Origin of the sequence: Bacillus sp. DE0042, assembly GCF_007680225.1 — a bacterium.
Classification (GTDB): domain Bacteria; phylum Bacillota; class Bacilli; order Bacillales; family Bacillaceae_G; genus Bacillus_A; species Bacillus_A wiedmannii.
In genome coordinates this window covers 254,500-485,185 of the sequence record NZ_VEJP01000002.1, presented here as the reverse complement: position 1 = coordinate 485,185, position 230,686 = coordinate 254,500, and the positions used below count along the sequence as shown (strand labels likewise).

Sequence of the window (230,686 nt, the reverse complement as noted above, 5' to 3'; positions counted from 1 at the left end):
AAATCATGCGAAATATTTGTATAAACAAGCAACGGAAGGTACGTTCCGAACAGCTTCGTGGCATTTTACTGTGGACGATAAACAAATCTATCAGCACTTACCAACAAATGAAAATGGTTGGCATGCAGGAGATGGTGATGGTTCAGGAAACAGAGAGTCTATCGGTATTGAAATTTCAGTTAACCAAGATGGAGATTATAATAAAGCGTTAGAGAATGCGAAGCGACTTGCAGGATACTTAATGAATAAAGAAGGAATTAGCACGGATCACATTTATAGGCATCAACAATGGAGCGGAAAAAACTGTCCTGATATTTTAATTTCTCGTGGGAATTGGAATGGCTTCGTACAAGGTATTCAATGGTATGCAAATGTTAACGCACAAATTGACTCGCCTTTACAAGAAAGAAACGAGCTATTTGATTCAAATGAATATAATCCAGCTGAACCTAACATGGAGCTTGTAGTGAATGGTGACGGTATAAACGTACGTAGTGGTGCGGACCTTGAGCATCATATTGTTCGTAAAGCTTCAAAAGGTGACCGTTACAAAGTGTTAGCAGTTAAAAACGGTTGGTATAAAGTGGGAAATGGAGAGTGGATTTTCTATAATCCAAGTTGGATTAAGATTAACTACAATGTACCAAAAGAAGAAGTACAAAAGCCAAAAGATGATATTACAGGTGGATGGTTTGAGGGACATATTCGTAAACTACACAGTCTAGGTATTATGCACGGAGAAGGAAATGGTGTATTTGCGCCTTATCGTAATGTAACGAGAGCTGAGTTTGCTGCATTAATTTCAAATGCTCTTCAATTACCAGAAGGAAATAAGTCATTTGTAGACATTAACAAAGCGCATCCGTCACTTCATAATGGTATTAAGCGAAGTGCAAGTGCAGGAATTATTAGCGGTCGTGGCGGAGGAATTTTTGACCCGAATGCACCAATTACTCGTGAAGAAGCATCGGTTATGATTGACAAGGCATTACAGTATAAAGGTGTTACAGGTAATTTAGTTGCATTACCATTTACAGATCAACATTTGATCGCATACAAACAGCCTGTTCAGCGATTATACAGCTTACAGGTAGTTACTGGTGTTGGAGATAACAAGTTTAATCCTAAAGGTACAACAACTCGTGGTGAGGCAGCTGCCTTTTTAGTGAAGATGTTAGACTCTATGCAGAAATAAATGAATGGTATGTAAAAGTTTGTACTGATGCAAGAAAAAGTAATAAGGATGTTAAAGGAGCTATCCAAAATGAAAATTTGGAACAGCTCCTTTTTATTTTAGCCCCTATGAAGCCCCTTCCAAGCCCCTTATAAGCACCTACCAAGTAATAAATCACTAAGAAAAGAAAAAACAAAACAAAAACAACTACAAGAACAAAAGGCGCGAAAAAATAAAACCGGCGTTGTAGTAGTTAAAAAAATTTGGAATTCAAATGCAAAAACAAAGCGCTCATTCCTATATGTATATTGAAGGGTTGAATTCTGTCTTTTTATGAATAAAAGGAGGAGGGAAACATATGGCGGTGTACCGTAATGTGCAGGTGAACTTTTGGCAAGATGAATTCATATTAGATTTAACGCCAGAGGAGCGTTATTTTTACATATATTTGTTAACTGGTACGAAAACGAAGCAATGTGGAATTTACGTATTACCGAAGCGTGTGGCAGAACTGGAAACAGGCTACAGTATGGAAACTGTTGAGAAGCTGTTAAATAGATTTGTTGAATACGGAAAGATTTTATACGATGCGGAAACGAAAGAGTTATACATACTAAATTGGCTACACTACAACCCTATTTTAAATACGAATGTAGAAAAGTGTGTGTTAAGGGAATTAAAGACTGTGAAAAATAAAGAGTTCATACATATGTTTTTACGTACATGTCTTGAAGAAGAATGGAAGATTCCATTGTTATTGCAGCATTTTGGTATGCCGGCAGAAGAGGATAATAGTAGTTTACAAGAAGTTGCTGAGGAGGAAGAGATAGAAGAGGATACTTCGCATGGTGAAGTTTATAAGTTTTACGAACAACATATAAGTAGTCTATCTCCCTATATCGTGAAGGAATTGAAAGAGTGGATACAAAAAGTTTCAGGAGAGACAGTAATAGAGGCGCTTAAAATTGCATTTGAATATAATAAGCGAACGCTCGCTTATGTGAAGGGAATTTTGAGGAATTGGTGTGAAAAAGGGAGAGTAGATTTCTTTGAAGGAAAGGAAGGCGTACATAAGGGAGATGTATGTAGTTTGTATGATCCATAGTCTGGGTTTTTCTACTTTTCTAAAAGGTTCTTCCTTAAATAGAAGCGAATAGTTTGAGAAAGGAGGGGTTATATGGAAGTTGTTATAAAGAAGAAGCGAACTAGAGGGAAGAGAATTTTTATTTGGTCTAGTAGTATCATCCTTTTGTTAGTTATTTGTACAGCGACTTTTTTGAACATATATACGCTTAGTTCTGTGCCAAAGATAGATGGGACGATAAAGCTAGAGGATTTACAACATGCTGTTCAGGTAAAGCGGGATAGTAAAGGGGTACCGCATATTAAAGCGGAAAATGCACATGATTTATATTTTTCGCAAGGGTATGTACAAGCGCAAGATCGTTTGTTTCAAATGGATTTAAGTAGAAGGCAAGCTTCTGGGATGTTGAGTGAAGTTGTAGGGGAAGCAGCTGTTGATCGAGATAAATTGTTTCGAACACTCGGTTTACGACGAGCAGCCGAAGCGTCTGTTAGTCAATATGATGGGGAATCGAAATATGCCCTGCAGTCATTTGCTGATGGGGTGAACGCTTTTATACGCGAGGCGAAAGAGGAAAAGAAATTGCCGGTTGAGTTTACTATATTAGGTTATGAGCCTACTGAATGGTCCATTGTTGATACGTTAACGATTGGAAAGTATATGGCGTTTGACTTAGGCGGACATTGGCACGGACAAGCATTTCGATATTGGGCACTGAAAAATTTACCGAAAGAGCAAGCAAATGAGCTATTTCCTACATATCCGAAAGATGCACCTAGATTGCTAGCTGAACTGAAAAATACAAATGTGGACGTAGCACAAAGTTTTGCAAAAACGATTATTCCGCCAGAGTTTAATGGTAGCAATAACTGGGTCATAAGCGGTGAGAAGAGTGCGTCTGGTAAGCCAATTTTAGCGGATGATCCTCATTTATCTCTTGCAACGCCTTCTATTTGGTATCAATCGAAACTTGAAATGAAAGATTTACATGTGAGTGGTGTTATTTTCGCTGGAGTACCGGGTGTTATATTAGGTCACAATGACAAAATAGCATGGGGCGTTACGAATACAGGTCCTGATGTACAAGATTTATATATTGAGAAGCGAAATCCTAATAATGAAAATGAATTTTTGTATAAGGATAAGTGGGAAAAAGCTACAGTTGTTGATGAATCTATTAAAGTAAAAGGCGGGAAAACAATTCCGTATAATGTGACGGTTACGAGGCATGGTCCAGTCATTTCAGAGTTTGCGGATAAAGGAAAAGCGAAAACGAAAACAGTATTCGCTTTGAAATGGACTGCTTTGGAGCCTTCTGCTGAATTAAAAGCTGTATTAAATATGAATAAAGCGAAAGATTGGAATGAGTTTGAAACGGCACTTCAAGATTTTCATACACCAACTCAAAACTTTGTATTTGCATCAAATGACGGCACAATTGCGTATAAAGCGAATGGAAATATACCAGTGCGTAAAAAAGGTGACGGGAGTTTGCCGGTGCCAGGGTGGACAGATGAATATGAATGGGAAGGGTATATCCCATATGATCAACTTCCAAAAGTAATAAATCCAAAACAAGGGTTTATTTCAACTGCAAATAATAAAATTGTGGATGATAATTATCCGTACCATATTAGTAATACGTGGGCGCAGCCATATAGACAAATGCGTATTCAAGAATTTTTACAAGAGAAAGAAAAGTATACGGTGAAAGATTTAGAAGAGTTACAGATGGATCAAAAAAATTTATACGGGAAAGAATTTGCTCCTATATTGTTAAAAGAATTAAATAAAGCATCTTTAAATGAAGTAGAGAAAGAAGGCGTAAAACAATTAACAAAGTGGAATTTTAACGATAGTAAAGATGAAGCAGCACCATTAATATTCCATTTGTTAATGAAAGAGATTTCGAATACGTTATTTTCAAAAGAAATACCGAAAGATGTGATGGAGTTATTTGAAGGAAAGTCACAAGTTGTTGATGAATTGATTCGAAAAGAAGCAGCAGGAGAAAAGAGCGCTTGGTTTACGAAGTACGGAGGCTTCACGAAAGTTGTGCATACATCGCACGAAAATGTAATGAAGAAATTGCAGAAGGAATATGGACCGAATGTTGCGGAGTGGAAGTGGGGCGATTACCATCAACTGGCGTTCACACATCCAATTTCAAAATCATCTAGTATGTTAGCACTACTTGCATTTAATCGTGAAAAACCAATTCCAATCGGCGGAAGCCAAGTTACCGTTCAAGCAGCGAGTTACGGAGAAAATGGTATTGTAAATCACGGAGCTTCTTGGCGATTCGTTATTGATACGAAAGATATGTCAAACGGTTATCATATCGTAGGGCCAGGACAATCGGGACATTTTAGAAGCGATTGGTACCATGATCAAATAGATGATTGGGTAAACGGAACGTATCATACGACTACATTGAATACGGATGGAATAGAAGGGAAAGTGTTAACTTTACAACCGAAATAATGTCCGAAGAGGCTCTTACTATAGGTAAGGGTCTCTTTTTTGTCGTGTGACAAAATTTGACAAAAAATTCTGTAGAACTTTGTTATAATTTTTTTTGGAATATTTTGTTTAAGGTTTTACAGCAATAGAGATACATGTATTCTAAATTAAAGGGTTTATAGGGGGATAAATACAAGAATGAACGACATGGAGAAATATCGAGAGAAAATTAAAGTGATTTCTTTTGATAGAGAAAAAAATCAAATGGTTGAAGTGGAAGAGAGTAAAATAACTTTTGATGATGTTGGCGGAATGGAAGATATTAAAAAGAAAATAAATATGGACTTTATTATGCCAATTAACAATCCAGAGTATTTTCAAGCTTTCGGTAAGAAAGTAGGAGGCAGTTTATTATTTTATGGGCCGCCTGGATGTGGAAAGACATTTTTAGCGCGAGCAGTTGCAGGTGAGATAAACGCTAATTTTATTCATTTAGAGTTGCAAGCAATACTATCAATGTGGTCAGGAGAAGCAGAGAAAAATTTACATGAAGTGTTCGAAGAGGCAAGAAAAACAAAGCCTTGTATTTTATTTATAGATGAGTTAGACGCATATGGCGGGAATAGACAGAAGATGGGTGCTCATCATCAAAGAACGTTAGTTAATCAATTGCTAGTGGAGATGGACGGAAGCAATTCTTTTAATGAAGGTGTTTATATAATTGGGGCAACAAATACACCATGGTATATTGATCCGGCGTTACGACGACCAGGCCGTTTTAATTCACTTGTTTTTGTGGCACCACCAAATAACGAGGAAAGATTGACAATACTAGAGTTGAAAACAAAGGATAAACCGAGAATGGAATTGCAGTTAGATTTTGTTTCGAAGTATGCAGAGCATTTTTCAGGGGCAGATTTAACATATTTAGTGGAAGACGCTATTAATGAAGCTATTCAGCGTTCATTTGAAACGGGACAGTTACAACCCTTATCCAATGAAGATTTATTAAAAGCAATGAAAAAAAGGCAACCGACAACTTTAGACTGGTTCTCAACCGCAAAAAATTATGCAACGTTTAGTGATGTAAATAAAGATTTTGACAAAGTATTAGAGTATATGGAAGAACACCAATTGAAATAAATGATATTAGATTGGAGGGAAAGGAATAGATGGAAGAGCAACTTAGAAGAATCTCGCACTTATTGAAGCTTGGTGATGTTGAGCTTGCAAAAGAAGAAGCGGAGTGGATGATTAAAGAAGATCCAGAAGATGCTACTGGTTATATTTGTTTAAGTCATGTGTACTACTTTGGATTTCGACAAATTGATGAAGCAAGTAAATATTTAGAAGAGGCACTAAAAATAGATCACTTAGATGAAAATGTTTTGTTAACAGCGTTAGATATTTTTTATGCGCAAGAAAATTTTGAGAGATTAAAAGAGATAGCAGAAATAGGGATAAAAAATTATCCGGAAGAAGGCGTATATTACTTTTATGTGGGTGAGGCAAAAGTACATATAGAATCGCTTAATAAAGGTATTACATACTATAACAAAGCGATAGAGTTAGAACCTGAAAATGATATGTATGTAGGAAGATATGCTTTTATTCTTTTAAGTTATTATCCAAAACGAATAGAAGAGGGTATAAAGGCGGAAAAACGTGCGTTAGAGCTGAATCCAGAAAATGTAACAAATCTAGTCTCTTTTGCAAATGTTGCAAAAGAAAAAGGTAATTTTAAAAAAGCAAGAATGCTAGCTGAAACTGCAATACGATTAGAGCCGAATCATGAAGGTGCCTACAAAATTTATAGAGATACAATCGGAACGAAAAATAAGTATTGTGCTTTTATGGCAAGTTTTACGTATACATTTTGGAATTCATTTTCTAAGTTTTGTAAAATATTTTCGTTTACAAGTAAGAAGAGTCTTAAATTATATTATATTTTAGTTGTTTTAAGCCTTTTAGGATGGATAATCCTCCCTGTATATTTAACAGGTTGGTATACTGGTTCCGTGTATATAGTTATTTTTATGATGTATATCATTTCATCTATTATAAAAGGACGGATTCATAAAGAAGTAGGATTAGGAACACGCTTTGATGCTGAATACAATGTGAAAAAAAATAAAATCATTCGAAATCGTGAAATTTCCAATATGGAAAGTACAGTTAAAAAAGGAGAAGCTACTACTATTCCAGCTGCGAAACTATCAAAAGAAGAACTGGAAGCACAGCTAGAGGGCTTTTGGAGTAAAGGAACTGTGTATGAGGGGCAGCAAGAGGTTGCTGCAGCAGTGAAAGAACCAGCTTTATCATCAGCTGAACATAAAAAGATTCAATCATATTCAGATATTGAATCACCAAAATATAATAAATGGTATATTTGTTTAATTGTCGTTTTATCGATCTCCTTTATATTTAAAGCTGGGAAATTGTATAACTTAAATAATACAAATGCGGTGAATACGACGCCACAAATGAGTCAAGAAACGAAGGATATTATTGTAGAGCAACAAGATAAAGCGCTCAAAGATAAAAAAGAATCGTTCGATAAGTTAGAAGTAGTAACTGTATTATACGTATTAAGAAAAGGTGATTGGAATGGAAGTACAATTGAGGGAGCTATAGAGAAAAGTTATGTACCGGTAATGTTAGAAAAAGTAGGACAACCAGCCGGGGAGAAGTTAAAAAAAGCAACTCCTATGAAAATATATAAAGAGGATACAAGAACGTATGTATTACTTCAAAATGGAGATAGCTCTTTTATAATTGAAATAACAGCAAGAAAGTTAACTCATATTTACGGTGAGAGCTGGAATAATGGGCAAGAAGAGATGCAAAAATATGAAGAGCTACTTGGGAAAATAGAGTCACAAGGCGTTGAAGCAGGGGGGATTTAGCATGAGTATTAAAGTAGTAAGGGCAACGGGAATGATGGGAGGAGCAGCAAGAGTGGCTGTAAAGGTAGATAATGAAGTAGTAATGAAACTTGAAAATAATGAAGAATATACGCTTCCTTTTGAGGGAGATGAAGTAAATATAAAAGTAAAACAATTCTTTTTTGGGAGTAAAGAAAAGAAAGTAAAGGATGGCGATATAGTAGAAATTAAGATAAATAGTATCGCCATTTTATTAATGATTGTGTCAATAATGGCTGTTGTATTTGGTTCTTCAATCGGTATAAATATAGTTGTTTTTGGTGTTATTGGAGCGTTAGTTACGTTAGTATATGGATTGAACAATTGGTTTAGTTTAGAAGTGAAATAAGTATTGTATCTGTTTTTATATTAATTCATTTAATTGACTATACACGAAGTGTAATTATTTCTAATATGGAATGGGGAGATCATTATGAAGAAAATAATTGTAGCATCTAGTTTGGCGTTAATAGTAGGTTTGACAACGGGGTGTAGTAGTGAGAAAACGAATGTTACGAAACCAGTCGCTGTACAAAAAGAAAATGAATTGGTAGCGAAAGATATTTTTAAAAAAGCAGGTGATAATTTTAAACAAGAGGATTTTCTCACTTTAACGTCTCTTATGTCAATGAAGGGGAACAGTCAATCAGAAGAGATTAAAATGAACATTCAAATGGAGCCGAAACGAAAGAATTCTAGAGCAGAAATGAAAATAAGTGGAACAGATATTGTAACGTACGAAGTAGATGGAAAAGTCGTTGCTCAAGTGAAAGACCCTGGTACAGGAGAGTTAATTACGATACCTAATGATCAATTTAATGTAAATGACGTAATGGTAAGTAAAAATTTACTTAATGAGTTAGATTTACCGGAAGTTTTGGCTAAGAAAATGAAAGCAAAGAAGGAGGGAGATACATATAAGCTTACACTTGACTTAAAGGGGAAAGAAGCAGTAGATACATTACAGAAAATTAATGGAGATATGAACAAATTAATGGAAGGATTTAATATGGATGCGTTAACTGTTGAATATATAATAACGAAAGATTATAAATTTGAAGAGATGCGTACAGCTATAAAACTGAGTGAACGTAATACAGATAAAAAATCTAGTGCGGATAAAGAAAAATTGGATACAGTTGTGAGCATAAAAATTGATTCATATGATAAATTTGATCCAATTAAGTTACCAGAAGGAAGTCAATAAATTCAATCATATAAGGGTAAAAAAGGAGCGGAAATACGCTCCTTTTTTATTTACCTTACTATTTTTAGGAGGTTAGTATGAATAAGGGTTGAATAAAGGATGAATAGCATTTTTATGGATGAAAATTCCCCCCCTTTTTTTATGGAATATATGTGAAACATTGTATAGAATAAGCAAGAATGCCAAAAATTATAGGAGGAAAGTTGTGAAGAAAAATAAGAGTTTAGTAAGTTTTTTAGGGGTGTTTATTATGTTGTTTTCTTTTTGTTTTCAAGGAAATGTACAGGCAGATGTGAATACTGTTCAATCAGGAAAGATAAAGTCAGGAAACGTAACGGTATGGGAAGTTGGAAATGTGGCGAAAGTGTTAGCGGATGTAGAGCGCTTAAATTTAAATACAGTAAATGTACCGATTCAGGTAGATATTCCGAACGTGACTTCTACGAACATGGTAATTAATCAAGAGCAAAAGCAACAGGCGATTATTTTAATTCAAGAATTATTAAAGCGTAATATTCAAGTTATTGTGGAACCGTTCCCATATATTCAGCAAGGAAATGTTGGGGAAACGGAATGGAATCCGAGTAATATTAATGATTTCTTCTGGAATTGGAAAACGGTTATTCTACAAGATATCTTTCATTCGATTACAAGTAAATACAATGTGTACGGGCTCAAGATTGCTTCTAATTTCGTTAATATGGAATATGCAGAAGGATATTGGAGCGATACGATTGATTTCGTCCGCCAGCAGTATAAAGGAAATATTTTGTATCAAATGAATTGGTGGTTAACAGCAAGCTTTGATCCATCTTATGAAGCGAAGTTTATAGAAAAAATAAATCGTCCATATTTAAAAAAGGTGGATATTGTTAGTATTGATAGTTGGTTTGAAGTTTCGGGAAAAAGAAATCCATCATACGAAGAAGTGAAGCAAAGTTTATTTGCCACAACAGTATATAATCGTGGACAAAATGTTGTGCAGCAATTGGAACAATTACATAAAGCAACAGGAAAGCCCGTTTATTTTGGTGGATTTAACGTTCCGGCGCGTGAGCTTGGATTACAAAATCCGTGGAATCCAGATGTTTCTAATGTGTTTTCAAAGGACGTACAATTAAACGGATGGCGCGCTTACCGAGAAGTATTAGAAACGAAACCGTATTTTAAAGGTTTTTCCATTTGGTTTATTGGCTCTCATAATAGTACGCATGCGTATCAAATACATAGTAAAGAAGCAGAGGCAGTTATTAACGGCTGGTACCGAAAATAATTTTTATTAAATAGGTAAGTTTTGAATTTTACCACATATATTTCTAGTGAAAGGCCTTTCACCATCTTATCACCTAGGGGGCAATCAGAATGAAATTTTTGTCTTACCTTACAGTAATTTTGGTGATTCTTGGCGGTTTGAATTGGTTATTTGTAGCGTTAGATTACAATGTAGTTGAGAAATGGTTTGGTTCTATGCCGGCGCTTGTGGACACTATTTATTGGCTCTTTGGTCTTTCTGCTATTTATCAAATTTTTGATCGGTTCTTTACGAACAATTAGCTATTATTCTATTACTACTAGAGTGTTAAGTACGATTATGTACTTAACACTCTTTTGTATGTTTATAAAAAATAGTTTGCACATGCAAGCGATTCCATTGCGTCTTACGCCGTAATAATAGAAAACAAATTGACCACGTATTATATTTCAGGTTATAATTCAGAAAGTTTAAAAATTAATAAAAATAAGAAATAGGGAGGTTATTAGGGTGATGGAGAGAGTATATAATTTTTCAGCTGGACCATCAATACTCCCTTTGCCAGTTTTAGAGAAAGTGCAAAAGGAGCTTGTAAATTATAACGGGACAGGCATGTCTATTATGGAAATGAGTCATCGATCTTCTTATTTTCAAAGTATTATAGATGAAGCGAGTAGCCTGATTCGTGAATTAATGAACATTCCTGATGAGTATGAAGTACTGTTTTTACAAGGCGGTGCGTCATTACAATTCTCTATAATACCGTTAAACTTAATGAATACGTATAAAAAAGCAGGGTACGTATTGACTGGCTCATGGTCTAAAAAGGCGATGCAAGAAGCTGAAAAAATAGGGGAAGTACAAGTGCTTGCTTCTTCTGAAAAAGAGAAGTTTACTACAATTCCTAAATTGGATGGTTTACCAAATGATGAAAAACTAGATTATGTACATATTACAACGAACAATACAATTGAGGGTACGAAATATGTGGATATTCCACATTTAGATAAAGTACCGCTCGTTGCGGATATGTCCTCAAATATTTTATCAGAACAATATGATGTTACGAAGTTTGGTCTTATATATGCGGGAGCGCAAAAGAATTTAGGGCCAGCGGGCTTAACGATTGCTATTATAAAAAGAGATTTAATTGGGGGAGCAGATCGCTCTTGTCCTACGATGTTAAACTATGAAACTTACAGCAAAAATAACTCCTTATATAATACACCGCCATCCTTTAGTATTTACGTAACGAAACTTGTACTAGAGTGGTTGAAAGAGCAAGGCGGGGTATCTGCGATTGAAGAACAGAATAGAATGAAATCTTCACTTCTTTACAATTTCTTAGATGAATCAAAATTGTTTACTTCACCAGTTGATCCTACGTATCGATCACTTATGAATATTCCGTTTACAACACCGTCAGAAGAGCTGAACAATGAGTTTTTACAAAAAACGAAAGAACGCGGCCTTGTTACGTTAAAAGGACATCGCTCAGTCGGTGGTATGCGTGCAAGTATTTACAATGCGATGCCAGTACACGGTGTACAGCAATTAGTAAATTATATGAAGGAATTTGAGCTTGAGAATAGATAGGGAGATGGGGATATGTTTCGTGTTCAAACGTTAAATCAAATTGCAGAAAAGGGTTTGCAAGTTCTTGACGGAGAGCGTTATGAAATAGGGGATAGAATGGACCACCCAGATGGTATTTTACTTCGCAGCTATTCTTTACACCAAGAAGAATTTTCAAAAGACTTAAAGGCGATTGCAAGAGCTGGTGCTGGTGTAAATAATATTCCTGTCGAGCGATGTACAGAAAAAGGGATTGTAGTATTTAATACACCAGGAGCTAATGCCAATGCAGTAAAGGAACTTATTATCGCCAGCCTTATTATGTCTTCACGTAACATTATTAACGGTGTAAGCTGGACGAAAAATTTAGAGGGTGAAGAAGTACCGCAGCTTGTTGAATCAGGAAAAAAACAATTCGTTGGATCAGAAATTGCAGGAAAACGTCTAGGTGTAATTGGCCTTGGCGCAATCGGTGCTTTAGTTGCGAACGATGCGTTAGCTTTAGGAATGGACGTTGTCGGATACGATCCTTACATTTCAGTTGAAACTGCATGGCGTCTTTCTACACATGTGCAAAGAGCATTTAGTTTAGATGAAATTTTCGCAACATGTGATTATATTACACTTCATATTCCTCTTACGAATCAAACGAAGGGAATTATTGGTGAACACGCTGTAGAGAAGATGAAAAAAGGTATGCGTTTATTCAATTTCTCTAGAGGAGAACTTGTAGATGAAAATGTTCTTCAAAAAGCGTTAGAAGAAGATGTTATTACGCATTACGTAACAGACTTCCCGAATGAAAATGTGATAAAGATGAAAAATGTAACAGCGACGCCTCACCTTGGTGCATCTACGTCTGAATCAGAAGAAAACTGTGCATTCATGGCAGCGCGCCAATTACGTGAATATTTAGAGACAGGAAATATTCGTAATTCAGTAAACTATCCAAACGTCGAACTCCCTTATATCGGAAAGAAACGTATTACAATCATGCATCAAAACGTTCCGAACATGGTAGGACAAATTACAGGATGTTTAGCAGAACATCATATTAATATTGCGGATATGATTAATCGTAGTAAACATTCTTGGGCGTATACAATGATTGATATTGATAACGGAATTGATGATATAATAAAAGAGAACATTGTGGAAAATATAAGCAAAATTACAGGTGTTGTAGCCGTTCGAATGATTGTGTAAAGGAGAGAGGAAAACTTGGCAAAAATCCGACCGTTTCGGGCCATTCGTCCAGTAGAAGAAAAAGCAGCGGAAGTTGCAGCTTTACCGTATGACGTATTAAATAGTAAAGAGGCAAGAGAGGTTGTAAAAGGGAATCCGTATTCTTTCTTACACGTTGATAAAGCAGAAATTGATTTAGACCCGGCACTTTCACCGTACGATGATCGTGTATATGAAAAAGCGGGTGAAAATTTAAATCGATTTATACGAGAAGAAGTATTCATACAAGATGAAGAGCCAGCACTGTACATTTATGAACTGACGATGCAAGGAAGAACGCAGTCAGGTCTTGTCGTTTGTACATCTATTGATGAGTATGAAGATGATACAATTAAAAAACATGAAAGAACGCGTCACGAAAAAGAATTAGATCGTATACGCCACGTAGATGTGTGTGATGCAAATACGGGGCCTATCTTTTTAACGTATCGTACAAAAGAAGATGTGAAACGTATCATTGCAAGCTGGAAAGAAGAGCATGCGCCAATCTATACATTTACAGCAGAAGATGGCGTGGAGCATGTTGCCTGGAAAATAGTTGATGAGGATGTAATTGCTACTTTAGTAAACGCATTTGAAGATATTTCTAATCTTTATATTGCAGATGGACATCACCGCTCTGCATCAGCTGCAAAAGTAGGGCTTATGCGAAGAGAACAATATCCGAATTACACAGGAGAAGAGGAGTTTAATTTCTTCTTATCTGTTTTATTCCCTCACGATGAATTATCCATTTGGGACTATAACCGAGTTGTAAAAGACTTAAATGGCTTATCAGAAGAACAGTTTTTAAAGCAAATTGCACAATACTTTTATGTAGAAGAAGCAGCTGTTTCTCCGTATAAACCAAATGAGCCGAAAACATTTGGTATGTACGTAAACGAGAAGTGGTATAAGCTTACAGTGAAAGAGGAAACGTTTGATGCGAATGATCTCGTTAAAGGTTTAGATGTATCTATTCTGCAAGATCATTTATTAAGCCAAGTACTTGAAATACATGATCCGCGATCTGATTCACGCATTGACTTTGTCGGAGGAATCCGCGGAGTAGAAGAACTAGAACGCCTTGTAAATAGCGGTGAATATAAAGCAGCGTTTTCATTATATCCGACATCAATGGAGGCTTTATTAGCAATCGCAGACGCCGGAGAAGTTATGCCGCCAAAATCAACGTGGTTTGAACCGAAACTTCGCAGTGGGTTGTTTGTTCATTCATTAAAATAAACTTCTTTAGAGTGAAAAACCGAAATGATTTTTAGTTTCGGTTTTTCTTATTTTAAAAGGGTTTTTGAGGAGGGGTATGGATGAAATTACAAGTAGGCGAAAAAATCACCTTTGAACGAACTTTTACAAAAGAAGATGTTGCGTTATTTACGGAAGTGTCTAAAGATGAAGGTGTTCATCATGTTACACCAGATGAGCAGGGGAGATTTGTTGTACAAGGGCTGTTAACATCAACGTTGCCTACAAAAATTGGCGGTGACTATAACGTACTAGCTCGCAAGATGGATTTTGAATTTTTACGTCCTGTGTTTAGCGGTGATACGATTCGCTGTGACGTAACCATTGAACAATTTGAGCCCGATGAAAAAAACCGCACAAAAATTATTGCGATGTTTACATGTAGGAATCAACTTGAAAAAGAAGTTATGAAGGGGAGTTTTTCGGGGATTATTCTTTAATTGATAGGAAAAGTAATGAGTAAGTGGGGCCCTCAGGCTTAGAGTTTTAATTCCCCCCATAACGAAAAATTTATGTATTATACTCTTTTCTTAACTATTAGAAAATAGTTGGATAAGCTCGTCAATAAAAAGGACATTTCTAGTATTGCAAGAAATGTCCTCTTCACTATATTATAGGGTATTTTGTTAAAATTCAAACTTTAAAATTAGTTTACTGGTTTGACCTGTAAACTGATAATTATAGGAACCTCGCAGATTTTCTAAGTTACCGGTAGCTTTAATAATTGTTCCTGGGGAATCTAAATTTCCTTTATCAAATATTCCTTGCTCTATAGCTGTAAATGTTCCTTGTTGCCCCTTGTAAATTCCTTCAAAGTGTAAAAATCCAGAAATTTTAGCAGTAGCCAAGTGACCATCATTTATATTTGAGTCTAAATAATATAATAAGTATTCAACAAAAGCTTTTCCTTTTAACTCACCATCAATATCATATTCAACATGAGCAATATTAATAGGGAAATCTTTTCTAGTATCATCAATTAGTTTTTCATCCCATTTACTTACTGTAAATGTTACTTCCATACACGTAATCTCCCTCCAATTAGATACTTATTTAAAGTTTTCCTTTATTCCACGCCACTCTCTAAAATAGAGAAAGACCCATTTTCACAATCAATTTCTGCCATCGCACCGTAAGGTAAAATAAACTTCGGCTCGGTATGGCCAAAATTTAAATTATAAAGAATCGGTAAATCTTCTAAATGATGTTCTTTCATTACTTGCAGTATTTCGTGTTTATATTCTTCATAATACATTTCGTCTTTCGGTTTACCGAAGATGATACCTTTTGCTTTTTGCAGAATGCCTTGCGCTGCATAATTTCGTAACCAATACTTTATATAACTTGGTTCTGGATGATCTTCAGAAGTTTCAAAGAAGAGAATGCTATCCTCCCAATGTTTTTTCTCAGGCCAAATCTCCGTTCCTTTTGCAAATTCTAATACTTCTATACATCCACCAATTAAACGCCCTTGTACAGTGGTAGAGCCTTGAAGTAGTTCATATCCATTGTTTTGTTGCATCGTACGACTTGTATCTTTATTTACCTCTATCCATTCTAAATGCTCACTCGTCCATTCATGAGCTGGTTGAATCTCGCCAATCGTTTCATTGGAAAAGAGAGTTCGATTTACCATTTCAACTGTATATCGATCCATCTCTACATTTTCGGCAAAGTCGGTCAAAATTGCTGGACCGTATAAAGAGGAAAGACCTGCTTTATGGCAAAATAAATGTGAAATAGTAACGTCAGAGTATCCCATAAAAATTTTCGGGTTTTCTCGTATTACATTAAAATCTATATAAGGAAGTAAGCGAATGCTATCTTCACCGCCAATATTCGCAATAATTGCTTTCACGCGCGTATCCTTAAAAGCTGTCATTAAATCTTCCGCACGAGCCTGTGGATTGTTATAAATGAATTCGCTACCTTTTAAACTATTTGGCATTGGGATAACCGTAAGACCGAAAACTTCTTCTAATCTTTTTACTCCTTGTTCATATCGCCATCTTATTTCAGAATCACCTGCGCCTCCCCATGAAGGACTTACTGTTGCTACGATATCTCCTGCTTGTAACCTCTTTGGTTTTATTAACATGTTAACACCGCTCCTACATAATGTAATGGACTACGATTATACAAACTGTATCATTGAAAAAAACATGATGCATGACATTAGTTTCTTCATCATCAATCCGTTTACCTGCTGATATGCAAGAATTTAGCAGTAGTGTTGAATATAGGAATAATCGATTTATATTTAAAAATCACAGTATGCATCATTGCATGAGAAGGATGGTTGCTATTTTTCACTAATTGTAACTATATTGGTTGCAGGTTGGTCGTAACCAATCAAAAAATATAATCATCATGAATGGAGAGGTTACAGCTTTTCCTGAATAAGAAAGCTATCGCCTTTAGGCACTTGGGATGAAAGTGAGATTGGATACGGAGTGTCACTAAAAATCGCAACGTTCGTAGTACTTTAAGTGTCTGAGGTATAGGTAGTTTCTTCGGTTTTTTTTGTTGGGATTTTTAGGGGAGTATTCTTTAATTCTTAGATAGAGAGGTAAAATAAAAATACACCTAATTATTAGGTGTATTTTTTAGACTTGAAAACCACATAACATCGAATAGTTTTCTTGTAAACATATAGGAACGTAATCTAAATTGTTTTTAATTTTGTTAACTTACCAACCTGTACCATGCTCAGAATTAGCAGGAGCGCCGCCAGTATTGCCATGAGATTCAACTTTTGGAGCAGGGAAATGTGCATGCCCTTCTTGTTTAGGAGCCCCACCAGTGTCACCGATGTTTAATGCAGGAGCGCCGCCAGTATGGCCCTCAGAAAAAGAAGGAGCTGGTGGAGACGGGAAGTGAGTATGTCCAGCTTGATTTGTGAAACCTGCGTTTAAGCCAAATGCAGCAATACCCGTAAATGCAATACCTAAAGCGATTTTACCAATTGTTTTTTTCATTTCTTTAACCCTCTTTCATTTGATTTTTTTGCTATTGTACTATTAAAGAAGTATAAACTTGCTTTTTCATGTTGTTGTTTGTTATAAAACGCAAGAGCTAGTTTTTCAAGATACTCAGAAACATAGATATATAAAGATTCTTTATTGAAGTATTCAATTCCTTCTAAAACAATCGGTTCAATTTTGTCTAATTCAGTTTGATTCGTGAAAGCTTCTAATATAGCAAAGTGATGTTTGTGCTCTTCATTACCAAGTTCAGAAATAAGTTGTTTCCCTATTTTAATGTAGTGGTTTGCTTTGTCGATAAGTCCTAATTTTTCATGTTCTTGTGCAAGTAAGAATATAGCTTTGTAGTGAGATGGGATTTTTTCAACAACTTGTGTCAAGTGACGAATCGCTTCTTCAGAAAGATTCTGGCTAGCATATAGATGACCTAGATTACCGCGCACATACAGTTGTAATGATTCTTCATTTAATTTTTGGAGAATATCTAACGCTTTGTTATAGCTTTCCTCAGCTTGTTCAAAATGTCCTACGTCTACATAAGAAGCACCAAGTACACTTAAACAGGATGAAATATTTCTTTCACATCCGTGTTGCGTTTCAAAAAATTCTAATGCTTTAGAAGCATTTACAATCGCAAAACTTGGTTGTTGTTGGTGACAATGATAAGCAGCGTATCGGTAATAGAAATCAGCTTGTTCAATTTGACTGTGTCCGGATAAAAGTGCTTGTGCTTTTAAGAAATATTCTTCTGCTTCTTGATAATGATTAATTGCTGCAAAATGAATCGCTTTATAATAATGATATAGATAAGATAAATGTTTATCTTCTGGTTTTTCTTGGTCTTCTATGAATTGAAAACTATCTTTCGTGATTGATAGTCCATCTGTCAGAGCTGTATGTCGGAACTGGAGTAATGCGTAATATAAGTGATAAAGTGGAATTGTTTCTGTTTCTTTCAAAAGCATTTCTTCATGTCCTTTTTTAGCTTCTTGAAACTGAATTTGTGCTTCCTTAACGTTTTGCGTTAAGATTGCATGGTACCAAGCTTCTAAATGTTTTGTTGTATATGTATGTCCCTTTAATGAAATGTTCATATTAGCCCCCTTGTATATTTTTCTATATAATTGTAACTATAATGGTAACACAATAAAAAGTAATTATATGGAATTTTTTCTTGATAAATAATATTCTGAATTTTTAAACTTGTCAATCTATGTGTTTTTATAGTGTTGTCCATGTTTTTTGGGGGAAAGGGATCACAATTGACTATAGAATCTTAATAAAATGATGTCACATGCACAGTACTAAAATAAAAGTTGAGAAAGTATGCATGAGGTCTGAATAGGATGAAAAGATAACCCCCCTAGTTATATAGCTAGGGGGGGTGTGTTAAATAGTTTCACCGTGAGCTTCTAGTTTTGGAGCAGGGAAATGTTCGTGCCCCTCAAGTTTCGGAGTAGGAGTATCGCCAATATTGAAAGCAGGAGCCCAAGTATCCGCATGTGAATCTAATTTCGAGCTTAAATCAGCATGTGTCTCTTGTTTCGGAGCCCAAGTATCCCCTTTATTATATGATGAAATAGGAGGTCTTCCATGATCATAAGCAGGAGCCCATGAATCTCCATGTGAATCTAATTTAGGAGTAGGAAGATCCCCATGTCCCTCTAATTTCGGGGCAGGAAGATCAGCATGGCTCTCTTGTTTCGGAGCAGGAGTATCCCCATGTGCAGCCTTTACAACGCCGCCATCCCCAATATTTACACCAAAAAGACCAAAGCTGAATACCGATAAACCTACAACAGCTGTACTAATTTTTCTTTTCAATCTATATCTCTCCTTTTGCTATGGTTTTCCATTTTGTCTAAACGTGGTAGATAAAATGAAATAAATCGTAAAAAATTACCAATTATATTACGATATACGAATAATTCTGTGTAATATTTTGTAAAACCTCCTTGAAATTTGAATTTTATGAAAATAAAATTCGACATGGTTCATTTTTCAATTCGTTGAATAGATTTTGATTGAGTTTTTATAAAGCTATTCGCTAACTTTAGGACCGAAAGTGGCTCTTAATTTCTTTATACCGTGCCCATAAGGTTATTTTAGCTTTGAATTAAATTAACTATTATAATTCGAGAATTTAGTCCTCTTGCTGCATATTTAAAAGTTACAGTATGCAACATTGCATAAGAAAGATGGTTGCTATTTTCTACAACGTGTAACTATAATGATTACAGGTTGGTCGTATCCAATCAAAAATACAATCATCATGAATGGAGAGGTTACATATGGGTATGAAAAAATTAATTTTAGCAGGTGCTTTAGGGATCGCAGCATTATCAGGAACGAATTTACCAGGATTAGAACTATCAAAAGCGAGTGCAGCTTCTATTGAATCGAATTTCTCGACGTTAGAAGGACGAGTAGTAGAAGTAGATAACGGTGTAATTGTCGTAAAATCTAAGCAATATGAGGAGCCTGTAAGTGTGTATATAGATACCCTTTCAAATGTGAAAGTAGGGGATGAGGTTAAAGCTACTGGATCTATGATGCGTAATTTTACTGAATATATGATTGCAAATACAGTTGAAAATACGTCAAATAAATTAGGTATGCACATGAAAGAAGATGGTTCTCCTGACTATGTAATTGGGGAAGTATCAAAAGTCGGAACGAGGGAAGAGGAAGGAGAAGGTTCTACTAAATATGTCGTAGTTGAGTATCCATCACTAAACGGGAAAAAAGATATTATTGATGTTTTCTTAACGAAGGGACAAGTATTTCATACAGGTGAGAAAGTAAAAATTGATATGAAGCATGTAGGATGGGGCGGAAGTTCTATTAACTGGAACACAACGGACAACATTGAAAAGGTTCATGAGGTAAAGAGCAACGCTGAAAATAATGATGATGTTTGGATTTGGTCTTAATTAGACTCTTGTAAATAACAAATGTATCATGCAGTACCCATCGAATGATCATATGTATGACAATTCGATGGGTACTTTTTTGTTTTATGTTTTTTTGAGAATAAGGGATTTTCGATTAGAATATGATGTTTAGATCGGAGCGAGTTTAAAAAATAAAATATTGAAAGAGGTGTTTAAGGGTGGAGCGAGATGAGGTTTATTTACGAGCTAAAAAAAGGGTAGAGAATTTACAAGCGTTTTATATTCATTTAACAGTCTATATACTAGTGAACTTAATGCTTTTTATTATAAATATAAGCTCTGATTCAAGTAAATTATGGTTTTTATATCCACTTGCAGGTTGGGGGATCGGTATCGTTATACACGGTTTGACAACTTTTCCAGTTGGGATATTCGGAAAAGAGTGGGAAGAACGAAAGATTAAAGAATATATGGAGAAAGATAAGTAAATTTATTTCTGGAATGTATGAATATAAATCTCTGGGATCAAATGTTTGATGCGAAGTCTATTCTATAGCTTCGCCTATTTGTTTTGTATTCGAAGTTTGTGCGAGTGAGTGTTCATATTCATTTTTTAGCATCAACTGCATGTGAAATCAAAACTTTACTTGTAGTACATAATAAATACAGTTGTTTTACTTTTTAAATTACATGTGGATATAGGATAAAGTTGTTTTATCATCCTATATTAAAATAAAAATAAACCACTGTTCGATTTGAATATTCCACGATATAATGGTGAGAGTTTATGACAGAATAAATATTTACATAAGAAGTGAGGTACTGTATGAAAAAAAGAACGACAGACATTATTTTTATTATTATTGGTGCATTTCTATTTGCGTTAGGTGTCAATTTGTTTGTTATCCCGAACGAGTTTGGTGAGGGTGGAGTAACTGGTATCACGATTATTACGTATTATTTATTTGAATGGTCACCAGGCTTAGTTAACTTAATTTTAAATGCGATTTTGTTAATAGCTGGTTATAAATTTTTGAATAAGATTACAACAATTTATACGATTATCGCTGTAGTTACGAATTCGCTATTCCTTCATTTGACAGAAGGTTGGACGATTGCTTCGGATGAAATGCTTGTAAATGCCATTTTCGGAGGAATATTTATTGGGTGCGGGATTGGTCTTATTATTCGCGTTGGCGGAACAACAGCAGGTACTACCATTTTAGCAAGGATGACGCATAAATATTTAGGATGGAGCATTAGCTATGGTTTACTGTTCTTCGATTTAATTGTTGCGTTTTCATCTTATTTCATCATTGGTGCAGAAAAACTGATGATAACAATTATTATGCTATATGTAGCAACGAAAGTGATGGAGTTTGTAATTGAAGGTTTAAATCCGAAGAAAGCCATTACGATTATTTCTGATAACCCGAATGAAATTGCCGGGAAGGTAACTACCTTAATGGGCAGAGGGGTTACTGTGTACTCAGGTCATGGCTATTACACGAAAACTCCGAAGGAAATTCTTTATGTTGTTATTAATAAGCAAGAAGTAGTCAAGCTAAAACGGATTGTTCAAACTACAGATCCGGCTGCGTTCATTGCTATACACGATGTTCGTGACGTATTTGGAGAAGGATTCGTTGATATTTCTAAAGCATAGAAATTACTTTTCATTAAAATAATCTTAATACTAAAACGTAAGAATCTATTTTGAATAATCTTTTTTCAAAATAGATTCTTTTTATTTATCTTAAAATGTTGGTTTGTTTTTCTTTTTCTTGCAAAAAATCTAATTGTTTCTTAAGGTAAGGATGTAGAAGGATGAACAAGAGAGGGTTTAATGAAGATGATACATATTTTATTAGCTGATGATGATAAGCATATTAGAGAGTTGTTACATTACCATTTACAAAAAGAGGGGTTTAAAGTTTTTGAAGCAGAAGATGGAAAGGTAGCGCAAGGCGTATTAGAGAAAGAAAATATTCATCTTGCGATAGTAGACATTATGATGCCGTTTGTTGATGGTTATACGTTATGTGAAGAAATCCGGAAGTATCATGATATACCGGTTATTTTATTAACTGCGAAAGATCAGTTAGTTGATAAAGAAAAAGGATTCATTTCTGGTACGGACGATTATATTGTAAAACCATTTGAGCCAGCTGAGGTCATTTTCCGTATGAAAGCATTACTGCGTCGTTATCAAATGCTGAGTGCTGATATTATTACGTTGCACGGTACGACAATTGATCGAAAAGGGTTTGAAGTGAAGTGTAACGGTCAAACGATTCTGCTTCCATTAAAAGAATTTGAGTTGTTATCGCAACTGGCTAGTTATCCTGGAAGGACATTTTCAAGAGAAGAATTAATTGAATTAGTATGGGGAATGGATTTTGAAGGGGATGAACGAACAGTTGACGTTCATGTGAAGAGACTACGAGATCGTTTCTCAAAACGAACGGATGATTTTCAAATTACGACAGTACGCGGGCTCGGTTATAAGTTGGAGTTGAAATAAAAATGAAATCACTATACTCTAGATTTGTTTTTATGACGGTTGGAATCATGCTACTTAGCAGTATTATCGGTTTTTTATTAACAAATGTGTACTATCAAGTGAAGTTAAAACCGTACAATAGTGAAAAGATTTTAATGTATGCGGAAGAAGTTAAAGCGTTATATGAAAGGCAAAGTGAAGAAAACAAAGAGGCGTACTTACAGTCTATCGCGAAATTAGGATATGAAATATATATTGTCGATGATCAAAAGAATGGAAAGCGTATTGGCAATGCGTTTCGTAAGACCTCTATTAGCGATGATACTGTTCATAAAGTGTTGCAAGGGGAAACGTTTAACGGCGTTTCTACATATCCAACACGCCTCTTTATTACGGGGTTTTTCGATAATGAATTAATTAATAGTGTCGGTGTGCCGGTAAAACACGGTGATAAACAGTACGCTTTATTCATTCGTCCTGACATTCAGCAACAATTTGGTGAGATGCGAATTTTTCTAGCGGTATTACTAGGGTTTATCGTTTTATTAAGTATTATTTTTATTGCGATTGCAGCAGGTTATATCGTTCGTCCCATTCGTACATTTACGAAAGCGACGCAAAAGATTGCAAGTGGTGAATATGATATCGAATTAGATGGAAATCGAAAAGATGAAATTGGTACATTAGCAACTAATTTTCAAAAGATGACGAAAAGTATTAAAGAATTAGATGAGATGAGACAAGAATTTGTTTCTAACGTTTCTCACGAATTCCAATCGCCGCTTTCTTCTATTCAAGGGTTCTCAAAAACGTTACAGTCAGAAGAGATGAGTGGGGAAGAAAGAAACCATTACTTGCAAATTATTGAGGGCGAAAGTAAGCGAATGTCTAGTTTATGTAAACAGTTACTTACGCTCGCTTCTTTAGATAAAGAAGAAAAAGTATTACAAATAAAAGAATTCAATCTACAAAAGCAAATTAAAGACGTCATTTTTATGCTCGAATGGAAATGGCGTGAAAAAGATATTGCCGTTGAATTTGATGTGCCGGATATTACAATACAAGGCGATGAAAACTTACTTCATCAAGTATGGAGTAACATCTTTACGAATAGTATTAAGTTTTCAAACGACGGCGGAACGATTGAATTTGTTGTAGAAGAATTAGAATCAAGTGTGATGATCTATATATCAGACAACGGAATTGGTATGGAAAAAGAAGAAATGGATCGTATATTTGATCGTTTTTACAAAGTAGATACAGCAAGAGCAAGAAACGTAGAAGGTAGCGGTTTAGGATTATCGATTGTACAGAAGATTGTAGAACTGCATAACGGAAACGTTTCAGTGTATAGTACGAAAGGGGAAGGGACTACTGTTCAGGTGGAGCTTCCGAAATAGATGAAAGAGGCTGCTACGGAAGGGCCTCTTCTTTTTTGGTTTCTAGTATACGTGTAAAGTGAAAAAATGTGAGTCATTTTCATTACATAATCGGACGAGTTTGTGGAGTGAGCTCAGGAGGAAGTTTATTTAAACATGTAGAATCTCTACAGAGTTATAAGGATTGTATTAAAACTTGAACCGTGTAGGGAGGAAATTACTTTGAAACGAATTGACTTGTTATTAAACGTACTAGATTCAACATTCGATAAAGAGAGTTGGTATGCACCGTTTAAACATGCTATAGAAGGACTTACAGCCGAACAGGCTACGTGGAAACCATCTGGTGAGGCAACGAATACCATTTGGGAGAGCGTTAATCATCTCATTTATTACAAAGAGAGGCTTGCTGCAAACTTAGAAGGCCGTGAATGGAAACACAATCTGGACGGTAATGACACCTTTTATCTTACTGAGCAATCCAATGATGATGAGGAATGGAAGAAAGTTGTTGAACGTTCTGAAAATGCTCAGCGTAATTTAAGACATGTATTGAGTGCAATTTCTGAAAAAGAGCTTGAACAAAATTCACTTGAGGGGAAATTACTAGATATCATGCTTCATGATGCTTATCATACAGGCCAAATTATTCAATTAAGGAAAATGCAGGGGTCTTGGCCATCAAATCGTTAATTGAACGTTTTAGTTGGTGCTATTGTTATATTTTTAGTGAAGTATTTTACATCCAAAATTAAATAACTACATTTTAACCCCGTCCCAAATCTAGAACGGGGTTATGTTTGTTCCTGCTATAAAGCTGTACCTTTCCCGCGCTCTTCCCTAAAATGAACTCCAAAAGTATCCGCTGTAATTTCATCAGCTTTCGGCAATGCTCGTAATTTCGGATGAAGCAGCCATACGAGAGAAATAAATAAAATACCGATGCTAGCGAGCGCAAAAATGAATTGGCTACTAAATACATTTGCGGTGTATCCGCCAATTAAAGAACCGAACGGCATAGCAATTGTGCCCATACTTCGCATGACTGAGTTAATGCGTCCAAGATATTGATTTGGAATTGCAATTTGACTAATTGTCGCAAATAATATGTTGGTGGCACCGATTGGTATCCAAGCTAGGCCGAATAAGAGAATAGATAGCCATTGAAACGGTACAATCGTAGAGAGAAACCAAAAGATAGAGCCAGTCGCAAAGCTAATAATGGAGACACGGCCAACATTACGTTTGCCAATCCATGAACTGAATAATGCACCGATGAGACTACCTGCTGATATAGCAGCTAAGAAGAAGCCATATGATTTCACGCCTCCTAAAGAATCAGCGTAAGAAGGGAGTATCGCCATCGTCATACCGATTGAAAAATTAGCGACAACTGAACCGATTAAGAAGGCGCCCATTAATGAGCGGAAGACGATCGAAAAGCCTTCTTTTAAATCAGAGAAATATTGTTTAGTTGAAAGTGATGTATTTGTTTCTGCTTGCTTTGGCATTTTCAATGAAAAGAATAATAGGGCAGTAATCGCGAATGTTAAGGAATCGACTACATATAAAGTAATGGCACCAAGTAGTGCTACTAATATTCCAGAAAGAGTCGTACAAATTAAGTCAATGCCTTGATACGCAAATGAAAAGAGAGAGTTTCCTTTTAATAATTGTGTTTTATGCAGTAGAAGTGGTAAAGCTTTCGATTGTGCGGGATAGGCGAATTGTTCGATAAAGGCTACGATGGGCATGATGATAAGTAGTAGTTGAACAGTTAATAGGTCGAAGTAGTGTGTAATAGGAATGATTAATATAAGGATACATTGCAGAACTTGTGTGATGACGAGGGTGTTTTTGATTGACCATCTATCAACGAATGGACCGGTAAGAAATTGAAGTGTAGAAGGTAATAACGTAAGAAAACCAGCTAATCCAGAATAAAAAGGATTACCACTCAGCTTGTATACGAGCCACATCGCGGCTACATAATACAAACTATCTCCTATGTTTGTGAAAATTCTCCCTAAAAATAATAAGAGGAAATTCCGGTTTTTTAATATGTCCACTTTATCTACTCCTTTATAATAAATTTATTCGGTAAAATAAATTTGACCGTTTATGTAAAAAAAATCGTATTACGATTTTTCTTCTTTTTTCACAAAGCGCTGCATTGCTCGTTCGTCGATTTGTAGTGCAGTAGTAGAAATGTAATAAGATTTACTATTTGGATCTTTATCCGCATCTTTTACGATATCATTTAATTCAGCCATTAATTCATGAAACTTTTTCACCCACACTTGAAATTGTTCTGGCGTGGCATCAAATTCCCAACAAGATGAAACGTAATTCCACTCAGCTGGGTCTTCACTTACTTTTCGTAATGTAAAAGCTTCTTCTGGTGCAGCGAGAATGTGGTTTTTCGTTCTTTCTGTCATTTGTAAAAAGATTTGGCGACCTGATTCGCTCAACATTTCTAAATGAGGTAATAGGTCTGCGGCAGGGGTGAAGCCTCTAGCGATAGATTGATAAAACTTTTGAATGATGCCATTCTTTTCTTCTGTATAAACAATTTCTATAAAACCATTCTTTTCTAATTCCTTTAAATGATAATGAATTTTCGCCCTTGGAATGCCGAATTTCTCAGATAGTAGTTGCCCTGTATAAGGACGTTCGCATAGTCGCATCATCATTTCGACACGTAGTGGATCGCTTATTGCTTTTAGTTGGCTATAAGTAGTGAGTGTTAACATGGGCTTCAAGATGATCAACTCCTTAAATGAAATTACTCGGTCAAGATTATTTGACTGAATTGTATCAAGGATTCTAATTATTTTCAATACTTTCTGAAAATTAAATTTTCTCCTCTGTAATCTTCTGTTCATATTCCGTTCATATTTCTTTTTTATGATAAGTGCATAGAAAGTAAGAGGAAGGAGCGAGCGAAATGTTTTTAGCTCTGCGTGAATTAAAACAATCAAAATTAAGATATGGATTAATCGGACTTATTATGGTGTTATTATCATTTTTAGTTCTTGTTATTTCAGGATTAGCAAATGGATTATCATATGATAATGCTTCATCGATTCAAAATATGGAGGCAAATAAGTTCGTCTTAGCAGATGATGCGGAAAATAAATTACTTCGTTCACAAATTAAGCAAGATGATGTAAATAACGTAGTAAATCAAGTAGGCGAGAAAGAGGCCGTTCCGTTCCGTGTGAAAGTTTCAACGTATGAAAAGAAAGACAGTTCGAAAAAAGTGGATGTTGCTATTTTCTCAAGTGAACGCGATTCATTTTTAGAACCGAAAATTGTAAAAGGTGAGAAATTAGGCACAGCAAACAACGAAATGGTTGCTGATGAATCTATTAAAGAAAAAGGAATCGATATCGGGGACACAATTATTGATCCTGTTTCAAAGAAAGAATTTACAATCGTTGGATTTACGAAAGATCAAATGTTTAGCCATACACCAGTCGTTTATGTAAATGAAGACGTATGGGGAGCTATTTCACAACCAAACCAAAAAGATTATAGTGCGATTGCGCTGAATACAGATAAAGAAATTAAAAATGCACATGTTATCGACAAAAAAGAAGTACTACAAAGTATTCCCGGATTTAAAGAGGAGCAAGGAACATTAACGATGATCATTGCATTCTTACTTGTTATCGCTGCGTTACTAATCGGTGTATTCTTCTACGTCATTACATTGCAAAAAACACAGCAATTAGGCGTATTAAAAGCAATCGGTACGAAGAATTCTTATTTAGCAAATAGTTTAGTCGTGCAGGCTTTATTCTTATCAGTCGTTGCGATGGTAATCAGTATTGTTCTTGTGCAAGGATTAGAACAAATTTTACCAGCAGGTATGCCGTTCTTATTAACAACACCGATGATTGCACAATATGGAGCAATCTTTATCGTAATTAGTATTTTAGGAACACTTATTTCGTTATACCAAGTATTAAAAGTTGATGCATTAGAAGCAATTGGAGGCGGGATGTAATGACTTCATTATTGAAATTAGATAAAGTAAGTAAAGTGTACGGAGAAGGGAATACGGAAGTAACAGCCCTTCATCCGATGTCGCTTGATGTGAAAGCTGGAGAGTTTATTGGAATCGTTGGTCCTTCTGGATCAGGGAAAAGTACATTATTATCAATCGCGGGTGCTTTATTATCACCGTCAAAAGGGGATATTTACATTCGTGAGCAAAATATTACGAAGTTATCGGAAAAGGAAATGACAGACATTCGCTTGAAAAAAATCGGCTTCATTTTCCAGTTCGCAAATCTTGTTCCATATTTAAATGTTAAAGAACAATTGCTTTACATTGCAAAGCTTAAAAAAGAAAACAAACAAGACTCAGAAAAGCGTGCGGATCATTTATTAGCGGCATTTGGATTAGGAGAAAGAAAAAGTCATTATCCAAATCAACTATCTGGCGGGGAAAAACAAAGGGTAGCAATCGCTCGCGCGTTCATGAACAACCCAGATTTAATATTAGCGGATGAACCAACTGCAAGCTTAGACTCAAAACGCGCACGTGAAGTTGTAGAAATGATGAAACGTGAAGTGAAAGAAAGTCAAAAAGCAGCAATTATGATTACGCATGATGAAAGAATGCTTGATGTATGTGATCGTATATTGACGCTTAGAGATGGGAAGTTAATATAAAGAAAAAGGACAATCGCACATAAATGTGCGATTGTCCTTTTTATAAAATATAGTTATAAGGGCCTTATTTTGAGAATAACGCTTTAATTTTATTTCGTGTTACTAATAAAACGCCGCCTAATACAGATAACATACCTAAAGCCATATTATTTGATTGCTCACTACCAGCGTTAGGAAGTTCTCTAGTGTTATTGTTTGTGTTTGTAGTACCAGTCTTTGTTTCAGTTTGTTTCGATTGAGATACTTCATTAATTTTGTTATCTACATTTTGCTTCGTTGTATGTACCTCAGCTAATTTGTCATCAATTTTTTTCTCAGTATGTTTAAAGTCGTTAATTTTAATATCTAAGTCTTGTTTTTTCTTTGTTAAATCGTCTGAAACAGTTTGTTTCGCTTGTTTTATTTCGTTAATTTTATTTAGTAAATCTTGTCTAGTTTCTTGTAATTCAGCTAGTTTGTTTTTTACATCTTGTTTAGCTAGTTCTAAGTTAGCGGAAAGACTATCTAAATTACCTTTAATTTTCTTAAGTTCCTCTAACGTGTTCCCAGTATTCGGCATATTTTCTTTTAGCTCAGCAAGTTTGTCCTCAGCAGTTTGTTTTGCTTTCTTTAACTCAGCTAATTTTTCATCTACCTGTTTTTTAACTTCCTTAAGTTCATTAACCTTTTGATCGATATTTTCTTTATGTTGCTTAATTTCATTCACTTTTTCATCGACAGTTTGTTTATGTTCTTTAATCTCATTAACCTTATTATCGATATTTTGCTTATGTTCTTTAACTTCAGCAACTTTGTCTTCTACTTGTTTTTTATGCTCTTTAATTTCAGCGATTTTATCTTCGGCAATTTGTTTGTCTTGCTGAAGTTTTGCATCTAACTCTTGTTTACGTTGTTTCATTTCGTTAATTTTTTCATCAGCAACTTGTTTACGCTCATGTAGTTCATTAACCTTCGTATCAACATTTTCCTTAACTTGGTTAAGTTCATTCAACTTTTGATCTACGTTTTCTTTGTGTTGCTGCAATTTCGCATCTAACTCTTGTCTATGTTGCTTAATTTCAGCTAATCGATCTCCCGTACTTTGCTGTGGAGTAGCATCAGTTACTTCTGCATGAGCAGAGTTTGCCCCAGCAATCATTGCCAAAGCTAGTGTAGACGCAGCGATTGTTTGTTTTGTTTTCATATTTTTGTACCTCTTTTCTTTCATATGCATGAGCTGTTTTGTGTAAAATTGAGCATATAGAAGTAGATTATCTTATTATTATATACCATGTATGATGTCTAGAGGAAGTATTTGCATAATAATCTATGATTATGTAATTCTCTTATTTTGGAGTAGGGGACAAATCTTTAGCTAGATGAACAATTTCTTCTATAGTAGAGTTTACATCTTTACTATTACGAATAACAAACAAATAATCAGCCTCGTTTTCTATAGGATCGACTACATCTTCATATAGTGATTCAGACTGTTGTCGATCGAGTACTTCTTTGAAACTAGAATAACTACCTCTAAAAATATTTGTACTTCGCGTGCTTCGAGCTACTCTTTCGTAAAGGACATCATCTGGAATATCAAAATGAACGAGTATGCGTACATAGTCATCTTTCTGAAACAATTCATTGAGTAAATACATCCTGCCGTTTCGACTTCTATTTGAGTTGCAAATAATAAGGTGTAAACTCGTATGTTCTTTTGCATAATCAACAATGAATTTCGAAAGACCGTGCTTAAATGTATTAGTGCCTTCATCCGGCTGTAATTTTTCGTAATGTGTGTTGATAAATTCAGCTTGGTTATCTTGATCCATAACGAAAGAGTTGGGTAACTCTTTTTCTAGTTCTTTAGCAAATGTAGTTTTTCCGCTGTGTGTTTTTCCTACGGTAATAATGACTAATCGTTTCATATTGGCCTCCATATGTATTGTTATAATTTGGAACATTCTGTGTGAATCGACAATTTTCCTGCCAGAGAATATACAAATTGTTGGTATGATAGCAGGCTAGAAACTTGACAAAAAAACTTATTTATGATATAATTTACCAATATATAAATAAAGTGTATAATAGGGTTCTCCTGGCCAGGGGAACCCTATTTTTGTTGTAAAAATGAAGGAGTGTATGTGCGTGAAAAAAGGTGAAGCGAGTGTAACGTCGCTAGTATCAGCTTTTGGAAGAGCGTATCATAGTGAATTTGATCGTCCTAAAATCTTTGATGATTATGTAGCTAAAGATTTTATTTCACAAAAAGAACGTAACGATATTGAAACGAATATGGTTCAAGGAATACAGTTTTTTAATACAGACATTGCAGAGAAGTTTCAAGACAATCCACAAGAAATATTAAAATGGATTACACAAGTTCAATTATCACCAACACCTTTGGCACGCGCGGCATATTGTGAAAGAGTATTACTACATGAGATTACATTAGGAGCAAAACAATACGTCATACTCGGTGCGGGCTTAGACACGTTCAGTTTCAGACATCGAGAATTAGAGAATGAAATAGAAATATTTGAAGTGGATCATCCTTCTACGCAAGAGTTTAAAATACAAAGAGTGAAAGAAGCAGAGTATGAAATGCCAAGCAACCTTCATTTTGTGTCGATGGATTTCACTAAAGATTTCTCGAAGCAAACATTAGTAAATGAAGGATTTGAAAACCAAAAGACGTTCTTTAGCCTATTAGGTGTTACGTACTATTTAACGAAAGAGGAGCTTTCTAGTTTAATAGAATACTTATTCGAGATGGTTCCAGAGGGGAGCTCTATCGTATTCGATTATCCGGATGAAAACTTATTTACAGAAAAGGGACTGTCCAATCGAGTGGAAAATATGGTGAAAATGGCTGCAGTAGGCGGAGAACCGATGAAATCGTGTTTTTCTTATACCGAAATGGAAGCACTATTAGAGAAGGCAGGCTTACTCATTTATGAGCATTTATCGCCAGAAGACATAAATAAATTATATTTTGAAGGACGAAATGATTATTTAGAAGCTTTTGAGACGGTGCATTATGTGCATGCGGTGAAGAAGTAGGAATTAGTAGGCATGGGGAGAAATCTCTGTGTCTTTTTTTGTGGAAAAAGGAGATGGGGAGTATTAATTGGAAGGGAAATTCGATAATTTACAGAATATGCAATATGAATGTAAAAGTTTAAGTAGCGATGTTAAAGGAGAACGTAATGTACACAATTGGACAGGTTGCAAAATTTTTAGATGTATCTAGAGATACTTTGAAGTTTTATGAGGAAAAAGGTTTGGTCAAGCCGAAGCAAAATATTGAGAATGGGTATAGAAAATATAATCATTTTGATATATATGATATAACAACGGTCAATTTCTATAGGGAAATGGATATCGAAATAAAAAAAATTCAGGAATTAAGAAAAAGTAAGAGTATAGAGGGAATAAAATCATTGTTAGCAGAGAAAGAACAAGAAGTTTTAGAGGAGATAGAATATAAAAAACTTCTTTTAAAAAAGCTTCAAATTGTAAAAGAAGATTGCGAAAAAACAACGCAATTCTTAGGGAAATACGTAGTAAAAGAAATGAAGCCGTTAGAAGTAAACGGAGAAATAGAGCATTTTACTGCGTATGATGAATATGAATCTTTGAAAAAGAATACGGATAGTTTAAAAAAAGCAGTTACTTTAACATCTTTACGAAGAGTTATAAATTTCAACGAAGAAGGTATTATAGAAGATAAATTTATAATTGTAAGAAAGATAGAGGACTTTGATAAAGAATTAGAAGAGGAAATTCTATCGCATCCAAAATGTATTTATACAGTTATTGAAGATGGAAGATGGGCAACTGGTGGGAAAAGTATTGATCATAATGTGGAATCCAGTTTAAGAAAAGCAGCAATAGAACAAGGACATGAACTTTTGGGGCTAGTGTATATAAATATATTACTTACCACATATGAAGAGGGATTTGAGCGTATATTTTTAGAAATTTATGCGCCTGTAAAATAATGCTGACATGTATTGACCTGTGAGTAACCCCCAGGTTTAAGCTGAGAGTATCTGTAAATGTAAATACTATTATGTTTACGAAATACTTAGTTTGAAATGGGGATTGCGCATGAATAGGGAAAAGAAACTAAAAAAACCAGTAGCGAGTTTTATTGTACTAACCAATATCATTTTTCTGCCACTTTTTTTGCTTGTAGGAGCTATAAGTATGCTAGAATTCTCAGCATGGGTTTTTGATGTAATGTTTTGTATATCGTCTTGGTCCTCAACTTTTGCTTTTGCCGTGTTATTTAAAAAAATCTATCCAGGGCAGAGCTTTATACAGTTTGTACAAGACAAGTTCAAGAATAAACTTAAAGTTTCTATAATTCTTATTGTGAGTATGATTCAAACTTTCATATTTTTAATGATTTTGTTTGTCGTGTCTAAAAATAGTGAAGTAGATTCTATTTTTACTGTCACTTCATGGGGAATGCTAATCTATTTCTTTGCTAAAAACTTTCTTGCGGGGCCATTAGGAGAAGAACTAGGATGGAGAGGCTTTGCACAAATTGAGCTTCAAAAGAGGCATTCACCACTAAAAGCTTCGCTAATTATAGGATTTTGGTGGGGGATGTGGCATCTACCTATTTGGTTTACTACAGGATTTGTAGGCATGGACCTAATTAAATATATTCTATTTTTTATGATCTCTATCATATCTATAAAAATCGTTATGACTGCATTTTATAATTTAAATCAGAATTTAATTATCCCAATCATTATCCATCAATTTTTTAATTTCTTTATTGGTATTATAAAAGGAAACTTAATTGATCTAATTATGTATAACGCGATTTTTTATTTAGTAGTTGCAGTTTTTCTGATTGTTATAAATCCAAAGAGAGTTCTGTATGGAGCGGAAGATATAAATAGCAGGAATGGAAAGTATTATAGGGCATAGTGATGCATTTATGAAAGACAAGGAAAGCAAATTTAGTGATGGTAGATATGTTTGTTTTGTGCAGTATTACTTAAAGCTCCGCCAATTTAATTATATAAATTATTTTTTTATGGAAACAAAAAGGGAAAAGAAGATGTTGAAATGAGTTGTATGTACACTCCATATGTGTATATTTGCTGCTCAATAAACTACCATCTCACGTAAGTTTATACCACATTTTCACTTTTATTTACAAAAAATACTATTAAATATTTTCGGATAATTGTTATAATATAATTAAATTGATATAAAAGTTTTTTTCTAGAGTATGTATTTGAAGAATTCTCATGCAAAAAGAGCAAGTTCTCAAGTAGAGAGCTTGCTCTTTTTTGAAGAGAAATATGATTAGAAGTACATAAGGGGATAGCAGAATGTTATAAAAAGACTTTCTGTATGTATCCACAACAATGTTTAGATGTAAAGGATTTTTAAATTTATAAAAAGATTAAGAGGCGATAGAGAATGAAAAGATATATTAGTATAAAAGGAATTGGAACATATCTTCCGAAAAGAAAGGTAGAATCTTTTGAAATAGATCGCATGCTACATGTGCCAGAAGGCTGGACATTAAAAAAAGCTGGGGTAAAAACAAGATATTTTGTTGATGGGGAAACGTCTTCTTATATGGGGGCAGAAGCTGCAAAAAAAGCTGTAGAAGATGCGAAGTTAACTTGGGATGATATCGATTGTATTATTTGCGGAAGCGGAACGATTCAACAGGCAATACCTTCCACAGCATCACTTATTCAAGAACAGCTCGGGCTACAGCATTCTGGTATTCCATGTTTTGATATCAATTCAACATGTTTAAGTTTCATAACAGCACTTGATACAATTTCGTACGCAATGGAATGCGGGAGATACAAAAATGTTGTTATCATTTCTTCTGAAATTTCTTCTGTTGGATTAAATTGGGGGCAAAATGAAAGCAGTATTTTATTCGGTGACGGTGCGGCAGCTGTAGTAATAACAAAAGGCGATCATACATCTTCTATTATTGCTTCCCATATGGAAACATATAGCTCTGGTGCGCATTTATCAGAAATTCGTGGCGGTGGAACGATGATTCATCCTCGCGAGTATAGTGAGGAACGAAAAGAAGACTTCTTGTTCGATATGAATGGAAGAGCCATTTTTAAACTATCTTCTAAGTATTTGTTGAAGTTTATTGACAAGCTACTTATGGATACTGGTTATACTCTAGCCGATATTGATTTAATTGTTCCTCACCAAGCAAGTGGACCAGCTATGAGACTCATTCGTAAAAAATTAGGGGTTGATGAAGAGCGCTTTATGACCATTTTTGAAGACTACGGTAATATGATTTCCGCATCTATTCCAGTCGCTCTTTTCGAAGCGATTAAGCAAAAGAAAGTGCAACGTGGAAATAAAATACTATTATTAGGTACTTCTGCAGGACTTTCAATCGGAGGCATCCTTCTTGAATACTAAGAAAACAGTATTAATTACAGGGGCACGTGCACCAGCAACTTTGCATGTATGCAGACTGTTTCATAACGCTGGACATACCGTTATTATTGCAGATAGTATTCCTTATCCATTAAGTAAAGTTTCAAAGAGTACGGATTACTTTTATGAAATTCCTTCTCCAAAATGGAAAACAAATGAAAGTATCCGTGCGCTACTATCCATTATTCAACGACACAATGTGGATTTACTTATTCCTACTTGTGAAGAAGTGTTTTATATATCTAAATATAGAGAAGAATTAAGCGCATTTTGCCATGTATTAGTAGATGATTTTCAAAAACTTTCATTACTGCATAATAAGTGGGAATTTATTCAGTTCATAGCGAATTTAGGGTGGCAAGTACCTGCAACATATAGAATAGATGATGAAGAAGCGATAAGTTCAATGATGCACAAAACACCAGCTCATACTCCTTTTGTACGAAAACCGATTTTTTCCCGATTTTCTGATAAAGTGGAATTTATTACAAAAGAGGATGCTCTAAAAGAAAGCATGATAGATAAGTCGAATTATATTATGCAAGAGTTTATACGAGGGACGCAGCATTGTTCCTACAGTATTGCACAATCTGGGGAAGTGTTAGCTCACTCTACGTATAAAACGGAATTTACGGCAGGCTTAGGCGCTACCATTGCGTTTCAGCATATGAATCATCCTAAAATTGATCAGTTTGTTACACATATTGTAAAAGAGCTAAATTTCTCAGGACAAATTGCTTTTGATTTTATCGTTACAGAGGATGGAGATGCGATTCCGATTGAATGTAATCCACGTACTACAAGTGGATTACATTTATTCGATGAGGAAATATTGCCGGCCTTCTTTCATGAAAAGGTAAACAATACACTCATTCCAAGACCAAACTCTGAGTGTGCAATTCGGTTAGCGATGCTTCTTTATGGATTTCCGAATTTAAAAAGTAAACAAAAACGTAAGCGATGGTTAAAAGTTCTATGCTCTTATCCAGATATCGTTTATCGTCACAATGATTGGAAACCATTTTTTTATCAGTTTTTTAGCATGTATAAATTGTGGCGTGAAAGTTATAAACAGGAACGGACTATTTTAGAGCAAACAACATATGACATATCGTGGGATGGTGAAGATTTATGAAAATGCTAGTAACTGGTGGAACGGGCTTTCTAGGACAAAAACTCGCCTTTCGACTGAAAAATATGGGCTATGAAGTAACGGCAACGGGAAGAAATAAAACAATCGGTAAGGTATTAGAACAAAATGGAATTGAGTTTGTTTACTGTCCTCTTGAAGACAGGGATCGTGTGCTACAAGTTTGTAAAGGTAAAGATTACATCTTTCATAGCGGCGCACTTTCTTCCCCTTGGGGTAAATATGAAGATTTTTATAATGCAAATGTGTTAGGAACGAAACATATTATCGAGGGATGTCAAAAGTACGGTATAAAACGCCTGATCCACGTATCAACACCAAGTATTTATTTCTATTATGATGAACGACAAAATGTAGTAGAAAACGCGAAACTTCCTGATACATTTGTAAATCATTATGCAACAACGAAGCACATGGCTGAACAAGCTATTGATCAAGCATTCATGCATGGTTTACCAGTTATCACGATACGCCCGCGTGCTTTATTCGGACCAGGAGATAATGCGATTCTTCCGCGTCTTATTAAAGTATGTGAAAAGGGTGCTTTACCGAGAATTGGTACTGAAAATGTTCTTGTTGATATCACGTATGTTGAGAATGTAGTAGATGCTTTACTTCTTTGTATGCATTCCCCAAAACATACATTAGGGCAAAAGTACAATATAACAAATGACGAGCGTGTAAATTTATATGAGGTCATAGAAAATGTAATGAAGCGTCTTGATAAGGAAGTAAAATATAAAAAAATTTCCTACAAAACCGCTTTTTCACTAGCTGCTATACTAGAAGGAATCTCAAAAACTATTTTATTTGGAAAAGAACCTATTCTCACAAAATATACTGTTAGTGTTCTTTCAAAAAGCCAGACATTAAATATTGATAAAGCTAAAGAAGAACTAGGGTATGCTCCGAAGATCAGTATAGAAGAAGGAATTACACAATTTGTAGACTGGTGGAAAATACAATGAAAATCAAATCTTTAAAGCTATATGATACAGGATATTGCACACATCCAGAAAAAATCGCATATTCCAAGGGCAGTTGGAAACAAATATGCTTTCCAGCTACAGTAGGGTTACTCCAGCATCCAGTATTAGGATATATTTTATTTGATACTGGATATGCGGGACATTTTAAAGAGGCGACAAAAAAATTCCCTTACTCTGTATATGCAAAACTTACGCCTGTTCATTTCACGGAAGAGCAATCTATTAAAGAGCAACTTCTTCTTGATGGTATTCAGCCAGAAGAAATTAAATATATTATTCTATCTCATTTTCATGGCGATCATACAGCTGGTTTACCCGACTTTCCAAAAGCGAAAATATTAACCTTCGCAAAAGCTTATGAGGATATTAAAAAGAGAAGTAAATTTGGTGCTCTATTAAAAGGGTGTCTAAAAAATACACTGCCGATGGATTTAGAGGAAAGAATGTCATTCATTGATCAAACTCCATCCCTTAACTTACCTTCTACATATGGAAAGTTTGAAGAGGGGTATGATGTATTTGATGATGGCTCATTATTTGCTGTTGACTTAACAGGACATGCAACGGGACAATTCGGTTTATTCGTCCATTTACAGAGTGAAAAAATTGTCTTTCTTTGTGCAGACGCAGTGTGGCTAAGTAAAACGTATCAAAACCTTGTATTTCCTAGTAAGATTGCCAACCTTTTAACTAGCGATCCAAAATCTTACCGAAAGAATATTGAGAAGTTACACCATTTATCACAAACATCACCTGAGATTGAAATTGTACCAACTCATTGTGAACATACATGGGATAAAATTAAAGCAGGGGTGTACTATGAATAAACTACGAATTCTCAAGCAATACTTGAAAACAAAATATGGCTCGAGATTTTCAAGTCGTAAACAGTTGGAACAGTTTCATAAACAACAAATAGAAAAACAACTTTTGTTCACGATAGAGGCGTCTCCTTTTTATCGCCAGTTATATACACCGTTTTTAAATGAAATTCAAAAGGGTAATTTGGCTGCACTCCCTATTATTGATAAAGAAGTAATGATGGAACATTTTGATACATTAAATACAGTCCATATTTCAAAGGAAGAAGCGTTTCATGTAGCATTTGAAGCAGAAAAGACCCGGAATTTCTCACCAACCATTCGTAATATAACTGTCGGTTTATCATCAGGCACTAGTGGAAATCGTGGGGTTTTTCTCGTTTCCGAGGAAGAACAAACGTTGTGGGCTGGCTCGATTATAGGAAAGGTGCTTCCTTCTAGCATTTTACATAAACACACGATTGCTTTTTTCTTACGTGCAAATAGCAATTTATACGAAGCGACAAAAAATAAGCGAATCTCATTTCATTTTTTGGATTTACTAGATTCGTTTCAGCAGCATATCACGCGATTAAATGAAATACAGCCATCTATTTTAATTGCACCGCCGTCTATGTTACGGAAAATCGCTTATTGGCAGCAAGAAGGACTGATTACGATTTGTCCTAAGAAAATTATCTCTGTAGCAGAAGTGCTTGAAGATATTGATAGAGACTTTATTCAAGCAACTTTTAAGCAAACAGTACACCAAGTTTACCAATGTACAGAAGGTTTTCTTGCTACCACCTGCAAGCAGGGGACATTACACATTAATGAAGACCTCGTTCATATTGAAAAAGAATACTTAGATCAAGAGAAAGGGATATTTGTTCCCATTATTACTGATTTCATGAGGAAAACACAGCCTATTATACGCTATCGTCTCAATGACATATTAATTGAGAAAAAAACGCCGTGCAGCTGTGGCTCACCTTTCTTAGCATTAGAACGAATTGATGGTCGATGTGACGATATATTTATTGGAATAAGTGAATTGGATAAGAGCGAAATATTTATTTTTCCAGATTTCATTAGAAGAGCAATTTTGTTTGCATCTAGTGACATTCAAGAATTTAAAGTGATACAACACAGTGTAGACAAAATTGAAATTAAACTTAAAGCACTCCCTGAAAATCTGGAATTATGTCAATCAAATGTAATGAAAGAGTTACATACACTATGGTCTACTAAAAAGTGTGCGATACCACATTTTTTCTTTTCGCATTACGATATTCAAGTATATGATAAAAAATTAAAAAGAATAGAAAGTCTTGTAAGGCGTGGTGAACATAAATGATTAAGTTACACGATGTTCATTCCTTGCATAGCATTGATTGGGAATCAAAAAAAGATGGAGCATATGTACGAGATAGTTTCCTGCCTCTTTTTCAAAAGGGCGTTACAGCATGTATTGAAAATGTTAACACGGAGCTCTTTTTATTAGAAATCGATGATCTCATCTTGCCAGTTACTCTTAATAACGCAGAGTTCGAAAATTCATATGTATGTTCTCCTTATACACATTACGTATCTTATGCGTTAGAAGAGCTATGGGAGTTGAAAAAACCATGGCTAGAGAAGCTATTAACCTATTCGATTCATCTTATGGGAAGTTGGCTACGACGAACGAATATTAATAAAGTAATTGTCGTAAATAATTGGATGCTTTCAACAAACCTTTATCACTCTATCAACGAACGACAAATCGAACAAATTACAAATCTATTTGTTGAGAAATTTCCAGAGCATACAATTCTATTTCGCTCTTTAAATAACGAATTATATCCTGTAATGACAGAAGCACTATCTACGGTAGGTTACAAGAAAATTATGTCTCGTTCTATATACTTATTTGATCCGAAACACTATAAAAAAATGAATCGAAAAAAACGAAAAGACTTATTAAACGATAAAAGCTTATTAGAGAAAAGCAATTATGAAATCATTACGAATGAAGAATTAACAAAGGAGGATATTTTACAAATTTCCCATTTATACAACCAACTATATATCGAAAAATATTCCGCCCATAATCCAATGTTTACACCCGCTTATTTATGGAATGCTCTTCAGCATCGTTTATTTGAGATAAAGGCCATAAAAAAAGGGACTACCATTGATGGTGTTATTGCTTATTTTATTCGAGATGGAGTTATGACAACGCCGATCCTTGGCTATAATACAAACTCTGACCAGCAACAAGGTTTATACCGGATACTTTCTTTCCTTATTACAATGGATTCTATCGAAAAAGAATTAATTTGTCATTGTAGTGCTGGGGCTGGAGAGTTCAAACGAAATCGTGGTGCAACACAGCAAATTGAATACAGTTATGTATATAACGATCATCTACCACCTAGCCAACAAAAGGTATGGAAAGTATTAATGTGGATATTAAATACATACATAGAACCGATGGCAAAAAAACATCGCTTTTAAACAAAAAAACTTTTATGATTGCTTGTTACCTGGAACTCTTTATTTAAGTGTAGCTGCAATACCTAAGTTATGGAATTTATATAGTATATTTTTAATAATTTATTTTATATGTATCGTTTGGATGAAAGAGAGAAGTGCTTGAAGAGTAGTTCTCTTTTTTATTAAGTTTTTGAAACAGCGCATTATGTACATACAGTAAAGAAGTAGAAGATTAGTAGGCATGGGAGAGATCTTTATGTCTTTTTTTATGAGGATTTTTAATTTTAAAAATATATTGTAAAAAATAATTTACAATTTGTAAAAAATAAATTACAATTATCTCAAGAGGTGTTACTATTGTTGCATAATAAAATTGTAGTTTGTCGAGCAGAAAAAGGTTGGACCCAAGAAGAACTGGCAACAAGAGTGGGAGTTAGTCGTCAAACTATCGCTACTCTTGAAAAGAATAAATATAACCCTTCTCTAATTCTTGCCTTTAAAATCGCAAATGTATTTGAAAAGCCGTTAACCGACGTATTTGATTATCTAGAGGAGTGATACATATGTTGTTGTTGTTAAAAATTTTATTATTTGGTTTAATAGTGATAAGTAAGATGTATGTAATAAAATTTCAATCAAGTGATGAAGCAAATGACGAAAGAGGAAGAGAAATTCTATATAAAACAAATAATGTTTTGTACAATATTCTATATTTAGGTATCCTTGCCATTATTGTTTTACAATTAATTGATATTATTCCTTTGAAATTTCTACCTGATTTGTTATTGTATTTTGCACTTTCATTAAGTGTGTTAGGCAGTATTTTTATATTTATCAACAGAAACAGTAAAAATTACTAATACGAGTTAAGTGTTTAATCTTGTTCTGTTAGTTAATTGAACAAAATTTTTTTTAGTAAGCTACATAAAATAATCAATCTTTTTCATAAAAATTTAAGGAAGCCAAAAGAACCCCACACATTTTAATCAAAATGTGTGGGGTTCTTCTTTTTATAAAATAAATATTTGTAGTGTGGAATATATCCAATTGATTAACCAAACTAGTATTTTAGGGGCATTAACTGAAACCATAAATATAACCTCATGTCTATCTTGTTGATGAATTTCATTGTCCTCGGATAAAGGACAATAGCAGATCTTTGATTTTTATTACAATTTTGTAAGGTTAAGTAATAAAAATCGATAGAATGGGATATTAGAATGGGGTACTCTGATTGACGGGTAGAATATTCTGAAAAAAGGGGTAGAGCAAATGAAGAATAGACAAAAAGCATCGATAATATGCAAAAGTATTTTATGTTTAATGATTTGTATATTCATTACGAATGAAGCATGGTTTACAAATGTGGTGAGGGCAGAATCGGGCACGTTGACTGATAGGAGTATAGAGGATTTCAAAAAAAGGCTGGATGAACAGGTACCAAAATGGCAGGGGAATTATGAGGTACCAGGGGTTGCAATAGGGGTTGTACATGAGGGGCGTATTGCTTATACACTAAACTACGGTTATGTAGATAAAAAGACAAAAAAAGCGGTGAGTGATGATACTTTGTTTCAAGCTGGTTCCATATCTAAAAGCCTTACAGCGTGGGGAATCCTACATCTTGTAGATGAAGGTCGTTTATCACTTGATGATCCCGTTGAAAAATATCTGACCAAATGGAAATTACCTAATTCAGAGTTTAATAATAATGAAGTCACGATAAGAAGATTGCTAAGCCATACAGCAGGGCTGTCTGCACATAAAGGATACCTCGGGGTTACACCAGGGAAACATCTTGACTCTATCGAGGAGTCTCTGTCTGGAAAAGGATGGCTTAATGAACCAGTGGAGGTTACCAATAAACCAGGTTCAGAAACAATTTATTCTGGTGGCGGATATACAATTTTACAACTTGTAATTGAAGAGGTTACCGGAATACCGTTTGATCGTTATATGGAAGAACAAATTATGAAACCTTTAGGAATGAAATCTAGTTCATTCTTACAACGTCCTGAAAATCATAACCTTTCGAAAGCTTATGGATATTTTGGAGAGGAGCTCCCTAGTTACCAATTTACCGAACAGGCTGCTGCAGGTCTCAAGACAAATGTTACGGATATGATGACATGGATACTTGCAAGTATGGATACAAATAATAAAGGGAATGGTGTCATCAAAAGTGGACGTGTTGAGGAAATGCAAAAGCCGGTATTAAGGGAGAATGGTTTAGGTATATTTGAAAAAAAATTATCTAATCAATGGAAATTACTTTATCATTCTGGTGACAATCGAGGCTGGCATTCTTTTTATGGTTTCATTCCTAATACAAAGGATGGATTGGTAATCCTCACGAATAGTGAAGGTGGTATAGACTTACGACAGGATATTTACCACGCATGGATTGAACATGAAACTGGAAAATTACCTGAAAGTTACTTCTCTCTAGCTGAGCAGAGAAAAAGTAATTCCATTACATCAATTGTTATTGGAGCCACACTTAGTGTATATTTGCTGCTATTTGTAATTAGATTGTACAAAGGTAGAAGAACTTTCATTTTTAAGCAAGAGAAGAAATCCCACATCGGATTAGTAGTTAGGACATTTTTACTTATTATTACTGCTATTCTCGTTTTTTGTGCTGCATACTTGTGGAGGGTTTTCAGCTTGAATTCCGGTAATACATTAAATTTTATTCTAATAATGGTATGGATTATAACATTATTAATTAGTGGATTTTTCCCGAAAATTAGAAGTAATAAAAAACAACGTATGAAACGAAAAGATTTAACATCAAAATTTACATGTATGTAATGTTAAAGGCTAGAAAGCTAGATTGGCGCGAATTTCGAATTGTGGAGTGCAATGAAAAGACAAAACCCCTTAAAAAACTCTTAATTTTTTACCCAACCAACCTTTACAATCCCTCCTTATAATGTGAATTGGACAAGCATCTAAGAGAAAACAGAACATGTCAGTTTGTACATTTTATTTATTAGGGGGAGAATTTGTATGAAAAAGGCAGTTGCTTCATTAGCTGTTATGGCGGCATTATTACCGACATTTTCAGCACATGCGGAAGGGAAAGAGCAAGGCCGAAAATTAGCTACAACTTTTAATGTTATTAGTGATATTCAAGGGGATTTAGGGGATTTTGATCACGTATTAAAAGATATGAACAAAGTGACACCACTTTCTAGAGCGCTTATTATGAATGGGGATATAACGTCAACGGGACAACAGTCACAATATGATGATGTGAAGCGTGTGTTAAATAAAAATAAATATCCAGAGAATGTATGGTCAACTGTTGGGAATCATGAGTTTTATGCTGGTAAATGGACAGCTGCTGGGAAACTTTCTCAAAGTACATGGCCAAATGGTGTAACGGAAGAAACGCTATTCAACCGCTACTTACAATTTAGCGGGCAAGAAAAGGTATATCATAAAAAAGAATTAGACGGTTATCCGCTTTTATTTTTAGGAACTGAAAAATATATGAAATACCACGATTCAAAAATGTGGGATGAAGTATACATGGGTGATGAGCAATTAGGTTGGTTAAAACAAAATTTAGAAGAGTACAGTAAAAAAGATAAAAATAAGCCAATCTTCATTTTCTCTCATCACGTTTTACCTGATACAGTATCTGGATCAAGACAATCACCGTATTTAAATGACTATTTAAACGTGGATAAATTGTACGATATATTAAAAGACTATCCGCAAGTTGTTTTCTTCACGAGTCATACGCATTGGGATTTAAACTTACCAGACTGGGCTGGTAAAAAGAAAATTGCAGGCGGAGATAAAAAAGGCTTTACAGTTGTGAATACGGGTGGTATTGAAACAGGCTGGATGTCAGCTGGACCAAATGGCGGAGAGAAGACTGCTCCAGATGGATATTCATTTAAACAAGGATTACAAGTGAAAGCATATGGTAACGATGTAATGGTAACAGCTTACGATTACAAACGTGATAAGGATATAAAAAAATTATTAATTAGTGATTCGAAAGTTGCACAAATGGCACCGAATGTAACCGCTGATGATAGTAAAAACGTAATCGTCGATGCAACGGAATATATGGAGTACTCTGTAGAAGGAACGAGTGAGTGGAATACGTATAATCCAGGAAACCCACCAAAATTTGATGGGGACAAAATTGTACACGTACGTCATAAAGGCGAAATGAATTTAGAGCCAGGATTAACACAGCTTCTTCGATTTTCGGCAAATAAGTGATTAGTAAGGGCCTACTTTTTAATGAGTGGGCTCTTTTGTGTTGTCGTTTTTTGTCGGTAAGTCGATATATTTCAAGTTATGAACGATATATTTAAAAAAATCGTTCATATAAACTTCATGTATCGAAATAAAATGAAAGTTATTAATGTAATTTCACGTACCGTATTGGAGTTAAAATTATTAATACAATTCCATTCACAAAAACCGAATTCCAATACATTTTTCCACCAGAAAGGTGACTTCATCATTTTTACATGTAATAATAGTATCGTTACATACATTGTGAAAGAAGTACAAAAGGAGCGTTATTTATGAATTTAGCTAAATTCCCGAGAAAAAAATATACAGAGTCATATACACCAATTGAAAAATTAAACAATTTTTCTGAAGCACTTGGTGGGCCGACTATTTATTTTAAACGAGATGATTTACTTGGTTTAACAGCTGGTGGTAATAAGACGAGAAAGTTAGAGTTTCTAGTTGCGGATGCACAGGCAAAAGGTGCAAATACGTTAATTACAGCTGGTGGTATTCAGTCAAACCATTGCCGTCTAACACTTGCAGCTGCGGTAAAAGAAAAAATGAAATGTATTCTTGTATTAGAAGAAGGGCTTGAGCCAGAAGAGAAGCCAGACTTTAACGGAAACTATTTCTTATATCATTTACTAGGTGCTGAAAATGTAATTGTTGTACCAAACGGGGCAGATCTTATGGAAGAGATGCATAAAGTAGCGAAAGAAGTTAGTGAAAAAGGTAATACACCATATGTCATACCAGTTGGTGGATCAAATCCTACTGGTGCAATGGGATACGTTGCTTGTGCGCAAGAAATTATGGCACAATCATTTGACCAAGGAATTGATTTCAGTACAGTTGTTTGCGTAAGCGGTAGCGCTGGTATGCACGCTGGTTTAATTACTGGTTTTGCTGGAACACAAAGTCACATACCTGTAATTGGAATCAACGTAAGTAGAGGAAAAGCAGAACAAGAAGAGAAAGTAGCAAAACTTGTAGAGGAAACTTCAGCTCACGTTGGTATTCCGAACTTTATCCCGCGCGAAGCTGTTACATGCTTTGATGAATATGTAGGACCAGGTTACGCGTTACCAACGCCAGAAATGGTGGAAGCAGTTCAATTACTTGCGAAAACAGAAGGTATTTTACTGGATCCAGTGTATACAGGCAAAGCGGTAGCGGGATTAATCGACTTAATTAAAAAAGGTACATTTAATAAAGAAGACAACATTTTATTCGTACATTCAGGTGGTTCACCAGCTTTATATGCGAATACGTCTTTATTTGCGTAAGTGTGAAAAAGCATTGGGTATCCAATGCTTTTTGTTATATACTGGAAATGTCTGGAGGTGAGAAGGGGGGATATGAATTCAAATTAAAATGGATTATATACACGGTACTCGGCATTTCGATTCTATTAATTTTATTTGTGGCTTATGGAGTTTATTTATATTTCACTTAAGTGAAATGGTAACCGAACCAAAGGAAGAATAAAATAATTACTGTGTTAAATAGAGTAAAACATAAACCGATAATCGCTAAAATTTTCCTTTCATTTCGACTACAAAAAGATATAACCGCTAATAGAATTGCTATAACAGCGGAAGCTAGTATGAAGTAGGCGAAAGGCACGACATATTCTACTCCAATTCTGTCTAAAATGGGTGTGAAGAGAAAGAGATTAATAGTAACGAATATACTTACAATGAGAAACGTATAACTTTTCCAAGTATATGTTTTTAACTGCATGGAACGGCACTCCTTCCCCTTTATTGTTTATATTTCTAAGTTTAATGTAATTACCTTTATTTTATAATATTAGTATTTTTATTGAAATGAGGTAGATAAATATGAGGGGTAAACATTTGTCTTTCGTTTTTATTGTCATCTGTATATTTATAGTAACTGGCTGTTCAAATATACTAGGAAATGAAGATCAAACAATCGAAGCGCAAAAACATATTGGTGATAATGAATATGAAGATTTTAAGGTGGTGACAGATAATAACGAAGTGTTGCAAGTAAAGAAAATATTAGATGATACTACTTTTGAAAATAAAAAAGTGGAGATGTCTCGTCCAGCTGATTATCACTTTGTTTTTCAATTTAAAAATCCAAAAATAGAGGCGAAAGCTGTTTTGTATCAAATTTGGGTAAGCACTAATAAGGGGAAAATGGAAATCAAGGCGGGGGATAATCGGTACGCTCAATTAGAAGGGAAACATGCAGCCACTTTGTTTCAGATTGTTACAGGGGAGAAACTAGTTGAATAAGCGTATATAGTGTTATAGGAATTCAGCTCGTATTTTTCAATTTGGAGATAATTAGTTTTCAACAAAAATAGCTATTTTTTTATATTGGAATAAACATTGAGAATCGGATAAAATGTAAATTGGATATTGACTTGATGAGCATGAGGTTCTACGCTTATAAGCGGATTAATGAACCTTAAGGTGTGCATTAATCCGCCATTAAATAATAATACTAGGAAATATATTGTTTTTACAAAGATTCGATGTTATGTTTAATTTTCTCAATATAATATTTTCCTTATATAGGAGTGGCTATTTGAAGAAATTAATATTATTAGTTTTATTGGCTACATACTGTCTCGCTATTGCAGGATGTTCTAATAATAGGATTACACCAAAGAATGAGTCTAAAAATTCAACACCTGAAAAGATTAATCGTATTAATAAAGCGTGGTACAAACATATATAATAGTTTTAAAGAAACTTGAAATTGTTGATGATAAGGTCATAAGGTGAAATTCGTTAGGCCGATAGTAGAGGTTGTGAAACCTGGTGAAATGTGGGAAGCATAGTTTGCATTTGAATTTATAAAAAATGCGACATTAAAATATTCACAAATAAAAGGCATTCTATGTTGCCTTCCTCTAACTTGAAACTTCTCAAAATTATTTCACTAGGTTAAAATATTTATAGAGAGTATCACCTTTCAACATTGGGGAAATGCGAGGGGGCCGTAATAACTCGATTGATGTGGTCCTTTTTTCACTTTATCTACCATCTTTATATATCTTTCTATTAAAAAATCTAACTTTAAACGATTAAAGTTAGATAAAACTGGTCAAAAACAATGAAATTTCAGGAAAAATAAGGTACACTATTCAATGGTTTTGGTTTAAAATCGATTGACGTTAATGTATACGGGGGAAAGATTGATGAACAACAATACAGTAAATGAATCTGTGGAAGAAGTTGAGAAAAAACGGGTAAGATCGAGAAAACGTTTTACAAATTGGAAGCTAATCGCTGCGGGTGGCGGTGTAATTGCACTTCTTATTGGAGGAATGAGTTATTATCAGGCAACTCACTTCAATTCGAATGTTACGATTAATGATACAAAGGTCGGTGGTTTGAGCGCTGATCAGGCAATACAGAAATTAAAAACATCTGGACTAGCAAATAAAGTCTATATTGATCAACAACAAATTTTAGATGAACAAGATACAAAAACGGAGCTAACGGAAAAAGATTTGCCACAAGTTAAGAAACTATTAAAAAGCCAGTGGACATTTTTCCCTTCCGCAAAGGAAAAAGATTATTCATTGCTACCGAAAGAAGCGGATCAGTATCGTAGTGAAACGATGAAAAAACTTGTAGAAGAAAAGCTTGTTTCTATGAATGAAAAATTAAAAGCGCCTCAAGATGCTATGGCGAAGCTCGAACAAGGAAAAGTTGTAATTTCGAAGAGTGTTGATGGAAAACAGTATGACGTTACGAATCTACTAAAAGATTACGACAAGCAGAAGCATAAAAGCGAAATTCATCTAAAGTCTGCATACATACAGCCTATTAAAGAAGACGATCCGATTATCAAAAAAGAAGAGAAAGCATTACAAAATCTTCTTCAGCAGTCTGTTGATTATAAAGTGCAGGATGAAGTGTACTCATTAAAAGCGAAAGATCTAATTCAAAATGCGTCTATGTCAAAGGACATGAAAGTGACAATCGATGCGAGCGAAATTCAGAATAAGATTTCTGAAATTAATAAGGCTAAATCTACATTACATAAAGACTTCGCTTTTAAAACACATTCTGGTTCGGTTATATCAGTAAAAGGACAAGGATACGGCTGGGCACTAGATGTGGAAAAAGAAACAAAACAAGTTCAACAAGCCTTTGAGAAAGGCGAAAAATCGCTTTCTGCTTCTAATATTCACGGGAATGGTTGGGAGAAGGAAGGAATCGGCTATAAAACAACATCGAATAATGGCATCGGTGACACATATGCAGAAGTTTCAATTGCAGATCAACAAATTTGGATTTATAAAGATGGGAAATTAGTCGTCACAACAAATGTAGTAACGGGTAAACATAGCACGAGTGAAGATACATCACCAGGTGTGTGGTACGTTCTATATAAACGAACACCATACACGCTGAAAGGAAGCGCAGTAGGTAAAGCTGATTATGCAGTTAAAGTAGATTACTGGGTTCCATTCACAAATAGTGGTCAAGGATTCCATGATGCAGGCTGGCGAAAAGACTGGGGAAATAATGCTTATTTAACAGGGGGATCAGGTGGGTGTGTAAACCTTCTGCCTAACGTTGCAAAAACTGTATATGATAGTTTGAACACGTATGATCCAGTTATTGTGTACTAGAAAATAGGTACGTATCAAGAAATAAGGCAGGAAATTTTACTTGATGGTATATGAAAAAACACCTCTTGAATTCGCATGCGAAGTATGTAAATTCAATGGAGGTGTTTTTTGTTTGAAAACAAGAGTTCATTGCTTATAAGAAACAAAGTAGGAAGAGGTTGAAGTGAAGAAACAGGTATTCAAACAGTCAATAAAATTGACATTGAATATCATTTTCACTTATTATGTAATCATTGCATTTAATTAGACATGACTTTTTTATTAATATAATAGATTTCTAATAAGGTGTCCCATTTAATAATTTAAACGTAGGAAAGGGTAATATAAAAATGAACTGGAAAAAAGGCGGATTATGGATTATTATTTTTTTCATTGTAAAAGGTACGATTTCTACACTTTTAATCGTTACAGGTGCTAAATATTTTGATTTATCATTTACGCAACTTTTCGTACTAATACTGGTCTTATTACTGATTTCTCTCATAAGCCGAAAATTGCTGCATAGACATAAACAAAACAAAAAGCAAAAAGAGCTAAATATATAATAAAACCCCAGAGACCTTTGGATTTCTGGGGTTTTATTTCGATATTTTTCCATATGCATATCAACTGAACAGAACAGGTTGTCAAAAATGATAAAATCGATGCTGATTAAAATGCATCGGTTACTTTTATATAAGGAATGAAGAATCTTCATTCTGGAGCTACAAATATTCATAAATTATGCTTGTTTTTCAATTGGTAGTTTAAAGGTAAAAGTACTGCCTTCTCCTAATTTACTTTCAACCGTAATTTCTCCTCCGTGTAGTTCGACAATCCATTTTACCATCGACAATCCTAAACCTGTGTTTCCGATGTTTGAAGATGTTCTTGCTGCGTCAACTCGATAGAAGCGGTCCCATATTCTCGTAATATGTTGCTCGCTGATGCCTATGCCATTATCGGAGACTTTACCTATTATGTTGGTTTCATCACGGAACAGTTGCATATGCACAGTGCCGTTCGCTTTGCTATAAGCAATCGCATTCGTTAGTAAATTCATTAATAAACGCATCATCAATGTTTGATCTGCTTTCATAAACAGGTCTTCCTCTATATGAGTTGTGATATCAATCGAAGCTTCTTGAACCATTAATGAAAGCTCTTCTACAACGATTTCCGTTAATTCACTCATATTGATACATTCAAATTGGAAAGTATTATGATTTTCTTGGTCAGCTCTTGCTAATAATAAGAGTTGTGAGATTAGCGCGGACATTTTACGTGATTGCTTTAAAATTACTTCTAAAGATTCTTCCATTTCTTTCGGATTATTCCTCAGTGATAAAGCGTATTCGCATTGCGAAATAATAACAGATGTTGGTGTTCTTAATTCATGAGATGCATCAGATGTAAATTGTTTTTCACTTTCGAATGATGTCTCCAATCGCTCAAACATTTTGTCAAAGGTTTGTGCTAAATGATACATTTCGTCTTTCGGTGAACCTTGTAAATTAATTCTCTTCGAAAGGTCTTTACCATCACCAATTTTACTGGCTGAATCACTCATTTGTTGCACAGGTCGAAACGCTCTTTGTGTAATAAAATATCCCCCCACTGCGGCAATGAGAATAAGTAATGGGAATGAGATGAGTGTTATCACAATAAGCGTATTCATCGTTGATGATAATTGGTTCATAGTCATTATTCCACGAATCCAGACTTGCTCATCGCCGCCTGCATTATGGAGAAAATCATATACAATCCATTCTTTATTACCGTCTTTAATAGTTTGTATTTCATCGGATTTAAGCGATATCTTTTTATTAAAGCTTGTTGGACTATGTCCTGCCAGCGGCTCACCTTGTTTACTATAAATGATGATATTTACTCCATCTTCAAAGGTTTCAAAATCATCGTCCATCTTTAATTGACCATGCTTATACTCGATATCTTCAATACTTTCTTTTACTGTGCTCTTCAATTGATCTTTCATATTAAAAAGCAAAACTTTATCTGAAGAAGTTAAAATAAAAGCTAACACGAGTGCCATAATAATTACAATTAGCCCCGTATACCACAGGGTCACTCTCATTTTTATTGATAGTCTTTTCATGATTCTACTCGCAATACGTAACCAGTTCCTCGTACTGTATGAATTAACTTCGTTTCAAACTGGCTATCAATTTTTTTACGAAGATAGCGGACGTAAACATCAATAATATTCGAGCCACCTTCATAGTCGTAATTCCACACATGTTGCTCAATTTTATCTCGTGTCAACACAACTTCTTTATTACGAATCATATATTCTAAAATAGCAAATTCTTTACTGGAAAGAGTGATAACCTGGTCTCCTCTTGTTACTTTATGCATATTGCAATCTACCACTAGGTCAGCGATTTCAAATACATTAGATGTATTTCCTGTTTTTCTTCGCATTAACACTCGAATTCTTGCTAATAGTTCATCAAAAGCAAACGGCTTTACTAAATAATCATCCGCACCTAAGTCGAGTCCTGTTACGCGATCATCAATTGTATCTTTAGCTGTAAGAAGCAAGACAGGAGTTGTATTATTATCCGCGCGTAACCTTTGTAATACTTGTAAACCATCTATTCCAGGAATCATAATGTCAAGCACAATCAAATCGTAGGTAGCCATGTTTATATAATCCAAGGCATCTTCGCCATTCCCACATGCATCGACACTATAATGTTCTGCATTTAATCGTTTTACTAATATATTTTGTAAGTCTTGTTCATCTTCGACAATAAGAACTCGCATTAACATTCTCCTTTTCTTCTTATTAATATGTATCAGTATAATTCCAAAACATTAAAGAAAGATTAGAAACTATTTAATTATATCATTTTATTTTTTTGTACATTAATCTTCCTTTAATGTTTGTTCAGTAATATAAAGGCAAGGATAAGGTGCACATGTAAAGGGAGGAAAACAGAATGAGAAAGTGGATGTTGATTGGAGCAATGTCTTGTTTATTCTTAACAGCTTGTTCTACTCAAGCTGATAACAATACAGAAGTACAACAACTGAAAGTGGAAAATGATACATTGCAAAAAGAAAGTGCTCAACTACAACAAGAACCAAACAAAACAGGGCCTGCTACGAATGACACGAAGCAAATACAAGATTTCAAAAACGAAGTCACATCTATCGTTGAAAAGGCAAATAACACGAAACCAGTTGGAGCAAAAGAAGAAAACTTAAATACGTACTTAGCAGCAAAAAAAGAAATTGATCAATTAGATGACAAGATAGATCTATCTGATAATCAGCTAGAAGCAGATTATCACGCTGGAACGATAACTGTTGAACAATATGAAACGCAAGAAAGAGAACACGATATATTGGAAGATCAATTAGAGCAAGCAGAAAATGCACTTGAAACAAGATTTGGAATAGATGATTAATCATGAAGGAGTGGATGAAAATGTTAAAACATAAAAAGAAAATAATGATAAGTGTAATTGCTATTTTAGTAAGTGGTATTGCTATTGTTGGTGGATATTATGGTATGGGTTACAATTATGCTAAAAAGAATGAAAACTACACAGAGAAACAAGTTCGTGAAATTTCTTTAGCTCATACAAATGGAGAAATTATTAATGTGAAAAAAGAATTCGAATTAGAAGATGACAACTTGGCACAATCTAAATTTGAATATGAAGTGGAAATTAAGACACCTGATAATCTGTTAAATAGTTTAAAAGTTAGTGCTAGAACAGGTACAATAGAAATCAATAATGAGGATTAAAAAAATATCGCATATTTGAAAAAACTCCTAACAAAATTTGTTAGGAGTTTTTTCATGGTTATATTCTACTATTTTAAAAGAGGGATCGCTACAACACCATCAAGCTAATATTTTGATGTCCCCAAAAACAAAAAGTTTATCTCTTCACAGTTAGTTGTCTATGAGAATTGAGTTCATTTTTGTGTGTTTGGATATTCGCTTTTCTTAGCATGATGGCAATGTGGTTCTACCCCTTATAAATGTTACAAAAATCTTTCGAATAGCTCTAACTTGCACAATGCTTCCCGTTAATATAATACGCTGATTCTGTGAAAACCGTAAATACAACCTCTACTTCTGGAAGTCCAAAATCCATTACATATGTAGTAATGGCCTTGGCAAATCGATCACGAATTTCCTGTCCACGCTCGAACCATTTCACTTCAATAAGAGGAAACGCTTCTATTTCTTCTCCATTGAATACAAACGTAGAACTTGGTAGTTCCAACGTAAAATTATCCGTACCACACTCACAAATCTCTGCGAGCTCTTCTACTAATGGCTTGCTTATGCGTTTTAATTGTTCAGTAGTAATTCCACGAAATACAATATGCGGCATATGAATCCCTCCGTTAGATAGCTTTATATATGCTCACATCATAACACAATTTATTTTACTGCACTAACATCTATTGGTATATTTCAATGACATTCTTAAGAATGATCATATGTTATTGAAGCAATACATGTATTGTAACTATTTAAAACATTTGAGAGCTCGGTAATTGGGTAAATAAAAAAAGCCTTATCATTCTCCCTGTAAGGAGGCATGAGGGGGAGGCCTCTGTTAGGAAAGGGATAGTGCGCTTATATATTTTAAAAAGAAAAGACACACTAAGGTGCCTTCCTCCGACTTGATAACCACTTTAATTTTAATAACATTGGATTCCCATTCGAATACTATTTTACCATGTTAAGTAATGTTGGTCATTGAGAAAGTCAAATACGTAGTGTTCATATATAGTGACATCTAGGAGCATGCAAGATTTAATACAGTTTTTTATTTATCCAACAACAAAAAAGAACCTTAAAACCGTGCCAGGATAGGAATGTATAAAAAAATGCATAGGTCGATAGAAAAAGAAAGGAGGTTCCCTTGTAAGGGGAAGATTCCTCCTTGTCCTTGCTACTGATAATGATGCGTTATGTTAACCTCGGATGAATACTATATACATCTAAAAATCTGAACAAATCGGTTCTCTCAAATGGTACAATTAGGAAGGAAGAGGTGGATGAATCATGACAAAAAGCGAAATAAAAATTGAAGATTATAACCCAGAATGGTCAATTATTTTTAAAGAGTTAAAGCATGTTATTGAAGCTGAATTAGATGACTTATTATTATCCATTGAACATGTTGGTAGCACCTCAGTCAATAATCTAAGTGCAAAACCCATTATAGATTTAGACCTTGTAATAGATAATCGTGATATGCTTCCAAAAGTCATTCAAAGGCTCGAAAAGTTAGGTTACTATCATGAAGGTGATTTAGGTATTGAAGGTCGCGAAGCTTTTGGAAGAAAAGATCACTTCACACCATGGCATGGAGAAAAAAAGTCTGGATAGACCACCACTTATATGTTTGTTGTAAAGAAAATAAAGAAATTATAAGACATTTAGCGTTCCGTGATTATCTTCGAAACCATCCAGAATCTGTTAGAGAATATGGACAATTAAAAAAGGAATTGTTAGAAACAACGAAAGATCGAGCAAGTTATACTGAAGGTAAAAGTGACTTTGTAAACAAGATTTTAGAAGAAGCAATAGAATCATTTTGAACTAACAAACTAATTTATAATTACTTCCAATAACGATAATTATGTAAATAAGCTGTCCATATGGGGAGCTTATTTTATTTTTACGTGTAGCATAGATTATATTGAAAAATACTGACGGTATCCTAGGGAGCATAAAAAAGCAAAAAAATACTAAACAAAAGTATATGGAGCGAGATACCATATAATTATAATAGATATTTTAAAATTGTTAGAACACTCGAAAATTATCGTAAGAATCGTTATTTTTTTATAGTCTATTTACGCAATTTATGTTATGGTTCATATGTTAATTCCTTACAATTTTTTCGAGAGGGGTATATGTCAATTAAACGTAAGATTTTATCTTTTGTAGTAGTTCCAATGTTAATGTTAACTGGGGTTGGATGTGAGACTAAGGTTAAGAAAGATGAAGCAATGGAAGCTTCTGTTAAACAGAATAAAAAAGAAGACTTCAGTAAGAACCTAGCATATTTAATGAAAGATTTCTCCGAACAATCTAAAGAAATAGACGGTATTGTAAAAAGTAGCAAGTCAATGAAGAAAAAGTCAGAAGAGTTAAAAGAAGTATCTAAACCTTATTTAGAGTTAGTGGACAAAATAAGTAAGTTAGAGTATGAAGTAAAAGATCACCCAGTACAACATAATGTAGGTTTAGCGATGATTCATGTAAAAGATGGGGTGGAAATCATACAAGAAGGTTTAGATAAGGGTAAAGAATATGAAGTTGATGGTGGGATTGAAAGATTAGAGACTGCTTCTAAGTTAATAGATAAAGCAAACAAAGAATTGAAAAAATCTAAGTAACCTAATTTTATATGAAATAAAGGGTGGTACCACATGCCCATCAAGCTAACATTTTATAGTACTCCTAGAACAAAACTAATATAGGTATCTCGGTATTTAAAAATGATTGGAGTGAAACATATGTATTGGAAAAAGGATAGAGATTTTCCACAAATGAAATTTCAATTGGGTGAAAAAGTATCGTTTAAATTCGGAAATCAGATTCTCATTGGAACAATTGACATTAGAGATTTTGGCGGTTCGATTGAACACGACTATCATTCTTATGATATTCTTGTCAAAGAAGAAAACATGCTATACAAACACATTCCAGAGCGTGATGTTTTCAAACTTACACATTCGGAGAATTTTCACTAGGACAAGAGATACTATAAATGAAGAACGCGAAGTTAAAGTAATTGATGAGTTTTTAAATACGTATAGGGAGTCTCATCATGGGATAGCGGCGAGTTGAAAAGAGGTGGGACTTTTAAAACGTTTTGAATTTTTCCATCTCATTATACTAAAGTTTAGTGGTGAAATTAATATGAATCAATGGCTAAGTAATAATAAAAGAGCAGATCACTATTTTGGCGGTTGCATATTAAAGTTTTTGTCTACTGTCGTGTTTTTTTAAAAGAGGTGAAAGCTATTATCCCACTTATAAAACTAGGCAGTAGGCTTCAAAAGAAGAACCCCCATCGACCAGTAACTAGGGTGACAGTTAAGAAAAGAAGTGGTACTAAAATAACCATTATTAAAGATATTCTTTGATATGGATTCATATAAAGACGCCCCTTTATGGATAAATAGTATTGTATGTATATTTACAATTGAGTAACGTTGAAAGTTCATTATTTATAATGAAAATTTCATTTTAATACAAAAGGGAATGGATATGAAAGAAACAGAACAACTCGAACAACTTAAAAAGAACATTTTGAGCTTGTCAATGTCTATGATTGATGCGCCATTACGTGGATTAAGCGGATCACAGATATGGACAGTTAATAAAACTCTGGAAAATATATTAGGGAAAACAGATATCACGATAGAAAAGTTAATGGATGAAACAAAAGAATAAGGATGGTTTAAACCAAACAATAAATAAGAGCAGCTAGCAAAAGCTAACTGCTCGGTTCTCCAAGGGGGAACAAGGAGAAAATCTAATGTCATATACAGTATTGACGGAATATTGAGTTTTATTCTATTAAAATCCAAAAAACGAATTTAATAATTACGATGCGATTAAAGATACTTAAAACACACTATTAATATTAAGTACAAAAGTAAGAACAATGTAAGTGTGATTGTAATTATACTTCTAATCGTTGTTTTTGCAGTAGTTGGCGTATTCATTCCTATAAGGCCACCAATGAATGTCCAAGCTGTTAATATTAGTAAAAAAATTATTGGGTCGGTAGAACTCCAATTCATCGCTGTATTAATAGATTCATTTTCAAAGTATAGGATAAGTAAACCAACACAAATAAATGAAAAAATAAAAGACCATAAGTTTATAGTATGCTTCATGATTGCTCCTTTATTAACATGATGTTTTTTACTAAATTTTAGCAAAGAGTAAATGGAATTAAAACAAAATAATCCTTTTATGAAGAAAGGACCTGTTGTCTCCAACAGGCCCTTTCCTAAAATGGCAAAGAGTAACTCTTACCTTACTCTTCCGCTATATAATATACAAAACAAGTATAGATGTACAGAACAAGAAATTCCAGTATGGTTATTTTAATATATAAAATTAATGTGTTATAACAGAATTAAACATCAGGAATTAAATTACAAATGTTGGTTTATTAATGAATTTCAATGATAGAATCGAAAGTGATAAATAATAAAGTAATATTATAATAATAAAATATGAAATATTGCATATTTTATTGAAGTAGAAATTTACAAGTAGGAAGCGAGGAATAACAATGGGACTAGGAAACCGTGGGATGGGATGGCATGGCATGGCATGGCATTTGAAATGCTAATGTATCAAAGAGGGGGCGTGGTGCTTATCGACAAGTGTCTGACTCCTGTGAAGGTGTTATTTTCGAATTTCCCCAAAAAAGTACGCTATTCTATGCAAATGACGTCCTACGTGAAAACACCGCATATCATTTTAAGAAAAGGTATTTAGAAAACGAAAAATCAACTCATCCGGCTGACCCGCTATTTCCCCTGTACAAGGATTCTCCCACCACAGAACGATAAAATTATCGAAGAGAATTATGAGCCTTACTTGACGAAACAAATGATAGGAAATTCATGATGAGATATACATATTCATTATTGAAATTAGTAATAATAAAATGTATTATTGAAAAGCACTATTTATAATTCAAGTAATCAAGGCTATGTATCCATAATAATTTGAACATTCGGAAATTATAATATTATCTAAAAATGAGGTGAGATTAATAGAAACAGTACATATTAAATGGTATGGATTGTATAGTTTAAATGATTTTTATAATAGAGAAGAAGCTTTTAAGAAGGGAATATTTGCAATCTCTAGAGTATATGCTAAGAATGAAACATTGATCTATATAGGAAAAACCAAAAGAAGCTTTATACAAAAGATAAGGGAACTTAATAAGGATTGGATTTTTGATGAAAGCGAATTAAAGATTACATTAGGAATAATAGAGTTTCCTAGTGGTGAAAGTTACTCTGAAAAAAAGGTAAAAGAGATAAAATCCCTTTTGATTTTACGACATACCCCAGTAGAAAACAACACATCTTTATTGTACAATAGAGGGCAGTTTAATTTGAAAATTATAAATAAGGGAAGGAGAGGCTTAATTGTTAAAAAGATTTCTACAGGAGATCTAATGTGGACGTAATTGGAATCACCTTTGAATAAAATTGAAGGTTTCTTACGAACAGAAGTTTATCAATTTTTAATGTATTAAAATATTTTTGAATAACATATGTCAGATGCTTGAAACAACACAAATTTTATTATGATATGAAATCTTGTATGGGAATTGTGATTTATTTCCATCGTTTAATAAAAATATTAAGAATTATAAGGATAATGCATAAAGATTAGAAGAGAAAATAAACTCGGGGGTTTAAAAAATGGAACAAGTAAGCAGGTTTCAAGAAAAACAACAAAATCGTCGTAAAAAGGTGGTTTTTAATATTGCATTTACTTTGGTATTAGTGACAGTTGGTATAGTGACATACCAGTTGTTTTCCCCTTCTGATACATCAAAGAAAGCAATTGCCCAAGAAAAGAAAGCAACAAAGATAGAAGAGAAGAAACGTAAAGAGAAAGAAGCAGCGCAGTTAGAAGAGAAGAAACGTGAAGAGAAAGAAGCAGTGCAGTTAGAAGAGAAGAATCGTGAGGAGAAAGAAGTAGCACTGTTAGAAGAGAAGAATCGTGAAGAGAGAGAAGCGGCACTGTTAGAAGAGAAACAAAAAGCAGAAAAATCGGCAAAAATGAACGGAAATGAAAATAAAGAGGGAGAAAAAACAGCATCTCAAGAAAAGGGTTCTCAAACTAATCCTTCTTGGAAGCCAATTGGTACAGTGCAAGGAGCAAAACCTGAAATGAAATTTAAAGAAGGAACAGTAGATTGGAGTGAGATGAAAAAAGCAATTTCTTATGCTGTTGATGTTCCAGAGAGCCAATTGATTTTCGATTTTATTGGGAATAATGGTGATAATAAAGCCTACGGTAATGTACGAGATAAGCAAAGTAATAAAAAATATAAGGTTGATATTGATTGGGTAGAGAATCAGGGGTGGAAACCAGCATCTGTTCAAGTGGTGAAATAAATAATAGAAATGTAATTATGTGTTTAAAAGTTTACTTTTTTAAAAACTCAAAAAAGAGTCCGTATCAATCAGGACTCTTTTTGTTATGTTGACAGCATTAATTACTTGGACTCATTTTTTAGATCCTGATGCGGACAAACTTTGATGACTGATAAAGTGCCAACTTGTGTGATTGTTCATCGACTAACAAAAGCACAACAACAAAAACGATTACAAGATCAAACTGTAAGAGAAAAAAAGAAAGGAATGAAGTATTCTCCTCGTAGTAAACGACTCAGTGGTATCAATGTATATATGACAAACACCTCTACAGATATTGTCCCGATGGGACAAGTACATGATTGGTATTCTTTACATTGGAAAATCGAAATTTTATTTAAAACGTGGAAATCATTCTTTCACATTCATCATTGTAAAAAGATAAAACGAGAGCGATTGGAATGCCATTTGTAGGGGCAACTGATTGCCATTCTAATTTGTTCCTCTATTATGTTTAAAATGCGCCAATTGCTCCTCACGAAGAAAAAAAAGAGCTTAGTGACTGTAAATCCATATATATGATTAAAGACTATTTTCTTCTTCTATTCCAAACTATACAAAAAAACACCCAAGAGCTATCAAAGGTATTACTTCGCCTGTTCAATCTCTTACAGCAAAACGGGCGGAAATCTCATCGATATGAGAAAAAAACGGTCTTTGATATATTAGGTGTCGTTTACAATTATACCATTTCTGAAGATCAAGCGGCCTAATTCAAAAAATGAAACCCGATAGGGTTTATTTCGCATGCAAACCTTTAAATTCTCTAAGCCTGGCTTTTAGAAAAAAGAAATAATCTCTACTATACTTGACATTGTATAATCTTAGCTTGATAGCGATGGGGTAACACCACATATCCATCAAGCTAACAAGGACGAGTTACCCCAAAACGATAAAAACGATCAACATGCATCAAAAAAACCACGCTAAGCAAAAATACAATGAGCTGTCCATATGGACAGCTCATTTACATAATTACCGTTATTGGTAGCAAGAAAAAGGCAGATCCCTACTCTCATAAGGAATCCGCCTTTCTCCTTTTCTATGACTCTATTTATTTTTTTATACATTCCTACTATTTATTATAGTTTTCAAAATAACTATTTACATATAATTTGTATTAGTGTACTATTTGTCTAGTACACTAATACAGAGGAGGAAAGAAATGGAAACTGAGTTTTCTCCTAATATCCCCATTTATGTTCAGGTAATCGAATACATCAAAAAAGAAATTGTAACAGGACGTTTGGCGCCAGGTGATAAAATTCCTGCTGTACGTGAATTAGCGGGTGAATTACAAGTGAATCCAAATACAATTCAACGTACGTTCCAAGAGCTAGAACTGGAAGGTATTTCTGAGACACGTAGAGGAACAGGAAGATTTGTAACAATGGATGAAGAAAAAATTACAGAGATACGCAAAGAAATGGCAAAAGAGTTGCTTGATAATTTTATAAATGGAATGAATAACTTAGGATTTATGGAAGAAGAGGTTCTCTCAATACTCCGTTCTTCTTTGGAAAAGAAAAAGGAGGGAAATGAATGAAAGAATTATTGAAAATTGAAAAACTATCGAAAAGATATGATTTAAAAACAGTGATTCAAGATGTAAGCTTAACAATATCAGAAGGGAAGATTATCGGTCTTGTTGGTGAAAATGGTAGTGGAAAAACGACATTTTTAAAAATGATTTCTGGTTTAAGGTTTCCTTCTAAAGGAAGTATTACAATTAAAGATAAAAAGGTGGGATTAGAAACGAAAAAAATCGTTTCATTTATGCCCGATAGTCCTGTTTTTGAAAAATGGATGACTGTAAAAGATGCTGTGCTGTTCTATCGAGATATGTATGTTGATTTTGATCTACAACAAGCAATAGAATTAATAGCTAACTTTAAAATCCCGCTAGAGGAGAATATAAGCATCTTATCAAAAGGGAAAACAGGGATATTACAGCTAATATTAACCTTTTCAAGGAAAGTAAAGGTATATGTATTAGACGAGCCATTAGGTGGAATTGATCTTGTTTCTAGAAAGCATGTATTAGATTTAATTCTTAACTTTTATCGTGAAGATAGTACCATTCTTATTTCGACTCATTTAATAGAGGAAATTGAAAATATATTTGATGAGGTAATCTTTTTAAAAGACGGGAGTATTGTATTGCATGAAAATGTAGAAGAAATTCGTTTTCACCATGGAAAAGCAGTACATGAGTTATTTAAGGAGGTTTTTGAGAAATGAATCCACTTTTTCGTTATTTATTTAATTGTAATAGAAAAAAGATAGCCGTCTTTTATTTTGGATTTATTACTATTTCGTTACTTCTTTTATTTAATATGATGGGACTATCGAAGGTTACAAATCAGCTTACAAAGGATATAACATTAGGTATATTTATTTCAATAATAGGTAGCACTGCATTTTTACTGATTTTAATAGCCTTGCCATCTTTCAATAAAATGCTAAAAAATACTATGATACGTTATACAGCCATCTCAGGAAAAAAATATATATATGCAAATTTATTCTTTTTCACGTTAATGTTTATTCTTTTACTAGTAATAGGCTTAATTTTTCTATACTATTTCTCCCAAAGTACCTACGGTGGAAAAGTAGTCGGGGGATACCAACAAGAATTTCATGAGTTATATGCATATGGATTTCTTCATCACATACTTTCTGTTTTATTATGGGGAATCGATTTCATGAGTATATTAATCTCCTGCTATTTCATCATGGTAATTACAAAGCTGATTCCTATAAAGTCATCAATGAGTAAGATGGTTATATCGATTATTTTCTTCGCTTTATTTTTAACAATCCAAACATTAGTACTGGATGTTTTAAGTAAATTAGAGAAATATGTAATCACCATAAAGAGTATGGGATTCATAGATAAAAATGGTTTTATTGACACATCACTGTATCCTAGTGAAGGATTCACTATTTTAGATGTATGTTTTACTTGCTTATTCATAATTGCCCTAACAGCTATTACAGGACGTATCATTGATAAAAAATTAGAAATATAAAGTTCCACTTTAAAGGTAGAATTTATTTAGGAGGAAGAAATGAGAACAACTAATCCAATATTAAAAAAAGACAAATTTCATAAAGAGAAGACAAATGCTGCTACAATGACTATTGGCGGAACGATAGGAAAAACATTCGTTTTGCTTATCTTACTTCTTACATCATCTGTTTATTCATACGTACAGATGATACAAGGAGAAATGAAAATACCCGTGTTGATTGGAATTATAATAGTTACTCTAATTGTCGCATTTGTAGTTATATTCATTCCGCGCATATCCCCAATTTGCGCACCGATTTACGCAGTATTACAAGGGATTTTATTAGGAAGTATTTCAGCATATTATACACTGCGTTTTGGTGATTCTATCGCTTTAACTGCCGTATTACTAACAATTTCGATTTTATTTGCCATGTTAGTGTTATACGCAACTCGAATAGTAAAAGTAACTAAAAAGTTTCGTGCGGTTGTAACGGTTGCAACACTTGGAATTCTTATTATGTATTTTATTGTTTTCTTACTGGGCATCTTAGGGGTGACTGTTCCATATTTTCACCAAGGTGGGACAATTAGTATCATAATAAGTACAATTGTAATTATTGTTGCTGCATTAGATTTGTTACTAGATTTTGATTCAATTGAACATGGTACTCATAGTGGAGCACCGAAGTATATGGAATGGTACAGCGCAGTAGGGCTTATGATGACATTAGTATGGCTATACCTGGAGATCCTTCGACTGGTTTCTTACATTATGAAAAACAAAGACTAAAAAAACATCCTGCATGGTTCAAACATGCAGGATGTTTTTGGTATCTCATATTATCAATTAGTTCAATACAGACAGTAACAAATGTATGAATTCAACCCATACTTATAAATGTAATCTTCCTTCGATTACTACAAACGAGTTAACAGTAAAAAGCCGATTCCCCCTTAGCGTACGAAATTTGCGTTTTATTTGTGTTACCCCATTGCTTTCAAGCTAAGCTCATGCAAATTCAATTTTAGGCGAGATTGTTTCTTTTTTCTAAAAGACAAGTATAGGTGAGTGAAATATTTGCATAAGAAATAAACCCTAACAAGTTTCAAATTTAAACTAATCTAAGTAATTCAATTTTATCAATCTGTGTGTTTTTACATATTGGAAAAATAAGGAGGTTATCAAAGGCTGAACGAAACTTTCAGCGGATGATAACCTTCTGAAATAGCGTGTCAATGATTTAAATAGATATCCTCACAAATATATTATTGAGCCACTCCAAATACATTGATTTCAGCCGCACTTGTCCATGGATTATTGTTTACCTCGCTTAATGCACGTAGTCTAATATAACGACCTGTCTTGTTTGCAAAGCTGACTTCTTTCAAATTAGTATTATTGGCAAAAGCACCTATAGATACAGCTGTTCCCCAATTCGCTCCATCACTACTGACGTAAAGCTCATAGTCCTTAATCGTTCCGTTGATTTGGCCATCTTGCCTTGGCAGATAGCTAAATTTGGAGAGGTTATAGGTTGCACCTAAATCAATTTGAATCTCGTGCGGCATTGGAGCTACGGGGCTCCAGTTTGTATGCCAAAATGTGTCTTTGTTTCCATCAAAGGCATACGTACCTAAATTGTACCAATTATAGCTATCTACATATTTTAGTGTCCAGTTTGTTTGCGGAATTAAACTAGCTTCTTTTGTTGTGACTGCTACCCCTTTTTCAATGGTATGTGGAATATTTTATTGATAGCCAAACTAGATTCATACATGGAATCAATCGACGGATACATCTGTATAAGGCTAACAGAATACCTTTAATTATAATTACAGGAATTTGAAAAAATGTTATTTTTCAATCGAATTAATATTTTCTCAAGATTAGCCCATAAAAGGGGAGTACCACATCGCTACCAAGCTAAGAAAATATAACTACCCTCAGAATGAAAATTTTATCCATTGTTGAATACTAATAAGATGGTTATGTTAACTGAAGGCACTAGATTTATATCGCGAAATTTATATGAAAAAGATAAAATGGAAGGGTGGTTGAAATATTTGGATAAAAAAGAGGCGAGATACGATGAATATAATTGAAAAAAATTTAAAGTTAGATATTAATCGTATTGTATTTATTGGGAGAACATTTGAGGAATACATTAAAATGTTTGATTTATCTCCTGAAAATTTAGAGAATATGAAAGTTTTAGATTGTGCAGGCGGAGCATGTTCTTTTACTGCACATGCCAATAAATTAGGTATTGATTCTACGTCTTGTGATATTGCTTATTATCATGAGGTAATTGACTTGGAACAAAAAGGATTAGAAGACATTGAACATACTATAGAACATATGGAAAAAGCATCAGGAAACTATGTATGGGAGTATTTTTCGTCTATTGATGCATTAAAAGAAGAAAGAAGCCGTGCTTTAAAAGATTGTGTTCAGGATATGAGAGAAAATCCTCAACATTATCAGGCTGTTACTTTGCCTGTTTTACCATTTGAAAATAAACAATTTGATATGACAGTTTGTGCACATTTGCTGTTCATGTATTCTGATCGTTTAGATTATCAATTCCACTTAAATAGTTTAAAAGAGTTGATACGTGTAACAAAAGATGAAATTCGTATTTTTCCTTTAACAGATTTATATGGAAAGAAATATGATCAATTATCTCAATTGATGAACGACTTAAAAGAACATGTTCGTTCGATTGAAGAAGTAAAAGTATCTTATGAGTTTCAGAAGAACGCTAATCACATGTTAGTAATTAAGCTGAAGTAATAATGTAAAAAGAAATCTCTTTACATTTTCTTAGTTTTTTTACTACTACTAATAATGCGTTATGTAGACAATACTTGTATAGATAGGGTATATAGCCCATACCCATCAAGTTAAAGGCTCATACCACCCCCAGAACGATAATTTTGTGTTTTGTACAGCACCGAGGCGCAGGAGGATCATTCTGTTTTGTCGATCCAGATGAAAAGTTTAGTTATACTTATACGATGAACAAACATAGATTTGGCATGGCCAATGAACGAAGAGAACTTGCACTAATAAAAGCTCTTATACGGTTGCCTTTGAAAAAATGAAAATACGTAAATGGTTGGAAAAAATTTGTGTTTTGTAAGGTTTTTAGTTATGAATAGTGGAATAAATATTAAGTATTCAACAGTTCAAATAAAACGAGTCATCTTTTTATTTTAAGAAAAAAGATGACTCGTTTTATGCTAAAATTCACTTAGTGTATATTTTCGTTAAAATGTGGGTGGTACCCCTTTTAGCAAAACCGGAGTGGAAATGATGAGTATAAACAGTTTTGTGGGATTGATAAAGGACGAATTATTAAAAGAGGTAAGCATTAGAAGTGAGGATGAATTCGAGCCTGTAGTAGTTAAAGATATTCCTAGACTTTGGAAGTGTTTAGGGATGGGTAATTATGCCGCAGTATTTATGCATAAAGAATACAAAGATTGGGTAGTGAAAGTTTACGCGCGAGAAGGAGAAGGAATTGAAAAAGAGTCAGAAGTATACCGAAGAATCGGAAACCATCCTTCTTATTCGAAGCTTATATATAAAGGAGAAAATTTCATAGTATTGAAACGTTTAAAAGAAATTACCTTATACGATGCTATTCATAAAGGGATTAAAATTCCTAAGCAGGTGATCCTTGATATCAATGAAGCTTTAGAGTATGCAAGGGATCAAGGATTAACTCCTTGTGATGTTCACGGAAAAAACGTGATGATGGAAAAGGGAAGGGGATATGTAGTCGATGTATCTGATTTCTTAAAAACAAAAGAAGATAGTAAGTGGAGAGACATAGAAAAGGCATATTTTACATTTTATTTGCCTTTCATTTATAAATTTCCTTTCCCTGTTAAAGTACCGTATTTTATGTTAAACATTGTTAGACGTTCGTATAGAAAATATAAGAAGCTTAAAAAGAAATTCAAATTGTAAAAGGACCACATACTTATCTTTAGGTTAGGTAAGTGAACTAGTAAACAAAAGGACCTTACATTTTAGATATGTCTAATATGTAAGGTCCTAATTTTATAACTTCATGAAGTAATCAGTAAGCTTTACATTTCCTTTTATCGTGTAGCTGGCTTAGTTGCTCTGCACGGTCGAAATTTGCTTAGCGTATGTTTTCGTTAAAATGTGGACGGGCCCTCTATAAAGAAAAGACACCTTAAGGTGCCTTCCTCCGACTTGAACCATCATATGTATTGGACTCCCATCCAAATATTATTTTACCATGTTAAGTTATATGGTTTATTGAGAAAAAAGAAAAAGCCCTATATAAGGGTACTCCCGTCAGCATTTCGGAAAAAAATTACGCTAAGCAAAAAATATAATAAACTGCCTATATGGGCAGCTCATTTACATCATTCTCGTTAACGGAAGTTAATTATATTTTTCTACGTATTAAATAAAAAGATAAGGCCCCCATAATAACAGGTGCAACGAAATCAAAGAAGTGCGAAAAATTAAAAGGAAAAAGTAAAAGAAATGGTATAAGTGTATAGATAACTGCTAGTCCTATAAATATAGGAATTCCAAATTGAAATTCTCTACATCGTTTGATTTTCCTGTATAACACATCCCCAATTAGACAGGCTATAAGAACGGGTATACTTCCATAAGTGACGATCGTTTTAATGAACCCTAATACAACGTTCGGGTGAATAAAGCTAGGATGAAAAATATATGAAATCAAGAACCATCCAAAAATAAAAGCAAACAGACTTGCAGCATAACTAATTACAAATTTTATCAACGTAACCATCCTCACAGTTTTCTAATATTAACTCCATTGTATGACATAACGTCCTATTAACAGTAGTCAATGATGCATATAATTTTCGTTTTTGGGGGATTTGCTTTTCTTAACTTGATAGCGATGGGATGAGTCCTGAATTGCGGGGAAATTCCATACTTCTATTAACTCGTTAGTTGAAGAAAAATTTGTTCCACAACTCTTAAGTTATTATAATATGAAAAAATGAAATTCTCCTACTGCAATTCATTCAAATTGGCCAATCTCCACATCGTTTGAATTCCCTGATAGTGCTAAACTTAAGCAAAAAAAATTAACCATCCTATGCAAGAAAGTTGAGGTAGCTAAAAGCATATGTTTTATTGAAGGGATATGATTGACTATGGAACGGCCGAATTGGGGAATTGGAGGATTAGTATTTGTTGGCTGCATGTTTCTTGGCGGAGGAGTGGGATCTATATTAGGCGATACGCATGCTGGATGGTTAATAGGGATGGGGGCTGGGTTTATTGGGATGGCTTTAACGAGACTGATCAGAAAGTAATATAACGGGATTCTGCTCCCAGTAAATAAGGAAATATGTATGTAATTCATGGCATAATAGCTTTGTAAATTATAGTTAGAACCTTCTCTTTTCTAAATTTCTCCATACATAGATATGATTCTCAAGTCGGAGGATGGCACCTTAGGGTGTTTTTTTTTGTGCTCTCTAAAAATGCCTTACCATATAATAGACTTCGTTAGATTTCGATAATATTTTTTGTAATAGAATAGATTTATTACCGTTTCAGACCTAAGTATTTATTCATAACCTAATAGTAAAAGGGGGGATGATTCAAGGTATGGCGTGTAATGATGAATTAATTTGTCAACAGTTTGCGAGAATTATAGGTGGCCAAGAAGGGTTCGCCGGTGGAAAATGCGTGGCTACAATAAATCGGGATGAAATACAAGCAACTATCTTAGGAAAACGTTTTAGAGTAACAACTTCCTTCTCATTCGAATCACGAGATAATAAAACTGGACGAGCATTATGTTTAGGCCGGGTGGCGCTATTGCAAAGAGAAGTCAATGGGTTTGTTGCTACAATTATTAAACAAGGAATAATCGTTTCGTCTATACACAATGAGTGGTTATGTGATGAGCCGAATTTAATTTACGTTAATATCCAAGACGTTGATGATCCGCTAAGCTTCGCAAGGAAAGTTAGAAAAGCGTTATGTAATTAACCAATCTATTTAGTTAAATGAGCGATATAAAAGGATCTTTAATTGAAAGATCCTTTCATACATAAGATGAAGGTTTATCCTTGTATTTCATTAATTAAGTTCACATGATTAGCAAACGAACGTAATTCCTGTGCACGAATCGATATAATAATTTCCGCTTTTATTGCAGTGTCAGTCTTTTAGTAGAAATTAAATATTTACGACAAATTTTGACAAGGAAATACATATATTTTTGTTATGCTATGAAAGTTATTAATTTGTGATGTATATATAGGAGGATTTTTTAATGTTAAAGAAATTGTTATTATGTGTACTTATGAGCTTGTGTGTAATGGCTTTAAGTGCTTGTAAAGGTGATGAAGAAAAATTAAAAGTAGCAGAGGATGAGCAAAAAATAGATGAAGATAAAAAAGTAGTGGAGGAAGAAAAACGTAAGCAAGAAGAGCAACAAAGAGTAGAAGAAGAGAAGCGTAAACAAGAAGAGCAACAAAGAGCAGAGGAAGAGAAGCGTAAGCAAGAAGAGCAACAAAGAGTAGAGGAAGAAAAACGTAAACAAGAAGAACAGCAAAGAGTAGAAGAAGAGAAGCGTAAACAAGAAGAGCAGCAAAGAGTAGAAGAAGAGAAGCGTAAACAAGAAGAACAGCAAAGAGTAGAAGAAGAGAAGCGTAAACAACAAGAGCAGAAGACTCAGCAACAACAGTCTATACAACAAGAGAGAACACAAAAACAAGAAAAAACAACACAAGCTACAGGTGGGAAACCAACAAGATCACAAATTTCAGTTGGTTCACATGTAGTTATTCAATTAGATAATGACTATAGCAAAACTGTAAGTGGTGTTGTGAAAGACATTTTAACACATAGTGAAACACATACATACGGCATTAAAGTTCGATTACAAGATGGACAAATTGGCCGTGTTCAAAGTGTTAACTAGTGAAAAAAGGTTTGACTACTTTTCAAATAAATAAACGCTACAAAAAACCGGTTCTTTCGTAAAGGAGCCGGTTTTTTGTAGCGTTTTGCTTAGCGGACGAAATTTGCGTTTTGTTGATGTCACCACACCTCTATCAAGTTATCACATACAAGGTAATAGATGTATTTATAATTTGAAAGGAGAGGAAATGAACTCGGAGGGAGTATGGGAAGCGTACAATAAATACATTGAGGGGGCATGTTTGAGCTATGGACCTATCCTCCCGTTCTAATTAACTAAAAGAAGAACTTCCCCATACCGATTAGACTACTAAGCATTCCGATTCCATTCATGGTGCCTTTTCCTACTGTTAGTAAGTTTCCAAGCATTCCTGGCTGACCGTTATTTCCCCATCCCATAGGACTTACCTGTCCTCCCCATCCTGGAGGGTTTCCTAAAATAACCCAGTTATTATTGGTATTAAAATGAAAAGGCTTGGCTGGTGCGATAGTAAAGCGGCAAGATGACCTTGTGTGAACATCCCTGTATGATTGAATGGTTGAGCCCAGGGGGAGGGAGGTTTTTGAAAATTACCTACATAGCCTTGTAATGGAGTCCAGTTAGCGGGATGTCCTTGTGGCATCATCCCTGCATAATGGATTGGCTGACCTAAAGAGAAGGGAGGAGTTTGAGGATTGAAACCCGTATAATTGGCTGGTGAATCCCAACCAAATGGATAGCCTCGACAACTCCAATTCTCAGGAATCTTCAAATCATTCATTCCCTCAGCTTTAGCTATTTGGGGCTGTAAATATAATGATGACATTGCAATTTGGTTAGTATATTGCTCTCCGTTTCCCTCTGAATTCAAATACCAATATTGGTACATAAGTTTATTCCCCTCACTTTAAAAATGTAATGTTAGACTTAGCCTATGTAATATTCCTTTTTATGGATGGTTACATAACTAGATTTACAAGCCTGTATTGAAAGGAATGGGTGTGTGATCATATTTATCCTGCTATTTGTGGGCCATAAGACACCACCCCCTCAAAATTCAGTGAAAGCGGCTGTCTGTAAAAGTCCGACTGATTAAAGTGTCACTTTATTTTAGAAGGGGATTTTCAGTTGCTCCTTTTGTTTAATTCAGCCTAATTTAATTTCGGTTAACAAACGTGTTTATAAAGGTTTAATCAGTAAAAAAATTTTAACAGGTTATGTCGAGCAAGTAGAATTAATAAAAAGAGAATATCCATTCGAAGAGTTTGGCAAAATACTGAAAGGATAATGTATTCTTGAGCAGATATGCAAAAGATTTGAACTAATTAATGGAATTTATAATGAAGGGGCAAATGAATATATGAGTGAAACATTACATAAAAGAAAGCCACCATATTTAATGCTTGTGATCCTTTTTATTGGAGCATTTGTTTCATTTCTAAATAACTCGCTTTTAAATGTTGCCTTGCCATCAATAATGAAGGATTTAGACATTAAAGATTATTCAACGATTCAGTGGCTTTCTACAGGATATATGCTTGTAAGTGGTATATTAATTCCGGCATCAGCATTTTTAATAACCCGCTTCTCCAATAGGAGCTTATTTATTATATCTATGTTGATTTTTATACTTGGTACGGCCTTAGCGGCTTTAGCACCGAATTTTAGTTTATTACTTACTGGTCGGATGGTTCAAGCAGCGGGTTCTTCAGTCATGGGGCCTTTGTTAATGAATATTATGCTAGTAAGCTTTCCAAGAGAAAAAAGGGGAACAGCGATGGGGATTTTTGGATTAGTTATGATTACAGCTCCAGCAATTGGACCGACACTATCAGGTTATATTGTAGAGTATTATGACTGGCGTTTGCTTTTTGAAATGATTTTACCGTTAGCAATCATTAGCTTACTGTTAGGGATTTGGAAGTCGGAGAATGTCATGAAACAAAACAAAAATGCAAAACTTGATTATCTCTCATTACTATTATCTTCTGTCGGTTTTGGCGGTTTGTTATATGGATTCAGTTCTGCAAGTTCCGATGGTTGGACGAATAAAGTGGTCTTAACAGCCTTAATCATAGGCGCTATTGCCCTAATTGCTTTCATTATACGTCAATTAAAAATGAATGAACCGTTATTGGATTTACGTGTTTATAAGTACCCAATGTTTGCACTTGCGTCTGTAATTGCGATTGTTAACGCAGTGGCCATGTTCTCGGGTATGATTTTAACCCCAGCTTATGTACAAAACGTCCGCGGTATTTCACCGCTGAGCTCTGGGCTGATGATGCTTCCAGGTGCGGTAATAATGGGGGTTATGTCACCAATTACAGGTAAACTATTTGATAAATATGGCCCTCGCATTCTTGGTATAGTAGGACTTTCCATTACAGCCGTTTCAACTTATATGCTAGCAAATCTGCAACTCGACTCTAGTCACACGCATATTATTCTTATTTACACACTGCGGATGTTTGGGATGGCGATGGTGATGATGCCACTTATGACAAATGGTCTTAATCAATTGCCAACGCGCTTAAATCCGCACGGTACAGCTGTTAATAATACAGCTCAACAAGTATCCGGTTCAATTGGTACTGCTATCCTTGTTACGATTATGAATTCGGTAACAAAAACAAAAGCTGAAAGTCTAATGGCTGATGTAGATCCAACAACCTTCACAGAAGCTACGAAGGCAATGTTAACTCAGAAGGCTTTATTATCTGGAATTCAATATTCATTTTATGTAGCGCTTGGCATGAATATTGTTGCACTACTATTAGTTTTTTTCGTTAAACGTGTAGATACAAGCGCGGAAGCTGTCGAGAGGTTAAATCGGTAGAGTAAAATAAAACTTTAGATCATGATTCCTATAAGTTTTTACTGTTTAGTTAGACTATGAAGAAATGCAAATTTCTGCTGCTAAGGCGCTGGTATTTAAATCTGGAAAAGAATCAGTGAAATAATTATATATAGTAAAAGGGATCTGATATTCATATCAGATCCTTTTTCATTAGCAACACAGTATACTTACTTATCGTATTTGTTTGAATTGACATTAGAAACTACTGGTTTTCCCAATACTACAACCTTTAGCTCTCAATTTCTGATAAACATTATAATAATACGCTTCATTTTTATTTAGTATTTTTTCTGCAAGCTATAAATGTAATAGCAACAAACAATTTAGATTACCAACTTTATAAGCAATATCATAATCGTGAATAGTTAGGGAAAAGATAAAATAAGGTAATCAATTACATATTTTTATCCCAGGCGATTCATTGCTATCTTCTTTTTATTGAATGGGATGTTTTATTTCATGTTTTTTTGAAAGGGTGTTTTTAATGGAAAAAAAAGTATCTGCCATTCCTCAACCGAAAACATATGGACCGCTGGGTAATCTCCCATTAATCGATAAAGATAAACCGACCTTATCGTTTATCAAGCTGGCGGAAGAGTATGGTCCCATTTTTCGAATTCAAACTTTAAGTGATGCTATCATTGTCGTTTCTGGACATGAACTGGTAGCAGAAGTCTGTGACGAAACACGGTTCGATAAAAGTATAGAGGGTGCTTTAGCAAAAGTTCGTGCCTTTGCTGGAGATGGATTATTTACAAGCGAGACTCAAGAGCCTAACTGGAAAAAAGCTCATAATATTTTAATGCCTACATTCAGCCAACGGGCAATGAAAGATTACCATGCCATGATGGTCGATATTGCCGTACAACTCGTTCAAAAATGGGCACGACTTAATCCGAATGAAAATGTGGATGTTCCTGAGGATATGACTCGCCTTACATTGGATACAATTGGTCTATGTGGTTTTAATTATCGATTTAATAGCTTTTATCGTGAGAGCTCTCATCCTTTTATTACTAGCATGAGCCGTGCTCTAGATGAGGCGATGCACCAATTACAGCGGCTGGATATAGAAGATAAACTCATGTGGAGAACGAAACGTCAATTTCAGCATGATATTCAATCTATGTTTTCTTTAGTAGATAATATTATTGCTGAACGTAAAAGTAGTGGAAATCAGGAAGAAAATGATTTACTTTCCCGTATGTTAAATGTGCAGGATCCGGAAACTGGTGAAAAATTAGATGATGAAAATATTCGTTTCCAAATTATCACTTTTTTAATAGCAGGGCATGAAACAACAAGTGGATTATTATCTTTTGCAATCTATTTTTTATTAAAGAATCCAGATAAATTGAAAAAAGCCTATGAAGAAGTAGATCGGGTTTTAACAGATCCTACTCCAACATACCAACAAGTTATGAAACTTAAGTATATCCGGATGATTTTAAATGAATCGCTACGTCTATGGCCTACCGCTCCAGCGTTCAGTCTCTATGCAAAAGAAGATACAGTGATTGGTGGGAAATATCCAATTAAGAAAGGAGAAGATCGTATTTCTGTTCTTATTCCACAGCTACATAGGGATAAAGATGCGTGGGGAGACAATGTGGAAGAATTCCAACCTGAACGATTTGAAGAGCTGGATAAGGTTCCTCATCATGCTTATAAACCATTTGGAAATGGTCAACGAGCATGTATCGGTATGCAGTTTGCACTTCATGAAGCCACACTCGTAATGGGAATGCTTCTTCAACATTTCGAATTCATTGATTATCAAGACTATCAGCTGGACGTAAAACAAACATTAACGCTAAAGCCTGGTGATTTTAAAATTAGGATTCTACCCCGAAATCAAACTATTAGCCATACTACTGTTCTTGCGCCTATAGAGGAGAAACTGAAAAACCATGAAATCGAACAGCAAGTTCAGAAGACTCCTTCTATTATTGGAGCCGATAATCTTTCGCTTCTTGTTCTGTATGGCTCGGATACTGGGGTAGCAGAAGGTATTGCAAGAGAACTAGCAGATACAGCTAGTTTAGAAGGTGTTCAAACGGAAGTGGTAGCTCTTAACGATCGAATTGGAAGTCTGCCAAAAGAAGGGGCGGTTCTTATTGTAACTTCTTCTTATAATGGAAAACCACCAAGTAATGCAGGGCAGTTTGTGCAATGGTTGGAGGAATTAAAACCGGATGAGCTAAAAGGTGTTCAATACGCAGTTTTTGGTTGTGGAGATCATAATTGGGCTAGTACTTATCAGCGGATTCCAAGATATATTGATGAGCAAATGGCTCAAAAAGGAGCAACAAGATTTTCTACACGTGGAGAAGCGGATGCAAGTGGTGATTTCGAGGAACAGCTCGAGCAATGGAAACAAAGTATGTGGTCTGATGCGATGAAGGCATTTGGATTGGAACTTAACAAAAACATTGAGAAAGAACGCAGTACATTAAGTTTACAATTTGTTAGTCGTCTTGGAGGATCGCCTCTTGCGCGAACATATGAAGCAGTTTATGCATCTATATTGGAGAATCGTGAACTTCAATCATCTAGCAGTGAAAGAAGCACGCGACATATTGAGATATCCTTGCCAGAAGGCGCTACGTATCAAGAAGGTGACCACCTTGGGGTGCTGCCAATTAATAGTGAGAAAAATGTCAACCGAATTTTAAAACGCTTTGGATTAAATGGGAAGGATCAAGTCATACTGAGTGCAAGTGGACGAAGTGTAAATCACATACCTTTAGACAGTCCTGTTAGTTTATTTGACCTTCTTAGTTATAGTGTAGAAGTTCAAGAAGCAGCCACTCGAGCACAAATGCGAGAAATGGTGACATTCACAGCATGCCCTCCTCATAAAAAGGAATTGGAATCATTATTGGAAGAGGGAGTTTATCATGAACAAATATTAAAGAAACGTATGTCAATGTTGGATCTTCTTGAAAAGTATGAGGCTTGTGAACTCCGATTTGAACGCTTTTTAGAACTTCTTCCTGCGCTCAAACCGCGTTACTATTCTATTTCAAGCTCTCCACTCGTTGCACAGGATCGTCTGAGCATTACGGTTGGTGTTGTTAATGCACCTGCATGGAGTGGGGTAGGGACATATGAAGGAGTCGCTTCTAATTATTTAGCTCAGCGTCATAGTAAAGATGAGATTATCTGTTTCATTCGAACACCACAATCAAACTTTCAATTACCTGAAAATCCAGAAACACCAATTATCATGGTTGGACCAGGTACTGGAATTGCACCATTCCGTGGATTCTTGCAAGCGCGTCGTGTTCAAAAGCAAAAAGGTATTAACTTAGGACAAGCACATCTATATTTTGGTTGTCGTCATCCTGAAAAGGATTATCTCTATCGTACAGAACTAGAAAATGATGAAAGAGATGGATTAATCTCTTTACACACAGCTTTTTCTCGCTTAGAAGGATATCCTAAAACATATGTACAGCATTTAATAAAACAAGATAGAATCAATTTAATTACGTTATTAGATAATGGAGCTCATCTTTATATATGTGGCGATGGAAGTAAAATGGCTCCGGATGTAGAAGATACACTTTGTCAAGCATATCAAGAAATTCATGAAGTCAGTGAACAAGAAGCAAGGAATTGGCTGGATCGTGTGCAAGATGAAGGGCGATATGGAAAAGATGTTTGGGCTGGTATATGAATTTTTCTTAATTAGATAAGTAATATGTAACGAATGAACTTCTTTCGAATAAGTGTTAATTAAAAATAAAAAAATCCCGTATTTTTATTGAATACGGGATTTTCTTATTTTTAATAAGCGGGACTGATACCGTAGAAAAAGAAAAAATCTCATATGAAATCAAAGCTATATAATCTTAGCTTGATGGGCAAGGTGTTAACCAATTTCTTGACGAAATTTGAAATTTAAAATAAACTTTTGCACACTGGCTGAACAGTTTTTAGCATAGTGTCAAATCGCTGGAGGAATGTATCAAATTAGGTATACCTTCTATGAAATTAAATAGGGTGATAATTATTACAAGTGGATTAGGTTTCTTGTGAATTTTAAATTAAAGGTCTTATCCAAAGTTGAGAAAAATCCACATACCCAAAATATTTCATCTTAATATTCGTTAAATCTGATGAAAAAGGAATTTGACGTGTATCATAGTATAAGGGAATCGTAATAGAGGATTCTATCAGTTCTTTTTCAAGATTCTTATTTATGGAACAAAATTGTTACTTAGGTTGTCTATTAAGTATACGTATAAAACAGGTGTTCATGATAGTTCGCTCATTTTATGAAAAGTGAGACGCAAGAAGAGTGATATCCGATACACGCTTTAATTGTATCGGTATGTAAACACCTAGAAAAACCATATATTCTTGAAAGAGGTTGAAAATGTATGATAGTCTTAAACAAGTTTTTTAACATGTTACATTACAAAAAGATAGTACCTGTAGTATTTCTTTCATGTGCAACGCTTATAGGCTGTTCTGATAGTAATACTCAATCTGAATCACCTAAACAAACGAAACAAACAAATCAAATCAAACAAGAAACTACTGGTAATGATTCTTTTGCTAAACTTGAAAAAGAATTTGATGCTAAACTCGGTATTTATGCATTGGACACTGATACGAATCAAACCGTTACTTATCAATCAGATGAACGGTTTGCATACGCATCTACCCACAAAGCTTTAGCTGTGGGAGTACTTTTACAAAAGAAATCAATAGAAGATCTAAATCAAAGAGTTTTGTATACTCGTGAAGATCTTGTTAATTACAATCCAATTACAGAAAAGTATGTTGATACAGGTATGACTCTGAAAGAGCTTGCAGATGCTTCCCTTCGATATAGTGATAATACTGCACAAAATCTTATTCTTAAACAATTAGGTGGACCTAGTGAATTCAAAAAATCACTGAGAGAAATAGGGGATACCGTTACAAATCCTGAACGTTTTGAACCAGAGTTAAACGAAGTGCATCCAGGAGACGCCCATGATACTAGTACCCCAAAGGCATTAGCTACTAGTCTTCAGGCTTTTACGCTAGGAGATGTACTTTCAACTGAGAAACGGGATTTATTAATAGATTGGATGAAAAGGAATACTACGGGGGACAACTTAATTCGTGCTGGAGTTCCAGGAGGATGGGAAGTAGCTGATAAGACTGGCTCGGGATCTTATGGAACCAGAAATGATATCGCAATTATTTGGCCACCAAATAAAAAGCCAATTGTTCTTGCGATACTTTCTAATCATGATAAAGAGGATGCTAAATACGATGATAAGCTTATTGCAGAAGCAACCAAAATAGTGTTAGATGCCTTAAAAGCTAAAAATAAATAATAATAGTAATTAGTTATTGAAATTTTCCTGTTTTTCCGTCACAATACTGTGACGGTCTTTTTGTGTATTTTACAAAGAATCGTCTTAAGTAAAGAAAAAAGATAGAAACAATCTCTATTAAGTTTATTAATTAAGTAACAACAAATATATGCTTTATTGGATACTTATTGCATTTAATGTGGAGGAATAAAATGGAGTCAAAAATTCTTATTGTTGATGATGATAAAGAAATTAGAAATCTTATCTCTGTATACCTGGAAAATGAAGGCCTAAAAACTCAAAAGGCGGAAGATGCTATACAAGCTTTACAACTGTTAGAAGAAAAGGAATTTGATTTAATTATTTTAGATATTATGATGCCGAATATGGATGGCATTGAAGCATGTATGAAAATTAGGGAAGATCGTAATATGCCTATCATTATGCTATCTGCAAAATCTGAGGATATAGACAAAATTCAAGGTCTAGCCTCTGGCGCAGACGATTATTTATCAAAGCCGTTTAACCCATTAGAATTAATCGCTAGAGTGAAATCCCAATTAAGAAGATTTAAAAAATACAATACGCCAATAGAACATAATAAAAGCATTCTAGAAATTGGTGACTTAACCGTAAATACAGATACATGTCAAGTATGGGTAAGAGGAAAAGAAACAAGGTTAACTCCAAAAGAGTTTGCTATTCTCGAATTACTTGTCCGCAACAAAGGGATTGTCCTGAGTGTTGCAAAAATATATGAAGCAGTTTGGAAAGAGGTTTTTTATAAATCAGATAATACCGTCATGGTGCATATTACAAAAATAAGAGACAAAATTGAAGAGGACTCTAAACATCCTATTTATATTAAAACTGTTTGGGGAATTGGATATAAAATATGAAGAATGTTAGTTTTAGAAATAAGATCATTATAAAACTTCTTGGTGCTGTTGCAGTTAGTTTTTTTATTTCATTTGGTTTAACAATCCTCATTTTGGCATACGTCATAGATCCATTATTTATAAAACACGAAGAATTTGGTATGTTTGAATTCAATTTGGCATTGTTGTTCTTATTCGCGTTCGCAATCTTTAACTTTATAATAATTTTTTTGATATTGGTTCGAAAGAAAATAGCATATTTGAAGCTCATTTCGGATAATGTAAATGATATTGCAAATGGAAAACTGGGTTTGACAATTGGGATTAAGGGGAAGGACGAATTGACCCAACTTGCTCAAAATATCAACTATATGTCCAAGGAATTGGAAAATACATTTGAACAAGAAAGACGATTGGAACGTACAAAAAATGAACTTATCACCAATGTATCTCATGACTTACGCACACCGTTAACATCTATTATTGGCTATATAGATTTATTAAAAAGAGGGCAATACAACAGTAAAACACAATTACAGGAATACCTTGAAACCACTTATTCAAAGTCACAGAGACTGAAATATTTAATTGATGAGCTGTTTGAATATACTCGTTTATCAGGCATAGATGCTAAGTTAAATCTTAATGAAGTTGATTTATCAGGTTTGTTGGAGCAAATAGTTGGAGAATACATTCCTATATTTGAAAAGGAAAGCTTAATCGTTCAAAAATCAATTACACAAGAAACAATACCTATCTTCATAGATGTAGAAAAAATGGTACGTGTATATGAAAATCTGTTTATGAATGCGATAAAGTACAGCATGAAACCATCCGAATTATCCGTATGTCTTGAATTAATGGATAACAAAGCAATTTTGAAAGTGTCAAATAAAGTCGAGAAACCGCCTGTTAGTGATCCAAATAAATTGTTTGAAAGGTTTTTCAGGGGGGACAAGGCAAGAAAAGATGACCAGGGAAATGGTCTGGGGCTTGCTATCTCAAAAAGAATTGTTGAACTTCATCATGGTAATATACATGCAGAATTTAAAGAAGGCTGGATGTCCTTTATTGTTGAACATCCAATTAAATAGAATGGCTTATGGAATTATAGATTCCATAAGCTTTTTTTATAAAAACTTAAGAAATCTTAAGGATTTTATGGGGTGTTTCCTAATTTTCATAGTTTATCATGGGTGTATTCAAAGTGATGGGGTGAGTGAAGAAGATAAAATGAAAGTTTTCATAGTAGCATAAGGGTGGATGCAACATGACTATTTTGTTAGTAGCAAATAAAAATAGTAGCTTATTGTAATGAAATAGAAAAAACAAACGTAGGAGGATATATATGATAAAACCAGTTGTAGATGTAAAAAACATTCAAAAATTGTACGGTAAAAAAGGTGAGAATCAATCACACGCTTTAAAAGGTGTATCATTCTCGATTCAAGAGGGAGAGTTTGTTGGTATTATGGGGCCTTCTGGTTCTGGTAAAACAACATTATTAAATGTAATTTCAACGTTAGATACAGCAACGGGCGGTATTGTTGAAATTGCAGGTACGGATATTACGAAAATGAAGCAAGGTGAGCTTTCTGATTTCCGTTCGCAAAAATTAGGATTCATTTTCCAGGACTTTAACTTATTAGAGAATTTATCTATATATGAAAATATTGCACTACCACTTTCCCTTCAAGGTGTTTCATCTCGTAATATTGGAAAGAAAGTAGAAAAAGTAGCTGATATGTTAGGCATTACAGCAATACTTCAAAAGTATCCTTCTGAAGTATCTGGTGGACAAAAGCAGCGTTCTGCAGCAGCACGTGCGTTAGTGCATGAACCTGCTATTATTTTAGGGGACGAGCCAACTGGAGCTCTAGATTCCAAAAATGCAACGAGTTTACTTGATGCCATGACAAGCCTAAATAAAGAGCAAGGTGTATCCATAATGATGGTTACGCATGATCCTTACAGCGCAAGTTACTGCCAGCGTATTTTATTCATTCAAGATGGTGAGTTATATAAAGAACTTCATCGCGGTGGTACCCGTGAAGAATTCTATAAAGAAATTTTAGACGTGCTTGCAAACTTGGGCACACAAAAAGCGTAAGGAAGGAAGTTCAATCATGTTATTTAAGCTTTCTATGTCAGGCCTAAAAAGTAAGTTGCAAGATTACATTGTTTTACTTGTTGGTCTTATTGTCTCTATTTCAACTTTTTATATGTTTCAAACGCTAGCATCCAATAAAACGTTCCTTGAATCTAACTCTTCTATTAGGGATATTGTGTCTGTATTTAAAATTGGTTCCTTTTTGTTAGCGGTTATCACATTTTTCTATATTTTATATGCAAACTCTTTCTTATCAGCTCTTCGTCAAAAAGAATTTGGTATGTATATGATGTTAGGAGCAAAAAAGCATAAAGTTACCTTACTTATGTTTATCGAAACAATTATATTAGGTGCCACATCTCTTTTGATTGGAATTACAATTGGTGTTGGACTTGCAGAAGGTATCGGTCAGCTATTAATGAAACAACTCGAGTTTGCTGGCGAAGGTTATAAAGCACTTTATCTGCCATCTATAGCTATTACTTGCGTCTTCTTCTTTGCACTATTTGTATTATCGGCAATTATGAATAGTATTAAATTATCTCGTATTTCTGTACTGCAACTTGTACATGCAGATGAACAAACAGAACGTGTTGCCATAAAAGGAAAAATGACCGTTGTAATTGCATTCCTTGGTATTCTTTTATTAGGTATTGGTTATGCATCACTGATTTATATGTCATATGCAAATTCGCTAATTGTTTTGGGATTAATGGCCGTTGGATTAATCTCAGCAACCGTTGGTACTTACCTAATATTTGGATCACTTCTCCCAGTTATGATTAACAAGCTAAAGAGTAATAAAAAACGTAGTGAAAAAGGCCTCAATGCTTTTACTTTTGCACAATTAAATTTCCGCATTAATGGTCTAACAAATGTGCTTGCAACAGTAGCAATCTTAGTGGCTCTTGGTGCTGGTGGAATTGCTTGTGGTATGGCATTTAAAAACAACATCCTAAAAATGACAGATCAAATAAGAATTTACGATTCAGTCATTCATAATCCAACAGCGGAAGAAAAGACAATTTTGGGTGGTATCTTATTTCAAGAAAAACTTGAATATCATTACAAAGTGGATGATAAGTATGTTTATTATCTAAAAGAAGATTTAGAGAAAAATCGCCCTTTTATACAAGGTTTGAAAAAAGAGAAAGTTTCAGAGGGATTACCAATTGGTGCCTTTTCAATAAAATGGGTTAAAGGAGAGACGGACACAAAACAATGGATCCAGGCTTTCAGAACGATTCAGCCAGAATATGTGAATCCTGATTATGAAATAAAAATTGTAGACCAAAAAATATACGATGGTATGAAGGGTAAAGAAAGTACTGTGTTCATTGGGAAAACAGATGATTTTGGAGCATACATAAAAGAATGGAAAAAACTTGATGAATTACAGATAGCGAAATATAAAAATGTGAACGCAGAAGAATTGCATAGTAAGTATCAAACATATAATATGAGTCATGGTTTTGCCAGCGGAATAATGTTTATGGGTTTCTTCGTTGGAATTGCATTCTTAGCAATGATGGCAAGTTGTTTAATGTTTAAAGTTCTGTCGGGAGCATCAAAAGATGTAACACGTTATCAAATGCTTCATAAAATTGGTGTCCGCCGAGAATTATTAACAAAATCAATTTATAAAGAGTTATTCTTCATATTCTTATTCCCAGCAATTGTAGGGATTACTCATATATTAGTTGGTATGAACATGTTTAGCCCTCTTTTAATCGATCCGTACTCTCGCATTTGGTTACCACTTGTTATTTTTGTAGTGATTTACTCGATTTACTACTTGATTACAGTTCAATTATATAAAAGAATTGTACTTCCGAAAGAGAAGTAATAAGTATATAATTTTTAACTATAGATCGTTCAATATTTTCGACTTAATAATTTAAGAATTGGATCAGAAATACTTAAAAAGACCTAAAACTAATTGTTATTGTTTTGGGTCTTTTATATTTAAAAACGCTGATTTTATTAATTATTTAATATACAATTAAATAATTAATAAAAATCTTATTTTAGAATTTCTAGTCTAAATAGTTTGGAGTTTCATGTCCTTGTACAACAAAAAAGGGGAGTAAAAAGACATGAAAGTAGGAACTTATTTTATAGTGTAAAATGCTGAATTATCTACAGATACATTGCATTTAGTACCCATTTTCTTGTCTCGATATATGGACAAGAAAATGGATACTTTTTAAAAATGGAATATACTAATTAAGTGTGAAATTAAAATTCAATTTTATATTAGTAACAAAAAATATTTATGAAGCATCTACTTTTTTGTCTCATTAGGAGGACATGAAGTTCTATACTTATGTTAATTTTTTTCGTCCTTATGTTGATGGGCATAGGAAAGGGTTTCAAAATATAAAATAAGATTGACAATGCAAGATTACAAGTGTAATATTCAGTTACGGATTACAAATGTAATCCAATGGAGGTGTAATTTAAACTAATGAAAGAATTACCTAAAATTTCAGAAGCTGAGTTAGAAGTAATGAAAGTACTGTGGTCAAAATCTCCACAAACCGCAAATGAAGTGATTGAAGAGTTAGAGAAGAAAATGGATTGGAAACCCAAAACGATTCGAACACTAATTAATCGATTAGTTCACAAAGAAGCAGTTGCTTACCATCAAGATAAAGGGCGTATGTACGCTTATTATCCTTTGGTTTCGCAAGATAGTTATTTACAAGTAGAAACAAAATCTTTGCTTAAACGTTTCTATGGTGCAGCATTTAAACCTTTACTTGTAAATTTCTTAAAAGAAGAAAAGCTGTCTTCAGAAGATATTAACGAACTTAAACGTATTCTGGATGAGAAAACTGAGGAAAATCAGAGGAAGGATAGATTATAGTGATAGAAAAATTTATAAATATCTATCTACCTGCTTTTTTTGATTGGATGATTGAGACTTCCATTATGGCTAGTATATTAGTGGGCCTAATCTTGTGTATCAAGGTCTTGTTTAGAAATAAGTTAACGCCACGTTGGCAATATATGCTATGGATCATATTAATTATAAGACTTGTATTACCTTGGTCGCCAGATAGTTCCTATAGTATCTATTCTGTTCTTACTTACAAGAATGATGATGCATTCATTTCTAGGGGAAATCCTGTAGCTAAGTTTCTTACAAAAGAGAGTACGCAAGAATTAAAAGGTATAGACGATACAAAGGTTCTCACAAAAGAAGATACTTATACCTCAAGTTCAACAAAAACTGTTCAGACAAATAAGACACAAACAGGCATGAATGAAAAGCAGGATGGTGAGCCAATTCCGTTCTATACAATTTGTATATACATTTGGCTTACTGGTGTTATCTTTTTAAGTGTTGCTACTTTTATAATGAACAGGCGTTTATTACTTTACATAAAAAAACAACCTGTTATTACAGACGAGAAGATTGTCCAGCTTTTTGAAAAGTGTAAGCAATCTATGTCTATTCAACGGAATATCCCTCTATTTGTATCTGGAAAGGTTTCCAGTCCAACAGTGTTTGGATTTATTCGTCCCAAGTTGCTATTGTCAACTGTACATATGAAAATATTAGATGAGCAACAGTTACGATATATTTTTCATCATGAATTAGCTCACATCAAGCGAAGAGATGTTGGTGTGAACTGGCTTATGCATGGCTTACTAATTTTAAATTGGTTTAATCCCATTCTATGGTATGCCTACTCATGTATGCGGGAAGATCAAGAACTAGCATGCGATGCATTAGCTCTTACATGTATAGATGCAGAGGAGCGAATTGCGTATGGACATACTATTATTAGTCTATTGGAACACTACTCAAGTTATTATCAAGTACCAAGTATAGCAAATTTTAGTAAAAACAAGAGAGCGTTAAAAAGGAGAATTCTAATGATTAAAAAATTCCAAAAAAAATCATATCGTTGGTCTGCGATAGGGGCTGTGGCAGTTATTGCAGTTTCATCTGTATCCTTATTAAACGCCCGTGCTGATAAGCCGACTAACCCTGAGAAACAACAAATAGAAGTGAAAAATAATATGAAAGAATTAAAAACACAAACCGATATTCCTATACAGAAAATTGTAGAAAAAATGATTGGTACAAAAGAACGGGCAGATGCAGAATTTTTTGTTTCAGAGGGAGAGTATAATACTTTACTTAAAGAAGTTGGTTTGGCACGAAATCTGTTTACAAAAGAAGAATTTGAACGATTTATTGATTTAGAAACAGAAGCATATACTTTGGGTAAAAAAGTAAAGTTAGTAGGAAGTCCTGAAAAGTTAGATTCAGAAGAACAAAAAAAATATCAGAAAAACAGTGAAGAAATTGGACCATTTAGACAGAAAATTACTTCGGAATTTAGATTAACTAAAAAGGAAGCACAGAAATATGTTGATTTTCCAATTAATGCCCCAAGTTATGTGGTAAAAGGGTTTAAATTAACTGGAGAAGGTGTTACAACACCGAAGACTACTGGAAAAATGAATCCCGATTTTATTTATGAATATCAAAATCAAAGTAAAGATAATGTATATATTGTGCACCAATCTGCAGTTACTGATGAGGGAAAAGAATTCTCGAATAAAAGAGCGGAGTATAATGAAAAGGTAACAAATTATGAATTAGAAGGTACAAAAATAACCTTAGTTGAAAGTCTTGATACAGAGGAAACCTATAAAGTAATGCAAATGATTGTTCCTACAAAAGGAAAGAATAGCGCTTATCAAGTCTTAATTCTTGCAGGTGATTTAAGTAAAGAAGAAACAGAGAAAATCATGCTGTCCTTTTTAAAATAAAAATAGAGTCTCAGGATTTCGTCCCTGAGGCTCTATTTTTTTAACATAAACGAAACCATTAAGTGAGAAGAGAAATTGGTATAGTCTATATAATGAGAAAGTAAGATGAAATGTACTTTTGTTAGCTTGATCGAGGTGGAGAAAGATTATATGAAAAATAACAATTTAAAACATAAATTGAATCAAGGTAGATATATTATATGGAGAACAGGAGGGAATTAAGCTGGAAAAGTAGGAAAAATTCTACGGCAGTCTCTTTTCTGCTTTGAGGTTGAAAATGATTTTGGGAAATATGACCTCAAAATAATTCATCTCCTTTTTTGAAACTTAATATAATTATTCGTATTCGAATTTAATAGTGTGGCTTATTTATCTGCCCATGTTTATCCAATAAAATTGATAAAGTTCTATTATACCTGTCTATACATGTTGCAAAATATGAAAGAAAATATAATTTTGTAACATGTATAGCGAATTTTGTTTGACTTATGTTGTTTTTAAAGGAGTGTAACAGAAAAAGCAAGAAAAGACCTGATAACAGGTCCGTTTTTGTCTTTGTTTTGGCATATAATCAATTATGTTGTTTCCCACGCATTAATATGAGCCAAGATGAAAGAAATAGGGAAACACCCTAATTTTTTTATTTCTATAATAAAATAAGATTATTAAGTCGAATGTGACAATAATAATTAGAAGTAATAAGTGTATAAGTACATCAGTTTTACCGTGTAATAAAGAATTTATAAAGAAATCCCATTCTGTTTCATAGGGAGGCTCTGCCCAATTTCGTTGCAGTCCTAACACAATTCCATTTATGAAAAAGATAATACTTAATAGAATTCTTCCAACAAATAAGGCAGCTACTTTTAAATTCCAATGCTTTATCTTGATTACGTAAAGGATTGGAAAGAGTATAAGTATCCAAAAAACGATAATAAAAACTGTATTCATCAGTTTCTACTCCTTATGTTGATAATAAAGTTATTATCCCGCTAATTGTAGGCTGACTAAAGTCTCACTTTATCTCTCCGTTTCAAAAAACTCAATCCATTCTCCATCAGGACCAGCGAAGAATATGTAACGTGTTCCATCTGATAATGTTTCAATTTCTTCTCCTAATAGAAAGGTTACGCCGTGTTTCTGTATTCTTTCAATTTCATCTTCTAATGAATCTACTTTAAAACAAATATGATGTACTTTTCCTTCTGCCGAAAGAGAAGAGTTATAACCTTCAATAAGTTCGAGTATCGTTTCCTTCGATTCTTCCACACCTAAAAAAGCGAGTTTTAAGTCTGGATTCGGGTGACCCATACGTTTAATGAGTTGTAAGCCAACTACTTCTTCATAAAATGAAATAGATGTTTCTAAGTTTGCGACCATAAGACCGACGTGTTCAATTCTTCTAACTGGCATGTAGATCCCTTCTTTCTGAAAATTATATACAATATGTTATTGAAAATTAAGAAAATAAGCAAGATAAAAACCTTACAAATTTTAGCTTGTTATATGGTATAGTGAGAAAGTATGTTTGGGGAGAAGGAAGGAGATTATACGATGAATACACCTACTCAAACTCCTTCATTATCGGCAACGATGAAAGAGTGGCATTATGCATTAGCGTATGAAATTAAACATTGGAAAACGATAGGTGGTAGTAAAATTTCTATTATGAACGGTCGTTTTTTATATACAGATTATGAAAGTACAGTATATGTATTTCAGCTTATTTCGGAAGTAAGCTTACCTGAAGGTTCACCAATTCGAATTGAGTTTGATGGTGAGGAAGCGACAGGAGAAGTATTATCTGTACATGGATTAGAAATAGAACTGAAATTAAATGATTATATACAAGGTGAAATACGAGAAGCTGTTTTATACAGTGAACCGTGGCAATTGTTAGAGCAACTACAAGAGCGATTAAAAGAGGCACATAAAGATAAGTTAAAACGTAATCGTATAAAGCGTCTTGTTGATGGGACGAGCAGTCCGAAACATATTGAGAAGATGAAAAATCCGAAAAATGAATTGGCGTATCGTTCGTTTTACAATCCGACAACGTACGTGTGGGGACCGCCTGGAACAGGGAAGTCTTACAATTTATCACGTATTATTTCGGCTCATTATCAAAAAGGAAAATCGGTACTTGTATTAGCTCATAGTAATGCGGCAGTAGACGTATTAATGAGCGAAGTAACGAAGCAAATTGAGAAGAAAAAGAAATGGACACCTGGCGAAATTGTTCGTTACGGTTATAGTCAACATGAACATATACGAAATCATGAAACATTACTTACGTCGAAGCTAGTTGAAACGACGAACGGATCTTGGGGAGAAGAAAGACTCTATTTAGAAGAGACACGACAAGATCTTCGTGAAAAGATTTTATCATATAAAGCGACTTCTGCTGATAAGAAGCGTATACAAGAGATTGAAAGTGATCTTCGAAAGCAAAAAGCGAAAATTAAAGAAGTAGAAAAAGAATACATTGAAAATGCGAAAGTAATCGGCGCAACTTTATCGAAATGTGCCATTGATTCACTTATTTATGAGCGTACATTTGATTTAGTTGTCGTAGATGAAGTGAGTATGGCATATGTTCCGCAAATTGCATTAGCTGCTTCACTTGGGAAACGTATTGTCGTTTGTGGGGACTTTTTACAGTTACCTCCAATTGCGATGGCGAACCATGAACTCGTTCGAAAATGGCTTGGGGAAGATATGTTTTACCATGCTGGGATTGTTGATTCTGTCAATAAATCAGAAGCACATCCGAACCTATTTATGCTGCAGGAACAAAGACGTATGCATGCGGATATATCGAAGTTTACAAATTCATTTATTTATAAAAATAGAGTATATGATCATCCGTCTGTTTCAGAGCGTAAGGAACTTGCGCAGCTACAACCGTTCGCAAATGAGGCAAGTGTTTTATTTGATACGAGTTTAATGGGAGCCTTTTCGTTAAAGGACGCTGCTTCTGGTTCTCGATTTAACATTATGTCTGGTTTAGTAGCGATGCAAATGATGTTAATCGGACTGTTAGATGGTGTTCAATCGATCGGTGTTGTTACACCTTACAGGGCACAATCCCGCTTTTTATCAACGTGTATTAGAGAAATGTTGCAGAGAACGAAATATCAAAACATACCAGTTTTAGCGGCAACGGTTCATAAATTCCAAGGTTCTGAAAGAGATATGATGATATTTGATACAGTGGATAGTTATCCGCAAGAACGTCCTGGCGTGTTATTCTTTGATCATAAAAACCATCGCCTCGTCAATGTAGCCGTAACGAGAGCGAGAGGGAAGTTCATTCAATTATCAGATTGCCATTATATGCGTAAAAACCTTTCGAGAAAACAAGCGTTATCACAATTAACAGCTCATATAGAACGGCACGGAGATGTGTATGATCGCACGACATCAAGACAATTGTGGGAACGAAAAATTTCGAAACGTTTACGCTGGTTTATGGAAATGAATTTTGAAGAGCCGAAAGGGTTATTGAAAGATATTTTAGCCGCAAAACGAAAAATTATTATTTCGCTTCCAAGTACAAAGCAAGTGGATAAACGAGTATGGCAAGCGTTAATGCGCACAAATGCGCAAATAACAGTGTATAGTGATGGACCAGTTCCGTTAAAAAATGTAAAGTTACAAAGACAAAATAAAGCATTCCCGTTTATCGTAATCGATGATGAAATCTTTTGGGCAGGAGCACCGCTCACATCTCAAATGATGTTTGAAGGTAGTATGGAATTTCCGTACGTATGTGCAAGATTACAAGCACCGGAAACAATTGGTGTGTTAAAAGGATTTTTAGATATTCGGTAAATTCGGATAGGAATTCCTTGACTTTTAATCGGAATGAACTTAGAATGAATGTAATTTAATATAATCTTATGAAAATTCTTATCACGAGAGGTTGAGGGACTGGCCCTATGACACCTCGGCAGCGGATTCTTTATGAATACTGTGCCAATTCCAGCAAGGTAACTTGAAAGATAAGAAAGAAGCTCATTTTGACTGTATATACAGAAGCCTCTTTCTATCTTTTAGAAAGAGGCTTTTTTACGTGAAAATATAAGGGGGAAGAAAAATGGGAGCGACTGGAGTAACGTCACAAAGAAAAACAATTGAAGAGAGTATTGAAAGAAATAAGGAAAAGTACATAGAAACAAGTCACGATATTCATGCGAATCCGGAGATTGGTAACCAAGAGTTTTATGCATCAAGAACGTTGAGTTTATTATTAGGAAGCGCAGGATTTCAGTTACAACACAATATAGCTGGACATGAAACAGGTTTTATCGCGCGAAAAAGTTCAGGAAAACAAGGGCCAGTTATCGCATTTTTAGCTGAGTATGACGCTTTACCAGGACTCGGTCATGCATGTGGTCACAATTTAATTGGCACAATTAGTGTTGCGGCTGCGATTGCATTATCAGAAACGCTTGAAGAAATTGGCGGGGAAGTTGTCGTGTTTGGTACTCCAGCTGAAGAAGGAGGACCAAATGGTAGTGCGAAAGCGAGTTATGTAAAAGCGGGGTTATTTAAAGATATTGATGCGGCACTTATGATTCATCCGAGCGGAAAAACAGCGCCAACGAGCCCTTCACTAGCAGTCGATCCACTTGATTTTCATTTTTACGGAAAAACAGCTCATGCCGCAGCTTCACCGGAAGAAGGAATTAACGCATTAGATGCGATTATTCAGCTGTATAACAGCATTAATGCACTTCGCCAGCAACTTCCGTCAGATGTGAAAATTCATGGCGTTATTACAGAAGGCGGAAAAGCACCTAACATTATTCCTGACTACGCCGCAGCAAGGTTCTTCATCCGCGCAGCAACGCGAAAAAGATGTGCAGAAGTAACAGAAAAAGTAAAAAATATCGCACAAGGAGCAGCATTAGCAACAGGTACGAAAGTGAAAATTCATCAATTCCAAAATGAAATCGATGAACTACTCGTAACAAAAACATTTAATGACGTCGTAGCCGAAGAATTAGAATTACAAGGTGAAGACGTAAATCGGAAAGAAAGATTTGGCATCGGCTCAACAGACGCAGGAAACGTAAGCCAAGTCGTACCGACCATTCATCCGTACATTAAAATCGGTCCAGACGATTTAATTGCGCATACGAATGAATTTAGAGAAGCAGCACGTTCAGAATTAGGAGATAAAGCATTAATTACATCCGCAAAAGCACTAGCAAATACAGCGTATCGATTAATTACAGAAGAAGGGTTGTTAGAGAAGGTGAAGGAGGAGTTTAGAGAGGCGCAGAGAAATCAGGGATAGGTGAGAAGGAGACGTATCTCTGGATTTTCTAGTAGGAAATTGAATGAAAAAAGAACCAGCCTATGGCTGGTTCTTTTTATATTATATAAGAATTTTTCCACATACACTCGGTATCTTTATCTTAGTACCCTCTTATCAGAATGACAATTTCTCCTCAAACTCACTCTTTAAAACAATTAAAGGAGACGATAATCCAAATTGCATTAAGGAGTCTAAAAATGTAGCGAGAGAATCCATCGAATCGCTCATGACCTTCATCATATAATTAAACTCCCCGCTAATTCGATATAAATCAGTTACTTCGGGAGCGGCATTACAAAATTGGATGAAATCAGAGCATTGACTCGTTTTAAACATGATGAATGCTTGAATGTTCTTATTAATTTTAGAAGGCTCAAATTTCGTTCGGTATGCAGCTATAACGCCTTGATCTTCAAGTTTGTTAATGCGTTCTTTTACAGCAGGCTGCGTCATGGATATAATACGTCCTATTTCTGAAACAGAAATTCTCGCATTTTCATATAACAAGTTCATAATTTTATGATCGATTTCATCTAGTTTTACTGTGTTTTGCATTGTGTAGCCTCCTTTCTTTATTTTCTAAAGTGAATCGTAAATTATTACTATAATATCATAAGTGAAGGAACTAAATTACCTATAAATCTATATTTAAAATTATTAGTATTTGCTTAAAAATATAAGTATAGGATTTATCTCGCATTAACGGGCAGTAAAACTCCCGCCTCAAAATTCAGCTGGAGCAAAGTGGTTAGGTGAGAGATTAACTGCCCGTAAAAGCCCGATTGGTGAGGGCTGATAATCAGTGGGGGATGAAGAAAACCCCCACTGATTAAAGTTTCACTTTATTAAACGGAAATTTAGGAAGGGTGGAAAAAATGAAGAATCTTGATGGGAAAGTAGCGTTAGTAACAGGGGCGAGTCGCGGTATTGGTCGTGCGATTGCGATGAGATTGGCAAACGACGGTGCATTAGTTGCAATTCACTATGGCCGAAATAAAGCAGCTGCAGATGAAACAATTAGTGAGATTGAATCTAATGGAGGAAAGGCATTCTTAATTGAAGCGGATTTCAATTCAATTGATGGTATCAAAAAGATAGTAGAACAATTGAAGAATGAATTACAAATAAGAGTTGGTACATCAGAGATTGATATTTTAGTAAACAATGCAGGGATAGGTACACAAGGAACAATTGAAAATACGACAGAAGAAGTTTTTGATGAAATTATGTCTGTAAATATTAAAGCACCGTTCTTCTTAATTCAGCAAACATTACCGTTATTACGAGCGGAGGGGCGAGTTATTAACATTTCATCAGCTGAAGTAAGACTTGGTTTTGCAGGGTCCATTGCATATGGTTTAAGTAAAGGGGCACTAAATACGATGACACTTCCTCTAGCTAAACATCTTGGAGAAAGAGGTATAACAGTGAATACAATTATGCCTGGATATACGAAGACAGATATAAATGCGAAATTGCTAGATAATCCGGAAATACGAAATTTTGCTACGAATTCATCTGTGTTCGGACGAATAGGGCAAGTTGAAGATATTGCAGATGTAGTAGCATTCCTTGCTTCTTCTGATAGCCGCTGGGTAACGGGGCAAATTTTAGATGTTTCTGGTGGGTTTTGTTTATAGGGGCACTACTTCATACCCATCAAGCTAATATTTTCATATCCCCCTAAATTAAAATTTTCTTTCTCTACAGATAGCTATTTTGAGAAGCCGCTCATTTTTTCGTTTTGGGGGCATTTCTTTTTCTTAAGTTGATGGGTATATATGGGACCCCTATTAGACGATAGTGAATTAACAATTTCGGGGTTAAGTTCAACTTTATTCAAAATAAGATTTTTTTGCAGTAAAATCAATGTTAGTGGAACTTTTTTAATCAAACTTTTTTCTAAATTAATATAAATACTTGCAATATTTAAATTAGTACTATATAGTTCTAGTTATGACAAAGTTAAAATTAATGAATCAAAAACGTGTGATTGAAGTAGCTGCAACATTATTTTTAGAAAAAGGGTTTGCTTATACAAGTATGGATGAATTAGTGCGTGTAAGCAAAGTTTCAAAATCTAATGTGTATTATCACTTTTCTAATAAGGAAGTATTATTAGAAGGGGTCGTTGATTATTGGATTGAAATGTATCAATCTGCAATTGATGACGTACTTTCTCAGAACCAATTTTTAGTTGAAGATCGTATCCAACTGTTTTTAAAGCAATTATCACAAGGAGTTCAGTCGAGAGAGTATAAGGGGAGCTGTCCATTTATTACTCTTTATATTCAAAGTCCTAAACAGGCCACGCAAATAAAAGAAAAAATAGGTCTTTTTTTTACAGGATTACAAAAGAAAGTTTCTCTATTACTTAAACAAGGGGTAGAGAATGGAGAATTCAGAAATACGATTAATATTGATGAGGTTGCATCCCTTTTTATTACAAATCTTGAAGGAGCGTTATTTATTTCAGAAACATTGAAGGATGCAACTGTAATCACGAAAACAGCAGATCATTTTTTAAAATTGCTTCGATAAAAGAAGCATTTTTTTTACATCAAATTAGTACTGAATAGTACTAAAAGGAGATCTTATATGAGAACAGTATTTTTAATTGGTGGAACAGGCTTTATTGGAAAGCAATTAGTGAAAGAATTAGCCAAAGAGGATGTTAAAATTCTTCTTTTAGTGAGGTCGAAAAGTAAAGCAATACGCATTTTTCAAGAAAGAGGCATCTTAAAAAAGGCAGTTATGCACTTTATTGAAGGTGATTTGACGAAAATAGATTTAGGTCTAAGTGCTGAAGATAAGGAGAGGGTATTGAAAACAGATGTGATTATTCACGCAGGAGGCCCCATGGATATTCAAGCGACAAGTAAAGAGGCAGCTTCCGTATTTTTAAATGGCGCAAAACATATTAGTGAATTAGCTAAAAGTATTCATCAATTGAAGGGCTTGCAACAATTTATTCATGTTGTAGGTTATATGAGTCCCTTTGATGATAAAAATAGCAAGATTGCAATTGATGTGTTTAAGGAAGGAAACAATTATTTGAAAATAAAAAATCCATATGAGAGAACAAAATTTTTAGCGGATCTTTATATCCGTCACCAGGCATTAGCAGTAGGTTATCCGCTTTCTGTAATTAATCCGCCAACTGTAGTCGGTAGTAGCAAAACAGGGAGTACAGAGCAGATAGCAGGATTAGGTTTGCTTGTGATGAGTATGCGAAGAGGGCTCATGCCAGTGATTCCTGGAGGTAAGGGATATAGGTTACCACTTATTTCAAACGATGAGCTTGCGAAGTTTATTGTGCAGGTTTTCAGATTGGAGCAACCGACTATTCAAACATATACACTTGTTGAAGACAAACAGCACGATCAGAACATGGCTGAATTATTAAGTATTATGTCGGAAAGTATGAATATGAAGGCACCAAAAATCTCTGTCCCAATGCCACTTATGAAAGCAATTATGAATAGTGGAGTAAGTAAAATAACAAAAATTCCTTCTGATGGACTGAATTTTATTACAAAACGAAAATTTTCAAATGTTTCAGCGAAAAAAATTATGGGAGGAGATTGGTTTAAGAAGACGAGTGTAATGAAATTTTTCCCTGCCGTAGTAGCTGATCTGGATTATCGAATGATGTATCAAAATGGCCAGCATAATCATTTATTTAAACGAACATTATGCGATAACACTACCCTTTACCAATTACAAGGAGAGGGTAAACCGTTTATTTTATTACATGGTTTATTGAGTGATGGAGAGGATTTATTTCCTTTAGCACAAGAGCTTCATGAAAAAACTGGTCAACCTGTATGGATCTTGGATCTTCCAGGTTTGGGACGTTCTCCTTTTAAACGAGAGAAAAATCTTCTAGATATCTATTTGAATGTAGTGAAAAAGTTATTGGAGAAAGCTACTAATGGTGCACATCTAATTGGCCATTCATTTGGTGCGTTTATTCTTCTGGAAGCATTGGTACAAGAGTACATAGATAAGAAGTATTCAATCACTTTACTTCAGCCACCTGTTGTTAAAAAAAATGCTAAATCGCTAAATGTTCCTCAATTTATGAACAAATGGACATTAAAACTGGCAACTACTAATTTAATAGGGCGATATTTATTAAGTAATGGTTTGTTTGAAAGTATGGAGAGCATCCCTGAGAATTATATTGAAAAAATAAGTAACAGTTTTACTTCTCCCAGAATTTTAAATACTACGGTTCAACTTAACAGTTTACTACTGAAAAATGATCAAGGTGATTTCAATGAAGTAACAAAGTATAATCTTCACATTATTTGGGGGGATTATGACAGAGGCTATTCTGCTCCATCGCATCTTGGTAAGGTTGATTTTGTTCCATATGGCCATCATTTTCCTCTTAGCCATCCGAGTGAAACGGCAACATTAGTAATAAAAAATAGTAATACTAGCAGATGAGAGTGTGGGATAAATAAAAAGTGTGTAGTAAGATCGTTGTGTCTTTGAAGTAAAATCGTACTGTTTTGGGTCCCAGCCCATACCTATCAAGCTATACTTCTGAAATATCCCCAAAACGAAAATTTCATCCTTTCATAGTTGTCCATAGGATCTTAGGTCGATTTTCATTTTTGAGAAGAATACATTTCTCAAATTGATGGCAATATGGGGGGGGGAATAATGTTACGATGTTTATAAAAAAGTAGTTAGACTAGTGTATTTTACTCCGGTTCATTTCAAAATATAATTGAAAATTCATCTTTAAATTAAAAAAAGAAGGTGTTACCTTTATATATTAATACCTTCGAAATATTGTATAACAGATAATTTTTATGCATTATTGATTAGCATTGATTATTGTGCTAACGAATCAGGATAGTGTGGCGACCGACCAACTAAATAGTTGCTTCTCCTCAATTATTAGAAGGGAAGTTTTATCATTTCGCGAATTTATTAGACATAGACGAGTGCTATAATTTTCTATATCTACATAAAGAGGTGACTACGCATGAATCAAAGACCGTCAGAAGAAGAATACGCCGGGAACTCCGGCGAATATATCCGTTTGGTACCGGACGGTAACATCATCGATATTCTGCACGCCCAGGAAAAGCAAACGACCGAGCTCCTGGCATCGTTGACCGAAAGCCAGTACGCGTATCGGTATGCTGAAGGAAAATGGACGCTGAAAGAAGTCGTGGGCCACATTGCAGACTCGGAACGCGTCATGACCTACCGCCTGCTCCGGTTCGCAAGAGGGGACCAGACGCCTCTGACTGGTTTCGATCAGGAATTGTTCATGCCTCCTTTCGGAAGCTGGACAACCGCGCAATTGGCCGAAGACTACCGGGCCGTACGGCAATCAACAATCACATTGCTGCGAGGGCTACCGGGGGAGGCGTGGACCCGCAAGGGCACAGCCAACAACCTAAGCATTACGGCGCGCGCCCTCGCGTACGGCATCGCAGGACACGAACTTCATCACATGGGGGTCATCCGAAATCGGTACTTGAGTTAATCGTCGGGTGAGGCCTTTGGAATGGAACTAACACCTCTCATACAACCTTAGATGCCGTTCTTATTGGGGTCCCGCCCCATAACCATCAACTTAAGGATTTAGACTATTTTTGAAATTAAAAGCACGTTACTATTCTCTTATGTTAATGAGAAAGGGTGACGTGCTTTTTATGAATATGCACCAAAAACAAGAGTTATCTTTATTTGCCGAAGAGTTATATCAATTTTTTCATTTGGGGGTATTTGTTTTTCTTAGCTTGATGTTGATGGGGCACTACTCTATAATGGTCAAATTAAAATTTAAAACAGTTATAGAGACTCCATTCCTCCGAAATATTGTAACTATTAAGTTGTAAAAAGAACCATAGTTTTTCATTTTTGAAAAGGCTATGGTCTTTTTTAATTGTAACAAAGATATGATGCGAGGAAGTTTTTTTATAAATCAAAAAAATTCGATGAATTAGTTGCATAATAAATTAATCAGCGTATATACTATAAATATCAAAAAAAGTTGATGAAGGGAGAGGGAACTAAAATGGCACAAGATTTTCAGCTCTATGAGAAAAAATTCAAAGCATTAGCGGATCAAAAGCGTTTAGAGATTATGTATGAACTTTGCCAGCGAGGCCAGACTTGTGTATGTGATTTAACAGAGATTTTTGAAATGACGCAATCTAAGTTGTCCTATCATTTAAAGATTTTATTAGATGCAGGTTTAATTGTAAAAGAAACAAAAGGTACGTGGAGTTATTATGATTTAAATGATGCGGAAGTAAATAATTTATTATCAGAAGAATTGTGCTGCATTTTTAGAAAAACAGGCAAAGGTAGTTGCTGTTAAAATTTTGTAATATTAATCAAAAAAAATTGATTAATAACATATAAAGAGGAGGAATAAGCTATGAGATATGTTCATGTTGGTATAAATGTTACGGATTTAGAGAAGTCTATCGAATTCTACGAAAAAGTATTTGGTGTGTCACCAGTTAAGGTGAAAGTGGATTATGCAAAATTTTTATTAGAGACGCCAGGACTTAATTTTACATTGAACGTAAGAGATGAAGTGAAGGGAAATCAAGTAAATCATTTCGGTTTCCAAGTGGATACAGCTGAAGAAATTATGTTACATAAAGAAAGGTTAGAAAAAGAAGGTTTCTTTGCACGTGATGAAATGGATACAACTTGTTGCTATGCGGTTCAAGATAAGTTTTGGGTAACAGATCCTGATGGGAACGAGTGGGAATTCTTTTATACAAAAGCACATAGTGATGTTCATAAAATAGAAGAGGCATCGTGTTGCACGACTTCTAACGTAGTAGAAAAAAATTCTTGTTGTTAATAGGAGATGGAAAATAAAATGAAACGTTTATCTTTTCTAGATCGATATTTAACACTATGGATTTTTCTAGCGATGGCTGTTGGGATTGGTTTAGGGTTTGTGTTTCCAAGTGTAGTAGACGGATTGAATACATTACAAGTTGGAACAACGTCTATCCCGCTTGCTGTTGGTTTAATTGTCATGATGTATCCACCATTAGCAAAGGTTCGTTACGAGGAAATGGGCCGAGTATTTAAAGATGTAAAAGTATTGGTTTTATCTTTAGTACAAAACTGGGTTATTGGACCTGTACTTATGTTTGTTTTAGCAATTATTTTTCTTCCTGATAAGCCAGAATACATGGTCGGGCTCATTATGATCGGCTTAGCACGTTGTATTGCAATGGTAATTGTTTGGAACGATCTTGCAGATGGGGATAAAGAGTATGCAGCAGGTTTAGTTGCTTTTAACTCAGTATTCCAAATGCTATTCTTCTCCGTTTATGCATACGTGTTTGTAACAGTCATTCCAGTATGGTTAGGAATTGAAGGGGCTATTGTCGATATTACAATGGTAGAAGTAGCGAAATCAGTATTTATCTATTTAGGAATTCCTTTTATAGCAGGTATGTTAACACGTTTTGTACTCGTTAAGTTAAAGGGAAGACAGTGGTATGAAAAGGTGTTTATACCTAAGATTAGTCCACTTACATTAGTTGCATTATTATTTACAATCATCATTATGTTCTCTTTAAAAGGGGAAATGATTGTTAGTGTACCACTAGATGTAGTAAGAATAGCGATTCCATTACTCATTTATTTTATTGTGATGTTTTTTGTTTCTTTCTTTATGGGAAGAAAAATTGGTGCAAACTATCCGGTGACTACAACGTTAGCGTTTACAGCAGGTAGTAATAACTTTGAGTTAGCAATTGCTGTAGCAGTTGGTGTGTTTGGTATTCATTCAGGCGCAGCATTTGCAGCTGTTATTGGTCCGTTAGTCGAAGTACCTGTCATGATTGCACTTGTAAATGTCGCTTTTTGGTTTAAGCGTAAATATTTTAATGATCAACCAGTATAATTTAAAAACAAAGGCGGAAAACAACATGGAAAACAAAAAGACAATTTATTTCTTATGCACAGGAAATTCATGCCGAAGCCAAATAGCAGAAGCATGGGGCAAACAATATGTAGGAGATAAGTGGAATGTATATTCTGCAGGAATCGAAGCACACGGAGTAAATCCAAATGCTATTAAAGCGATGAAAGAAGTAAATATTGATATAACGAATCAAACATCGGATATAATTGATACAAACATTTTAAATAGTGCTGATTTAGTCGTTACGCTTTGTAGTCATGCGGATTCTGTTTGTCCTTCGACACCTTCGCACGTAAATCGTGTCCACTGGGGATTTGATGACCCAGCAGGAAAAGAGTGGTCTGAATTTCAACGTGTTCGCGATGAAATTGGAGCACGTATAAAGCGATTTTCTGAAACAGGGGAGTAAAGTAAAGAGTCAATCTTCTATTTTATAGGGATTGGCTCTTTTTTATTATATATTTCATTAGTTTAAAACAACTATTAAAACGAATAGAGAATATTTTGTCATGGTGGTAAAGTTAGAATAGAGCAGTTTCAGGGGGGATAACATATGATTTCTGAATTAAACAAGACTGATTTTTATAAATGTAACCGTTTAGTAAATGAAAAAGGTCAATTAGAAATAAAAGCTGTAATTGCAGGGTTGAATCCTGGTCGTATCTTTGTAGATAACATCTATTCTCCTAATTCAGGACTTATTTGGTTAGGGAATAACGATGGCTTCTTTTTTATAGGAAGTGCAGAAAATGAAAAGTTTAATAATGAAATGAAAAGTTTTATTGATGATGTGATACGACCTGAGGCGAGAAAGGTAGGACTAAGTTGCTTTGAAGCAATCGGTAATCATTCAAAGTGGAATAAAACAATCGAAAGAATATTTCAGCATCGTAAATTAAAGAGTTGGAATCAAAGAGTGTATACGCTAAAGGAAGAGGATTATGAGGGTAATCGTGAACCTAAAATTGAACAAGGGTATACAGTGCTAAAAATGAGTAAAGCTCTTTATGAAAATCAAGGGAACGTATTTAAGAATATTGAATTTTTACAATCAAAAATTTTAGAGTTTTGGTCCTCAGCTGATGAATTTTTTAACGAGGGAATAGGCTATTGTATAGTTTTTGACAACATGATCGTAAGTGTTTGTTTTTCAGGGTTCGTTTTTGAAAATATACACTGTATAGATATTGAAACGATAGAAGGTCACCAAGGGAGAAATTTAGCTCAAACGATAGCTCATAGTTTCGTAAGAGAGTGTTTGGAGAATCATATCATTCCATATTGGGACTGCATGGAATTGAACAAGCCTTCTGTCGCGGTTGTAGAAAATGTAGGTTTTACAAATGTGTTTAATTATGTAGGATATTATTTTCCTTTTGAGTAAATTAAGTGTATGTTACAAACCTATCATCAAAGGTTTTTACATGGAAGGAGAATAGGATGAAACAAATAATAAAAGACGTATTAATAAATTATTTTAAAGAAATTCATTCACTACTAGTGGAAGAAGAATTACATAAGGACAGTTGGCATACAGATTTGCATTATAAAATCATCGTAAATGGAGAACGATATTCCGCACGGTTTATAAATAGCGATCGAATAAGTAATCCAGCCTTTGGGACGTTATCTAATGAACAATTGAAAGAGCAAGTACGGTTTACATATTATTTACGAGAGCATGGGATTCCATTTATGCAGATTAAGGAGAATAGGGCAGGAGATTCCTTTACGTTTGTCACTTGGAATGATGAACAGTACCGGTTTGTATTGTCTACTTGGATTGAAGGAGAACATATTACTCATTGTACAGAAACGATGGCAGAAGTCTTTGGAAAGGAAGCAAGAAAAGTACATGATATTTCTAGTGCGTTTCAAAGCTCGACTTTTCAAAAGAAATCTCACTTGGATGGGTATGTTGAGTTTATAAAGCTATTAGAAAATAAGGGTGGTACATGTAAGGAATTAAGAGGGTATATAGATTTCGCTAAGTATCATATAGAAAGCGCACATAAGAATGATCTAGAGTATATAGTACAAACTGATTTAAATCCTTTAAATGTCATATGGAATTCCAATCAATCTGTAAAAGGAATTATAGATTTTGAATCCATTGCATATGTTGATCGTATTGAAGGTTTAGCCTTTTTAATAAAGTGGTATTCCCGGACAGAAGGAATACAATCGCATAAAGTATGTTCGAAAGTTGCTAGAGCATTTTTAGAAGGGTATAAGGCCCATAATATTTTAACATCAAATGATTATAAAAGACTTTCTTCATTATTATGGTTATCCGGTAGTTTAAATTGGAACTTTGTGAAGAAAACGCTACTTGTAATAAGTGATAAGAGGGAATTAGAAAAACATTTGGAAGTTTATAGAGTGAGAGGAGAAAGACTGTCGTCATTGTTAATTTGTAGATAACATTTATTCTCCTAATTTTGGATGCGAAAAAGAAAGCATATGGGGTGTTCAAAAAATGAAAATACAAATTGTATTGTTTGATGGTTTTGGAGAACTTGTCTCCTTTGCACCTTTTGAAGTACTGAAAAGAGCAATAGAAGAAGGGGCTCCATTTACGGTTGAACTCGTATCAAGTGAACGAAAACAAGAAGTTACTACTTCGTTTGGAGTTACGATTAAACTACATGATTTTTTACGAATGGATAATCGTCCAGATTTGTTAATTGTACCTGGTGGTGGCTGGAATCATAAAGCTAAACACGGGGCGCGAAAGCACGCTGAGCTTGGTACTTTGACTAAAATAATTAGAGATATGCACAATGAAGGAACGATTGTTGCTGGAGTTTGTACTGGAGGTATGTTACTAGCTGCATCTGGTATATTGAATGATAAAAAGGCAACAACGCATCATTTGGCGCAGAGTGAAATGAGTGAATATGGAGCAGAACTGCTTCCTTACAGAATTGTAGATCAAGGGAATGTTATTACTGCAAGAGGAGTTACTTCAGGACTTGATTTAGGACTTTGGATCACGGAAAGGTTCGCAAGTCCCCAAATTGCAGCTGCTGTTGAATATAGAATGGAATACGAGCGGCGAGGTGTTGTTTGGAAGTAATTTGACCGTAATCATAGTTTTTTGTTGTAGAACGTTTTAGATATTTTAAAAGAGAAAGAGCCAACTCATACGAGCAGGCTCTTTTTTTATGTTTAATAATTGAGCTGAATATAACCTAATTTTATTCCCTTCGTGACAGCTTCTAAAATGAGGGAAGTTCAACATAATGGACATAAACGTTGCTTATACATGTAAAGTAAGATGTCATAAAAATGAATAAAGACTGCTAATTTTTGTGCACTTTGATTATGTAGAAATAGGGGAGATGACATGAAAGATAATACGCCTAAGAAAATTTTATTTATTCAATCAGGCATTCCTTTTTATTATCCAATGATCGAAGAAGCAATTTTGAATAGTTTACAAAAGGTAAACAGTAATACAATTATGGTAAACCCAGAACGAGCGATAGAAACCGCATTAAAAATGAAACCGGATTTTATTTTGGTACTCGGTGGTTTAAACGAGGGAATTATTAGTGTCATGCCACTCCTAAAGAGTGCAGGTTTTACTACTGGACTTTGGCTGACAGATGATCCGTACTATACGGATGTAACACAACATCTTGTGCCGTACTATGATTACATATTTACGCAAGATTTAAATTGTATCAAGTTTTATAGAGCGTTAGGATGTAATAATGTGTTTCATCTTCCGTTAGCAGCAAATCAAGATGTGTTTAAACCTTCTCAGAAAGAAGATACATATAAGTATGATCTTAGTTTTATAGGCACAGCATTTGAAAATAGAATTAACTTTGTTGATTCTATTTCAGAGTATTTAGCAGAAAAAAACATAAAAATTGTAGGATTCGGTTGGGAGAAGTTAAAGAATTATGAAAGGTTAAAGGATAAAATACAAATTTTGCCACTTGCAAAGTATGAGGATGCATTACAATTTTATGTATCCACTAAAATCAATATAAATTTACACCGTTCACCAAATGATCAGGAATTGAATTGTAATGCTGCAAACATCCAAGCATATTCAGTAAACAATAGGACGTTTGAAATTAATGCCGTAGGTTCTTTTCAATTAACTGATATACGCCCAGATGTAGCAAAGCATTACATACCTGGTGTTGAAATAGAAACGTTTTACAGTGCACCGGAGTTTATACGAAAAGCGGAGTATTATTTGGAACATGTACAAGAAAGAAAACAAATAGCAAAAAATGGACTGGATAGAACTTTGAGAAATCACACATATGATAAACGTATATTACAATTATTAAACTATATTAATTTCATAGGCGTGAAGATGTAGTCTAACCATTAACTGAAATGATAAGCATTTGGTGCTTTCTAACTCTCGTATTCTACAAAAATTATTTACGAAAAAGGGATTTGGATAATTTTTTCGAATTTATTTATTATGAAAAAACGATTTCGCATGCAAACTAATTTATATTTGATAATTAGAGGAGATTAAAAATGAATCACTTTTTTGTAGAGTTCGGTGAATATAAGGCAAGTGTTTGTGAGTGGGGGGATAAAAATAATCCTCAAATCATTTGTTTTCATGGTTTAGGAAGTACAAAATTAAGTTTCATCGAAATAGTGGAACTTTTAAAAGATAAATATCATATTGTATCGTTTGATCTACCTGGACATGGGAAAACACCAAATTTTGAAAAGGATGAAGATTACGGTGCATCTCATTTAACAAATTGGGTAGTAGCATTACTTGAGCAGATAGGAAAAGAAACATTTCATATAGTAGTACATTCATGGGGAGCAAGTGTTGCACTTCACTATGCAGCAGAATGTCCAGAAAAAGTGAATAAAATGGTATTGTTAGATGGTGGTTATCATCATGGTAAAATGAATGCGGATTATTTTGCGAATCTATATAAAGATGCGGAAGAAGGAGAGTGTCCACCGCGATCATTAGAGGAAGAAATTACCCATTACGAAAAAGATTTTGATGAATATATTTTTGACAGTAAAGAAGCGTTCATCCAATCAGAAAAAATGGTTTACAGTAGATGGTCACCATTAATAGAACGTGCGTTAATGCGAGAAGAAGCTAATAAAGTGAAATGGCATGCTACTGGCGATACGGCTAGAAGTGTAATTAAGTTTCAATATACGGTGTATAAAACGTTGGAATCTCATAAAATTAAAAGCGATATTTTACTATTGTATTGTGATCTTCCACATAATTATTTAGAAATAAGAGAATTGCAGATTGCGGAATTTAGGAAGCATATTGATATTACGACTAAGTTTTATACAGATACAGGGCACCTAATGCATTGGGATAGACCGGAAGAGATTGCCGAGGATGTTTTACATTGGTTCATATAAAGGAGGTCCGTTGTTCGAATTTGAGCAACGGATTTTCTTGATACGTTACCTGAAAAAGAAACAAGTATCTCTAAACTAGAGGAAAGTAAAAAATAAAGAAAAGAGGTTGCCTAAAAGTAACTACTCAGCGACTTTTGGGACAACCTCTTCTTTTTGTTGTAGATTTTCAAGAAAATTTAGAATAAAATAAAAAATATAATCACCTACCCATTATTCACTAATGAAAAGAGGCTAGCGAAATGCAACTGAAGTATGGGAAGCACATTAATATATTATCTATTGTTCTAACTTTGTTCTCTTTTTCTGTAATTGTAAGTTTCTCTACCTGGTTGAGTGGATATTCAATTCCCAACCTTTCTACAATGCTTAAGGTAACAATGTTGAGTGCATTTATTCTTGGAATTATAGGGTTTAGACAAGAGAAAAGCGCACTAGCGATTATAATTATGGGAATATGTGCCTTTGCTCTAGTCGTTCTATATACTTATGCGGTTATAAGTTTTCTTGAGCATTAAACACCATAAAAAAGAAACGAATATTTTTGTTCGTTTCTTTTTTTGGGATGATTATTATAAAATAGCCTCTTCTAATGATTGAGTGCTGAATCCAAGAATTAATTTTTGAATGTTATTTTCATGATCTTTTACAATGATATATGGAACGCCCTGTACGTTAAAGGGTTCAAACTCTTCTTTTTCTTCTGGGGTATTAGGGGTACCACCCCATGCCCATCAAGCTAAAAAGAACGAGTTACCCCAAAACAATAAAAAGCGGGCGAAATGTACACGTTTTTCGTTCTGAGGGTATTATGAGATCTTAAGTTGATGGATGTGTGGCGAGACTATATGAAAGAAAGTTTTGCTCTTTTAACCAAAAACGGTCGTTTATGGTTAGATGAAATACTTACAGCTTTTTATGTGGTGCCCATTTTTTAAGATGTAATAAAAGGTAGAATAGTTGTATCAGGAATTTGCCAAATTCCTTGTATCTGTTGTCCCATATGGAAGAATCTCGTATATTTTTGCAGCAAGTGCCTGAGGAGACTCCCTTGACCCTCTTTTAATCCAATCGGTAACAATATTGAAGATACCGCCTGCTAAAAACAGGATTTGCATTCTGCTCATGTCATGATCGTGTGTAATATCCGCTTGAAAGACCTTTTCCATTGTGTAATTCAAGTAATCAAGCATCATATTAGATATATTTGAATCAATTAACTTTCCTGACGGCTTCTGTGCAGAGACAAATCCCTCTATGATATATTCAATAATTAGCTGCATACTTTCATACGGATCCAAACTATCAACCTCTTTCAAGAATTGTTGAACAATTTCATCCACAGATGCTTGCACGACGTCGTAAACGTTGCGGTAGTATTTATAGAATGTGACTCTGGCAACTCCAGCCTTTTTACAAATAGCTGTTACGGTTATATCTTGCAATTTATGTTCATGCAACAGTGCGCTCAATGCCTCCATAATGTATGTTTGAGAGTGTATACTGTCTTCTCTTGACTTCCTCAAAGCTAACACATCCCTTCATTCTGTTCGTTTTAAGTGTAAATAATCACATATTGCTTGAAAGATGAAAATTCACTGTTATACTTACACTTGTAAGTACAATTGTTAGTACGGTGATAATTTCATTGTATAAAAGGACATTATCGCTGTCAATGTGTACCATTTTCTTTGTTTTTTACTGGCAATTTGTCGCCATTTTGCAAGCTATAAATAGGGAGGGATATTCAGATACAATCTATAATAAGCATTTTAAAATCTTATTATATGAATGATATGTAATTTAGGTATTTGTACGTTTCTAGATTACAACGTAAGAAGAATAATTTTTGACAAGAATAGGGTGAGATTTAATTGGCAAAACATCTGTATAAGTTAGGATATTGGGCAGTAAATCATAGGAAGAAGGTTGTATTCAGCGCACTCGCAATTCTTATTGCATTAGTGCTTTTTGCAGTCAACATGGGTTCCTCTTTCAAGGACGAGCTGAGTATTCCGAATACACCAGCAGATAAAGCAGGAAAAGTAATTGAAAAAGAGTTTAAAGCGATGCAACCAGCAGGTGCCCAAGTAAAAGTGGCATTTAAAGCATCAAAAAACGAAACCTTGGAGTCAGCGGAAGTACAACAGAAAATTGCAGGAGTTCTTGAAGAGATAAAAAAAGACTCAGCTGTTGATTCTGTGGCAGCACCGATGCAACTGCAGAACCTCAGTGAAGATAAGACAATTGGATATGCAGTTGTTACGTACAAAGTAAAAGCAGAAAAGGTTACAGAAGCTTCTAAAGATAAGATTTTAGATAGTATTGAAACAACAAGGGATGCCGGCATTCAAACGGAGTTATCAGGAGGCGATGTTACGTTTTCTGACTCAGAGACTTCAGGTATGACTGAAATTGTCGGAGTTCTTGTTGCCTTCGTAGTCCTGGCATTTACCTTTGTGTCTTTTCTAGTAGCTGGACTGCCGATTCTCACTGCGATAATCGGATTAGCAATTGGAATGCTAGGAATCATGATTGGAACCAATTATGTGGAAATCCAATCAGTTTCCTTATCATTAGCTGCCATGCTGGGACTCGCAGTAGGCATAGACTATGCACTCTTCATTATCAATCGTTTTAGACAGCAGCTTGCACAAGGAGATTCTGTTCCAGAATCTGTTGCCATCGCAACGGGAACAGCGGGAAGTGCCGTAATCTTCGCAGGATTAACTGTTATTATAGGTCTTTTGGGACTGTCTGTTACAAAGATTCCATTCCTGACAGCGATGGGCGTATCAGCTGCCTTTACTGTGCTTGCAGCTGTGTTGGTTTCCGTCATCATATTACCAGCCATTTTGGGACTTGTCGGCCATAAGATTGCCCCATCTAAACAAAATCGATTCTTGCAAAAGATGACTGGGGCAGGTAAGAAACATGCTGGTTCAAATAAATGGGGAGAATTTGTCATAAGACGTCCTCTGATTGTCACGATTTTTGCAATCGGACTACTTGCATTGATTTCAATTCCGTTTTTCCATATGAACCTTGGCTTGCCTTCTGATGGAACAACAAAGTCCACAGAAACGACAGAAAGAAGAGCATATGATTTGTTGACGGAAGCGTATGGGGAAGGATTTCATGCTTCTTTAATGGTAGTAGCAAAATCAGAAGAAGCAACAGCTGAAACGCAAAATGCTATGAACACCATCGCAAAAGAATTGGGTAACCTACCTGACGTGAAAAGTGTGACACCAGCTATCCCTGGGCCTTCTGGAAAGATTTATATGATTTCTATTACACCGAAAACTGGACCTGACGATACAAAGACAAAGGATTTGGTAAAAGCAATCAGGGACAAATCGAACCAAACCGAGAAAAAAAATGAAATTGAACTAATGGTAACGGGCACAGCAGCGATGAATATTGATATCGTGCAAAAGCTGAGTGACGCCTTGCCAGTTTTTGCTGGCCTTATTGTGGGACTTGCGTATGTACTCTTAGTTCTAGTGTTTAGATCTCTGCTCATTCCATTAAAAGCAGTATTAGGGTTTCTACTTTCTCTTGGCGCTACGTTGGGAGCCGTGGTATTTTTCGTGCAGGATGGACATTTCCAAAATATATTTGGGTTCCCGGCTGCCGGTCCGATCTTAGCCTTCTTGCCTGTCATTCTGATTGGCATCTTGTTCGGACTCGCCATGGACTATGAGGTGTTCCTAGTGAGCAAAATGCGGGAAGTATATACGCATACAGGTGATCCGAAGAGAGCTATTGTAGAAGGAATGCGGGAGAGCGGGAGAGTCGTAGTCGCAGCGGGATTAATTATGATGTCTGTATTTATTGGATTCATGTTGGCGCCTGATACCATCATTAAATCCATAGGCATGGCTCTTACATTCGGTGTTTTCTTTGACGCATTCATCGTGAGAATGACAATCGTACCTGCAGTCATGATTCTCATGGGTAATTCAGCCTGGTACTTGCCAAAATGGCTGGATAAAATTTTGCCTAACATTGATGTTGAAGGAGAAAGCATTATACATCGCGTAGAAAACAAAAATGAAAAAATATATAAACAGAACCGTTAAATTTAATTCATAGTTGTATTCATTTAAAAAACCGCTTCCCTATAAAATAGGAGCGGTTTTTTAGAGAAAGTATAGATCCTCCTTCGCTAATTATGTAAATATATAAAAGGAACTAAGGTTTTGCACTATCCATAAAGCAAAAAAGACGTTATTCTTTCTGTATAATTATAGGAAAGGATGGCGTTTCTTTATGAATCTTTCGATTCTTGACGAACTTCAACCGATCGCTGAAGAATTACAACGACATATGTCTCCTCATGTTTTAGAACACCTAGCCAAAGAAAAAGGATTCGTTCAGCGAAAGAGTAAATATCAAGCACAGGAGTTAGTTGCTTTATGCGTATGGCTTAGTCAACAGGTCGCAAGTACATCACTCACACAATTATGTAGCTGTTTGGAAGTATCTACAGGTGTTCTTATCAGTCCTGAAGGGCTTAACCAACGATTTAATGCTTCCGCAGTACAGTTTCTTGAACAAGTTCTAGCTAACCTTCTAACTCAAAGGATTTATTCAACACAAGAAATAATTCATCAATATACCACGACCTTTAAACACATTCGTATTCTAGATTCTACAACATTTCAGCTTCCAGATAAGTTCTCTTCACATTACCAAGGCTCCGGTGGAAGTAGCCATACGGCAGGAGTTAAAATTCAATTGGAGTATGACCTATTGAGTGGAAAGTTCCTGCACGTTTATGTAGGAGAGGGAAGAGAAAATGATAAAACCTTTGGTACGACAAGTCTACAGACCATTCAACCAAAAGACTTGTACATAAGAGATTTAGGCTATTTTGACTTACATGACTTACAGAAGATCCATGATAAAAGAGCTTACTATGTCTCACGTTTGAAATTAAATACTCGAATCTATCGTAAGAATGATGAGCCAGAGTATTTTCGAAGTGGGACCGTGAAAAAAGGAACACTCTATATTCAGTTAGATATGGAAGAACTCATGAATCAATTGCCGCCTGGTCAAACTATGGAAATTTCAGAGGCATACATTGGACAATATCAAAAATTTCCAGCTCGTGTTATTATTCATCGATTAACAAAGGAACAAACCGAAAAAAGGTTGAAAGAACAAGCCAAAAGAGAAAAAAAGAAAGGTATTATCTACAAAGAACGGAGTAAAAGGCTGAGTGGAATCAACGTGTATATTACGAACATTTCTGCAGAAAATGTTCCAACGGAACATATCCATGACTTCTATTCATTACGTTGGCAAATTGAAATTTTATTTAAAACATGGAAATCTTTCTTTCAAATTGACAGGTGCAAAGGAATCAAGAAAGAACGCTTAGAATGTCATTTATATGGGCAGCTCATTAGTATCCTACTCTGTTCATCGACGATGTTCAAAATGTGTCAGTTACTCTTGGATAAGAAAAAGAAAGAGTTAAGTGAATACAAATCCATTTATATGATAAAAAATTATTATCTATTGTTTTATGAAGGATTACAAAAGGACATCCATGAATTATTAAAAGTTTTACTGCGCTTGTTTTATTTTTTAGAGAAAAACGGTAGAAAATCTCATCGGTACGAAAAGAAAACCGTCTTTGATATCTTAGGTGTTGTGTATGATTATACATTGTCACAAAGCTTCAAAGTTGCATAATATTTTTTAAAATACCTATTTAATAGGTTTATTTGTTATGACCACCTTTAGTACAGCCGTAGAAATTTTTGAAAATAACCCTCACATATATCCTCTTAGCGCCCTTAACTTGATGGCGATGGGGTACCACCCCATATTAGAAAAAACGATATTTTGATGCAAAGTTATCGTGCAAGCAAGAGCATTAAAGTTCTATCGCCAATTCTTTTTTTGATATAATAGATGTGAAGCAGAAAATAGATAGAAAGATACTGCTAGTAATTTATACTTAAAATGTAGGGAGCTTGAACAGAGTTATGGGGACAGAAAAAGAAATTAGTTCCGCTAAATTAATATGGAAGATGACGCGCCCGCATACATTAACGGCGACGTTTTCTCCTGTAATTTTAGGAACAGTAGCATCACTGTATGTTACAGACATTCATTGGCTTTTATTTATTGCGATGATGGTTGCATGTTTAGCATTGCAAATAGCAACGAACTTATTTAATGAGTACTATGATTTCAAACGTGGATTAGATACCGCTGATTCTGTTGGCATCGGTGGTGGAATTGTCCGTCATGGATTGAAACCAAAAAATGTGTTAACAGTTGCGCTTTTATTGTATGTAGTAGCAGCAATTATTGGAGTTTATATTTGTATGAATAGCAGCTGGTGGTTAGTCGTTATCGGTTTAATTGGGATGGCGGTTGGCTACTTATATACAGGTGGTCCATTACCAATTGCGTACACTCCGTTTGGAGAATTAGTTTCTGGATTGTTAATGGGGACATGTTTTGTACTCATTGCTTTCTTTATTCAAACGAATACGATAACGATTGAAAGTGTATTGATTTCCATTCCAATTGGAATTTTAGTCGGTGCAATTAACATGTCTAATAACATCCGAGATATCGAAGAAGATATTAAAGGTGGAAGAAAGACATTAGTAATCCTCCTCGGGAGAGAAAAAGCAATAGTAACACTAGCTGTAGCCTTTTTCATTGCTTATTTATGGATCGCGGTGATTGTATTGATGGGTTATATAAGCCCTTGGGCATTAGTTATGTTCCTAGGTTTGAGAAAGCCAATCTCTGCTATTCAAAGTTTCCAAAAAGGAGCAAAAGATCCCGGGTATATGCGCATCGCAATGAAATCAACAGCGATGACAAATACGATTTTCGGCTTCTTATTATCAGCAGGATTATTAATTAGCTACTTGTTTTAAATAAAAAATCTTGTTAAATAACTTAACCCTAATTTCTCAATTTTAATGTAGAGAGATTGGGGTTTTTATTTTGAGTTTGTTTAATGTTGTAAACTATTTTCATTTGAAATGAAAATACCAATAAATTGCAACTTCATCACTTGTCATATCCAAACCTTTATAAATAAGAAAATCAAATCCACCTATTACAAATCCACATTTTTCATAGAACTTACATGCTGCGACATTATTATTTTGCGTTTCAAGCATGATACCGGGCATGTTGCCTTCTTTTGTCCATTGCTTTGCTTGATCAACTAATCTTTTACCAACCCCGAGTGTACGATGTTTTTTATCCACCGTTATATCTTCTATGTAAGCATAGTGATTCCAATTCTTTTTCAATACTATTAATCCGATGATCTGGTTATGTAACAGTGCTATGTAAATTATTTGATTAGGCTTATTTATATATTCATTGTACGCAAGTTCTTCATTATCATTTTGATCTTGTAAATAAATTTTTTCATAACTCGGAACGTCTTCTACTGTATATTCTATGCGTCTATTTATTTTTGAAAGAGAAAGAATTAACCGAGCATTCACTATAAAACTGTCATCAATATCCGGGAGATTGTCTAAATCATTTGTTTCTAACGCTCTAATTAAAAGGCTCATCGTGATACCTCCAAATCATATTATTTCTTCTGGTTCTTTATGTGATTCAAATCCATTCCAATTACAAAATTATAATAGCACTTCAATAGTAAGGCTATCTCTGCATTTTATCTTTATACCATCATGCTATTATCTTGATATAACTATGTTGTATGTAGTAGTTCCAGAAATAGTGAAAGATTTCTAATTGGTTAACATATAAAATGAATTATTTCTTCCTAACAATAAAATAAATCCGTGGAGAAGATAAAAGATGCAAAGAACAATATTAATCGTAGGAGATGAAGATATTTTACGTGAGATTATGAAGGATTACTTATTAAACGAAGGGTATAACGTCTTAGAGGCGATGGATGGGAAAGAAGCGTTATCTATATTTGAAGAGCATGAGGTACATTTAATTATTCTAGACATTATGTTACCAGAATTAGATGGTTGGGCGGTCTGTCGGCGAATCCGGAAGAAATCTAATGTACCTATTATTATGTTAAAGGCTCGGGTAGATGAGGATGATACTCTACTCGGATTTGAACTAGGAGCAGATGATCGCACTATTAATAGTCATATTCGTAATTTTCGTCATAAATTAGGACAAAAAGCAACTTGTATTGTAACTGTTGTACGAGCTGGTTATAAATTTGAGGGACAGGTATGAAAAAAGGAATTGTATTAAAGTTATTTATTTTAACAACAGCATTATGCACACTTATTTTAGTAACTATTTTTATTGGACAAACTATATTTTTTAAGCAATACTACGCAAATCGAAAAGTGAATGATATTAAAACAAATATTCAATCCTTTGAAAAAGCATATGAAAAAGCTGGAGATGATGCGAAAGCCATTCAAGAGTTGGAATAAAACTTCTATCAAGAGAATGCGACATGGATTACAACGTTAGATAGTGTAGGTAATATAAAATATGCAAATGATTTTTCTATGGAAATTCAATTAGACCCTAACAAAAATAAGAGATTTTCTGAACGTTCAATTCACATACTGTTGTATAGTTTTATCAATTTAGAAGATATACAAAGGATGAAATATAGTTTAGAACAAGGGAGTCATATTATTATCGATGGAGTACAGAAGGGGATATAGTAGTCCCTGTGATGTTAACAATAAAAGAGAAGAATGTTGGGCTGGAGAACAAGCAACTGTCAGAAAGATTGTATGGGCCAAAAGCCGCATCTTCAAAAGAAAGTTCACAATTATATTTGACAGGAAGCATTCAAAACGTGCAATTACCGGAGGAGACTGTAGGAACTACCTTTATATATGGAAATCGTGTGTTTATAGATAGAATAAAACACTTTCAGGTTGATTTATTATTGAATCAAAAATCGAATGATGTTACTTCTACAGAAATAATCGATTACGAAGAAAATGATATTAAATATAAACTTTTAATCAAGCCAACAAAAGATGCAAATGGTAAGACAAACTATATATTTGCTATGACATCATTGCAACCAGTTGATGAAGCGGTGCAAATGATTAAGGATTATTATGTATATTTAATTCTCTTTGTACTGATTTTAATTGTTTTGATATCGTTCTATTACTCAAAAAAAATCGCCAAGCCATTATTACAAATAAATGATACTACAAAAAAATTGCGGGTTTAGATTTCTCAGAGACGATCCCTATTACTACAAAGGATGAAATAGGTGATTTATCACAAAGTATTAATACACTTTCTAAAGCTTTGCATTCGTATATTCATCAATTGCAGCAAGATATAGAAAAAGAAAAGCAATTAGAAAATACACGTAAAGAATTTATCGCGGGTGTTTCACATGAGTTAAAAACACCTTTAAGTATTATGAAGAGCTGTATTTCAATTTTGGAGGATGGTGTTGCTAGTAATAAAAAGGATTATTACTTTAAAGCAATGTCAAAAGAAGTAGATAAAATGGATATGCTCATTATTGATATGCTGGAGTTAGCAAAATTCGAATCTGGTACTTATAAAATGGAGATGGATGTCTTCCATATTGATGAGATGATTGATTATATATGTGAGCAATTAACCTCAGATATAACAGCTAAGCAATTACATGTTCATAAACAACTTTCTAAAATTGAAGTTGTTGCAAACCAGCATCGCATAGAACAAGTTATAACGAACTTTATTACGAATGCGATTCGTTACACACCAGAACAGGAGAATATTATTATTTCTACAATAGAAGAGAATGAACGTGTAAAAGTATGTATAGAAAATAAAGCTCATATCGAGCCAGAATATTTAGAAAAAATATGGGATCGTTTTTATCGAGGAGATACGTCTCGTCAACGCTCCAAAGGTGGAACAGGATTAGGCCTTGCTATTTCAAAGAATATATTAGAGCTACATGATGCGGAATATGGTGTTTTGAATACAGAAGATGGAGTATTATTTTATTTCTATTTAAATAAAAACGTGTAGAATTTCCGTTCTACACGTTTTTATCATTTTTAAACAAAATCGACATTATCTGCATTTTATCTTTATCAGCATTCATTACTATTTTCATTAGAAACGGAATGAAAAGCTGATAAGGAGATTGTTAAAATGAAAAAAAGAGCGATATTGCTTTTGTTTATTATATTAATAATGGGTACAGGCGTTAGTTTCATACATGCTAAAGGGTACAAAAACATATCAAAAGAGGATTTAAGATTAAAAGGAAAAACTATTGTAATTGATCCAGGGCATGGTGGAGGAGATAGAGGGACGAAAGGAAAGAAATTTGGAACAATTGAAAAAGAGCTTAATTTAAAAGTAGCACAAAATATAAAGAAAGAATTAGAAGAAAGAACGGATGCAAAAGTTATATTAACACGTGAAAAAGATACGAGTTTACTTCTAGAAACAAAGCAAAAGGAAGAATTACAAGCGCGTGTCAAAGTAGCGAAAGAATATGCGGCGGATCTTTATATTAGCATTCATCATGATGCTTTTGAGGATACAAATGTAAAAGGAATAACAACTCATTATGGATCTAATAAAAGGAAAGATAAAAAATTAGCTAAGATCGTACAAGAAGCCATTTTTGATCAAAATATAGACAGCCGAGATAGAGGCGTTCATGGCAGTGATTTTCTTGTCTTACGAGAAAATCCTTCTCCGTCTATCTTAATTGAATTAGGATTTACATCTAATGTGAGTGATGAAAAAAGAATGAATTCAGAAGAATTCCAAGCGAAATCGCAAAAAGGTATTGTGGACGGCATTATTAATTATTTTATTATGTAATAAAATAGGCAAATAGAAAATTACTATTCTTTCTAAATCTTAATTAGGAAGAGTAGTATTTTTTATTTTGGGTGTATATCCATTTTTCAAATTAGAAACAAATATTTTTCTAAAGAGTGAATGCAATACGCTATTCTTTAACTGATTTCGACATTATCTGCATTTTATCTTTATCCGTCTCTATTAATCTATTTATTGTAAATACCGGTTGAAACGAATGATTCAGTCGAGTAAAGGCTCAACCTTTTAAATAATGAATATGAAAATTAATAGGGAAAGGATCGAAAAATAATGAAAGAATCACAAAGTAAGAAAAAAACAAGTCGATTAACTAAGGTAATAATATCTCTAGGAGTTGTTTTAGCAACGACCTTTTTCACATTCTTTTTAATAGGGGAATGGAACTCTATCTCAGCGAAGGGAGTAGCTAAGGAAAATATGAAACAAGTTAATACGCAACAACAAGAAAAGAAAAAGGAAACACCACCGACAAAACAAAAAAGACCTGATGGAAAACCGGTAGGAAAAGTTGTTTATTTAACATTTGATGATGGTCCTAGCGAATTAACTGGGAAATTTTTAGATGTACTAAAAGAACAAAATGTTGCCTCTACATTTTTTATGCAAGGTAGCAATTTACAAAATACAGGTTTTCAGGAAAATGTAAAAAGAGCGGTAAAAGAAGGACATTATATTGGTGCTCATAGTATGACACATAACAGTGATAAGCTATACAAAAAAGGACAATTTGTACCGGAGATGAAAGAAACGTTAGCTCTTATCCATAATATTACGGGTACAACTCCTAAACTAGTTCGTCCGCCATATGGATCTGCACCAGGATTAAAGGGTGAGGAAATTCGTAATCAAATTGTAGAAGCAGCAATAAAAGTTTGGGATTGGACAATAGACTCAAATGATTGGAAATTAAAAGATAATCCAACTCAGATTATCGAAAATGTAAAGAAACAAACAACAGAAGAAGTAGAAGTTGTTTTAATGCATGAAAAGGCGCAAACATTACAAGCTCTTCCTGAAATTATTAAATTTTATAAAGAGCAAGGGTATGAATTTGGGGTATATAATGATGAAGATCATTTTCGTTTAAACTTCCAGAAAGATCAACGTCTATAGTATAAACATAGTTATCTTAAAAGGTGTTTTCTATTACTAAATCAATAACTAAAAATAGAGCCGATTTCCTATAAGATAAAGAAATCGGCTCTATTTTTAGTAGTTGCTATTATTTTTTATGTATGCCCAGATGTTTAATGGATAAATTTACTTAATAGCATCATGGACAAAAACGGAAAAAGATTTTAGAGATAAAATATTTTATCGCTGATGCTGAAACAAAGACCACCCTTTGGACTGGAGAAGATAAAGGAATGAAAAAAACAAGCTGATTGAATCAACTTATTTTTTATTTACTATCTTCAATTGTCCTATTATTTCTTCCGGAATATCCCCTTCAGAAATAATATCGTAAGAATATTGGGAAATATAAGTGTGTAAATTAATTATGAATATATTTTATTCACTGAAAATAATCCCTTGATAAATAAACAGAATTATTGTAAAGTAGTGATAATTAAAATGTATATTGTTTGAAAGCGATGAAAGGAAATAGTAACAAGTATTTTTTCTTTTAGAGAGTCGGTGGGTGGTGTAAACCGATAGAAGGAACTTGTGAATCCGTCCTTGAGCGAAATGTGGAACACTTCAATGTGAAGTTAATAATCGTTTCCGGCTAAAAGCCGTTAATAATTTAAGTGGAGAGCATATATTTTTGTGCTTTCAACTAGGGTGGCAACGCGGGTTAACTCTCGTCCCTTTTATAGGGACGGGAGTTTTTTGTGTTTTTGTAGTACACAACCTAATTTTAAAAAGATTAGTTACTTAATTAGAGGAGAGATAAGCCATGTTAGATGTAAAAGTATTACGTACAAATGTAGAAGGGGTAAAGAAAAAATTAATTACTCGTGGTGGAGAGTTTCTTGAATTAAATAAATTTGAAGAATTAGATCTAAAGCGTCGTGAATTGTTAATAGGAGCAGAAGAGTTAAAAAGTAAACGTAATGAAATATCTGAACGTATTGCGAATTTAAAGCGTGAAAAACAAGATGCCGATGAACTTATTAGTGAAATGCGTGAAGTGGGAGACAATATTAAATCGTTAGATGATGAATTGCGTTATGTAGAAGAAGAGGTAAATACAATATTGTTAGCATTACCAAATCTACCTCATGAAACAGTGTCTGTTGGGGAATCAGAAGATGATAATGTTGAAATACGTAAGTGGGGAGAAATAAGTGAATTTTCATTTGAAGCAAAACCACATGGGGAAGTTGCTGAAAAATTAGAATTACTAGATTTTGAGCGTGCAGCAAAAGTAACGGGAAGCCGCTTCGTCTATTACAATGGATTGGGAGCACGTTTAGAGCGAGCAGTAGCCAACTTTATGTTAGATTTACATGTTGAAGAACACGGATATACAGAAGTGATTCCGCCATTTATCGTAAATAGCGATAGTTTATTAGGAACAGGACAGTTCCCAAAATTTAAAGAAGATGTATTCACCTTAAAAGACACAAATTATTCTTTAATTCCAACGGCGGAAGTACCATTAGCAAACTATTATCGTGATGAAATTTTAAAAGGTGAAGAGTTACCTATTAATTTTACGGCGAATACTCCATGTTTCCGTTCTGAAGCCGGTAGTGCAGGACGCGATACGAGAGGGTTAATTCGTCAGCACCAATTTAGTAAAGTTGAAATGGTTAAATATACAAAACCTGAAGATTCATACGATGAGTTAGAAAAATTAACAACAAATGCCGAAAAGGTTCTGCAATTGTTACAGTTACCTTATCGTGTAATCGTATGATGTACTGCTGATATGGCATTTCCAGCTGCAAAAACTTATGACATTGAAGTTTGGTTACCAAGCTATGGCGTATATCGTGAAATTTCTTCTTGCTCAAATTGTGAAGATTTCCAAGCGCGTCGTGCAAGTATACGTTTCCGTCGTACAAATGGAGCTAAACCAGAATTGGTGCACACACTAAATGGCTCTGGATTGGCTATTGGACGTACAGTAGCAGCTATTTTAGAAAACTACCAACAAGAAGATGGCTCTGTTATAGTTCCAGAAGTATTGCGTCCATACATGAGAGGAATAGAAATTATTAAATGAGAAAGACATTGATTTGAGATGAAGTTTAATAGCTTATAAAAGTTTTGGGGAATAAAGAATTATTTAAGATGATGAAGCCGGGAAGAGATTCTTTTAGAAGGTCACATATCAAGATTAAATAATTTTACTGTGTAAATACTTTTTCATAATAAATATAAAAGGTTAAGGAGATATTGTTAATGTGCAATCGATATAGATTGATAGAGGAATTTAATAATGTAGAATTTGATAAAAGTTTAAAATGGTTTTCTCCACCTAAAGATTGGGAGATTAATAGGAATAAATCGAAGTTAATAATCAAACCTGATAAAGAGACAGATTTCTGGCAAAAAACACACTATGAATTTCAAGTTGATAATGGTCATTTTTTATACTATGAACTAAATGGAGATTTTAGATTGATCACGAAAGTAAACTCTAAACCAGCAAACAGATATGATCAAGCAGGTTTAATGGTTCGATTTTCAAAAGATACGTGGTTGAAGACATCTGTTGAGTATATACCGGATGACAATAGTAAATTAGGTGTTGTTGTAACAAAAAATGGATACTCTGATTGGTCTAGTCAGGAATTTTTGGAAGATTTGAATTCCCTTTACTATCGAATAACAAGAAAGGGTAATAATTACTATGTTGATTATTCAATAGACGGCGTTTCATGGAAGCAAATAAGAATGACTCACCTTTTTGAGGAAAAAGATTATATGAAAGTTGGTATTTATACTTGCAGTCCACAAGGAGAGGGATATGAAGCTGAGTTTGAATTTATTAGGATCGAGAATGTAGATGATAATACAAAGGTATATTAAAGGTATAAAGCCATCATAATTTTTATAGATGTATTGAATAAAAAGTTAATTCAATTGAGAATTGAAAAGTAATTAAATTTCTGTATAAAATACAATGAGTATACAAAAACGAAGAAGGTATTTTGAACAAAACAATTACAAATATTTGGTTTAACTGTTATGATTACGGGTGTTATTTTAATCCGGATAGTTTAAAATATTCATCAATATGTTTTTTAGGAAACAATGAATTCTTCCATAAAAGAAACCCATCCATTTTGTCTAATCTTTTTTCAAAATGGATGGGTTTTTTATCGTTTTTATTGTATTTGCAATAAAAACGATTTATATTAAATGTAACGTTAAATATTGCATTTGCAACAAAAATACGTAACAAGGAGCTACTTATGAAGGGAATTCTTCGCGAAATTGGAATGATAGCAAGGGCTTTAAATTCTATAAGTAATATAGAATTTAAAGAATATGAGCTGACAAAAGGGCAGTATTTGTACCTTGTACGAATATGTGAAAACCCAGGTGTCATTCAAGAAAAGCTATCTGAGATGATAAAAGTGGATCGAACAACAGCATCTCGTGCTATAAAAAAACTTGAAATGAATGGTTTTATTGAAAAGAAAGAAGATGAACATAACAAAAAAATAAAAAAACTCTTTCCAACTGAGAAAGGGGAAAATGTGTATCCCTTTATAAAAAGAGAAAATGATTATTCCAATGCCGTTGCATTGGAGGGATTTTCCGAAAAAGAAGTAGAAACTATTTTCAAGCTTCTTCAAAGAGTAAGAGGAAATGTAGAAAAAGACTGGGATTTTGTAAAAAAGGGGAACAAGAGAATTTATTGATTATATAAAGGAGTGACATATGTAGATGACTATAAAAAAGTGTACTCTTGAAGATTTACATAAGCTTCAAGAAATTAGTTATGAAACATTCGATGAGACATTTAAGCATCAAAATTCACCCGAAAATATGAATGCCTATTTAGAAAAGGCATTTAACTTAAAACAATTAGAAAAAGAATTAGCCAATCTTTCTTCGCAATTCTATTTTATGTATTTTAATAATGAAGTCGCTGGATATGTAAAGGTAAATACGAATGACGCTCAGTCTGAAGAAATGGGTGATGAATCACTTGAAATCGAGAGGATCTATATAAAAAGCACGTTTCAAAAACATGGGCTTGGTAAACATCTATTAAATAGAGCGATTGAAATTGCAATTGAACATAATAAAAAGAAAATCTGGCTAGGCGTTTGGGAAAAGAATGAAAATGCTATTGCTTTTTATAAGAAAATGGGGTTTGTCCAAGTTGGAGCCCACTCTTTTTATATGGGTGATGAAGAACAAATAGACTTTATAATGACTAAAACACTTAAATAACTTTGTTAAAAGGGGGTATATTCCAAAAAAATTTAAGATCAAAGATTTTGATGAGGTTTTAAAAAAAAACTCTTTTGGTACGATTGTCATAACAGAACAAGGGAAACCAATTGCCATTCATTTGCCTTTGGGGTTAAATAAAAAAGGTGATGATTACTATATTATTGGGCATATGGCCTATGGAAATAATCGGTTGGAAATATTCGGGGATCATGGAGATGTGCTTGTTGTGTTTCAAGGACCACACGCTTATATTTCCTCTTTTCGGTATAGAAAGGAAGAAGTTCCAACATGGAATTATCAGGCCATTCATGTATAGGGTACAGCAAGCATTTTAGAGATAGATGAATTAATAGAAGAACTAGCAATGATGCTAAAAAAGTATGAAGAAAATCGTGAAAATATAGTTTTATGGGATGAACTTTCTCCTTAGTTATTAGAACGAGAAGTAAAAGGAATTGTTGGATTTAAAATTAAAGTGCAAGAAGTTCAAGCTGCATATAATTTAAGCCAGAATCGTAAGGAGAAAGATTATTCTAATATCGTTGATAAATTGCAAGCGAAAAAAAATCCTGATTCTCAGTAAATGGCAAAGGTGATGAAAAAGAGGGTTAAAATTATAAATCAGTGCTATAGGACACTTTATGATTTTTTAAGATATAGTTACTTTAATTGAATGAGAAATATAAAAAGTAGATTTCCTGTACGTTAAGTGAAGTGGCATTTCATTCACATAATCCGTATTATCTGAAGTTAATAAAGTCTATTACACTCTCTTCTTTAAGAACGTTTCCATAATATCCTTCTTGAATCTTTCATAATCAAACTGAAAAGCTACATTATGCGTTTTATAGCCTGGATTAGTAACAAAACGAAAGTCTGCAATACTTTGACCAAATCCTTCTCCTTGATCAGGAATTACTTTAATGGGTACTCTTGAAAGACCAACAGCCTCTTGATTCAGCAAATACCACACTGTTACAAAATCATGCATAGGGCTTCCACTTATACCAGGATTAGACTTGGAATAGAAATTATAATAATAGTCTAACATAGGTTTGAGGATGAGCCCTGCAAGATCCTGTGTATTTCGATGAAATGCATCGATTTGTTGGACCATTTCGGGTGTAACAATCGCATGTTGAGTCACATTTAAAGGGATAATTGTCAAGTTCTGTGCATGCTGCAGAATTAAGTTTGCTGCATAAGGGTCGGCGTAAAAGTTAGCTTCAGCTACAGCAGTTACGTTACCTGGATAGAAAAAAGCTCCCCCCATGCAAATGCATTCTCTTACGTTTCGCATTATTTCTAAATTCAATACAAAAGTCGTAGCTAGCGAAGAAAGTCTTCCTAAATTGATAATTGTAAGATCTTCCAAATTTGATTCTATAACTTGATAAATATCATTTAAAGGATAAACTGGATATGAAATTTCAGGTGGAATAATAGGCCCTAATCCAACTTTTCCATGTACCTCAGGGAAATACTGAATCAAGATACCTGTCAATGGTACAGAAGCACCAAGGAATACAGGTATCTCTTCTCTTCCCGCAATGTATTTCAAATAGTTAATATTTCTTATTACATTTTCTCTTGATACATTTCCATAATCGGCTACAATTCCTACAAGTTGAATATCTTTACGAAAAAAGGTGTACAGTATAGCAAACGCATCGTCAATCCCCAAATCTGTAAACAGGAGAACCTTTTTTTGCATAACTTTTCCTCCAAAATTTATATAATCCTACTTTCACTAATGATGAAGTAATCAGGCTAAGCTTGTGTATATATATTTTATGTATTCTGAAAGAGTACATTCTATTCACTTGAAATAGTCTTGCTCATCTAAATTTGATATTATGTTCAAACGTAAGCTTCCGTTCTTAAGTTGATAGTCATCTGGTACTATCCCAATATACGTAGCGAAATAGGACTTAAATGCTAGATAGTTATTTATTTAGCTCCATTTGTATTAATCGTCATTATTCTTGCACTGAAATATTTAATGAAAGTTGCAGATACGACAAAAGCAAGATTGGATATTTGTAAGTGTCATTTTATCAACGATTGATTTTGGTTGTATTTTATTTGAATTTAGTAGTGCAGGAAGTAAGGGATGGGATCATCCGATTGTTATTACAACAATTATTACGGGGGTACTTGTTACACTATTAAATTTATCCGTATTTAAGTATAAAATTTTTACTCTTACATCAATGATAAACGTACTCATCACGATGATTATGTATGCTGATTTAATTCTTTTACCGATATACTTACAAAACGGAAGAGGCTTTACCGTATTTGAATCAGGTTTATTTCTATTATCTGGAGCTGTTATTAATGCATTCTTATCACCTATTACAGGTAAAATGTATGATAAATACGGAGCAAAACCACTCTTTATTACAGGGTTAATATATTATTTCGATGTGGGGTGTAATTGATTTAACTGAATCCACAACGTATATGTATGTAATGGTGCGCACTATTATTTTACGAATTGGGTTAAGCTTTATTTCGATGCCATTAAATACAGCAGGACTAAATGCTTTACCTAGAGAATTAGGTTCACATGGTTCAGCGGTAAATAATACGATTCGTCAATTAGCCCGTGCTATTGGAACAGCAGTTGTTATTACTATATATACGACTCAAGCAACTTCACATGCTGCAGAGTTATCTTTGGAAAAAGGAAACATTACAGCTATTCAACTAGCGAAATTATCTTCTATTTTCGGCTCAAGTGATGCGTAACTATTTATGTTATTCTTATCTTTCGTAGCATTAATCTTTGCATGTTTTATGCCTAAAAAAGTGGCAACTCAAAAATTTGAAAGTGAAGCACATAATTAGAATAGTTTATAGAGTTGTTTAGAAAGTATATGATGAGAGAAAAAGCAAGTGATCTAATATGGAGGTCATTTGCTTTTTCTTTTTATTTGTTTAGGAATTTAACTTTATCTTGTAGAGATATCAAAGGAGAAATGAAAAATTACACCTACAACAATTAAAAGATTGATTATGCATGTAGAGCTCTTATTATTTGTCCTAATCTCATTTTAGAATAAATAACTTATAGAAAAAATTGAATAATTTTCATGTGGAGGGAGATTTTAAGAAGGATGTCGAGGGTATATTTTCCTGTTGTTTTTTAGATAAATGATTACTTAGCCAGAAACTACTTAGTGGAACGGTTTGTAAAGATTTTCTGTCAAGAAATCACTAACACTTAGCTCCAAGTATAAAACATAAACCATTCGATAAATGGGGTAGTGTGATGAAAAAACTTAGTAGAAAACATTTGAGAAAAGATATTCAGGAACTTGAGAATGCAAGTATGCAGATACACTCTAATCAAGATCGTGAGCTTGATCAGAGTGTATCTGCGAATGAAGAAGTTTTGAAACAAGTTTTTGACAATTGTTCCGATATTGTTTTTCGTCCAATATTTATAAATAGCCAAATTAAAATTCTTTTTATTTATATAGACGGATTGGTAAACACCGGTATTGTGGAACAAGTTGTTTTGAAACCAATGATGTTCGAGGGGATGCCTAGTGAACTAAAGGTTATGGATTCAGTAGGAGAAATTATACAAAATCAGCTTATTGCAGTTTCTCAAGTAAAGACGATTTCTAAAGTTCGTGAGGTTATAGAAGCAGTATTGAAAGCGAATATAGTCATTTTGACAGAAGGAGAGAGTCAAGCTCTGGTCGCTGACTTAAAAGGGTTTGAAAAACGGAGTATTGAAGAGCCAGCTGCCGAGATTTCTGTTCGTGGCCCTCGGGACGGGTTTACGGAAACTTTAAGGGTCAATACGAGCCTTATTCGCCGAAGAATTCGGAGCCAAAAACTAAAAATGGAACCTTATTCGATTGGGGAATTGTCACAGACAGATGTGGTGATTACCTATATTGAAGGAATTGCTCCCGATTCGGTTTTAGATGAAGTTCGCCAAAGGCTACAGCGAATTCAAATTGATGGGGTGTTAGAGTCAGCTTTTATTGAAGAGTTTATTGAGGACCAACCTTTTTCTCCTTTTCCACAAATTCAAAATACTGAGCGACCAGATGCGGTGTGTGCAAGTTTATTAGAAGGGAAAGTGGCAATTTTAGTGGATAACACACCTTTCGTTTTAATCGTTCCTATGACATTTTGGACTGGTCTCCAGGCAGCAGAGGATTATTATGAACGATTCATCTACACAACTTTTGTTAGATGGATACGTTTAATATTAATCAATATTTCATTATTTCTTCCTTCTCTCTATGTCGCTATTACAACCTTTCATCCGAAACTAATCCCAACAAATTTGCTTATTAGTATTGCAGCTGCAAGAGAAGGTATTCCTTTCCCAGCTGTTATAGAAGCGCTGATGATGGAATTTTTATTTGAAGGTTTGAGGGAAGCGGGCGTTCGGTTACCAAAACCCGTTGGATCAGCAGTTAGCATTGTAGGGGCACTTGTTATCGGACAAGCTGCGGTGCAAGCAGGTATTATTTCAGCACCATTGGTTATTGTTGTGGCGACAACTGGAATTGCTTCGTTTGCGTTCCCGCGCTATAACTTAGGAACAGCTTACCGGATGCTGCGCTTTCCGATGCTACTATTGGCAGGGATGCTTGGGCTGTATGGTATTGCTATAAGTACCCTTGCGATTTTAATTCATTTAACAAACATACGTTCATTCGGCGTTCCGTATTTAAGTCCGGTTGCGCCTCAGACTCCGCGTGATTTAAAGGATGTTTTGCTTCGAACACCTCGTTGGAACATGACACATCGTCCTATAATGGTATCTGGTAAGGAGAAAGTCCGTTTTCCAGATGGACAACAACCAGGTGCAAAACGGGGAGGGGAAACAGAATGAGCCTACACAAGGCACTTTGTATGATACTAGTAGTTTCTTTATGTTTCTTGACGGGATGCTGGGATCGTACAGAGTTAAATGATTTGGCAATAGAATTAGGGTGGGGACTTGATCACGCGAAGAATAATAAGGTTGAAATTAGCGCCCAGTTTATTATCCCTTCAAAAATGGGAATGGGACAGGGCGGAAGAAGTAATGCAGGAAAATCAGTTTTTCTTGAATCAGGAACTGGAAAGGATACACATGAAGCTGTACAAATGATGCAAACAAAAATGTCGAGGGAAATCTTTCGAGGGCATCAGCGTGTAATATTAATTGGAGAAAAATTGGCTAAAAATGGTCTCGCTCCAGTTTTGGATGCATATAGTCGCGATCCTGATATTCGATTACGAGCAGATGCGTTAGTAGTAAAGGGAAATACTGCAAAAGAGTTTCTGAAAGCATCTATCCCTTTAGAGGCTATTCCGGCACTTGGGGCACTTAAAGAGCATATGCAAATAGAGGCATTGGGAGATACATCGTTATTAAATTTTCTTATTGCTGGTACGAGTGATGGAATCACCCCAATCTTACCAGTTATTAAACTAAATATGTCTCATAAAAAAGGTGAAAACGAGGTCAAAGGGTTTCAAATTGTAGGAGGTGCTATATTTAACAACGATCTTAAATTGGTAGGATACTTAAATATGCAGGAATGGTTAGCTACTCTTTGGATAGTGAATCGTTTAAGTAAACAGACGATTACAGCAACTGCCTCTAAAGGGAATGGTAGTGCGAGTTTATATATGACAAAAATCAAAAGAAAAATTATACCGACTATACAAGGGGCCACAATTAAGTGTGACGTTGTTTTTTCAGGTGAAGGAACGATTCAGGAGAACAATACGAATTTAGATCTTTCGCAGCCAAAAAATCTTACTTTTTTAGAACGTGTAATGGAAAAACAATCTGAAAAACAAGCTCTCCAAACTATTAAAATGGTTCAAAAACAATACGGAACCGATATCTTTGGATTTGGAGAAGCCATTCATCAAAAATATCCATCCGAATGGAAAGGGCTAAAAAAGAATTGGAGTAAGCAGTTTCGAAAAGTGCAGGTTTCTGTTCATGCAAAGCTTACTATTCGGCGAGTAGGACTGACTGGACAGCCGTTGCAGTTAAAGAAAAATGAAATAAAAAAATAAGGAGGAATATAGTGTGTGAGAAATTCGATGAAAATCTCTGGAAGACAAATCTTTTGGATGATGTTCACATTTGAAGTGGGCCAATCACTCCTTCTAGTTATTCCAGCGACGATTCGTACTGCCAAACAAGATGCTTGGATCTCGCTCTTGATTGCAGGGTGTGCAGGGATTGCTCTTACTTTTTTGGCAACTACACTTGGCTCGCTTTATCCGAAGCAAACCCTAATTGAATTTAGTCAAACCATTCTTGGTAAATGGCTAGGAAAACTACTGATGATTCCTTACTTCTTTGGATGGTACATGATAATTTGGATAACGGTCCGTGAATTTGGTGAGTTCATTAGTATCGCTTTGTTTCATAATACACCTTTGTGGATTATTGTTTTTACTGCTATGTTATTGCTCATTTTTATCATTTATCAAGGTGGGGTGGAAGGTATTGGGCGCTTAAGTGAAATCATTGGGCCAATGGTACTTTTAATGATAACGTTTGTAATCATTTTGAATGTTGGTAATATGAATTTGGATTATATGCTTCCTATTTATCATGATTCTGGATGGTTTCCCATCCTTAAAGGTTCCTATACTCCTGTAGCCGCGTTTTTTGGAGAGGCTGTCATGATGACAATGTTCGTTTTCTTTATGGACAAACCCGAACAAGCGCCATCACGGGCGATGTGGGGAGTAGGACTGGCTGTTTTTATGGTAACGATTGGAACATTAGCGGTCATTTTAACATTTGGTCCGAATTTGCCTTCAAGTTTTTTGTATCCGGTTTACGATTTGAGCCGGTACATATCCGTCATGGAATTTATTCAAAATGTAGATATTCTGATTGTTATTATTTGGTTTTTTAGTATTTTTGTTAAACTGGCGTTATACATGTTTCTCGCTTGTTATGGAACAGCACAAATGTTTCATTTGAAGGATTGGCGAAAAGTAGCTTTGGTTCTTGCTCCTATTTCGTTCATCATAGCTGTGTCGGTTAAAAATATCCAGACATTTACTCATTATTACTACATATTTTTCGTAATTCCCATTGCATTTCCTATCTATGAACTAGGAATTCCCTTACTGTTATTGGTGGTTGGCAAAATTCGAAGGAAATATGCATAAACCCAATCGGTAATATGTTCGAATGAAGGTATGCTTCGTTTTTTGACTAAAATAAAAGGAGAAATAGCCTGCTCACAAGCGTAGGCTATTTCGTTATTTATGCATTGAAAGAACATGCGAATCATATAGAGTTTCTAAGACTTTCTATTGAAAAAAGGGAGTGTTTATGAAAAATCCAGTTTCATAGTATGTTTTATGTTTGGAGTAATTCATTCCCTATTGATCGTATTTAGTAGGATGCGTTAGAAAAACGGTCTTGGAAACCTTCTAGTATGACAATCAGAATTATATGGGCTGTATTTGTTACGTACTTATCCTAGAAAATATAGTATAAATTAAAGACGTAAATGAAAACTTGAGCATAATAAAAATGCTCGAGTTTTTATGTTGATTAATGATAATCTAAAATATAGAATATACACATCTTAGGGAGGTCATACATATGAAGAAATGGATAAAAATTATTTTGTACTCTTTATTAGGTATTTTACTTATGGGAAGCATTACTTTTTTTACTTGGTCCCAATTTACTTACAAACCAACGAAAGAGGCTTTGTCGTTAGTAGATGATAAAAAAGATGAAGATAATATAGTATTTGGACAGAAGGATGCTAAGGTAGGGATTATTTTTTATCAAGGAGCTAAAGTAGAAGCTGAGGCTTATAGTTACTTAGGAGAAGCTCTTGCAAAAGATGGGCATTTTGTAGTAATGCCTAAGTTACCATTAAACTTAGCGATACTTGGAATAAATGTAGTAGACAGTGTAATTGAACAGTATCCTGAAGTTCAAAAATGGTATGTTGCGGGGCATTCAATGGGCGGAGCTATGATTTCTAAGTATGCCTTTCAGAATGAAGATAAGGTAGACGGGATCATTTTCTTAGGCTCGTATCCTGCAGATGATTTCTCTACAAAATCGATTCCAATGTTATCTATTTATGGAGAAGTAGATGCTTTAGCAACTGTAGAAAAAATAGAGAACAATAAAAAGTTAATGTCAAAGAATACAACTATGCACATGATAAAAGGGGGAAACCATGCTCATTTTGGCATGTATGGTGAGCAAAAAGGTGATAATGCGAGCTTAATTACATCAAAAGCACAACGAGATGAAACAGTGAAAGTAATTGAACAATGGTTAGTAAAACAATGAGAAGGAATTTGATAAATTTACTGAAAAGAATCTCCTTCCTCAAAAGAGAGAGAATCAAGAGCCAGCTCATATGAGTAGGCTCTTTTATTTATCTTCTATCTCCAATTGCCCCCTTATTTGCTCCGGTATATCCTTTTCCGAAATAACGTCGTAAGAATACACATACTTTCCTTTTACATGAATTTTCAAGTAAGTTTTTCTTATAAAATCATTAGGAGTGCTAGTTCCTACTGTATATTCCTTCTCATTCCTTGATTCATCAACACCTTTTAGGGAGTACATAGCTCGTCCTTTATGATGATAATCTGGAACACCATATCCCTTCGCAATGGCGTATACATTTTTTTCTTCAGCAATCGGATTAAATCTATCTAAATCCCCGCGTAATATGAAAGGTAGTAAGTATATCGGTAGGCCTATTCCTATTATGCAAAGTACAAATTTCTTCATGATTGTTTCTCCTTTTATGTAGTTACATTTTTGAGTATAGAAAAAACTTCTTATGAATATAGAGGGGAATTTCTTAAGTTTTTCTTAATCACGTTTTTAAATTGCGGTTATTTTAACCAAAATTTTCATGAAAACACCTTCAAAAAGAACGTTAGTTCGTATATAATAAGAACAAATGTTCTTTCCTTAGGAGTGATAACCTTGTATGATTATTCTCTTTTACCGAATCGTATTATTCTTTGTGTAGATCTTCGTAGCTTTTATGCAAGCATATCATGTATTAAAAAAGGACTGGATCCACGATATACAAAATTGGCTGTTGTAGGAGACGTACACCGGAGTGGATCGATCGTATTGGCAGCAACACCACCATTAAAAGCGTTAGGAATAAAGAAGATGGCAAGATTGTACGAAATACCGAAGCGACCAGATATTATTATTGTGAATCCAATTATGCATACGTATATGAAGTGTTCAACTTATATAACAGGTTTAGCTTTACAGTATGTTGCGCCGGAAGATTTTCATCAATATAGTATTGATGAGTTTTTTATGGATATGACTGCGAGTATTCATTTGTTTGCGAGTAATCCGTGCGAGTTTGCATTAAAGTTCAAGCGAGAAATATATGAACGTACACGGATCGAAAGTACGATTGGTATTGGGCCAAATTTATTATTGAGTAAAGTAGCGATGGATGTGGAAGCAAAAAAGAATAAAGATGGAATAGCGCAGTGGACGTATGACGATATACCCGAGAAGTTATGGAGTATTAGACCGCTCAGTAAATTTTGGGGTATATCGTATAAAACGGAAATGAAATTAAATCAAAAAGGTATACATATGATTGGGATTTAGCGCAGTACCCATTGAAGTATTTAAAACAATCATTTGGTGTAATAGGAGAAGAATTACACTTGCATAGTAACGGGATTGATTTGAGCAGAATAGCAGAGAAATATGTTCCAGCGACAACATCTATAGCGAAAAGCCAAATATTATTTCGTGATTATTCAATAGAAGAGTTCATCGTTATTTTATTAGAGCATATAGAAGAAGTTTGTTACAGGTTGAGAAGAGAAAAGAAATACGCGCAAACGATTCATTTCTCAGTCGGATATAGCAAGGAGTATGGTGGAGGAATAAAAAAGGTACATACGTTAAACAGAGCAACAAATTTAACAATGGATATTTACAATGTTTGTACATATTTTTTACACGAACGGCACACAGGAGAGCCGATTCGATCGATAAGTATTTCATTAACAAATTTAATAAATGAAGGGGAAGAGCAAATTTCACTTTTCGATAACATTATACAAAGAGAAAAAGAAATGCGATTAACGAAGGTGATGGACGAAATTCGAACACGATTTGGTAAGAACAGTATTTTACGTGGAATTTCCTATACAAACGTCGCAACAGCAAGATATAGAAACACATTATTAGGAGGGCACAAATCGTGAAGAATGCTAATATGCCAAAAGGAAGAGGAATGGTATTAACAATAGTATAATATATGAGTAGAGATAACGTATACAACGATAGGTAGTTCTCTTTTTTTGTCTCTTTGTAGAAGCTATAATAATAGTAAAAAGAGATAGTATTTATAGTATAGATAGATTGAACAGTTGGAGGTGGAAAAATGTTTAAAGTACAAAGTATTATTACATCGTTTGGGGAAGAACGTTGGATGGTTTTACATAACAATGGTGAACCAGTTATCCCAATCATGAAATTTATAAAACATAAGGATTCTTTAGGAAAAGCACCTAATACACTTAAAACGTACTGTTATCATTTGAAAATATTCTGGTGTTTTCTAAACGAAAAGAATAAAGATGACAGAGAAGTGGATATAAGTTTATTAATAGAATTTATTCATTGGTTAAGAAAATCAACAGATGATATAAATACTATCTATTTAAATGACACAAAGAAGTTAGCGCTGCTAAAAGAACTGAATATTCCGTTAACTTAATCACTAATTGTGTTATCGAATTTTTGGACTACCAATGGCGTAGTGGTCAAATCTTATTTAATGTAAAATCCAAAGTTACAAAAGAAGTCCATAATACAAGGCGGAAGTATCGTAAATTTTTAGATCATATAACACATACCCCAACAACCAAAATTAATATTTTAAAACTTAAGGAACCTAAAAGAAAAATAAAAACCATTACTACTAAGCAGGCGGAATTGATTCATATAGCATGTAACAACATAAGAGACGAGTTAATGATTCGTATTTTATATGAAGGAGGATTAAGAGCTTCTGAGCTATTAGGTTTATGGATAGAAGACTTCAATATCAATGATAGTAGTATCACTGTTAGAGAATCCAAAACACAAGCTGGAGAAAAAAGAAAAGTATATGTATCAAATGAAACAATGAATTTATTTCAAGATTATATTATTGATTATCATACTAATGATGTAGATTCTAACCATGTGTTTATTAATTTAAAAGGAAAAAATAAAGGGAAACCAATGCAATATTGGGCTTTGCAAGCTGTTATACGAATATTGTCTAAAAAAACGAAGATAGACTTTACCGCTCATACACTTAGACATACATGCGCAACACACCTTTATGATTTAGGTATGGATGCTGGTATCATTCAAAAATTATTAGGACATGCCCAGGTACAAACTACTTTAAACATGTATATTCATCCATCAGAAGAAACTATAAGAAAGCACTGGGATGAAGCCCAGCAGCATAGGAGAATGAGAAAATGAATATCGTAGCTATTAATTCCAATAAAATACAAAGTAAAGTTATGAACGACCTTAAAGGTTATTGGGCTTTAGATGAATGGAAAATCGAAGAGTTTCCCCTGCCAGATAGAAGAGGAAAAATTAAAGAAACAAAAAAAATTGTTGATTTCAATAAAATTAGTAATGAATATATTAAACTGGAGATAAAGTACTATTCTTTTTATTCTTTAACCAATGAAATTTGGCTTTTATCCAGCTTTATCGAGAAGCATTTTTATAAAATGTACTTTCTTTCAAAATTTTTAGTCGAAAAATTCCCTCAAGTCACATCGATAATTGATATTCCTTACACTACATTATTAGATGAATACAAATTATATCTAACTGAAAATAATAAGCCGTTAAAATACCCCAATCATCGTGGAGGAGAATTTATTTCACCTTATCTTGGAGTATGTAAAAGTTTATATGATTTTTTCTCTAATTATTATGACGAACGACCTGAACATCAAAAAGATAAATGGAATATAAAAAGACTAGGGATTCCATATAATATGTCTCGAAGAGACAGATTTCTTAATTTCACCAGTATAAAATTTCCCTTTCGGGAATTAGTTAAAAAGTATGTAAATCAAACATTACTTATACACCAACAAATTACCTTTGCGACCGCCCAAAATATTTTAAAGAAAATGTATTTGTTTTTTGATTTCATTGTAGAAACGTATCCAAAGTGGATAGATTTACAGAATCTACAAAGACAGGACATTGAAGATTTTTTATTTTATGTTAGAAATCGTGAAATGGGAGGAAAGAGTTATACGAAAAATCGTGTTCCTAGTAATCGTCATGTAATAGAGTGCCTTTCAAATGTCAGAAGAATAATTGAATATATGCAAGGTTTTGAATGGAAAGAAGCACCTAAAACCCCTGTTAACAGATTAATATTTCTCGAAGACTTTCCTCGAAGAGAAAAGAAAAACTATCACGAACATGTTAAACATGTGCCAGATTTTATATGGGAGCAAGTGTTGGAAAATCTACATAATTTAGATTCGGAAATTGCACGATTAATAGTCATTATGGAAGCAACAGGATTTAGAGTCTCAGATGTATGTCAGTTACAATTAAATTGTCTAGCATATAAGCAAGATGGTTGGTGGTTGGTAGGAGATCAACGAAAAGTAAATGTAAAAGAACATATTGTTCCTATTTCAGAAGAAATTGTGGAAATCGTTAAAATACAACAAGAATATATTAACAATCATGAAAAGAAGCATAACAACTTAAATCAATTTTTGTTCCCTGTTCTTACTGGAAAAAATAGAGGGATGGCCTTTTCACAAAAATCGGTTACCTATGCATTAAATCAACTAGCCGAAAAATATAAAATCCTTGATAAAAATGGAGAAATATTTCTATTTAAGAACCATGCTTTTCGACATAGATATGGGGTCAATCTAATTAATAATGGTATGAATATTCTTCATGTACAAAAGTTAATGGCACATACTAGTCCTGAAATGACATTAACTTATGCAAAAATTTCAGATAACACTCTTCGTAGGGAATGGGAAAAAGTTCAAAACTCAGTGCGTATTGACACAACTGGAGAATTAATACAAGCCAGTCTCCCCGAGCAGGCAGAAGAAAACGGTTTGGAACTAGAATGGATTCGCCATAACATGGACTCTATTCGTTTAGATCATGGATTATGTATAAAAAGTCCTAAGGTTAGCTGTGAATTCTTAGATTATTCGTTAGAAACCCCTTGTATTAAAAATAATTGTAGAAGTTTTCATGTAGATACAACATTTTTAGATTACTATAATGTACAGATATCGAAGATGGAAGAGGATATTATAAAATATCAAACTAGCGGTCGTACTCGTTCTATTGAATTGATTAAACCAAAACTTAATAAGTATAAGGAAATTAGAGATTCATTGAAAAATGAAATTGGGATTTTCGGTATGCCGAAACATAAACGTGAATATATAGGAGAGGAAAGAAAAATTGATGGTTAACAAACATCCGAATACAATGGGGTTATTGAATCATGCTTCTAAAAAAAAGAAGAAAACACAATATCGAGTGAATGAAGTAATACAGTTAATGATTAAAGACGGACAAAAAATCAATTTTAATTCAGTTTCAGAAAAAGCCCTTGTTTCTAAAGCATATTTATATAGAGAACCCTTAATCAGAAAAAGGATTGAAGAGTTGCGTCAACAGCAAGAAGGAATACACGATTTAAAAAAGATAAAAAGAAATACATCTGATACTTCAAAAGATGTAATTATAGAAACTTTAAAAAATAAAATAAAGCTACTAAGACAGAAAGTTAAGACACTAGAAGACGAAAATCATCAACTGAAATCTCAGATAAAGAAAGATTTAGGGAAACTTTATGAAAATTTATAAGTGAAAATCCGACTTAAAGCTTATGAGTCGGATTTTTTACTCAATAGTTTTAATTCATCGGATACAGAAATAGACATACAAAAACGCCATCCTTTCCTATGATTCTACAGAAAGGATAACGTCTTTTTAGTTTTATGGATAGTGCAAAACTTTAGCTTTATAGCAATACTTTATATAGCCGTTTAATAATTAATTCTGTTATTTACCTATGTTTACATGACCTTCGTTATCGGTAATAAAAAGAATCTTTCAGTAAAGATCCTTTTTATTTCATCACTATTATTTAATTTTATTTATTAAACAAAGAATTTATTGAAACGAATCTTTAAGCTCAGTTGAATTAGAATAGAATTTTGCTTTTGATGGTTGAACACTGCAAATAAATAGTATGATAGATATCAAAAACATTACAAATGCTCCTGAAACTACAACAAATCGTATAGATATAAGCTCAGAAAAAATACCAAAGATCACAGTGACGGTAATAATTAAAAAAGCCTCAATAAACCCGTAAATACTTACAACTCTGCCCATCACATCAACAGGTATATTGTTTTGATAAAATGTGTAAAAACCGGTATTAGAAAAGGCAGTAGCAAATGATAAAACAAAAACCCCTACAGATGCTATAAAAAAGGTATTAGAAGATGTAAAAATCATATAACCTACTGCAGTTATTAAGGAACCCATACCCATAAGCCATGAGGTAGGTATTTTTTCATTAATTATTGCATTAGATAAAGAACCTACCAATACTCCTGCTCCAGCAATGCTGACTAAAATTCCATATTCACCTTCAGATAAAGAAAGTATCCTAGTTGCAAAAGCAGCTTCCAACGAATCTGTAGCTGTCATCATAACTACCATCACACTAAATAAAAGATAAATTATCATGACATATAGAAACTTACGGCTAAATCCAATAACAAGTTTCCAATCATCTATTAATAATCTAATAGATAACTTTGTTGTATTTGATGTTTTTTCTAACTGTGCAGAGGATTCAACATTAGGCATTCCTACTGTAATTAATGCAGATAAAAATAAAGCTACAGCATTGATATAAATAGCCATATTAGGTGTACCAATTGTAAACATCATTCCTGCTATTGCTGGTCCAGTCAAAAATGCTCCGGAATCAAGTAGGCTACGTAAAGAATTGAAACGTTTTCTTTGTCCTATTGGTATTAACTTTGTAATATAAGTTACCGATGTTGAGTGGTACATTGAGCTCGCTATTGTAATAAGAAAGACCATAGCATATATAAGCCCTAAAGAAGAGAAGAAAGGTAATAATGCAATTAGCACAGTCTGAAAGACACCTAGTGCTATCATGAGATATTTTTTATTTAAACGATCTACAAGACTTCCTGACCAAATGTTAGTAAACAATGTTGATAAAGCCCTAATAATATATAAACCAGAGACAGCAATTGCCGATTCTGTTATGTTAAGAACGATTAAGTTTAGAGCAATAAAGTAAACCCAACTTCCAACACTTGAAACACCAATACTAAACAATAAGATAGATGGATACCGCCAAGTTTCCAATGTTTTTTTTAGACTCAATTGAATTCCTCCTAAAATATAATCAGATAGAATACAACACTTAAAACAAAATAAAAAAATCCCACCCCCAAGACTTGAAGTCTTAGGGACGAGATTTATCATCGCGGTGCCACCCTAGTTTATTAATATGTCGCCATATTAACCTTATCAGGTACGGCATTTAAAAAATGCTTATACCTTAGCTCTATAACGGGAGCTCCCGTCACATCACCCCCTCCTAAAAGGTTCCGACGTGCTGCTCTGAGGCTTGCTTCAATAAAGAAATTCTAACCCTTTTTCAGCTACCAGGGTTCTCTGTATAGAATTCACTTTATTTACTCTTCTCTTCATCGCATTTATTTTTTATATAATATCACCTATTGGTATCTGTGTAAATATCTGAATTTTTTTATAATACAAAAACCTATTAAGATATATGATTCTCATCTAACAACTAAAAAAAGAAAAATACTTCAGAGTAAAAATTATTTGCAACTTTAATACAAAGTCGCTTATTTTTTCGTTTTTGGGGGGTACTATAAAATTTTAGCTTGATAGCAATGTGGTGCTACCCCATGCCCATCAACTTAAGAATTTAGAAATCCCCCAAAAAATTATGAGTTTTTTGTTACAAGTTATCACAAAATTTTCGTTTTTTGGGTAGTTTTATTTTCTTAGCTTGATTGCGATGAGCGGTACCCCATAAAGGCCCCTGATACATAATTGATGTTCTGCCATTTGTAGAAAACAATCCACTTATACCATTTTAACAAGAAGAAATATCTCGTCCATGTTGTAATATTGGCTTACGTTAAGCTTGTGAAAAAAACATATTCATGTATAATACAATTGATGTATGATACATTAGTTGTAGGAGGGTGACCTATTTGAAAAGAGAAGATGCCTTAAAACTAAGAACAGATATTAAGAAAATGATTATAATAACTGGGGTTTTTGAATCTCAAAATTTGCCCAATGGACCATTTGAAAAACCTTTACCAACTTCTCAAATGATGGCGTTAGAGGAACTAGAGGTGGAAAAATTAACTGTTTGGCAACTATCCAATAAACTTAGATTAGAGACTTCAACTGTAAGTAGATTGGTAGATAAGTTAGTAAAAAAGGGGCTTATTTATCGTGAAGTAAATGAAAAAAATAGAAGAGAACTTTTTCTGCACCTCACAGAAAAAGGTCACATAACTGTTAATTGCTTAAGAGAGCAATCCATTACATTTTATCAAAGTATTCTCAATAATTTATCAGAATCAGAACAAAAAATAGTTGTGGATGGTTTTGAATTATTTATTGATTCTATTTCTAAGCCTTTTGATTAGAGTGAGGTAAATCATAACATTTGGAGGGTAAAATGAGTTTGGATTTTGAACGTCCTATTATTGAATTAAAAGAGAAATTTGATGAATTAAAGAAAATTATGAAAGAAAATAATGTAGATTTATCGCCAGAAATTCATGTATTAGAAAAACGTTTAAATAAAATGCAAGATAAAATTTATTCTAATATTACACCTTTTCAACGAGTTCAAATTGCAAGGCTACGTAACCGGCCCACGACATTGGACTATATACCTTTATTGTTTACAAACTTTCTCGAACTTCATGGTGATCGATTATATGGTGATGATAAAGCAATGATAGGTGGTATTGCAAAATTTAAAGGGATACCCGTTACGGTTATTGGTCATCAAAGAGGTAGAAATACAAAGGAAAATATAGAAAGAAATTTTGGAATGGCACATCCAGAAGGTTATAGAAAAGCGCTAAGACTTATGAAACAAGCTGATAAATTTAATCGCCCTATTATTACATTTATTGATACAATAGGCGCCTATCCAGGGAAAGGGTCTGAAGAACGTGGAATTTCTGAAGCGATAGCTCGAAATCTATTTGAAATGGCTACACTTAAAGTGCCAATTGTTTGTATTGTAATTGGAGAGGCATCAAGTGGTGGAGCTCTTGGCATTAGTGTCGGTAACCATATCCATATGTTAGAGTATTCATGGTACTCGGTAATTTCGCCAGAAGGAGCAGCATCTATCCTATGGAAGGACGCTAAGTATGCTCCAGAAGCTGCTGAACATATGAAAATTTCAGCAAAAGATTTAAAACATTTAGGAATTATTGATGAAATCATTCCTGAAATTAAAGGTGGAGCACAAAATGATATAAAATCACAGGCAAAAGTGATTGAATCTGTAATCGAATCATCTCTAAAAAAATTGATACTATTATCCTCGGAAGAGCTTATACAACAGCGGTATGAAAAGTATAGACAAATAGAGAATTATAAATGAAAATATTTAAAGTCCGTATTACATTTCGGAGGATTCTCACAAAAAAATTCTAAATATTTTGCAAGTAACCTCTTAAACTGGGATATGCTGATACTATTACTCTACAAAAGGTGTGTGATCGGTATGGAAAAGGAAAATTTGTTCAAATGGAAGCATTATCACATACCCATCAACTTAAGAAATTGATTGTTCCCCAAAACGAAAAAATGAGCTGAATTCTCATAAATAACTGTAAAAAGGTGAAAATTTCGGTATGGGGGTATCTCAAAAGCTTAGGTTGATGGCAATGTGGTAATACCCCAATAGGGAGAATATTGTATTAGGGGGAGGAATTTGACGTGTGTTATTTATGAGAGGCTCATTGTACATATACATGTGTACAATGATTGGGACATTCATATTTCTAGAAAACTTGAAAAAATGTCTTGATAAAAGTTATAAAATACGTACTTCCGACTAATATATTAAAACTTAAAGAACCTAAAAAATAAGAATGATCACTACTAAATAGGCATTCAAAATACGAATTCATATTTTGAATGCCTATTTGAAAATTTTCGAAGTCAATATAGTTTGTGTCAAACATTGAAGAATCCTTTTATAGGTGTAAATATATATATATTTCTCATGTATCTGTCCCTGAAATGAATGGGTATTTTATCTATATTCTAAGTAATATTTTCTGTTAAGTAAAAAAGAACCCTAAGGTTCTTTTTGTTTTTATGTTATTGTTTGTTACTTATAAGTACAATGTAATTTTTTATTTAAAAAGCATTGGTAAAAATCCAATAATGTCGAAAGCAAGGTGGCAAATCCAACTTACCCAAACACTCTTTGAATTTTTCCATATATAATTCAGTAATAACCTAACAGGGACTATAGTTATCAATAATTGCATTGGCACGAAACCATAAGCAGGAATATGCCACAAGGCAAACAGAACGCTACATATTATTGATGCTGTACCAAATTTTAATCCTAATTTTTGTAATGCGATGATTATGTTAGTACATAGCAATTCTTCACCCATTAACATGAATGGTACACGGGTCAAAATCATCGAAACGCTTATTACTTGAGCAACAGAATTTGTAGTTGGAGGTTCAAAAATATAGTTATATAGTGTGCCTAAACCCATGCCCACTATGATTGTTAAAGGTAAACCCCAGAGTAATGTTTTAAATTTAAAATGTTTGAATTGCTCTAAAGATATTTTCCCTAAAAAATAGTATCCTATAATTCCACATAATACAAGATTCCATGAAGCTTCAAGAATCATTTCTAATAATTCAGGTATATTACCTACTATAAGTGCAATACATTGATATACAATTCCTGAAATAATTAATAATCCTAAAGCCAAAAGAGATTTTGAATCAATTTTCTTTTTTGTTTCTATAATCTTTGTTTCCACAACAACCCCTTCTTTCTTATTATTTCATTAATTACAAATATATAATAACATATATTATCCCTAATTAATGGTAATTCAGAAGGGTGCCATAACTTTTGTATAATATCGTTGTATAAATGCAGTAAAGCGATTTTTTAAACAAACTTAATAGGCTTATTTAGCATGCCTACTTTTTTATCGTTGCTAGTATGCCAGAGCAGTTCGCCTGTATTAAAGAAATGATACATGAGCAAACGAAAGTCCCGCGTCCAATCTTAACGCAAGATGCAAAAGAAATGATTGAAAATAAGCTGTTAATTTTGTATTTAGGTGAGGAGGAGGTTTTACAATACATAGTATAGTGGTGGCTACTTATATAAAAATTACATAACTGTAGTTGATATAAATCCATTAAATGAGTCGATTACTTGTACACGGATGCTTTTCATAATCAAAGAATGTTTAAGTTTTGTGATGTAGTTGAAGTGAATTAGAGGGGGAGGAATATCTCTTCCTAACTTAATTATATCATGTAAATCAAGTTCGAAATAGACTGTTTATTCGTATTGACTCCTGCTACAATCAAGTACACATGCAAAGTAAGGAGAGATGTTACATGAGTTCTTTCGTTCTCGATTTTCAGGAAATAGGAAAAACGCAGCTTTCACTCGTTGGTGGAAAAGGTTTGAATTTAGGGAAGTTATCTAACATTCAAGGGATACAAGTGCCAGAAGGATTTTGTATTACAACGGTAGGGTATGAAAAGGCTATCGAGCAAAATGAAGAGCTTCATACTTTGTTGCAGCAACTAACAAAGTTAAAAATGGAAGAGCGCGCTCAAATTGGTGAAATTAGTAAGAAGATCAGAGAAGTCATTATGGCAGTAGAAATCCCTTCTGATGTAGTGGAAGCGGTAGCTCATTATCTCTCACGTTTTGGAAATGAACATGCGTATGCCGTGCGTTCTAGTGCTACGGCTGAAGATTTACCGTATGCCTCGTTTGCTGGTCAACAAGATACGTATTTAAATATTATCGGAGAAGAAGCGGTTTTGCAGCATGTAAGAAAGTGCTGGGCTTCTTTATTTACAGAGCGAGCAGTTATGTACCGCATGCAAAATGAATTTGAACATAATCAAGTTTCTATATGTGTTGTCGTTCAAAAAATGGTTTTCCCTGAGGCTTCGGGAATTTTATTTACTGCTGATCCGGTTACTTCTAACCGAAAGGTAGTATCAATTGATGCCAGTTTTGGACTTGGTGAGGCATTAGTATCAGGACTGGTTTCTGCTGATAATTATAAAGTAAAAGAAGGCGAAATTACTGAAACGATAATAGCGACTAAAAAAGTAGCTATTTGTGCATTAAAAGAGGGCGGAACGGAGACGAAACAGATTGATCCAGCTCAGCAAAAGCTTCAAACTTTGTCTGAACAACAAATTTTACAACTAGCAAGTATCGGAAGACAAATTGAAGCTTATTTTGGTTGTCCGCAAGATATTGAATGGTGTTTAGTAGATGATACATTTTATATTGTCCAAAGTCGCCCAATCACGACTTTATATCCAATACCAGAAGTAAATGATGAGGAAAATCATGTGTATGTATCGGTTGGTCACCAGCAAATGATGACTGATCCTTTGAAGCCATTAGGAATGTCTTTATTCCAGTTAACATCTTTTGGACAGAGGTTTCAAGCTGGAGGAAGGTTGTTTGTTGATGTTGCACAAAGATTGGCTTCGCCTACTAGTAGAGAACTTTTATTAAATATGATAGGGAATTCGGAACCGCTTATTAAAGATGCATTAACGACTGTAGTCGAGCGAGATGATTGTATTACATTGTTACCAGAGGATGAAAAAGAGAAGAGCGTTGGTAAAAGTGGTCCACCTGCAAGTTCGCAGCCACAAATCGAAAACAATCCAGCAATCGTTACGGATTTAATAAAGAAGAATCAATCATCAATCGAAGAGTTAAAACGAAACATGCAAATGAAATCAGGGGTGGATGTACTTGATTTTATTTTGGAAGATATTCAGCAATTAAAGAAAATATTATTTGATCCGCAAAGTATGGCTGTCATTATGGCAGGTATGGATGCTTCAACATGGATCAATGAAAAGATGGAGCAATGGCTAGGCGAAAAGAATGCAGCAGACGCGCTTTCTCAATCGGTACAAAATAATATTACGTCTGAAATGGGGCTAGTATTACTAGACGTTGCAGATGTAATTCGTCCGTACCCAAAAATTATTGCGTATTTACAACATGTAGAAAATGATAACTTTTTAGATGAATTAGTTCAATTTAAAGGCGGAGAAAAAGCTCGAGATGCCATCTCTGCTTTTCTAAATAAATACGGAATGAGATGCAGCGGAGAAATCGACATTACGAAAACGCGCTGGAGTGAAAAGCCAACAACCATTGTCCCAATGATTTTAAATAATATAAGAGACTTTGAAGCTGGCGCTAGTAAACGGAAGTTTGAAGAAGGACTACAGGAAGCTTTGAAAAAAGAAGAGGAGTTAGTAGATCGATTGCAGCATTTGCCGGAAGGTAAACAAAAAGTAGAAGAAACGAAGCGAATGATTCGCAACATCCGTAATTGTATCGGTTATCGTGAATATCCAAAATACGGCATGATTAATCGTTATTTCATATATAAGCAGGCATTATTGAAAGAAGCTGAGCAACTTGTGCAGAGCGGGGTCATTCATGAAGTCGATGATATATACTACCTAACTTTTGAAGAACTTCACGAAGTCGTCCGCACAAATAAACTAGATTACGAGCTTATTCATCAACAAAAAAATGAGTACAAATTATATGAAAAACTAACGCCTCCCCGCGTTATGACGTCTGATGGAGAAATTATTACAGGTAAGTATAAACGAGAAAATCTTCCAGTTGACGCGATTGTAGGTCTGCCTGTTTCTTCAGGAGTTATAGAGGGGAGAGCTCGCGTTATTTTAAACATGGAAGAAGCGAATTTAGAAGAGGGAGATATATTAGTTACTGCTTTTACTGACCCTGGCTGGACACCGTTATTTGTTTCTATAAAAGGGTTAGTTACCGAAGTTGGCGGACTTATGACTCACGGAGCAGTAATTGCACGTGAATATGGATTACCAGCAGTTGTTGGGGTAGAGAATGCTACGAAATTAATAAAAGATGGGCAACGAATTCGGGTACATGGAACAGAAGGGTATATTGAAGTGTTGTAATGAAACAAAAGATCATCCGCTATTATAGTGGATGATCTTTTGTTATATAGCGGACTTATTTCTTCAAGCCAGCCGCATAAAAAGGCCCATGAACGGCGATTGTTGATAAAATGCGAGCAATTTCCTCAGGTGTTTCTTTTTGCCCGTTATTTAACCATTGCTGAATAACACCTATATGAGCAGATGCCATATAAGAAGTTAAGTATTGGCTTGGGACGAGTAAATTCTCCTTATTAATGAGAGCACCATTCGTATCTTCAAATAATGTTTTCCACATAAAGTCTTTCAGTTTTGTTTGGAAAGATAAATCTCCTTTTGGGCTAAGTACAGCTTTCATAAAATCACTATTTTCATTTAGAAATTCAAGAATAGAAGTAATAAGCATAAACGGCATTGTTGGGGAAGGATTTGACCCAAGATCAGCAATAACTTCAGGCAATCTCTGTTTTGCAATGCTAGAAAACTCATACATAATTTCTTCTTGGCATTTCGTCATTAAATCAAATTTATCCTGATAATGCGCATAGAAAGTACCGCGATTCATGTTTGCTTTCGTTGTAATATCTTTCACTGTAATGGCGTCAAAACCTTTTTCTTCAATTAATTCGACCAATGCATTTTGTATCGCAGTTTTCGTACGAATAACGCGTAAATCTAAATTACTATCACGCAAAGTATGTCCCTCCTTCATTTTAGCCAACACATTTCAAGGATGTGTCTTATAACCGACACATTCACGATTTTTGATTATTGTATAAGGTTCAACTCGAACATATAATTCAAATATAAATAAACAACACGTTGTTGGTTATTATAAATCAAATTATAGGAGGAGAAAAGAAAATGTTTAAAAATAAACTTTTATTATTATCACCGGTTATTGCACTACTTGTAGTTTTTATTTTTTCATTAACGTTATTTCCAACCGTTCAACCTCAGCCGAAAAATTTGCCAATCGCAATTGTAAATGAGGATCAAGGAGTAGGAATTCCGAATCAACCGAAGATGAATATGGGGCAAACGATTGTTGATAATATGAAAAAGACATCAAAATCAGAGGAAGAACCTGCGGTGAAGTGGGTAGAAGTGAAAAATAAAGAAGCAGTTCAAAAAGGCTTAAATAATCAAGAGTATTACGCAGCATTAGTTATTCCGAAAGACTTTAGCACAAAACAAGCATCATTACGAACACCACAGCCATCTTCGCCAGAGGTAGAAATATTCATAAATCAAGGAATGAATACAGCGGCATCAACGATGGCAGGACAAATGTTAAATACGATCGTTGATAATATGAACAATACTGTTCGCACACAACTATTAGAAGGATTAAAAGCAAAAGGAGCTACAGTAACAGCAGATCAAGTTTCAAATATAGTCACACCTATTGCAAAGAAAGTGACAAACGTAAATGAAATCGGAAAAAATAGTGCGAACGGTAACTCGCCAATGTCTTTATTCCAGCCGTTATGGATTGCAAGTTTAGCGAGCGCGGCACTTATCTTTATTGCGATAAGCAAAATGCCGATTCGTACAAGAAACGAAAACTTTGTATTGAAACTAAAGCAAATAATAACAGGGGCTGTCGCGGCACTTGTAATTGGGTTTGGCCTTACATGGATTGCGGATGGAATGGTAGGATTAAACATTTCGAATTTCACTGATACGGCACTGTTTTTATCTATTACATCCTTTAGTTTCTTCTTAATGATATCGGCGGTACTTTCATTAGTTGGACTAAAGGGAATCGGTGTATTCGCTCTCTTACTATTCTTCGGTGCACCGTTATTATCGTTAGCACCGGAAATGTTGTCGCCATTTTACCAAGACTGGGTGTACGCATGGTTGCCAATGCGATTTATGATTGAAGGACTTAGAGAAATATTCTTCTTCGGAAAAGGGTTAAGCTGGAGTACATCCCTTACTGTGCTCGTTTGGATTGGTGTAGTAAGTATGATGATTATTTTAGCGACTGCTTTCAAACGTAGTGTAATAAAGGAACATAAAACGGAATTACACGCATAAAAGATAAAAACGTTTCACTAGGAGTGAAGCGTTTTTTGATTTTTATTAACTTATAGGGAAATCAGGCAGGATAGGTTTTTCTATATTTTTAAGAGAATAGAAGAATTCAGATTTTCGACTTCGCTCTGTATACATGCTCCTGCTATTTCAAATTGCATAAAATATTATGCGGAATAATGGAGGGGATACGATGTATAATTCGAATTATTATGATTCGTATAGGCAAAATGATAAGTTGATTCGTGATATTGAGAAAGCAATTAATGGAGAGTTTAGTGCTATAAATTGCTATGCGAAATTAGCGAACATGGCTCCAAATGCGGCGGAACGAAATCAAATTCTTGAAATTCGTAACGATGAAATAAAGCATTTTCATCATTTTGTACAAATCTATACAAATTTAACTGGTCAGCAGCCTAAACCACAAATCATGGAAGAATGCCCGAATACGTACTTACAAGGATTAGAATTCGCTATACAAGATGAACAAAAGACTGTAGATTTTTACTTAGAAATTGCAGATGAAACATCGGATGCACATATGAAAGAGTTGTTACGCAGAATAGCTGCAGATGAACAAAATCATGCGGTGTGGTTTTTATATTATTTTGTGAAGTCGAAGTGAATGCTTAAGGAATTAAAACCGTTTCACTAGTAGTGGGCGGTTTTTTTGATGGAATACAAGTTGTAAAATAGATATCTTTGAAGGTGTAGTGGTTAATCTTGGTATATAATGTATAAAACGAAAATTAATAAAGAGAGAAGTAAGCATATGAAAGGAGAACAGAAATATGGAGAGAAATACAGTTAAAGAATATACAATTCGAATTGCTACTGAAAATGAAAGCGATAGCATCATCACTCTATTAAAAGAAGTAGCACAGTGGTTACAACATAAAGAAGTGGATCAGTGGCAGTATTTGTTAGGCAGAGAAGCTACGGCTGAAATACTAGAAGATATAAGAGAGCAATATACATATGTGGTTATGAAAGAAGATGAAATAATCGGTACAGTTACAGTATCTCCTAAACAAAGTGAATGGGATGAGCGTATTTTTGGTAAAGAGAAAGTTTTCGATTCTTTATATATTCATAGATTTGCGGTAAAACGGAAGTATAAGGGGAATGGAATCGGAGAAGGGATTTTACAGTGGGTATACGAAAATGTACAACATGATAAAGAGTACTTGAAGCTAGACTGCGTCGGGCATAATCGTACGTTGAATGACTTTTATAAGAAAAATGGTTTTGAATATGTTGGGAGTACAGATGGACTTAGTAAGTTTCAAAAGAGAAGGGGGCAAGTGAATGAATCAAATTCATACTGATTTAGTTAAAAGGTTGATAGGGGAACAGTTTCCTGAATGGGCATATTTAGACGTGAAGCCTGTAAAGTTTAGTGGGCATGATAATAGAACGTTTCACCTAGGGGATGAGATGAGTGTCAGATTACCAAGTGATGCAGCATATGCACCGCAAGTAGAGAAAGAAAATAAGTGGCTACCTATATTAAGTAAGGAGCTTTCTTTACCGATTTCTACACCAGTTGCGAAAGGAAATCCATCTGAATCGTATCCATGGCCTTGGTCTGTTAATAAATGGATAGAGGGAGAAAGCGTTACGAAACAAAATGTTCGTGATTTAAATGAATTTGCAACGGACTTAGGATCATTTTTAGTAGAATTGCAATCCATTGATGCGAGTAACGGACCGATCGCTGGAGCGCATAATTTTTACCGAGGTGGGCTTATATTTGTATATGACGAAGAGGCGAGAGGTGCTATCGAAAATAATAAGGACGTTTTTGATGAAACAGTATTAAAGCATCTTTGGGATTTAGCACTTAAATCAACGTGGGAGCACAAGCCAGTTTGGGTTCATGGGGATGTTGCCCCAGGAAATTTACTCGTTAAGGACGGAAAGCTTTGCGCCGTAATTGATTTTGGTATTTTAGGAGTAGGAGATCCTGCTTGTGATGCAGCGATGGCATGGACGTTTTTTGATAAGAGTAGTAGAAAAATATTTAAAGAAGTATTACAAATAGATGAAGAAACGTGGAATAGAGCGAGAGGATGGGCACTTTGGAAAGCGTTAATTACATATGATGCGAATAAGACTAGTAATAAAATAGTGGCAGAGGAATCGTATCGTGTCATTCAAGTGATTGTGGATGATTATGAGAGGTAGTAGAAAAAGCCTATTTTTTAAATAGGCTTTTTCTATATGATGAAATATTAGAAATGGAAAGAAGGAATGTAACGTTATTATACAGAATATTTAGATAATAGGAGGTGTCGAATTTTGAGTGAAATTGAATTAAAAAGGAATGTAATTAAGACAGGGAGTGAGAAGGGGATCATTCTTCGGTTTATACTCGCTAGTCTAGTTGGGGTATTTATGTTTTTCGTACCAGTTACGATAAATGGTGCTTCGTCCATTATGATTGATCATATCGTATCATGGGTCAGGACTTCTGTTCCGAGCGTAGTACCTTATTACGCTCTACTTGTTATGATAATGGGTGCGATTTATCCATTTTATACGAAAAAATGGAATGCAACTATTGTAGACATTTGTTTTTCTATTTTAAAAGTAATTGGTGTTGTCTTTGGTGTATTATATTGCTTGAAAGTAGGACCAGCTTGGTTCTTTGCACAAGATGTAGGGCCGTTTTTGTATGAAAAACTAGTCATATCGGTAAGTTTACTCGTGCCAATTGGTTCGGCTTTTTTAGCGTTGTTAGTCGGGTACGGATTACTAGAATTTATCGGTACGTTTTGTCGTCCCATTATGAGACCGTTATGGAAAACACCTGGACGATCAGCAATTGATGCGGTTGCTTCCTTTGTGGGAAGTTATTCGCTTGCACTTCTCATTACAAATCGCGTGTATAAAGAAGGGAAGTATACGACAAAAGAAGCAGCTATTATCGCTACAGGTTTTTCTACAGTATCCGCAACATTTATGATCATCATCGCAAAAACATTAGACATTATGCATTTATGGAATGTTTATTTTTGGACTACTCTTGTTGTAACATTCATCGTAACTGCTATCACCGTAAGAATCCCACCACTTAGTAGAAAACCAGATACATATGTAACAAAAGAAGGGTTCCCAGAGCCCGTTTATAAAGAAAAAATGTTAGAACGTGCTTGGGAAGATGCGTTAGAAGTATCGAAATCTGCACCGAGTATTATGAAAAACATTGCAGTAAATTTAAAAGATGGATTTATTATGACGATGGGAATTTTACCATCTATTATGTCAGTAGGATTAATTGGTATCGTCTTGGCGAAATTCACGCCAATATTCGATTGGATCAGTTATATTTTCTATCCATTTACATGGCTATTACAATTACCAGAAGCAGAACTAGCTGCTAAAGCCGCATCCGTTGGTATCGCAGAAATGTTTTTACCTTCTCTTTTAGTTGTAAGTGCACCACTTGTGACAAAGTTTGTCATTGCGGTTGTTTCGGTATCATCTATATTGTTCTTCTCAGCTTCCATTCCTTGTATTTTATCGACAGACATTCCGTTAAAAGTATCGGAACTTATTATTCTCTATGTACAAAGAACGATATTAACGTTACTGATTATTACGCCGATTGCTTATTTGTTGCTTTAAAGTTTTTAACAGATAAAGCTATAAATAAAGAAGCCTTTTTACAGAAGGCTTCTTTTGTTTAAAAGCGGGCTACTCCCACATTACTATCAAGCTAAGAAAATCAAATATCCCCAGACGTGAAAATATACAACTATCACGTCTGGGGATATTTTTATTTATCTTTCGTATATGACGTAATGCTTCTTAAGAAGATTCCTAGTCCTGCAAAAAAGAAACCTAAGCATAATAAGCTGCCTGGCGTTCCCCAAGTAATTTGATCTAGTATTTTTATCCCCTCCCTTTTATCATCATATAGAATTTATTGAAAGTTATCAAAATTTCCTTTTTAAAATATTATTGATGATCCTTCCTACCTTATACGAGAAGATTATATTTGAAAAGGAATTCTTTTAAAAATATTCTATTATTCTTATAAAACGTTTTCATTTCATATGATATAGTAACAACAAAGGGGGCTTTCAAATGGAAATAACTCATGAAAGAGCAAAGTTACGGTTAATAGATAGTGATGATGTCGAAACTTTGTTTTCGATTGTAGAAGGAAATCGGGATATTTGGGCGTATTTAATTTCTAAAATGGATAATGTGCAAGATATGCAGCAATACGTTCAAAAAGCGATACAGGGTTATGGAAAGGGTACTCAAATACCTTTCGTTGTAGTGGATCAACAGACGAATACGATTGTAGGAAGTACACGTCTATATAATATTTCAGTAGAAGATAAGACAGTCGAGTTAGGGCAAACTTGGTATCATCCAAGTTTGCAACGTACGAGTATAAATACAGAATGTAAGTACATGCTTCTCCAGTATGCTTTTGAAAAATTACGTATGCTGAGAGTACAAATTAAGACGGATGCAAGAAATGAAAAAGCACAACGAGCAATTGAAAGGCTAGGTGCAGTAAAAGAGGGTGTGCTTAGAAACGAAAGAAAATTGCCAAGTGGTCATGTGAGAGATGCAGTTGTGTATAGTATTATTGCAAGTGAATGGCCAGTTGTGAAAGCACGTTTATTAGAAAATTTAGAGTTGTATAAAGAAAAGTTATAATTCGTGTTTTGAAAGGTATATTGTTCGTGATGTATGAAAAATATACCTTTTTTCTTACAAAATGCTACTTTATTTTAATTCCTTTTGTTTCATCGTTCCCTTCTGAGAAAAAATTCGTTACAATGTAGTTGTATGGTAATAAACTTATGAATTTAAAATATGTAATGAAAACCGCAAATAAAAAATGAATTGATAATCCTCAATTTTAAATGAAAACCCTTTTATACATAAATAACAAGTAAAGTTCCTTCTTTTAAATAAACTCAAACGAAACGATTTGATATAAATGTTTTTTTATAGAAGTATGGATGATGTACGGAGGCAATTACAAATGAAAGAAAATAAGAAGAGTAAGAAAAGACGAATCTTTCAAGTATTTTTACTAATGATTTGTTCTGCTATTTTATATGTAAGTTATGCAGCTTACGATATTTGGAGTTATCGTTTTAAAACAAATGATGGCGTGAAAACGGATGCTGGTATCGTACTAGGAGCAGCTTCTTGGAACGGAAAACCATCTCCTGTATTTAAAGAAAGAATTAATCATGCGATTTCTTTATATAAGAACGGAGACATTAAAAAGATTATTTTTACAGGTGGTACAAAGTTCGAGGCAGAACTTGAGGAAGCGCGTACTGCAAGAGTATATGCAATGAAACAAGGTGTAAAAGAGGAAGATATTTTAATTGAAACAAAATCCCTTTTCACAGAAGAAAACTTAAAGAATGCGAAGGAAGTTGGAATAGAGAACGGAATACGCACATACACGATTGTAAGTGATCCACTTCATATGAAACGCGCAATGAGAATCGCAAAACATATTAATATTGAAGCGTATGCTTCACCAACGCCGACATCAGCATATAAAACGTTAGACACAGAAATTCCATTCTTCTTTAAAGAATTATTCTCGTATATTGGATATGTAACCTCTTTGCCATTAAAGGCATTGAAGGGAGACTAATATAAGAAAAGAACCTATCTTTAAATAGGGACTTTTCTTATTAATCAAAAACATTGTATTTTTATCGGAATAGTGAAACAATAGAGAGGTAGCTTCATATAATCATAATGAAAAAGTGAGCGGTTGATGAATCGAGCATAAAGGAGATTATAGTATGGCACTCTCATTTGTTGAAACAGAAGAACAATCTTTCATTATTGAACAAATAAATAAATTGATTCCTAAGTTCATGGAAAGGGAACATCAACTAAGTGAATTAGGATCATTTCCGTATGAAAATATGAGTGATTTGAAAGATATCGGATATACGAAATTAACGTTACCGAAGGAATTTGGTGGTAGTGCGATTTCTTTATATGACTTCGTTTTATTTCAAGAGAAAATCGCAGAAGGATGCGGAGCTACTGCATTATCGATTGGCTGGCATCTTGGCATTGTGAAAGAGCTAGCGGAAAATCACTCTTGGAATGATGAGATGTTCAAATGGTTTTGCGAAGAAGTGCGTAATGGTGCGCTTTTTAACAGGGCAGCAACAGAACCAAAAACAGGGAGTCCAACGCGTGGTGGTAAGCCAGAAACAATAGCGGTTCAACAAGGCGAGAAATGGATTATAAATGGAAGGAAAACTTTTACAACGATGGCGCCAATACTTGATTATTTTATTATTTCAGCGAGTATTGAAGGCCGAGAAGAAGTTGGAGAGTTTGTCATTCCGAGAAATACGCTCGGTGTATCCATTGAAGAAACGTGGGATAGCGTTGCGATGCGAGGGACTGCTAGTCACGACCTTGTCTTACAAAATGTAGAGATAGACAGCCGCTTTTTTACAGATGTAAAGGGCGGGAAAGTGAAACAAAAGGGTATTGGCTGGTTGCTACATATACCAGCATGTTATTTAGGAATTGCACAATCAGCAAGAAATTATGCAGTTCAGTTTGCGGGATCATACAAGCCAAATAGTTTAAATCATTCTATTAGTTTATTGCCGAATGTTAGAAGATTAGTTGGAGAATTAGAACTTGAGCTTATGCAAGCTCGCGTCTTTTTATATCAAATTGCGAAAAAGTACGATGAGGCAGAGGATAAACTATCGTTGCAAGCAGAATTAGCGGCAGTGAAATATGCCGTAACAAATGCGGCAATATCAATTGCAGATAAAGCAATGCGCATCGTAGGAGCAAAAAGTTTATCAGAAAAAAATCCGCTTCATCGTTACTATTTAAACGTCAGAGCAGGATTACACAATCCGCCGATGGATGATGCAACACTATCTATGTTGGCGGATGCGGCGTTTCGGTCGTAGTTTTTTTTACTTACATTTTATTGTTTATGGACAATATAGTTGTTTTGAAAGCACGTGTTTGATTAGTAATCGAACACGTGCTTTTTATGTGTGCGACGTACCAAATTGAGATGTAGGTTTTTAGTATAAATGGTTATCATGATTTTGGATTGTTATTGGCTGAAAGAATCTTTATTACAATGTTAGTTTGGAAACTTTTAATCCCAAATTAAAGGTCTTTCCAAGTTTACCATTCGTAAATATTGTAAAAATTGACCTGCATGGACCGCATCATGATAGGCAATTCGTAATAGCATGTCTCCTAAATATCTTTGATAGCCAACATCGCTTCGATCAATAAGGGTTGAATCTAGCTCTGCTATGTTTATGGATTGAACATACTCTATAAAGTCAGTAAAGTATGATTGTGCCAATTCAATTTCTTTTTTTACAAAAGTAATTGGCTCGTCATCATACGGAAAATGTATATCATTTATTGAGCCGTTGTTTTTTAAAATCATATGATAATAAAAAGTTGAGCTCCATACATGACGAATCATCTCACCAAAGGACATAGCTTCATGATCAGGCTTCCAATTAAGAAAATTATCGGGAAGAGAATTCCATAATTTTTCTGAGCGCCTTCTCGTTTCTTTCAAATTTAATATACTAAGATCAATTGCATTCATAATAAATTCTCCTTTACTATTAAACTTAAAATAATTGTATCAGTTTAATAGTTAGGGTATCATCGAAATATGAATGTATATCCGAATATCTCATATATAGCTAAACTAATTGCTGAACCTACAAGAGCAATTATCTTAGATTGTCTAATGAATAATCAGGCACTACCTGCTAGCGAATTGGCTTATATGGCAAAGGTGTCACATCCAACGATTAGTTCTCATCTTTCTAAATTAGTAGAGGGGAATCTACTTACAGTTGAACAACATGGTAGACATCGTTACTATCGACTTGCTAATCAAGAGGTAGCAGAAGTTCTTGAAAAGTTAGGAACAATTGCACCAACAGTCCAAGTTCGGTCTTTAAAACAATCGGATCAGCTAAAACAAATTCGTTATGCGCGAACTTGCTATGATCATCTTGCAGGCAGACTTGGTGTAGAGATAACTGAAAAATTACTACATAGGGAATTTATAATTTTAAAGGAAGGAGAATACATTGTAACGGAACAAGGTAAGGGGTGGTTTCTGAATTTTGGAATAAATATTGAAACGGCAGAGATAAAAAGGAGAGTATTTGCAAAACCTTGTCTTGATTGGAGTGAACGACGCTACCATATTTCTGGTTGGTTAGGATCTGCAATAGCAAAACTATTTTTTGAACAGGAATTGATTACAAAAACGGATAAGAGTCGGGCTGTCCATCTTACAAAAAAAGGTGTGAAGCTATTGAAAGATCAATTAGACATTGACATGGAAAATAAAAAAGTCAATCAAAATGCAATGCCTCCGGTCAAATAGATAGTATTAAATAACCTGAGTTCTATATTTATATAGACTCAGGTTATTTAATTTCTTTTAAAACCTTTGATGATATTTGCGTACAGCAACTTTAAGCTCATTCACTTTACGGAAAGAGGTTAAATGAAAACATAGTAATTGAGGCAGTTCTATTAAATTAGTAATCATATTACTTAAAAATTATGCGTAAGAATATAGTAAATGAAGGGAGATATAAAATGAATAAAGTGAAACTGAAAGTATTAAATGTAAGGTATATAGTGATATGTATTTTATTCACTATTATATGTATCCTCACTTCATTCTTCATTTCTAGTAATTCAAGCGTATTTAAATCATTTTATATAAATCAGTTATTAGGAACGAATTCTACTAAAGGACTTATGTATATGATAGGAAGTGAAAATCGTTATTTTGCAGAAGAATTCCATAAAGAAAAAGGACGAGCGTCTTTGGAATCTTTTTTACTGTCACTTTCTACAAACATTAATGTAAATGATCTTCGAAGTTTATTAACTCGAGAACTTCCTAATATGAATCAATTTTATTCAGAAATATTAATTGCTGGGGAAGGAACAGATTATACGAATATTCCGGAAGAATCCAGTATTCCTTTAGATAACATTAAAGATAAAGGTACTGCTATTGAACACCCAAAGAGTGGGAAAGAAAACAATTCTACTGGTGAAAATTCAAATACACAAAATAACGGTGAAAATAAAGTTTTTATTTATCATACACATAGTTGGGAAGCGTTTATTCCTCTTATTCCAGGTGCTACGATACCCGATGATGCTTCCAGTACAAATAATGAAGTGAATATTACGTTTGTTGGAAACTATTTAAAACAAAAGTTAGAAGAAAAAGGAATAGGTGTTTCACATGATACGACAAATATGAGGGATTTTCTGCGCAATAAAAATTTAAATTGGGCCCAATCTTACAAAGGATCCCGTCAAATATTACAAGATAAATTAGCACAAGATAAAAATATTATGTTCCCAATGGACCTTCATAGAGATGATGCACGAAAAAATATTACAACAAAAAATATTAACGGAAAGAATTATGCACGGCTCTATTTTATTTTAGGACGAGAAAATCCTAAATATGAAAAAAATAAAAAAATAGTAACGGCAATAAATTCATATTTAGATGAGAAGTATTACGGTTTAAGCCGAGGGATTTTTATTAAAGATCGTAAAAGCGGGAACGGAGTATATAATCAAGACCTTTCTCCAAATGCATTACTTATTGAAATGGGAGGGGTAGATAATACACCAGAAGAATTATACGCTTCCGTTGACGCATTAGTAGAAGCGTTTAGCCACTATTATAATGAGGTAACAAAGAAAAATAACTAAAATAAAAAGGAGTGATACCTAGTCAGAAGTGCTAGGGATTACTCCTTTTTTAGTAGAATATAATATTAACAATGAAGGCAATCAATAAAAAAATCTTTCTTTTCATTCTTCTTTTTACAGTTTTATAGGAGAAAGCTAGGTTTCTTATTTTTACTAATGTTATAATAAGAAAAAAGCACGAAAAGAGGTCATCTCATGCTAGAGGTTATTGCAACATGTTTAGAAGATGTGAAACGAATTGAACGAGCTGGCGGGAAGCGAATTGAATTAATTACATCTTATACAGAAGGCGGTTTAACGCCGAGTTATGCATTTATTAAAAAAGCGGTAGAAGCAGTACATATACCGATTCACGTTATGATTCGTCCGCATGCGAAGTCTTTTACATATACGGAAGAAGAAATTGAAATGATGAAGGAAGATATTATCATTGCGCAGAAGTTAGGTGCAGCTGGTGTTGTATTAGGCGTATTAAACGAACGAAATGAAGTGGATGAAGAGAAATTAGCGGATTTACTATCTGTTGTAGATGGAATAAATGTAACGTACCACCGTGCGATAGATGACATAGAAAATCCAGTAGAAGCGATGGGAACTTTAAAGAAATTTCATAAAGTGACTCACGTTTTAACTTCAGGTGGACAAGGAAATATAGTAGATAATATTCCAGTACTTGAAGAAATGCACAAGGTAAGCGATGGCCAAATTCAGCTTGTAGTTGGAGCTGGCGTGACGAAAGAAAATATAAAGCGATTGTTAGATGAAACTGGAATTACACAAGCGCATGTCGGCACAGCGGTAAGAGAAGGGAAATCATGTTTTTCTGACATTGATCTTAATTTAGTACAAGAATTAGTTCAAATCATACAATAAACACGTAAGAAAGAGGAGAAACGATGAAGGAAAATACGAAGAAAGAATTATTCTCATGGGCCAAAACGATAGGATTTACTCTTGTATTAATTGCTATTATTCGCGGTGTTTTATTTACACCTTCATTAGTACAAGGTGAATCGATGATGCCTACTTTAGAAAATAACGAGCGAGTGCTTGTGAATAAGATCGGTTATAGTATAAGTGGATTAGAGCGCTTTGATATTATCGTCTTCCACGGTAAAGAAGGGTACGATTTAGTAAAACGAGTAATTGGTTTACCAGGCGACACAGTTGAGTATAAAAATGATGTTTTATATGTAAACGGAAAAGCGATGGAAGAACCATATTTAAAAGAGTTTAAAGAAAAAGCAGCAGGCCGTGTTTTAACTCCAGACTTTACGTTAGAACAAATCACAGGAAAAACGAAAGTGCCAGAAGGCCAAGTGTTTGTTTTAGGAGATAATCGTGAAGTTTCGAAAGATGGTCGTATGTTTGGATTCATTTCAGAAGATGAGATTGTCGGAAAAGGACAAGCTGTTTTCTGGCCGTTGAAACAAGTAAGAGCGTTATAAAACAAAAAGTATGGAAGAAATATTCTTCCATACTTTTTTTGTGCCTTATTTATATGTTTGGTTTTGCTATAACTTGAGCCTTTGAAAGAGAACCGTCATTATTTCTAAATTTTATCTTGTATTCACCTTCAGGAAGCCAATCACTCCAATTTATACTAAATTCACTTATTGCTTGCTCCCCAGGTTTTAAAGTTCCGTCAATCATCCAAGAACCTTTAGCGTTATATAAAGTGTAACTAAAAGGAGAATCACCTATATTTTTTACAAGAACGCTTAAGTCATCTCCATGAGAGTAGTAAAAGCCAGAAATACTTGATCCGAAAAAATGAATTTCTTCGTTCGCTATTTTATGCTGTTGTGTAACTTTAGCGTTTGAATGAGTATCCTCGTTTGTTGCAAATGTCACATTATAACCTATACAAAAAGATAACATAATAGCAGGAATCACTAGCAGCTTTTTCAAAAGAAACACTCCTTATATTTTGTTTTACATATATCATAATAATTTAAATATATTGGAAATGTAATGATTTGATGTAAAAATTTACAAATGCATTTAATTATTTAAGCTTTTTAAATTACTGACAAAATATATCGGGTCATGTCCTTAAAAAAATATTGATAGAATTAAAAGAATATTTTATAATTTTAAATTATATGTTTGTTTCGAAAAACGGAATTTAAGTTCCGAAATTCGGAACGAGAGGGAGATAGAATGAGTATAAATAAAACGGCAGTTAAGACAATGGATATTTTAGAGTTGTTTTATGAGCATGAAGAGCTAAGTTTAACAGAGATGGTTCAGCTTACGAGTATGCCGAAAACATCTGTTTATCGTTTAATTGGCTCATTAGAAGAAATGGAGTTTTTACAAAAAAACGAAAAGGGGAAATATCGTCTCGGAGTCGTTTTTTTACGGTTCGGTCAACTTGTTTCACAAAGATTATCCGTAAGAAATATTGCGATTCCATATATGAAAGAGCTTAGAGATAGTTTAGGGCAAGCAGTTAATTTAATTATTCAAGATGGTAATGACGCAATTTATGTGGAAAAGATGGAAGGCGTTCAGCCTGTACGTGTGTATACGGCGGTTGGAAGAAGAGCACCGCTTTATGCTGGTGCATGTCCGAGAATTTTACTATCGTACTTTTGTGAGAAAGAGAAACGGAAGTACATAGAGGAAACGGATTTAAAACAGTTTGCAGATGGAACAATCGTGGATAAGGAACAATTGCTAGAAGTGTTGCAAATGGCGAAAAAGGAAGGACATACAATTAGCTACTCTGAGTTAGAAAATCATACAGCGGCTATAGCAGCACCTATTTTCGCAAACGATGGAACGGTTGTAGCGGGGATTAGTATTTCGGGATTAGCAATTGAGTACAGTGAGACTAACATTGCATATTTTATTGCGAAGGTGAAGGAAACCGCACATCGCATTTCGAAAGAACTCGGCTTTTTGGCATAGAAAGAGGGAGTGGGATGAAATTTTCTGCGTTAGGGGATCAAGCAATTATTGTTACATTTGGTGAAGAAATTGAGATGGAGACATACGAAAAAGTGCAGCGATTATTTCAAGCGTTGAGGCGGCACCCGTTTACAGGAATGATTGAGTGTGTGCCGTCTTTTACTTCATTAGCGGTATACTACAATGTATACGAAGTATGGAAGCGAAATGGGAGAAGTGAAGGGTCATATCATTACGTTTGCCGGTATATACAGGGGCTTTGTAATTCGTATAAAGAAGAAGTGAATCAAGATGCGAAACATATTTCTATACCAGTTTGCTACGGTGGAGAATATGGACCTGATTTAGAAGAAGTCGCGCAGTGTAGAGGATTACGAGCGGAAGATGTCATTCGCATACATAGTGAAACAACATATTTTGTGTATATGTTAGGTTTTACACCAGGATTCCCGTATTTAGGAGGACTATCAAAAGAACTAGAAACACCTAGAAAAGAAACACCACGGTTACAAATACCTGCTGGTTCAGTAGGTATTGGCGGAAATCAAACAGGTATATATCCGCTTGAAACACCAGGAGGATGGAATATTATCGGCCGCACTCCTATTTCATTATTTAATCCAGAAGAAGAAACACCAACCTATATTCAAAGCGGTATGTATTTACGATTTATCCCAATAACAAAAGAAGAGTACGTATCACTTGAGGGGGCTAAAGAATGGATGTAGAAGTTTTGCATGCAGGAATGTTTACAACAGTCCAAGATTTAGGGCGATTTCATTATCAACAGTACGGTGTACCAGTTGGCGGGGCTATGGATCAAAGTGCACTCCGGATGATCAATAGGTTAGTAGGAAATGAAGAGAATGAAGCAGGACTCGAAATGACAATCATGGGGCCTAAATTGTTAATAAAGAAAACGACTTTACTTGCGATTGGCGGAGCGGATATGGAACCGTTATTAAATGGAGAGCGTATTCCATTATGGCGTCCCATTTTAGCAGAAGAAGGTAGCATGCTTTGCTTTGGAAAAGTGAAAAGCGGTTGCAGAGCGTATGTGACTTTTGCTGGTGGTATACATATTGATCGCATAATGGGAAGTAAAAGTACGTACATACGTGCTGCGATTGGTGGTATTGAAGGAAGAATGCTGAAAAAGGGGGATTATTTTCAAATTGGAACGCACACAGAAATGGCCAGTCATTGCATTCAAAACTTACAAAACGATGAGCGAAACAAAACGAAATGGGCAATTAGCAAAAGCGTACTGCCAAAGTATAAGAAGTACCCTAAGCTTCGCGTCATAACTGATTTTGAATATGATCAATTTACAGAAGAAAGTATACAGGCATTTTTTACGAAAGAGTATAAAGTATCTAATTACGCTGACCGTATGGGCTATAGAGTTGAAGGAGAAGTTTTAAATAGAGTGGAAGAAAAAGAGATTTTATCGAGTCCGGTTACATTTGGGACCATTCAAGTTCCTAATGGAGGACAGCCGATTATATTAATGGCAGATAGGCAAACGACAGGTGGCTATCCGAGAATGGGAAATATTATTTCAGTAGATTTACCACTTCTTGCTCAGTTAAAACCGGGGGACTATGTTTCATTTGAGAAAATTACGCTTGAAGAAGCGGAACAATTGTACATAGAACAAGAAGTAAATATGAATCTATTAAAGAAATTCATCACTTTACGAAGCTGACAGTAGGAGGGGAATATCGTGACGACAATCGATTTAAACTGTGATTTAGGAGAAAGTTTTGGAGCTTATAAAATGGGGAATGATGATGAAGTTCTTCCGTTCGTTTCCTCTATAAATGTTGCTTGTGGTTTTCATGCGGGTGATCCGACTGTAATGAGGAAAACGGTCGAAAAGGCACTGCAACATAACGTAGCAATTGGCGCGCACCCTGGTTTTCCTGATTTAATTGGATTTGGAAGAAGAAACATGAATGTTTCAGCAAGTGAAGTATACGATTACGTTTTATATCAAATCGGTGCATTAGATGCTTTTGTGAAAGCAGCAGGCGGGAAAATGCATCATGTAAAACCGCACGGTGCCCTATATAATATGGCGGCGACAAATCCGGAAATTGCAGATGCAATCACGAAGGCAATTTATCATAGTAATCCCAATCTATTACTTTACGGATTAGCAAATAGCGAGGCGTTTATACAGGCTGCGGAAAAATATAATGTAACTCTCGTACAAGAAGCTTTTGCTGATCGTACGTATCAACAAGATGGGACATTAACGAGCCGGACAGAAGAAAATGCACTTATAAAAAATGAAGACGAAGCGATAAAGCAAGTGCTTCAAATGGTGAAAGAAGGCTACGTAAACGCGGTGAACGGAGAGAAAATAGCAGTTCAAGCACAAACAATTTGTTTACATGGTGATGGAGAGAAAGCAGTCCAATTTGCAGGAAAAATATACAGAACATTCGAACTTAATGGTATTTCTATTTGTGCACCGAAATAAAAAATAGGGGGAAGTGCTGGGATGATTAAATTAATAGGGATACTACTTGTTGCAGTGGGCTTTTTATTTAGATTAAATACACTTTTAGTAGTTATGGTTGCAGGTATTGTTACTGGTATGGTTTCAGGATTAAGCTTTTATGATGTGATTAGCATGTTCGGTAAATTTTTCATAGAAAATAGATATATGTCTATGCCAATTATATTAACTTTACCGGTAATCGGAATTTTAGAGCGTTACGGTTTAAAAGAAAGAGCAGAAGCACTTATAACAAAATCAAAAGGAGCAACAACTGGAAGAGTGTTAATGTCATATTTTACGATAAGAGAATCATCAGCAGCACTTGGACTGAACATTGGTGGACATGCACAAACAGTAAGACCGCTCGTTGCGCCAATGGCAGAGGGAGCTGCGCAAGGAAGATATGGTAAACTTCCTGAAAAGTTGAGAGAAAAGATTAAAGCAAATGCAGCAGCCGCGGAAAATACAGCTTGGTTTTTCGGAGAGGATATATTTATCGCGACTGGAGCTATTTTATTAATGAAAGGGTTCTTCGATTCAGTAGGTATGCATGTCGGTGTATGGGATATGGCGCTTTGGGGTATTCCAACGGCAATATCGGCACTTATCGTAAGCTGGATCAGATTTAGAAGATTTGATAAATATATAGCGAAAACGATGAAATCAAAAGAAAAAGAAGAGAAGGAGGCAATATAAAATGAACATCATCACAATGGATACAATCTATTACGTATTAGGTATAATCGTTGCCTTTATCGCTGTTCGTATTGCATTTGATCGTGAACATCCAAATCGATGGGGATCTAGCTTGTTTTGGGCGTTATTTGCAGTTACGTTTTTATTCGGAAATATAATCCCTTCGTTTTACGTTGGTTGTATTGTGCTGGCTATGGTCGTGTTAGCTTCACTAAACAAAGTAACAAAATCTGAGGAGAAAGAAGTACCAGTGCAAGAACGTGTGAAACATGCGGAGAAATTAAAAAATAAAGTTTTTATGCCTGCACTATTAATCCCTATTTTTACAATTATCGGTACGTTAACGTTAGGAAAAATCAAATGGGGAAATGTTTCTCTTGTTGATCCAGATAAAGTAACGCTAGTTGCATTAGCGTTAGGAGCATTACTTGCATTCGTTGCGGCGATGCGTATTACAAAATCGAAAATAACAACGCCTGTGCAAGAAGGAAGCAGACTATTACAAGCTGTCGGTTGGGCTGTTATTTTACCACAAATGTTAGCGGCACTTGGCGGTATTTTTGCAAAATCTGGCGTTGGACAAGTCGTTTCTGATTTAGTCGGACAAGTATTACCGACAGAGTATCCGTTCGTTGCTGTTATGGCGTATTGTTTAGGAATGATGCTTTTCACAGTAGTAATGGGAAATGCATTCGCAGCGTTTGCCGTTATTACTGGCGGAATTGGTTTACCTTTAATTGTCCAAATGCACGGCGGGAACCCAGCGATTATGGCAGCGCTCGGCATGTTTGCTGGATATTGCGGAACGTTACTTACTCCAATGGCAGCAAACTTTAATATCGTTCCGGCGATGCTTTTAGAGCTAAAAGATAAAAATGCCGTTATTAAAGCACAAGTACCAATAGCTCTTTCAATCTTTATTATCAATATGTTTATTATGTACGGCCTTGTATATCGTTTCTAATTAGGAGGGAAAACTATGAAAACAGTATTACTAACAGGATTTGATCCGTTCGGCGGAGAAAGCATCAACCCAGCTTGGGAAGTAGCAAAAAGTTTACATGAAAAAACAATTGGAGAGTACAAGATTATTAGCAAACAAGTCCCAACGGTATTTCATAAATCAATAAAAGTATTAAAAGAGTATATAGAAGAACTAAACCCTGAAATGATTATATGTATTGGACAAGCTGGAGGTAGACCAGATATTACGATAGAGCGTGTCGCAATTAACGTTGATGATGCAAGAATTGCCGACAATGAAGGGAACCAGCCGGTAGATGTACCGGTTGTGGAAGAAGGACCGGCTGCATATTGGTCTACGCTTCCGATGAAAGCAATTGTAAAAAGACTTCAAGAAGAAGGCATACCAGCTTCCGTTTCACAAACAGCAGGTACATTCGTTTGTAATCATTTATTCTACGGTCTTATGCATGAACTAGAGAAGCATGATAAGAAAATAAAAGGTGGATTTGTTCATATTCCATTTTTACCAGAGCAAGCGAGTAACTATCCAGGTCAACCAAGTATGTCACTTTCTACTATTAGTAAGGGGATAGAATTGGCAGTTGAAGTAACGATGACAGTTGAGGTGGATATTGTTGAAATTGGGGGTACGACGCATTAAACAAAACGAATCGTACGACACTTCCTGTAAACAACTGGTATAATAAGTATAGCAATATACATAGAGGTGATTTTTGTGCAACAATTTGAAGAAGTACGTTCAATTTTAGAAAAAGCGAAGAAAATTACAGTGTTAACAGGTGCAGGAGCAAGTACGGAAAGTGGTATCCCAGATTTTCGTTCAGCAAATGGATTGTATGCTGATGCGAATGTGGAGATGTATTTATCAAGGGGATACTATAATAGAAGCCCGAAAGAATTTTGGAAGCATTATAAAGAAATCTTTCAAATTAATACGTTTCATCAATACAAACCAAATCGTGGCCATCGCTTTTTAGCTGAATTAGAAGAACAAGGGAAAGATATTACGATTTTAACGCAAAATATTGACGGCTTACATCAATTAGGTGGTAGTAAACATGTCATTGATTTACATGGAACGCTTCAAACAGCACATTGTCCGAAGTGTAAAGCGGGATATGATTTGCAGTATATGATTGATCATGAAGTGCCTCGTTGCGAGAAGTGTAATTTCATTTTAAATCCAGACGTCGTTTTATACGGAGATACATTACCGCAATATCAAAATGCAATAACACGTTTATATGAAACAGATGTGCTTATCGTTATGGGAACGTCATTAAAAGTACAACCAGTCGCTTCATTCCCGGAAATCGCAAAGAGGGAAGTCGGGGCAACAACAATTTTAGTAAATGAAGAAAGAACAGGACAAGAATATAACTTTGATTTTGTTTTTCAAAATAAGATTGGTGAATTTGTTGAAGGGGTATCTTCGGCTAAATAAGTTATCGGAAAAACTGAGGTATCTACCTCAGTTTTTTATTTGAGTAATTACTGTATTAAGCCATATGAAAACATTTCGATAATGTAGTAACCACATCTCTATAATTTATAAAAAAGACTTTGGTAGGTAAAATGGCAGAGTAAGAAGTAGTATTACCTTTAACGAATACACAGTCGTCATAAAGTAAGCTAATATGTAGATGTTGTAAAGGCTCTATTTGGTGTTGCTTTACGTATAAAACTAAATCATTATAAAGTTGCTCAGCATACTAACTTACAGAATATTCTATCGAAAGCTGACCTGCTATGCTAGTCCACCATACTTTAAAACTACATACTAACTCTTTAAAGGATTCTTCATTACATAATTGGGTGTCAAAAAACTTCTCATAAAAGATGTGGTTTTCCTCATAAAAAATGTGGATATCATTTTTGTCGTCATTAATTTGTTTGCGAAGAGTATGCCATAATTCTTTGAAATTCACTTCAAATTCAGTGGAGAAATTTAATTTTCTTGCTATGTAAGGAAACCGCAAATTTTCTTTTTTCTCTTTTTGGTTGAGATGAATATTTTGAATATAAATCATAAAGTTTAAACAATATGACGTATTAGTATGTATTGTAAATGAATCTGTCATTTCATTTTCTCCTTAGTAACGTCTTTTATTGTTAGTATACAGAGAAATGTAAATGAATGGTATGAAAAAACAATTGTATACACTTATTCTTTCAGAAGAAAATTCATGTTATGACGTATGAAGGGGAATGGTAATAAATAGGGTATAAAATTAAAATACTGAAAATTAAATCTTTTATTTCTTTAGTAATTAATATAAAATTCTATATATATCATATAAATAAATTTGATACATAATGGTTCTATGTAGAAATGTTAATAGAATGAAGCGAGGGAGCGAAATGAGACAGAAAAAGGAGCAGAAGAAACAATCGAAAAAGAAAAAGACTCATATTCCTTTTCGATTAAATGTACTATTTTTTATCGTTTTTCTTTTATTTTCAGCTATTATAATTCAATTAGGTAAAGTACAAATCATTGATGGAGAAACGTATAGAAATGAAGTGAACAAAAAGGAAGATGTAACGGTAAGCACACCTGTTCCTAGAGGGAAAATGTTTGATCGGGTAGGTCAAGTGATTGTAAATAACAAACCGCTACGAACCGTTACATATACGAAAATGAAAGGAGCAGATTCGAAAGAAGTTTTACAAGTAGCAAGAAACTTAGCCCAGCTAATTGAAATGTCGCCAGAAGATATAAATAAGTTGACAGAAACAGATAAAAAGGATTTTTGGATGCAGTTAAATGAAAAACGAGCAGCAGAAAAAGTGACGAAAGAAGATGAGAGTACATTTAGGAAGCAAGAGATAGAAGGGAAAGAATTAGATAAAAAAGTAGAAGAGTTGCGCCGAGAAAGAATTACGCAAGAAGAATTAAGCGAACTTTCAAAAGAGGACTTAGAAGTACTAGCAATTAAAAGTAGGATGAATGCGGGATATAAAATGACGCCGCAAATTGTTAAAAAAGATGTAAGTCAAAACGAATATGCAATCGTAAGTGAAAGATTGGCAAGTTTGCCAGGAGTGGATACGACAGTGGATTGGGAACGTGAATACCCAAATGATAAAATACTTCGTTCCATACTTGGTAGCGTTTCTACTGAAAATGAGGGTTTGCCAAGAGAACAGTTAGATTATTATTTAGTGCGCGATTATAACCGAAATGATCGCATTGGTAAGAGTTATATCGAGAAACAGTACGAAGATGCATTACATGGAACGAAAGAACAGTCTAAAAATATTACGGATAAAGCGGGAAATATTATTCGGACAGAAAAAGTGACTGAAGGAAAAAGTGGAAATAATTTAATGTTAACAGTAGATATGGAGTTACAGAAAAAAGTAGAGGAAAGTCTTGAAAAGAATTTACGAGCATTTCATTCTGCAGAGCCGATGATGGATCGCGCGTTCGTTGTAATGATGAACCCGAAAAACGGCCAAATTTTATCAATGGCAGGAAAGAAAATTGTAAATAAAGATGGCGGAATGCAAATAGAAGACTTTGCTTTAGGAACGATGACAAGTTCTTATGAATTAGGGTCAACTGTGAAAGGGGCTACGTTATTAGCCGGATATCAAACTGACACAATTAAGCCGTATACACATTTTTTTGATGCACCGATGTATTTTAAAGGCAGTACTAAGCCGAAGAAATCGTGGAAAGACTTTGGTGATATTGATGATTTAAGAGCTTTACAAGTTTCATCAAACGTTTATATGTTTAATACAGCTTTAAAAATGGCAGGTATAAATTATGTGCCAAACAATCCGTTAGATATTAAAAAAGAGACATTTAATAAAATGCGCTACTATTTCAGACAGTTTGGCTTAGGGGTACCGACTGGAATTGACTTGCCGAATGAATCGATTGGTCAAATGGGTAGAACGGATAACATACCTGGTTTTTTACTTGATTACGCGATTGGACAGTACGATACATATACGCCGCTTCAACTTGCTCAATATATGTCAACAATTGCAAATGGCGGCTACCGAATGAAACCACAAATTGTGCAAGAAGTGAGAGAGCAACCACATAGACCAGAGGATGTTGGAAAAGTTGTTCGGTCTATTGAACCAGTTATTTTAAATCGAGTGGATATGGATACTTCATACATTAATCATGTAAAAGAAGGATTTAGAAGAGTTTTTCAAGAAACTGACGGAACAGGTACTGCAACGTTTAAAGGATTACCGTATAAACCAGCTGGAAAAACAGGAACAGCTGAAACCGTATATGGTGGAGAAAGTGATATTGGAAGAGATGAAAACAATAACCGGAAAAAATGTTATAATTTAACTCTTGCCGGTTATGCACCATATGATGCTGATCCGGAAGTAGCTTTTTCAGTTGTTGTACCTTGGGTGAATGATGACAAATCAGGAATTAATTCCGCGATTGGTAAAGAGATTTTGGATGCGTATTTTGAATTGAAAACGAAAAGAGCGGGTGGAAATCCAGTCCCAGTAGAACAGCCGAACAAGGCCCAGTAAAAATAGTATCACTGCATGGAGACATATTGTGCAGTGATATATTTTTTGAGTTAAAAAGCGTTTAAATAAGGTGGGAATGGATATGAAACAGGAGATTAAAAGAGGCTGGGGGAAATACATACTCTTCGTGTTTGTTTTGGTAGTAGCCTATCATTCTTTTACTTTATGTAAAGTGGAAGGGAAATCGATGCAACCGACTTTATATGAAGAAGACTACGTATTTGTAAATAAAGCAGCAGTACATTTTTCTAATTTAGAGCACGGAGAAATTGTCATTATAAAGGAAGAGGATGAGTCGAAATATTATGTAAAACGAGTAATAGGACTTCCTGGTGACGTAATTAACATAACGAATGGATCAGTATATGTGAATGATAAAAAGCAAGAAGAACCGTATACAAATAAAGATTTATTCAATAATACGCAAGTGTTTTATAACTTTCAAAAGACAAAAATCCCGCCAAATAAGTTATTTGTAATGGGAGATAATCGTGAACTTAGTAGAGATAGTCGAAACGGCTTAGGATATATTGAAGAAGATAATATAATAGGCAAAGTGGAATTTGTATATTATCCTTTTTCAAAAATGAAGATTATAGAATAAGTGGGGTTATACACAACCCCACTTATTAAAGTTTCACTTTATCTTCTTTAAAAAACCTTTTGGATTAAATGAGATGAAAAACTTATGCTTAGATTCATCGATTATGAAATTGTTATTTTTAGTTAAAAACTCTTCTACAGCTTCCATTGGACCTGCCCCCCAATCGGGCGAAACAGGATTTCCATTAATAGATGTATCCTCTACAATAATATAACTGCCAGTAGTAACGATAGACTTATAAAGTAAAAGTTCTTTTGAGACATGCTCTTTACTATGATCAGAATCTAAAATAACTAAAATTACATCATCAGGTTTGCGCATACTTAAAATGGTTTGGACGGCCTGTACAGAAACAGAAGAAGCTGTTACATACGTAATGCGGTCATGAGATGGACGATTTGGTTGTGGGAATATATCGATAGTAAGAACGTGACCTTTTCCAATTAGATCTAATATAGAAGCTAAATACAACGCACTACCACCATAACAAGTACCACATTCAATAATTAAATCGGGTTTTAATTCGTAAATAATTTCTTGATACAAAAAAAGATCAGTGGGAAGTTTGAGAATGGGGACCCCAAGCCAATGTGTATCATATAACCAGACTCGACTATCGTAATATTGTTTTAAAAATTCGCTACTTATGTTATCGATTTTGAACACTCCTTTCTGAAACGAAAGTTGTACAATATATTATGTGAAATATAATTATAAGGAGAATGTTTTTTAATAAAAATGAGTAAAATACCTCATTAAAAACCAATTGTTTGTATAATAAAAAACTTAATTCAGCAAGTTCTAATCAAAATGCAATTTAAATATGTAGATGAGGGGAAAAGGAACGTATGTATAAGTACACAATTTGCTTCATTAGAAAAGGAAATGAAAATGATGTGAAGGAGATAACTTAAATTATGGCATTCAAAAGTGCAGAAGAACTGAATAAAGCTTTCGAGGCAGCTAAAGCGACTCTAGCAATAGAAGGTATGATTATTACAAAAGAAATGGAAAAAGTTATAAAAGAAAAGTTAGCTGGAAAGATAACGCGCAAGCAACTTATTACATTAGCTGATGCGATTGCGAGACGTGAACGTACTTAACAATCTAGAAGCCACCACAAAATTTTTAAAAATAAACGGGAAAAAAGAGATGATAGATCCAACTCTCAGGCTCTAGACAAACTATTTTTTGGAGAGTTCAGATGCTAAAAAATAGTTTGTCTCTTGCTTTATGGCTAATTTATCCAACAATATATATATGTAGTACGTTCTATGCTACAATTTATTATAGGGGAGGAAGGTATCTTATGAAAATATCTGTTTATGTTGCAAGTGCATTTAGCAAGGATCATAAAGGCGGAAATAAAGCAGGAGTGGTATTTATGGAGAATACATTGACCACTACTCAAAAAATGGCAATAGCCAAACAACTGGGCTATGCGGAAACCGCATTTATATCAGAATCTGAAATTGCTGATTATAAAATTGAGTATTTTACACCAAAAGAGGAAGTTGATTTATGTGGTCATGCCACAATTGGCTCTTTCGCGATATTGATGCATGTAAATAAACTTTTCAAGAATCGCTATACGATTGAAACGAACAGCGGTGTTCTTACTATTACCATAAAAGATGACATCATATTCATGGAACAAAACGAACCGATATTCTATGATGTTATATCTCCAAACGAGTTCATCGACTGTTTTGATAGTAAAGCTATAGACAATACATACCCAATTCAAATTGTCTCCACGGGCTTAAAAGATATTTTAATTCCTATAAAAAGCGAAACACAATTACATACGCTGCAACCTAATTTTGAAAAAATTAAAGAAATCAGCAAGTATTATAATGTTGTCGGGATGCATCTATATACTTTTAATGACAATCGAATAATATGTAGAAACTTTGCTCCACTATACGACATCAATGAAGAAGCAGCGACTGGAACTTCAAACGGTGCATTAGCTTGCTACCTTTATGAACAGCGCTACTTACAAAAAGAAGTCTATGTATTTGAACAAGGTTATTCTTTACACTCGCCTTCCGAAATATTAGTTAAATTAGCAACCGATAGTGATAATAAAATAGAAAAAGTTTATGTTGGTGGCAAAGGCTATTACTGTGAAACGAAGTGTTTAAATATAGAAAATATTGAGTGAAAATAAAAAAAGAGATGGTAGATCCATCTCTTTTTTATATGCCCCATGATTAACTGCGAATCGCCTTAATCATAAAACGATGTTGCTTCACATCAAAATAACCTTTTTGTAAGATGATTTCATGTATACGATATAATTCCTCATAGTAACCTTCGACAGTAAAATCAGGAATTTGCCACGGAATCGCTTTTAAATAATAGACGATAGCGCCAATGTCGTAAAAGCGTTGAAAAGGGAACTCTTCTTTTTCTTCTAAAATAGTAAATCCATTTTCCTTTAACTCACAACATGCCGCTTCAAGCGACCAACTTGCAAATTCGCTATTTAGCGGTGTGCCAAACTGGTCATTCAGTTCCGCGCAATCGAGACCACCAACTTGTTGGGTAAAAAATATTCCATTAGGAGAAAGTATTCTTTTTACTTCAGAAGCAGCATATGATTCATGTTGATTTATGATTAAATTAAACTGACCATCTTGAAATGGTAAAGCAGTATCATCTGTTACCTCTATAACTGTAACCCCTAAAGGTTCTAATTTCTTCCGAGCAATCGGCACGTTTGGAGCATAGCCCTCAGTCGCAAAAATAGTTGATGGGAACGGTTGTAACATAGATAAAAACTCTCCGCCGCCAGTGCCCATATCTACCATTGATTCTGCATGCTGCATAAGTTGGAAAGCTGTACTGCCATATGACCACGATAAAGGCTCGCTCTTCATTCGACCCGTTTCTGAAATGAAAGAAAAATCCCAACCGCTAAAATTTGTATTAGCACTTTCTAATAAAGTTAAAAATAATAAATCACGTTTCATAATTGTATCCTCCTATTTTGTAAGTAAATGATATGATGAGAAAAGAAAAAAAGGAGGACCTCTTATTAAAGGGGAACGGTTTTACGTTTCGTGTTCAAATAGATTCATATAAATTCGCTCCTTGTTAGAGTGGTTATTTGTATATTCGGGATAATTGAGTGGAAATCCTTTGAAGTTATAAGGGAAGGTGAGAGTACAACTAAATTTTGGATGGGGTATATAGTGAAACTGCATTGTGCCAACATATTTTGTGAAATATGATATTTCACATTTCTGTTACATAACAATAAAGTCGTACTGTTTATAAAAAAATGGAACCGTTCACTCCCTTTAGATTTACTTATCTATGGGGATGTTTTTATTAATATAAGAAATTGATATATATACTGAATATAAAAATTTTATTCTTTGAAAATATTCCATAATTTAGTATTGTTTATATATGGAATATTTAGTTTGTACGAAAGGGGGAATAAGATGTTTTTACAAAAGTATAAGGGGTTGATTCTAGGGATAGTGGGTGCTGTATTAGGAGTAATATCCTTTGTTTACCTTAAAGATTTGGATTATATATATAAGACGGGCCTTAAGTTATTATCTGTAACATTAATCGTTATAGGATGGGTTATTGCCTGTGATTCGACCCGTTTCTATAAAAAAGAGAATAATTAATGTATAGGTGTTATTATTCTCTTTTTTATACAGTCTTTAATTAGCAAACATTTCTTATGCAAGGAAGAGGGCAAGGTGCTATATGAAAAGAATGAAAAATGTAATGTTGCTATTGTTATGTTTCTTATGTTTAAGTGGTTGTAATTATGAAGATGACGATCAGGTGAAAAAATATGTGAAAAAAAAGCACGGAATGGATGTGGTTGTAACAGATTGGGGTGGTATAAATGAAGGGAATATGGGACATACATATCATACTGTTCAAGCGAAAAATAACAAAAATATTCAATTTAGAGTAGAAGTAGATGGCATCTTATATTCAAGAATAAAAGGTGATGAATATCAATACGGGAAAAAAACATATGAGGAATATAAGAAATTCAAACCCATGCTAGAAGAAATTAAAAAATTAGGTTACGTGGAACCTGAAAATAAAAATGTTTTTCAATATATAGTGGATGATGATTATATAGAGGAGAAACCAACTGATAAGTTATTATTAACTTTAAAAACGAGTGACAAGATTGATTACAGTCAATTTGAATCAAAAGAATTAGATCGTTTATATGCTCTATTCCATTTTATTCAGAAGAGTAATAAAAAGATAACAAAACTTGAAATTGAGGATCATAATGGTGAATCTATAGGCTTACCTTTTGATAATGTGCAAAAAGCTATAACGAAAGAAGAACTGCTTTTAACAATGAAAAACACTGTAAGAGGTTATTGGACATATTTGATTCAAACTGAAACAAAAGTAGGCGAAAGGTTAAATGAAATTCAAAATGATCGTTTTGTAATTGAAGATATTACTTGTTCACACCCGAAAGACGGCAACTGTCTAGAGTATGAATTGACTTTAGTTTTCAATGACAGTGAGATAAAATATAGAAATGATTCCTATGTAATAGAGGATTTGAGAAAGGTAGTCACTATTCTTAAAGAAGAACTATATAATAAGGAATTTAACATATTTTTAAGGAACAAGGATGGAACAAGTTATTCACTTTGGCTATCATCAGAAAAAATCAAGAAAAATGATAACATAGAAGAGCTAGTAAAATAAAGGTATAAAGAAGAATTTTAAAGCACTTTTTACGTTTATTATTGCTTTATTCAAAAGGAAAAATCGCTTATACTTCATTTTTGAAGTATAAGCGTTTTTGTTTAAAATACTTAAAAAGAAAAATCTTTTGGCAATGTCCCACTTTTTATTACCGTTCTTAACCCATGTTTTATAATCCAAGGGTTAACTGGATGCTGTTTATGACGTAAATGTTGTAACCATTGAAAAACGAGTTCTTTATCTTCTTTCGTAATATCGTTAATATGATTGGCTACTGATTTTTGGACATATTTAGAAGGATCATTCATTAATGGCTCAAGAAGCTTTAAATTATTTGTAAAGTCACCTTTCAGAGCTCCCATTTTTTTAGCCCACGGAAGTCTTGGTCTTGTACCTTCGGAAGCTAATCTTCTAATGTGGCTGTTTTCGTCATGAATCCACTGTTGTAATATGTGTAGTGTGTCTTCATGGTATGTTTTGAGAAAAGGCCGAATGGCATATTCAGCAGTATTCCTTTTTGTTATTGCATACATGGCGTTACATGAGGTTTCAAAATCGTTAAGCCCATATTTTTCAACGTATTTTGCAATAGGCATGTACATATATCCGTTTGTAAATGTGCCTACTTCTGTTGTGTTTTCTGGCCCCAATGTTTTCAGTAAAATATGTATTGCTGCATTAAAATCTTTTTGTAATGCATCGTGTAATTCATCTGCTATTACTTCTATACGTTGCTTTAACTCTAATTTTTCAACTTTACATGTTACGGAAGATACGAAGTTTCTTTTCGGAAAATTAGGATCGTGTTTACAAATAGAATCAGCCATTATTTCTGCTAATTCTTCATTAAATAAAAATTTTAACGGAACATATTTACCCATTTTTTCACCTCATTTGTCAGCTGAAAACAATTTTTATTTTTTAATCGACAATCCATAAACTAAAGTCTCACTCGGAGTCGTAATACTAAAACCTGTCGTCTTATAATCAAGTTTCACCGTATCACCAGTGTAGTCTTTCGTGAATGAATCCATTTGTACGATAAACTCGGCATCTTTATATACAACATCATCTGCATCATATGTATCCCAAATTAAATCAACATCAACGAAAATACTACAAGAGTTTGTCATTGTTCCTCTAATGCGAATGATCTTTTTATCTTCACGTTCTAATTTATGTATAGCTGCTTTTGCTTCATCAGTAATACGAATGTTCATGGTATCCCAACCTTTATATATATTTCCTTTATTATTGCAAAAACAGGAGAAATAGGGAAGGGAGAAGCATCGGAATAAAAAACGAGCAAACATATTTGTTTGCTCGTTTCACTTTATTTCAATTCACATTTATCGAGCGGAATCACTTTCGTTTTCTTCGTAAATTTATATCCTAACCATAGTACTAAGAAGAGTGGTAAACCGATGTAAGAAACGAGTACACCGTTCCAATCGATTGATTCACCCATAAATGCGCCGTAGTTTTGACCTAAAATTACGATGACACAAAGTGCAAATGCGAAAATTGGACCGAACGGGAACCATTTTGCTCTATATGGTAAGTCTTTCAAATCTTTTCCTTGTGCGATATATGCTTTACGGAAACGGTAATGACTAATTGCAATTCCGACCCATGCGATAAAGCCAGACATTCCAGATGCGTTTAATAACCAAATGTATACAACACCGTCACCGAATAAAGAGGCAATGAAAGCGATACTACCGACAATTGACGTTACGATTAATGCGTTAACAGGTACACCGCGGCTATCTAATTTACCAAGAAACTTTGGTGCTTTTCCTTGGCGAGCTAAGTCCCAAAGCATACGAGTTGATGCATACATACCAGAGTTACCAGCAGACAATACTGCCGTTAAAATAACAGCGTTCATAACAGAAGCAGCAAAGGCAACGCCCGCTTTTTCAAAAATAAGTGTAAATGGACTTACTGTTACATCGCTTGCAGCGAGGCTTTCAGTCGTATAAGGAATTAATAAACCGATAACGAGAATCGCAAGGATATAGAATAAAAGAATACGCCAAAAGATAGAACGAATTGCTTTTGGAATGTTACGCTCTGGATCAGCAGTTTCACCAGCAGCTACACCTAATAATTCAGTTCCTTGGAATGAGAACCCAGCAGCCATAAATACACCGATAATTGCCATAATGCCGCCATTAAATGGTGCATCTGCAACAGTGAAGTTTTTAAAGCCAACAGATTCGCCGCCCATAATTCCGAAAATCATCATAAAGCCGACAATTAAAAAGATAATAATAGTAACTACTTTAATAAGTGCGAACCAATATTCAGATTCACCAAACCCTTTAACAGATAAATAGTTTAAAAGGAAAATAATAGCTAAACATAATCCACTCCAAATAAGAGAAGGGGTATCTGGGAACCAAAATTTCATAATTAATGTTACAGCAGCGAGTTCAGCAGCAATTGTAATGGCCCAGTTATACCAATAGTTCCATCCAAGTGCAAAGCCAAGGGATGGATCAACAAATTTTGTTGCATACGTGCTAAAAGATCCGGTAACAGGCATGTAAGCCGCGAGTTCAGCTAAGCTTGTCATTAAAAAGTAAACCATAATTCCAATTGCGGCGTATGCGACTAGTGCACCGCCAGGACCAGCTGTATGGATGACACCACCGCTGGCAAGAAATAGTCCGGTACCGATTGTACCACCGAGAGAAATCATCGTAAGGTGACGAGATTTTAATCCGCGTTTTAATTCACCTTGTCCTTGTGTAGTTTGCGTTTTAGAGGTAGATTGATTTGTTGCGCTATTCATGTTCAACACTCCTTTTCTTGTAGGTTAGGAAGGAGCGGGGGAGAAAAATACAAAAAACCGCCAAAGGAATTAGGCGGAACGTTTCACAAATAACCACCCCATCATACCCTTCCGTTAAGATAGCACCCCACGTTTACACGGTAATTTTGTAAACGTGACAGTTCTGTTCCTTTCGGAGACAGCCCCAGCTCATATTTCCAGAGAAGAAATATAAACTTCGGCAACTTTTCCTTTCAAACGGAGTTGGTGACATTCTCTGTGTCTCGTCCGTTTTACTCATAAAAGTCGCAACCTCTACCTCATCGGATTGATGAGGATTTGATATATTGCTAAGATTTTTAATATATGGCAATTGTAATGACTTTCTGAATATATTGCAAGATATTTTGTTAGGAAAAGTCAAAAAATATCGGTTATTGTATAGGAAACGCTTGCAAAACTCCACCCGAACCTACTGTTATGTAAAAAAAAACAAATAAAGAAATTGTTATACAAAAGTTTCGCAAAAAATATTGAAAAACCCTTTAAAATTAAAAGAAAATTCAGAAAATATAATTCGACATTCATAATAAGGTCATATTTTTTGTTATAATTAAAATAACGCTTAAGCAAAAAAGGGGAAATTAACATGAAATTAGAAACAGAAAGACTCTATATAGTACCGTGTACAGAAGAGAGTATGCAAGTTGCTAACGAGCAAGGATATAACAGTGGTCCGCATATTGTAGGGCATGTAGAAAATGTAAAACAAAATAAGGTTTTATTACCTTGGGGCGCGTGGTATGTCATTCGCAAAGAAGATGACATCGTTCTAGGTGATATCGGATTTAAAGGGAAACCAAATGAGGAACATACAGTAGAAATTGGTTACGGATTTATTGAGAAATATTGGAATAAAGGATATGCGACAGAAGCTGTAAGTGAACTAATAAATTGGGCTTTTCAAACAGGAGAGGTAGAAATGATTATCGCGGAGACACTTCTTGAAAATGAAAGCTCGATTCGTGTATTAGAGAAATTACATATGAAGAGAATTAGCACTACAGAAACGATGATTAATTGGAAAATAGAAAAATAAAAAATACCGCTCGAAGTATATCGGGCGGTATTTTTATCGTTATGGTAGCATTTGTTTTTGATCATTCGGATATCCGGTTGTCGATGCGTTAGAACGCTTGGAATGATTGCGAACAGCAATGAAAATAGAAATAATAACGACAAGACCAACTGCCACGTAAGAAAGTGAAATAATAGTTGGATCAACTTTAAATGTAGTAAGCAATGTACGAATGTTTGTAAAGATAATAAGGCCACCAACTAATACGCCAAGTAAATGAGAAGGAACGATGCGTACTAGCCATGCAGCGATTGGTGCCGCAACGATACCACCGAGCATGAGAGAAAATACCCAAACCCAGCTTACTTGTTCCCATCCAAGTGAAATGAAAAATCCAATTGTTGCAGCGAGTGAAACAGGAAATTCGCTCGTGTCTACAGATCCGATAACTTTTCTAGCTTCATTTCCTCTTGCCAAAAGTACAGGTGTCGTAATCGGACCCCAGCCACCACCACCAGTTGAATCAACGAATCCAGCGAATAAGCCAAGCGGAACAAGCTGTTTTGCAGACATACGTTTATTTGAAGTAACAATTTGTTTTTGAATGATGAATCGTAATAAAATATAAACCCCTAAAGTAAATAAAAATACGGAAATGTACGGTTTAATTACATCGCCAGGTAAATTGCTTAAAAAACATGCCCCAATAAATGCGCCAATTGCTCCTGGTAATGTAAGCCTGGAAACGGTATATTTATCAACGTTTCCAAATTTGATGTGAGATGCACCAGAAGCGGCGGTTGTAACGACTTCAGCTAAATGAACAGATGCGGAAGCTACAGCTGGTGCGATACCAAACATTAATAATAGTGAGGTAGATGTTACCCCGTACGCCATTCCAAGTGCCCCATCAATCAATTGAGCGAAAAATCCAATAATAGCAAAGACAATTAATTTCTGCATAAATAATCCCCCTGTAATAATAAATGAAAAAGGCACTTTTCCCGTATGAGAAAAGTGCCTTTGGTTTTTCCAATCAGCAATAATTAAATTTGTTTCATTATAATACATATTAATCGTATAAATCAACTGGGTTTTAAAGTTTTTTGAATTGAATGAAAGAAAAATAAAATATACAATAAAAAGATGGAGAGAAAGGGGAGAAAGACATGTTACGATTTGATCATCTCGTACACGCAGTATATGGTACACCGGAGGAAGCGGCAAAACAAATACAGGAGCGTGGATTTCATACTGCAATAGGCGGAGAGCATATTACTTGGGGTACTTGGAATAGTTTATGTTATTTTGATTTATCCTATATAGAATTTTTAGCAGTTCAGCATGAAGAAAAAGCGAAGAAAGCAGACAATCCATTAGTACAAGAAACAGTAGTAAAATTACAAGACGGAGAAGGAATGCTACAAATCGCAATTCGAACAGATGCCATTGAAGACCTAGCAAATAATTTTAGTAAGCACGGTTTACATACGATAGGACCATTTGAAGGAAAACGTATAAGAAAAGATGGCCGTCTTTTAGAGTGGAAAATGTTATTTGTAAAGCAAGAGGAAAACGGACCGAAATTACCTTTCTTCATACAGTGGAATGAAACGGATGAAGAAAGAAGAAACGATTTACGTAACATAGGAACAATCACTGAACATAAAAATAAAGTACAACAAATTGAAACGATTTATTACGCAGTGAAAAATGTTCGAGAAACAGTACGGAAATGGAAAGAAGTAATGGGGCTAACTGCAAGCTCAATCACAAAGAATGAAGAATGGAATGCGGAGTGTCAAAGCGTATCATTTGGTGATGTTCATGTGCAGTTTTGTGAACCAATAGGAGAAGGGTTAGTACTAGAACGTTTGAAGCATCATGGCGAATATCCATTTGCAGTGGAGTTTAAAGGTGAAAATAAACGAGAGCATGAAGTGTTAGGTAGTTTGTACATATATTGATAGAGGTGAATGTTGTGAAGGAAATGCTTAGAGAGATAGAGAGACAACTAGAATGGCCTCGTATTGTAAAGTGTACAGCTATTTCAAAAGGTTTTTCACATGAAGAAAAATATAAAGTTGAATTAAAGAACGAAGAAACTTATTTTGTGAAAGTATGTGATGCTGTTCATTTTGAACGTAAACAAGAAGAATATACGTATATGAAACAATTAGAGTTATTACATATTCCAACGCCCAAGTTAATTCATTTCATAAAACTTGAGGAATTAAATAAATGTGTACAAGTATTTGAATGGGCCCAAGGTGTAAATGGTGAAGAAGGTTTAGGGAAGCTATCGGTGGAAGAACAGTATAATGCAGGAAGAAAAGCAGGGGAAGTATTAAAGAGGATCCACTCAATTGGAAGAGAAAGTGCAAGTAATAAATGGGGAACGGTTCGATGGAATAAATACGAAAGATACGTAGAAGCGTTAGCAAACTATGAAATAGACTTCCTTGATTTGAAGCCAGTATTAAGTTTTGTAGGGGAGCATAAACAATTATTGAAAAATCGCCCTATTACCTTTTTACACGATGACTTCCATCCAGCAAATAGTATGATTCATAATAAGGAATTTATCGTTATCGATTTTGGAGGATATGATTTTGGCGACCCAATACACGATTTTTATAACGTAGCGATTTTTACTACAAGAATAAGTAAACCATTTGCGGTTGGACAAGTTCACGGTTATTGCGTGGGAGAACCGTCACTTCATTTTTGGCAACTGTATTCATTATATGCAGCAATGACATTCCCAGCTGATATCGTATGGACAAACCGAAGCACGCCACATTTAGTAGATGATATGAAGGAAAGATTGAACGTAATTTTAGAAGATCATAACAATTTTTCATCCTATATTCCAAAATGGTATCAATCACAACATGAGGATAGAATAAACAATAAGTAATGGAGGGATTCATATGGATAAAATAGCGGTAATTTCAGATATTCACGGTAATATTCCAGCTCTAGAATCTGTGCTGCAAGATATTAAATTAAGAGGAATCGAGCGCATCATTTGTCTTGGAGATTTAGTCGGGAAAGGTCCTCATTCTAGCGAAGTGATTGAAATCATTCGTAAAGAATGTGATGGAGTTGTAATGGGGAACTGGGATGATTTCATTACAAAACCGACTGAATTTGAAGCGTTAAAATGGCATCAAAAACAATTATCGGAAGAACAAAATGACTATTTAAGAAGCTTACCATTTTCAATCGAATTTTTTATGAGTGGCAAATTGATTCGTATGTTCCACGCATCGCCGAGAAGTTTATATGAAAGAATTCAGCCACATGCCTCAAGAGAAGAGCGTATTAGTATGTTCGAAAACAGTGAGTTCACAGAGAATATAGAAGGGGAAAAAAAACCAGATGTCGTTTGCTACGGTGACGTTCACCAAGCATTCGTTCAAAATTTCAGAGGGAAAACGTTATGCAATGCAGGTAGTGTAGGCAATCCACTTGAAATTACACAAGCTTCCTATTTAATATTTGAAGGAACTTACAATGAACAAGAAGCCGCAAGCTTTTCCATTCAACTCGTACGTGTACCATATGATATTGAACTAGCCATCAGACTAGCAGAAGAACTCGATATGCCAGAAATTGAAGAATACAAACAAGAATTACGGACTGCTTTATATCGAGGGTTTAAGGGAAAGTAAGCCAATTATAATATATCTATCGTAACTTCAAATATATTAACGATTCGAAATAGGATATCGCCTTACCGACAAATAATGACATGAATTGTTACCTGTAATTATGTTATGTAAACTAATTGTAGGAGGGAATATCATGAACCGAATACAACGCATGAAAGAAATTGTAGATCATATTTTAAAATTAAACTTAACCCATCCAACAAGAGTTGGAGTAAGTGGTATTACAGCTTCAGGAAAAACAACATTTGCAAACGAAATAGCTGAAGAAATAAAAAAACGAGGATTACCAGTAACACGCGCCAGCATTGATGATTTTCATAACCCGAGAGCGGTTCGCTATGCAAAAGGAAAAGAATCTGCAAGAGGGTATTACGAAGATGCACACGATTATACAGCTTTTAAAGAAAGATTATTAAAGCCTTTAGAGCTTAACGGGAATTTACAGTATGAAACGATTTCTCATAACTTAATAACGGATATGCCTGTACATAATAAGCCACAAGTGGCCAAGCAAAATATGATATTAATAGTAGATGGAACGTTTCTATTGAAAAAAGATGTTGAGCATTTATTTGATTACAAAATCTTTGTAGATACAGATTTTGAGATGGCGAGAAAACGTGGTGCAAAGCGAGAGACTGAGACTTTTGGATGTTATGAAGAAGCAGAGAAAATGTTTTTAAACAGATATCATGCGGCCTGTAAGATGTATATAGATGAGCATAATCCGAAAAGTTGTGCGGATGTTATATTTCGGAATAATAACTTTGATGATCCAGTAGTTGTGTTTAAAGAAATTTAATATTGTTTATACAGCAAACAATTCGTGAAAGGAGATGTTTTGGATGGATAAAAAAGAGAATCCGAACGATTGGCCTGTATGGGCGAATGAGTCAGTAGAGATAGTGAATGCAAATCCTGATTGGCAAGATAAAGGCAGATGTGAAGAGCAGCAACTATATGAACTGCTTGCTCCTCTCGGTATAAGCAAAGTAATACATATAGGAAGTACATCCATACCTGGTTTACCTGCAAAACCTATCATTGATCTAATGGCTGAAATAGACTCATTTGATAGAGTACTAGATATTTTAGCGGAATTGGGCTTATATAATTGGCATTATGTAAGCCCAGAATTGGATGAAAGACCGTGGAGAAGGTTCTTTGTGAAAGTTAAGAATAATAGGCGTGTAGCTCACCTTCATTTAATGGTTAAAGGAACTGAGCAATGGGAGCATCAACTTTTATTTCGTAACCGCTTACGAGAAAATCCACAATTAGTTTATGAGTATTCAAATCTTAAACAAGATTTAGCTAAAAGATTTAACCAAGATAGAGAAGCCTACACAAAAGCTAAAACAGAATTTATTAAGCAAGTTCTAAAATGATGCAACCTTTGATTGTAACTACGTTTGAATACAAAAGAAAAAACATCCTTTATTTTATAAATTAAACTTACATGAAATGCATGTAAATAAGGTGAGAGACTGCGATGTTCTAAAGTATTTCCTTTTATTTATTAGGATAAATTATATATAATTGAATCAAGTTCATATAAGGATAGGCAATTACAGGGGATAAGGCGAAAATATGTTAATAAAGTAAAAAGGGGACAGAAAATATAATGAATGAAGTACTAGAATTAAAAGAAGAACTACTACAAATTAAAAATAATAATTATGCTGTACCAGAAGACGTAGATGCATATCCATATGCGCAGTGGATGTTAGATTATATCGGTTCACCTGATGCTGAATTACGTGATGATTTAATTTATAGTACGCTTCACACATGGATTACAAATGATGTGTTTAGACAAAAAGAGTTGCGAGGATTAATGTTACAAGCAATTAGTCCTGATTATTTATTTTATAAAATTGGTGAAAAGGGCACAGACTCTGTATTTAAACGTGCATTCTCCGTATTAATTCCGCCACTTATTTTATCTGTTCATGAAAGAGAACCACTGTTATCTGAAGAACAACTATACAGTGTGGCAGAACAAGTACTAGAATATGTATATTTAGAAGAAGATGTAAGAGGATACGTAGAAGGAAAAGGCTGGGCACACTCTACGGCGCATGCGGCTGATGCACTAGATGCGTTAGCACGTACTATACAAAATCGTGAGTTTTCATATGCAATACTAGCTGCTGTTCGTCAGAAGGTTCGATTGAGTGATTACGTATATGTACACTTTGAGGATGAAAGATTAGTAGCGCCAATTATGTCGTTACGTCACCAAAATATTTTAACTGAAGAAGAGTGGAGCAATTGGCTACATAGTATAGCAACTGTTGAAGATATCCGACATCCGCAGCATGCTATTTTAGTACAAAATATTAGAACTTTCTTAAGAAGTTTTTATTTTAGAGTTTTAGAGGCAGAAGGTAGTACAGCCTTTACAGATGATATATTGGAGACTTTGAAGGGTTTGTGTAGGTATTAAAAAAGAGAAATATAAGAAAAGAATAAGAGTAAAAACCGATTATACATGTAGGCTCTCTACAAAAATAATCGGTTTTTTAGTTGAATTGAAATTTTAGACTTAACTATACATGTGCTTGTATGTAATAAGAAATGTATTAAATATGTAATTGTGAATGTTCTTCATATAAACTATTCACATACTGTTTTAAATTCTTGATGAACAATAAAATATCTTGACTAGCCATTCTAGCATGTTGAAGATGAAATATATTTCCTTTCCCAATTTCAAATTCATCTGATGTTAAAGTAATAGGGATATTTCTAAAGATATGCCATGGGAAATATAAGTGTACAAAAGTTTCTCTAAAATATATACCTGATTGACAAATTAATACTCCATCAGATCCTTTCCCCATATTCCCAAGGACAGATGTATCTAAAAAAGCAATGATTTGTTCTTCTTTTGGAACGATAAATCGTATCTCAATTGCTTTTAACTTTTTGTCTGAAATATGAGTGTCTACAAATAATCCGTTATCGGGTTCTAATAATTCATTGTACGTTTCAAATAATGAGCAAATTGATTTTATCTCATTAATTTTTATAACTGGATGTATATCATGTTGTTTTGAATTTCGGAATGAATTCGTAAGAGCTATAAGTAATTCTTTAAATAACAGTGGAGGATAATCACTCCCGTTAATATTGAAGCTTTTTTGTGCATCAAAAGATAAGAAACCATTTTTATCAATATCAATTTGTTGCACTTCATTTAATTGACCCCATTTCAAATTTCCTTTACCTAATAACCAATTTTTCCAATATAAACCCGAACTCGTAAAATAAACGCCATACTTGCCTGATCCAAATAAATTACAACTTAAAAAAGCAATAATTTGATCATCCGTTGGTATAGAAAAACGTTTTTGGGCAATTGATAAGAAATCTTTAGGGATTCTAGTAACATAAAATCTAGATTGCTGATACTCTAAACAAATATCAGTTAAACGATTAATATCTATATTCATCTTAGCCATTCTCCATTTCAAATTTCGTTTCGATATAATCAATTATAAAGTTGTCAGGAAAATAGTAACACTTAAATTTAGCTTAAATTAAGAAGGTAAGGAACTATAAATAGATTTGTATTAGGCTACAAAAAAATGACCTGTATTCTTTATTTGGAGTAGTAAAGACTTGTTAAGGTAATAAAAAGGTACATAAAACCAACACCTCCCAACCATACTAAAAAATGTGTTGGAGGTGAGTTTTATGGACAAAAAAGACTTTGAAAAAGTTTATAATGATTACTTACATCAAGGAGAAGCGCAAGCTCAATTTGAAGTAGACCATGAAGTCAATTCAGGAGCAGAACAAATTATTGCCGTTCGTAAAAATGATGATGGGGATTTAATTGCTTTTAAGACAAGTAGCGGGAGAGAGTTAGATTATATGACTGCTCTTAATGAAGCGAAATCAGGGAAGTTAGCACATGTGGACGTATTTCATAAGTATGGTAGGGATATTATACGTAGTGAACCGGATGGAATAAAAGAAAATAACTTAGATAATCTACCTTCATTTTAAACGGGTAAACCCCAAGAAGAGAATGTTCATTTCAATATTCTCTTCTTTATTTTGCGAAGTTTTCCTTGCAAATAGACAGTTCATTTTTAAAGAGCGATCATACTTTTAAAGAGTGCTCGAAATTTCTCTTTATCTTCTGCTGTAAATGGTTTCGGTCCCTTTGTACGTTTACCGCTCTTTCGAACCATTGCACTTAAATACCGTGTTTGTAATAGTTGTTCAATGTTTTCATTCGTATACTTGTACCCTTTATGGTGTAGCACGATACAGCCTTTTGCTAAAGCCAGTGAAGCAAGACCGTAATCTTGCGTTACGATTAAATCTTCTTTTTTTGCTAACTGCATAATCCGGTAATCTGCAGCATCTGCTCCAGAATCAACATAAATTGTTTCTACACCTTTTGGCTGCTGAGCATTAGAATAATGAGAAAAACTAGTAACGAGGGTTACAGGGATTTCTGCATTCGTAGCTTCAAAAATAATCACATCTTTTACAGGACAAGCATCTGCATCAACGTAAATTTTCATTGGTATCACTCCTATAAATAGATTCGAGTTGATGATAATGGTAGAATTTTCTTTTGTCAAACGAGAAAGCTTTATTTAAAGTTATTTTTCACATACCAAAATAGCCTCACGTAAACGAGAAATACCTTCCTCAATTTGATCAATATTCACTTTTCCATAAGATAAACGAATATAACCATCTTTCGCGCCGAAAATACTCCCAGGCATAAATGCAATTTCTTGTTTTAAACTTTGCATAATAAGTTGTTTTTCGTTTATCGGTTCTCTTAATTTCCCCCATATGTATATACCGCCGGTCGGGTTTGAAAAAGAGATTTTATCGTGAAGTTGCTCGTTTAGGGCCCGAACGATAACATCTCTTTTTTCTGCTAGTTGTTTTCGTAACGGTACGATATGAGACTGAAATGGTACAGTTTCGAAAAATTGTTGCATAAGCCACTGCGGGAAAATACTCATACCTAATTCCATTTGGTGTCTTGCGTCAGATAACCTTTCTACTACAGACTGCGGGGCGACAAGCCAGCCGACTCGTAAGCCTGGCGCAACCATTTTTGATAAAGAATGTACATAAATGACTGTTCCATTTTCATCAATCGATTTCAAAGTAGGGCAAGGTTGTTTCTTTTCTAGCGTAAGTAAGCTGGACGGATCATCTTCCACAATCGCAATTCGTAAGTCTGCGCAAAGTGATAATAGTTTTTTTCTACGGTTTGGATGAAGCATTGTGCCCGTAGGATTTTGGAAGTTTGGATTTAAAAATATCATTTTAATACGGTGCTTTCTATATAACTCTTGCACATCGTCTGGGTTAATACCGTGTTCATCGACAGGTAATGGGAAAATACGAATACCTGCTGATTGGAATAACGGTAAGGAATAACAGTGTGAAGGACTTTCGAAAGCAACTGCATCACCTGGATTTAATAAACATTGTACGATAAGGTGAAGTGCTTGCTGTGCGCCAGATGTAATCATTATGGATTGTTCAGTCGCTTCAACTTTTAAATATTCTTTCATATATTTTACGACCGCTTGTCTTAGCGGGAGATAGCCTTGCGGATGATCATAACTTAATGAATGCGTTAACGGTTGTTCTCGTAAAATTGTCTGTAGTTGATCGTGAGGATAAAGATTACAACCGAGCTCTCCGTTTGCGAAATCAATGATATTTTCATTTTGTTGTACTTCTGCCCGAATATGGCGAAGTAACGGTAAGTTTGGTAAAAAAGTACCACCTTCTACGAAATTTCTCCAATTCGGCGTTAATGTTGGAGAAACGCCCCACATATGTGTACTTACACGTGTCCCTTTACCAGTCGTACTTTCCACAATCCCCATAGCACGTAGTTCATTATAAGCAGTCGTTACCGTACTTCGGTTTACATTTAACTGCGTAGCTAATTTCCGTTCGGAAGGGAGGAAGCTTCCAGGAGGAAGTTCTCCGTATGTAATACGTTTCTCAATAAAGTCAACTACTTGCTGATAAATTGGGATTTTACTGTCGTTATCTAGCTTCCATTCCATACAAACGCCTCCGGATCTCTTATATACATTAAGTATAACAAATTGGCTGGGGAAAAAAACAGCCAATTGGACGGTGCTATATCCAGCCAATTTTACTATGCTAAATATGGAAGGGGAGATTCGGATGAAACGATGGCAAATGGAGTGGCTCCTAGTATCAGTAGCATTAGTATGGGGAGCAAATTATACAATTGGAAAGTATGGCGTGGCATATATGTCATCCATTCAATTTAATAGTTTACGATTTTTAGTAGCATCTCCGGTATTATTACTTATTACATTTATGATGGAACGCTCATTACGTATTGAAAGAAAAGATTGGTTACGATTAGTAGCAGTCGGTATCGTTGGTACGGCAATGTATCAAACGATGTTTATGCTATCTGTGAAATATACTTCAGCAACGAACGCCTCATTATTAATTGCGATGTCACCTATTTTTACAGGGATATTAGCAGTATTGCACAAACAAGAACGTTTTTCGATGAAAGTACAAATAGGTTCAATAATAGCGTTTATTGGTGCAGCATTCGTTTTATTAACAGGACATACAGGAGGAGCTACTTACGAATATGCGTGGCTCGGAAATGTAATTGGATTAGTCGCAGCAATTGCGTGGGGATGGTATCCAATATTAGCGCAACCTCTTATTACGAAATACTCCGCAATGAGAGTCACATCATGGTCTACTTTAATTGGAATTGTACCGCTAGTTATATACTGTTTATTCAACGTAAATTCTTTAACGTGGCCAGTAGATACGCCAAGCTGGGGATCACTTGCATATTCAATCATCTTTGCGACCATCTTCGGACTAGCAATGTGGTATGTCGGTATTAGTCAAATAGGCTCAACGAAAGTAATGGTTTATATGTATCTCGTACCATTGTTCGCAGTTATCTTTGCGGCAGTAACAATTGGAGAGCAAATTAATATGATGCAGCTCGTTGGCGGACTTATTATTTTTATCGGCTTATATGTTGTAAAAAAAGGTGGAATCAAAAAGCCAGCTCTCAATTTGAAAAAAGTAAGTTAACAGTAAAAAGGATCTCTTTCATATAGAAGGAGATCCTTTTTTATTTCGTAATAAAAGCGCTTGTTGAACGGCCCATTTTTGATGATCGTGAAGGAGAAGTTCTACAGCAAGTAAAGGAGACATCCATCGTAAAACATGATCCTCTTCACAGTTTTCAGTTTGTTTCTGCACCATGTTCGCAATATAAAAGAACCCATCGTTTAAATAATATATATCTTCCTTTTCTGCATAAAAATATCGAGCCGCATTACCGATATATTGATCAATTTCAATTGCCAATCCTAATTCCTCTAGTAGTTCACGGTGCAAACACTCTTCTTTTGTTTCATTACCTTCCATACCACCACCAGGTAAAAAGTAACGGTCTCCTTTTTGGATAACAGCAATCATTGAAGAAGATGAATGGAAAATAATCGCATAACAACTAGGTCTTAATACATAATGAGCGGTAGATTTTTTCAAGCCAAACGTAAGTTTTGAAATCATAAAATACGACCTTTCTCTATAAAATACATAAAAGGAATATTAAGGTAAATGCAGAATGGTATAAGTATAATCTTAATAGATTGGAGTGGTAACAACATGATAAATCGAAAATGTTCAAGATGTAAAGAAATAACAGGTACATTGCATGGTGGTAAAAAAATTAAGGAAGAATTTCTATGTGAGGACTGTTTGCAAAAAGGAATTGCGAGCGGGGAAATCGAATTATCACAAGTGGAGAAAGAACAAACTTCGTATCTTTCTATAAAAATATTAAAAATAATGAGTGTGATTTATTTAATAGTATCAATTATAACCGCTTTTTCTGCTGGAGCATTTATACAGGATCCAGGGCTTGGTGGAATATCTTTTTCAATAACAGGTGCAGTTAGTGTTATGATAATTGGATCGATATTCCAGTCTGTTCTTGTATTTTGCGGGATTTGGGTATTCATCCTTTTAGTAGAAACCGTAATTAAAATATATGAAAAAATGAAGTGAGTGAGAGGGAGAAATATATGCAAGTAAGAAACATCCAAGGGGAAGATTATGTAAAGATTCATTCTGTTTTAAATGATTGGTGGGGCGGGAGAGATATGGCTGCTATGTTGCCAAAACTGTTCTTCGTTCATTTTCAAGAAACGAGTTTTATTATTGAAGAAGAGGGCGAAACGTTAGGTTTCTTATGTGGATTTTTTTCACAAACATATAAAGATGAAGCATACGTTCATTTTATCGGTGTAAATCCGAAGTATAGAAGAAGAGGAATCGCATCGACATTGTATTCTTATTTCTTTGATATTGCTCGTGCAAATAACCGTAAAGTTGTAAAAGCAATTACGTCACCAACTAATAAAAAGTCGATACAGTTTCATCAAGAAATCGGTTTTCGAATTGAGGCTGGGGATGATGAGGTAGAGGGTGTATCGGTACATAAAAATTATGATGGGAACGGTGGTAGTAGAGTTTTGTTTTTGAAAAATGTGTAAAAGTAGGCTAGCTTAACGTTAGCCTTTTTGTTGTGAGGAGATAAAAGTATGGAGAGTAAACAATGTAGAAATGAGTACTTAAGACGCATTTATAAAGTGCAAGATTATATAGAATCACACATAAATGATTCACTTTCAATTGAAGAGTTAGCAGATGTAGCAGGATTTTCAAAGTTTCATTTTCATCGGATTTTCAAGGGGATAGTAGACGAGCCATTATCACGGTATGTAAACCGATTGAAGTTAGAAAGGGCAACAAATCTACTTGCATATCGCACAGATATGACGATTACGGATATCGCTTACCATTTTGGCTTTACAGATTCAGCAGTTTTCTCTCGAACATTTAAAAGTCATTACGGAATAAGTCCATCTCATTATCGAAACGACAATAGCAAGAATTGCAAAGACGTAAGCAGAGCTTCTCAATACAATGAATGTAAGAAGGTTCGAGGTAATGTTGAAATTGTAACAGCGAACGATATAAACGTCGCATACATAAGACATATTGGTACATATGAGGAGTTAACTATAGCTTTTCCAGAAATGATAGAGAAATTATTTTATTACGCAGCGAAGCAAAACTATCATGTATTTGAGGATACGAAAGTATTAACCATTTACCACGATCATCATGAATTTACTGAGGACTATCATTTAAGAACAAGTTTATGTATAACAATTCCGGATGCGTCTGCAGTAAAAACGAGTGATATTGGAATAATGGTAATACCTTCTGGAAAGTATGCAGTAGGGCATTTTGAAATATTCCAGGATGAATATAAAGGAGCATGGGATTTCTTATACGGTGAGTGGCTTCCAAATAGCGGATATAAACCGAGAGATTCGTATCCTTTTGAAGTATATAGAAATAATCCCAATCAGCATCCCGAAGATAAACATATAGTTGATATATATGTACCTATCGAACCTTTTTAATCATAGGTTAAAGGGGAAAGAATAATGAAAACTGCTGAAAAGTTAGATCAGATTATACAAGAAGAATATGAAAATATTAATGGTATGTTAGTAGTACAGAAAGGTAATGTTATTTTTGAAAAATATTATAACGGCCACGGATTAGATGATGCACTTCATGTAGCATCTGTCACAAAAACGATAATCTCTGCGCTAATTGGGATATGTATAGATAAGGGTTATATAAAAAGTGTTGATCAAAAAGTAATAGAGTTTTTTTCAGAATATAAATGTAAGGTGTCTGAAGCAACAGTGGGACACCTCCTTACAATGACAGCACCATATCCTTTTGTAGACTGGCAGGAACCGCTAGAAGAACTATGTACACAAGAGGATTGGATAAATTATACATTAAATAGGATTGGACAAGGCGGAGAAATTGGGACTTTTAAATATTCATCTGCAGGAGCGCATGTACTATCAGCAATTATTACGAGCGCAACAGGAAAAAGTGCTCGTGAATTTGCAAACGAATACTTATTTCAGCCACTCGGCATGAGAGAAATTCCAAACTACAATATGAAAGCATTTGGATTCGATGACTTATTCGGAAAAGATGTAAAAGGATGGGTTCACGATCCAAACGATATTTCGACGGGCGGATGGGGACTAACGTTAACGATTAGGGATATGGCTAAGTTTGGACAGATGTATTTGAATGAAGGTATTCATAATGGAAAACAAATACTATCAAAATCATGGATAAAAGAATCAACAGAAATGAACCAAAATCAATATGGTTATTTATGGTGGTTACGAGAAGAAGATGGAATCTTTTCATACTGTGCTATGGGTGATGGTGGGAATATGATTTGTTGTGTACCGGAGAAGGATTTGGTTGTAGTAATTGCTTCTGAAGTTATGCCGAATGCACGGGATAGATGGGAATTAATTAAAGGGTGCATACTTCCTTATTTAAAAGATTAAAATGGTTATTTTTATAAAAATAAGAATGAAAGGTTTAGTTAAACTTGTTTTGTTCTCCATGATAGAAAAAAGTGTTGTGTTAACAAAGTTATGTAACTAAGATTATAAAACTTCAACACCTATACGATTATTAAATAATTGCAAGGTGTTGAAGTACTTTATAATCTATTAAAGCTGCTTTCAACTAAAAGAAGAAACATCTTTTTTCTTAGCTGTTTAACTATTTTTTAACTTTGTGAAGTATAAGATACATCGTGCCCAGCACAATTGCTAGTAAGGTAAATTTAATTAATTCTATTAGGCTGGCATCCCACTTGTATTGTACTACATCTGTTAAATAAAATACATTAAACATACCATGTAAAATTGCGGGTGATATTACAGAACCACCATATTCTCTCGTGTACGTCAAAATTAAAGACAATATAAATAATAAAGAGAGATAACTTAATATTCCTACAAACTGAAACTCATAATTTTTATAAAAGATAGCTACTGGTAAATGCCATGAAGACCAAAGCAAAGCTATAATAATAGCTGTTTGCATAAATGAATATTTTTTTCGTAAATAGAAATGAAAATTCCCTCGCCATATAATCTCTTCTAATAATGCAGATAAAGATCCAATTGTAAGACCAACGAGCAAGAGAAATCCTAATTCATTCCAATGATGATATAAGAACTTTATATCATAAATATAAAAATAAAAATGGAGACATAGCCCTAGAAGTAGTGGAAATAATATGGAGAAAATTAGTGTTTTTATTTTTGGGCGTGAAATTCCAAATGTATGAACTATTTTTTGTTTCTTATATAATGTTTGATATGAAATAACCGCTAAAAGCGGAACAACCATTGTAAACCCCAAATAATTACGACCATTTTCTATGTTCAGCAAGATGATATATACAAGTGATGTAAGAAAATAAATACATAATGTTGAATGATAAACTATGTGTTTATTAATATTTTTCACCTGCCTAAGTATGTATAAGTGGTTAATCGAATATCCGATATTTTAATTATATATGAAATGGAAATTACATATGTTGAACTTGTAGAAAAAGTTAGACTAACCCCGTAACTTTTCACAACAAAAAATCGTTAAACAAAAGAATAGATTTTTTATCACGAATGGGGGAGAACCATGAAAATTTTAATTCTAGGTGGTACACGGTTTTTAGGAAGAGCTTTTGTAGAAGAGGCTGTAAAAAGAGGGCATGAAGTTACATTATTTAATCGCGGAACGAATAAAGAAATTTTTCCTGAAGTAGAGCAGTTAATCGGTGACAGAAATGATGATGTTTCAAGTTTAGTAAATCGAAAATGGGACGCGGTAGTCGATACGTGTGGATTTTCTCCGCATCACATTAGAAATGTTGGAGAAGTCTTACGGGATAATATAAAGCATTATATATTCATCTCAAGTCTTTCCGTATATAAAGATTGGATTCCGCATCATATAAAAGAAGATTATATATTACAACCCAAACCAACGGGGAATCAAATAAAGGCTGTTGAGAATGGTGAAGTTTCTTCTTATGAGTATTATGGTGCGCTGAAAGTATTATGTGAAAAAGAAGCAGAGAAGTATTGGCCGGGGCGTGTTTTACACGTAAGAGCAGGGCTTCTTTCAGGGATGTTTGATTATACAGATCGGCTTCCATACTGGATTGGGCGTGTAGCAAAGGGAGGAGAAGTGTTAGTTCCAGGAAGAAAGGACCGTCCAGTGCAGATAGTTGATATAAAAGACGTCGCAAACTGGGGACTAAACATGGCAGAAAATAATAATGCAGGTACATTCAATGTTACAGGTCCAAATTATGAATTGACGATGGAAGAGCTATTAAATACGTGCAAAAAGGTTACGAATAGTGATGCCGCATTCGTTTGGGTTGATGAATCGTTTATGAATGAACATAAAGTGCAGCCTTGGACAGAGATACCTTTATGGCTTCCAGAAACTTTTTCATTGGAAGGTGAGACAAAGCCGTGGAAAGGTGGGTTTTCTATTAGTATTGAGAGTGCTGTTAAAGAAGGACTTACTTTTAGGAAATTAGAACATACAGTTACAGATGTATATGAGTGGATGACGAGTGTGGACGAATGGGAATTAAAAGCAGGTATTTCAGGCGAGAGGGAGAAAGATTTGATAGAAAAGTGGTATCAATCAATTTAGGGAATCCTCTTTGTCTATACTTGATTGAACATAAGCGATGGAAGGATAAAAAGCTATGTGGAAAATCACCATTCGTAGTATTTCACAAAACTTAAGTTTCAAAAATCCAGCTACAAAGAATGAACTCGCTGAAGTTCACAAAAATTTGCAGGTGGAATTACCGAATGATTTATATCAATTATTACAGGAAACAAACGGTGTACAAGGTGAGTATGGGGACTTTATATGGTCTGCTTCAAAAATTAAAACTGAAAATATGAATATGAGAAGTATAGTTGATTTCAAGGATTTATATATGCCTTTTGACTGTTTATTATTTTTTGCTGATGGCGGAAATGGTGATTTGTTTGGTTATTCCATTTTGAACGGAATCGTGCAAAGAGATGATATATATGTATGGAATCATGAAAATGATAGTAGAACTTGGGTTGCTCCTTCGTTAGAAACTTTCATGAAGTGGTGGGAAAGTGGAAAGATAACAATTTAAACATAGTATCATGAAAAGCGCCTTGTTACGAAAGAAACAAGGCGTTTTTGGCAATTAACAAATCTACCACTCTATCGATTCTTCCCCATACATGTCCCATAACTTAGGAAACATCTTTTTTAATCCTTCTTCGTCATCTTCATTCCAGTCTAACTTGATATCAACTTCCTCAGATTGTTCTTCTGTTTCAAACTCTTTTGCTTTCACACTACCAGCTGTGCCAATTTCTCCGTAAAACACAACGTAGTCTTTATACCGCATTAGATAGCAGTAAGACCTCCACCTCAAAATCGAGCAAATACGAGGAAGACCCGTATAAATAAGTTGTATGAATTACATTTATTATTAGATTGTGTTTATGGCTATATTTTGGGAATTTTCTGTTGATTTACAATGTGCGATAGTATATATTGTATATAAAGTATATATACAATATTTTTAAAAAGAGGTATTTGCATGCAAATCATTATTACGAACACTTCAAAGGAACCCATTTACGAACAAATTGGACTCCAAATAAAAAAACTTATTTTACTAGGTGATTTAAAGCAAGGAGATGCTCTTCCTTCAATGCGTCAGTTAGCAAAAGATTTAAGAGTAAGTATTATTACAACGAAAAGAGCATATGAAGAACTGGAAAAAGATGGTTTTATTAATTCGATTGTCGGAAGAGGGTCCTTTGTAGCAGAACAAAACATTGAAACTATGAAAGAAGAAAAATTAAAAACAGTTGAAGAAAAGTTATGTGAAGCGATTCAAAATGCTAAGCAAATGGATGTTTCTTTAAATGAGCTAAAAGAAATGCTTACAATTTTATACGAGGAGGAAAACTCTTGGAAAACGTAATAGAACTTCAAAATGTCAGTAAATCTTTTAAAGGGTTTCAAATAAACAATTTTTCGATGGAAGTAAAAAAAGGATTTGTTACGGGTTTTATTGGAGGAAATGGATCAGGTAAATCTACAACGATTAAAATGATTATGAATCTAATAAACCCGGATAGTGGAAACGTCTCCTTATTTGGCATGAACTATTCGACTGATGCGAAACGAATTAAAGAAAGAATTGGCTTCGTTTATGACGATAATGTGTTTTATGAAGAACTCACATTAAAGGAAATTACTAAAATTATTGCGCCTGCTTATAAAAAATGGGATTTTAACCAATTTACATATTATAAAGATCTGTTCGAATTACCATTAAATAAAAAAATGAAAACATTCTCCAAAGGAATGAAAATGAAAGCCTCTCTCGCAATTGCCCTTTCACATCATGCTGAACTAATTATTATGGATGAACCTACATCTGGACTTGATCCTGTATTCAGAAGAGAATTATTGGATGTTCTACAAAATATTATGCAGGATGGAGAGAAAACTATCTTTTTCTCATCACATATTACAACGGATTTAGACCGCATTGCCGATTATATTACATTTATTCAAAATGGAAAGCATATTTTCACAAAAGATATTTATGCCATTGCAGAGGATTATGTTTTAGTCAAAGGACCACTAGATTTGTTAAAGTTTGATACTGAGCGTGAATTTATTTCTGTACGTAAGGCAAATACAGGTTTCGAGGGATTGATTGAAAATGCACATTCTATCGAAAACTTATTTGATAAGGATGTGGTGATTGAAAAACCAAGTTTAGAGGATATTATGTATTTCATGAAAAAGGGGGATTCAAGATGCTTAACTTAATTAAAAAGGATTTGATTTTACAAAAAACTTTCTTGCCTGCTTATCTCTTATTTCTAGTTACCTACTTGTGGGCCGGCATGGATGTAGCATATGTCATAATCATTTGTAGTGCCGTTTTTGTAATTAACACATATCAATCTGATGATAAAGATAATGCTAATATTTTAGTAAACTCATTACCGTATACTAGGAAGGAAATTATAAGTTCAAAATACGTTGGAACCTTACTTTTTACAATAGTAATCATCCCATTTTGTTTAGTTGGAAAATATTTTATTTTAGACAGCATGGAATTTCAACTTTCCTTAGAAAGTTACATACTAGGCTTCTTGGCAGTCATGCTGATAACAGCATTTTACATCCCATTTTTTGTTGCATTTAAAGTGAAAACACTTGTACCAGTTTTTATATTTTTATCTATTGGAGTTATATATTTAATGCGAAATACTCCATATTTATTAAATAAATATGCTAATGGCGTACTGACCTTTTTAAAAGAGATTTCAGATTTGAAATTATTTCTTTTATTTGCTGTCATAGCAGTGGGGTTCTATGGGGTTTCATGGATATTATCTATTCGTATCTATCAGAACAAGGCTCTTTAATAGCAAGTTCTAAAAGGAGGGTGGTTTAAATGACATCAAAAAAAGAGCGTCCTAGTCGAATACGAAATTGGCTGAAAACTATTGGAGCATTTTTCGTTATGCAACTAATTTTTATCATCCTTGATATGAATTCGTGGATACCGAACTTCAAGGAAGGAGGAGTTGGGGATCGTCTCGTTAATTCAGAGTTCTTTACGGAATGGTTCGCTCCTTATAAAACAAAGCAATTTAATGTACTAACGGCAGTTATGGCTATTTTATTATTCCTAAATGTATTAACAAGTGCAATAAAAGACGCTTTTTCTAGAAAAAGAATTAATTAGCACATAAGTTGACCTTGCGTCTTTTTTAATAATGTCTTAACAATATTTAAAAACAACAGGGGAAAGATAAAAACTCCATTTATTGAAGTTTTACTTTATCTTTTATAATGATTCCTTAAAAATTATTTGATTTTTCAGTTTTGTATATTGATAGAGATGCATTCGTCCCCCATAATGCTTCCAAAGTGTGCGCAGTAATTGTGACATATGTATTTATACTTGTGATGACAAATGATGTGTATCGTTTTTGGAAAGTTCGAAAATTATTGAACGAACTAGAGAAATTTAGTAATCTTATTTGTACAGCACATACATAATAGTTTTATAGCGATTTTTAAATAAAGTATAGGGGGCAATCGGTGTGGATCTAACATTTAAAGTTGAAGAAACATGTTTTAACTACCGCGTCGGAGCAATTTGTAAATATGATAATAAAATACTCATTCTGCAAGGTGACGGTGAAGATTTTTGGTACGTACCAGGCGGAAGAGTGAAAATGTTAGAAAATAGTGAAGATGCGTTAAAACGAGAACTTGCTGAAGAGTTAGCGGTTCCTATTGAGGTAAAGAGATTAATATGGTCGGTAGAAAATTTCTTTACACTTTCTGAGAGGAAATTTCATGAAATTAGTTTTTATTATGAAGTAGAGCTTCATGAGTTACCTGCAAATGGGGCAGAGGAATATATTTTGGAAGAAGAAGGTAGAACATATTTCTTTAAGTGGGTACCTGTAGAAGAGTTAGATACATATAACTTGCAGCCAGCGTTTATAAAAGAGAAAGTAAAGGATGTATTAGTTCATACAGAGCATATCGTTTTACAAAAGTAAATGTATGCGGAGGAGAAAAGGGTGAAGGGGACTAAAAAAGAGGTACATATAAATGACAAAGTAATTCGTTACACACATATCGAAAAAGGCTCTAATACGGTTTGCTTTATGTTTTCAGGTTCAGGATACAATTATGATAAGCCGTTATTTTATTACGCGACAATGTTAATGCTTGAACATAAAATAGATGTTGTACATATTCATTATTCTTATGATGGACAATTAATGAATAAACCAATGGAAGAAGTAACGAAAGTAATGATGGATGATATTAATCCTGTAATAAATGAAGTATTAAAAGATGAGCAATACAACTATATTATGTTTTTAGGGAAATCACTCGGAACAATTCCGATTGCAAATGATTTAATGAAGAGAGAAGAGTTTTTACAGTCAAAAATGATACTACTTACACCTTTACTAACGTTTAGTTCCATTTTTGATTCGATTTTACATAGTCGTCACGAAGGGCTATTAGTAATTGGAGATAAAGATCACCAATATAATGCAGATCAAATCGATCGGTTACATAAAACGAATTTACAGATTGAAGTTGTCAAAAATGCAAATCATTCTGTAAATGTTGGGGAATATGAAACAGAGAATTCAATTGAAGCGATAGCAACAATAATAGAAAAACTTAAAGAAGTTGTTAGGACAAACTAACCTATCAATACATGCAAAAAGAGGTGCAATTTGCACCTCTTTTTTTACTTAATAAGCCCTAAGTACATGAAGCAAATAATCCTTACGATTCAGTGGATTATAATCAACACGCTTTCGAGTAGGGAAGGGGGCCTTCAGTTCTTTGTAACCAGATGACTTCGTTGTAAAAATGCCTTCTCCTTCAGTGAATGAATGAAGCATTCGCTTAAAATTATCTGTTTTCGCAACAGGTAATGAACCTGTTAAATGGTAGGAGTCATTATTGAATATAGGCTCGCTAAAAGTTGCTGGAATAGCAGCAAGCTTATACATTGCGGTACTAATTGCACGTTCTGGTACAGTTAATTCAAATGCGTTTACTGGTTCATATACACATGTTTCAGCTTGCTTTAAAGCATCCATTAAAACGAGTGGTGTTAAATTTCTAAAGTCACTCGCTGTTGTAACAGGGCTTGCATAACCAGTATGTGTTAACGTGACGATAATGTCCGTAACTTCCCATCCGTACAAACCTTGTTTTAACGTTTGAAATACTGTATCTTCAATCGCTTTATGAAATGCTAAAGGTAGTGAGCCGAGCTCAACACCTAATTTATATGTTATGCCAGAATTAAGTTCACCACGTTCGATTTTAAAGCCAATTGTTGCGTAAAATGGATTCGCTTTTTCGCCCATTACTTCAACGCTATTCCCTACACCAATTGGTTTCTCAATACATACAACTCGCGTATTTGAGAAAGTAACCTGCAAATTATATTTCTCAAAAAGTGTTGTTTCAATTACTTCTTTTTGTACTTCACCGAAAAGGCGAATATATAATTTATTATGAATATCATCTTTCCACACTTTAATGAGCGGATCTTCTTCACATAGTTCCATAAGAGCAGCGTATAAATCATGAATTTGCTCTTTTGGTAATGCTTCAATAGCAGCTTCCATTTGTGGTTCGGCAAAGTGAATGTCTTTTATATAATTCGTCCGTTCACCGATAATATCACCAATTTTAATATCATTCAGTCCCCACACTTTGCAAAATTCTCCGCTAGGAACGATAGAAGATTGAACAACATTCCCGTTATGAAATAGGCATGTTTTCTTAATCTTTTCTTTATGCCCCAGAACGTCCCCGCGCTGTATATCAACATATTTTCTTACGTGTAAACGACCAGAAAAAACTCTTACATAAGCAATCTTTTCTCCAGAAGGTTCACGTTCAATTTTAAACACAACACCGGATAATGTTTCGTTTTCTGCCGACTTATTAGCTGGAAATAAGGTTGAAGTATTTTCGAGCAGTTCAGTTACACCTATACCTGTCATGGCTGAACCGAAAAAGATTGGGTACACATTTGCTTGCTGTATTTGTTTTTCGAGTTCTTCTCTTAATAATACGTCCGGTACGATTTCATCATTTACATATGACGCAAGTAACGATTCATTATATGGTGCTAACAGTTCCATACAATCGTCATATGATTTGTATGGAATAATCCGGGCTTCTTTCGTTCCTTCGTTTTGGGCAGAGTAGAAAGGGAATGCTTCATTTGAAAGAATCTCTTTTATTTGTTTCATAACTTTTTCAGTATTTGCGCCATTACGATCAATTTTATTTACGAATAATATTGTTGGTATGTTTAGTTTCTGCAATGTCCGCATTAAAATTTTTGTTTGTGCTTGCACACCTTCAACGGCAGAAATAACTAAAATTGCACCGTCTAAAACGCGGAATGATCGCTCTACTTCAGCGATAAAATCAGCGTGTCCAGGTGTATCAATGACATTTACTTTTACATCATCAATAAAGAAAGATACAACAGATGCTTTAATCGTAATTCCGCGTTGTCTCTCTAATTCCATTGAGTCAGTTTGCGTACTTCCACTATCAACTCTGCCAATTTCTTTAATTACATTCGTTTCATAAAGAATACGCTCAGTCAAACTCGTCTTGCCAGCGTCTACGTGCGCGACAATCCCTATATTTATTGTTGTCATTTGTGAATATCCTCATTTCATTTTCCATTTTTAATTCCTCATTTCTATTTGTGTATTGCCGCATTACAATCACTCTCCAGTCATTTAAATTAGTACTATTATAGTGCAATTAACATTATTTGTAACGCGACAAAGCGCCTTAATTTGGAAAAAATAAAATGAAAACAAAATGCTTGCATTCTAAATCGATATAGATTATATTAATTGACATATCAACTATTGATACATCAAACGTTTTTGAATTGGATGTAAAGGAGGGGTAATTTGACAAGTTCATGCTCAAAAGAAGCGATTATTTTATATAAATTACACTTTCTAAATAAAGAAGTAAGTTCGAAGTTTGAAGGGTGTACGGGTATGAGCCAGTCTCGATTAGAGCTTATACTTCAGTTATATGAAGTAGGTGAAATTAGTCAAAAAGCACTTCAGCAAGAAGTGAATATTGATAATGCGGCGATTACGAGGCATTTAAAACAGTTGGAAGCAAACGGAATGATTGTAAGACGAAAAAATCCAGACGATAACAGAATTACGTTAGTTTCTCTAACTGAAGAGGGACGAAATAAAATTCAAGCGTTTCAAGAGGAAAAAGAACGTTTTGCAGCATCTGCATTTAAAGGATTAAGTGAAGAAGAACGCGACAATCTTTTAAATATGTTAAACCACATTCAAGAAAATATAAAAGAATTATAAAAAAGGGAGAATACAACTATGACTAACTCAGTAAAAACAAATGATTTTAACGAAATTTTAACAGGACGCCGTTCAATTCGTAAATACGATTCTTCAGTGAAAATTAGCAAAGAAGAAATGACAGAAATTCTTACAGAAGCAACACTTGCGCCATCATCTGTGAACATGCAACCATGGAGATTTTTAGTGATTGAAAGTGACGAAGCAAAAGCAACACTTGCACCACTTGCGAAATTTAATCAATCTCAAGTAGAAACGTCTTCAGCAATGATCGCTATATTTGGTGATTTAAACAACTTTGATAACGCAGAAGAAATTTACGGTACAGCAGTAGAGCGCGGTTTAATGCCAGCAGAAGTAAAAGAAGATCAAATGAAGAAACTTTCAGGTTACTTCTCAATGGTTACACCAGAAGTAATGAAAGATACAGTACTAATTGACGGTGGTCTTGTAGCGATGCAATTTATGCTAGCAGCTCGTGCTCACGGTTATGACACTTGTCCAATTGGCGGATTTGAAAAAGACCAAATCGCAGAAGCATTCGGATTAGATAAAGAACGTCACGTACCAGTTATGTTAATTTCAATCGGAAAAGCTGCTGACAGTGGTTACCAATCAGTACGTCTTCCAGTTGAAAAAGTTGCTGAGTGGAAGTAATTTTATAAATACAGAAATAAGTGAGATATGAGAGGGGAAACACCATGATTATTATTCACGCAATATTTCAAGTAGATCCAGCAAAACAACAATCATTTTTAGAAGAAATTCGTCCGCTCATTCATAATTCAAGAGAAGAAAGTGGAAATGTATCTTATGACTTATATAAAGATACAGAAAAAGAAAATGTATATACAATGGTAGAAGTATGGAAAGATGAAGAGGCAGTTGCGGGTCATAATACGAGTGAACACTTCACATCTTTCGTTAGTAAAGCAGCACAGTATTTAACTGCTCCATTAGATATAAAAGCTTATAATGGAGAATTAGTGAAATAATAAGGTAGAAAAGATGACTTTAGCGTATAGCTGAGGCCATCTTTTTTGTATAAGTAGAACCTACTTTTGACACAATTATGTTGAAATTATGTTCAGTAATAGTGGTGAATTGTATGTTAAATTCGAACATTTCGTTTATTAGAATATTTTTCCATGGTATAATTTTCTTGAAAATATAAGGTAGAGGGGAGTAAGTGATGGGAGAATTTCAAAGTAATTTGCATAGGGCAACGCAACTTGCAACGAAAATGAGAAATGCTTCAGATCGAATGCAAAGTGCTACTAGTCGCTCTATAAATAAGGCAACGCGTACGACACTATCTGTGAACTCTAAAGCACAAGAAGCAAATCAACAAAATTTACAGATCACGACACAATTTTGCGCTGCTTTTCAACAAACGATTGATAATATCCATTCCGTAGCAAATGAATTTGAGAAAATGGATACCGGACTTCAAAAGACTTTTCGATAATGTAACAGCCTACGTAAAGGGGAAAAGGTAGGGAGAAAAGATGAGTCAAGAAATTGAAACGAGAATCAGTCAATGTAATCAAAAATTACGAATTATATTTGAAGAACAAAATGAAAACCGAATTGCGCTGCAAAATCAAGAACGAGCTGAGGCTAGTTTTCATGAATGGAAAAATAGAAATAATCGTTTATTTAACCGAATACTAGAAACTTGGTATGGTGACAAAGAAGCATTTCACCTTTTTACGAATATGCGGCAAGAGATCGGGCAGTATGAAAGAAAACTTACATTCGAATTAGAAAACGAAAAAGAGACGTTGCTTAAAGAAAAACGGCATCTCAGCGAGAAAGAAAACGACCTTTCCTATGAACAGCAGCAACTACAAAGGGAGGCCAATACATGAGTTTAAACATGTATTTGGGAGAAGTTCAAAGTCAAACGCAAAGTATGAACGCTATATGTAATGCTACGATTCAAAGTATGGAACAAGCCATTCAATCTATTGATGCATTTGCGATAGACACAGTATTACAAGGACAAACATACAGTAGTGCAAAAGCCTACCTTGTCCAAACATTTCGGCCATTAGCGCAAGGAATCATATGCTTATGTGAAGAATTAATTCGCCAAAACGAAGCATTTCCAAATGATTTTCAAGCAAAAGTTGCTTCAACAGATGTTATCGAACATGAAATAAGACAACAAATACAGGAAATCAATCAATCAATTGCAAGTATAGAAGCAATCGAAGTACTTACACCAATGCCTGGAGTAGACGCAATTATTGCAGTCTTAATTGCAATGAGAAAAAAACTAGAAGAAAAACTAGAGCGTCTATATGAATTCAATCATTCGTCCAGCAACAACTACAGCACCGCTCTCCAATTAGCAGCTAGCATCACAGCCGGACTCGCTGAAGTGCAAAGCGGGAAAGGATTTAGTCCTGTGAGTGGGACGTTTCATAGTGAAAAGTTAAATATGGAATGGGCAAAGCAAATTCAAATAATTATAGAAGAGAAAATACGGAAATCTGACAATGGTATTGGAAAAAGTGTAGACTTAGAGCACAATGTGTATAACGACATTGAAGGAATAAGTAGCGAAAGTAAATCTATCAACAATAGATTTACAAAAGAAGAGATAGAAGCGACACAAAAATACCTTGAAGGAATTAAAAATGGTACAATAAAAGGGAATATAGGTGAGGATTTCCAAGTTGAAACCGATGATTATGAAATGGAGCATAACATTTTTGGCCAGCCAGTCGGTGGTAAAAGACCAGTACTCGATCCTTTTTTAATCGGTGTGGCGAAGTTTGGGTTCGATTTTCTATTTGGTGATCTTTTCACACTCTTTGACCCAGAAGCTACCTATGGTGAAAAACTCCTAGCAGTTGGGATGATGACTCCATATGGGAAAGGTGTAAAAATAGTTGATAAACTTCATGATTTAAAAAAGGTTGGAGATGTGAAGAAAGCAACGTCTGGGAGTGCGGGGGTTGCTAAGGGTACGGGTGATCTAGGAATATCTAAAATAACTCAAGATTCGCCTAAAAATGTTATTTTTGGTGAATTGGATAACCTGGGTCGACCAACTGGAGTAACAGCTACAATTACACAGGACATGATTGGTACTGGTAGTAAAGCTAGCCAATCAATTAAACCTCCTGGTTTCTTAGGTGGTGGACCAGGGAGTCCAGGTCATGCCCGAGGGCATTTATTAGGTAACCAGTTAGGTGGATCTGGAAAAGATGCTCGAAATTTAGTCACGCTTTATCAGACACCTGTAAACTCACCTGTTATGAGAGATTTTGAGAGTTCTGTCCGAGCAGCTGTTGAAAAAGGTGAAGTTGTAAGATATCAATCAATTCCGATCTATGGGGGCAATAATTTAATGCCTAAAGGTGTTACGTTAAAAGCAAGGGGAACAAATGATTTTTCTTTAGATGTTACAATAATAAATAAAAAATAGGAGTCGATTTATTTGGATAAATTAATTAAAATACTCCCTCCTCCAAAATTTCCACAAAAAACTGGGGATAAAGAACAATGGGGGGAATTTTTCGGTATTCTTGGTACGGGTCTGCCTACAGACTATGTAAAATTTATTGAAACTTATGGTACAGGTGGTATTGACAATTTCTTGTGGATATTAACTCCTTTTGTAAACGATGAAAATGTAAATTATCTTGGTAGGCAGAAGGAAATGATGAATTCATATATACAATCTAAGAAAAGTTTTCCACAATATTATAAACATAATGTTTACCCTTCAAGTGGGGGGATACTTCCATGGGCATACACTGATAATGGTGACGAATTGTACTGGTTAACAGATGGAAAACCTGACGAGTGGAAAATTGTGGTATATGAATCGAGATCACCAGAGAATTATACTTACTCACTTACGATGGTAGAATTTTTATATCAAATAATAACGAAAGAATTAATATGCAATGCATTTCCTGATGATTTTCCAAGTGATGAAACTACATTTGTTTCAGTAAATGTTGAGTAGTTATTTAACCTTGATTGGCTATGTGCCTTTCAAGGTTTTTTAGTAAACTAAAAGGTTTTATTCTTTGAGAAATTTCACGTGTGAATCAAAAAATTATGATAGTAAATTGATATTCAAATATAGCGACAAACCTTACAGGAAAATAGTTATCTGTTAAAAGAAATCACAATTCATAAGTGTTGATTTCTTTTTATGGATTTGAATAACAAATATTATATCTCTCCTTGGATCAAGGCAAATAGCTACCACAATATTAGGCGATAAGGCACTAAATAAAAATAGGCCATATCGCAAAAGGAGCAAAAGCATCAAGTGGAGTAAGTACAATTGCTAATGCAGTAACACTAGCAAAAGAATTGAAGCCAATGCTTGAAATGTTACAATCATTTAAGAGGGATGCGTCCTATGCATTCTCTAGTGTTGGTGGAACTATTGTAACCAAAATACCTCAAGGTGAATTGATAGAAGCTTATTATAAGTTTGCGAAGTCAAAAGATGGTGCTAAGGGTACGGGTAATTCTATACAATATGCTGAAACTGGTGGAAGAAATATATCCCCAGAGCAGTTTTTTAAGGAAGAAGCTATTACAGAAGAAATGTATGAAAAATTTAGAAATCTAGGAACAGAAGATGTGAATGCAATTGCTAAAAATACAGGCTTTTCTGTTGCTAGAATACAAAGGATTAAAGATCATGTTTTTAATAACTCTCATATAAAGGATCATGGAGTTGGGAGATTTGATCCGGACTACGAACTAACTCAAGCATGGCAAAGATTGATAGATGGGAAACAAGTAGATTCTGATATACAATTATTACATCACGAAATTTTCGAGTCAAAATTTGAGGGTATATTCCAGACTAATTATAGAACAGCTCATGACAAAACTATAGAATCTGGAAGACCATGGAATTGGGAGAAAAACTATGAGGAGTGAAGATTCATGGCAGTTTTTGTTTTAATGTTGAAGGAATTTGAGGATGAAGAGAGGGTGGTTTATCAATATGGACCGAATGAAGATTTAATGGGACGAATTGAATATGATAAAATAAATGGAGTTATCAACCAACTATCGCAAATTGATTCACAAGAGTTCGTTGATGAATTCTTCTTTAAGAGAGCAGGAAGACGACTTTCAAGAATGATTATTAAAGAAAATCAAAATTTTGTTGATCGAACAACTATTGAATCTTAATTGCCTGCTCATGATTTTATAAATTTTTTATTAGATATAGGTATTTAAGAGATATAGCACAATATAAGGACCTTGATTGGCTAAATGCCTCTCAAGGTTTTTTACTTTAATTTATATTAAAACAGTTGATAATTGAGTGAGACAATAAGAAAATGTTTTGCTTGAGAATCGAGAGCTCATGATGGTAGTACCATCATGGAGTTTGGTTTTAATACTCGGATAGAGTGATAAGTACGATAAATAGGCGAGATGACATTTTACAAGGCAGGGGTAGTTATTATATGGAGTGGGTAAAAAACTAACGAGATTGACAAAGCTCGTGGCGATAAACAATGGATAACGTGAAAGTGTTTGCTTGTGCTACCTTGGCTTAAAGTTTTGGGTTGTATTTTTACAAGAGAAGGTCGTATAATACTCGCTATTCGTTAAAAAGCGTTACGAAAATTACAATTTATGTAACGGGAGGGTGAAAAGTTGAACGTTGTTGGGTATATACGAGTCTCAACTCAAGGGCAGGCAAGAGATGGATATAGCTTGAAATATCAAGAAGAGGAAATTAAAGCATATTGTAAGGAACAAGGCTTAAACTTGATACATATTTTTAAAGATGAAGGAATTAGTGGCGCAAAACTAAATGAAGAAGCATTCGAAATAGACAGGGTGGGCTTACAGGAGATGTTGGCTCACCTTTCGTCTGTCCAAATTGATTATGTGGTGGTGCTGAACACAAGCCGATTATGGCGGTCAGATATTGTGAAGGTACTGATACAACGAGAGCTGAAGAAATATAGCTGTGACATTAAAAGCATTGAACAGCCATTTTACAGCATTCACAAAAAAGACCCAAACGATTTTTTGGTCAATGGCTTAATGGAGTTATTAGACCAATACCAACGGCTTGAAATAGCGCTGAAGCTAACGAAAGGAAGAAATAAAAAGGCAAAAGAAGGTGGATATGCAGGGGGAAGGGTAACATTTGGCTATATGAAACAAAAAGGTGAAAAGGAACTAAAGATACATAACAATCATGCAGAAGCATTGAATAAAGAAGGCTATCAAACAACCCAAGGGAAAGCATTTACGAAAGTGCAAGTGAAACGCATTTTAGACCGAGAAAGTTTTTATCAAGGGATATATACATACGGACAAATACAGGCAAATGGAAAACATGAAGCAATAATTTAAAAGGTTACTTAAAAAAGGGACACATTTTCTTATATATCCCTATGTAAAGGTGAAAATGGATAGGCTTTCGTACCAATGCGCATCGGATGGTGAACGCTCGAACTAAGGTTGCCGGCATTTTCATTCAATAATTGACAGCTGAATAGGAGGATGAACCATGCATGAAAAACAGAAACACATTTATGTGGGTGTAGACTTACATAAACATCAGCATGTGGCAGTGATTATTAATTGTTGGCAGGAGAAGCTTGATGAAATAAAGGTTGAAAATAAACCGTCCGCTTTCTCAACATTTTTACTAGATATTGATAAAAATGGTTAGTATCTGAAGAAAAAGCTGTAGAACAACTAAAAAGGTTATTTAAGAAAATGGATATTGATATAGAAGTGAAGTATTATCCAGAATAGAAAGGGGTAGCACTATGAAAATAATAAGTGAATTAGAATTGAAGAAAATGATTGAACTAGAAAAAGATAACTTAGTCGTTAGAAAGGATATTAGTGATGAAAAATTAAAGAGATTTTTAAGTTATTATGAGTTCTTTACTAATAATGTAATAGATTTAGTGGAAAAAGAAGATAAAAATACCATATTGTACAGTAAATATTATTGGTATACAAAATATAAGAAAAGATATTTTGAAGTTTATGGATATGATGCTGGTATTGAACAAGAAGGGTTTAAGTTGTTAGAAGAACTTGAAAATGAGTTGGAAGATGGTATTGATTGGGTAATAATACAGGACATTGAAGAGAGAGGAAAATAAAACTAACTGTTTGTCTTTATATATGAGAACGACTAAGCTTGTGATGCTAAAATTAAATGTGCATAAGCACATATACAGAAACGAATACTGAAGTATATTTGCATTTAACTTAAAAATAATAAGGTATTTGAAAATACGTACTTCATGAAGGGAATACCATCATAGAGTATTATGTGCAATAATAGAATAGAAAACGAAGTACGAGCTTAGGCGAGATGACATTTTACTGGGTGATGAATATAAACACATGGAATGGACAAAAAACTAGCGAACTCGTACAAACTCGTAAGTTTTAACGTAGTAGTTGTCATGATATACAAAAGGTGTCATACTGTTACTACAAAACTTACAAATTTATGCTACTTAAAAACATATGAACTTAAAGCACTTTGTTGTCTATTTGAGGCAATAAAGTGCTTTTTTAATTGAAAGGTATGCTATAAATTTATAGAAATTATTTTTATGAATTAAAGCTAACAGTATATGCACATAGGCTTCAATTGCAGTTATATAGTATGCTTTTCAATGTCAAAAAACATTAGAAAAAGCAGGACAATATTATTAAATAGCCGGTTCCATTGTAGAAATGTTTGAAGCTATTTCGCTCATAGGCGGATCGAATTTCTTAACTATTGTGGCAGAAGTAGGAACTGGTGGGTTAGCATCACCAATTGTTATTCCATTAGATATAGCAGCAACAGCTGCTGGGGCTAGTCTTTTTGCACATGGTGGATTTGTATGGGATAAATCGATTCAAAATACTAAGGATACTATTCAAAAAATCCAGTCTTCTGGTGGGGGTAAGGGTACAGGTGTTGATGGTCAGGGAGCCAGTGTAGCAGGGAACATTGGAAAAAATGATAAACTAGCAAGTCAAGGGCATGTTGATGCTGGCGTTTCAGGTGCTCCAAAAGTTGATGCAGGAAAACAGGGTAAACATGTTCCTGGTCATGGGAATAATGTCTCAACCAAATCGCAGTGGGGAGCAGGGAAAAATGGAGTAGTAGAGACACAAGAAGCATGGGTGAAAGGAACACCAGTAAAGCCAGACGGAAGTGTTAGAGTGCATGATTTTGGAAAGCCAATAGGTCCAAATGGAGAAACGAGGGTAAAGGTTCATATGGATGGTAAAGGAAATATACATGGGTACCCTGTACAATAAAGGAGAATAATTATGAGTGATGAGATACTAAAAGTTGTTAATAAATTATATAAACAAGGTGATTTCCAATATGTTTTGGGGAAATTTGTTGATAAACATTTTTGGGATGGAGAAATTAATAAAATATCAAATATAAACGTTGATAATATTACTGATTTTAGTTATTCAACATGTTTTTCTTACATTCTTCAACCACTAGATGTGAAATTTCGTTTTGGTAGTGTAGAATTCAGTGAGTACGTTCGGAAGCAATCAGAAATTAATTGTGTAATGCTAATGATTTCGGCAATCGCGCCATATGCAGTGGTTAAATATTTAAGATATAGATATACTAATGGTACAATCGAGCTAGTTGAAGAGTCCTCGCCATACAATGATGAATCTAAGAAAATAGGAAGTAGTATTTTAAAATTATTAGATAGTAACGGAATAAAGAATCTTGATAAAGAAACGTTAAGTATTGAAGTGGAGGATGTTTCGTTAGAGTTAAAGGAAACAGGTGTTACTATATATAATTGTCTATTTGAAGATGAGTATTAAAAAAGAGGCATTAATAATTGTGCAGAACTTAAAGGGATACAAATAATAGAGGTAGATTAGTAGTTATTAAGAAGTGATTACAGTTCGAAAATGTAGCCTCATTGAAAAGAGAGGCCCTCGTTAGTAAACGGTTATAACTTACCCTATGGGGTGAATTTTCCCTGTGGGGTGTGCTTGTGGGAGTTTAAGAGGGTGGAGGTAAGGGAGCCAGCGTTGCCGAGGATATTAAGATACAATATTTATAGGAGGATAAAATGAATAGTAATTATGAATTTATTGAAGATAAAGAGAAAAATGATGAATTGATGTCAATATATTTTAACTTTATAAACGGTAAGTACTTGGAAAGAGCTTTGAGTTTTTTGTAAAAAAGGAGGGGTTTGGACAAGAAATAGTATTCGTTCATTTTCAATCTGATTTAGATGAATTTGATATGTCACAGCTACCTACACCTTTAGATGATAAACATGTGTTAGTTGAATTAGATTCTCCAGCTGTTGAGTCTGAACAACAATTGTATTTGGACTTTGAAACTTTTTGTAATTATTTGGAAGAACATGTGAAAAAGGAAGTGGAAAAAAATCCAGAAAGAAATGGATTAATAGACTTATTAGTGCAAGTTAAGCGTAGCTTAAATTTGTAATAGCTTATAGCTATTTTGCTAAATTCTGAGGGCAGAAAAGAACTTTTTCAAAAATATGTTTTCATTAGTATTGTAGTATATTTCAATAAGGCAGATTGTCTGGTATTGAATTAGTAAAGAGGAAGTTATAGATGAAGAAGAGTCAACAAAAGAGACCTCATATTTGAGGTCTCTTTTGTTGAGTGTATTGAAAAAATCCCCAATTAAACATTAGCATGAGATAACAACTATAAGGGTATGGATAAAACACTATCTAAAAAGAAATCAATACCCGATTTTGTGAAAAAACAATGGGAAGCAGGGAATAGATTTAATAAGGAAAAGCGCTCTCGATATCCTTATAATGAAGTAGAGTTAGAGAAAAAGGAAATCAATAGGAAGAAATATGTTGTGGATTCTTATATTCCGGGTGAAGAAATTGTCTCGAGGAAATTTATCCAATTGGCTGAAGTAAAAGAAAAGACGGCATTAAGTTATTTAAGTGAGTTTACTAAAAAGTATTCTTCCGGTTCAGAAATTTCTTCAGGTAAATTTAATCCTAATGCTTTAAAAGGTGGTCGACTAGATGGAGAATTAATTTTGGAAGTCCCTGTACAAACAAAACCAGTTCCACAAAAAATTATTGAAGAGGCGAATGAGAAAGGGATTATTATTCGTGATATTAATGGGAAGGTGTATAATTAATGGAAATTTATTATTGTGATAAGTGGTCTAATATAAAGAAGAAGCCTTGGAATATTATTGATGAGAATGCAGCCAAGATACTTCATGGAAATCGACATTCTTATACTGCTGTTCTCAATGATGGAGAGCAGCCAAAGTATTTAGTAAATGTCACTGATAAATGGGTATCGGTAAGTTTTTTGGATGATTTTCTTCGTAAATATTTACACTACGATTTTATTGTTAAAGAAGATAATAGAATATTCCTAAGGACAATAATGTATTGGGAATATGACGGGGATACACAGTTAAAAAATATGATTTTGGGGTATCAAGAAAATGGTCATATTGCTATGGAGCAAAAAGATTCTAAAACTGGAGAAGTAGAAGAGCGAGAGACAAAAGATGATGTATCTAGAAATTGGGATACATTCCCTGAGTTTGGCCAATACTTATATTTGTGCAAAGAAGAGAGGTAATTCTTTTGAATATAAGAACAATAACTAGGCGAGATAGCTATTAGTGGGCTAAGAATATAAATAAATGGAATAAACATGAAACTAATGAATTCGTAAGTTTTAAAGATATTGTAAAGTTAATTGAAAATTCCCTGAAATAATCCTACTTAATAAGCAGATAAACTTAAAGCACTTGATTGCCAACTAAAAGCAACAAGTGCTTTTTGTTTCGGAATTACAATATTTGGTACGGTGAATTATATATCCCAAAATACAAAAACAAAATTTTCAAATGCTGAAGTGCTTCCACAATTCTCTTTCATGATATAAAGAAGTTTTCAACGACTGGATTATCGTAGCAGTTTACTCTACGAGACATGCCAATCAATCGATCGCTAGTATAGAAGCAGTAGAAGTACTTACACCAATGCCCGGAGTAGGTGCAATTGTAACGGTATTAGGTGCAATGAGAAAAAAACTAGAAGAAAAACTAGAGCATTTATATGAATTCAATCATTCATCCAGCAACAACTACAGCACCGCCCTCCAATTAGCGGCTAGCATCACAGCCGGACTCGCTGAAGTGCAAAGCGGGAAAGGATTTAGTCCTGTGAGTGGGACGTTTAGTACACAAGGGTTGAATATGGATTGGGTGAGTTCAATTCAGGGGATTATAGAAGAACAAGCTTGTCAAACCGAGATGAAACAAATTACTTTGCAAAAACAACAATTTAACTTACAAGAGCAGGAAGACAATAGATCATGGCATGAAAAAACAGCCATTTATGCGCAAACATTTTTGCATGGAGTTATCGAATTTTTTCAAGGTGCTGGTGATGCAGCACTAGAAAACTTTTTTGGACTACAACCACATGAGAATGATAAATTAGAAAGTAAGACAACTTACCAAGCTGGAAGGTTGGCTGGAAATGTTATATCAATAGCCGGGTCCATTGTAGAAATGTTTGAAGGTATCTCGCTCATAGGCGGATCTAATTTCTTAACTATCGTGGCAGAAGTAGGAACTGGTGGGTTAGCATCACCAATTGTTATTCCATTAGATATAGCAGCAACAGCTACTGGGGCAAGTCTTTTTGTACATGGTGGATTTGTTTGGAATAAATCGATTCAAAATACTAAGGATACTATTCAAAAAATCCAGTCTTCTGGTGGAGGTGCGGCTAACGGTAAACATAGCAGTAACAAAAACACAACTGTAGATAATTTTGATGCAAAAACAGCTACCAATAAGCAAAAAGGGAATTATGGTGAAATAAAATCTAGTGACAATTTATTGAATAATCAAAGTTTAAAAGAAGCTGGATTTGATTTAAAGCCAGTCGGAAAAAGTACACCATCAGGCATAAATGATAAAATAGTAAAAGGGATTGATGGATTATACGAAAATGCAAATGCAGAATCAAAGATCAAATACGTTATAGATGAGGCTAAGTTTGGTAGTTCACAATTGGGGAAAACTAAAGATGGACGACAAATGTCAAATGATTGGTTGAAAGGTTCTGAAACTGGAAAAAGTAGAATATTAAAAGCTGTTGAGGGAGATGAAGTATTAGCTGAACAGATTACGAAAGCCTTGAAAAGAGGTAAAGTTGAAAGAGTATTATCAAAAGTTGATAGTAGTGGAAAGGTTAAAACATTTAAGATAGATGCAAAGGGTAACATCGTTGGAGAGTGGCCATAATCTAGAAGCGAGGAGGAATTAAAAAGAATGAGAGATCATTTATGTATAGAAGAAAAATGTAAAAGGGGAATAGAATATCATAAAGAGTTTATCGAAGAAAATAGAGAAGAGATTAAAAGTTTAGAAGAAGATGAAAAAAATGGTATTCAAAGATATCCTAATGATAACAAAAGTATTGTATTAGAAAATTATTTGTCGAATTTTATACATGAGATGAACGACATTAGGGCAATGTATTCTTTAGGAGAAGACATTAGTAAAATGGAAGTATATTTTTATAATGCGATAGATGATTTAGAGCATACAGGGACTAGCAAAGTGGGTTATATATATATGCTTTGGATAATTTCTTTAGGAATTTTGTTAGAGACGGATAAAAAGAATATAGAAAGATTAAAAAAGATAGTTGATAAAAAAAATGTGAATGATGCAGTAATCGATTTCCTCTTATGCGCTAGTGATATCGGATACACAAAAATGACGAATGTTTATTTTAAAGAAAATCCATATGCAAAAACGAGAGAGATTATAGAACTTGCACAAACAGATAAAAAAGAAGCGTCTAAAAGATTGCAAACGTACATGGAGAAAGAATGGTTTAGAGGCCATTATGATTATGAATGGAAAAATGCGCATAAAGAACCTGGATATGTAGGATATTGGAGTTTTGAAACAGCGGCGCTTGCGAAAATTTTGGAACTTGATGATACAAGTTTAAAAGGTAATAACCATTATCCATATGATTTGGCACATTATAAAAATGAAATGAAATTTAAGCATATAGACCTAAGTGAATATCACTATGAAGATGAGACAGAAGAAATCGAGGATATAGTAGAAGGAATTGAACATAATCCTACATTGGAAAATATTATTCCTCCAAGATGGCATTCATTGGTCAATGAATTAATACATGATTATGAGAATATGGATGATAGTAGTTTTTATGAAAAATACAAAAAAACGATAGGAATAGGTCAAGTGTGGTTCTTACCACAAGAGTATGAAGAAGAAAATGAGCAAAAAAATCTATTAGGAAGTTTAATTGTGTTTGCTCTGACGGTAAGAGATTATATATTACAATTGGACTATAAAGAAGATTTAGAGGACTACATTGATAATCTTAAAAATTTCTGGAATGGATCAGAAACAAAGTTAATTCAATTTATTTTAGAGAATGATCAAAATTATTATGCATGGGTACCAAAAGAAGCAAACATCCCAAATATGTATGAAGTGAAGATTAAGAGTGTCGATGTAGAGGAAGTTCTATAACGAACAAATTGAAATGGTTGTCATCATATGTAATGTTAGAATACATTTTACTAGTTAATTGAAAAAAATGCATGCGTTGGAGAAAAAAGAGCGTATAGTTACTAAAAAGTAAAGGGAAAGAAGGCTGTTGAATTGAGATTGGCAGATTTTATTAAACTAGATAAAAATGAAGTAATTCACTTTGATATTAAAAACCTTTCACCATCATTTGAAGTGCAAAAAGAATTACATCCTGTAAAAAAATTTATTTTGTACAAAAAAGATTATCAAGAAAGAATTTTAAACAGAGTAAAAGAAAAATTTGACTGTGATAGATGTGATCTTGTTTTAGAGATATATTCTAAAATATATGTAAATAAAAACTTGAACAATGTAGATTTAGATACTATGAATTCTTTTTATCAAACGTACCGGCTTTTATTGCTATCAAGTGATAAGTCATTTTGGGAAAATGATTTTAATACATTCTGTAATAATCGTGGTGTAAAGCCTAAATCAATTAAAAAAAATGCCTTAAAGCTGTTAAGGTATGAATGGTTATTGTCTGAAAAAGTGTTTAATCATTATGAAAATATTAATAATCATCCCGATGTTATGCGTTTTGCTACAGTGACACATACAATAGGAAATATGACATTATTGCCTAAAGGATTTAACGTTGGGCGTGCTATTGCAACTAGAGATTATTGGGATTTAACATTAATGTCACTACAAAGTTTTTTAGGCCGTTCTTTCGATACTTTCGTAACAGATTATTATATGCAAGACTTTATTGATGATAAATTAGAGTTATGGAAGGGACATTGTTTTGAATACCCATTGCCAAATTCATTTAATAAAGTAAAGGCTCGCAAACTATCGGAAATTCAAAAAAATCAAATTGTTCAAAGCAGAATTTTTGAATTTATGGTAAATGCAAATAATAAAATCGAGAAACGTTCTGAACGATTATATAAAGCGTTACTAGTTAAATAGAGAGACAATTAATAAAATTTAACGATAAGATTGTGATAGCGAAAAATGTGTTGCAACAAGAAGAGGTGTTTTTACAAAGATCTATTGGTTGTGATGAAGGTGATTCAGGTTGGTATATAGGTCCTAACAATGAAGAAGTATCAGGAGAATTGGAAATCATATATGCCCATGAATTATTAAAAATGAAACCTGAAATTATTTAAGTGCTAGCCTTACCGTATAATTATTTAGTAGTATTTGAGAAGGACGAAATGAAAGTGATTTTAAATGAATGTGATGTTGATATTTGGGGTGACATAGATAAGAAATGAAGTGAATATCAATTGAGACTATTAACGATCATGGTAAGTCTATAAGTGTTGACTTACAGTATTTGTTTTATAGAATATGATGAAAAAAATAGAAAAGAGGTATATTTTTAAGAGGTTTATAAGGTAGGGACTATTAACTATGAAAATTTATTATTGTGACGAGTGGTCAGATATTAGAAAGAAACCTTGGAATATGATTGATGAGTGTAAAGCATATTTGTGTCATCAAAATAACGAACCATATACGGCCTTGTTAATTGAAGGTGAAAGGATTAAGTATGTTATTAATATTACAAAAGATTGGGTTTCAGTTGGGTTTTATGATGAATTAGTTCGTAAGTATTTAAATTATGATTTTGAAGTTATAAATGATAATAGAATTTTCTTAAGAACAGCTATGTATTGGGAATATAATGATACGAATGAAAAAGAAAAAACTAGCATGATTTTCAATTTCCACGAAAATGGTTATACAGTAATGGAAAAGGTGGATGTGAATAGAGGGTTAGTTGAGGAACGAGAGAATTATGATGATCCTGAAAATAAATGGGATGTGTTTCCTGATTTTGGTCATTATATTCATTTGTGCAGAGAGGAAAGATAATGTATTTATATAAGGTGTCAAATGCCCAATATGAAAATCACGTGAGTTAAGCACTTCATTGTCAACAGAGGACAATAGGTGCTTTTTTTACGTGAAGTAAAGTAAAAATATAAGTTTGCTTGTTGCTCTGTTTCAACTTTGTGCTATATGTTATAATTTGGAAAGTATATATTCTTAATTTTTAGAAAATTTAAAGGTGGTAGGTTAATATATGAGTACATTAAAGAAAATTACTAACAATATTTCGAAGGTTATTATAGGTAAGGATGAAGCGATTGAACTTGCAGCTATAGCTCTTATAGCAAGAGGGCACATTTTATTAGAGGATGTACCTGGGACGGGGAAAACAACATTAGCGAAAAGTTTGGCTAAAAGTGTAGACGCTAAATTTCAAAGAATTCAATTCACAGCGGATACTTTGCCGGGCGATGTTATTGGTCTTGAATATTTTGATGTGAAGGAATCGGAATTTAAAACGAGGTTAGGTCCTATTTTTGCAAATATAGTAGTAGTGGATGAAATTAATCGTGCTGTACCGAGAACGCAATCTTCGTTATTGGAAGTGATGGAAGAACGTACTGTTACGATTGCGAAACAGACACATTCATTACCAGAACCTTTTTTAGTAATTGCAACGCAAAATCCTCTTGAATCGGCCGGTACATTTCCTTTACCTGATGCTCAACTAGACCGTTTTTTACTAACTATACGTCAAGGCTATCCTACGAGGGAAGCAGAAAAGGAGATGATGAATCGTTTTCAAATGAATGATCCGTTAGAAACGTTACATTCAATTATTTCAACTGAAGAAATTATTACAGTGCAAAAACGAGCAAGAGAAGTGTTAGTAGGGAATGATGTGCAAGATTATCTACTTGAAATTATTGAGGCAACGCGTAAACATGAGTTAATTGAAATTGGTGTAAGTCCGCGGGGGACGTTGGCATTTATGAGAGCGATTCAAGCACGAGCAATATTAAATGAAAGAGACTATTGTACGCCAGATGATATAAAGACGCTCGCAGCATCTGTTTGCGCTCATCGTTTAACGTTAACGATTGAGGGGGAGATGAAAACAACGAGAGAACAAATCATGAAAGAAATTCTTCATACGATTAATGTGCCAGTGGAGAATGTACAATGAATCAACAACTTGTGTATACACCTTTAGCGGAGCCTTTCGTAATGGGAGTTATGTCAGTTGTAGCCGTTATTTTATGTGTATTTTCAAGTAATCTATTGTTTTTATCTCTCGTATTTTTGTATGTAATTTTAATAGGTGCGATGCATGTATACATACGTAAAGTATCTCTTGTTGAATGGGAATACAGTCAAGGGAATTCAAACGTTTTTATAGGTGAAGCGAATGTGTGCAAAATGAAAATTTCAAACAAGTCGTTATTCCCTATTTTCAATATCGTATTTCGATTTAAATGTGAAAATAAGTTAACTTGGAATCATGATGAAATAAACAAAAATACGAATACAGGTTCAAATTATTATATGAATTTACATTTAAAAGGAAGAGAGTCAGTTTCATTTGATTTACAAGCTGTAGCTGTAAAAAGAGGACTTGCGAAATGGGAAGAAGTAGAAATTGTCATTACTGATCCCTTTGGATTCATAACGAACCATATAACATATAAACAAGTTGAAACGCCGTCCTATTTAGTTTTACCAGCTGTTCCGAAAATGCAAGTACCTGAATTACAAGAATGGTCACGAGGATTTCGAAAAGCGATGTCATCACCCTTATATGACGAAACGAAAGTAATGGGAGTGAAGTCGTATGAAAATGAAGATTTTCGTTCTATCCACTGGAGTGCGACAGCGAAAACAGGGACGATAACCGCGAAAAAGTACGAGCGAACACAATCAGATAAATATGCGATATATCTCAACTTGCAAAATAAAAGCGGTATTTCTTTGCGAAATGATACAGAGGAACTAATTGAATTAACAGCAGGCATATGTAAACAACTGCTTATGCAAAACTGTTCATTTGAAGTTTGGATCAATAGCGTAAAAGACAATGGATTGTTGCATATAAAGAACGGTCATAACCGGAAACATTTGCAAAATGTATTAAAAGTACTTGCCTCAATATCGGACCAAGATACTCCTGTATCTTCCACTTATTTTTACACAGCAGGTTTTCGTCGAAAAGAATTGGATGCAGTTCCTTTAATTCTGGGTACTTCTCCAAGGAAATACACCAGAACGAATAAATGGGTTGTAATTAAAGAATAAGAAGGGGTTTATGTCATGGCTAATAAAGAGCGACATATGAAGGTGAAGATTTGGAGTATTAGAGTTTTCATGATACTTTTCTTTACGGTTAGTGCGATAACGTTATCACAAGGTGTTGTGCATCTACAAGACATAGTAAAAGGGCTTTTTTCTAGTAAGACGGAGACAATATCGGAAAGAAATTATGATTTTACTAGTTTAGACGAACAGTTTGATGAACCTGAAAGAATTATAGATGAAGAAACAGGAGTTGTAGATACAAGAACAAAAATAGATAGGAAAATTCCACTTTTTGTACGAAAAAATTCATGGACTGATGTGTTTTCTGTTCTTTCAAATGCATGGATTAGTGTCGTTTTTTATGTAATTATTGCAGTTGTCATTCTATTTGCTTTTTATAAATTAATGAGGAGAAAGGTAACGAAATTAGAAATAGAACAGGATAAACAATCGATAACAAAAGAAAATATGGATAGAACCGAAAAGAACAAGAAAGTGAAGCATCAGTTAGAACAGCCGTTACTTAAAGATAAGATAAGGCAAACTTTAGTGGAATGGGAAAGAACATTACCGTTTCATGAACAGAGAAGGTCATATGAAACGATGCAACAATGGTTAAGCAGAATTTGTAGAACGCGAGATATTATTCCGATATATGAGTCTGTCCGATATGGAGAAAAGACGTATACGGAGTTAGATGTAGAGAAGACTGTTCGATGGATAGAGCGAGACGGGAAGGCGTGACATTAATATAAGTAAATGAAATTAACTTTAAATTAATTTCATTTACTTATATTTAATTACATGGTAATGTATACTTACTTTTTTATATCTCTACCAATGGAAAAAGGTAGCCTTTGTAGAGTATTGCTCGTTGAATTTTTTTTGAGGTTATCTTCACTTCATCAATATAGAATGAAAAAGTGATGAATCCATTACGGGTATCATGTAAATAAAAAAATATAATTTATATTTAAATTTTTGTAAGGGTGTGAAAATAGAATGAAACCGGTATTGAAAAACATACTCCTTTCCTTTGTTTTTTCTGCAGCAGGGATGTGTTGGTTTCTGTTTATGTTAGTTAGAGGAGGTGGAGACTGGTTATTGTCTTGGGTAGGTGTATTCATGGCCTTTTTATCTTTATACACGTTAATAGATTTATATTGTAAGTATACATACGATAAAAAATTAAGTAAATTGTTTATCAAAGCAACAATTACTACCTTTAGTTTTGCAGTATTGGGAATCACCTTTGGTATTGTACACGAGCTATTACAGCCATGGAGTCTCAGTTTAATGGTTTGGTATTGGTTGTTAGTGTTACTTTTGTTTGTAACGACCATAATATTGTTAGTTTTTGTAGTATTTGTTAATCGTAAAAATCACCATATTCCTGGGGGATATAGAATACTTATACTGCTAAATTTATTTCTTACGTTAGCACCAGTGCTGTGGCCAGTACTACTTACTATTATCGGAAATGGCATGAACGCTAGTGCAGGGTGGTAAAAGTGAATGAAATAAAAAGTTGGTATAGGGTTTTAAGTATGTAAGAGAACGTGTTTTCATAAATTGAAAACACGTTCTTTTTTATTTTCATACATTACTTTTTCCCATCTGGTCGTCAAATTTTGAACGTAAGTATTTCGTAAGGAATGGATAAGAAAAAAGAGAGGTTTATCATATAGGATGAAAGTATAGCTTGAATCAATACGATATGAATAGAGGAGAGAAAGCCTTATGAAAAAAAGTTATTCCATTAAGTTAGCAAGTTTGGCAGTTTTATTAGCGGGTACTACTTTATTCACACCAGGTTTTACTGTAAAAGCAGAGTCTACTCAAAATATTTCTAATCCGTCAGAAGCACATGATCAAAAGAATCGGAATGGTTGGAAAAGAGTCATGCAGGAAACAATCCAAATTGGAGCGCCGGGGGTATTAGCTAAGACGTATAATAACGGGAAAATTAGTAGTTATAATGCTGGCGTCGCGGATTTAAGTACAAAGAAATCGATGAAATCAGATTATCGTTTTCGGATTGGAAGTGTGACGAAGACTTTTACTGCTACGACTGTTCTTCAATTAGTAGGAGAAAATCGCGTGCAACTTGACGATTCTATTGAAAAGTGGCTACCTGGCCTCATTCAAGGAAATGGATATGATGGCAATCAAATTACGATACGTCAACTTTTGAACCATACAAGTGGTATAGCTGAATATTTAAAGTCAAAAGAAGCTGACATTATGAATTCGAAAAAAACGTATACAGCAGAAGAAATAGTGAAAATAGGACTTGCTCTACCTCCAGATTTTTCGCCAGGTAAAGGTTGGTCGTATTCAAACACAGGATACGTAATACTAGGAATGCTTATTGAAAAAATAACTGGTAATAGTTATGCGGAAGAAATTGAAAAGCGAATTATTGAACCTTTGGACTTGTCAAATACGTTTTTACCAGGTAATTCACCAGTCATACCAGGAAAGAATCATGCTCGAGGGTATATGAAAATTGATGAAACAAGTGAATTGAAAGACATGACGTATTATAATCCGAGTTTAGCTAATTCAGCGGGAGATATGATTTCAGATGCGGACGATTTAAATAAGTTCTTTTCATCTTTGCTCGGTGGTAATTTATTGAAAGAACGCGAGCTAAAAGAAATGCTTACTACAGTTCCTATAGAAGGAAAAGGTCTTGGTGATGGATATGGCCTTGGGATCTATGAGACGAAACTTCCAAATGGTGTCTCAGTTTGGGGGCACGGAGGATCAATTCCTGGGTTTATGACTTTTGTTGGTGGAGTAATTGGAGGCAAGCATACATTTGCTGTCAATGTTAACTCTTTAGGTCCGGTTGATATTCTTACACAGTTTAATAAAATGATGCAAATTGAATTTAAGAAATAATAGATGAAAAGAGTTCTACTATAGAGGTATATAAGGACTTGTATGCGATTTAATTGTTATTAAAATATAGTCTTAAAAAACCCCGAATCATGAGCAATTTACTGCCCATGATTCGGGGTTTTTACGTGCTGTTACAAGAAAAGTAATGATGTATTTAAATTTTTTCATTTTACTATAAATCTATTATATTTATTTGATATTTCTTATTTATAGTGACTTTTACATTTTTAAAATATTGGAACATACAAAGGTAAGTAGTTCTAGATTTTAGAGTTAATAATAAGTAAATTCTGATTTTTGTTGAAAAATATTCGAATGTATTTCCTTAATTTACATAATAATGTACTTTTATCGTATGAATTAATATCTTAAAGCGTATAAATGTTGACGCATTTCCGAAGGATAAAACAAAACATTTTTGGAAGATGAAAAATAGAACACATATACAAGTCCTTTTTTTAAAGAAACAATATGTATGAATTAATAACAAATAGAATTAAGTATACAAAAATAGATAATTATGATTTGCGTCTAAATGATTGACTATTATGAAATTAATGATTAATATAGGTTTTATATTTTGATTCCATTTATATTACAAATATGTATTTTATTTCAATTTTAATTGTTTCGTAAACTATAATTGAATATATTGTGAAAAAGAATAGGGAGGGGGAACAGCAATAGAAAAGGCTATCTTTTCAAATTGTGTAATGAAATCAAAGGGAGGATAAATATGTATAAACAAGTAGTAGAACTGTTAGAAGAAGCGGCTATATCGTATAAACAATATACACATGAACCAATATTAGATTATGAAACAGATAGAAAAATTAGAGAAAGGTTTAAATTAGAAGGTGTACCCAGTAAAAGTTTATTTTTAAAAGATAAATCAAATAACTATTACATATTTGTAACTGTTGAAGGAGAAAAATTAGATTCAAAACTTATGAAAGAGTTGGTTGGAAAAAGGATTTCTATTTGTTCAGCCGAGGAGTTAATAGAAAAAACTTCTTGTGTTCCAGGATGTGTATCTCCATTTGGCTATTCAAATGAAATCACACTTATTATAGATCGAAAAATTTATAACTATAATAAATTTTTGTTATCTCCCGGTATACCTGAGATAACAATTGAAATACCTACAAAAAGTATAAATGAAATTTTAAATATTGTTGAGAATGATATTTTACTATATGAGAAAAAATCATAAATATATTAGGGGGGATTTTAATAATGCCAACTACAAAAATGTATTTATACAATCAAAAGAGAATAATTGAAGAACAAAATAAAGGGATTTTAGATGAGTGGAAAACTGTATCTTTCAATAATTTTCACGATAGCATTTTAGATCAATCTAAACCATTTCCGTGTTATTTTGCAGTGGATTCTGAGAAACATGGTTGGTCTAGATATATATTTTCCGAATCGGCTTATGATGAAAATGAATTGTTCAAACTAAGAGATGGGATTTATGAATATATTAAAACATATCAACAAATTGCAAAGAGAACTACTTTAGTAATATTTTTTAAACCCTCTAATAAACAATTACTGGCTGAAGAATACAAAAAACAATTTTGGAATGTATTACAATTTTTAATGAGAAATGATCCGGAGCCATGGAATGCAGAAATTCCAATAGATCCTTATAACGCTAAATGGGAATTTTGTTTTGGTGGTGAACCTATATTTGTCGTTTGTAGGGCTCCAATATATTCTGAAAGAAAAAGTAGATATACAGGAACCGGCCTTGAAATTACGTTACAACCTCGAGGTACTCTGGATGATATTACAGGTGATACAAAACAAGGGAAACAAGTGCGGAAAGTGATTAGAAAACGTTTGTTAGCATATGATGATATTCCAATGCATCCAGATATAGGGGATTACGGAATAAAAGAAACCTTTGAATGGAAACAATATATGTTACCAGAAACAAATGAAGAAAGTGTAATGAGATGTCCTATTACGGGGTTGAAGAAAAATGATTAGCATGATATTCAGTTATATATTATTAGGGATTTCATTGTCTGCACCAGTCGGTCCAATTAATGTTGCTCAAATAAATAAAGGAATAAAAAATGGTTTTTTGAGTGCATGGTTAGTAGGAGTCGGGGCAATGTCAGCAGATGTTGTAATGATGTTTTTAATTTACTTTGGTATTTCGACTTATTTAACAACTCCAGTTGCTCAACTTTGCATTTGGATTTTTGGTTTTGTAACGATGATTTATTTGGGTTATGAAAGTATGAAAGAAGCTACTAAACAAGTTCAATATATTTCATCAGGTGAAAAAGAACATCCTTTAAAATCTTTTCTATCGGGGTTTGCTATCGCAATTTCTAATCCATTAAATATTATTTTTTGGATAGGGATATATGGATCAGTTCTAACTAGTGCTATGAATACTATTGGAAAAGAACAAGCTTTATGGTATAGTGCAGCCATTTTTGCTGGGATTATGCTTTGGGATATATTTATGGCTACATCTATTCATTTTGGTAGAAGATTTATTAATCATACAGTAATGAAATGGATTTCTATAGTAGCAGGCATTGTTTTAATTCTGTTTGGAATATATTTTGGCTACGAGGCAGTAAAAGGAACTGCTCAACTATTGTGAACTTTTTGATGACTAGAGAGAATAGTGATTTATTAGAAATTTATTTATCGCGAATCTTTTGGTTTTTGAATTTGTTAATCGATGGGTATAGGTTAATTCCTTATAGTAAAAGACTTATAGAATCATTCTATAAGTCTTTTTATTGCGGTATAGAAAAATATATAGGTACATTCTCTTCTCACAAAGAGAAATAAAATTCTTAACAAGAGCGATAAAATAAATATATAAGCAGTAAAGCAAATTTCAATCAAAGTAGCTTGTTTGCATTTCAAAAATCTAGAATATTTTTAATTGCTATGAATGACTTTCACACTTTTTGCAGGCACCCCTGCAACGACGGTGTTTGCAGGTACATCTTTTGTAACAACTGAACCTGCAGCAACAATTGAATTGTTCCCAATTGTAACACCAGGAAGTATTGTTGCGCTAGAACCAATCCATACATTTTCACCAATTATAACAGGGGAAGCGTATGTCGTATTTCTTGTTTCTAAAGTTAGCCCGTGATTAAGTGTGGCAATTGTAACATTCATACCGATCATACAATTGTCTCCTATATGAATTCCGCCTCTATCTTGAAAGGAACATCCAGTGTTAAAAAATACGTTTTTTCCAATTGTAATATTTTTACCGAAGTCTGTATGAAACGGTGGAAAACACATAAAAGATGGATCAATGTTGTTATCTGTTAATTCACTAAATATCGCTACAATCTCTTCTTTAGAATGATAAGATGTATTTAATTTCATTGTTATCTTCTGGGCTTCATAGCTACATTGAACTAGTAGATCATGTAATTCTTTATCCTCGCCTGAAATAGGCTTGCCGGCCTTACAAAAATTTATAAAATCTTTCATATTCATTGTTATACTCCCCTCTAAAACGCTAATCTTTTCAATACAATCATAAAATGATACGATTCCAATATCAAATACCTATATTAAATACATTCATATGCTTATTAGCTATATGTAAAAGGAGACTATCGTGGAAATTCGAGTTTTACGCTATTTTATTGCTGTAGCAAATGAAGAAAGTATTTCAGCAGCCGCAAAACAATTACATTTGTCACAGCCAACATTATCAAGGCAACTGAAAGATTTAGAAATGGAATTAGGAACAGATTTATTTATAAGAGGAAATAGGAAAATCTCATTAACAGAAGAGGGGAAATACTTATTTAAAAAGGCGAAGGAGATTGTTGATTTAGCAGATAAAACGGAAGCGAACTTAAAAGATTCAAAAGAAATGATAAGCGGGGAAGTTTACATTGGTGCCGGTGAAACTGAAGCGATGCATCTTATTGCGAAAACATTAAAAGTATTAATAAAAGACTATCCAAATATTCGATTTCATTTGTACAGCGGAAATGCTGATGACATTAAGAGTAAATTAGATAGTGGATTATTAGATTTTGGTGTCGTTATAGAGCCAACTGATAAACAAAAATATGAATATGCACAATTGTCAGCTAAAGACACTTGGGGTGTATTAATGTGTAAAGATAGTCCTTTATCGGATAAACAAGTTATTAGCCCAGTGGATTTAATAGATAAACCATTATTCATTTCACGACAATCTACTGTTAGTAATGAATTAACAGGATGGTTTGGAGAAAGTATAGATAATTTAAACATCGTCGCAACCTATAATTTGCTTTATAATGCAGCACTTATGGTTGAAGAAGGTATTGGATATGCATTATGTATAGATAAGATAATTAACACGTCAGGAAATAGTAAACTTTGTTTTAAACCATTACAACCTAAATTAGAAGCGAACTTAAATATTATTTGGAAAAAGAATCAAGTTTTTTCAAATGCAGCCCATGCCTTTATAAATCAGCTCCGAAATAGTATGAACTAATCATAATTTGAAATGCAAAGTAAAAAACGTGCCATCTTATTAAGGTGACACGTTTTTTACTTTACGAAATAGTTGTTATTCTTTCGAAGATTTAAGTAAAACAACTGCACAGAAATGTTTATGTTCAAAAGGAGAAGTAGTGAACAATAAAAACGATTGTTATTCTGAAAATTGTTATTTTTATGATTATTAAATATAATAGGGGTATGTATTGCGGGGCTTGAATAGAAAATAGTTTAGTTGATTAATTATTTTTAAATGTAACTAATATAGCATTGGAGTTGAATACAGTGGAACAAAAGTATTTCAGGTGGAGTAACAAGCAATTAAGAGAACATGTTGAAATAATAGATGGCAAAAGAAGTCCGCATATTTTATTTAAGAATGCAACTTATTTAAATTCCTATATGCGCGAGTGGATGCAAGCAAATATTTGGATCTATGATGATCGCATTATTTATGTAGGAGAAAAACTGCCAGCGCAACTACATAAATGTGAAGTCATTGATTGTGATGGAAAGTATATAGTTCCAAGTTACATAGAACCGCATGCACATCCATATCAATTATATAATCCAGAAACGTTAGCAAATTATGCGATGCAGTTTGGGACGACGACTTTTATTAATGATAATTTAACTTTATTTTTCACATTACAACGTGAAGAAGCATTTCGTTTATTAGATGAATTTGAAAAGATTCCAGCAAGTATGTATTGGTGGTGTCGTTTTGATGGGCAAACTGAATTGCAAAACGGGGAATCTTTATTTAATCGTGAAGAAATAATAGAGTGGCTTAAGCATAAAGCAGTTCTTCAAGGTGGCGAGCTAACAGCGTGGCCAAAGTTATTACATGGCGATGATGAAATGTTACATTGGGTGCAGGAAACGAAACGATTACATAAAAAAGTGGAAGGACATTTTCCAGGAGCATCTGAAACGACTTTAGCGAAGTTAAAATTGTTAGGTACAGATTGTGATCATGAAGCTATGACAGGGCAGGAAGCTTTTGCTCGTCTTATGCAAGGTTACACTGTTTCTCTAAGAAATTCTTCCATACGACCAGATTTAGAAGTTTTACTGAAAGAATTGCTGGAACTAGGAGTAAAGCAGTTTGATAGATTTATTCTTACTACAGACGGCTCACATCCTTCGTTTTATGAAAATGGAATGACGAACGTAATGATAGCTACCGCGATAAAACAAGGAGTGCCAATAATAGATGCTTATCATATGGCAAGTTATAATATCGCTCGTTATTATAATATGGAACATGTACATGGATCGATTGCGACAGGTAGAATAGCTAATATTAATATTTTGGAAAGTAAAGAAAACCCGGTTCCAATAAGTGTAATTGCAAAGGGGAAATGGGTGAAGCGCAACGGAGTAAATAAAAATGAATCAGTACAAATAGACTGGAGTAAATTCAAAGTAACTCCATTATTATTAGACTGGTCTATAGAAAAAGAGGATATGATTCTTTCTCATAAAGCGGGTATACATTTATTGAATAACGTTATAACAAAACTATATACGACTGAAATTGATTTAAACTGTGATGAACTTTCTTTAGATCATGATGAGTGTTTTCTTATGATGATTGCTCGTAACGGTACATGGCGAGTAAATACAGTTGTAAAAGGATTCGCAAATAAATTAGGAGGTCTTGCTAGCTCTTATTCTGGTACAGGTGACATCATTCTTATCGGGAAGAATAAAGAAGATATGCTTACAGCTTTTCATAGAGTAAAAGAGCTTGGCGGGGGAATGGTAATAGCTGAAAAGAATGAAGTATTACACGAAATCGCATTACCATTGCTCGGGATTATGTCTAATTTAAAAATGAGTGAATTAATACAGGAAGAGAAACAGTTGGTGAAATTATTGCAAGAGCGTGGCTACGCGTATGATGATCCGGCATTTACCATTTTATTCTTTTCCGCGACGCACTTGCCTTTTATACGGGTAACGCCTATAGGACTATATGATGTGAAAAATAGTAAGGTAGTGGCTTCACCGGTGAATTTGATAAGGCAATGTTAATATGAAAGGCCCTATAAAAGTCCAATTTATAGGGCCTTTCACATTGTTAGCATAAGAATATTGTGAGCCTCAAATAATAAAGTATCTAAATTACTTGAGGTGAAACGTAAGTATGAAAAAAATATTGTATATTTTAAGTGTATTTATATTATGTGTATCTATTCAACAAGTTGTACATTCTCAAACAGATGCACCAGAGCTATCTTCTGATTGTCTTGAAAAAAGGAAAATTCGAGATGAGAAGTATGTGAAAAATATTATGAGGGACATTCAATCTACGTTTGATTTAAATATTGATGAACATAGTTTTTTGGAAGTTAGCCAAAGAGACCTGGATGCTGCACATTTAATGTATGGCGGAAGAGAAAATGATTCTTATTATAATTCGCTAACTAAAATTTATGATAGTGGTGGATTTAGAGAGCAGCCTAGTTTATTTGTGGCATTGCAAGAAGCATTTTTACTTTATAAAGAAAAAGATAATATCAATGTAATGAAACACTTAAACCTAGATGTTGAAAAAGGGGAATGGATCGTTATAGAAACGAAAAAGAAGAAAGGGAAAAAAGTGAAATTCAAGCCGTTACAATGTGAAAAAGATTATATAAAAAAGAGAAATGAGTACCATAATCTAAAATGAAATAACGGAAATTTTGAAGGGGAAAAATTTCGTTAAGAATTGTAAATGAGGCGGTAGAAATTACTAGTAATTTCGCCATAAAAAAACATCATTTTAATGTTTAAAATGACGTTTTTTTATATCATTAAACCTTTTGCATCGCACTCTCAATCCTCTTCACCAAATCAGCAGACACTTTATGAAAATACCCTAAAACGACCTTTCTAATATCATCAGAGATAACTTTCAAATCACTAGCTAAGTTTTTAGCAAGATGTTCTTTTTCAATCGGTTTTAACTTCGCATAAAATTCACTAGGCTGCGTAAAGTCATCCTGTTTCGTAATAGAAGTTCTTTCAAGTTTACCTTCAACGTATCTTCCGTCACCGCTCGTTATTTGATTAGCAGGTGTCCAATTTTGTTGTTGGTTAATGGTCAATTTGCGAAATTCGGAACCAATTCTTCTTCTTTGAGAATCACTATAAATGTTAGCGCGTCCTTGCAACATTTTATCATCTGATAATTCAGCGCCGTCTAGTAAATTAGAAGGGGAGAAAGCGACTTTTTCTACTTCTTCCATATAATTTTCAGGATTTTTATTTAATACCATTTTGCCGACTGGTATAAGAGGATACGACTTTTCATCCCATACTTTTGTATCATCTAAAGGGTCATAAGAAAGATGTGCTTCATCTTTCGGATCCATGAGCTGGACATATAAACCGTATTCTACTGATTTACCATTTGCAATTGCATCATATAAATCTTTCCCACTATAATCAGGGTTTTCAGCAGCCAGTTTATTCGCTTCCTCACTAGTAATGTATTGTACACCTTCAAAGGGGTACCAATGATACTTTACATACTTTCGATTACCTTCTGCATTTCTCCATACATATGTATTAACACTATGTCCTGGGATGTGGCGAAGACTTTTGGCCGTACCAGCATCAGAATATAAATGGACAACGAAATGAATGGATTCAGGTGCTCTAGCGACAAAGCTCCAAAATCTATTAGGGTCTATTAAGTTATTTATAGGTGAAGGTAACAACGCTTGAATCGTTTCAGGGAAACGCATCGGATCACGAACAGAAAAGACAGGAATGTGATTACATAAAAGATCGAAAATGCCTTCTTCTGTATAAAACTTTGTAGAAAAACCGCGTACATTTCTAGAAGTGTCAGGTGTTCCTTTCGTACTAACAGCTAAAGAAAATCGAACCATAACAGGAACTTTCTCATTAGAATTTTGTAGAAAACTTAACTTTGTATGTTCTGACATCGGATAGATCGTTTGAAAATAACCGAACGCACCAAATCCTTTTACATGAACAGGTCTTTCTAAAATTTTTTCGTGAATAAATTCTTGTAACGTCTCGTGAAGTACACTATCTTGCTCTAGAGCCGGTCCACGTGAACCAACTGTTTGTGAGTGAAGTATAGCTTGTTCATTACGTTCTCCATTTTCATTAAAGTCATTCCCTAGTAAAGATTGCCCCTGTTTATCATAATTTTCATCCATCTATATAGCCTCCAAATCTTTTTTGTCCATTGTTACTAAATATGATTTCATAGCCTTGATTATGTATGACACGCAAAGTCCAAAATGGTAACAGACCGCTAGATGAAAAAAATGCACATGTAGTGGACCTGTTGAAATAGAAGAAATTATGGAAAAATGAATATCGGGAAGAAAATTACTATTAAAATATTAATCTTAAAAATGAATTTATAGAGAATGAACATAAATAAACAGGGAAAGTAACTAGGAGGAATTTAAAATGTCGGATTGGTTTCAATTAGATAAAGAATATATGATGCCTACTTACTGTCGTACGAAGGTTGCGATAGAAAGAGGAGAAGGGTGCAAGCTTTATGATGTGGATGGTAAAGAGTATGTAGACTTATTTTCTGGTGTCGGAGTGAACGTATTAGGGTATAATCATCCGAAAATCGTGCAAACGACAATGGAGCAAGTTACGAAATCGTTGCATCTTCCATTTCATTTTTTAAACCCAGTTGCGATTGAGTATGCAAAGAAATTAGTTGATTGCTCTTTAAAAAACGGAAAAGTCTTTTTTACAAACTCTGGTACGGAAGCGACAGAAACGACATTAAAATTAATTGATAAATATAGAGCTAATACGGGTGAAGAACGTGAAGGAATCGTAGTGCTGAAGAATAGTTTCCATGGGCGTACGTTAGGAGCACTTCATTTTACGAGACAAGAAAGTGTATATCAAAATTTCCCTAAAACATCGATTCCGGTATATGAAGTAGCGCGTGAGAATATAGAGCAATTAGAAGAAACAATCGTTAAAGAACATCCAATTGCGATTATGCTAGAGCCTGTATTAGGAAGCGGGGGGATATACCCTTTATCAAGTGAATATTTACATGGTGTTCAAAACTTATGTGATAAATATAACGTCATTCTTATCGTTGATGAAGTTCAAAGTGGTATGGGGAGAACTGGTAAACTATTCGCTTATCAAAATTTCAATATTACTCCGGATATTATTCAAATTGGTAAGGGAGCAGGAGGCGGGTTACCGCTTGGCGGAATTATTGTAGGTGAAAAGTTATGTGATGTATTTGCACCAGGAGATCACGGCACAACGTTTGCTCATTCTTCAATGGGAACCGCTTTAGGGTTAACGGTTTTACATACATTGATTGACGATGATTTAATGCAAGAAGCGTATGAAACGTCACACTATCTAAATGATAAATTGCAAGAAATTCAGAAAGAAAATTCTTATTATATTCAGGAAGTACGCCATGCTGGTATGATGTTTGGAATTAGTTTGAATGATACGAATGAAAATGTGAAGAAATTACAGGTAGAGCTAATGGAGAAAGGGATGTTAGTTGATGTTACACAAGGGAACATCATCCGTTTACTTCCGCCATATATAATTAAAAAAGAAGAAATTGATGCATTTATTTATGAGTTTATTTCCTGTATTCATAGCTTATCCGCTATTGCAAGTGTTTAAAAATCCTTTATGAAAAATCACCTTATTTTTAATGCAAATAGGAAGAAAATAGTGGTAAAAAAATAAATTTACGTAAAAAAATAAAAAGCTGAAAAAGGTACTCATATAGCGCCTTCTTCAGCTTTTTAAAATACTAAATTACTTAACTTAGGGAGCATCTCATTGGACAAATAATTAATTATGTGAAACAATAATAACAGATAAGGAGACATTAATTTTCCTTAAGTGCTTCGAATTAATTTATTCAATAAGAGAAGGTGTGCTTAAAGAAGTTAAATTAAATAAGGAGCTGTTTTATTATATGCAACAAAATAATGATTTAAATTTTGAACCTCAAGACGTTAATATTGTCAATCCTAAACAAGCCAGGAAAGCAGTAATTGCTACTGGTATAGGGAATGCAATGGAGTGGTTTGACTTCGGATTATACGCGTATTTAGCGGTTATCTTAAGTCAATTATTCTTCTCAGGTGTTGATAATAGTGGATTGCAACTTGTACTTACATTCGGTACATTTGCAGCAGCCTTTCTCGTTCGACCAATCGGAGGTGTATTCTTTGGTAGAATAGGAGATAAGTACGGCCGAAAAATCGTGTTAAGTACTACTATTATTTTAATGGCACTTTCTACATTATTCATCGCATTACTACCAACCTATGAACAAATTGGTGTATGGGCACCAATACTACTTTTAGTTGCCCGAATGATTCAAGGCTTCTCTACAGGCGGCGAATATTCAGGAGCAATGGTTTATATCGCAGAATCTTCTCCAGATAAAAAGCGTGGTATACTCGGTAGTGGTCTTGAAATTGGAACACTCTCAGGTTACATTGCTGCATCGGTAATTGTTACCATTTTGACGTTATTGTTAACAGATGAGCAAATGCTCAGCTGGGGCTGGCGTATTCCTTTCTTAGTAGCTGCACCAATTGGTTTGGTCGGTTTATATTTACGCCGTCATTTAGATGAATCTCCCAT

Annotated in this window: 216 protein-coding genes, 17 pseudogenes, 2 riboswitches and 2 other annotated features (2 of these 237 running past the window's edge); of the genes and pseudogenes, 189 read left to right on the top strand and 44 right to left on the bottom strand. The window is 34.2% G+C overall.

Going from position 1 to position 230,686, the window contains the following annotated elements:
* From FS802_RS12860 to FS802_RS12795, 13 genes are all read left to right on the top strand, one after another.
* Positions 1 to 1,195, top strand: the 3' portion of a protein-coding gene (locus FS802_RS12860; RefSeq protein ID WP_001092339.1) for an S-layer homology domain-containing protein. It extends 587 nt beyond the left edge of the window; the window shows 1,195 of its 1,782 coding nt (coding positions 588–1,782); the start codon falls outside the window, past its left edge; its stop codon occupies positions 1,193 to 1,195.
* A 337-nt stretch (positions 1,196 to 1,532) separates the two neighbouring features.
* Positions 1,533 to 2,279, top strand: a complete 747-nt coding sequence (locus tag FS802_RS12850; protein ID WP_000312120.1) for a DnaD domain-containing protein — start codon at positions 1,533 to 1,535, stop codon at positions 2,277 to 2,279.
* Positions 2,280 to 2,351: 72 nt separating this feature from the next.
* Positions 2,352 to 4,742, top strand: a complete 2,391-nt coding sequence (locus tag FS802_RS12845; RefSeq protein WP_144525069.1) for a penicillin acylase family protein — start codon at positions 2,352 to 2,354, stop codon at positions 4,740 to 4,742.
* Between the two features lie 177 nt (positions 4,743 to 4,919).
* Positions 4,920 to 5,864, top strand: coding sequence for an ATP-binding protein (locus FS802_RS12840; protein WP_000999215.1), 945 nt, complete (start codon positions 4,920 to 4,922; stop codon positions 5,862 to 5,864).
* A 29-nt stretch (positions 5,865 to 5,893) separates the two neighbouring features.
* Positions 5,894 to 7,627 (top strand): tetratricopeptide repeat protein, encoded by a 1,734-nt coding sequence (locus FS802_RS12835; protein WP_144525067.1) that lies wholly within the window; start codon positions 5,894 to 5,896, stop codon positions 7,625 to 7,627.
* A gap of 1 nt (position 7,628) precedes the next feature.
* Positions 7,629 to 7,994 carry a hypothetical protein gene (locus tag FS802_RS12830; protein ID WP_000025042.1) on the top strand — a complete coding sequence of 122 codons (366 nt, stop codon included), beginning with the start codon at positions 7,629 to 7,631 and terminating at the stop codon, positions 7,992 to 7,994.
* 84 nt (positions 7,995 to 8,078) lie between these two features.
* Complete coding sequence (locus tag FS802_RS12825) at positions 8,079 to 8,852, top strand: DUF6612 family protein (protein WP_098653487.1); 774 nt, start codon at positions 8,079 to 8,081, stop codon at positions 8,850 to 8,852.
* Between the two features lie 205 nt (positions 8,853 to 9,057).
* Positions 9,058 to 10,125, top strand: a complete 1,068-nt coding sequence (locus FS802_RS12820; protein WP_000739797.1) for a glycoside hydrolase family 113 — start codon at positions 9,058 to 9,060, stop codon at positions 10,123 to 10,125.
* An 89-nt stretch (positions 10,126 to 10,214) separates the two neighbouring features.
* A complete protein-coding gene (locus tag FS802_RS12815) occupies positions 10,215 to 10,406 on the top strand; it encodes a DUF378 domain-containing protein (protein WP_000670802.1) in 192 nt (63 codons plus the stop codon).
* 211 nt (positions 10,407 to 10,617) lie between these two features.
* Positions 10,618 to 11,700 (top strand): 3-phosphoserine/phosphohydroxythreonine transaminase, encoded by a 1,083-nt coding sequence (gene serC, locus FS802_RS12810; protein ID WP_144525065.1) that lies wholly within the window; start codon positions 10,618 to 10,620, stop codon positions 11,698 to 11,700.
* 12 nt (positions 11,701 to 11,712) lie between these two features.
* Positions 11,713 to 12,885 (top strand): 3-phosphoglycerate dehydrogenase family protein, encoded by a 1,173-nt coding sequence (locus tag FS802_RS12805; protein ID WP_000490234.1) that lies wholly within the window; start codon positions 11,713 to 11,715, stop codon positions 12,883 to 12,885.
* A 15-nt stretch (positions 12,886 to 12,900) separates the two neighbouring features.
* Positions 12,901 to 14,148 carry a DUF1015 domain-containing protein gene (locus FS802_RS12800; RefSeq protein ID WP_098720281.1) on the top strand — a complete coding sequence of 416 codons (1,248 nt, stop codon included), beginning with the start codon at positions 12,901 to 12,903 and terminating at the stop codon, positions 14,146 to 14,148.
* A gap of 80 nt (positions 14,149 to 14,228) precedes the next feature.
* A complete protein-coding gene (locus tag FS802_RS12795) occupies positions 14,229 to 14,606 on the top strand; it encodes a hotdog family protein (RefSeq protein WP_098653489.1) in 378 nt (125 codons plus the stop codon).
* 186 nt (positions 14,607 to 14,792) lie between these two features.
* On the opposite strand, the gene FS802_RS12790 is transcribed toward FS802_RS12795, so the two are convergent.
* The 5 genes from FS802_RS12790 to FS802_RS12770 all read right to left on the bottom strand — a co-directional run bounded on the left by FS802_RS12790 (position 14,793) and on the right by FS802_RS12770 (position 18,974).
* Positions 14,793 to 15,188 carry a DUF3224 domain-containing protein gene (locus tag FS802_RS12790; protein ID WP_000454081.1) on the bottom strand — a complete coding sequence of 132 codons (396 nt, stop codon included), beginning with the start codon at positions 15,186 to 15,188 and terminating at the stop codon, positions 14,793 to 14,795.
* A 44-nt stretch (positions 15,189 to 15,232) separates the two neighbouring features.
* Positions 15,233 to 16,264: a S66 family peptidase gene (locus FS802_RS12785; protein WP_000905860.1), complete on the bottom strand. Its 1,032-nt coding sequence runs from the start codon at positions 16,262 to 16,264 to the stop codon at positions 15,233 to 15,235.
* A 592-nt stretch (positions 16,265 to 16,856) separates the two neighbouring features.
* Positions 16,857 to 17,144: a hypothetical protein gene (locus tag FS802_RS12780; RefSeq protein WP_000750944.1), complete on the bottom strand. Its 288-nt coding sequence runs from the start codon at positions 17,142 to 17,144 to the stop codon at positions 16,857 to 16,859.
* Entirely contained in the window at positions 17,141 to 18,244 is a 1,104-nt protein-coding gene (locus tag FS802_RS12775; RefSeq protein ID WP_001027124.1) for a tetratricopeptide repeat protein, read from the bottom strand. The genes FS802_RS12780 and FS802_RS12775 overlap by 4 nt, the downstream gene beginning before the upstream one ends.
* A 295-nt stretch (positions 18,245 to 18,539) precedes the next feature.
* On the bottom strand, positions 18,540 to 18,974 hold the full coding sequence (locus FS802_RS12770; RefSeq protein ID WP_144525063.1) for a hypothetical protein: 435 nt from the start codon (positions 18,972 to 18,974) through the stop codon (positions 18,540 to 18,542).
* Positions 18,975 to 19,441: 467 nt separating this feature from the next.
* On the opposite strand from FS802_RS12770, the gene FS802_RS12765 reads away from it, so the two are divergent.
* The 6 genes from FS802_RS12765 to FS802_RS12740 all read left to right on the top strand — a co-directional run bounded on the left by FS802_RS12765 (position 19,442) and on the right by FS802_RS12740 (position 24,619).
* Positions 19,442 to 20,083, top strand: coding sequence for a hypothetical protein (locus tag FS802_RS12765; RefSeq protein WP_144525061.1), 642 nt, complete (start codon positions 19,442 to 19,444; stop codon positions 20,081 to 20,083).
* 179 nt (positions 20,084 to 20,262) lie between these two features.
* Positions 20,263 to 20,532 carry a 2TM domain-containing protein gene (locus FS802_RS12760; RefSeq protein WP_048559934.1) on the top strand — a complete coding sequence of 90 codons (270 nt, stop codon included), beginning with the start codon at positions 20,263 to 20,265 and terminating at the stop codon, positions 20,530 to 20,532.
* A gap of 338 nt (positions 20,533 to 20,870) precedes the next feature.
* Entirely contained in the window at positions 20,871 to 21,710 is an 840-nt protein-coding gene (locus FS802_RS12755; RefSeq protein WP_000747488.1) for a YitT family protein, read from the top strand.
* 180 nt (positions 21,711 to 21,890) lie between these two features.
* Positions 21,891 to 22,568: a response regulator transcription factor gene (locus FS802_RS12750; RefSeq protein WP_000781971.1), complete on the top strand. Its 678-nt coding sequence runs from the start codon at positions 21,891 to 21,893 to the stop codon at positions 22,566 to 22,568.
* Between the two features lie 2 nt (positions 22,569 to 22,570).
* Positions 22,571 to 23,947, top strand: a complete 1,377-nt coding sequence (locus FS802_RS12745) for a sensor histidine kinase (protein ID WP_144525059.1) — start codon at positions 22,571 to 22,573, stop codon at positions 23,945 to 23,947.
* Between the two features lie 201 nt (positions 23,948 to 24,148).
* The gene (locus FS802_RS12740) at positions 24,149 to 24,619 is read left to right on the top strand and encodes a DinB family protein (protein WP_000821004.1); all 471 of its coding nucleotides are present in this window, start codon (positions 24,149 to 24,151) and stop codon (positions 24,617 to 24,619) included.
* Between the two features lie 116 nt (positions 24,620 to 24,735).
* On the opposite strand, the gene FS802_RS12735 is transcribed toward FS802_RS12740, so the two are convergent.
* Positions 24,736 to 25,995 carry an MFS transporter gene (locus FS802_RS12735; RefSeq protein ID WP_098707225.1) on the bottom strand — a complete coding sequence of 420 codons (1,260 nt, stop codon included), beginning with the start codon at positions 25,993 to 25,995 and terminating at the stop codon, positions 24,736 to 24,738.
* A 69-nt stretch (positions 25,996 to 26,064) separates the two neighbouring features.
* Positions 26,065 to 26,688: an ArsR/SmtB family transcription factor gene (locus FS802_RS12730; RefSeq protein ID WP_098653494.1), complete on the bottom strand. Its 624-nt coding sequence runs from the start codon at positions 26,686 to 26,688 to the stop codon at positions 26,065 to 26,067.
* A 185-nt stretch (positions 26,689 to 26,873) separates the two neighbouring features.
* Here FS802_RS12730 and FS802_RS12725 point away from each other — a divergent pair, with 185 nt between their 5' ends.
* Both FS802_RS12725 and FS802_RS12720 read left to right on the top strand, forming a co-directional pair.
* Positions 26,874 to 27,938, top strand: coding sequence for an ABC transporter permease (locus FS802_RS12725; RefSeq protein WP_000477784.1), 1,065 nt, complete (start codon positions 26,874 to 26,876; stop codon positions 27,936 to 27,938).
* The gene (locus FS802_RS12720) at positions 27,938 to 28,609 is read left to right on the top strand and encodes an ABC transporter ATP-binding protein (protein WP_000202602.1); all 672 of its coding nucleotides are present in this window, start codon (positions 27,938 to 27,940) and stop codon (positions 28,607 to 28,609) included. Before FS802_RS12725 ends, FS802_RS12720 begins: the two co-directional genes overlap by 1 nt.
* A 64-nt stretch (positions 28,610 to 28,673) precedes the next feature.
* Here FS802_RS12720 and FS802_RS12715 read toward each other — a convergent pair whose 3' ends face one another.
* Entirely contained in the window at positions 28,674 to 29,792 is a 1,119-nt protein-coding gene (locus tag FS802_RS12715) for an LPXTG cell wall anchor domain-containing protein (protein ID WP_098653496.1), read from the bottom strand.
* Positions 29,793 to 29,934: 142 nt separating this feature from the next.
* On the bottom strand, positions 29,935 to 30,528 hold the full coding sequence (locus FS802_RS12710; protein ID WP_098653524.1) for an ATP-binding protein: 594 nt from the start codon (positions 30,526 to 30,528) through the stop codon (positions 29,935 to 29,937).
* Positions 30,529 to 30,730: 202 nt separating this feature from the next.
* Here FS802_RS12710 and FS802_RS12705 point away from each other — a divergent pair, with 202 nt between their 5' ends.
* From FS802_RS12705 to cuyA, 14 genes are all read left to right on the top strand, one after another.
* Positions 30,731 to 31,651: a class I SAM-dependent methyltransferase gene (locus FS802_RS12705; protein WP_144525057.1), complete on the top strand. Its 921-nt coding sequence runs from the start codon at positions 30,731 to 30,733 to the stop codon at positions 31,649 to 31,651.
* Between the two features lie 146 nt (positions 31,652 to 31,797).
* Positions 31,798 to 32,592: a MerR family transcriptional regulator gene (locus FS802_RS12700; protein WP_098653498.1), complete on the top strand. Its 795-nt coding sequence runs from the start codon at positions 31,798 to 31,800 to the stop codon at positions 32,590 to 32,592.
* Between the two features lie 109 nt (positions 32,593 to 32,701).
* Positions 32,702 to 33,535, top strand: a complete 834-nt coding sequence (locus FS802_RS12695; protein ID WP_098653499.1) for a CPBP family intramembrane glutamic endopeptidase — start codon at positions 32,702 to 32,704, stop codon at positions 33,533 to 33,535.
* Between the two features lie 501 nt (positions 33,536 to 34,036).
* Positions 34,037 to 35,026: a beta-ketoacyl-ACP synthase III gene (locus FS802_RS12690; RefSeq protein WP_063218008.1), complete on the top strand. Its 990-nt coding sequence runs from the start codon at positions 34,037 to 34,039 to the stop codon at positions 35,024 to 35,026.
* Complete coding sequence (locus FS802_RS12685) at positions 35,016 to 36,179, top strand: ATP-grasp domain-containing protein (protein ID WP_141547158.1); 1,164 nt, start codon at positions 35,016 to 35,018, stop codon at positions 36,177 to 36,179. Before FS802_RS12690 ends, FS802_RS12685 begins: the two co-directional genes overlap by 11 nt.
* Positions 36,176 to 37,162, top strand: a complete 987-nt coding sequence (locus tag FS802_RS12680) for an NAD-dependent epimerase/dehydratase family protein (RefSeq protein WP_098653501.1) — start codon at positions 36,176 to 36,178, stop codon at positions 37,160 to 37,162. Before FS802_RS12685 ends, FS802_RS12680 begins: the two co-directional genes overlap by 4 nt.
* Positions 37,159 to 38,010, top strand: coding sequence for an MBL fold metallo-hydrolase (locus FS802_RS12675; protein WP_098653502.1), 852 nt, complete (start codon positions 37,159 to 37,161; stop codon positions 38,008 to 38,010). Before FS802_RS12680 ends, FS802_RS12675 begins: the two co-directional genes overlap by 4 nt.
* Entirely contained in the window at positions 38,003 to 39,340 is a 1,338-nt protein-coding gene (locus FS802_RS12670; protein WP_098653503.1) for a F390 synthetase-related protein, read from the top strand. The genes FS802_RS12675 and FS802_RS12670 overlap by 8 nt, the downstream gene beginning before the upstream one ends.
* The gene (locus FS802_RS12665) at positions 39,337 to 40,482 is read left to right on the top strand and encodes a hypothetical protein (RefSeq protein WP_144525055.1); all 1,146 of its coding nucleotides are present in this window, start codon (positions 39,337 to 39,339) and stop codon (positions 40,480 to 40,482) included. Before FS802_RS12670 ends, FS802_RS12665 begins: the two co-directional genes overlap by 4 nt.
* A 336-nt stretch (positions 40,483 to 40,818) precedes the next feature.
* Positions 40,819 to 41,019 (top strand): helix-turn-helix transcriptional regulator, encoded by a 201-nt coding sequence (locus FS802_RS12660; protein ID WP_000903049.1) that lies wholly within the window; start codon positions 40,819 to 40,821, stop codon positions 41,017 to 41,019.
* Positions 41,020 to 41,027: 8 nt separating this feature from the next.
* Positions 41,028 to 41,321 carry a hypothetical protein gene (locus FS802_RS12655; RefSeq protein ID WP_000925448.1) on the top strand — a complete coding sequence of 98 codons (294 nt, stop codon included), beginning with the start codon at positions 41,028 to 41,030 and terminating at the stop codon, positions 41,319 to 41,321.
* A gap of 412 nt (positions 41,322 to 41,733) precedes the next feature.
* Positions 41,734 to 43,275, top strand: a complete 1,542-nt coding sequence (locus FS802_RS12650; RefSeq protein WP_098653505.1) for a serine hydrolase domain-containing protein — start codon at positions 41,734 to 41,736, stop codon at positions 43,273 to 43,275.
* Positions 43,276 to 43,473: 198 nt separating this feature from the next.
* Positions 43,474 to 44,706 (top strand): DUF4073 domain-containing protein, encoded by a 1,233-nt coding sequence (locus tag FS802_RS12645; RefSeq protein ID WP_144525053.1) that lies wholly within the window; start codon positions 43,474 to 43,476, stop codon positions 44,704 to 44,706.
* A 311-nt stretch (positions 44,707 to 45,017) separates the two neighbouring features.
* Positions 45,018 to 46,013, top strand: coding sequence for a D-cysteate sulfo-lyase (cuyA, locus tag FS802_RS12640; RefSeq protein ID WP_001046599.1), 996 nt, complete (start codon positions 45,018 to 45,020; stop codon positions 46,011 to 46,013).
* Positions 46,014 to 46,179: 166 nt separating this feature from the next.
* Here the strand turns inward: cuyA and FS802_RS12635 are convergent, their stop codons facing one another.
* Positions 46,180 to 46,470 carry a hypothetical protein gene (locus tag FS802_RS12635; protein ID WP_001176312.1) on the bottom strand — a complete coding sequence of 97 codons (291 nt, stop codon included), beginning with the start codon at positions 46,468 to 46,470 and terminating at the stop codon, positions 46,180 to 46,182.
* 101 nt (positions 46,471 to 46,571) lie between these two features.
* On the opposite strand from FS802_RS12635, the gene FS802_RS12630 reads away from it, so the two are divergent.
* The 3 genes from FS802_RS12630 (at position 46,572) to FS802_RS12615 (ending at position 49,896) form a co-directional block, all read left to right on the top strand.
* Entirely contained in the window at positions 46,572 to 46,994 is a 423-nt protein-coding gene (locus tag FS802_RS12630) for a YhfM domain-containing protein (RefSeq protein ID WP_001214240.1), read from the top strand.
* A gap of 911 nt (positions 46,995 to 47,905) precedes the next feature.
* Positions 47,906 to 49,351 (top strand): L,D-transpeptidase family protein, encoded by a 1,446-nt coding sequence (locus FS802_RS12620; protein WP_098653507.1) that lies wholly within the window; start codon positions 47,906 to 47,908, stop codon positions 49,349 to 49,351.
* A 329-nt stretch (positions 49,352 to 49,680) separates the two neighbouring features.
* Positions 49,681 to 49,896, top strand: a complete 216-nt coding sequence (locus tag FS802_RS12615) for a hypothetical protein (RefSeq protein ID WP_098095699.1) — start codon at positions 49,681 to 49,683, stop codon at positions 49,894 to 49,896.
* Positions 49,897 to 50,072: 176 nt separating this feature from the next.
* On the opposite strand, the gene FS802_RS12610 is transcribed toward FS802_RS12615, so the two are convergent.
* Positions 50,073 to 51,446, bottom strand: coding sequence for a sensor histidine kinase (locus FS802_RS12610; RefSeq protein ID WP_002096469.1), 1,374 nt, complete (start codon positions 51,444 to 51,446; stop codon positions 50,073 to 50,075).
* Positions 51,443 to 52,117: a response regulator transcription factor gene (locus FS802_RS12605; RefSeq protein WP_001264526.1), complete on the bottom strand. Its 675-nt coding sequence runs from the start codon at positions 52,115 to 52,117 to the stop codon at positions 51,443 to 51,445. Before FS802_RS12605 ends, FS802_RS12610 begins: the two co-directional genes overlap by 4 nt.
* Positions 52,118 to 52,293: 176 nt before the next feature.
* Between FS802_RS12605 and FS802_RS12600 the strand changes: the two genes are divergently transcribed.
* Together FS802_RS12600 and FS802_RS12595 are read left to right on the top strand one after the other, a co-directional pair.
* On the top strand, positions 52,294 to 52,764 hold the full coding sequence (locus tag FS802_RS12600; protein WP_001233665.1) for a hypothetical protein: 471 nt from the start codon (positions 52,294 to 52,296) through the stop codon (positions 52,762 to 52,764).
* 20 nt (positions 52,765 to 52,784) lie between these two features.
* Positions 52,785 to 53,108: a PepSY domain-containing protein gene (locus FS802_RS12595; protein WP_000912142.1), complete on the top strand. Its 324-nt coding sequence runs from the start codon at positions 52,785 to 52,787 to the stop codon at positions 53,106 to 53,108.
* Positions 53,109 to 53,373: 265 nt separating this feature from the next.
* Here FS802_RS12595 and FS802_RS12590 read toward each other — a convergent pair whose 3' ends face one another.
* Positions 53,374 to 53,706, bottom strand: a complete 333-nt coding sequence (locus FS802_RS12590) for a DUF1904 family protein (protein WP_144525052.1) — start codon at positions 53,704 to 53,706, stop codon at positions 53,374 to 53,376.
* A gap of 680 nt (positions 53,707 to 54,386) precedes the next feature.
* On the opposite strand from FS802_RS12590, the pseudogene FS802_RS12585 reads away from it, so the two are divergent.
* The 11 genes and pseudogenes from FS802_RS12585 (at position 54,387) to FS802_RS12520 (ending at position 63,345) form a co-directional block, all read left to right on the top strand.
* Positions 54,387 to 54,925 (top strand): annotated as a pseudogene (locus tag FS802_RS12585) (GrpB family protein).
* A gap of 318 nt (positions 54,926 to 55,243) precedes the next feature.
* Complete coding sequence (locus FS802_RS12580) at positions 55,244 to 55,729, top strand: hypothetical protein (RefSeq protein WP_000023748.1); 486 nt, start codon at positions 55,244 to 55,246, stop codon at positions 55,727 to 55,729.
* Positions 55,730 to 55,849: 120 nt separating this feature from the next.
* The gene (locus FS802_RS12575) at positions 55,850 to 56,086 is read left to right on the top strand and encodes a hypothetical protein (RefSeq protein ID WP_000289868.1); all 237 of its coding nucleotides are present in this window, start codon (positions 55,850 to 55,852) and stop codon (positions 56,084 to 56,086) included.
* Between the two features lie 520 nt (positions 56,087 to 56,606).
* Positions 56,607 to 56,792 (top strand): hypothetical protein, encoded by a 186-nt coding sequence (locus tag FS802_RS12570; protein WP_000665244.1) that lies wholly within the window; start codon positions 56,607 to 56,609, stop codon positions 56,790 to 56,792.
* Between the two features lie 1,333 nt (positions 56,793 to 58,125).
* Positions 58,126 to 58,560, top strand: coding sequence for a hypothetical protein (locus tag FS802_RS12550; protein ID WP_002096472.1), 435 nt, complete (start codon positions 58,126 to 58,128; stop codon positions 58,558 to 58,560).
* Positions 58,561 to 58,798: 238 nt separating this feature from the next.
* The gene (locus tag FS802_RS12545; protein WP_000438682.1) at positions 58,799 to 59,500 is read left to right on the top strand and encodes a YrrS family protein; all 702 of its coding nucleotides are present in this window, start codon (positions 58,799 to 58,801) and stop codon (positions 59,498 to 59,500) included.
* Between the two features lie 144 nt (positions 59,501 to 59,644).
* Positions 59,645 to 60,252, top strand: a pseudogene (locus FS802_RS12540) (transposase); the annotation flags it as partial.
* Positions 60,253 to 60,704: 452 nt separating this feature from the next.
* Positions 60,705 to 61,085: a GntR family transcriptional regulator gene (locus FS802_RS12535; RefSeq protein ID WP_000447078.1), complete on the top strand. Its 381-nt coding sequence runs from the start codon at positions 60,705 to 60,707 to the stop codon at positions 61,083 to 61,085.
* Positions 61,082 to 61,780 carry an ABC transporter ATP-binding protein gene (locus FS802_RS12530; protein WP_000661363.1) on the top strand — a complete coding sequence of 233 codons (699 nt, stop codon included), beginning with the start codon at positions 61,082 to 61,084 and terminating at the stop codon, positions 61,778 to 61,780. Before FS802_RS12535 ends, FS802_RS12530 begins: the two co-directional genes overlap by 4 nt.
* Positions 61,777 to 62,571 carry an ABC transporter permease gene (locus FS802_RS12525; RefSeq protein ID WP_098653508.1) on the top strand — a complete coding sequence of 265 codons (795 nt, stop codon included), beginning with the start codon at positions 61,777 to 61,779 and terminating at the stop codon, positions 62,569 to 62,571. Before FS802_RS12530 ends, FS802_RS12525 begins: the two co-directional genes overlap by 4 nt.
* Positions 62,572 to 62,610: 39 nt before the next feature.
* Positions 62,611 to 63,345, top strand: a complete 735-nt coding sequence (locus FS802_RS12520; protein WP_098251551.1) for a Bax inhibitor-1/YccA family protein — start codon at positions 62,611 to 62,613, stop codon at positions 63,343 to 63,345.
* A 476-nt stretch (positions 63,346 to 63,821) separates the two neighbouring features.
* On the opposite strand, the pseudogene FS802_RS12515 reads toward FS802_RS12520, so the two are convergent.
* Positions 63,822 to 64,277: pseudogene (locus FS802_RS12515) on the bottom strand (discoidin domain-containing protein); the annotation flags it as partial.
* Positions 64,278 to 64,644: 367 nt separating this feature from the next.
* Here FS802_RS12515 and FS802_RS12510 point away from each other — a divergent pair.
* Positions 64,645 to 65,349, top strand: a complete 705-nt coding sequence (locus FS802_RS12510; protein ID WP_088107093.1) for an SAM-dependent methyltransferase — start codon at positions 64,645 to 64,647, stop codon at positions 65,347 to 65,349.
* Between the two features lie 522 nt (positions 65,350 to 65,871).
* Entirely contained in the window at positions 65,872 to 66,531 is a 660-nt protein-coding gene (locus tag FS802_RS12500; protein WP_000026519.1) for a protein kinase family protein, read from the top strand.
* 451 nt (positions 66,532 to 66,982) lie between these two features.
* On the opposite strand, the gene FS802_RS12490 is transcribed toward FS802_RS12500, so the two are convergent.
* Positions 66,983 to 67,360, bottom strand: coding sequence for a hypothetical protein (locus FS802_RS12490; RefSeq protein WP_088107094.1), 378 nt, complete (start codon positions 67,358 to 67,360; stop codon positions 66,983 to 66,985).
* Between the two features lie 373 nt (positions 67,361 to 67,733).
* Between FS802_RS12490 and FS802_RS31040 the strand changes: the two genes are divergently transcribed.
* The 3 genes from FS802_RS31040 to FS802_RS12480 all read left to right on the top strand — a co-directional run bounded on the left by FS802_RS31040 (position 67,734) and on the right by FS802_RS12480 (position 69,517).
* Positions 67,734 to 67,895 carry a hypothetical protein gene (locus tag FS802_RS31040; protein ID WP_000441003.1) on the top strand — a complete coding sequence of 54 codons (162 nt, stop codon included), beginning with the start codon at positions 67,734 to 67,736 and terminating at the stop codon, positions 67,893 to 67,895.
* A 298-nt stretch (positions 67,896 to 68,193) separates the two neighbouring features.
* Positions 68,194 to 68,580 (top strand): DUF1259 domain-containing protein, encoded by a 387-nt coding sequence (locus FS802_RS12485; protein WP_002096475.1) that lies wholly within the window; start codon positions 68,194 to 68,196, stop codon positions 68,578 to 68,580.
* A gap of 286 nt (positions 68,581 to 68,866) precedes the next feature.
* Positions 68,867 to 69,517, top strand: coding sequence for a YwbE family protein (locus FS802_RS12480; RefSeq protein WP_144525048.1), 651 nt, complete (start codon positions 68,867 to 68,869; stop codon positions 69,515 to 69,517).
* A gap of 275 nt (positions 69,518 to 69,792) precedes the next feature.
* On the opposite strand, the pseudogene FS802_RS12475 reads toward FS802_RS12480, so the two are convergent.
* A pseudogene (locus tag FS802_RS12475) lies at positions 69,793 to 70,385 on the bottom strand (hypothetical protein).
* A 471-nt stretch (positions 70,386 to 70,856) separates the two neighbouring features.
* Between FS802_RS12475 and FS802_RS12470 the strand changes: the two are divergent.
* The 9 genes from FS802_RS12470 (at position 70,857) to FS802_RS12430 (ending at position 85,453) form a co-directional block, all read left to right on the top strand.
* Positions 70,857 to 72,335 (top strand): DHA2 family efflux MFS transporter permease subunit, encoded by a 1,479-nt coding sequence (locus tag FS802_RS12470; protein WP_098653509.1) that lies wholly within the window; start codon positions 70,857 to 70,859, stop codon positions 72,333 to 72,335.
* Between the two features lie 505 nt (positions 72,336 to 72,840).
* The gene (gene cypD, locus FS802_RS12465; protein WP_000412784.1) at positions 72,841 to 76,038 is read left to right on the top strand and encodes a bifunctional P-450/NADPH--P450 reductase; all 3,198 of its coding nucleotides are present in this window, start codon (positions 72,841 to 72,843) and stop codon (positions 76,036 to 76,038) included.
* Between the two features lie 706 nt (positions 76,039 to 76,744).
* Entirely contained in the window at positions 76,745 to 77,695 is a 951-nt protein-coding gene (gene bla / locus FS802_RS12460; RefSeq protein ID WP_060486487.1) for a class A beta-lactamase, read from the top strand.
* A gap of 191 nt (positions 77,696 to 77,886) precedes the next feature.
* A complete protein-coding gene (locus FS802_RS12455; protein ID WP_000444079.1) occupies positions 77,887 to 78,573 on the top strand; it encodes a response regulator transcription factor in 687 nt (228 codons plus the stop codon).
* Complete coding sequence (locus tag FS802_RS12450; RefSeq protein ID WP_098653510.1) at positions 78,570 to 79,646, top strand: HAMP domain-containing sensor histidine kinase; 1,077 nt, start codon at positions 78,570 to 78,572, stop codon at positions 79,644 to 79,646. Before FS802_RS12455 ends, FS802_RS12450 begins: the two co-directional genes overlap by 4 nt.
* Positions 79,647 to 79,900: 254 nt before the next feature.
* On the top strand, positions 79,901 to 80,662 hold the full coding sequence (locus FS802_RS12445) for an ABC transporter ATP-binding protein (protein ID WP_000595171.1): 762 nt from the start codon (positions 79,901 to 79,903) through the stop codon (positions 80,660 to 80,662).
* 16 nt (positions 80,663 to 80,678) lie between these two features.
* On the top strand, positions 80,679 to 82,508 hold the full coding sequence (locus FS802_RS12440) for an FtsX-like permease family protein (protein WP_000897827.1): 1,830 nt from the start codon (positions 80,679 to 80,681) through the stop codon (positions 82,506 to 82,508).
* Positions 82,509 to 83,129: 621 nt separating this feature from the next.
* The gene (locus FS802_RS12435) at positions 83,130 to 83,531 is read left to right on the top strand and encodes a BlaI/MecI/CopY family transcriptional regulator (RefSeq protein WP_000661426.1); all 402 of its coding nucleotides are present in this window, start codon (positions 83,130 to 83,132) and stop codon (positions 83,529 to 83,531) included.
* The gene (locus tag FS802_RS12430) at positions 83,531 to 85,453 is read left to right on the top strand and encodes a M56 family metallopeptidase (protein WP_098653513.1); all 1,923 of its coding nucleotides are present in this window, start codon (positions 83,531 to 83,533) and stop codon (positions 85,451 to 85,453) included. The genes FS802_RS12435 and FS802_RS12430 overlap by 1 nt, the downstream gene beginning before the upstream one ends.
* Before the next feature lie 594 nt (positions 85,454 to 86,047).
* Here the strand turns inward: FS802_RS12430 and FS802_RS12425 are convergent.
* Positions 86,048 to 86,404 (bottom strand): hypothetical protein, encoded by a 357-nt coding sequence (locus FS802_RS12425; protein WP_098653514.1) that lies wholly within the window; start codon positions 86,402 to 86,404, stop codon positions 86,048 to 86,050.
* A 69-nt stretch (positions 86,405 to 86,473) separates the two neighbouring features.
* Positions 86,474 to 86,866, bottom strand: a complete 393-nt coding sequence (locus tag FS802_RS12420) for a VOC family protein (protein ID WP_001145283.1) — start codon at positions 86,864 to 86,866, stop codon at positions 86,474 to 86,476.
* Between the two features lie 111 nt (positions 86,867 to 86,977).
* On the opposite strand from FS802_RS12420, the gene FS802_RS12415 reads away from it, so the two are divergent.
* Together FS802_RS12415 and FS802_RS12410 are read left to right on the top strand one after the other, a co-directional pair.
* On the top strand, positions 86,978 to 89,287 hold the full coding sequence (locus FS802_RS12415; RefSeq protein ID WP_141545888.1) for an AAA domain-containing protein: 2,310 nt from the start codon (positions 86,978 to 86,980) through the stop codon (positions 89,285 to 89,287).
* Between the two features lie 75 nt (positions 89,288 to 89,362).
* Positions 89,363 to 89,464: riboswitch (SAM riboswitch) on the top strand.
* Positions 89,465 to 89,552: 88 nt separating this feature from the next.
* A complete protein-coding gene (locus FS802_RS12410) occupies positions 89,553 to 90,758 on the top strand; it encodes a M20 family metallopeptidase (protein ID WP_000501372.1) in 1,206 nt (401 codons plus the stop codon).
* Positions 90,759 to 90,893: 135 nt separating this feature from the next.
* Here FS802_RS12410 and FS802_RS12405 read toward each other — a convergent pair whose 3' ends face one another.
* Entirely contained in the window at positions 90,894 to 91,334 is a 441-nt protein-coding gene (locus FS802_RS12405) for an Lrp/AsnC family transcriptional regulator (RefSeq protein ID WP_001181720.1), read from the bottom strand.
* A 320-nt stretch (positions 91,335 to 91,654) separates the two neighbouring features.
* Here FS802_RS12405 and FS802_RS12400 point away from each other — a divergent pair, with 320 nt between their 5' ends.
* The 14 genes from FS802_RS12400 (at position 91,655) to FS802_RS12330 (ending at position 104,612) form a co-directional block, all read left to right on the top strand.
* On the top strand, positions 91,655 to 92,419 hold the full coding sequence (locus FS802_RS12400; protein ID WP_117616473.1) for an SDR family oxidoreductase: 765 nt from the start codon (positions 91,655 to 91,657) through the stop codon (positions 92,417 to 92,419).
* A gap of 334 nt (positions 92,420 to 92,753) precedes the next feature.
* Complete coding sequence (locus tag FS802_RS12395) at positions 92,754 to 93,320, top strand: TetR/AcrR family transcriptional regulator (RefSeq protein ID WP_001072320.1); 567 nt, start codon at positions 92,754 to 92,756, stop codon at positions 93,318 to 93,320.
* A gap of 57 nt (positions 93,321 to 93,377) precedes the next feature.
* Positions 93,378 to 95,234 (top strand): alpha/beta fold hydrolase, encoded by a 1,857-nt coding sequence (locus tag FS802_RS12390; RefSeq protein WP_088113377.1) that lies wholly within the window; start codon positions 93,378 to 93,380, stop codon positions 95,232 to 95,234.
* 547 nt (positions 95,235 to 95,781) lie between these two features.
* The gene (locus FS802_RS12385) at positions 95,782 to 96,291 is read left to right on the top strand and encodes a DinB family protein (protein ID WP_098653518.1); all 510 of its coding nucleotides are present in this window, start codon (positions 95,782 to 95,784) and stop codon (positions 96,289 to 96,291) included.
* Positions 96,292 to 96,825: 534 nt separating this feature from the next.
* Positions 96,826 to 97,131 carry an arsenical resistance operon transcriptional regulator ArsR gene (gene arsR, locus FS802_RS12375; protein WP_000046014.1) on the top strand — a complete coding sequence of 102 codons (306 nt, stop codon included), beginning with the start codon at positions 96,826 to 96,828 and terminating at the stop codon, positions 97,129 to 97,131.
* A gap of 60 nt (positions 97,132 to 97,191) precedes the next feature.
* Complete coding sequence (locus tag FS802_RS12370) at positions 97,192 to 97,629, top strand: ArsI/CadI family heavy metal resistance metalloenzyme (RefSeq protein WP_001270992.1); 438 nt, start codon at positions 97,192 to 97,194, stop codon at positions 97,627 to 97,629.
* Between the two features lie 18 nt (positions 97,630 to 97,647).
* Complete coding sequence (gene arsB, locus FS802_RS12365) at positions 97,648 to 98,688, top strand: ACR3 family arsenite efflux transporter (RefSeq protein ID WP_098653519.1); 1,041 nt, start codon at positions 97,648 to 97,650, stop codon at positions 98,686 to 98,688.
* A gap of 25 nt (positions 98,689 to 98,713) precedes the next feature.
* On the top strand, positions 98,714 to 99,118 hold the full coding sequence (arsC, locus tag FS802_RS12360) for an arsenate reductase (thioredoxin) (RefSeq protein WP_000428321.1): 405 nt from the start codon (positions 98,714 to 98,716) through the stop codon (positions 99,116 to 99,118).
* A 144-nt stretch (positions 99,119 to 99,262) separates the two neighbouring features.
* Positions 99,263 to 100,093 carry a GNAT family N-acetyltransferase gene (locus FS802_RS12355; protein WP_098653520.1) on the top strand — a complete coding sequence of 277 codons (831 nt, stop codon included), beginning with the start codon at positions 99,263 to 99,265 and terminating at the stop codon, positions 100,091 to 100,093.
* A gap of 56 nt (positions 100,094 to 100,149) precedes the next feature.
* A complete protein-coding gene (locus FS802_RS12350; protein WP_098653521.1) occupies positions 100,150 to 101,133 on the top strand; it encodes a phosphotransferase enzyme family protein in 984 nt (327 codons plus the stop codon).
* Between the two features lie 55 nt (positions 101,134 to 101,188).
* The gene (locus FS802_RS12345) at positions 101,189 to 101,788 is read left to right on the top strand and encodes a DJ-1/PfpI family protein (protein ID WP_098653522.1); all 600 of its coding nucleotides are present in this window, start codon (positions 101,189 to 101,191) and stop codon (positions 101,786 to 101,788) included.
* Between the two features lie 270 nt (positions 101,789 to 102,058).
* Positions 102,059 to 103,054 carry a CgeB family protein gene (locus tag FS802_RS12340; RefSeq protein WP_000654564.1) on the top strand — a complete coding sequence of 332 codons (996 nt, stop codon included), beginning with the start codon at positions 102,059 to 102,061 and terminating at the stop codon, positions 103,052 to 103,054.
* A gap of 167 nt (positions 103,055 to 103,221) precedes the next feature.
* Positions 103,222 to 104,097, top strand: coding sequence for an alpha/beta fold hydrolase (locus FS802_RS12335; protein ID WP_098653523.1), 876 nt, complete (start codon positions 103,222 to 103,224; stop codon positions 104,095 to 104,097).
* A gap of 239 nt (positions 104,098 to 104,336) precedes the next feature.
* Positions 104,337 to 104,612, top strand: a complete 276-nt coding sequence (locus FS802_RS12330; RefSeq protein ID WP_001176332.1) for a hypothetical protein — start codon at positions 104,337 to 104,339, stop codon at positions 104,610 to 104,612.
* A 447-nt stretch (positions 104,613 to 105,059) separates the two neighbouring features.
* On the opposite strand, the gene FS802_RS12320 is transcribed toward FS802_RS12330, so the two are convergent.
* On the bottom strand, positions 105,060 to 105,575 hold the full coding sequence (locus tag FS802_RS12320; protein ID WP_048516921.1) for a TetR/AcrR family transcriptional regulator: 516 nt from the start codon (positions 105,573 to 105,575) through the stop codon (positions 105,060 to 105,062).
* Between the two features lie 393 nt (positions 105,576 to 105,968).
* Here FS802_RS12320 and FS802_RS12315 point away from each other — a divergent pair, with 393 nt between their 5' ends.
* From FS802_RS12315 to menA, 3 genes are all read left to right on the top strand, one after another.
* Positions 105,969 to 108,179 carry an MMPL family transporter gene (locus tag FS802_RS12315; protein WP_176547024.1) on the top strand — a complete coding sequence of 737 codons (2,211 nt, stop codon included), beginning with the start codon at positions 105,969 to 105,971 and terminating at the stop codon, positions 108,177 to 108,179.
* A 190-nt stretch (positions 108,180 to 108,369) separates the two neighbouring features.
* A complete protein-coding gene (locus FS802_RS12310; protein WP_098707344.1) occupies positions 108,370 to 109,803 on the top strand; it encodes an IS4 family transposase in 1,434 nt (477 codons plus the stop codon).
* A 296-nt stretch (positions 109,804 to 110,099) separates the two neighbouring features.
* The gene (gene menA / locus FS802_RS12305) at positions 110,100 to 111,011 is read left to right on the top strand and encodes a 1,4-dihydroxy-2-naphthoate polyprenyltransferase (protein ID WP_000536390.1); all 912 of its coding nucleotides are present in this window, start codon (positions 110,100 to 110,102) and stop codon (positions 111,009 to 111,011) included.
* A gap of 99 nt (positions 111,012 to 111,110) precedes the next feature.
* Here the strand turns inward: menA and satA are convergent, their stop codons facing one another.
* On the bottom strand, positions 111,111 to 111,668 hold the full coding sequence (satA, locus tag FS802_RS12300; RefSeq protein WP_098655041.1) for a streptothricin N-acetyltransferase SatA: 558 nt from the start codon (positions 111,666 to 111,668) through the stop codon (positions 111,111 to 111,113).
* 253 nt (positions 111,669 to 111,921) lie between these two features.
* On the opposite strand from satA, the gene FS802_RS12290 reads away from it, so the two are divergent.
* The 9 genes and pseudogenes from FS802_RS12290 (at position 111,922) to FS802_RS12250 (ending at position 120,877) form a co-directional block, all read left to right on the top strand.
* Positions 111,922 to 112,323: a response regulator gene (locus tag FS802_RS12290; RefSeq protein ID WP_098655040.1), complete on the top strand. Its 402-nt coding sequence runs from the start codon at positions 111,922 to 111,924 to the stop codon at positions 112,321 to 112,323.
* Positions 112,320 to 114,099, top strand: a pseudogene (locus FS802_RS12285) (sensor histidine kinase). The gene FS802_RS12290 and the pseudogene FS802_RS12285 overlap by 4 nt, the downstream one beginning before the upstream one ends.
* Before the next feature lie 126 nt (positions 114,100 to 114,225).
* The gene (locus tag FS802_RS12280; RefSeq protein WP_144525046.1) at positions 114,226 to 114,909 is read left to right on the top strand and encodes an N-acetylmuramoyl-L-alanine amidase family protein; all 684 of its coding nucleotides are present in this window, start codon (positions 114,226 to 114,228) and stop codon (positions 114,907 to 114,909) included.
* A 291-nt stretch (positions 114,910 to 115,200) separates the two neighbouring features.
* On the top strand, positions 115,201 to 116,043 hold the full coding sequence (locus FS802_RS12275) for a polysaccharide deacetylase family protein (protein WP_064475750.1): 843 nt from the start codon (positions 115,201 to 115,203) through the stop codon (positions 116,041 to 116,043).
* Between the two features lie 473 nt (positions 116,044 to 116,516).
* Positions 116,517 to 116,746, top strand: a binding site (T-box leader).
* 84 nt (positions 116,747 to 116,830) lie between these two features.
* Positions 116,831 to 118,105, top strand: a pseudogene (gene serS, locus FS802_RS12270) (serine--tRNA ligase).
* A 179-nt stretch (positions 118,106 to 118,284) separates the two neighbouring features.
* On the top strand, positions 118,285 to 118,914 hold the full coding sequence (locus tag FS802_RS12265) for a DUF1349 domain-containing protein (RefSeq protein ID WP_098655037.1): 630 nt from the start codon (positions 118,285 to 118,287) through the stop codon (positions 118,912 to 118,914).
* Between the two features lie 386 nt (positions 118,915 to 119,300).
* Entirely contained in the window at positions 119,301 to 119,753 is a 453-nt protein-coding gene (locus tag FS802_RS12260) for a MarR family winged helix-turn-helix transcriptional regulator (protein WP_064475747.1), read from the top strand.
* Positions 119,754 to 119,778: 25 nt separating this feature from the next.
* Positions 119,779 to 120,291, top strand: coding sequence for a spermidine/spermine N(1)-acetyltransferase (gene paiA / locus FS802_RS12255; protein WP_098655036.1), 513 nt, complete (start codon positions 119,779 to 119,781; stop codon positions 120,289 to 120,291).
* Between the two features lie 19 nt (positions 120,292 to 120,310).
* Positions 120,311 to 120,877, top strand: a pseudogene (locus FS802_RS12250) (FMN-binding negative transcriptional regulator).
* A 180-nt stretch (positions 120,878 to 121,057) separates the two neighbouring features.
* On the opposite strand, the gene FS802_RS12245 reads toward FS802_RS12250, so the two are convergent.
* Positions 121,058 to 122,008 (bottom strand): nucleoside hydrolase, encoded by a 951-nt coding sequence (locus tag FS802_RS12245; protein WP_064475746.1) that lies wholly within the window; start codon positions 122,006 to 122,008, stop codon positions 121,058 to 121,060.
* 228 nt (positions 122,009 to 122,236) lie between these two features.
* Between FS802_RS12245 and FS802_RS12240 the strand changes: the two are divergent.
* The 5 genes and pseudogenes from FS802_RS12240 to FS802_RS12220 form a co-directional block, all read left to right on the top strand.
* Positions 122,237 to 123,147, top strand: a pseudogene (locus tag FS802_RS12240) (MFS transporter); the annotation flags it as partial.
* A gap of 421 nt (positions 123,148 to 123,568) precedes the next feature.
* Complete coding sequence (locus tag FS802_RS12235) at positions 123,569 to 125,161, top strand: spore germination protein (protein ID WP_144525044.1); 1,593 nt, start codon at positions 123,569 to 123,571, stop codon at positions 125,159 to 125,161.
* Positions 125,158 to 126,345: a Ger(x)C family spore germination protein gene (locus FS802_RS12230; protein ID WP_098655034.1), complete on the top strand. Its 1,188-nt coding sequence runs from the start codon at positions 125,158 to 125,160 to the stop codon at positions 126,343 to 126,345. The genes FS802_RS12235 and FS802_RS12230 overlap by 4 nt, the downstream gene beginning before the upstream one ends.
* 27 nt (positions 126,346 to 126,372) lie before the next feature.
* Positions 126,373 to 127,461, top strand: coding sequence for a GerAB/ArcD/ProY family transporter (locus FS802_RS12225; RefSeq protein ID WP_088046763.1), 1,089 nt, complete (start codon positions 126,373 to 126,375; stop codon positions 127,459 to 127,461).
* A 442-nt stretch (positions 127,462 to 127,903) separates the two neighbouring features.
* The gene (locus FS802_RS12220) at positions 127,904 to 128,614 is read left to right on the top strand and encodes an alpha/beta hydrolase (protein ID WP_000758811.1); all 711 of its coding nucleotides are present in this window, start codon (positions 127,904 to 127,906) and stop codon (positions 128,612 to 128,614) included.
* An 84-nt stretch (positions 128,615 to 128,698) separates the two neighbouring features.
* On the opposite strand, the gene FS802_RS12215 is transcribed toward FS802_RS12220, so the two are convergent.
* Positions 128,699 to 129,064 carry a YxeA family protein gene (locus FS802_RS12215; RefSeq protein ID WP_000714940.1) on the bottom strand — a complete coding sequence of 122 codons (366 nt, stop codon included), beginning with the start codon at positions 129,062 to 129,064 and terminating at the stop codon, positions 128,699 to 128,701.
* A 201-nt stretch (positions 129,065 to 129,265) separates the two neighbouring features.
* Between FS802_RS12215 and FS802_RS12210 the strand changes: the two are divergent.
* From FS802_RS12210 to FS802_RS12195, 5 genes and pseudogenes are all read left to right on the top strand, one after another.
* A pseudogene (locus tag FS802_RS12210) lies at positions 129,266 to 130,530 on the top strand (Y-family DNA polymerase).
* Between the two features lie 179 nt (positions 130,531 to 130,709).
* Positions 130,710 to 131,045 (top strand): site-specific integrase, encoded by a 336-nt coding sequence (locus tag FS802_RS31515; RefSeq protein WP_255291799.1) that lies wholly within the window; start codon positions 130,710 to 130,712, stop codon positions 131,043 to 131,045.
* 23 nt (positions 131,046 to 131,068) lie between these two features.
* A complete protein-coding gene (locus FS802_RS12205) occupies positions 131,069 to 131,806 on the top strand; it encodes a tyrosine-type recombinase/integrase (protein ID WP_255291798.1) in 738 nt (245 codons plus the stop codon).
* Positions 131,803 to 133,812 (top strand): tyrosine-type recombinase/integrase, encoded by a 2,010-nt coding sequence (locus FS802_RS12200; protein ID WP_098707341.1) that lies wholly within the window; start codon positions 131,803 to 131,805, stop codon positions 133,810 to 133,812. The genes FS802_RS12205 and FS802_RS12200 overlap by 4 nt, the downstream gene beginning before the upstream one ends.
* The gene (locus FS802_RS12195) at positions 133,805 to 134,209 is read left to right on the top strand and encodes a DUF6262 family protein (RefSeq protein WP_098655032.1); all 405 of its coding nucleotides are present in this window, start codon (positions 133,805 to 133,807) and stop codon (positions 134,207 to 134,209) included. The genes FS802_RS12200 and FS802_RS12195 overlap by 8 nt, the downstream gene beginning before the upstream one ends.
* 309 nt (positions 134,210 to 134,518) lie before the next feature.
* Here FS802_RS12195 and FS802_RS12190 read toward each other — a convergent pair whose 3' ends face one another.
* Positions 134,519 to 135,778, bottom strand: coding sequence for an MFS transporter (locus FS802_RS12190; protein WP_098655031.1), 1,260 nt, complete (start codon positions 135,776 to 135,778; stop codon positions 134,519 to 134,521).
* Positions 135,779 to 135,859: 81 nt separating this feature from the next.
* Positions 135,860 to 136,117 (bottom strand) — a binding site (T-box leader).
* 527 nt (positions 136,118 to 136,644) lie between these two features.
* Between FS802_RS12190 and FS802_RS12185 the strand changes: the two genes are divergently transcribed.
* The gene (locus tag FS802_RS12185; protein ID WP_000817662.1) at positions 136,645 to 137,091 is read left to right on the top strand and encodes a MarR family winged helix-turn-helix transcriptional regulator; all 447 of its coding nucleotides are present in this window, start codon (positions 136,645 to 136,647) and stop codon (positions 137,089 to 137,091) included.
* A gap of 32 nt (positions 137,092 to 137,123) precedes the next feature.
* Positions 137,124 to 138,068 carry an acetyl-CoA carboxylase carboxyltransferase subunit alpha gene (locus tag FS802_RS12180; RefSeq protein WP_098655030.1) on the top strand — a complete coding sequence of 315 codons (945 nt, stop codon included), beginning with the start codon at positions 137,124 to 137,126 and terminating at the stop codon, positions 138,066 to 138,068.
* A 760-nt stretch (positions 138,069 to 138,828) separates the two neighbouring features.
* Here FS802_RS12180 and FS802_RS12170 read toward each other — a convergent pair.
* A complete protein-coding gene (locus FS802_RS12170) occupies positions 138,829 to 139,482 on the bottom strand; it encodes a CPBP family intramembrane glutamic endopeptidase (RefSeq protein WP_098655028.1) in 654 nt (217 codons plus the stop codon).
* 188 nt (positions 139,483 to 139,670) lie between these two features.
* On the opposite strand from FS802_RS12170, the pseudogene FS802_RS12165 reads away from it, so the two are divergent.
* Together FS802_RS12165 and ppsA are read left to right on the top strand one after the other, a co-directional pair.
* Positions 139,671 to 139,955, top strand: a pseudogene (locus tag FS802_RS12165) (YolD-like family protein).
* Positions 139,956 to 140,077: 122 nt separating this feature from the next.
* Positions 140,078 to 142,684, top strand: coding sequence for a phosphoenolpyruvate synthase (gene ppsA / locus FS802_RS12160; RefSeq protein ID WP_098655027.1), 2,607 nt, complete (start codon positions 140,078 to 140,080; stop codon positions 142,682 to 142,684).
* 55 nt (positions 142,685 to 142,739) lie between these two features.
* On the opposite strand, the gene FS802_RS12155 is transcribed toward ppsA, so the two are convergent.
* Positions 142,740 to 143,357: a TetR/AcrR family transcriptional regulator gene (locus FS802_RS12155; protein WP_141547149.1), complete on the bottom strand. Its 618-nt coding sequence runs from the start codon at positions 143,355 to 143,357 to the stop codon at positions 142,740 to 142,742.
* 131 nt (positions 143,358 to 143,488) lie between these two features.
* On the opposite strand from FS802_RS12155, the gene FS802_RS12150 reads away from it, so the two are divergent.
* The 8 genes from FS802_RS12150 (at position 143,489) to FS802_RS12115 (ending at position 151,656) form a co-directional block, all read left to right on the top strand.
* Positions 143,489 to 144,709 (top strand): YhgE/Pip domain-containing protein, encoded by a 1,221-nt coding sequence (locus tag FS802_RS12150; RefSeq protein ID WP_098655043.1) that lies wholly within the window; start codon positions 143,489 to 143,491, stop codon positions 144,707 to 144,709.
* Between the two features lie 190 nt (positions 144,710 to 144,899).
* Positions 144,900 to 145,334, top strand: coding sequence for a ferritin-like domain-containing protein (locus FS802_RS12145; protein ID WP_000282819.1), 435 nt, complete (start codon positions 144,900 to 144,902; stop codon positions 145,332 to 145,334).
* 166 nt (positions 145,335 to 145,500) lie between these two features.
* Positions 145,501 to 146,037 carry a GNAT family N-acetyltransferase gene (locus FS802_RS12140; RefSeq protein WP_098707337.1) on the top strand — a complete coding sequence of 179 codons (537 nt, stop codon included), beginning with the start codon at positions 145,501 to 145,503 and terminating at the stop codon, positions 146,035 to 146,037.
* Positions 146,018 to 146,896, top strand: coding sequence for an aminoglycoside phosphotransferase family protein (locus tag FS802_RS12135; protein ID WP_098707336.1), 879 nt, complete (start codon positions 146,018 to 146,020; stop codon positions 146,894 to 146,896). The genes FS802_RS12140 and FS802_RS12135 overlap by 20 nt, the downstream gene beginning before the upstream one ends.
* 114 nt (positions 146,897 to 147,010) lie before the next feature.
* Positions 147,011 to 148,339: a YjiH family protein gene (locus tag FS802_RS12130; RefSeq protein WP_098707335.1), complete on the top strand. Its 1,329-nt coding sequence runs from the start codon at positions 147,011 to 147,013 to the stop codon at positions 148,337 to 148,339.
* A gap of 462 nt (positions 148,340 to 148,801) precedes the next feature.
* On the top strand, positions 148,802 to 149,389 hold the full coding sequence (locus FS802_RS12125; RefSeq protein ID WP_098707334.1) for a GNAT family N-acetyltransferase: 588 nt from the start codon (positions 148,802 to 148,804) through the stop codon (positions 149,387 to 149,389).
* A 331-nt stretch (positions 149,390 to 149,720) separates the two neighbouring features.
* A complete protein-coding gene (locus FS802_RS12120) occupies positions 149,721 to 150,353 on the top strand; it encodes a YdcF family protein (protein WP_000662228.1) in 633 nt (210 codons plus the stop codon).
* A 154-nt stretch (positions 150,354 to 150,507) separates the two neighbouring features.
* Positions 150,508 to 151,656, top strand: a complete 1,149-nt coding sequence (locus FS802_RS12115) for an acyl-CoA dehydrogenase family protein (protein WP_098707333.1) — start codon at positions 150,508 to 150,510, stop codon at positions 151,654 to 151,656.
* A gap of 197 nt (positions 151,657 to 151,853) precedes the next feature.
* Here FS802_RS12115 and FS802_RS12110 read toward each other — a convergent pair whose 3' ends face one another.
* A complete protein-coding gene (locus FS802_RS12110; protein ID WP_098707332.1) occupies positions 151,854 to 152,324 on the bottom strand; it encodes a DinB family protein in 471 nt (156 codons plus the stop codon).
* Between the two features lie 69 nt (positions 152,325 to 152,393).
* On the opposite strand from FS802_RS12110, the gene FS802_RS12105 reads away from it, so the two are divergent.
* From FS802_RS12105 to lepB (FS802_RS12090), 4 genes are all read left to right on the top strand, one after another.
* Complete coding sequence (locus FS802_RS12105) at positions 152,394 to 153,122, top strand: ArsR/SmtB family transcription factor (protein WP_098707331.1); 729 nt, start codon at positions 152,394 to 152,396, stop codon at positions 153,120 to 153,122.
* Between the two features lie 218 nt (positions 153,123 to 153,340).
* The gene (locus FS802_RS12100; protein ID WP_144525042.1) at positions 153,341 to 154,486 is read left to right on the top strand and encodes a stage II sporulation protein P; all 1,146 of its coding nucleotides are present in this window, start codon (positions 153,341 to 153,343) and stop codon (positions 154,484 to 154,486) included.
* Between the two features lie 195 nt (positions 154,487 to 154,681).
* A complete protein-coding gene (locus tag FS802_RS12095) occupies positions 154,682 to 155,359 on the top strand; it encodes a copper homeostasis protein CutC (RefSeq protein ID WP_000895100.1) in 678 nt (225 codons plus the stop codon).
* A 23-nt stretch (positions 155,360 to 155,382) separates the two neighbouring features.
* On the top strand, positions 155,383 to 155,934 hold the full coding sequence (gene lepB, locus FS802_RS12090; protein ID WP_000662493.1) for a signal peptidase I: 552 nt from the start codon (positions 155,383 to 155,385) through the stop codon (positions 155,932 to 155,934).
* 49 nt (positions 155,935 to 155,983) lie between these two features.
* Here lepB (FS802_RS12090) and FS802_RS12085 read toward each other — a convergent pair whose 3' ends face one another.
* Entirely contained in the window at positions 155,984 to 156,397 is a 414-nt protein-coding gene (locus FS802_RS12085; protein ID WP_000735602.1) for a hypothetical protein, read from the bottom strand.
* Positions 156,398 to 156,649: 252 nt separating this feature from the next.
* On the opposite strand from FS802_RS12085, the gene FS802_RS12080 reads away from it, so the two are divergent.
* The 8 genes from FS802_RS12080 (at position 156,650) to FS802_RS12045 (ending at position 163,038) form a co-directional block, all read left to right on the top strand.
* Positions 156,650 to 157,402, top strand: a complete 753-nt coding sequence (locus FS802_RS12080) for an IclR family transcriptional regulator (protein WP_000026385.1) — start codon at positions 156,650 to 156,652, stop codon at positions 157,400 to 157,402.
* Between the two features lie 14 nt (positions 157,403 to 157,416).
* On the top strand, positions 157,417 to 158,130 hold the full coding sequence (pxpB, locus tag FS802_RS12075; protein ID WP_000672244.1) for a 5-oxoprolinase subunit PxpB: 714 nt from the start codon (positions 157,417 to 157,419) through the stop codon (positions 158,128 to 158,130).
* Positions 158,121 to 159,110 carry a 5-oxoprolinase subunit C family protein gene (locus tag FS802_RS12070; RefSeq protein WP_098707329.1) on the top strand — a complete coding sequence of 330 codons (990 nt, stop codon included), beginning with the start codon at positions 158,121 to 158,123 and terminating at the stop codon, positions 159,108 to 159,110. The genes pxpB and FS802_RS12070 overlap by 10 nt, the downstream gene beginning before the upstream one ends.
* Before the next feature lie 18 nt (positions 159,111 to 159,128).
* Positions 159,129 to 159,890, top strand: a complete 762-nt coding sequence (gene pxpA, locus FS802_RS12065; protein WP_098655018.1) for a 5-oxoprolinase subunit PxpA — start codon at positions 159,129 to 159,131, stop codon at positions 159,888 to 159,890.
* A gap of 21 nt (positions 159,891 to 159,911) precedes the next feature.
* Positions 159,912 to 160,607 carry a DUF969 domain-containing protein gene (locus FS802_RS12060; protein ID WP_098655017.1) on the top strand — a complete coding sequence of 232 codons (696 nt, stop codon included), beginning with the start codon at positions 159,912 to 159,914 and terminating at the stop codon, positions 160,605 to 160,607.
* 1 nt (position 160,608) lies between these two features.
* The gene (locus FS802_RS12055) at positions 160,609 to 161,571 is read left to right on the top strand and encodes a DUF979 domain-containing protein (protein WP_001021676.1); all 963 of its coding nucleotides are present in this window, start codon (positions 160,609 to 160,611) and stop codon (positions 161,569 to 161,571) included.
* A 15-nt stretch (positions 161,572 to 161,586) separates the two neighbouring features.
* Positions 161,587 to 162,234 carry a pyroglutamyl-peptidase I gene (pcp, locus tag FS802_RS12050; protein WP_098655016.1) on the top strand — a complete coding sequence of 216 codons (648 nt, stop codon included), beginning with the start codon at positions 161,587 to 161,589 and terminating at the stop codon, positions 162,232 to 162,234.
* A gap of 75 nt (positions 162,235 to 162,309) precedes the next feature.
* Positions 162,310 to 163,038, top strand: coding sequence for an NAD-dependent protein deacylase (locus FS802_RS12045; RefSeq protein ID WP_141545884.1), 729 nt, complete (start codon positions 162,310 to 162,312; stop codon positions 163,036 to 163,038).
* 55 nt (positions 163,039 to 163,093) lie between these two features.
* Here FS802_RS12045 and FS802_RS12040 read toward each other — a convergent pair.
* Positions 163,094 to 163,675 (bottom strand): annotated as a pseudogene (locus FS802_RS12040) (hypothetical protein).
* A gap of 280 nt (positions 163,676 to 163,955) precedes the next feature.
* Between FS802_RS12040 and FS802_RS12035 the strand changes: the two are divergent.
* Both FS802_RS12035 and lepB (FS802_RS12030) read left to right on the top strand, forming a co-directional pair.
* Entirely contained in the window at positions 163,956 to 166,109 is a 2,154-nt protein-coding gene (locus FS802_RS12035; protein ID WP_001249218.1) for a peptidoglycan D,D-transpeptidase FtsI family protein, read from the top strand.
* A gap of 82 nt (positions 166,110 to 166,191) precedes the next feature.
* Positions 166,192 to 166,713 carry a signal peptidase I gene (gene lepB / locus FS802_RS12030; RefSeq protein WP_000806886.1) on the top strand — a complete coding sequence of 174 codons (522 nt, stop codon included), beginning with the start codon at positions 166,192 to 166,194 and terminating at the stop codon, positions 166,711 to 166,713.
* A 33-nt stretch (positions 166,714 to 166,746) separates the two neighbouring features.
* Here lepB (FS802_RS12030) and FS802_RS12025 read toward each other — a convergent pair whose 3' ends face one another.
* Positions 166,747 to 167,379 carry a cephalosporin hydroxylase family protein gene (locus tag FS802_RS12025; RefSeq protein ID WP_002096491.1) on the bottom strand — a complete coding sequence of 211 codons (633 nt, stop codon included), beginning with the start codon at positions 167,377 to 167,379 and terminating at the stop codon, positions 166,747 to 166,749.
* Positions 167,380 to 167,630: 251 nt separating this feature from the next.
* On the opposite strand from FS802_RS12025, the gene FS802_RS12020 reads away from it, so the two are divergent.
* A complete protein-coding gene (locus tag FS802_RS12020; RefSeq protein ID WP_098707327.1) occupies positions 167,631 to 167,816 on the top strand; it encodes a hypothetical protein in 186 nt (61 codons plus the stop codon).
* A gap of 206 nt (positions 167,817 to 168,022) precedes the next feature.
* A complete protein-coding gene (locus FS802_RS12015; protein ID WP_078183336.1) occupies positions 168,023 to 168,880 on the top strand; it encodes a PhzF family phenazine biosynthesis protein in 858 nt (285 codons plus the stop codon).
* Between the two features lie 49 nt (positions 168,881 to 168,929).
* Here FS802_RS12015 and FS802_RS12010 read toward each other — a convergent pair whose 3' ends face one another.
* A complete protein-coding gene (locus FS802_RS12010; RefSeq protein ID WP_098655014.1) occupies positions 168,930 to 169,691 on the bottom strand; it encodes a class I SAM-dependent methyltransferase in 762 nt (253 codons plus the stop codon).
* A gap of 477 nt (positions 169,692 to 170,168) precedes the next feature.
* Here FS802_RS12010 and FS802_RS12005 point away from each other — a divergent pair, with 477 nt between their 5' ends.
* Positions 170,169 to 170,363, top strand: a complete 195-nt coding sequence (locus FS802_RS12005) for a hypothetical protein (RefSeq protein WP_098707326.1) — start codon at positions 170,169 to 170,171, stop codon at positions 170,361 to 170,363.
* 82 nt (positions 170,364 to 170,445) lie between these two features.
* The gene (locus FS802_RS12000; RefSeq protein WP_098707325.1) at positions 170,446 to 171,429 is read left to right on the top strand and encodes a hypothetical protein; all 984 of its coding nucleotides are present in this window, start codon (positions 170,446 to 170,448) and stop codon (positions 171,427 to 171,429) included.
* A gap of 110 nt (positions 171,430 to 171,539) precedes the next feature.
* Here the strand turns inward: FS802_RS12000 and FS802_RS11995 are convergent, their stop codons facing one another.
* The 3 genes from FS802_RS11995 to FS802_RS11985 all read right to left on the bottom strand — a co-directional run bounded on the left by FS802_RS11995 (position 171,540) and on the right by FS802_RS11985 (position 174,229).
* Positions 171,540 to 172,310, bottom strand: coding sequence for a DNA alkylation repair protein (locus FS802_RS11995; RefSeq protein WP_098707324.1), 771 nt, complete (start codon positions 172,308 to 172,310; stop codon positions 171,540 to 171,542).
* A gap of 33 nt (positions 172,311 to 172,343) precedes the next feature.
* On the bottom strand, positions 172,344 to 172,649 hold the full coding sequence (locus FS802_RS11990) for an iron-sulfur cluster biosynthesis family protein (protein WP_001026165.1): 306 nt from the start codon (positions 172,647 to 172,649) through the stop codon (positions 172,344 to 172,346).
* Between the two features lie 113 nt (positions 172,650 to 172,762).
* A complete protein-coding gene (locus FS802_RS11985; protein ID WP_001083398.1) occupies positions 172,763 to 174,229 on the bottom strand; it encodes an amino acid permease in 1,467 nt (488 codons plus the stop codon).
* Between the two features lie 112 nt (positions 174,230 to 174,341).
* Positions 174,342 to 174,534: riboswitch (Lysine riboswitch) on the bottom strand.
* Positions 174,535 to 174,857: 323 nt separating this feature from the next.
* Here FS802_RS11985 and FS802_RS11980 point away from each other — a divergent pair.
* Positions 174,858 to 175,307, top strand: a complete 450-nt coding sequence (locus FS802_RS11980) for a GNAT family N-acetyltransferase (protein WP_098720586.1) — start codon at positions 174,858 to 174,860, stop codon at positions 175,305 to 175,307.
* Between the two features lie 39 nt (positions 175,308 to 175,346).
* Here the strand turns inward: FS802_RS11980 and FS802_RS11975 are convergent, their stop codons facing one another.
* Complete coding sequence (locus FS802_RS11975) at positions 175,347 to 176,357, bottom strand: sulfite exporter TauE/SafE family protein (protein WP_142336925.1); 1,011 nt, start codon at positions 176,355 to 176,357, stop codon at positions 175,347 to 175,349.
* 98 nt (positions 176,358 to 176,455) lie between these two features.
* Here FS802_RS11975 and FS802_RS11970 point away from each other — a divergent pair, with 98 nt between their 5' ends.
* The 6 genes from FS802_RS11970 (at position 176,456) to FS802_RS11945 (ending at position 181,412) form a co-directional block, all read left to right on the top strand.
* A complete protein-coding gene (locus tag FS802_RS11970) occupies positions 176,456 to 177,253 on the top strand; it encodes a VOC family protein (protein WP_144525041.1) in 798 nt (265 codons plus the stop codon).
* Between the two features lie 14 nt (positions 177,254 to 177,267).
* Positions 177,268 to 178,206 (top strand): aminoglycoside phosphotransferase family protein, encoded by a 939-nt coding sequence (locus FS802_RS11965; protein WP_098720588.1) that lies wholly within the window; start codon positions 177,268 to 177,270, stop codon positions 178,204 to 178,206.
* Between the two features lie 13 nt (positions 178,207 to 178,219).
* A complete protein-coding gene (locus FS802_RS11960) occupies positions 178,220 to 178,963 on the top strand; it encodes a metallophosphoesterase family protein (protein ID WP_000357638.1) in 744 nt (247 codons plus the stop codon).
* Positions 178,964 to 179,096: 133 nt separating this feature from the next.
* Complete coding sequence (locus FS802_RS11955; protein WP_098720589.1) at positions 179,097 to 179,765, top strand: nucleoside/nucleotide kinase family protein; 669 nt, start codon at positions 179,097 to 179,099, stop codon at positions 179,763 to 179,765.
* 43 nt (positions 179,766 to 179,808) lie between these two features.
* Positions 179,809 to 180,351 (top strand): GrpB family protein, encoded by a 543-nt coding sequence (locus tag FS802_RS11950; protein WP_098655011.1) that lies wholly within the window; start codon positions 179,809 to 179,811, stop codon positions 180,349 to 180,351.
* 236 nt (positions 180,352 to 180,587) lie between these two features.
* A complete protein-coding gene (locus FS802_RS11945; RefSeq protein WP_098091382.1) occupies positions 180,588 to 181,412 on the top strand; it encodes a DUF2785 domain-containing protein in 825 nt (274 codons plus the stop codon).
* Between the two features lie 136 nt (positions 181,413 to 181,548).
* Here the strand turns inward: FS802_RS11945 and FS802_RS11940 are convergent, their stop codons facing one another.
* Positions 181,549 to 182,421: a hypothetical protein gene (locus FS802_RS11940; protein ID WP_098655010.1), complete on the bottom strand. Its 873-nt coding sequence runs from the start codon at positions 182,419 to 182,421 to the stop codon at positions 181,549 to 181,551.
* 244 nt (positions 182,422 to 182,665) lie between these two features.
* Between FS802_RS11940 and FS802_RS11935 the strand changes: the two genes are divergently transcribed.
* Positions 182,666 to 182,980 (top strand): DUF3892 domain-containing protein, encoded by a 315-nt coding sequence (locus FS802_RS11935; protein WP_098130177.1) that lies wholly within the window; start codon positions 182,666 to 182,668, stop codon positions 182,978 to 182,980.
* 86 nt (positions 182,981 to 183,066) lie between these two features.
* Here FS802_RS11935 and FS802_RS11930 read toward each other — a convergent pair whose 3' ends face one another.
* Both FS802_RS11930 and pdxR read right to left on the bottom strand, forming a co-directional pair.
* On the bottom strand, positions 183,067 to 183,507 hold the full coding sequence (locus FS802_RS11930) for a YaiI/YqxD family protein (RefSeq protein WP_098720590.1): 441 nt from the start codon (positions 183,505 to 183,507) through the stop codon (positions 183,067 to 183,069).
* Between the two features lie 81 nt (positions 183,508 to 183,588).
* The gene (gene pdxR / locus FS802_RS11925; protein WP_098643031.1) at positions 183,589 to 185,031 is read right to left on the bottom strand and encodes a MocR-like pyridoxine biosynthesis transcription factor PdxR; all 1,443 of its coding nucleotides are present in this window, start codon (positions 185,029 to 185,031) and stop codon (positions 183,589 to 183,591) included.
* A 124-nt stretch (positions 185,032 to 185,155) separates the two neighbouring features.
* Between pdxR and FS802_RS11920 the strand changes: the two genes are divergently transcribed.
* Positions 185,156 to 186,067 (top strand): DMT family transporter, encoded by a 912-nt coding sequence (locus FS802_RS11920; protein WP_098720591.1) that lies wholly within the window; start codon positions 185,156 to 185,158, stop codon positions 186,065 to 186,067.
* A gap of 18 nt (positions 186,068 to 186,085) precedes the next feature.
* On the opposite strand, the gene FS802_RS11915 is transcribed toward FS802_RS11920, so the two are convergent.
* On the bottom strand, positions 186,086 to 186,553 hold the full coding sequence (locus FS802_RS11915; RefSeq protein WP_098707321.1) for an NUDIX hydrolase: 468 nt from the start codon (positions 186,551 to 186,553) through the stop codon (positions 186,086 to 186,088).
* 96 nt (positions 186,554 to 186,649) lie between these two features.
* Between FS802_RS11915 and FS802_RS11910 the strand changes: the two genes are divergently transcribed.
* The 4 genes from FS802_RS11910 to FS802_RS11895 are packed head-to-tail and all read left to right on the top strand — an operon-like array spanning position 186,650 to position 189,444.
* Positions 186,650 to 187,051, top strand: coding sequence for a DUF3980 domain-containing protein (locus FS802_RS11910; protein WP_002096493.1), 402 nt, complete (start codon positions 186,650 to 186,652; stop codon positions 187,049 to 187,051).
* 17 nt (positions 187,052 to 187,068) lie between these two features.
* On the top strand, positions 187,069 to 187,539 hold the full coding sequence (locus FS802_RS11905) for a GNAT family N-acetyltransferase (protein ID WP_098720592.1): 471 nt from the start codon (positions 187,069 to 187,071) through the stop codon (positions 187,537 to 187,539).
* Positions 187,540 to 187,587: 48 nt separating this feature from the next.
* Complete coding sequence (locus FS802_RS11900; protein ID WP_098720593.1) at positions 187,588 to 188,478, top strand: AraC family transcriptional regulator; 891 nt, start codon at positions 187,588 to 187,590, stop codon at positions 188,476 to 188,478.
* 24 nt (positions 188,479 to 188,502) lie between these two features.
* Positions 188,503 to 189,444 carry a serine hydrolase domain-containing protein gene (locus FS802_RS11895; protein ID WP_098720594.1) on the top strand — a complete coding sequence of 314 codons (942 nt, stop codon included), beginning with the start codon at positions 188,503 to 188,505 and terminating at the stop codon, positions 189,442 to 189,444.
* Positions 189,445 to 189,664: 220 nt separating this feature from the next.
* On the opposite strand, the gene FS802_RS11890 is transcribed toward FS802_RS11895, so the two are convergent.
* Complete coding sequence (locus FS802_RS11890; RefSeq protein WP_098720595.1) at positions 189,665 to 190,420, bottom strand: CPBP family intramembrane glutamic endopeptidase; 756 nt, start codon at positions 190,418 to 190,420, stop codon at positions 189,665 to 189,667.
* 171 nt (positions 190,421 to 190,591) lie between these two features.
* Between FS802_RS11890 and FS802_RS11885 the strand changes: the two genes are divergently transcribed.
* Complete coding sequence (locus FS802_RS11885; protein ID WP_098715514.1) at positions 190,592 to 191,623, top strand: SDR family oxidoreductase; 1,032 nt, start codon at positions 190,592 to 190,594, stop codon at positions 191,621 to 191,623.
* Positions 191,624 to 191,678: 55 nt separating this feature from the next.
* Positions 191,679 to 192,110 (top strand): SMI1/KNR4 family protein, encoded by a 432-nt coding sequence (locus FS802_RS11880; protein WP_070168924.1) that lies wholly within the window; start codon positions 191,679 to 191,681, stop codon positions 192,108 to 192,110.
* Between the two features lie 63 nt (positions 192,111 to 192,173).
* On the opposite strand, the gene FS802_RS11875 is transcribed toward FS802_RS11880, so the two are convergent.
* Entirely contained in the window at positions 192,174 to 192,371 is a 198-nt protein-coding gene (locus FS802_RS11875; RefSeq protein ID WP_070168923.1) for a hypothetical protein, read from the bottom strand.
* A 195-nt stretch (positions 192,372 to 192,566) separates the two neighbouring features.
* Here FS802_RS11875 and FS802_RS11870 point away from each other — a divergent pair, with 195 nt between their 5' ends.
* The 6 genes from FS802_RS11870 (at position 192,567) to FS802_RS11845 (ending at position 196,239) form a co-directional block, all read left to right on the top strand.
* Positions 192,567 to 192,956 carry a GntR family transcriptional regulator gene (locus FS802_RS11870; RefSeq protein ID WP_070168922.1) on the top strand — a complete coding sequence of 130 codons (390 nt, stop codon included), beginning with the start codon at positions 192,567 to 192,569 and terminating at the stop codon, positions 192,954 to 192,956.
* Positions 192,944 to 193,816, top strand: a complete 873-nt coding sequence (locus FS802_RS11865; protein WP_070168921.1) for an ABC transporter ATP-binding protein — start codon at positions 192,944 to 192,946, stop codon at positions 193,814 to 193,816. Before FS802_RS11870 ends, FS802_RS11865 begins: the two co-directional genes overlap by 13 nt.
* Positions 193,804 to 194,421, top strand: a complete 618-nt coding sequence (locus FS802_RS11860; RefSeq protein ID WP_070168920.1) for an ABC-2 transporter permease — start codon at positions 193,804 to 193,806, stop codon at positions 194,419 to 194,421. Before FS802_RS11865 ends, FS802_RS11860 begins: the two co-directional genes overlap by 13 nt.
* 29 nt (positions 194,422 to 194,450) lie before the next feature.
* Positions 194,451 to 194,744, top strand: a complete 294-nt coding sequence (locus FS802_RS11855) for a YfzA family protein (protein ID WP_000202083.1) — start codon at positions 194,451 to 194,453, stop codon at positions 194,742 to 194,744.
* A 361-nt stretch (positions 194,745 to 195,105) separates the two neighbouring features.
* Positions 195,106 to 195,573, top strand: a complete 468-nt coding sequence (locus FS802_RS11850) for an NUDIX hydrolase (RefSeq protein ID WP_000366258.1) — start codon at positions 195,106 to 195,108, stop codon at positions 195,571 to 195,573.
* Positions 195,574 to 196,239 (top strand): alpha/beta hydrolase, encoded by a 666-nt coding sequence (locus FS802_RS11845; protein WP_097860244.1) that lies wholly within the window; start codon positions 195,574 to 195,576, stop codon positions 196,237 to 196,239.
* 48 nt (positions 196,240 to 196,287) lie between these two features.
* Here FS802_RS11845 and FS802_RS11840 read toward each other — a convergent pair whose 3' ends face one another.
* The gene (locus FS802_RS11840) at positions 196,288 to 198,231 is read right to left on the bottom strand and encodes an elongation factor G (protein ID WP_000207825.1); all 1,944 of its coding nucleotides are present in this window, start codon (positions 198,229 to 198,231) and stop codon (positions 196,288 to 196,290) included.
* Between the two features lie 264 nt (positions 198,232 to 198,495).
* Here FS802_RS11840 and FS802_RS11830 point away from each other — a divergent pair, with 264 nt between their 5' ends.
* The 30 genes and pseudogenes from FS802_RS11830 (at position 198,496) to FS802_RS11675 (ending at position 222,176) form a co-directional block, all read left to right on the top strand.
* Positions 198,496 to 198,924 carry a MarR family winged helix-turn-helix transcriptional regulator gene (locus FS802_RS11830; RefSeq protein ID WP_000204180.1) on the top strand — a complete coding sequence of 143 codons (429 nt, stop codon included), beginning with the start codon at positions 198,496 to 198,498 and terminating at the stop codon, positions 198,922 to 198,924.
* Between the two features lie 18 nt (positions 198,925 to 198,942).
* Positions 198,943 to 199,581 carry a nitroreductase family protein gene (locus FS802_RS11825; RefSeq protein ID WP_000185397.1) on the top strand — a complete coding sequence of 213 codons (639 nt, stop codon included), beginning with the start codon at positions 198,943 to 198,945 and terminating at the stop codon, positions 199,579 to 199,581.
* 44 nt (positions 199,582 to 199,625) lie between these two features.
* Positions 199,626 to 199,919, top strand: a complete 294-nt coding sequence (locus FS802_RS11820) for a putative quinol monooxygenase (protein WP_060487228.1) — start codon at positions 199,626 to 199,628, stop codon at positions 199,917 to 199,919.
* 197 nt (positions 199,920 to 200,116) lie between these two features.
* Positions 200,117 to 200,392 (top strand): TIGR04197 family type VII secretion effector, encoded by a 276-nt coding sequence (locus FS802_RS11815; protein ID WP_144525039.1) that lies wholly within the window; start codon positions 200,117 to 200,119, stop codon positions 200,390 to 200,392.
* Positions 200,393 to 200,432: 40 nt separating this feature from the next.
* A complete protein-coding gene (locus tag FS802_RS11810) occupies positions 200,433 to 200,795 on the top strand; it encodes a DUF3958 family protein (RefSeq protein ID WP_044584584.1) in 363 nt (120 codons plus the stop codon).
* Positions 200,792 to 202,363 carry a DNA/RNA non-specific endonuclease gene (locus FS802_RS11805; RefSeq protein ID WP_000056099.1) on the top strand — a complete coding sequence of 524 codons (1,572 nt, stop codon included), beginning with the start codon at positions 200,792 to 200,794 and terminating at the stop codon, positions 202,361 to 202,363. The genes FS802_RS11810 and FS802_RS11805 overlap by 4 nt, the downstream gene beginning before the upstream one ends.
* Positions 202,364 to 202,375: 12 nt before the next feature.
* Positions 202,376 to 202,909, top strand: coding sequence for an SMI1/KNR4 family protein (locus FS802_RS11800; protein WP_000359353.1), 534 nt, complete (start codon positions 202,376 to 202,378; stop codon positions 202,907 to 202,909).
* Positions 202,910 to 203,135: 226 nt separating this feature from the next.
* Positions 203,136 to 203,430: pseudogene (locus FS802_RS31510) on the top strand (cytoplasmic protein); the annotation flags it as partial.
* A 423-nt stretch (positions 203,431 to 203,853) separates the two neighbouring features.
* Positions 203,854 to 204,105, top strand: coding sequence for a hypothetical protein (locus FS802_RS11790; RefSeq protein ID WP_000268086.1), 252 nt, complete (start codon positions 203,854 to 203,856; stop codon positions 204,103 to 204,105).
* Between the two features lie 474 nt (positions 204,106 to 204,579).
* On the top strand, positions 204,580 to 205,290 hold the full coding sequence (locus FS802_RS11785) for a recombinase family protein (protein WP_001103512.1): 711 nt from the start codon (positions 204,580 to 204,582) through the stop codon (positions 205,288 to 205,290).
* A 157-nt stretch (positions 205,291 to 205,447) separates the two neighbouring features.
* Positions 205,448 to 205,600, top strand: a pseudogene (locus FS802_RS11780) (IS110 family RNA-guided transposase); the annotation flags it as partial.
* A 112-nt stretch (positions 205,601 to 205,712) separates the two neighbouring features.
* Positions 205,713 to 206,057 carry a hypothetical protein gene (locus FS802_RS11775; RefSeq protein ID WP_000691896.1) on the top strand — a complete coding sequence of 115 codons (345 nt, stop codon included), beginning with the start codon at positions 205,713 to 205,715 and terminating at the stop codon, positions 206,055 to 206,057.
* Between the two features lie 565 nt (positions 206,058 to 206,622).
* Positions 206,623 to 207,219, top strand: a pseudogene (locus FS802_RS11770) (hypothetical protein); the annotation flags it as partial.
* A gap of 12 nt (positions 207,220 to 207,231) precedes the next feature.
* Positions 207,232 to 207,759: a hypothetical protein gene (locus FS802_RS11765; protein WP_001278749.1), complete on the top strand. Its 528-nt coding sequence runs from the start codon at positions 207,232 to 207,234 to the stop codon at positions 207,757 to 207,759.
* A 254-nt stretch (positions 207,760 to 208,013) separates the two neighbouring features.
* A pseudogene (locus FS802_RS11760) lies at positions 208,014 to 208,402 on the top strand (hypothetical protein).
* A gap of 237 nt (positions 208,403 to 208,639) precedes the next feature.
* Positions 208,640 to 209,086: a hypothetical protein gene (locus tag FS802_RS11755; RefSeq protein WP_000361832.1), complete on the top strand. Its 447-nt coding sequence runs from the start codon at positions 208,640 to 208,642 to the stop codon at positions 209,084 to 209,086.
* Positions 209,086 to 209,544 (top strand): hypothetical protein, encoded by a 459-nt coding sequence (locus FS802_RS11750; protein WP_000409333.1) that lies wholly within the window; start codon positions 209,086 to 209,088, stop codon positions 209,542 to 209,544. Before FS802_RS11755 ends, FS802_RS11750 begins: the two co-directional genes overlap by 1 nt.
* Positions 209,545 to 209,896: 352 nt before the next feature.
* Positions 209,897 to 211,225 (top strand): annotated as a pseudogene (locus tag FS802_RS31505) (hypothetical protein); the annotation flags it as partial.
* A gap of 27 nt (positions 211,226 to 211,252) precedes the next feature.
* On the top strand, positions 211,253 to 212,500 hold the full coding sequence (locus tag FS802_RS11735) for a PoNi-like cognate immunity protein (protein ID WP_001204638.1): 1,248 nt from the start codon (positions 211,253 to 211,255) through the stop codon (positions 212,498 to 212,500).
* Between the two features lie 132 nt (positions 212,501 to 212,632).
* Positions 212,633 to 213,475 carry a hypothetical protein gene (locus FS802_RS11730; protein ID WP_001234187.1) on the top strand — a complete coding sequence of 281 codons (843 nt, stop codon included), beginning with the start codon at positions 212,633 to 212,635 and terminating at the stop codon, positions 213,473 to 213,475.
* Positions 213,472 to 213,786: pseudogene (locus FS802_RS11725) on the top strand (immunity protein Imm33 domain-containing protein); the annotation flags it as partial. The gene FS802_RS11730 and the pseudogene FS802_RS11725, both read left to right, overlap by 4 nt.
* Positions 213,787 to 213,925: 139 nt before the next feature.
* Positions 213,926 to 214,390: a hypothetical protein gene (locus tag FS802_RS11720; protein WP_000708803.1), complete on the top strand. Its 465-nt coding sequence runs from the start codon at positions 213,926 to 213,928 to the stop codon at positions 214,388 to 214,390.
* 211 nt (positions 214,391 to 214,601) lie between these two features.
* Positions 214,602 to 215,534, top strand: a complete 933-nt coding sequence (locus tag FS802_RS11715) for an AAA family ATPase (protein ID WP_070168918.1) — start codon at positions 214,602 to 214,604, stop codon at positions 215,532 to 215,534.
* Positions 215,531 to 216,640, top strand: a complete 1,110-nt coding sequence (locus FS802_RS11710) for a DUF58 domain-containing protein (protein ID WP_001075925.1) — start codon at positions 215,531 to 215,533, stop codon at positions 216,638 to 216,640. Before FS802_RS11715 ends, FS802_RS11710 begins: the two co-directional genes overlap by 4 nt.
* A 15-nt stretch (positions 216,641 to 216,655) precedes the next feature.
* Positions 216,656 to 217,384 carry a hypothetical protein gene (locus tag FS802_RS11705; RefSeq protein WP_001284440.1) on the top strand — a complete coding sequence of 243 codons (729 nt, stop codon included), beginning with the start codon at positions 216,656 to 216,658 and terminating at the stop codon, positions 217,382 to 217,384.
* A 258-nt stretch (positions 217,385 to 217,642) separates the two neighbouring features.
* A complete protein-coding gene (locus tag FS802_RS11695; RefSeq protein ID WP_000805747.1) occupies positions 217,643 to 218,149 on the top strand; it encodes a DUF3902 family protein in 507 nt (168 codons plus the stop codon).
* 231 nt (positions 218,150 to 218,380) lie between these two features.
* Positions 218,381 to 219,547 (top strand): serine hydrolase domain-containing protein, encoded by a 1,167-nt coding sequence (locus tag FS802_RS11690; protein ID WP_000750389.1) that lies wholly within the window; start codon positions 218,381 to 218,383, stop codon positions 219,545 to 219,547.
* Between the two features lie 736 nt (positions 219,548 to 220,283).
* On the top strand, positions 220,284 to 220,760 hold the full coding sequence (locus tag FS802_RS11685; protein WP_000278060.1) for a YbaK/EbsC family protein: 477 nt from the start codon (positions 220,284 to 220,286) through the stop codon (positions 220,758 to 220,760).
* 23 nt (positions 220,761 to 220,783) lie between these two features.
* Entirely contained in the window at positions 220,784 to 221,545 is a 762-nt protein-coding gene (locus FS802_RS11680; RefSeq protein WP_001143353.1) for a YqcI/YcgG family protein, read from the top strand.
* Positions 221,538 to 222,176 (top strand): LysE family translocator, encoded by a 639-nt coding sequence (locus FS802_RS11675; RefSeq protein WP_000624898.1) that lies wholly within the window; start codon positions 221,538 to 221,540, stop codon positions 222,174 to 222,176. Before FS802_RS11680 ends, FS802_RS11675 begins: the two co-directional genes overlap by 8 nt.
* Before the next feature lie 287 nt (positions 222,177 to 222,463).
* Here FS802_RS11675 and FS802_RS11670 read toward each other — a convergent pair whose 3' ends face one another.
* Positions 222,464 to 223,039 carry a sugar O-acetyltransferase gene (locus FS802_RS11670; RefSeq protein ID WP_001056074.1) on the bottom strand — a complete coding sequence of 192 codons (576 nt, stop codon included), beginning with the start codon at positions 223,037 to 223,039 and terminating at the stop codon, positions 222,464 to 222,466.
* Between the two features lie 124 nt (positions 223,040 to 223,163).
* On the opposite strand from FS802_RS11670, the gene FS802_RS11665 reads away from it, so the two are divergent.
* From FS802_RS11665 to FS802_RS11655, 3 genes are all read left to right on the top strand, one after another.
* Positions 223,164 to 224,042, top strand: coding sequence for a LysR family transcriptional regulator (locus tag FS802_RS11665; protein ID WP_000406014.1), 879 nt, complete (start codon positions 223,164 to 223,166; stop codon positions 224,040 to 224,042).
* 290 nt (positions 224,043 to 224,332) lie between these two features.
* Positions 224,333 to 226,087 carry an adenine deaminase C-terminal domain-containing protein gene (locus FS802_RS11660; protein WP_142336926.1) on the top strand — a complete coding sequence of 585 codons (1,755 nt, stop codon included), beginning with the start codon at positions 224,333 to 224,335 and terminating at the stop codon, positions 226,085 to 226,087.
* Positions 226,088 to 226,199: 112 nt separating this feature from the next.
* Positions 226,200 to 226,727: a hypothetical protein gene (locus tag FS802_RS11655; protein ID WP_000723226.1), complete on the top strand. Its 528-nt coding sequence runs from the start codon at positions 226,200 to 226,202 to the stop codon at positions 226,725 to 226,727.
* A 124-nt stretch (positions 226,728 to 226,851) separates the two neighbouring features.
* On the opposite strand, the gene FS802_RS11650 is transcribed toward FS802_RS11655, so the two are convergent.
* A complete protein-coding gene (locus FS802_RS11650; RefSeq protein ID WP_088107308.1) occupies positions 226,852 to 228,231 on the bottom strand; it encodes a catalase in 1,380 nt (459 codons plus the stop codon).
* Between the two features lie 259 nt (positions 228,232 to 228,490).
* On the opposite strand from FS802_RS11650, the gene FS802_RS11645 reads away from it, so the two are divergent.
* Together FS802_RS11645 and FS802_RS11640 are read left to right on the top strand one after the other, a co-directional pair.
* Positions 228,491 to 229,708 carry an aspartate aminotransferase family protein gene (locus FS802_RS11645; RefSeq protein WP_001286454.1) on the top strand — a complete coding sequence of 406 codons (1,218 nt, stop codon included), beginning with the start codon at positions 228,491 to 228,493 and terminating at the stop codon, positions 229,706 to 229,708.
* Positions 229,709 to 230,009: 301 nt separating this feature from the next.
* Positions 230,010 to 230,686: the beginning of an MFS transporter gene (locus FS802_RS11640; protein ID WP_001186934.1), read on the top strand. 781 nt of this gene lie beyond the right edge of the window; 677 of the gene's 1,458 nt are visible here — the first part of the coding sequence; its start codon is at positions 230,010 to 230,012; its stop codon lies off the right edge, out of view.

Coding starts and splice junctions, on each gene's coding strand:
- FS802_RS11790 (WP_000268086.1), top strand. CDS start 203,854: ATGGCAGTTTTTGTTTTAATGTTGAAGGAATTTGAGGATGAAGAGAGG.
- FS802_RS12635 (WP_001176312.1), bottom strand. CDS start 46,470: ATGCAGTTAAAAACATATACTTGGAAAAGTTATACGTTTCTCATTGTA.
- FS802_RS11980 (WP_098720586.1), top strand. CDS start 174,858: ATGAAATTAGAAACAGAAAGACTCTATATAGTACCGTGTACAGAAGAG.
- FS802_RS12390 (WP_088113377.1), top strand. CDS start 93,378: ATGAGAACAGTATTTTTAATTGGTGGAACAGGCTTTATTGGAAAGCAA.
- FS802_RS11995 (WP_098707324.1), bottom strand. CDS start 172,310: ATGGGTAAATATGTTCCGTTAAAATTTTTATTTAATGAAGAATTAGCA.
- FS802_RS12275 (WP_064475750.1), top strand. CDS start 115,201: ATGAAAGAATCACAAAGTAAGAAAAAAACAAGTCGATTAACTAAGGTA.
- FS802_RS12425 (WP_098653514.1), bottom strand. CDS start 86,404: ATGAATACAGTTTTTATTATCGTTTTTTGGATACTTATACTCTTTCCA.
- FS802_RS12595 (WP_000912142.1), top strand. CDS start 52,785: ATGTTAAAACATAAAAAGAAAATAATGATAAGTGTAATTGCTATTTTA.
- FS802_RS11840 (WP_000207825.1), bottom strand. CDS start 198,231: ATGACAACAATAAATATAGGGATTGTCGCGCACGTAGACGCTGGCAAG.
- FS802_RS11705 (WP_001284440.1), top strand. CDS start 216,656: ATGGCTAATAAAGAGCGACATATGAAGGTGAAGATTTGGAGTATTAGA.
- FS802_RS12125 (WP_098707334.1), top strand. CDS start 148,802: ATGGAAATAACTCATGAAAGAGCAAAGTTACGGTTAATAGATAGTGAT.
- FS802_RS12755 (WP_000747488.1), top strand. CDS start 20,871: ATGAAAAAAAGAACGACAGACATTATTTTTATTATTATTGGTGCATTT.
- FS802_RS11765 (WP_001278749.1), top strand. CDS start 207,232: ATGAGTGATGAGATACTAAAAGTTGTTAATAAATTATATAAACAAGGT.
- FS802_RS12070 (WP_098707329.1), top strand. CDS start 158,121: ATGGATGTAGAAGTTTTGCATGCAGGAATGTTTACAACAGTCCAAGAT.
- cuyA (WP_001046599.1), top strand. CDS start 45,018: ATGAATTTAGCTAAATTCCCGAGAAAAAAATATACAGAGTCATATACA.
- FS802_RS12470 (WP_098653509.1), top strand. CDS start 70,857: ATGAGTGAAACATTACATAAAAGAAAGCCACCATATTTAATGCTTGTG.
- FS802_RS12675 (WP_098653502.1), top strand. CDS start 37,159: ATGAAAATCAAATCTTTAAAGCTATATGATACAGGATATTGCACACAT.
- FS802_RS31515 (WP_255291799.1), top strand. CDS start 130,710: ATGTTTAAAGTACAAAGTATTATTACATCGTTTGGGGAAGAACGTTGG.
- arsR (WP_000046014.1), top strand. CDS start 96,826: ATGGCACAAGATTTTCAGCTCTATGAGAAAAAATTCAAAGCATTAGCG.
- FS802_RS11970 (WP_144525041.1), top strand. CDS start 176,456: ATGTTACGATTTGATCATCTCGTACACGCAGTATATGGTACACCGGAG.
- FS802_RS12335 (WP_098653523.1), top strand. CDS start 103,222: ATGAATCACTTTTTTGTAGAGTTCGGTGAATATAAGGCAAGTGTTTGT.
- FS802_RS11945 (WP_098091382.1), top strand. CDS start 180,588: ATGAATGAAGTACTAGAATTAAAAGAAGAACTACTACAAATTAAAAAT.
- FS802_RS11975 (WP_142336925.1), bottom strand. CDS start 176,357: ATGTATTATAATGAAACAAATTTAATTATTGCTGATTGGAAAAACCAA.
- FS802_RS12615 (WP_098095699.1), top strand. CDS start 49,681: ATGAACTGGAAAAAAGGCGGATTATGGATTATTATTTTTTTCATTGTA.
- FS802_RS11905 (WP_098720592.1), top strand. CDS start 187,069: ATGCAAGTAAGAAACATCCAAGGGGAAGATTATGTAAAGATTCATTCT.
- FS802_RS12705 (WP_144525057.1), top strand. CDS start 30,731: ATGTGCGTGAAAAAAGGTGAAGCGAGTGTAACGTCGCTAGTATCAGCT.
- FS802_RS11735 (WP_001204638.1), top strand. CDS start 211,253: ATGAGAGATCATTTATGTATAGAAGAAAAATGTAAAAGGGGAATAGAA.
- FS802_RS11885 (WP_098715514.1), top strand. CDS start 190,592: ATGAAAATTTTAATTCTAGGTGGTACACGGTTTTTAGGAAGAGCTTTT.
- FS802_RS11645 (WP_001286454.1), top strand. CDS start 228,491: ATGTCGGATTGGTTTCAATTAGATAAAGAATATATGATGCCTACTTAC.
- FS802_RS12840 (WP_000999215.1), top strand. CDS start 4,920: ATGAACGACATGGAGAAATATCGAGAGAAAATTAAAGTGATTTCTTTT.
- FS802_RS12830 (WP_000025042.1), top strand. CDS start 7,629: ATGAGTATTAAAGTAGTAAGGGCAACGGGAATGATGGGAGGAGCAGCA.
- FS802_RS12650 (WP_098653505.1), top strand. CDS start 41,734: ATGAAGAATAGACAAAAAGCATCGATAATATGCAAAAGTATTTTATGT.
- FS802_RS12405 (WP_001181720.1), bottom strand. CDS start 91,334: ATGCAAAACACAGTAAAACTAGATGAAATCGATCATAAAATTATGAAC.
- FS802_RS11870 (WP_070168922.1), top strand. CDS start 192,567: ATGCAAATCATTATTACGAACACTTCAAAGGAACCCATTTACGAACAA.
- FS802_RS12795 (WP_098653489.1), top strand. CDS start 14,229: ATGAAATTACAAGTAGGCGAAAAAATCACCTTTGAACGAACTTTTACA.
- FS802_RS12440 (WP_000897827.1), top strand. CDS start 80,679: ATGTTATTTAAGCTTTCTATGTCAGGCCTAAAAAGTAAGTTGCAAGAT.
- FS802_RS12790 (WP_000454081.1), bottom strand. CDS start 15,188: ATGGAAGTAACATTTACAGTAAGTAAATGGGATGAAAAACTAATTGAT.
- FS802_RS12580 (WP_000023748.1), top strand. CDS start 55,244: ATGTCAATTAAACGTAAGATTTTATCTTTTGTAGTAGTTCCAATGTTA.
- FS802_RS11910 (WP_002096493.1), top strand. CDS start 186,650: ATGATAAATCGAAAATGTTCAAGATGTAAAGAAATAACAGGTACATTG.
- FS802_RS12570 (WP_000665244.1), top strand. CDS start 56,607: ATGAAAGAAACAGAACAACTCGAACAACTTAAAAAGAACATTTTGAGC.
- FS802_RS12140 (WP_098707337.1), top strand. CDS start 145,501: ATGGAGAGAAATACAGTTAAAGAATATACAATTCGAATTGCTACTGAA.
- FS802_RS11805 (WP_000056099.1), top strand. CDS start 200,792: ATGAGTTTAAACATGTATTTGGGAGAAGTTCAAAGTCAAACGCAAAGT.
- FS802_RS11680 (WP_001143353.1), top strand. CDS start 220,784: ATGCCAACTACAAAAATGTATTTATACAATCAAAAGAGAATAATTGAA.
- FS802_RS12785 (WP_000905860.1), bottom strand. CDS start 16,264: ATGTTAATAAAACCAAAGAGGTTACAAGCAGGAGATATCGTAGCAACA.
- FS802_RS11930 (WP_098720590.1), bottom strand. CDS start 183,507: ATGAAAATTTACGTTGATGCAGATGCTTGTCCTGTAAAAGATGTGATT.
- FS802_RS12385 (WP_098653518.1), top strand. CDS start 95,782: ATGAATCAAAGACCGTCAGAAGAAGAATACGCCGGGAACTCCGGCGAA.
- FS802_RS12225 (WP_088046763.1), top strand. CDS start 126,373: ATGAAAATCTCTGGAAGACAAATCTTTTGGATGATGTTCACATTTGAA.
- FS802_RS11750 (WP_000409333.1), top strand. CDS start 209,086: ATGGAAATTTATTATTGTGATAAGTGGTCTAATATAAAGAAGAAGCCT.
- FS802_RS12485 (WP_002096475.1), top strand. CDS start 68,194: ATGGCGTGTAATGATGAATTAATTTGTCAACAGTTTGCGAGAATTATA.
- FS802_RS12060 (WP_098655017.1), top strand. CDS start 159,912: ATGATTAAATTAATAGGGATACTACTTGTTGCAGTGGGCTTTTTATTT.
- FS802_RS11860 (WP_070168920.1), top strand. CDS start 193,804: ATGCTTAACTTAATTAAAAAGGATTTGATTTTACAAAAAACTTTCTTG.
- FS802_RS12290 (WP_098655040.1), top strand. CDS start 111,922: ATGCAAAGAACAATATTAATCGTAGGAGATGAAGATATTTTACGTGAG.
- FS802_RS12310 (WP_098707344.1), top strand. CDS start 108,370: ATGAATCTTTCGATTCTTGACGAACTTCAACCGATCGCTGAAGAATTA.
- satA (WP_098655041.1), bottom strand. CDS start 111,668: ATGAGCCTTTTAATTAGAGCGTTAGAAACAAATGATTTAGACAATCTC.
- FS802_RS12420 (WP_001145283.1), bottom strand. CDS start 86,866: ATGCCAGTTAGAAGAATTGAACACGTCGGTCTTATGGTCGCAAACTTA.
- FS802_RS12500 (WP_000026519.1), top strand. CDS start 65,872: ATGAGTATAAACAGTTTTGTGGGATTGATAAAGGACGAATTATTAAAA.
- serC (WP_144525065.1), top strand. CDS start 10,618: ATGGAGAGAGTATATAATTTTTCAGCTGGACCATCAATACTCCCTTTG.
- FS802_RS12665 (WP_144525055.1), top strand. CDS start 39,337: ATGATTAAGTTACACGATGTTCATTCCTTGCATAGCATTGATTGGGAA.
- FS802_RS11960 (WP_000357638.1), top strand. CDS start 178,220: ATGGATAAAATAGCGGTAATTTCAGATATTCACGGTAATATTCCAGCT.
- FS802_RS12200 (WP_098707341.1), top strand. CDS start 131,803: ATGAATATCGTAGCTATTAATTCCAATAAAATACAAAGTAAAGTTATG.
- FS802_RS12535 (WP_000447078.1), top strand. CDS start 60,705: ATGGAAACTGAGTTTTCTCCTAATATCCCCATTTATGTTCAGGTAATC.
- FS802_RS11855 (WP_000202083.1), top strand. CDS start 194,451: ATGACATCAAAAAAAGAGCGTCCTAGTCGAATACGAAATTGGCTGAAA.
- lepB (WP_000662493.1), top strand. CDS start 155,383: ATGAAGGAAAATACGAAGAAAGAATTATTCTCATGGGCCAAAACGATA.
- FS802_RS11755 (WP_000361832.1), top strand. CDS start 208,640: ATGGATAAAACACTATCTAAAAAGAAATCAATACCCGATTTTGTGAAA.
- FS802_RS11720 (WP_000708803.1), top strand. CDS start 213,926: ATGAAAATTTATTATTGTGACGAGTGGTCAGATATTAGAAAGAAACCT.
- FS802_RS11695 (WP_000805747.1), top strand. CDS start 217,643: ATGAAACCGGTATTGAAAAACATACTCCTTTCCTTTGTTTTTTCTGCA.
- FS802_RS11650 (WP_088107308.1), bottom strand. CDS start 228,231: ATGGATGAAAATTATGATAAACAGGGGCAATCTTTACTAGGGAATGAC.
- pdxR (WP_098643031.1), bottom strand. CDS start 185,031: ATGGAATGGAAGCTAGATAACGACAGTAAAATCCCAATTTATCAGCAA.
- FS802_RS12320 (WP_048516921.1), bottom strand. CDS start 105,575: ATGGAGGCATTGAGCGCACTGTTGCATGAACATAAATTGCAAGATATA.
- FS802_RS12145 (WP_000282819.1), top strand. CDS start 144,900: ATGTATAATTCGAATTATTATGATTCGTATAGGCAAAATGATAAGTTG.
- FS802_RS11895 (WP_098720594.1), top strand. CDS start 188,503: ATGAAAACTGCTGAAAAGTTAGATCAGATTATACAAGAAGAATATGAA.
- FS802_RS11900 (WP_098720593.1), top strand. CDS start 187,588: ATGGAGAGTAAACAATGTAGAAATGAGTACTTAAGACGCATTTATAAA.
- FS802_RS12530 (WP_000661363.1), top strand. CDS start 61,082: ATGAAAGAATTATTGAAAATTGAAAAACTATCGAAAAGATATGATTTA.
- FS802_RS12745 (WP_144525059.1), top strand. CDS start 22,571: ATGAAATCACTATACTCTAGATTTGTTTTTATGACGGTTGGAATCATG.
- FS802_RS12845 (WP_144525069.1), top strand. CDS start 2,352: ATGGAAGTTGTTATAAAGAAGAAGCGAACTAGAGGGAAGAGAATTTTT.
- pcp (WP_098655016.1), top strand. CDS start 161,587: ATGAAAACAGTATTACTAACAGGATTTGATCCGTTCGGCGGAGAAAGC.
- FS802_RS11810 (WP_044584584.1), top strand. CDS start 200,433: ATGAGTCAAGAAATTGAAACGAGAATCAGTCAATGTAATCAAAAATTA.
- FS802_RS12455 (WP_000444079.1), top strand. CDS start 77,887: ATGGAGTCAAAAATTCTTATTGTTGATGATGATAAAGAAATTAGAAAT.
- FS802_RS12230 (WP_098655034.1), top strand. CDS start 125,158: ATGAGCCTACACAAGGCACTTTGTATGATACTAGTAGTTTCTTTATGT.
- FS802_RS12645 (WP_144525053.1), top strand. CDS start 43,474: ATGAAAAAGGCAGTTGCTTCATTAGCTGTTATGGCGGCATTATTACCG.
- FS802_RS11950 (WP_098655011.1), top strand. CDS start 179,809: ATGGATAAAAAAGAGAATCCGAACGATTGGCCTGTATGGGCGAATGAG.
- FS802_RS12395 (WP_001072320.1), top strand. CDS start 92,754: ATGAATCAAAAACGTGTGATTGAAGTAGCTGCAACATTATTTTTAGAA.
- FS802_RS12450 (WP_098653510.1), top strand. CDS start 78,570: ATGAAGAATGTTAGTTTTAGAAATAAGATCATTATAAAACTTCTTGGT.
- FS802_RS11815 (WP_144525039.1), top strand. CDS start 200,117: ATGGGAGAATTTCAAAGTAATTTGCATAGGGCAACGCAACTTGCAACG.
- FS802_RS11775 (WP_000691896.1), top strand. CDS start 205,713: ATGAAAATAATAAGTGAATTAGAATTGAAGAAAATGATTGAACTAGAA.
- FS802_RS12680 (WP_098653501.1), top strand. CDS start 36,176: ATGAAAATGCTAGTAACTGGTGGAACGGGCTTTCTAGGACAAAAACTC.
- FS802_RS12340 (WP_000654564.1), top strand. CDS start 102,059: ATGAAAGATAATACGCCTAAGAAAATTTTATTTATTCAATCAGGCATT.
- arsB (WP_098653519.1), top strand. CDS start 97,648: ATGAAACGTTTATCTTTTCTAGATCGATATTTAACACTATGGATTTTT.
- FS802_RS12195 (WP_098655032.1), top strand. CDS start 133,805: ATGGTTAACAAACATCCGAATACAATGGGGTTATTGAATCATGCTTCT.
- FS802_RS11670 (WP_001056074.1), bottom strand. CDS start 223,039: ATGAATATGAAAGATTTTATAAATTTTTGTAAGGCCGGCAAGCCTATT.
- FS802_RS12370 (WP_001270992.1), top strand. CDS start 97,192: ATGAGATATGTTCATGTTGGTATAAATGTTACGGATTTAGAGAAGTCT.
- FS802_RS12710 (WP_098653524.1), bottom strand. CDS start 30,528: ATGGAGGCCAATATGAAACGATTAGTCATTATTACCGTAGGAAAAACA.
- FS802_RS12355 (WP_098653520.1), top strand. CDS start 99,263: ATGATTTCTGAATTAAACAAGACTGATTTTTATAAATGTAACCGTTTA.
- FS802_RS12600 (WP_001233665.1), top strand. CDS start 52,294: ATGAGAAAGTGGATGTTGATTGGAGCAATGTCTTGTTTATTCTTAACA.
- FS802_RS12525 (WP_098653508.1), top strand. CDS start 61,777: ATGAATCCACTTTTTCGTTATTTATTTAATTGTAATAGAAAAAAGATA.
- cypD (WP_000412784.1), top strand. CDS start 72,841: ATGGAAAAAAAAGTATCTGCCATTCCTCAACCGAAAACATATGGACCG.
- FS802_RS12415 (WP_141545888.1), top strand. CDS start 86,978: ATGTTTGGGGAGAAGGAAGGAGATTATACGATGAATACACCTACTCAA.
- FS802_RS11655 (WP_000723226.1), top strand. CDS start 226,200: ATGAAAAAAATATTGTATATTTTAAGTGTATTTATATTATGTGTATCT.
- FS802_RS12120 (WP_000662228.1), top strand. CDS start 149,721: ATGAAAGAAAATAAGAAGAGTAAGAAAAGACGAATCTTTCAAGTATTT.
- FS802_RS12850 (WP_000312120.1), top strand. CDS start 1,533: ATGGCGGTGTACCGTAATGTGCAGGTGAACTTTTGGCAAGATGAATTC.
- FS802_RS12490 (WP_088107094.1), bottom strand. CDS start 67,360: ATGGTTACGTTGATAAAATTTGTAATTAGTTATGCTGCAAGTCTGTTT.
- FS802_RS12545 (WP_000438682.1), top strand. CDS start 58,799: ATGGAACAAGTAAGCAGGTTTCAAGAAAAACAACAAAATCGTCGTAAA.
- FS802_RS12695 (WP_098653499.1), top strand. CDS start 32,702: ATGAATAGGGAAAAGAAACTAAAAAAACCAGTAGCGAGTTTTATTGTA.
- FS802_RS12220 (WP_000758811.1), top strand. CDS start 127,904: ATGAAGAAATGGATAAAAATTATTTTGTACTCTTTATTAGGTATTTTA.
- FS802_RS12100 (WP_144525042.1), top strand. CDS start 153,341: ATGAATAAAGTGAAACTGAAAGTATTAAATGTAAGGTATATAGTGATA.
- FS802_RS12815 (WP_000670802.1), top strand. CDS start 10,215: ATGAAATTTTTGTCTTACCTTACAGTAATTTTGGTGATTCTTGGCGGT.
- FS802_RS11715 (WP_070168918.1), top strand. CDS start 214,602: ATGAGTACATTAAAGAAAATTACTAACAATATTTCGAAGGTTATTATA.
- FS802_RS12115 (WP_098707333.1), top strand. CDS start 150,508: ATGGCACTCTCATTTGTTGAAACAGAAGAACAATCTTTCATTATTGAA.
- paiA (WP_098655036.1), top strand. CDS start 119,779: ATGACTATAAAAAAGTGTACTCTTGAAGATTTACATAAGCTTCAAGAA.
- FS802_RS12135 (WP_098707336.1), top strand. CDS start 146,018: ATGAATCAAATTCATACTGATTTAGTTAAAAGGTTGATAGGGGAACAG.
- FS802_RS12015 (WP_078183336.1), top strand. CDS start 168,023: ATGAAAATATCTGTTTATGTTGCAAGTGCATTTAGCAAGGATCATAAA.
- FS802_RS11820 (WP_060487228.1), top strand. CDS start 199,626: ATGATTATTATTCACGCAATATTTCAAGTAGATCCAGCAAAACAACAA.
- pxpB (WP_000672244.1), top strand. CDS start 157,417: ATGAAATTTTCTGCGTTAGGGGATCAAGCAATTATTGTTACATTTGGT.
- FS802_RS12410 (WP_000501372.1), top strand. CDS start 89,553: ATGGGAGCGACTGGAGTAACGTCACAAAGAAAAACAATTGAAGAGAGT.
- FS802_RS11985 (WP_001083398.1), bottom strand. CDS start 174,229: ATGAATAGCGCAACAAATCAATCTACCTCTAAAACGCAAACTACACAA.
- FS802_RS12575 (WP_000289868.1), top strand. CDS start 55,850: ATGTATTGGAAAAAGGATAGAGATTTTCCACAAATGAAATTTCAATTG.
- FS802_RS12620 (WP_098653507.1), top strand. CDS start 47,906: ATGAACAACAATACAGTAAATGAATCTGTGGAAGAAGTTGAGAAAAAA.
- ppsA (WP_098655027.1), top strand. CDS start 140,078: ATGAGTTCTTTCGTTCTCGATTTTCAGGAAATAGGAAAAACGCAGCTT.
- FS802_RS12180 (WP_098655030.1), top strand. CDS start 137,124: ATGAGTTTGGATTTTGAACGTCCTATTATTGAATTAAAAGAGAAATTT.
- FS802_RS12005 (WP_098707326.1), top strand. CDS start 170,169: ATGTTTTTACAAAAGTATAAGGGGTTGATTCTAGGGATAGTGGGTGCT.
- FS802_RS12520 (WP_098251551.1), top strand. CDS start 62,611: ATGAGAACAACTAATCCAATATTAAAAAAAGACAAATTTCATAAAGAG.
- FS802_RS11990 (WP_001026165.1), bottom strand. CDS start 172,649: ATGAACATTCGTATTACTGATGAAGCAAAAGCAGCTATACATAAATTA.
- FS802_RS12010 (WP_098655014.1), bottom strand. CDS start 169,691: ATGAAACGTGATTTATTATTTTTAACTTTATTAGAAAGTGCTAATACA.
- FS802_RS11875 (WP_070168923.1), bottom strand. CDS start 192,371: ATGCGGTATAAAGACTACGTTGTGTTTTACGGAGAAATTGGCACAGCT.
- FS802_RS11825 (WP_000185397.1), top strand. CDS start 198,943: ATGACTAACTCAGTAAAAACAAATGATTTTAACGAAATTTTAACAGGA.
- FS802_RS11690 (WP_000750389.1), top strand. CDS start 218,381: ATGAAAAAAAGTTATTCCATTAAGTTAGCAAGTTTGGCAGTTTTATTA.
- FS802_RS12280 (WP_144525046.1), top strand. CDS start 114,226: ATGAAAAAAAGAGCGATATTGCTTTTGTTTATTATATTAATAATGGGT.
- lepB (WP_000806886.1), top strand. CDS start 166,192: ATGAAACAGGAGATTAAAAGAGGCTGGGGGAAATACATACTCTTCGTG.
- FS802_RS11710 (WP_001075925.1), top strand. CDS start 215,531: ATGAATCAACAACTTGTGTATACACCTTTAGCGGAGCCTTTCGTAATG.
- FS802_RS12480 (WP_144525048.1), top strand. CDS start 68,867: ATGTTAAAGAAATTGTTATTATGTGTACTTATGAGCTTGTGTGTAATG.
- FS802_RS31040 (WP_000441003.1), top strand. CDS start 67,734: ATGGAACGGCCGAATTGGGGAATTGGAGGATTAGTATTTGTTGGCTGC.
- FS802_RS12590 (WP_144525052.1), bottom strand. CDS start 53,706: ATGCCGCATATTGTATTTCGTGGAATTACTACTGAACAATTAAAACGC.
- FS802_RS12435 (WP_000661426.1), top strand. CDS start 83,130: ATGAAAGAATTACCTAAAATTTCAGAAGCTGAGTTAGAAGTAATGAAA.
- FS802_RS12020 (WP_098707327.1), top strand. CDS start 167,631: ATGGCATTCAAAAGTGCAGAAGAACTGAATAAAGCTTTCGAGGCAGCT.
- FS802_RS12055 (WP_001021676.1), top strand. CDS start 160,609: ATGAACATCATCACAATGGATACAATCTATTACGTATTAGGTATAATC.
- FS802_RS12605 (WP_001264526.1), bottom strand. CDS start 52,117: ATGCGAGTTCTTATTGTCGAAGATGAACAAGACTTACAAAATATATTA.
- FS802_RS11940 (WP_098655010.1), bottom strand. CDS start 182,421: ATGAATATAGATATTAATCGTTTAACTGATATTTGTTTAGAGTATCAG.
- FS802_RS12215 (WP_000714940.1), bottom strand. CDS start 129,064: ATGAAGAAATTTGTACTTTGCATAATAGGAATAGGCCTACCGATATAC.
- FS802_RS11920 (WP_098720591.1), top strand. CDS start 185,156: ATGAAACGATGGCAAATGGAGTGGCTCCTAGTATCAGTAGCATTAGTA.
- FS802_RS12750 (WP_000781971.1), top strand. CDS start 21,891: ATGAAGATGATACATATTTTATTAGCTGATGATGATAAGCATATTAGA.
- FS802_RS12690 (WP_063218008.1), top strand. CDS start 34,037: ATGAAAAGATATATTAGTATAAAAGGAATTGGAACATATCTTCCGAAA.
- FS802_RS12095 (WP_000895100.1), top strand. CDS start 154,682: ATGCTAGAGGTTATTGCAACATGTTTAGAAGATGTGAAACGAATTGAA.
- FS802_RS12725 (WP_000477784.1), top strand. CDS start 26,874: ATGTTTTTAGCTCTGCGTGAATTAAAACAATCAAAATTAAGATATGGA.
- FS802_RS12765 (WP_144525061.1), top strand. CDS start 19,442: ATGGGTATGAAAAAATTAATTTTAGCAGGTGCTTTAGGGATCGCAGCA.
- FS802_RS12105 (WP_098707331.1), top strand. CDS start 152,394: ATGAATGTATATCCGAATATCTCATATATAGCTAAACTAATTGCTGAA.
- FS802_RS12720 (WP_000202602.1), top strand. CDS start 27,938: ATGACTTCATTATTGAAATTAGATAAAGTAAGTAAAGTGTACGGAGAA.
- FS802_RS12715 (WP_098653496.1), bottom strand. CDS start 29,792: ATGAAAACAAAACAAACAATCGCTGCGTCTACACTAGCTTTGGCAATG.
- FS802_RS11675 (WP_000624898.1), top strand. CDS start 221,538: ATGATTAGCATGATATTCAGTTATATATTATTAGGGATTTCATTGTCT.
- FS802_RS12825 (WP_098653487.1), top strand. CDS start 8,079: ATGAAGAAAATAATTGTAGCATCTAGTTTGGCGTTAATAGTAGGTTTG.
- FS802_RS12330 (WP_001176332.1), top strand. CDS start 104,337: ATGCAACTGAAGTATGGGAAGCACATTAATATATTATCTATTGTTCTA.
- FS802_RS12345 (WP_098653522.1), top strand. CDS start 101,189: ATGAAAATACAAATTGTATTGTTTGATGGTTTTGGAGAACTTGTCTCC.
- arsC (WP_000428321.1), top strand. CDS start 98,714: ATGGAAAACAAAAAGACAATTTATTTCTTATGCACAGGAAATTCATGC.
- FS802_RS11880 (WP_070168924.1), top strand. CDS start 191,679: ATGTGGAAAATCACCATTCGTAGTATTTCACAAAACTTAAGTTTCAAA.
- FS802_RS12080 (WP_000026385.1), top strand. CDS start 156,650: ATGAGTATAAATAAAACGGCAGTTAAGACAATGGATATTTTAGAGTTG.
- FS802_RS12805 (WP_000490234.1), top strand. CDS start 11,713: ATGTTTCGTGTTCAAACGTTAAATCAAATTGCAGAAAAGGGTTTGCAA.
- FS802_RS12110 (WP_098707332.1), bottom strand. CDS start 152,324: ATGAATGCAATTGATCTTAGTATATTAAATTTGAAAGAAACGAGAAGG.
- FS802_RS12260 (WP_064475747.1), top strand. CDS start 119,301: ATGAAGGGAATTCTTCGCGAAATTGGAATGATAGCAAGGGCTTTAAAT.
- FS802_RS11685 (WP_000278060.1), top strand. CDS start 220,284: ATGTATAAACAAGTAGTAGAACTGTTAGAAGAAGCGGCTATATCGTAT.
- FS802_RS11915 (WP_098707321.1), bottom strand. CDS start 186,553: ATGATTTCAAAACTTACGTTTGGCTTGAAAAAATCTACCGCTCATTAT.
- FS802_RS12630 (WP_001214240.1), top strand. CDS start 46,572: ATGAGGGGTAAACATTTGTCTTTCGTTTTTATTGTCATCTGTATATTT.
- FS802_RS12000 (WP_098707325.1), top strand. CDS start 170,446: ATGAAAAGAATGAAAAATGTAATGTTGCTATTGTTATGTTTCTTATGT.
- FS802_RS12035 (WP_001249218.1), top strand. CDS start 163,956: ATGAGACAGAAAAAGGAGCAGAAGAAACAATCGAAAAAGAAAAAGACT.
- FS802_RS12670 (WP_098653503.1), top strand. CDS start 38,003: ATGAATAAACTACGAATTCTCAAGCAATACTTGAAAACAAAATATGGC.
- FS802_RS12245 (WP_064475746.1), bottom strand. CDS start 122,008: ATGCAAAAAAAGGTTCTCCTGTTTACAGATTTGGGGATTGACGATGCG.
- FS802_RS12400 (WP_117616473.1), top strand. CDS start 91,655: ATGAAGAATCTTGATGGGAAAGTAGCGTTAGTAACAGGGGCGAGTCGC.
- bla (WP_060486487.1), top strand. CDS start 76,745: ATGATAGTCTTAAACAAGTTTTTTAACATGTTACATTACAAAAAGATA.
- FS802_RS12265 (WP_098655037.1), top strand. CDS start 118,285: ATGTGCAATCGATATAGATTGATAGAGGAATTTAATAATGTAGAATTT.
- FS802_RS12350 (WP_098653521.1), top strand. CDS start 100,150: ATGAAACAAATAATAAAAGACGTATTAATAAATTATTTTAAAGAAATT.
- FS802_RS12445 (WP_000595171.1), top strand. CDS start 79,901: ATGATAAAACCAGTTGTAGATGTAAAAAACATTCAAAAATTGTACGGT.
- FS802_RS11845 (WP_097860244.1), top strand. CDS start 195,574: ATGTATGCGGAGGAGAAAAGGGTGAAGGGGACTAAAAAAGAGGTACAT.
- FS802_RS12835 (WP_144525067.1), top strand. CDS start 5,894: ATGGAAGAGCAACTTAGAAGAATCTCGCACTTATTGAAGCTTGGTGAT.
- FS802_RS12775 (WP_001027124.1), bottom strand. CDS start 18,244: ATGAACATTTCATTAAAGGGACATACATATACAACAAAACATTTAGAA.
- menA (WP_000536390.1), top strand. CDS start 110,100: ATGGGGACAGAAAAAGAAATTAGTTCCGCTAAATTAATATGGAAGATG.
- FS802_RS11935 (WP_098130177.1), top strand. CDS start 182,666: ATGGACAAAAAAGACTTTGAAAAAGTTTATAATGATTACTTACATCAA.
- FS802_RS11955 (WP_098720589.1), top strand. CDS start 179,097: ATGAACCGAATACAACGCATGAAAGAAATTGTAGATCATATTTTAAAA.
- FS802_RS12700 (WP_098653498.1), top strand. CDS start 31,798: ATGTACACAATTGGACAGGTTGCAAAATTTTTAGATGTATCTAGAGAT.
- FS802_RS12510 (WP_088107093.1), top strand. CDS start 64,645: ATGAATATAATTGAAAAAAATTTAAAGTTAGATATTAATCGTATTGTA.
- FS802_RS12610 (WP_002096469.1), bottom strand. CDS start 51,446: ATGAAAAGACTATCAATAAAAATGAGAGTGACCCTGTGGTATACGGGG.
- FS802_RS12780 (WP_000750944.1), bottom strand. CDS start 17,144: ATGAAAAAAACAATTGGTAAAATCGCTTTAGGTATTGCATTTACGGGT.